Annotated in this window: 215 protein-coding genes and 1 pseudogene (1 of these 216 cut by a window edge); 140 read left to right on the top strand and 76 right to left on the bottom strand. The window is 60.8% G+C overall.

Annotation, left to right across the window (positions count from 1 at the left end; translation table 11 throughout):
• Positions 1–623 precede the first annotated feature (623 nt).
• The 4 genes and pseudogenes from AB7813_RS13950 to AB7813_RS13935 all read left to right on the top strand — a co-directional run bounded on the left by AB7813_RS13950 (position 624) and on the right by AB7813_RS13935 (position 5625).
• Positions 624–866 carry a ribbon-helix-helix domain-containing protein gene (locus AB7813_RS13950; protein WP_184511632.1) on the top strand — a complete coding sequence of 81 codons (243 nt, stop codon included), beginning with the start codon at positions 624–626 and terminating at the stop codon, positions 864–866.
• Between the two features lie 615 nt (positions 867–1481).
• Positions 1482–2048 (top strand): annotated as a pseudogene (gene scpB, locus AB7813_RS13945) (SMC-Scp complex subunit ScpB).
• Between the two features lie 485 nt (positions 2049–2533).
• Positions 2534–4225: an alpha-amylase family protein gene (locus tag AB7813_RS13940; protein ID WP_068738729.1), complete on the top strand. Its 1692-nt coding sequence runs from the start codon at positions 2534–2536 to the stop codon at positions 4223–4225.
• Between the two features lie 233 nt (positions 4226–4458).
• A complete protein-coding gene (locus AB7813_RS13935; protein ID WP_441228170.1) occupies positions 4459–5625 on the top strand; it encodes a glycosyltransferase in 1167 nt (388 codons plus the stop codon).
• On the opposite strand, the gene AB7813_RS13930 is transcribed toward AB7813_RS13935, so the two are convergent.
• The 3 genes from AB7813_RS13930 to AB7813_RS13920 are packed head-to-tail and all read right to left on the bottom strand — an operon-like array spanning position 5558 to position 8006.
• Positions 5558–6133, bottom strand: coding sequence for a class I SAM-dependent methyltransferase (locus AB7813_RS13930; protein WP_439061875.1), 576 nt, complete (start codon positions 6131–6133; stop codon positions 5558–5560). The genes AB7813_RS13935 and AB7813_RS13930 overlap by 68 nt on opposite strands.
• Complete coding sequence (locus tag AB7813_RS13925) at positions 6130–6867, bottom strand: PIG-L family deacetylase (RefSeq protein WP_120286792.1); 738 nt, start codon at positions 6865–6867, stop codon at positions 6130–6132. The genes AB7813_RS13930 and AB7813_RS13925 overlap by 4 nt, the downstream gene beginning before the upstream one ends.
• Complete coding sequence (locus AB7813_RS13920) at positions 6867–8006, bottom strand: acyl-CoA dehydrogenase family protein (RefSeq protein WP_441228169.1); 1140 nt, start codon at positions 8004–8006, stop codon at positions 6867–6869. The genes AB7813_RS13925 and AB7813_RS13920 overlap by 1 nt, the downstream gene beginning before the upstream one ends.
• Positions 8007–8099: 93 nt before the next feature.
• Here AB7813_RS13920 and AB7813_RS13915 point away from each other — a divergent pair, with 93 nt between their 5' ends.
• Positions 8100–8327, top strand: coding sequence for a hypothetical protein (locus AB7813_RS13915; RefSeq protein ID WP_068738721.1), 228 nt, complete (start codon positions 8100–8102; stop codon positions 8325–8327).
• A 145-nt stretch (positions 8328–8472) separates the two neighbouring features.
• On the opposite strand, the gene AB7813_RS13910 is transcribed toward AB7813_RS13915, so the two are convergent.
• Together AB7813_RS13910 and AB7813_RS13905 are read right to left on the bottom strand one after the other, a co-directional pair.
• Positions 8473–8682, bottom strand: coding sequence for a hypothetical protein (locus AB7813_RS13910; RefSeq protein ID WP_120286791.1), 210 nt, complete (start codon positions 8680–8682; stop codon positions 8473–8475).
• A gap of 940 nt (positions 8683–9622) precedes the next feature.
• Complete coding sequence (locus AB7813_RS13905; RefSeq protein ID WP_441228973.1) at positions 9623–11545, bottom strand: PAS domain S-box protein; 1923 nt, start codon at positions 11543–11545, stop codon at positions 9623–9625.
• 694 nt (positions 11546–12239) lie between these two features.
• On the opposite strand from AB7813_RS13905, the gene AB7813_RS13900 reads away from it, so the two are divergent.
• The 12 genes from AB7813_RS13900 to xth all read left to right on the top strand — a co-directional run bounded on the left by AB7813_RS13900 (position 12240) and on the right by xth (position 22373).
• Entirely contained in the window at positions 12240–12464 is a 225-nt protein-coding gene (locus tag AB7813_RS13900; protein ID WP_081422128.1) for a hypothetical protein, read from the top strand.
• A 96-nt stretch (positions 12465–12560) separates the two neighbouring features.
• Positions 12561–12776, top strand: a complete 216-nt coding sequence (locus tag AB7813_RS13895; protein ID WP_081422127.1) for a hypothetical protein — start codon at positions 12561–12563, stop codon at positions 12774–12776.
• Between the two features lie 692 nt (positions 12777–13468).
• The gene (locus AB7813_RS13890) at positions 13469–13630 is read left to right on the top strand and encodes a DUF2934 domain-containing protein (protein WP_439061872.1); all 162 of its coding nucleotides are present in this window, start codon (positions 13469–13471) and stop codon (positions 13628–13630) included.
• A 111-nt stretch (positions 13631–13741) separates the two neighbouring features.
• Positions 13742–14602: an SDR family oxidoreductase gene (locus AB7813_RS13885; RefSeq protein ID WP_068738716.1), complete on the top strand. Its 861-nt coding sequence runs from the start codon at positions 13742–13744 to the stop codon at positions 14600–14602.
• Positions 14603–14664: 62 nt separating this feature from the next.
• Positions 14665–14919, top strand: a complete 255-nt coding sequence (locus tag AB7813_RS13880) for a SemiSWEET family sugar transporter (protein WP_441228972.1) — start codon at positions 14665–14667, stop codon at positions 14917–14919.
• 67 nt (positions 14920–14986) lie between these two features.
• A complete protein-coding gene (locus AB7813_RS13875; RefSeq protein ID WP_068738712.1) occupies positions 14987–15553 on the top strand; it encodes a phosphatase PAP2 family protein in 567 nt (188 codons plus the stop codon).
• Positions 15550–15888, top strand: a complete 339-nt coding sequence (locus AB7813_RS13870; protein WP_439059611.1) for a DUF3147 family protein — start codon at positions 15550–15552, stop codon at positions 15886–15888. Before AB7813_RS13875 ends, AB7813_RS13870 begins: the two co-directional genes overlap by 4 nt.
• A gap of 433 nt (positions 15889–16321) precedes the next feature.
• Positions 16322–16930, top strand: coding sequence for a cysteine hydrolase family protein (locus AB7813_RS13865; protein WP_068738705.1), 609 nt, complete (start codon positions 16322–16324; stop codon positions 16928–16930).
• A 757-nt stretch (positions 16931–17687) separates the two neighbouring features.
• Positions 17688–18197, top strand: coding sequence for a (2Fe-2S)-binding protein (locus tag AB7813_RS13860; RefSeq protein ID WP_439061869.1), 510 nt, complete (start codon positions 17688–17690; stop codon positions 18195–18197).
• A complete protein-coding gene (locus AB7813_RS13855) occupies positions 18194–19207 on the top strand; it encodes an FAD binding domain-containing protein (RefSeq protein ID WP_120286783.1) in 1014 nt (337 codons plus the stop codon). The genes AB7813_RS13860 and AB7813_RS13855 overlap by 4 nt, the downstream gene beginning before the upstream one ends.
• Before the next feature lie 20 nt (positions 19208–19227).
• Positions 19228–21483 carry a xanthine dehydrogenase family protein molybdopterin-binding subunit gene (locus AB7813_RS13850; protein ID WP_439061868.1) on the top strand — a complete coding sequence of 752 codons (2256 nt, stop codon included), beginning with the start codon at positions 19228–19230 and terminating at the stop codon, positions 21481–21483.
• A 119-nt stretch (positions 21484–21602) separates the two neighbouring features.
• Entirely contained in the window at positions 21603–22373 is a 771-nt protein-coding gene (gene xth / locus AB7813_RS13845) for an exodeoxyribonuclease III (RefSeq protein ID WP_439061867.1), read from the top strand.
• A gap of 9 nt (positions 22374–22382) precedes the next feature.
• On the opposite strand, the gene AB7813_RS13840 is transcribed toward xth, so the two are convergent.
• Positions 22383–22751: a hypothetical protein gene (locus tag AB7813_RS13840; RefSeq protein ID WP_120286780.1), complete on the bottom strand. Its 369-nt coding sequence runs from the start codon at positions 22749–22751 to the stop codon at positions 22383–22385.
• 161 nt (positions 22752–22912) lie between these two features.
• Here AB7813_RS13840 and AB7813_RS13835 point away from each other — a divergent pair, with 161 nt between their 5' ends.
• Positions 22913–25300, top strand: coding sequence for a PAS domain S-box protein (locus AB7813_RS13835; protein ID WP_439061866.1), 2388 nt, complete (start codon positions 22913–22915; stop codon positions 25298–25300).
• 5 nt (positions 25301–25305) lie between these two features.
• Here the strand turns inward: AB7813_RS13835 and dinB are convergent, their stop codons facing one another.
• Complete coding sequence (gene dinB / locus AB7813_RS13830) at positions 25306–26418, bottom strand: DNA polymerase IV (protein WP_441228168.1); 1113 nt, start codon at positions 26416–26418, stop codon at positions 25306–25308.
• Complete coding sequence (locus tag AB7813_RS13825; protein WP_439059605.1) at positions 26397–26666, bottom strand: hypothetical protein; 270 nt, start codon at positions 26664–26666, stop codon at positions 26397–26399. Before AB7813_RS13825 ends, dinB begins: the two co-directional genes overlap by 22 nt.
• Before the next feature lie 257 nt (positions 26667–26923).
• Here AB7813_RS13825 and AB7813_RS13820 point away from each other — a divergent pair, with 257 nt between their 5' ends.
• Together AB7813_RS13820 and AB7813_RS13815 are read left to right on the top strand one after the other, a co-directional pair.
• Positions 26924–28585: an acetolactate synthase large subunit gene (locus tag AB7813_RS13820; RefSeq protein ID WP_441228167.1), complete on the top strand. Its 1662-nt coding sequence runs from the start codon at positions 26924–26926 to the stop codon at positions 28583–28585.
• 202 nt (positions 28586–28787) lie between these two features.
• On the top strand, positions 28788–28943 hold the full coding sequence (locus AB7813_RS13815; RefSeq protein ID WP_439061863.1) for a hypothetical protein: 156 nt from the start codon (positions 28788–28790) through the stop codon (positions 28941–28943).
• 51 nt (positions 28944–28994) lie between these two features.
• On the opposite strand, the gene AB7813_RS13810 is transcribed toward AB7813_RS13815, so the two are convergent.
• From AB7813_RS13810 to AB7813_RS13800, 3 genes are all read right to left on the bottom strand, one after another.
• On the bottom strand, positions 28995–29468 hold the full coding sequence (locus AB7813_RS13810) for a TspO/MBR family protein (RefSeq protein WP_439059603.1): 474 nt from the start codon (positions 29466–29468) through the stop codon (positions 28995–28997).
• Positions 29469–29885: 417 nt separating this feature from the next.
• Positions 29886–30707 (bottom strand): DUF1365 family protein, encoded by an 822-nt coding sequence (locus AB7813_RS13805; RefSeq protein ID WP_120293169.1) that lies wholly within the window; start codon positions 30705–30707, stop codon positions 29886–29888.
• Entirely contained in the window at positions 30707–32053 is a 1347-nt protein-coding gene (locus tag AB7813_RS13800) for an NAD(P)/FAD-dependent oxidoreductase (RefSeq protein ID WP_120293171.1), read from the bottom strand. Before AB7813_RS13800 ends, AB7813_RS13805 begins: the two co-directional genes overlap by 1 nt.
• Positions 32054–32188: 135 nt before the next feature.
• Between AB7813_RS13800 and AB7813_RS13795 the strand changes: the two genes are divergently transcribed.
• From AB7813_RS13795 to AB7813_RS13775, 5 genes are all read left to right on the top strand, one after another.
• Positions 32189–32842, top strand: coding sequence for a sigma-70 family RNA polymerase sigma factor (locus AB7813_RS13795; RefSeq protein ID WP_439059602.1), 654 nt, complete (start codon positions 32189–32191; stop codon positions 32840–32842).
• Entirely contained in the window at positions 32839–33489 is a 651-nt protein-coding gene (locus tag AB7813_RS13790; RefSeq protein WP_120293173.1) for a ChrR family anti-sigma-E factor, read from the top strand. The genes AB7813_RS13795 and AB7813_RS13790 overlap by 4 nt, the downstream gene beginning before the upstream one ends.
• 143 nt (positions 33490–33632) lie before the next feature.
• Positions 33633–34463, top strand: a complete 831-nt coding sequence (locus AB7813_RS13785; RefSeq protein WP_439061861.1) for a DUF1295 domain-containing protein — start codon at positions 33633–33635, stop codon at positions 34461–34463.
• Entirely contained in the window at positions 34463–35491 is a 1029-nt protein-coding gene (locus tag AB7813_RS13780; protein ID WP_441228166.1) for an SAM-dependent methyltransferase, read from the top strand. Before AB7813_RS13785 ends, AB7813_RS13780 begins: the two co-directional genes overlap by 1 nt.
• Before the next feature lie 3 nt (positions 35492–35494).
• On the top strand, positions 35495–36064 hold the full coding sequence (locus AB7813_RS13775; protein WP_120293179.1) for a hypothetical protein: 570 nt from the start codon (positions 35495–35497) through the stop codon (positions 36062–36064).
• A 5-nt stretch (positions 36065–36069) separates the two neighbouring features.
• On the opposite strand, the gene AB7813_RS13770 is transcribed toward AB7813_RS13775, so the two are convergent.
• Positions 36070–36480 (bottom strand): DUF2177 family protein, encoded by a 411-nt coding sequence (locus AB7813_RS13770; protein ID WP_199712142.1) that lies wholly within the window; start codon positions 36478–36480, stop codon positions 36070–36072.
• Positions 36481–36962: 482 nt separating this feature from the next.
• Between AB7813_RS13770 and AB7813_RS13765 the strand changes: the two genes are divergently transcribed.
• The 5 genes from AB7813_RS13765 to AB7813_RS13745 all read left to right on the top strand — a co-directional run bounded on the left by AB7813_RS13765 (position 36963) and on the right by AB7813_RS13745 (position 41369).
• A complete protein-coding gene (locus AB7813_RS13765) occupies positions 36963–37799 on the top strand; it encodes a hypothetical protein (RefSeq protein ID WP_120293181.1) in 837 nt (278 codons plus the stop codon).
• 571 nt (positions 37800–38370) lie between these two features.
• Positions 38371–38622, top strand: coding sequence for a hypothetical protein (locus tag AB7813_RS13760; protein WP_184511612.1), 252 nt, complete (start codon positions 38371–38373; stop codon positions 38620–38622).
• A 15-nt stretch (positions 38623–38637) separates the two neighbouring features.
• Complete coding sequence (locus tag AB7813_RS13755; RefSeq protein ID WP_184511611.1) at positions 38638–38799, top strand: hypothetical protein; 162 nt, start codon at positions 38638–38640, stop codon at positions 38797–38799.
• 650 nt (positions 38800–39449) lie between these two features.
• Positions 39450–39653, top strand: coding sequence for a CsbD family protein (locus tag AB7813_RS13750; RefSeq protein ID WP_068738686.1), 204 nt, complete (start codon positions 39450–39452; stop codon positions 39651–39653).
• A 990-nt stretch (positions 39654–40643) separates the two neighbouring features.
• The gene (locus AB7813_RS13745) at positions 40644–41369 is read left to right on the top strand and encodes a Crp/Fnr family transcriptional regulator (protein ID WP_441228971.1); all 726 of its coding nucleotides are present in this window, start codon (positions 40644–40646) and stop codon (positions 41367–41369) included.
• A 248-nt stretch (positions 41370–41617) separates the two neighbouring features.
• Here the strand turns inward: AB7813_RS13745 and AB7813_RS13740 are convergent, their stop codons facing one another.
• A complete protein-coding gene (locus AB7813_RS13740; protein WP_120293187.1) occupies positions 41618–42328 on the bottom strand; it encodes an outer membrane beta-barrel protein in 711 nt (236 codons plus the stop codon).
• Positions 42329–42530: 202 nt separating this feature from the next.
• Here AB7813_RS13740 and AB7813_RS13735 point away from each other — a divergent pair, with 202 nt between their 5' ends.
• The gene (locus AB7813_RS13735; protein ID WP_276511282.1) at positions 42531–42659 is read left to right on the top strand and encodes a hypothetical protein; all 129 of its coding nucleotides are present in this window, start codon (positions 42531–42533) and stop codon (positions 42657–42659) included.
• Between the two features lie 315 nt (positions 42660–42974).
• On the opposite strand, the gene AB7813_RS13730 is transcribed toward AB7813_RS13735, so the two are convergent.
• Positions 42975–43154 carry a hypothetical protein gene (locus AB7813_RS13730; RefSeq protein ID WP_120293189.1) on the bottom strand — a complete coding sequence of 60 codons (180 nt, stop codon included), beginning with the start codon at positions 43152–43154 and terminating at the stop codon, positions 42975–42977.
• Positions 43155–43580: 426 nt separating this feature from the next.
• On the opposite strand from AB7813_RS13730, the gene AB7813_RS13725 reads away from it, so the two are divergent.
• From AB7813_RS13725 to AB7813_RS13685, 9 genes are all read left to right on the top strand, one after another.
• Positions 43581–43856 (top strand): hypothetical protein, encoded by a 276-nt coding sequence (locus tag AB7813_RS13725; RefSeq protein ID WP_147421762.1) that lies wholly within the window; start codon positions 43581–43583, stop codon positions 43854–43856.
• Positions 43857–43955: 99 nt separating this feature from the next.
• Positions 43956–44168: a hypothetical protein gene (locus AB7813_RS13720; RefSeq protein ID WP_141137210.1), complete on the top strand. Its 213-nt coding sequence runs from the start codon at positions 43956–43958 to the stop codon at positions 44166–44168.
• A gap of 195 nt (positions 44169–44363) precedes the next feature.
• Entirely contained in the window at positions 44364–44867 is a 504-nt protein-coding gene (locus AB7813_RS13715) for a YciE/YciF ferroxidase family protein (protein ID WP_120293195.1), read from the top strand.
• A gap of 404 nt (positions 44868–45271) precedes the next feature.
• Positions 45272–45466: a hypothetical protein gene (locus tag AB7813_RS13710; protein ID WP_147421763.1), complete on the top strand. Its 195-nt coding sequence runs from the start codon at positions 45272–45274 to the stop codon at positions 45464–45466.
• A 413-nt stretch (positions 45467–45879) separates the two neighbouring features.
• Positions 45880–46053 (top strand): DUF3606 domain-containing protein, encoded by a 174-nt coding sequence (locus AB7813_RS13705; protein ID WP_120293199.1) that lies wholly within the window; start codon positions 45880–45882, stop codon positions 46051–46053.
• A gap of 71 nt (positions 46054–46124) precedes the next feature.
• A complete protein-coding gene (locus AB7813_RS13700) occupies positions 46125–46283 on the top strand; it encodes a hypothetical protein (RefSeq protein WP_158596886.1) in 159 nt (52 codons plus the stop codon).
• Positions 46283–46504, top strand: coding sequence for a hypothetical protein (locus AB7813_RS13695; RefSeq protein WP_120293201.1), 222 nt, complete (start codon positions 46283–46285; stop codon positions 46502–46504). The genes AB7813_RS13700 and AB7813_RS13695 overlap by 1 nt, the downstream gene beginning before the upstream one ends.
• Before the next feature lie 57 nt (positions 46505–46561).
• Positions 46562–46738 (top strand): hypothetical protein, encoded by a 177-nt coding sequence (locus AB7813_RS13690; RefSeq protein WP_172980498.1) that lies wholly within the window; start codon positions 46562–46564, stop codon positions 46736–46738.
• Positions 46739–47212: 474 nt separating this feature from the next.
• On the top strand, positions 47213–47479 hold the full coding sequence (locus tag AB7813_RS13685; protein WP_199712138.1) for a helix-turn-helix domain-containing protein: 267 nt from the start codon (positions 47213–47215) through the stop codon (positions 47477–47479).
• Between the two features lie 322 nt (positions 47480–47801).
• Here the strand turns inward: AB7813_RS13685 and AB7813_RS13680 are convergent, their stop codons facing one another.
• Positions 47802–48122: a hypothetical protein gene (locus AB7813_RS13680; protein ID WP_184511600.1), complete on the bottom strand. Its 321-nt coding sequence runs from the start codon at positions 48120–48122 to the stop codon at positions 47802–47804.
• 361 nt (positions 48123–48483) lie between these two features.
• Between AB7813_RS13680 and AB7813_RS13675 the strand changes: the two genes are divergently transcribed.
• Together AB7813_RS13675 and AB7813_RS13670 are read left to right on the top strand one after the other, a co-directional pair.
• The gene (locus AB7813_RS13675) at positions 48484–49512 is read left to right on the top strand and encodes an ABC transporter substrate-binding protein (protein WP_439084169.1); all 1029 of its coding nucleotides are present in this window, start codon (positions 48484–48486) and stop codon (positions 49510–49512) included.
• Positions 49509–52202 carry an ATP-binding protein gene (locus AB7813_RS13670; RefSeq protein WP_439084170.1) on the top strand — a complete coding sequence of 898 codons (2694 nt, stop codon included), beginning with the start codon at positions 49509–49511 and terminating at the stop codon, positions 52200–52202. Before AB7813_RS13675 ends, AB7813_RS13670 begins: the two co-directional genes overlap by 4 nt.
• Here the strand turns inward: AB7813_RS13670 and AB7813_RS13665 are convergent.
• Together AB7813_RS13665 and AB7813_RS13660 are read right to left on the bottom strand one after the other, a co-directional pair.
• A complete protein-coding gene (locus AB7813_RS13665; protein WP_439084171.1) occupies positions 52199–52939 on the bottom strand; it encodes a response regulator in 741 nt (246 codons plus the stop codon). The genes AB7813_RS13670 and AB7813_RS13665 overlap by 4 nt on opposite strands.
• Before the next feature lie 77 nt (positions 52940–53016).
• On the bottom strand, positions 53017–54600 hold the full coding sequence (locus tag AB7813_RS13660; protein WP_441228165.1) for a ShlB/FhaC/HecB family hemolysin secretion/activation protein: 1584 nt from the start codon (positions 54598–54600) through the stop codon (positions 53017–53019).
• A gap of 513 nt (positions 54601–55113) precedes the next feature.
• Between AB7813_RS13660 and AB7813_RS13655 the strand changes: the two genes are divergently transcribed.
• From AB7813_RS13655 to paaE, 9 genes are all read left to right on the top strand, one after another.
• Positions 55114–55767 carry a hypothetical protein gene (locus AB7813_RS13655; RefSeq protein ID WP_120293213.1) on the top strand — a complete coding sequence of 218 codons (654 nt, stop codon included), beginning with the start codon at positions 55114–55116 and terminating at the stop codon, positions 55765–55767.
• A 67-nt stretch (positions 55768–55834) separates the two neighbouring features.
• The gene (locus AB7813_RS13650; protein WP_439089154.1) at positions 55835–62950 is read left to right on the top strand and encodes an MBG domain-containing protein; all 7116 of its coding nucleotides are present in this window, start codon (positions 55835–55837) and stop codon (positions 62948–62950) included.
• A 393-nt stretch (positions 62951–63343) separates the two neighbouring features.
• On the top strand, positions 63344–63727 hold the full coding sequence (locus AB7813_RS13645; protein WP_439064728.1) for a filamentous haemagglutinin family protein: 384 nt from the start codon (positions 63344–63346) through the stop codon (positions 63725–63727).
• 1047 nt (positions 63728–64774) lie between these two features.
• Positions 64775–65647, top strand: coding sequence for a phenylacetic acid degradation operon negative regulatory protein PaaX (paaX, locus tag AB7813_RS13640; protein WP_439064727.1), 873 nt, complete (start codon positions 64775–64777; stop codon positions 65645–65647).
• A gap of 75 nt (positions 65648–65722) precedes the next feature.
• Positions 65723–66715 carry a 1,2-phenylacetyl-CoA epoxidase subunit PaaA gene (gene paaA / locus AB7813_RS13635; protein WP_439064726.1) on the top strand — a complete coding sequence of 331 codons (993 nt, stop codon included), beginning with the start codon at positions 65723–65725 and terminating at the stop codon, positions 66713–66715.
• A 17-nt stretch (positions 66716–66732) separates the two neighbouring features.
• Positions 66733–67020: a 1,2-phenylacetyl-CoA epoxidase subunit PaaB gene (paaB, locus tag AB7813_RS13630; protein ID WP_439064725.1), complete on the top strand. Its 288-nt coding sequence runs from the start codon at positions 66733–66735 to the stop codon at positions 67018–67020.
• A 79-nt stretch (positions 67021–67099) separates the two neighbouring features.
• Positions 67100–67876 (top strand): 1,2-phenylacetyl-CoA epoxidase subunit PaaC, encoded by a 777-nt coding sequence (gene paaC, locus AB7813_RS13625; protein ID WP_439064724.1) that lies wholly within the window; start codon positions 67100–67102, stop codon positions 67874–67876.
• Entirely contained in the window at positions 67870–68373 is a 504-nt protein-coding gene (gene paaD, locus AB7813_RS13620) for a 1,2-phenylacetyl-CoA epoxidase subunit PaaD (RefSeq protein WP_439064723.1), read from the top strand. Before paaC ends, paaD begins: the two co-directional genes overlap by 7 nt.
• 11 nt (positions 68374–68384) lie before the next feature.
• Positions 68385–69464, top strand: coding sequence for a 1,2-phenylacetyl-CoA epoxidase subunit PaaE (paaE, locus tag AB7813_RS13615; protein ID WP_439084173.1), 1080 nt, complete (start codon positions 68385–68387; stop codon positions 69462–69464).
• Here paaE and AB7813_RS13610 read toward each other — a convergent pair whose 3' ends face one another.
• The 8 genes from AB7813_RS13610 to paaG all read right to left on the bottom strand — a co-directional run bounded on the left by AB7813_RS13610 (position 69465) and on the right by paaG (position 76925).
• Positions 69465–69890, bottom strand: coding sequence for a PaaI family thioesterase (locus AB7813_RS13610; RefSeq protein ID WP_439064721.1), 426 nt, complete (start codon positions 69888–69890; stop codon positions 69465–69467).
• Between the two features lie 31 nt (positions 69891–69921).
• The gene (locus AB7813_RS13605; RefSeq protein WP_439064720.1) at positions 69922–71160 is read right to left on the bottom strand and encodes a cytochrome P450; all 1239 of its coding nucleotides are present in this window, start codon (positions 71158–71160) and stop codon (positions 69922–69924) included.
• Between the two features lie 38 nt (positions 71161–71198).
• Positions 71199–71510: an EthD family reductase gene (locus AB7813_RS13600; protein ID WP_093756946.1), complete on the bottom strand. Its 312-nt coding sequence runs from the start codon at positions 71508–71510 to the stop codon at positions 71199–71201.
• 65 nt (positions 71511–71575) lie between these two features.
• Positions 71576–73603 carry a phenylacetic acid degradation bifunctional protein PaaZ gene (paaZ, locus tag AB7813_RS13595; RefSeq protein ID WP_439064719.1) on the bottom strand — a complete coding sequence of 676 codons (2028 nt, stop codon included), beginning with the start codon at positions 73601–73603 and terminating at the stop codon, positions 71576–71578.
• Positions 73604–73646: 43 nt separating this feature from the next.
• A complete protein-coding gene (locus AB7813_RS13590; protein WP_184511591.1) occupies positions 73647–74285 on the bottom strand; it encodes a TetR/AcrR family transcriptional regulator in 639 nt (212 codons plus the stop codon).
• A 22-nt stretch (positions 74286–74307) separates the two neighbouring features.
• Positions 74308–75642, bottom strand: a complete 1335-nt coding sequence (paaK, locus tag AB7813_RS13585; RefSeq protein ID WP_439064718.1) for a phenylacetate--CoA ligase PaaK — start codon at positions 75640–75642, stop codon at positions 74308–74310.
• 21 nt (positions 75643–75663) lie between these two features.
• The gene (gene paaI / locus AB7813_RS13580) at positions 75664–76134 is read right to left on the bottom strand and encodes a hydroxyphenylacetyl-CoA thioesterase PaaI (protein ID WP_439064717.1); all 471 of its coding nucleotides are present in this window, start codon (positions 76132–76134) and stop codon (positions 75664–75666) included.
• Positions 76134–76925 carry a 2-(1,2-epoxy-1,2-dihydrophenyl)acetyl-CoA isomerase PaaG gene (paaG, locus tag AB7813_RS13575; protein ID WP_439064716.1) on the bottom strand — a complete coding sequence of 264 codons (792 nt, stop codon included), beginning with the start codon at positions 76923–76925 and terminating at the stop codon, positions 76134–76136. Before paaG ends, paaI begins: the two co-directional genes overlap by 1 nt.
• Positions 76926–77125: 200 nt before the next feature.
• Between paaG and AB7813_RS13570 the strand changes: the two genes are divergently transcribed.
• From AB7813_RS13570 to AB7813_RS13545, 6 genes are all read left to right on the top strand, one after another.
• Positions 77126–78307, top strand: a complete 1182-nt coding sequence (locus AB7813_RS13570) for an ABC transporter substrate-binding protein (protein WP_439064715.1) — start codon at positions 77126–77128, stop codon at positions 78305–78307.
• Positions 78308–78413: 106 nt separating this feature from the next.
• Positions 78414–79286, top strand: coding sequence for a branched-chain amino acid ABC transporter permease (locus tag AB7813_RS13565; protein ID WP_068734804.1), 873 nt, complete (start codon positions 78414–78416; stop codon positions 79284–79286).
• A 3-nt stretch (positions 79287–79289) separates the two neighbouring features.
• Positions 79290–80234: a branched-chain amino acid ABC transporter permease gene (locus AB7813_RS13560; RefSeq protein WP_093756939.1), complete on the top strand. Its 945-nt coding sequence runs from the start codon at positions 79290–79292 to the stop codon at positions 80232–80234.
• Positions 80231–81013: an ABC transporter ATP-binding protein gene (locus AB7813_RS13555; RefSeq protein WP_439064713.1), complete on the top strand. Its 783-nt coding sequence runs from the start codon at positions 80231–80233 to the stop codon at positions 81011–81013. Before AB7813_RS13560 ends, AB7813_RS13555 begins: the two co-directional genes overlap by 4 nt.
• A complete protein-coding gene (locus tag AB7813_RS13550) occupies positions 81006–81710 on the top strand; it encodes an ABC transporter ATP-binding protein (RefSeq protein WP_439065889.1) in 705 nt (234 codons plus the stop codon). Before AB7813_RS13555 ends, AB7813_RS13550 begins: the two co-directional genes overlap by 8 nt.
• 80 nt (positions 81711–81790) lie before the next feature.
• On the top strand, positions 81791–82951 hold the full coding sequence (locus AB7813_RS13545; protein WP_441228164.1) for an IS30 family transposase: 1161 nt from the start codon (positions 81791–81793) through the stop codon (positions 82949–82951).
• Between the two features lie 421 nt (positions 82952–83372).
• On the opposite strand, the gene AB7813_RS13540 is transcribed toward AB7813_RS13545, so the two are convergent.
• Together AB7813_RS13540 and AB7813_RS13535 are read right to left on the bottom strand one after the other, a co-directional pair.
• On the bottom strand, positions 83373–84149 hold the full coding sequence (locus tag AB7813_RS13540; protein WP_175366272.1) for an SDR family oxidoreductase: 777 nt from the start codon (positions 84147–84149) through the stop codon (positions 83373–83375).
• 25 nt (positions 84150–84174) lie between these two features.
• A complete protein-coding gene (locus AB7813_RS13535) occupies positions 84175–84873 on the bottom strand; it encodes a GntR family transcriptional regulator (protein WP_175366271.1) in 699 nt (232 codons plus the stop codon).
• Between the two features lie 181 nt (positions 84874–85054).
• Here AB7813_RS13535 and AB7813_RS13530 point away from each other — a divergent pair, with 181 nt between their 5' ends.
• From AB7813_RS13530 to AB7813_RS13510, 5 genes are all read left to right on the top strand, one after another.
• Complete coding sequence (locus AB7813_RS13530) at positions 85055–86311, top strand: ABC transporter substrate-binding protein (RefSeq protein ID WP_439084174.1); 1257 nt, start codon at positions 85055–85057, stop codon at positions 86309–86311.
• 121 nt (positions 86312–86432) lie between these two features.
• A complete protein-coding gene (locus AB7813_RS13525; RefSeq protein WP_068734877.1) occupies positions 86433–87311 on the top strand; it encodes a branched-chain amino acid ABC transporter permease in 879 nt (292 codons plus the stop codon).
• Positions 87312–87321: 10 nt separating this feature from the next.
• The gene (locus AB7813_RS13520; RefSeq protein WP_439064712.1) at positions 87322–89841 is read left to right on the top strand and encodes a branched-chain amino acid ABC transporter ATP-binding protein/permease; all 2520 of its coding nucleotides are present in this window, start codon (positions 87322–87324) and stop codon (positions 89839–89841) included.
• 8 nt (positions 89842–89849) lie between these two features.
• Positions 89850–90797: a 3-hydroxyacyl-CoA dehydrogenase gene (locus AB7813_RS13515; protein WP_439084175.1), complete on the top strand. Its 948-nt coding sequence runs from the start codon at positions 89850–89852 to the stop codon at positions 90795–90797.
• A gap of 35 nt (positions 90798–90832) precedes the next feature.
• Positions 90833–91756: a 3-keto-5-aminohexanoate cleavage protein gene (locus tag AB7813_RS13510; RefSeq protein ID WP_068734883.1), complete on the top strand. Its 924-nt coding sequence runs from the start codon at positions 90833–90835 to the stop codon at positions 91754–91756.
• Positions 91757–92149: 393 nt separating this feature from the next.
• Here the strand turns inward: AB7813_RS13510 and AB7813_RS13505 are convergent, their stop codons facing one another.
• On the bottom strand, positions 92150–92323 hold the full coding sequence (locus tag AB7813_RS13505; protein WP_158596890.1) for a hypothetical protein: 174 nt from the start codon (positions 92321–92323) through the stop codon (positions 92150–92152).
• A 287-nt stretch (positions 92324–92610) separates the two neighbouring features.
• Positions 92611–93675: a LacI family DNA-binding transcriptional regulator gene (locus AB7813_RS13500; protein ID WP_439064711.1), complete on the bottom strand. Its 1065-nt coding sequence runs from the start codon at positions 93673–93675 to the stop codon at positions 92611–92613.
• A 71-nt stretch (positions 93676–93746) separates the two neighbouring features.
• Here AB7813_RS13500 and AB7813_RS13495 point away from each other — a divergent pair, with 71 nt between their 5' ends.
• From AB7813_RS13495 to AB7813_RS13470, 6 genes are read left to right on the top strand one after another with little or no spacing between them, the layout of a single operon-like run.
• Complete coding sequence (locus tag AB7813_RS13495) at positions 93747–94637, top strand: dioxygenase family protein (RefSeq protein ID WP_439064710.1); 891 nt, start codon at positions 93747–93749, stop codon at positions 94635–94637.
• 7 nt (positions 94638–94644) lie between these two features.
• Positions 94645–95391, top strand: coding sequence for an SDR family NAD(P)-dependent oxidoreductase (locus AB7813_RS13490; protein ID WP_089265522.1), 747 nt, complete (start codon positions 94645–94647; stop codon positions 95389–95391).
• A gap of 19 nt (positions 95392–95410) precedes the next feature.
• Positions 95411–96295: a 3-keto-5-aminohexanoate cleavage protein gene (locus tag AB7813_RS13485; protein ID WP_320447864.1), complete on the top strand. Its 885-nt coding sequence runs from the start codon at positions 95411–95413 to the stop codon at positions 96293–96295.
• Positions 96296–96315: 20 nt separating this feature from the next.
• Complete coding sequence (locus AB7813_RS13480; RefSeq protein WP_439084176.1) at positions 96316–97335, top strand: quinone oxidoreductase family protein; 1020 nt, start codon at positions 96316–96318, stop codon at positions 97333–97335.
• Positions 97336–97339: 4 nt separating this feature from the next.
• Positions 97340–97690: a cupin domain-containing protein gene (locus tag AB7813_RS13475; RefSeq protein ID WP_089265520.1), complete on the top strand. Its 351-nt coding sequence runs from the start codon at positions 97340–97342 to the stop codon at positions 97688–97690.
• A gap of 34 nt (positions 97691–97724) precedes the next feature.
• Positions 97725–98693: a Bug family tripartite tricarboxylate transporter substrate binding protein gene (locus AB7813_RS13470; protein ID WP_175366263.1), complete on the top strand. Its 969-nt coding sequence runs from the start codon at positions 97725–97727 to the stop codon at positions 98691–98693.
• A gap of 45 nt (positions 98694–98738) precedes the next feature.
• Here AB7813_RS13470 and AB7813_RS13465 read toward each other — a convergent pair whose 3' ends face one another.
• Genes AB7813_RS13465 through AB7813_RS13445 form a run of 5 tightly spaced genes read right to left on the bottom strand, consistent with a single transcriptional unit; the run spans position 98739 to position 103811 of the window.
• Positions 98739–99713 (bottom strand): sugar ABC transporter substrate-binding protein, encoded by a 975-nt coding sequence (locus tag AB7813_RS13465; protein ID WP_439084177.1) that lies wholly within the window; start codon positions 99711–99713, stop codon positions 98739–98741.
• Between the two features lie 54 nt (positions 99714–99767).
• Complete coding sequence (locus AB7813_RS13460) at positions 99768–100748, bottom strand: ABC transporter permease (protein ID WP_439064707.1); 981 nt, start codon at positions 100746–100748, stop codon at positions 99768–99770.
• Complete coding sequence (locus AB7813_RS13455) at positions 100745–101722, bottom strand: ABC transporter permease (RefSeq protein WP_439064706.1); 978 nt, start codon at positions 101720–101722, stop codon at positions 100745–100747. The genes AB7813_RS13460 and AB7813_RS13455 overlap by 4 nt, the downstream gene beginning before the upstream one ends.
• Positions 101719–103290 carry a sugar ABC transporter ATP-binding protein gene (locus AB7813_RS13450; protein WP_439084275.1) on the bottom strand — a complete coding sequence of 524 codons (1572 nt, stop codon included), beginning with the start codon at positions 103288–103290 and terminating at the stop codon, positions 101719–101721. Before AB7813_RS13450 ends, AB7813_RS13455 begins: the two co-directional genes overlap by 4 nt.
• 56 nt (positions 103291–103346) lie before the next feature.
• Positions 103347–103811 carry a RidA family protein gene (locus tag AB7813_RS13445; protein WP_158596893.1) on the bottom strand — a complete coding sequence of 155 codons (465 nt, stop codon included), beginning with the start codon at positions 103809–103811 and terminating at the stop codon, positions 103347–103349.
• A gap of 163 nt (positions 103812–103974) precedes the next feature.
• Between AB7813_RS13445 and AB7813_RS13440 the strand changes: the two genes are divergently transcribed.
• Positions 103975–104493, top strand: a complete 519-nt coding sequence (locus tag AB7813_RS13440) for a MarR family winged helix-turn-helix transcriptional regulator (RefSeq protein ID WP_439084178.1) — start codon at positions 103975–103977, stop codon at positions 104491–104493.
• Positions 104494–104585: 92 nt separating this feature from the next.
• Here the strand turns inward: AB7813_RS13440 and AB7813_RS13435 are convergent, their stop codons facing one another.
• The gene (locus AB7813_RS13435) at positions 104586–105737 is read right to left on the bottom strand and encodes a LacI family DNA-binding transcriptional regulator (RefSeq protein WP_441228163.1); all 1152 of its coding nucleotides are present in this window, start codon (positions 105735–105737) and stop codon (positions 104586–104588) included.
• Between the two features lie 190 nt (positions 105738–105927).
• On the opposite strand from AB7813_RS13435, the gene AB7813_RS13430 reads away from it, so the two are divergent.
• The 10 genes from AB7813_RS13430 to AB7813_RS13385 all read left to right on the top strand — a co-directional run bounded on the left by AB7813_RS13430 (position 105928) and on the right by AB7813_RS13385 (position 116449).
• Positions 105928–107007, top strand: coding sequence for a maleylacetate reductase (locus tag AB7813_RS13430; protein ID WP_439084180.1), 1080 nt, complete (start codon positions 105928–105930; stop codon positions 107005–107007).
• Positions 107004–108371: an amidohydrolase family protein gene (locus AB7813_RS13425; protein ID WP_439084181.1), complete on the top strand. Its 1368-nt coding sequence runs from the start codon at positions 107004–107006 to the stop codon at positions 108369–108371. The genes AB7813_RS13430 and AB7813_RS13425 overlap by 4 nt, the downstream gene beginning before the upstream one ends.
• Complete coding sequence (locus tag AB7813_RS13420) at positions 108368–109285, top strand: NAD(P)-dependent oxidoreductase (RefSeq protein ID WP_439084182.1); 918 nt, start codon at positions 108368–108370, stop codon at positions 109283–109285. The genes AB7813_RS13425 and AB7813_RS13420 overlap by 4 nt, the downstream gene beginning before the upstream one ends.
• A gap of 9 nt (positions 109286–109294) precedes the next feature.
• On the top strand, positions 109295–110179 hold the full coding sequence (locus AB7813_RS13415; RefSeq protein ID WP_439084183.1) for an intradiol ring-cleavage dioxygenase: 885 nt from the start codon (positions 109295–109297) through the stop codon (positions 110177–110179).
• A gap of 59 nt (positions 110180–110238) precedes the next feature.
• Positions 110239–111639, top strand: coding sequence for an FAD-linked oxidase C-terminal domain-containing protein (locus AB7813_RS13410; RefSeq protein WP_439084184.1), 1401 nt, complete (start codon positions 110239–110241; stop codon positions 111637–111639).
• The gene (locus AB7813_RS13405; RefSeq protein ID WP_439084185.1) at positions 111636–113174 is read left to right on the top strand and encodes a sugar ABC transporter ATP-binding protein; all 1539 of its coding nucleotides are present in this window, start codon (positions 111636–111638) and stop codon (positions 113172–113174) included. Before AB7813_RS13410 ends, AB7813_RS13405 begins: the two co-directional genes overlap by 4 nt.
• Positions 113167–114117: an ABC transporter permease gene (locus AB7813_RS13400; RefSeq protein ID WP_439084186.1), complete on the top strand. Its 951-nt coding sequence runs from the start codon at positions 113167–113169 to the stop codon at positions 114115–114117. The genes AB7813_RS13405 and AB7813_RS13400 overlap by 8 nt, the downstream gene beginning before the upstream one ends.
• Positions 114114–115088, top strand: a complete 975-nt coding sequence (locus AB7813_RS13395; RefSeq protein ID WP_089265507.1) for an ABC transporter permease — start codon at positions 114114–114116, stop codon at positions 115086–115088. Before AB7813_RS13400 ends, AB7813_RS13395 begins: the two co-directional genes overlap by 4 nt.
• A gap of 36 nt (positions 115089–115124) precedes the next feature.
• Positions 115125–116096 carry a sugar ABC transporter substrate-binding protein gene (locus tag AB7813_RS13390; RefSeq protein ID WP_120293316.1) on the top strand — a complete coding sequence of 324 codons (972 nt, stop codon included), beginning with the start codon at positions 115125–115127 and terminating at the stop codon, positions 116094–116096.
• Positions 116097–116161: 65 nt separating this feature from the next.
• Entirely contained in the window at positions 116162–116449 is a 288-nt protein-coding gene (locus AB7813_RS13385) for a YciI family protein (protein WP_439064697.1), read from the top strand.
• 127 nt (positions 116450–116576) lie between these two features.
• Here the strand turns inward: AB7813_RS13385 and AB7813_RS13380 are convergent, their stop codons facing one another.
• A complete protein-coding gene (locus AB7813_RS13380) occupies positions 116577–118214 on the bottom strand; it encodes an isocitrate lyase (protein ID WP_068734918.1) in 1638 nt (545 codons plus the stop codon).
• Between the two features lie 146 nt (positions 118215–118360).
• On the opposite strand from AB7813_RS13380, the gene AB7813_RS13375 reads away from it, so the two are divergent.
• Positions 118361–119800 (top strand): helix-turn-helix domain-containing protein, encoded by a 1440-nt coding sequence (locus AB7813_RS13375; RefSeq protein WP_439064696.1) that lies wholly within the window; start codon positions 118361–118363, stop codon positions 119798–119800.
• A gap of 6 nt (positions 119801–119806) precedes the next feature.
• Here the strand turns inward: AB7813_RS13375 and AB7813_RS13370 are convergent, their stop codons facing one another.
• Positions 119807–121306, bottom strand: a complete 1500-nt coding sequence (locus AB7813_RS13370) for a helicase HerA domain-containing protein (RefSeq protein ID WP_439064695.1) — start codon at positions 121304–121306, stop codon at positions 119807–119809.
• A 376-nt stretch (positions 121307–121682) separates the two neighbouring features.
• Here AB7813_RS13370 and AB7813_RS13365 point away from each other — a divergent pair, with 376 nt between their 5' ends.
• From AB7813_RS13365 to soxA, 8 genes are read left to right on the top strand one after another with little or no spacing between them, the layout of a single operon-like run.
• Positions 121683–122132: a (2Fe-2S)-binding protein gene (locus AB7813_RS13365; RefSeq protein ID WP_093756882.1), complete on the top strand. Its 450-nt coding sequence runs from the start codon at positions 121683–121685 to the stop codon at positions 122130–122132.
• A gap of 11 nt (positions 122133–122143) precedes the next feature.
• Entirely contained in the window at positions 122144–124318 is a 2175-nt protein-coding gene (locus tag AB7813_RS13360) for a molybdopterin cofactor-binding domain-containing protein (protein WP_439064694.1), read from the top strand.
• Positions 124319–124361: 43 nt separating this feature from the next.
• Complete coding sequence (locus AB7813_RS13355) at positions 124362–124649, top strand: cytochrome C (RefSeq protein WP_120293318.1); 288 nt, start codon at positions 124362–124364, stop codon at positions 124647–124649.
• Position 124650: 1 nt separating this feature from the next.
• Positions 124651–125931 (top strand): FCSD flavin-binding domain-containing protein, encoded by a 1281-nt coding sequence (locus AB7813_RS13350; protein WP_439064693.1) that lies wholly within the window; start codon positions 124651–124653, stop codon positions 125929–125931.
• Positions 125924–126388, top strand: a complete 465-nt coding sequence (gene soxX, locus AB7813_RS13345; RefSeq protein WP_439064692.1) for a sulfur oxidation c-type cytochrome SoxX — start codon at positions 125924–125926, stop codon at positions 126386–126388. The genes AB7813_RS13350 and soxX overlap by 8 nt, the downstream gene beginning before the upstream one ends.
• A gap of 12 nt (positions 126389–126400) precedes the next feature.
• Complete coding sequence (locus AB7813_RS13340; protein ID WP_439064691.1) at positions 126401–126877, top strand: SoxY-related AACIE arm protein; 477 nt, start codon at positions 126401–126403, stop codon at positions 126875–126877.
• Entirely contained in the window at positions 126877–127197 is a 321-nt protein-coding gene (gene soxZ / locus AB7813_RS13335) for a thiosulfate oxidation carrier complex protein SoxZ (RefSeq protein WP_439064690.1), read from the top strand. The genes AB7813_RS13340 and soxZ overlap by 1 nt, the downstream gene beginning before the upstream one ends.
• Positions 127194–127973, top strand: coding sequence for a sulfur oxidation c-type cytochrome SoxA (soxA, locus tag AB7813_RS13330; RefSeq protein WP_439064689.1), 780 nt, complete (start codon positions 127194–127196; stop codon positions 127971–127973). The genes soxZ and soxA overlap by 4 nt, the downstream gene beginning before the upstream one ends.
• Positions 127974–128011: 38 nt before the next feature.
• Here the strand turns inward: soxA and AB7813_RS13325 are convergent, their stop codons facing one another.
• Both AB7813_RS13325 and carA read right to left on the bottom strand, forming a co-directional pair.
• Positions 128012–128506 carry a PaaI family thioesterase gene (locus tag AB7813_RS13325; RefSeq protein ID WP_439084188.1) on the bottom strand — a complete coding sequence of 165 codons (495 nt, stop codon included), beginning with the start codon at positions 128504–128506 and terminating at the stop codon, positions 128012–128014.
• A gap of 184 nt (positions 128507–128690) precedes the next feature.
• Positions 128691–129881 carry a glutamine-hydrolyzing carbamoyl-phosphate synthase small subunit gene (gene carA / locus AB7813_RS13320; RefSeq protein WP_439059556.1) on the bottom strand — a complete coding sequence of 397 codons (1191 nt, stop codon included), beginning with the start codon at positions 129879–129881 and terminating at the stop codon, positions 128691–128693.
• A gap of 309 nt (positions 129882–130190) precedes the next feature.
• Here carA and AB7813_RS13315 point away from each other — a divergent pair, with 309 nt between their 5' ends.
• Positions 130191–131816 carry a glycosyltransferase family 39 protein gene (locus AB7813_RS13315; protein WP_439084189.1) on the top strand — a complete coding sequence of 542 codons (1626 nt, stop codon included), beginning with the start codon at positions 130191–130193 and terminating at the stop codon, positions 131814–131816.
• 142 nt (positions 131817–131958) lie between these two features.
• Complete coding sequence (locus AB7813_RS13310; protein WP_439064686.1) at positions 131959–132414, top strand: GatB/YqeY domain-containing protein; 456 nt, start codon at positions 131959–131961, stop codon at positions 132412–132414.
• A gap of 130 nt (positions 132415–132544) precedes the next feature.
• Here AB7813_RS13310 and AB7813_RS13305 read toward each other — a convergent pair whose 3' ends face one another.
• Together AB7813_RS13305 and AB7813_RS13300 are read right to left on the bottom strand one after the other, a co-directional pair.
• Positions 132545–132895 (bottom strand): endonuclease domain-containing protein, encoded by a 351-nt coding sequence (locus tag AB7813_RS13305; RefSeq protein ID WP_120293285.1) that lies wholly within the window; start codon positions 132893–132895, stop codon positions 132545–132547.
• Between the two features lie 89 nt (positions 132896–132984).
• The gene (locus AB7813_RS13300; RefSeq protein WP_439084190.1) at positions 132985–134613 is read right to left on the bottom strand and encodes a fatty-acid--CoA ligase; all 1629 of its coding nucleotides are present in this window, start codon (positions 134611–134613) and stop codon (positions 132985–132987) included.
• Between the two features lie 88 nt (positions 134614–134701).
• Here AB7813_RS13300 and AB7813_RS13295 point away from each other — a divergent pair, with 88 nt between their 5' ends.
• Complete coding sequence (locus AB7813_RS13295; RefSeq protein ID WP_441228162.1) at positions 134702–135781, top strand: extensin-like domain-containing protein; 1080 nt, start codon at positions 134702–134704, stop codon at positions 135779–135781.
• 275 nt (positions 135782–136056) lie between these two features.
• Here the strand turns inward: AB7813_RS13295 and AB7813_RS13290 are convergent, their stop codons facing one another.
• The gene (locus AB7813_RS13290) at positions 136057–136743 is read right to left on the bottom strand and encodes a L,D-transpeptidase (RefSeq protein WP_068734945.1); all 687 of its coding nucleotides are present in this window, start codon (positions 136741–136743) and stop codon (positions 136057–136059) included.
• A 443-nt stretch (positions 136744–137186) separates the two neighbouring features.
• On the opposite strand from AB7813_RS13290, the gene AB7813_RS13285 reads away from it, so the two are divergent.
• A complete protein-coding gene (locus AB7813_RS13285; protein ID WP_089265493.1) occupies positions 137187–138167 on the top strand; it encodes a magnesium transporter CorA family protein in 981 nt (326 codons plus the stop codon).
• Between the two features lie 1105 nt (positions 138168–139272).
• Here the strand turns inward: AB7813_RS13285 and AB7813_RS13280 are convergent.
• Positions 139273–139992: an SDR family NAD(P)-dependent oxidoreductase gene (locus AB7813_RS13280; RefSeq protein WP_089265492.1), complete on the bottom strand. Its 720-nt coding sequence runs from the start codon at positions 139990–139992 to the stop codon at positions 139273–139275.
• Positions 139993–140057: 65 nt separating this feature from the next.
• Positions 140058–140708 (bottom strand): pyridoxamine 5'-phosphate oxidase, encoded by a 651-nt coding sequence (gene pdxH / locus AB7813_RS13275; RefSeq protein ID WP_175368250.1) that lies wholly within the window; start codon positions 140706–140708, stop codon positions 140058–140060.
• Positions 140709–140830: 122 nt separating this feature from the next.
• On the opposite strand from pdxH, the gene AB7813_RS13270 reads away from it, so the two are divergent.
• Together AB7813_RS13270 and AB7813_RS13265 are read left to right on the top strand one after the other, a co-directional pair.
• Positions 140831–141244 (top strand): RT0821/Lpp0805 family surface protein, encoded by a 414-nt coding sequence (locus AB7813_RS13270; RefSeq protein ID WP_089265490.1) that lies wholly within the window; start codon positions 140831–140833, stop codon positions 141242–141244.
• Positions 141245–141384: 140 nt separating this feature from the next.
• Positions 141385–142362 carry a DnaJ C-terminal domain-containing protein gene (locus tag AB7813_RS13265; RefSeq protein ID WP_231079672.1) on the top strand — a complete coding sequence of 326 codons (978 nt, stop codon included), beginning with the start codon at positions 141385–141387 and terminating at the stop codon, positions 142360–142362.
• Between the two features lie 25 nt (positions 142363–142387).
• On the opposite strand, the gene AB7813_RS13260 is transcribed toward AB7813_RS13265, so the two are convergent.
• Together AB7813_RS13260 and AB7813_RS13255 are read right to left on the bottom strand one after the other, a co-directional pair.
• The gene (locus AB7813_RS13260) at positions 142388–143161 is read right to left on the bottom strand and encodes an anti-sigma factor family protein (RefSeq protein ID WP_439064683.1); all 774 of its coding nucleotides are present in this window, start codon (positions 143159–143161) and stop codon (positions 142388–142390) included.
• 18 nt (positions 143162–143179) lie between these two features.
• A complete protein-coding gene (locus AB7813_RS13255; RefSeq protein WP_089265487.1) occupies positions 143180–143668 on the bottom strand; it encodes an RNA polymerase sigma factor in 489 nt (162 codons plus the stop codon).
• 225 nt (positions 143669–143893) lie between these two features.
• Between AB7813_RS13255 and fabI the strand changes: the two genes are divergently transcribed.
• The 4 genes from fabI (at position 143894) to AB7813_RS13235 (ending at position 147729) form a co-directional block, all read left to right on the top strand.
• Positions 143894–144715: an enoyl-ACP reductase FabI gene (gene fabI, locus AB7813_RS13250; protein ID WP_093756866.1), complete on the top strand. Its 822-nt coding sequence runs from the start codon at positions 143894–143896 to the stop codon at positions 144713–144715.
• An 11-nt stretch (positions 144716–144726) separates the two neighbouring features.
• Positions 144727–145326 carry a histidine phosphatase family protein gene (locus tag AB7813_RS13245; protein WP_439064682.1) on the top strand — a complete coding sequence of 200 codons (600 nt, stop codon included), beginning with the start codon at positions 144727–144729 and terminating at the stop codon, positions 145324–145326.
• A gap of 75 nt (positions 145327–145401) precedes the next feature.
• Positions 145402–146487, top strand: coding sequence for a chorismate synthase (aroC, locus tag AB7813_RS13240; protein WP_120293301.1), 1086 nt, complete (start codon positions 145402–145404; stop codon positions 146485–146487).
• A gap of 51 nt (positions 146488–146538) precedes the next feature.
• The gene (locus AB7813_RS13235; RefSeq protein WP_175368409.1) at positions 146539–147729 is read left to right on the top strand and encodes an adenylate/guanylate cyclase domain-containing protein; all 1191 of its coding nucleotides are present in this window, start codon (positions 146539–146541) and stop codon (positions 147727–147729) included.
• A gap of 2 nt (positions 147730–147731) precedes the next feature.
• On the opposite strand, the gene AB7813_RS13230 is transcribed toward AB7813_RS13235, so the two are convergent.
• The 3 genes from AB7813_RS13230 to AB7813_RS13220 form a co-directional block, all read right to left on the bottom strand.
• Positions 147732–148487: a hypothetical protein gene (locus tag AB7813_RS13230; RefSeq protein WP_120291939.1), complete on the bottom strand. Its 756-nt coding sequence runs from the start codon at positions 148485–148487 to the stop codon at positions 147732–147734.
• A 90-nt stretch (positions 148488–148577) separates the two neighbouring features.
• Positions 148578–148889 (bottom strand): ATP-dependent Clp protease adapter ClpS, encoded by a 312-nt coding sequence (gene clpS, locus AB7813_RS13225; RefSeq protein WP_120291842.1) that lies wholly within the window; start codon positions 148887–148889, stop codon positions 148578–148580.
• A 48-nt stretch (positions 148890–148937) separates the two neighbouring features.
• A complete protein-coding gene (locus tag AB7813_RS13220) occupies positions 148938–150254 on the bottom strand; it encodes a tetratricopeptide repeat protein (RefSeq protein WP_439084191.1) in 1317 nt (438 codons plus the stop codon).
• 220 nt (positions 150255–150474) lie between these two features.
• Here AB7813_RS13220 and AB7813_RS13215 point away from each other — a divergent pair, with 220 nt between their 5' ends.
• Positions 150475–151320, top strand: a complete 846-nt coding sequence (locus AB7813_RS13215; protein WP_439064680.1) for a DUF1194 domain-containing protein — start codon at positions 150475–150477, stop codon at positions 151318–151320.
• Between the two features lie 5 nt (positions 151321–151325).
• Here the strand turns inward: AB7813_RS13215 and AB7813_RS13210 are convergent, their stop codons facing one another.
• The 5 genes from AB7813_RS13210 to AB7813_RS13190 form a co-directional block, all read right to left on the bottom strand.
• Complete coding sequence (locus AB7813_RS13210) at positions 151326–152645, bottom strand: cobyrinate a,c-diamide synthase (protein ID WP_439064679.1); 1320 nt, start codon at positions 152643–152645, stop codon at positions 151326–151328.
• Positions 152642–153967, bottom strand: a complete 1326-nt coding sequence (locus tag AB7813_RS13205) for a type II toxin-antitoxin system HipA family toxin (protein WP_439064678.1) — start codon at positions 153965–153967, stop codon at positions 152642–152644. Before AB7813_RS13205 ends, AB7813_RS13210 begins: the two co-directional genes overlap by 4 nt.
• Positions 153967–154218: a helix-turn-helix domain-containing protein gene (locus tag AB7813_RS13200; RefSeq protein ID WP_068734977.1), complete on the bottom strand. Its 252-nt coding sequence runs from the start codon at positions 154216–154218 to the stop codon at positions 153967–153969. Before AB7813_RS13200 ends, AB7813_RS13205 begins: the two co-directional genes overlap by 1 nt.
• Positions 154219–154344: 126 nt before the next feature.
• Entirely contained in the window at positions 154345–155889 is a 1545-nt protein-coding gene (locus AB7813_RS13195; protein WP_439064677.1) for an acyl-CoA synthetase, read from the bottom strand.
• 233 nt (positions 155890–156122) lie between these two features.
• A complete protein-coding gene (locus AB7813_RS13190) occupies positions 156123–157295 on the bottom strand; it encodes an acetyl-CoA C-acetyltransferase (protein ID WP_439064676.1) in 1173 nt (390 codons plus the stop codon).
• A 141-nt stretch (positions 157296–157436) separates the two neighbouring features.
• Here AB7813_RS13190 and AB7813_RS13185 point away from each other — a divergent pair, with 141 nt between their 5' ends.
• The 8 genes from AB7813_RS13185 (at position 157437) to AB7813_RS13150 (ending at position 166603) form a co-directional block, all read left to right on the top strand.
• Positions 157437–158102 carry a TetR family transcriptional regulator gene (locus AB7813_RS13185; RefSeq protein ID WP_089265475.1) on the top strand — a complete coding sequence of 222 codons (666 nt, stop codon included), beginning with the start codon at positions 157437–157439 and terminating at the stop codon, positions 158100–158102.
• Between the two features lie 230 nt (positions 158103–158332).
• Positions 158333–159091, top strand: a complete 759-nt coding sequence (locus AB7813_RS13180; protein WP_231079680.1) for an SDR family NAD(P)-dependent oxidoreductase — start codon at positions 158333–158335, stop codon at positions 159089–159091.
• A 207-nt stretch (positions 159092–159298) separates the two neighbouring features.
• A complete protein-coding gene (locus AB7813_RS13175; RefSeq protein ID WP_439064674.1) occupies positions 159299–160105 on the top strand; it encodes an enoyl-CoA hydratase/isomerase family protein in 807 nt (268 codons plus the stop codon).
• Between the two features lie 78 nt (positions 160106–160183).
• Positions 160184–162058, top strand: a complete 1875-nt coding sequence (locus AB7813_RS13170; RefSeq protein WP_439064673.1) for an AMP-binding protein — start codon at positions 160184–160186, stop codon at positions 162056–162058.
• A gap of 32 nt (positions 162059–162090) precedes the next feature.
• Positions 162091–163218 carry an acyl-CoA dehydrogenase family protein gene (locus AB7813_RS13165; protein ID WP_439084192.1) on the top strand — a complete coding sequence of 376 codons (1128 nt, stop codon included), beginning with the start codon at positions 162091–162093 and terminating at the stop codon, positions 163216–163218.
• A gap of 12 nt (positions 163219–163230) precedes the next feature.
• Positions 163231–164475: an acyl-CoA dehydrogenase gene (locus tag AB7813_RS13160; protein ID WP_439084193.1), complete on the top strand. Its 1245-nt coding sequence runs from the start codon at positions 163231–163233 to the stop codon at positions 164473–164475.
• 64 nt (positions 164476–164539) lie between these two features.
• Positions 164540–165781 (top strand): acyl-CoA dehydrogenase, encoded by a 1242-nt coding sequence (locus AB7813_RS13155; RefSeq protein ID WP_089265469.1) that lies wholly within the window; start codon positions 164540–164542, stop codon positions 165779–165781.
• Positions 165782–165925: 144 nt separating this feature from the next.
• Positions 165926–166603: a nitroreductase gene (locus tag AB7813_RS13150; protein WP_120291820.1), complete on the top strand. Its 678-nt coding sequence runs from the start codon at positions 165926–165928 to the stop codon at positions 166601–166603.
• 296 nt (positions 166604–166899) lie between these two features.
• Here AB7813_RS13150 and AB7813_RS13145 read toward each other — a convergent pair whose 3' ends face one another.
• Entirely contained in the window at positions 166900–167706 is an 807-nt protein-coding gene (locus AB7813_RS13145; RefSeq protein ID WP_089265728.1) for an enoyl-CoA hydratase/isomerase family protein, read from the bottom strand.
• Positions 167707–167906: 200 nt separating this feature from the next.
• Here AB7813_RS13145 and AB7813_RS13140 point away from each other — a divergent pair, with 200 nt between their 5' ends.
• The 4 genes from AB7813_RS13140 to AB7813_RS13125 all read left to right on the top strand — a co-directional run bounded on the left by AB7813_RS13140 (position 167907) and on the right by AB7813_RS13125 (position 170575).
• Complete coding sequence (locus tag AB7813_RS13140; RefSeq protein WP_089265467.1) at positions 167907–168566, top strand: Crp/Fnr family transcriptional regulator; 660 nt, start codon at positions 167907–167909, stop codon at positions 168564–168566.
• Between the two features lie 15 nt (positions 168567–168581).
• Positions 168582–169427 (top strand): DUF6537 domain-containing protein, encoded by an 846-nt coding sequence (locus AB7813_RS13135; protein WP_089265466.1) that lies wholly within the window; start codon positions 168582–168584, stop codon positions 169425–169427.
• A gap of 170 nt (positions 169428–169597) precedes the next feature.
• Positions 169598–170002, top strand: a complete 405-nt coding sequence (locus AB7813_RS13130; RefSeq protein ID WP_068735395.1) for a DUF3307 domain-containing protein — start codon at positions 169598–169600, stop codon at positions 170000–170002.
• Positions 170003–170158: 156 nt separating this feature from the next.
• Positions 170159–170575, top strand: coding sequence for a hypothetical protein (locus tag AB7813_RS13125; RefSeq protein ID WP_089265465.1), 417 nt, complete (start codon positions 170159–170161; stop codon positions 170573–170575).
• Positions 170576–170586: 11 nt separating this feature from the next.
• On the opposite strand, the gene AB7813_RS13120 is transcribed toward AB7813_RS13125, so the two are convergent.
• Positions 170587–170916 (bottom strand): YkgJ family cysteine cluster protein, encoded by a 330-nt coding sequence (locus tag AB7813_RS13120; RefSeq protein WP_089265464.1) that lies wholly within the window; start codon positions 170914–170916, stop codon positions 170587–170589.
• Positions 170917–170976: 60 nt separating this feature from the next.
• Positions 170977–171675 carry a helix-turn-helix transcriptional regulator gene (locus tag AB7813_RS13115; RefSeq protein WP_089265463.1) on the bottom strand — a complete coding sequence of 233 codons (699 nt, stop codon included), beginning with the start codon at positions 171673–171675 and terminating at the stop codon, positions 170977–170979.
• A gap of 104 nt (positions 171676–171779) precedes the next feature.
• Here AB7813_RS13115 and AB7813_RS13110 point away from each other — a divergent pair, with 104 nt between their 5' ends.
• Positions 171780–171983, top strand: a complete 204-nt coding sequence (locus AB7813_RS13110) for a hypothetical protein (protein ID WP_089265462.1) — start codon at positions 171780–171782, stop codon at positions 171981–171983.
• Between the two features lie 58 nt (positions 171984–172041).
• Complete coding sequence (locus tag AB7813_RS13105; RefSeq protein ID WP_089265461.1) at positions 172042–172767, top strand: glutathione S-transferase family protein; 726 nt, start codon at positions 172042–172044, stop codon at positions 172765–172767.
• A 13-nt stretch (positions 172768–172780) separates the two neighbouring features.
• Here AB7813_RS13105 and AB7813_RS13100 read toward each other — a convergent pair whose 3' ends face one another.
• The gene (locus AB7813_RS13100; protein ID WP_089265460.1) at positions 172781–173407 is read right to left on the bottom strand and encodes a pyridoxamine 5'-phosphate oxidase family protein; all 627 of its coding nucleotides are present in this window, start codon (positions 173405–173407) and stop codon (positions 172781–172783) included.
• A gap of 123 nt (positions 173408–173530) precedes the next feature.
• Between AB7813_RS13100 and AB7813_RS13095 the strand changes: the two genes are divergently transcribed.
• Positions 173531–174430 (top strand): LysR family transcriptional regulator, encoded by a 900-nt coding sequence (locus tag AB7813_RS13095; protein ID WP_439062882.1) that lies wholly within the window; start codon positions 173531–173533, stop codon positions 174428–174430.
• A gap of 6 nt (positions 174431–174436) precedes the next feature.
• Here the strand turns inward: AB7813_RS13095 and AB7813_RS13090 are convergent, their stop codons facing one another.
• Both AB7813_RS13090 and pobA read right to left on the bottom strand, forming a co-directional pair.
• Complete coding sequence (locus tag AB7813_RS13090) at positions 174437–174856, bottom strand: PaaI family thioesterase (RefSeq protein WP_439062881.1); 420 nt, start codon at positions 174854–174856, stop codon at positions 174437–174439.
• Positions 174857–174971: 115 nt separating this feature from the next.
• Positions 174972–176144, bottom strand: a complete 1173-nt coding sequence (gene pobA, locus AB7813_RS13085; protein ID WP_231079691.1) for a 4-hydroxybenzoate 3-monooxygenase — start codon at positions 176142–176144, stop codon at positions 174972–174974.
• 206 nt (positions 176145–176350) lie between these two features.
• On the opposite strand from pobA, the gene AB7813_RS13080 reads away from it, so the two are divergent.
• The 10 genes from AB7813_RS13080 to AB7813_RS13035 all read left to right on the top strand — a co-directional run bounded on the left by AB7813_RS13080 (position 176351) and on the right by AB7813_RS13035 (position 187363).
• The gene (locus AB7813_RS13080) at positions 176351–177373 is read left to right on the top strand and encodes a TRAP transporter substrate-binding protein (protein ID WP_439062880.1); all 1023 of its coding nucleotides are present in this window, start codon (positions 176351–176353) and stop codon (positions 177371–177373) included.
• A gap of 265 nt (positions 177374–177638) precedes the next feature.
• Complete coding sequence (locus AB7813_RS13075; protein ID WP_439064565.1) at positions 177639–178133, top strand: TRAP transporter small permease; 495 nt, start codon at positions 177639–177641, stop codon at positions 178131–178133.
• A gap of 5 nt (positions 178134–178138) precedes the next feature.
• Positions 178139–179449: a TRAP transporter large permease gene (locus AB7813_RS13070; protein WP_089265454.1), complete on the top strand. Its 1311-nt coding sequence runs from the start codon at positions 178139–178141 to the stop codon at positions 179447–179449.
• A 4-nt stretch (positions 179450–179453) separates the two neighbouring features.
• Positions 179454–179918, top strand: coding sequence for a DUF3237 domain-containing protein (locus tag AB7813_RS13065; RefSeq protein WP_439062879.1), 465 nt, complete (start codon positions 179454–179456; stop codon positions 179916–179918).
• 180 nt (positions 179919–180098) lie between these two features.
• Positions 180099–181031 (top strand): cyclase family protein, encoded by a 933-nt coding sequence (locus AB7813_RS13060; RefSeq protein WP_231079693.1) that lies wholly within the window; start codon positions 180099–180101, stop codon positions 181029–181031.
• Positions 181032–181195: 164 nt separating this feature from the next.
• Positions 181196–181987 (top strand): crotonase/enoyl-CoA hydratase family protein, encoded by a 792-nt coding sequence (locus AB7813_RS13055; protein ID WP_439062878.1) that lies wholly within the window; start codon positions 181196–181198, stop codon positions 181985–181987.
• Between the two features lie 63 nt (positions 181988–182050).
• Positions 182051–183934 (top strand): feruloyl-CoA synthase, encoded by a 1884-nt coding sequence (locus tag AB7813_RS13050; RefSeq protein ID WP_439082973.1) that lies wholly within the window; start codon positions 182051–182053, stop codon positions 183932–183934.
• A 48-nt stretch (positions 183935–183982) separates the two neighbouring features.
• Positions 183983–184744, top strand: a complete 762-nt coding sequence (locus AB7813_RS13045) for an SDR family NAD(P)-dependent oxidoreductase (RefSeq protein ID WP_089265449.1) — start codon at positions 183983–183985, stop codon at positions 184742–184744.
• Between the two features lie 129 nt (positions 184745–184873).
• Positions 184874–186022, top strand: a complete 1149-nt coding sequence (locus tag AB7813_RS13040; protein WP_093756840.1) for an ABC transporter substrate-binding protein — start codon at positions 184874–184876, stop codon at positions 186020–186022.
• Positions 186023–186214: 192 nt separating this feature from the next.
• Complete coding sequence (locus AB7813_RS13035; protein ID WP_439062875.1) at positions 186215–187363, top strand: ABC transporter substrate-binding protein; 1149 nt, start codon at positions 186215–186217, stop codon at positions 187361–187363.
• Positions 187364–187433: 70 nt separating this feature from the next.
• On the opposite strand, the gene AB7813_RS13030 is transcribed toward AB7813_RS13035, so the two are convergent.
• Together AB7813_RS13030 and AB7813_RS13025 are read right to left on the bottom strand one after the other, a co-directional pair.
• Positions 187434–188633, bottom strand: a complete 1200-nt coding sequence (locus AB7813_RS13030; RefSeq protein ID WP_439062874.1) for an ABC transporter substrate-binding protein — start codon at positions 188631–188633, stop codon at positions 187434–187436.
• 64 nt (positions 188634–188697) lie between these two features.
• Entirely contained in the window at positions 188698–189774 is a 1077-nt protein-coding gene (locus tag AB7813_RS13025) for an aromatic ring-hydroxylating dioxygenase subunit alpha (protein ID WP_439062873.1), read from the bottom strand.
• Between the two features lie 178 nt (positions 189775–189952).
• Here AB7813_RS13025 and AB7813_RS13020 point away from each other — a divergent pair, with 178 nt between their 5' ends.
• The gene (locus AB7813_RS13020; protein ID WP_439062872.1) at positions 189953–190708 is read left to right on the top strand and encodes a TetR/AcrR family transcriptional regulator; all 756 of its coding nucleotides are present in this window, start codon (positions 189953–189955) and stop codon (positions 190706–190708) included.
• Between the two features lie 18 nt (positions 190709–190726).
• Here the strand turns inward: AB7813_RS13020 and AB7813_RS13015 are convergent, their stop codons facing one another.
• Genes AB7813_RS13015 through AB7813_RS13005 form a run of 3 tightly spaced genes read right to left on the bottom strand, consistent with a single transcriptional unit; the run spans position 190727 to position 194276 of the window.
• Complete coding sequence (locus tag AB7813_RS13015; RefSeq protein ID WP_439062871.1) at positions 190727–191458, bottom strand: ABC transporter ATP-binding protein; 732 nt, start codon at positions 191456–191458, stop codon at positions 190727–190729.
• Positions 191455–193230 (bottom strand): branched-chain amino acid ABC transporter ATP-binding protein/permease, encoded by a 1776-nt coding sequence (locus AB7813_RS13010; protein WP_439062870.1) that lies wholly within the window; start codon positions 193228–193230, stop codon positions 191455–191457. The genes AB7813_RS13015 and AB7813_RS13010 overlap by 4 nt, the downstream gene beginning before the upstream one ends.
• Positions 193231–193235: 5 nt before the next feature.
• Positions 193236–194276, bottom strand: coding sequence for a branched-chain amino acid ABC transporter permease (locus AB7813_RS13005; RefSeq protein WP_175368285.1), 1041 nt, complete (start codon positions 194274–194276; stop codon positions 193236–193238).
• Positions 194277–194461: 185 nt separating this feature from the next.
• Between AB7813_RS13005 and AB7813_RS13000 the strand changes: the two genes are divergently transcribed.
• Positions 194462–194968, top strand: coding sequence for a MarR family winged helix-turn-helix transcriptional regulator (locus tag AB7813_RS13000; protein ID WP_120291784.1), 507 nt, complete (start codon positions 194462–194464; stop codon positions 194966–194968).
• A 141-nt stretch (positions 194969–195109) separates the two neighbouring features.
• Here AB7813_RS13000 and AB7813_RS12995 read toward each other — a convergent pair whose 3' ends face one another.
• The 8 genes from AB7813_RS12995 to AB7813_RS12960 all read right to left on the bottom strand — a co-directional run bounded on the left by AB7813_RS12995 (position 195110) and on the right by AB7813_RS12960 (position 204452).
• The gene (locus AB7813_RS12995) at positions 195110–196390 is read right to left on the bottom strand and encodes a glycerate kinase type-2 family protein (RefSeq protein ID WP_439062869.1); all 1281 of its coding nucleotides are present in this window, start codon (positions 196388–196390) and stop codon (positions 195110–195112) included.
• Positions 196391–196620: 230 nt separating this feature from the next.
• Positions 196621–197862: an ABC transporter substrate-binding protein gene (locus AB7813_RS12990; protein WP_439062868.1), complete on the bottom strand. Its 1242-nt coding sequence runs from the start codon at positions 197860–197862 to the stop codon at positions 196621–196623.
• 182 nt (positions 197863–198044) lie between these two features.
• A complete protein-coding gene (locus tag AB7813_RS12985) occupies positions 198045–199286 on the bottom strand; it encodes an ABC transporter substrate-binding protein (protein WP_439062867.1) in 1242 nt (413 codons plus the stop codon).
• A 176-nt stretch (positions 199287–199462) separates the two neighbouring features.
• On the bottom strand, positions 199463–200698 hold the full coding sequence (locus AB7813_RS12980; protein ID WP_184511518.1) for an ABC transporter substrate-binding protein: 1236 nt from the start codon (positions 200696–200698) through the stop codon (positions 199463–199465).
• A 156-nt stretch (positions 200699–200854) separates the two neighbouring features.
• Positions 200855–202090: an ABC transporter substrate-binding protein gene (locus AB7813_RS12975; RefSeq protein ID WP_439059526.1), complete on the bottom strand. Its 1236-nt coding sequence runs from the start codon at positions 202088–202090 to the stop codon at positions 200855–200857.
• A gap of 160 nt (positions 202091–202250) precedes the next feature.
• Positions 202251–203474: an ABC transporter substrate-binding protein gene (locus AB7813_RS12970; protein WP_439082975.1), complete on the bottom strand. Its 1224-nt coding sequence runs from the start codon at positions 203472–203474 to the stop codon at positions 202251–202253.
• 232 nt (positions 203475–203706) lie between these two features.
• The gene (locus tag AB7813_RS12965) at positions 203707–204255 is read right to left on the bottom strand and encodes a sigma-70 family RNA polymerase sigma factor (protein ID WP_068735058.1); all 549 of its coding nucleotides are present in this window, start codon (positions 204253–204255) and stop codon (positions 203707–203709) included.
• On the bottom strand, positions 204255–204452 hold the full coding sequence (locus AB7813_RS12960; protein ID WP_068735402.1) for a NepR family anti-sigma factor: 198 nt from the start codon (positions 204450–204452) through the stop codon (positions 204255–204257). The genes AB7813_RS12965 and AB7813_RS12960 overlap by 1 nt, the downstream gene beginning before the upstream one ends.
• A gap of 237 nt (positions 204453–204689) precedes the next feature.
• Between AB7813_RS12960 and AB7813_RS12955 the strand changes: the two genes are divergently transcribed.
• The 5 genes from AB7813_RS12955 (at position 204690) to AB7813_RS12935 (ending at position 209685) form a co-directional block, all read left to right on the top strand.
• Complete coding sequence (locus AB7813_RS12955; protein ID WP_068735059.1) at positions 204690–205490, top strand: response regulator; 801 nt, start codon at positions 204690–204692, stop codon at positions 205488–205490.
• 309 nt (positions 205491–205799) lie between these two features.
• Entirely contained in the window at positions 205800–206630 is an 831-nt protein-coding gene (locus AB7813_RS12950; protein WP_120291931.1) for an ABC transporter ATP-binding protein, read from the top strand.
• A gap of 4 nt (positions 206631–206634) precedes the next feature.
• Positions 206635–207546, top strand: coding sequence for an ABC transporter permease (locus AB7813_RS12945; protein WP_439062865.1), 912 nt, complete (start codon positions 206635–206637; stop codon positions 207544–207546).
• Positions 207543–208673, top strand: coding sequence for an ABC transporter permease (locus AB7813_RS12940; protein ID WP_439062864.1), 1131 nt, complete (start codon positions 207543–207545; stop codon positions 208671–208673). Before AB7813_RS12945 ends, AB7813_RS12940 begins: the two co-directional genes overlap by 4 nt.
• Positions 208674–208704: 31 nt before the next feature.
• On the top strand, positions 208705–209685 hold the full coding sequence (locus AB7813_RS12935; protein ID WP_439062863.1) for an ABC transporter substrate-binding protein: 981 nt from the start codon (positions 208705–208707) through the stop codon (positions 209683–209685).
• Between the two features lie 7 nt (positions 209686–209692).
• On the opposite strand, the gene AB7813_RS12930 is transcribed toward AB7813_RS12935, so the two are convergent.
• On the bottom strand, positions 209693–210604 hold the full coding sequence (locus tag AB7813_RS12930; RefSeq protein ID WP_439062862.1) for a LysR family transcriptional regulator: 912 nt from the start codon (positions 210602–210604) through the stop codon (positions 209693–209695).
• Between the two features lie 202 nt (positions 210605–210806).
• Here AB7813_RS12930 and AB7813_RS12925 point away from each other — a divergent pair, with 202 nt between their 5' ends.
• The 9 genes from AB7813_RS12925 (at position 210807) to AB7813_RS12885 (ending at position 224022) form a co-directional block, all read left to right on the top strand.
• Positions 210807–212141, top strand: coding sequence for an acyclic terpene utilization AtuA family protein (locus AB7813_RS12925; RefSeq protein WP_439062861.1), 1335 nt, complete (start codon positions 210807–210809; stop codon positions 212139–212141).
• A gap of 2 nt (positions 212142–212143) precedes the next feature.
• A complete protein-coding gene (locus AB7813_RS12920; protein WP_231079706.1) occupies positions 212144–212473 on the top strand; it encodes an AtuA-related protein in 330 nt (109 codons plus the stop codon).
• A 62-nt stretch (positions 212474–212535) separates the two neighbouring features.
• Positions 212536–213762 (top strand): ABC transporter substrate-binding protein, encoded by a 1227-nt coding sequence (locus AB7813_RS12915; protein WP_439082976.1) that lies wholly within the window; start codon positions 212536–212538, stop codon positions 213760–213762.
• 288 nt (positions 213763–214050) lie between these two features.
• Complete coding sequence (locus tag AB7813_RS12910; protein WP_441228161.1) at positions 214051–215298, top strand: tyrosine-type recombinase/integrase; 1248 nt, start codon at positions 214051–214053, stop codon at positions 215296–215298.
• Between the two features lie 296 nt (positions 215299–215594).
• Positions 215595–221357 carry an AAA family ATPase gene (locus AB7813_RS12905; protein ID WP_441228160.1) on the top strand — a complete coding sequence of 1921 codons (5763 nt, stop codon included), beginning with the start codon at positions 215595–215597 and terminating at the stop codon, positions 221355–221357.
• A 296-nt stretch (positions 221358–221653) separates the two neighbouring features.
• On the top strand, positions 221654–222907 hold the full coding sequence (locus AB7813_RS12900; protein ID WP_441228159.1) for a CHAT domain-containing protein: 1254 nt from the start codon (positions 221654–221656) through the stop codon (positions 222905–222907).
• A gap of 173 nt (positions 222908–223080) precedes the next feature.
• Positions 223081–223467, top strand: coding sequence for a recombinase family protein (locus AB7813_RS12895; protein WP_441228158.1), 387 nt, complete (start codon positions 223081–223083; stop codon positions 223465–223467).
• A complete protein-coding gene (locus AB7813_RS12890) occupies positions 223370–223681 on the top strand; it encodes a recombinase family protein (RefSeq protein ID WP_441228157.1) in 312 nt (103 codons plus the stop codon). Before AB7813_RS12895 ends, AB7813_RS12890 begins: the two co-directional genes overlap by 98 nt.
• Before the next feature lie 83 nt (positions 223682–223764).
• Positions 223765–224022, top strand: coding sequence for a hypothetical protein (locus AB7813_RS12885; RefSeq protein ID WP_441228156.1), 258 nt, complete (start codon positions 223765–223767; stop codon positions 224020–224022).
• A 32-nt stretch (positions 224023–224054) separates the two neighbouring features.
• On the opposite strand, the gene AB7813_RS12880 is transcribed toward AB7813_RS12885, so the two are convergent.
• Both AB7813_RS12880 and AB7813_RS12875 read right to left on the bottom strand, forming a co-directional pair.
• A complete protein-coding gene (locus AB7813_RS12880; protein ID WP_441228155.1) occupies positions 224055–227963 on the bottom strand; it encodes an autotransporter domain-containing protein in 3909 nt (1302 codons plus the stop codon).
• Positions 227953–230686, bottom strand: the 3' portion of a protein-coding gene (locus AB7813_RS12875) for an autotransporter outer membrane beta-barrel domain-containing protein (RefSeq protein WP_441228154.1). 32 nt of this gene lie beyond the right edge of the window; only the last 2734 of its 2766 coding nucleotides appear in the window; its start codon lies beyond the right edge, outside the window; its stop codon occupies positions 227953–227955. The genes AB7813_RS12880 and AB7813_RS12875 overlap by 11 nt, the downstream gene beginning before the upstream one ends.

Below are 230686 nucleotides of genomic sequence, written 5' to 3'. Positions count from 1 at the left end.
CGCCACCACCTGCGCCGCCTGCACCGCCCGCGCCGCCGCCGCTAGTGCGGCCTTGGTCAACGTTGTTCATTGAGTTGGCGCCACCGGCTTTTCCTGCAGCTGCGTTTGAACCGCTGAGAGAGCTGGCGTTGTTGCCGCGTTCCGAGCCAACTGCGCCGGTCGTCCGGTCCGACCTTGTTGGTGCAGTGGGCGAGCTCGGCGTCGTCTGGGCGAGCGCCGGCGCTGCAATAAGTGTCAGTGCTGCACTTGCAATAAGAAGTTTTCGCATGTCGTTTCCTCTCGTGACGCCCCAACCGAGAAATGCAAACTAACAAAACCTGTTCCTGAACGACTTCACTTTTAGATGGGAACAATTTCTGGTTCTCGCATTTCTCAGAATGCCTCGCATGAGTGTGTCTTCGTAAGGCGTTCAATTTTCTGGTTGCCTCGCCGCGGCGCCCCGAGCGCCGGGGGACCCTTGAAAGTAGCCTCTATGTTGAAGAGTCCGCGACGATCCATCCGACCGATTTACGGCTACGCGCTCGGCTTCATCTTGTTGCTGGGTCTCATTGGAGCCGCGGTCTCGGTCATCAGAAACGAAGGTAAGGCACCTGTCGATCAGCAAACCAAAACGGTGAAATAGCGTGCCTCAGCCGAAAAGGAGAAAGCAGGGACTCGTTAAAGCCGACGGATCGAAGTCGAGCGTCAGCCTTGAGCCTGAGTTTTGGAGCGCTTTAAAGGAAATTGCCATTGAACGAGGGACGAGCCCAGCAGCCCTTGTCAGACTGGTTGACCGCAATGGGCCTCAGGTGAACTTAACCTCGGCCGTCCGTCTGTTCGTCTTGCAGCATTTCAAAGCCAAAATAAAGGACGGGTCTCCCGCCTAACTTAGTCGGCAATTGGCAACGTTCGCATTGTGAATTCAATGCGGTCATCAGCAACCGGCCGGCAATGCTCAATCATCGTCATGTATGCCTCCGCTGGAAATCCGCGAAATAAGCGCGCGCTCGTTGTCTGGCGGCATGACGGGCCGGGTAAATGTCTCGCGGACGGCCCCACTGTTAAGTCGAAGCTTTTCACGTCGTGATCGAAGCCGTTCGCTCAACGACCGGGGCTTCGTTTACGATCCTCAACTGGCCATAGCCCCTCTGCAAATTCTCAGAGCGGCGATTTACATCGTCACGGTCAGGTATTTCAGGCATGCGGGTCGCGAGGCCCAGGGTGTAGTCCCATAGAAGCCGCAGGTCCATTTCCAGATGCCAGACCTTTCCGGGTTCGCATTCCAGTCTTGCTGAGCGATGGTGCCCACGTCTACGTCGCCGGACCAGATGTCCATGTCTCGAGCAGGGCGGAAGGGCGATGGCGGGAGAGTTCGGGCGGGCATCACAGCGCCTTCGTGGCGTGCCGCTGTCCGGGCGGCGCTATAGAATGGGACGCCCAAAGCAAAAGTCAAACTGGACGACGCTGAGGGATCTGCGGCGAAGCTGCGCTGGCGCGAATGGATGGGCCGCGTCGAAGCGGTGGTCTCTGCCTAGCGCGAGCCGGTCAACCGCGCCATGCTGGCGCGGGTCGTCGGCCGCGGCTGCAATCTCGATCTGATCATCGACGACATCCAGGCCGAGCTGCGCGGCCGCCCCCATGAGCTCGTGCCGGTCGCCGGCGGCTGGCAGCACCGCACTCGCAAACAGTTTGCCGATGCGATCCGCACAGCGATCGGTGCGAGCGAGCAGGATAGCGCGCTGTCGGCGAGCGAGATGCAGGTGCTGCTGTGCATTGCCTATTACCAGCCGATCACCCGCGGCGAGCTTGGGCAGTTCTTTGGCAAGGAGATCAGCCGCGACGTGACCGGACAACTGCGGAGGCTCGGCCTGATCGGCTCCGGACCGCGGGCGCCGCGGCCCGGCGCGCTGCACACCTATCTGATGACGAAGACGTTCCTGGCGCAGTTCGGATTCGATACGCTGCGCGACCTATCGGACATGCAGGCGCTCAAGGACGCCAGGCTGCTCAGCAAGGATGAGCTGTTCGCAGGGGACATCCTGCCGGGTGAAGGGAGCGATGATGAGTAGCCTGATGAACTCCTCAAAAAGGTCGAGGGCACGGCGTGCATCCCAGGTTTTTTTGCCCGGTCGGCAATCTTTGCCGGCGCGCCGCGACGTCCCGGATCCCCGCTGGGCTGACAATGGGCCGATTATGCCGACCGTCGGAAACTCGTCGACTTCCGCGCCGTCCAGTCGCTAGCATTCTGTCATAGTCGACACTGACACCAAACGAAAACTCCGCTTTATTCGCACATGCTGTTTATAAGGATCGCTGTGTTGACGGGAACCATTGATAGCACCCGTAGTTTAATCGACTTCATCCGCACGGCCAAACGTAATTGCGGCTCATGTAGGCGATGGATCTTTTCTTCGCGTCGAGCTCTCATGGTTCAGGACTTAAAACGGCGGTGCGATTTTGGACGTGTGCGCCATCGGCAAGCTCCAACGATTCCGCGTGACTCCCGGCTATCGACGCGACCCGGTCGCGACACAACCACGGACCAAAGGGCCACATGATCGACGACCTCTGGTACAAGAACGCCGTCTTCTACTGCCTCTCCGTAGGCAGTTTCATGGATGCTGATGGCGACGGTTGCGGCGACTTCAAGGGCCTGACGCGCCGGCTCGACTACATTCACGGCCTCGGCATCACCGCGATCTGGCTGATGCCCTTCCAGCCCTCGCCCGGCAAGGACGACGGCTACGACATCTCCGACTACTACGGCGTCGATCCGCGCTACGGCACGCTAGGCGACTTCGTCGAATTCACCCATGGCTGCCACCAGCGCGGCATCCGCGTCATCATCGACCTCGTGGTCAATCACACCTCGGACCAGCACGCCTGGTTCAAGGACGCGCGCAGCGCCAGGGATTCGCGCTATCGCGACTGGTATGTGTGGTCGGACAAGAAGCCGCCCAATGCCAACAAGGGTATGGTGTTTCCCGGCGTGCAGAAATCGACCTGGACGCATGACACGACCTCGAAGTCCTGGTTCTTCCACCGGTTCTATGACTTCCAGCCGGACCTCAACACATCCAATCCCTATGTGCAGGCCGAGATCCTGAAGATCATGGGGTTCTGGCTGCAGCTTGGCGTCTCCGGCTTCCGCATGGATGCGGTGCCCTTCGTGATTGCCACCAAGGGACCGAAGGTCAACAAGCCCACCGAACAATACGACATGCTGCGCGCCTTCCGCGAATTCCTGCAATGGCGCAAGGGCGACGCCATCATTCTCGCCGAAGCCAATGTGCTGCCGGAAACCGACATGGAATATTTCGGCAGCGACGGCGACCGCATGCAGATGATGTTCAACTTTCACGTCAACCAGAACCTGTTCTATGCGCTGGCCTCCGGCGACGTGCGCCCACTGGCTGCGGCGATGAAGGTGACCAAGCCACGCCCGGCGACGGCGCAATGGGGCCTGTTCCTGCGCAATCATGACGAACTCGATCTCGGCCGGCTGACCGAGGAGCAACGCCAGACGGTGTTCGCGAAATTCGGCCCGGACAAGGACATGCAGCTTTACGATCGCGGCATCCGACGTCGGCTGGCGCCAATGCTCGGCGGCGACCGACGCAGGCTCGAGCTTGCTTACAGTCTGATGTACACGCTGCCGGGTACGCCGGTGCTGCGCTATGGCGACGAGATCGCCATGGGTGATGATCTCACGCTGCCTGAACGCAACTGCGCGCGGACGCCGATGCAATGGTCGAACGAACCCCGTGCCGGCTTCACCAAGAGCGAGAAGTCAAAGAATCCTGTGATCGACAAGGGCCCCTACGGCTACAATCACGTCAATGTCGCCAAGCAGCGCCGCGATCCCAATTCGATGCTGAACTGGACCGAGCGCATGATCCGGATGCGCAAGGAGGTCCCCGAAATTGGCTGGGGCGACTTCACCATCATCGCCACGCGCAACCCTGCCGTGCTGGCGATCCGCTACGACTGGCGCAACAACTCCGTGCTGTTCGTGCATAATCTCGACGAACAGCCACGCGAAGTGTCATTTGCACTCGGCCTCGATGGCAAGCAGGGCGACCACCTGATCAATCTTCTGACGGAAGACCATAACCGCGCCGATGCCCAGGGCAAGCACCACCTGATGCTGGAAGCATATGCCTATCGCTGGTACCGCGTCGGCGGTCTAGATTATCTGCTCCGGCGCAGTGACATCGACAGTGATACGGATGCGCATCCGGCGTGAGGGTGCCTGCGCCCGGATCGCGGGACCAAGCCTGCGGCCATCAGCAAGTACGCCGACATCAGCGGAAGGCAGATGAAGAAGCTTCGCTCTAAAACCTGGAGAGCGATACGACCTGGAACATGGACAGGCCTTCGCGCCAGTCTCTTGATAGAGTAGCCGCTGCGGCCCAGCTGAGGGAACATGCATCGAACCTGGCGATTAGCAGGCGCACCTACGCCAGGACGCTCCGCCTTATGAATACGAACATCGAGCCTTTCGCGATCGTCACCATTCCGGCATGCAACGAAGCCGACCGGATCGAGCGGTGTATCGCTGCGCTGGCCGTCCAGCGCGACCGTTTCGGCGCGCCCCTTGCCGCGGACGCGTTCGAGATCCTGGTGTTCGCCAACAATTGCACTGACGGTACCTCGGGAGTCGCCAGACGTTTCGCCGACTCGGTCCCGCAGAGGGTGGTGGTCATAGAGGAGGAATTGCCGTCGGAGATGGCCAACGCCGGCTGGGCGCGGAAGCGTGCAATGGACCTTGCGGCCGACCGCCTCGATGCGCTCGGCCCGGGCGGTGTAATTATGAGCACGGATGCCGATAGCTGCGTCGGCCCCGCGTGGCTTTCGTCTAACCTCCATGAGTTGGCGAACGGTGTGGAGTGCGTGGCAGGCTACATCGATGCAGAACCGCTCGAGATCGTTTCGCTTGGACGGGATTTCCTGTCCCGCGGTAGGCTCGAAGATACTTACCTCAGCCTTGCCGCGGAAATCATCGCGCGCTGTGATCCGCGAGCCCATGATCCCTGGCCGAACCATCGTGTCTCTTCGGGCGCGAGCCTGGCCGTAACCGTGGCGGCCTATCGGGCCATCGGAGGACTTCCTGCACGCGCTCTCGGCGAAGACGTCGCCCTTACGGCTGCGTTGGACGAGGCGGGATTCAAAGTTCGTCACTCGCTCGACGTCGTCGTCCAGACGTCCTGTCGGATCTTGGGGCGGGCGCCTGGCGGAGCGGCCGACACCATGCAACGCCGGCTCGCCGATTTGAATGCTCCTTGCGACGACGATCTTGAGCCCGCCTTGCAGATCGCCCGTCGCGCCATGTACCGATCGCTTTTCCGCCGGGCGTGGCAGAGTGCGCTCGAAGACGGTCCGATGTCCGCCCGGTTGTGCATTCCCTCCGACTTCGTTCGTCACCTCCGTGCCGAGGAGGCGACGCTTCGTGAGGCATGGGAAGCCGTATCGGGCAGAAGTCCTGTTCTCACGGTTCACCGGACGCTACGCCCCTCGGAGCTGCCTCGGCAGATCGCGATCGCCAGAATGATCGTCGCAAGCCTGAGGGCCGCCGCAATCACGCGGACAGCCGCTCCAGGCGGTAGACTTCATCGCGAAGGATCCGGCGAGCCGGAACTCGCTTGACGACGGCGTAGGCGAAAGCGTCGCTGGCCTCCGTTCCCCTCAGCGGATAGTCAGTCTCGCCCAGCCAGTGGCAGAGGACGATCTCTCCGTCGGGAGCGAGGACCCTGCAGCAGTTTTCGGCCACCGAAAGGAGATCGGCCCGGCTGAAGTAGTACAGCACTTCAGACAGCACGATGAGGTCGAAGGCGCCGTCCGGGAATTCGGTCGGCAGCACACATTCCTCGAAGGCGACGTTCGGCGGCGCGTCCTTTCGCGCAGCTTCCAGCGCCGTGCGGGACGCGTCGATCGCCAGCAGTTCTCCGCCTCGCTGCGCGAGCCTTGCCGTCAGGACCCCGATCGAGCAGCCAACTTCGAGGATACGATCGTAATGGGCGCGCGTAAGAGCCGACAGAGTGCGGTCATATTTCTCCCGCTCGTAGGCGCTGGTTCGGAATCCCCAGGGGTCGATATCCTGCCGGTACCGTTCCTCGAAGTATGAAGCGGGCAAACTCTCTATGTGCCTCGTCATCGGGAGACCTCGTAAACGTACTCGTGCTCGCCAAGGAACGGCGCCAACGTCTCTTCGGTGAACCGGAAGCCCGTTGGATCGTCTTCGATAAGCGTGGACATCTGCGAAGCGTGGGCCGCGATAGCACGGTGCTTGAGATCACGTTCTCCAGCGATATCCAGCCGGTGGCCGCGCGGGAAGCCTGGGACATCGTCGTCCTGATCGAGGTGCCACCCCCAGATGGGGTAGGCCCAGAGCCTGACAGCTGGGTTGGCGACTCCGGCCGCCTTGGCGATGGCAGCGGCCGCCTGATGATCGCAATGCGGATCCCGATCCCACGTCACAAACAAGGCCTTTGCGCCCGTCTCCTGAAGAAGGTCGGACACGGCGCGGACCGCCGCGTCGAACTGGGGTCCCTCCAGAGGGGCTTGCGTGTCGGGGAGGTCGAGATGGCGTACGAACGCCGGATGGAGGCCCAGAATTTCGCCTGCCGCCCTGACTTCCGCCTTCCGGAGATCGACCAGTCGTTCCGGAGGGTACTGGACCGACCGGGGGTGCGAACCCGCACCATCGGTCAAAACCACGACGTGAACCTTCTGGCCTGCTTGGCAGGCCTGAGCGATCAGACCGCCAAGACCTAACGTCTCGTCGTCCGGGTGCGGCGAGAGAATTAAGAAGGGCGCACCCTCCGTCAGCGCCTCGCGCGAGATGATAGGAAGCGCCTTCGTCACTTCGAGATATTCCGAAACCTTCACTAAAAGTCTCCTGCCGACCGCGACGAACTCAGAAAGACCTGAGCCCCATCGCTCATGGCGCGGTCCGGCACCGGTTGCCGCAGATACGTCGCCAGGTCGCGGCAGATGCGCTCAACGTCGTGAGGACGCACAAACGCCCGAAGCCCGATGCCCCTCTGGACGGTCTCCATGACAGTCAGGGCGGATCGTTCGACAACCATCCGGGTGAGGTTGGCGAAAGCCACGATGCTTTCTGGATCATCTTCGACCGCCAGACGGCGCGCGGCGTCCTCAACCCAAAAGCGCGCCGTCGTCGCGTCGGCGACACAAGTCGCAAGGCGCTCGAGCTGATACGCGTCTTCGCCCCTTGCTGAGGAATTAAGGTGCTCTCGGAACAGGTCGACTAGCCGTTCCGTTGCGCCGGTATGGACGGCGCAGAAGCGCCATGCGCCGCCCGAGAAGTGCGGCTGTCGCATGAAGTCGCCGGGAGCGCCGATCCGCTCACGATCCGTGATGCGTCGCCCGGTGAAGTCGACCGTCCCGGTCGCCGTCGCGCGCATGCCTTGCGCCTGCCAGCTGGACGTGTCGTGCGCATATCCGATCTCGAGGTCGAGCAGGCACATCTGCTGCCCCTCCGGTGCTGATGCGGTAACCAGGGGACGCGTCACGAACCCGGCGCCCGACGCCAGGATCTTGCGGCCTTTGAGGACGTTGCCATCCCGCTCCGGGGTGATCCTCAGGCCCTGCGCGTCGTCGGCGCCCCATACTGCGGACAGCGCACCATCACGCACGCTTCCCGCGAGACCTTCGATCTGCGCTTGTGTTCCGTAACGGCAGACCAGCCCCACCGCGTTGACGTGGCCCTCAAATATACGGGCAAGCGAGAGGTCCGCTGCGCCGAGTAGACGCAGGATGGTGCAGAGTTCGGCGCCGAAGCGCGGGTCCCAGAGACTGCTGCCGCCGAGCTCATGAGGCAGTGGGCTCATGGCCAATCCGCTGAAGCGGAAGTCCGTCCAGACGTCCGGTGCGATGTCAGCAGTTCTGTCCGTATCAAAGGCGCGGCTTGAGAGCTTCGCGGCGAAGGCCTGCACATTCTCCAGCAGCTTATGACGTTCGGAAGGGGCGAGAATGGCGGTGTCCTCACGACAGTTGGCGAGCATGCGATGAAGTCCGCAGCGCACCGATAGTTCCGATCTGCTGGAACGACTCCCAATCTTGGCGTTGTCCTCGGGCACTCCTTTTGGACGAACTATATGGCGACCATCGAGCTGCAGCCACACAACGAGAACTCCCAGACGTGGCTGCTCGTCTGGGCCGAGCGTCAGGAGATCGTCGGACGCGTCCGACGGGGGGAGGATGGGTGGTTCCATATCACCGCTCACGGACCGCACTGGAGCCCCATGAAGAGTTTCGCCGGCGACAAGTTCGACGACCCGTCCGAGGCTCTGAAGCAGGCTCAGGCGTATTTCGGAAACCGGTAGGGCACTGTCCTACAATAAGCAGATAGGACAAAGGCCACGTCGTCATGGGCGATGCGGCCTTTCTTTTTAAGCATTATCTAGTCGATCGTTCGAAGGACCAACCGCACATGCGAAGGGCCGTAGGCGCCAGCGGGCCGCGGCCATCCTAATGCGGTTTGAATAAACTCACGACGAAGTCGTCGCCGACAAGGCGAAACGACGCTAGGTCCGTTCCAGTCCGGTCCATTTCCTCGATTGGAATCCGTAATGGACCGCCGCCAAGCCGCTTCAACATGACGATCAGCAACTGATCTTTGAAACGATCGACGAGACCATCGCCGTTAAGTCTCGGATCACTTCCTAGTGCAGTCTTCATGAAACGCTCCGCGGCCGCTTAACGGCCTTTGCTGGTGAATCGTGGGCAAAGACGCTGCCTCCAAAGAGATCCAAGCGAGTCATCGCCCAGGCGCAAGCACGCCGGAAAAGGTCGTTAGATAGCCAAGGCTCAAGGCGCGGAGAGCTAGGCGACCTTGATCGTTGAGACTGCGAAAGCGAGTTCAAGCGTCCGGCGACTTCACTGTATGACCAAGTGAAAATTGTTAGCGTTGTTCCCAAGATGTACCGCTGACATTGGTCCATCCACCGAGCAGAGCCGCCTGCCATGCAAATTATTACTACTGCCGCGGCGGCAATCAGGCCGACAGCGTCAACGTCACCAAGATCCGAAGTCCCGCCCCATTAAGGCGATCCGCTGGGCCCGCTGGCGTCCCGTTGCCGACCGCCGGCCGCAAAGGAGGAAGCGAGGCCTAGTCCTTCGCCGCCTTTGCTAGGATAGCCCGTGCCTGCTCCAAAATCCGACGTGCAATTTCAAGCTTGGCCACCTGCTCGGCGTCTATCCCGGGGATTGTGGTTCCGTCCCTTGTGACCATGGCAAACACTTCCACGCTGATGAACGCGAAAACAGTTTGATCTTCAAAAGCACGTTCCAAAGCTGGCGCGAAACGGCGCCGCGGCCCTCAAGGACAACGAACAAGGCGGCAAGCAAGACGATCTGCAACGTGGAGTCTGACAGAAGGGACATGGCGCCCTTACTACGTTCATTTCGCAGATGCGTTCCAATCTAAATTGCGTTCTCAACATTCCGCATTTAGATAAAATTACGGCCACGCAATCGAAGGCATCGTCGCATCGCGAACCCATGAGGGACCTTCGCCTTGCTCCATCGGCTCTCGCCATGGCAGGCAAAGTGTCATGAGCCGATGAGGCTGACGCTAGTCAAGACAGGTGGGCGTAAGATCCGGTGCATTGTTTGTGGTTCAATTTAATAGAGCGCCCTTCGATCTTTGGTGAAGGGCTGTCTGTAAGGCACTACTCAGCTCATGAAGCTCGTAAGGTTTTCGCAACAGCAAAAATTCAGAGCCCAGTTTCCGCGCTGCCTCACTGTAGCCCGTTGCGAGAACGACGGGGATGTTCGGGTAATTCTGCCTAAGATGGCGGGCCAGGCCGAGACCATCCATTTTTCCAGGCATCACGACATCGCTGAAAACGAGGTCGATGCCGTCGTGCTCGATCTCGCGCAATGCGGACTCCGCGTCCGGTACGCATTTCACGCGATATCCCAACTCTTCCAGAAATACGGCGCTGGCGGTGGCAACATCCGGATTGTCTTCAACAAGAAGGACATTGCCGGCGCCTTTGGCCAGAACCTCTGCTTCGTGCGCACCTGCATGGCCTTCGCCACGCGGAAGCCGAATGGTGATTTCCGTACCAGCGCCGAGCTTGCTTTGGATTTCGACACGACCGCCGGCCTGGTTGGCAAAGCCATGCACCTGTGAGAGTCCCAATCCTGTTCCTTTGCCGACGGGTTTGGTCGTGAAAAACGGATCGAACACCTTCGCAATGACGTCCTCGGGAATACCTGCGCCGGTATCAGCCACCTTGATCTGCACGTACTCGCCTTTATCCTCTCCATCCCTGACCCGGTAATTTGCTGCCGTAATCGTCAAGGTGCCCCCGTCGGGCATGGCGTCACGAGAGTTGATGCTGAGATTGATGAGTGCAGTTTCGAGTTCGGTTGGATCCGCGAAGATTGGCCAAACTCCGGCCGGTACGGAGATTTCGAGCTTGATCGCGCTACCCAGAACGGTAGCCAAGACCTCGCGTACAGCTTGCACGGTCTCTTCAAGATTGAGCAGCGTCGGAGCGACTTGCTGACGCCGCGCAAACGTCAGCAACTGACGAGTAAGTGCCGCGCCGCGACGAACGCTTGCCTCAATCGCTCCTGCTGCCTCGATCACGCGGGGGACAATGGCATGCCGTTTGATCAGCCGAACGTTACCCGTGATTGCCATAAGGAGGTTGTTGAAGTCATGAGCCACTCCGCCCGTCAGCTGACCGAGCGCATCCATTTTCTGCGCTTCCGCCAGCTGCTTTTGCATACGTTCAAGCTGCTGTGCTGCTTGACGTCGCTCTGTGATGTCGCGCGTAATCTTGGCAAATCCGATCAGCTCGCCTGCGTCATTGCGGACGGGATCAATGACCACACTCGCCCAAAAGAACGTGCCGTCTTTGCGGACGCGTAAGCCTTCTTCTTCGTAACGGCCCTTTTCACGTGCAATGCTGAGAGCACGCGCTGGTTTTCCAGCGTCCCGGTCGCCGGGGGTATAAAAGCGCGAAAAGTGCTGACCGATAATCTCGTCAGGAAGATAGCCTTTGATCCGCTGACCGCCGAGGTTCCAGCTGGTGACATGACCTTCCGGATCAAGCATGTATAACGCATAGTCCGTGACATTGCTCACCAACAGGCGAAAAAGATTTTCGCTTTCGCTCAATGCGGAGCGGGCTTGCATCCGTTCGGTGATGTCCCGCGTGATCTTGGCAAAGCCGACAAGGACATCGTTTTCATAGATGGCGTCGATAACCACGGAGGCGAAAAACCGCGTACCGTCTTTCCGCATCCGCCAGCCTTCCGCTTCGAAGCGCTTATTCCGGCGTGCGGCCTCCAATGCGGTGGCGGGAAGTCCGGCTTCGCGATCCTCCGGCGGATAGAACACCGAGAAGTGCTGGCCCACGATTTCGTCGGCGCCATACCCTTTGATCGTCTCGGCGCCTGCATTCCAGTTTGATACGACGCCGTTGGGGTCGAGCAGATAAATCGCATAATCTGTGACGCCTTGAACGAGAAGTCGGAAGGCGCGTTCGCTTTCTAAAAGATCGCGGTCGTTTTTTGTTTTTGGCATCATTCACTTTCCGCGAACCAATCCCTCTGGTAGAGGCGATAACTGCCATCGTTTAGCGGCACGGGAGTCGCAGGTCAGAGTAGGCTCCCCCACATACGCGGCACAAGAACCCTTTTACCGTCAGATTTGGAACCAAAGTTTGCTTTAAGGATTATCTCTGCCTTCTCAGATTAGCCGCTCGTTACGGCGATAAATTCAAATTTCTAGAAGAGGGCAAGGCGGCCGGCCGGAGGATCGCCTAAGCCGCGACCTTGTGCGGGCGCGGGCTCTGTCGGTGAGGATCAGGCTTGGGTCTGAGAACGGCGCTCAGTTCAGCTAGTTGGTCTGAAGGGCGGCCCGCTCGCAGTGCCTTTTGCTGCACGGACAAATCTGTTGTGCCGTCCCCAACGGGACGATTCGCCGTCGATAATCGCTGACTTGGTTTTTAAATGCCACGCGTCGGTTGCGATCTTCTTAAAGCGTCCCCGCCAGTCGTGAAGAAGTAAGGCGATGCTCCCTTGGCCCAACATTCTCGGCGCTGTAGCCCTGCCGTTGCTACCCGGCAGAGCGCTTATTCTGCGTGACGCCGGCTCGCGCGAACCGCCCGACCAGGTTTTCAAGGCGCAACGGGAATGATCTTGGACCGGGAAGAACCGTCTTGCCCGGAACAATACTCATAGTGAGTGCTTGTGCAACGACCCGATGAGGACGCGCCATGACCGATCAAGAGACGCCATGTGTAAGTGACCAATGGTCTGATCTGAAGGCCACCGTGGCGGATGGTGTCAAAGCCGTCGCATCAACAATAGGAGAAGCAATCGAGGAAGGCAAAAAGCCCGGAAAGCCGCTCGACATACTAAGCAAGCTTACGCGCGAAGCTCCGCTCGGTATGTTGTTGGCAGCATTTCTCATTGGCCGGGCACTGGCACGGCGGCAATGATTAGGCCGGTTGCCTTTTGAGATCGTCGAGCGTGACGCTTTTGGGAAACATGAATCTAGCAGTGGCTTGTGACCGACAGTTATTCCGGAGGACACTATGGGTTTAGCAACTTATGCCGTCATCGAATCTAACGATGGCTGGGGCGTTCTGCACGATGGAGACGTGGAAGGGAAATTCCTGACCAAAGAGTCTGCTTTCGAAGCAGCCGTGGCTGCAGCGTCTCTTGCGATCCGCCAGGGACACGAAGTCCATGTCAGCGCCCCGAGCAGCGAAGCCGGAAACAAGACAGCGCTTGGCGGTCCAACAAATTGACGGGGGCTCAAGCTGCGTGAAAGGATATGAATTGGGACGAGATGATGATGGCGCCGAAGTAAAGTCAGCGCGCAAAGCACGCGGCGCCGAGCCAGGGCCGTCGGTTCGCAACGTTTTAATTTGGAGCCTTGGCTTAGTTGTGGCCGCTTTTGCCGTTGTATATTTCCTGTTTTTCAAAACCTAGCCGACCGTCAGCTGGTGGCGACGTACCCGCTTGGAGACGCCGATCAGGTTGCCGCCTGTTACTTAGAAACGACTTACATTCCTTCCTCTTTTGAGGTTGAGCGTCCTGTTCGCATGGTGGCCGTTCCGATGGCCCTGCCATCGCTCCAAACGTGGCGGAGCTTTTGCTGTCATAGCCGTTGGTATGCAGTAGCCGGATGAACTCGTCCATCGAGGCATTAACTGTTGGTACGCTCGGCAGCTTCCGGTGTGAGGGTGCGGCCAAAAAGCCGGCTGATGGATTCGCGAAAAGCCATGCGAGTCCCCTTTTTTCGTGACAGCGCTTTGCTGCGCGGACGAGAGAAAGGTTCATTCGGGAGCGACAGTCCTAACGGAATATTCTTGGACGGGGAACTGGTCGCATAGTGGCGTCTTAAGCGCACAAGCAATTATAGCGATCGATGCGCTCGCCTGCATGACTGTACCAAAGCGATTCGCCGCCGCAATTATCCGTTTTTGAGGAGAGGCCGATGCCCCGATACTCTGAAGAACAGATCCGAGAGTACGCTCACAAACTTTGGGAAAGGGAAGGTCGCCCGGAAGGTAAGGCCGATGACTTCTGGCACCAGGCCAAAAGCGAGCTCGAAAGCGATGCGCCTGGCGACGAAGACCTGAAACCGATGCCAGAGTAGGAAAAAGCGCTGCCCAAGCGCCCCTTCGTCATTGGGCGGGCGATGTCGCCACCGGCGGAACGCTGCATCCAATCAAGCGTTTTCGATTGGCACTTATCTAGGAGCTGGTTCATGCCCCATTCTTATCCCGCGCCTCCGTTTGCTTCCCAGAAACAACCGATGCCCGGCCGAACGGAGGCCATGCAGCCTCGTCCCGATCATGGCGAGAGCAGCTACAAGGGGGGTGGTCGATTGCAGGGCATGAGAGCGGTAATTACCGGTGGCGACAGCGGGATCGGCCGCGCTGTCGCGTTGGCCTACGCACGCGAAGGTGCCGACGTCTTGATTTCTTATCTCGATGAGACCGAGGATGCCCTCGAAGCTAAAGCTTTAATCGAGCGCGAAGGCCGCAAGGCCATAATGGTCCCAGGTGACATCCAGCATCGGCGCCATTGCGACGTGATTATCGATAAGGCGGTAAGGGAATTGGGCGGGATCGACATCCTCGTTAACAACGCCGCGCATCAAGCGACCTTCAAGGACATCGGCGACATTTCCGATGACGAGTGGGATTTGACGTTTAGGACAAATATCTATGCAATGTTCTACCTGACAAGGGCCGCCGTGCCTCACATGAAGCCCGGAAGTGCGATCATCAATACCGCGTCGGTCAATTCGGATATGCCGAACCCCACCTTGCTGGCCTATGCAACGACGAAGGGGGCCATTCAGAATTTCACCGGCGGCTTGGCGCAGATGTTGGCCGATAAGGGCATCCGCGCAAACGCGGTGGCACCGGGACCGATTTGGACGCCGCTCATTCCATCCACTATGCCAGACGAAGCCGTTAGAAATTTCGGCAAGCAGACGCCGATGCAACGTCCCGGACAGCCCGCAGAGCTTGCAACCGCCTACGTGATGCTCGCAGATCCACTCTCAAGCTACGTTTCCGGGGCCACGATCGCCGTTACAGGCGGTAAACCGTTCATCTAAGCGGATCGGGCGTTTCGCTACCAAGCAGTGGGGTCTCATCGTTGTCCAGCATTTTGCCGTGGGTGGGAGGCCTCTCCGCTGTTCTGACTTCGCTGTCGTACCTTCCACAGGTCCGGAAAGCATTACCGCGGGGCTCGACCAACGATCTGTCGCTCAAGATGCTTGTGGTGCTGACATCGGGCCTCGGTCTCTGGATCGCATACGGTCTGCTCAAGGGCGACTGGATCATCGTTCTGGCGAATAGCATCGGCTGCGCTTTAACAGCGACCGTGCTCGGCTGTAAAATACGAGACATTCGCGGGGAGGACTCTGCATAGGGAGAGGAACCTGGCTGCATGATCAGGGTTTAGAGTGCCTGTTATCTAGGTGTCATACGGAGATGCCATGCGGCCAATAATGGTACCACCCACTCTCCTTGATCGCGAGGTCGCAGCAACCGCCGTTCGGCACGCACATGCCGCAAGCGAACAAGTGGCCGAAGCTCTGACGTGGGGCGCGGACGAGCATGTTCTCGTTGTTGCTGCAGCGGCCTTCTGGCTCCTGTCGCGTAGCGGCTCCCCCCGGAAGCGAACTGTCGGTACGCATTTTCTGGCGGCCTCGGTGGCCACGGCCGTTGTGCCGCATGCACTGAAGCATGTTTTCAATCAACGTCGACCGGATAGGCTCACGATTCTTGGCCATCTACACGGAGTACCGATCTCAGGCCGCCCGAATGATGCGTTCCCCTCGGGGCACGCGATGCATATGGGGGCTCTCGCGAGCGCAGCATCCTCATTCGATCGGCCGTATCGCGAGCTGACCTGGACGGCTGCGGTCGGTATCTCGCTGACGAGGATCTATGTTCTCGCGCACTGGACGAGCGATGTGGTCGCGGGCTTCGCCAGCGGATATCTGATTGATCGGCTATTGAGACGCTGGACCGGCTACGGCAATGGGACGACGACGCCATGACGGATTACGCCGTCCGATTTTTCGTTGGAGGGGCAGTCGTCTCGATATTCGCGCTGCTCGGAGACGTGTTACGGCCTAAGTCCTTCGCGGGACTCTTCGGCGCCGCGCCATCGGTGGCCCTGGTTTCGCTCGCGCTCGCAATCTCCAGGCACGGACCGGACTACGTCTCTACGCTGGCTGCTTCGATGATGGCCGGCGCGACCGCTCTTCTCGTGCTCAGCTTCGTGACGTGCCGTTTACTCAAACGCACGGGGTTGTCAGTTCTATCTGTTACCCTGCTCGGGTTTCCCCTGTGGCTGGTAGTCGCGTTTGGCCTCTATGGGATGGTGGGCTGAATGCTTGTTCGAGCCTCATTCTCGTCGTTGAGCGATGGTCGCTGGTACGAATACATCGTCCGGTTCCTGCTGGGCGGAGCATCGACTGCAATAACTGGCCTGATCGGCACACGTTGGGGTCCGGGCGTCGGAGGTCTGTTCCTGGCATTTCCAGCCATGCTCTGCGCCAGTGCCACGCTGGTCGAGGCGCACGAAAGGCGCCGCAAAAGGGAAATTGGCCTGCAGGGCAAGAGACGTGGTGAAGACGCCGCTGCGCTCGAGGCCGCTGGAGCGGCTCTGGGAAGCATGGGCCTCGTTGCGTTCGCTCTCACAGTCTTCCTCGTAAATGCCGCGGCTCCCTGGAGCAGCTTGGCGCTGGCATCTCTGGTATGGGCGGCGACCGCAGGTTCTTGCTGGTGGACTTACAAGAGACTTCGCAGGACGTGGACCTGAGATGGGCGAGCTCCGATCAAGAATAGACACCAGTCGGGCAGTGCACTTGTGTCTGGACATGCAGAGGCTGTTCGGTCCCGAAGGGCCTTGGCCGACACCTTGGCTCGAACGTGTCATGCCGGCGGTGGAAAGCCTCGTCCAACGTGACCCGGCACGGACTGTCTTTACGCGCTTTATTCCCCCGGCGTCGCCCGAGCATGCAAATGGGATGTGGCAGAGCTACTTCCGAAAATGGCGGTTGGTCACGCGCGAACGTCTGGACCCACACCTCCTCGAGCTTATGCCGCCTTTGCAGCGACATGTCCCACCGGCGATTGTCTTCGACAAGTCTGCGTATTCTGCGTTCTCGAACGGAAGGCTTCACGATATTCTGCAAGACGGTAACGTCAATACCTTGATTGTGAGCGGCGCGGAGACTGACGTCTGCGTTCTCTCAACCATCTTGAGTGCTGTTGATCTGGGCTATCGCATCGTCGTTGCGCAAGATGCGATGTGCAGCTCAGCTGACGAAACTCACGATGCCTTACTTGGCTTGTACGCCCGGCGTTTCGACCTACAGATCGAACTGGCAGATTGTGCCGAGATCCTTGAAAGATGGTCGCAGGCTTGAATGCAGTCAGGGCTAGGCTGGGCGGGCGAAGTGTTTGGCGCGCGCCACCGGCGCGGGCGACCAAGACCCACAAAAAGGAGACCCCGATCATCGGGGTCTCCTTCTGGTTGGCATCACGCGCTAGTTGCCGCCGCCGGCACCACCACCTGCGCCACCACCACCACCACCGCCGCCCGAAGTGCGACCTTCGGCAGAGCTGTTAGACCCGGTAGTTCCAGTCGCTGCATTCGATCCACTAAGGGAGCTGGCATTGTTGCCAGTCTGCGATCCTGCAGCGTGCGGCGCCGCGTGTGGAGTGCTCGAGGTCGGGCGATCGACTGCCGTCCCCGTACTGGTAGTGCCTGGCTGTGTAACGCCATTGCCTGCGGAATTGACCTGAGGAGCGCTCGGATTTGCACCGCTCTGTGCGAATGCGGCAGGAGCAGTCATCAGTGCCGCTGCCGCAACTGCTATCAACGTCTTCTTCATATCGTCCTCGTTCGTTGTCATGCCCCGAGCTGGATGAATTAACTTGCTCGCTTGTTGTTCCTGGCGGGAATCGCGCAACAGTGGAACAACACTCGCTTCTCCTTCACCCATTTGCCCGCGGCGGTTCCCCGACAGCATCCTGGCGGCCTTCCGACGGCGCGCGTGAGACGCCAGAAGCGGGAAGGTTGGCCTCGCCGATCGGTGCGGGCAAGCCGACCTGAGGGCGGAAGAAAACGGAACATCCTACGATTAGAATGGTTCTGATGGCGAACGCATAGCGAGGCGCCCCGTGAACCAGATCTCACATCATCCACAGATCCCAATTTTCCTGACGATCAACGGAACGTTGCACGAACTCAAAGTAGAGCCGTGGGTGACGCTGCTGGACCTGTTGCGCGAGCGCCTCTCGCTCACCGGGACTAAGAAGGGATGCGATCAGGGACAATGCGGCGCCTGTACCGTGCTCGTCGATGGCAAACGCGTCAATTCGTGCCTGGCACTCGCGGTGTCGCGCGACGGCGCCGAGATCACCACTATCGAAGGGCTGGCCGAGAATGGCGAACTGCATCCGCTGCAGGTCGCCTTCATCGAGCGCGACGCGTTTCAATGCGGCTACTGTACGCCTGGCCAAATTTGCTCAGCGGCGGGTCTGCTGGCGGAAGGCCACACCCGTAGTCGGGCCGAGATACGCGAGCATATGAGCGGCAATCTGTGCCGCTGCGGCGCCTATACCAATATCGCCGACGCGGTCGAGGACGTGCTGATGCCGCGCATCGCGGCGAAGGAGGCCGCCGAATGAACCGGTTCGAATATATCCGCCCGGCCACAGTGGCCGATGCCATCGCGGCGCTGAATGAACCTGCAGCGCGCGCGCTGGCGGGTGGCACCAATCTCGTCGACCTCATGAAATATGATGTGGCGCAGCCGTCGCGGCTGGTCGACATCAACCGGCTTCCGCTCAAATCGATCGAAATCACTCCCAGTGGAGCGCTGCGCATCGGCGCGCTGGTCACCAATACCGATCTGGCGTGGCATCGAGACGTTCGGGAAAAGTGGCCGATACTGTCAAGCGCCATTCTTGCCGGCGCATCGCCGCAATTGCGAAACGCAGCTACAGCCGGGGGAAACCTGATGCAGCGAACCCGCTGTTATTATTTTTATGATCCGTCGACAGCCTGCAACAAGCGACAGCCCGGAAGTGGCTGCTCCGCCATTGGCGGCGTCAATCGCATTCACGCCATTCTCGGCGCCAGCGATAGCTGCATTGCAGTCCATCCGTCGGACATGTGCGTCGCGATGGCTGCACTCGATGCATCCGTCGAAGTCGAGGGGCCGGACGGCAAGCGATCGATTCCGATGTCTGGTTTCCACCGCCTCCCCGGCGGAGAGCCCGAACGCGACAACACGCTGAAGGGCGGCGAGCTCATTACATCGATCATTATCCCCAAGCCCGACTTCGGTGCCCATCACACCTATCTCAAGATCCGGGACCGGCTCTCCTATGCCTTCGCGCTGATCTCCGTCGCCGCCGCGCTGCGTGTGGAGGAGGGCATCATCCAGGACGTCCGGATCGCGCTCGGCGGGGTCGCGCATAAGCCGTGGCGGGATTTTGACGCAGAAAGATCGCTGAAAGGCGAGCGAGTCGGGACCCAGAGCTTTAAGCAGGTCGCTGATTTCATTCTTCGTGATGCGAAGGGGCAGGGCGACAACGACTTCAAAATCGAGCTTGCTCGCCGCGCTATCGTTCGTGCGCTGGAGCAGGCGGCTGCGGGCACACCGCAGGATCAGGCCGACAAATCGATCCACTAGAAAGTTAACGGGACCATCGCATGTCAGTTGGTGAAATCACGCATATCGGACGTCCGACCAACCGGGTCGACGGTAAACTGAAGGTGACCGGCCAAGCGCACTACGCGGCGGAGTATCCTGCTGACGATCTGCTCTATGGCTACATCGTTGGTAGTACGACCGCCGCTGGACGGATCGCGGCGATGGACTTGGATGCAGCAAGGCAGTTTCCAGGCGTCGTCGAAATCTTCACGCACGAAAATCGCAGCAAGGCGGCATGGCTTGATCGTAGCTGGCGGGACGAAGTCGCGCCTCCTGGCCATCCGTTCCGGCCGCTGAATTCGGACCGTATCCTGTTTGACGGTCAGCCGGTCGCGTTGATTGTCGCCGAAACGTTCGAGGCCGCGCGCGATGCGGCCTCCCTGGTTCGCATTGCCTATGATGTCGATGCGCATTGTACCGAGCTTGAGGCGAAGCGGGCAGAGGCCTATGTTCCTCCGAAGAAGCGTAGCGGTATTCCGCCGCCACCGGACCCGCGCGGCGATGCCGAGCAGGCGTTTCAAAATGCGCCCGTCAAGATCAGCCGCGATTACCGGATCAATGCCGAGCACCACAATCCGATTGAGATGTTCGCCACCACCTGCGTGTTCGAGGGCGACGGCAAGCTGACGATCTATGACAAGACGCAGGGCTCCCAGAATGCGCAGGGCTATGTCACCTCAGTGTTCGGCCTGCGCAGCAAGGATGTCCGCCTGGTCAATCAATATGTGGGCGGGGCATTCGGCGCCGGCTTGCGGCCGCAGCACCAATTGTTCTTCGCCGTCATGGCCAGTCTCGAACTTGAACGCTCGGTGCGGGTGTCGCTGACGCGTGCTCAGATGTTTCATATCGGCTACCGGCCGGACAGTTACCACACCGTCTCGCTCGCCGCCGATCGCGATGGGCGGCTGCAGTCGATCATGCATGATGCCGTTGCCTCGACCTCCCGTTACGAGGATTATCAGGAGGCTGTCGTCAATTGGTCGGGCATGATGTATCACTGCGACAACGTCAAGCTGACCTATCAGCTTGCCAAGCTCGATACGGCCACGCCGTGTGACATGCGCGCACCCGGCGCAGCCATCGGCGTGACAGCGCTCGAATGCGCGCTCGATGAACTTTCATACGAACTCGGTATCGGTCCGCTTGAAATTCGGCGGATCAATTTCGCCTCGAAGGACGAAAACACCAACAAGCAGTTCACATCCAAGGCGCTTCTGGAATGCTACAGCGAGGGCGCTGCGGCATTTGGATGGGAGAAGCGAAGCCCCAAGCCGCGTGCCATGAAGGAGGGTCGCGAGCTGATTGGATGGGGCGTCTCAACGGGAATGTGGGACGCCTTCCTGCAAAAGGCCCAGGCCACTGCGACTCTCAAGGTGGACGGGACGCTGGAGGTGGCAACGGCGGCGTCCGATATTGGCACTGGGACCTGGACAATCCTGACCCAGATCGGCGCCGAAGCGTTCGGATTACCACTCGAAGACGTTCAGGCCAGGATCGGCGATTCGACTCTGCCGATGTCGCCGGTCGAAGGAGGTTCGTGGACCGCAGCGTCGAACGGCTCGGCAGTTCAGGCCGCATGTGAGGCGGTCAAGCATTCTCTGTTCAAGCAAGCCAGGAAGATGGCCAATTCGCCTCTTGCGGATGCAAGTTTCGAAGACGTCGAGGTTCGGGATCGACGCATCTTCCGGAAGGATGATCCGGCGCGCGGGCTTTCCGTTTTCGAAGTCATGCACGCCGCCGAGCTCACGGAAATCACCGAGCAGGGCAAAGTCAGCCCGAACCTGCGGCAGATGCTGAAATATATCAGCTACACGAATTCCGCCGTGTTCGCGGAAGTGCGCGTGGATGAAGATCTGGGGGTCGTTCGCGTGACGCGCGTCGTGTGCGCGGCGGCGGCGGGCAAGATCCTTAATCCCAAGACGGCCCGCAGCCAGATCCTAGGCGGTGTGGTGATGGGAATCGGCATGGCGCTTCACGAGGAAGCCATGACGGATCATCGCCTCGGCAAGATTATGAATGCCAATCTCGGCGAATATCACGTTCCGGCCCATGCCGACATCGAGGATATTGAAGTGATCTTCGTCGATGAAAAGGACGACAAGGTCAGCCCTCTTGGCGTCAAGGGCCTGGGCGAGATCGGCATCGTGGGAACCGCGTCTGCCGTCGCTAATGCGATCTTTCACGCAACTGGTGTGCGGGTGCGTGATTTTCCCATCACGATTGACAAGATTTTGAATGCTCCACGACCTTCCTGAGTTCATCTCGTACAGACCCAACGGTGGCATACGCCGATGGGGCTTCACTTGTCGGCTTTGGAGCCCGGGCCGCTGCATGACTGAGCTAAATGTCCGTAAGCCTCGGATCAGGAGAGCGCGTGAAGATCGCTACCTTCAACGTGAACAATATCAACAAGCGATTGCCCAATCTGCTGGCATGGTTGAAGTCGTCGAAACCGGATGTGGCCTGTCTTCAGGAGTTGAAGGCCGCCAATTCCGAATTCCCGGAAAGTGCGTTGCGTAAGGCGGGCTATTTTGCCGAGTGGGTTGGGCAGAAGACTTGGAATGGCGTCGCAATCCTCGCTAGAGAATCCAAGATCGTGGTAACGCGCAGGCGGTTGCCTGGTGACGAGAGCGACGAGCAAAGCCGATACATCGAGGCTGCCGTCGACGGCGTTCTCGTTGGCTGCGTCTACGCACCCAACGGCAATCCGCAGCCGGGACCGAAGTTCGATTACAAGCTCACCTGGCTGAAGCGTCTGAACGCCCACGCCGGCAAGCTGCTCAAGTCCGGTGCTCCTGCCGTTATCGCCGGCGACTTCAACATCGTGCCAACGCCCTTCGACATCTACCCGACCAAGTCGTGGGACAAGGATGCGCTCGTGCAGCCGGAAAGTAGGGCGGCGTTCGGCAAGCTCCTCGAGAAGGGGTGGATCGATGCACTGCGCGAACAGCATCCGGATGAGCCGATGTATACGTTCTGGTCGTATTGGCGGAACCGCTACGAGCGTGGCGCTGGCCTTCGCATTGACCATCTGCTTCTCAGTCCTGCGCTGAGCCCGCGGCTTGCGCAGGCCGGTGTCGACCGAAAGGTGCGCGGCAAGCTGGATCCAAGCGACCATGCTCCAGCGTGGATAGTGCTGAAGTAGCGCTACGCCTTACTTTTTTGCTTTCCGATCGACCCGGACGTCGCGGAATTCCTCGGGCCCTTTGAGCAGGCGCCGCTTCCGACTGGCCTGATCGTCCGCACTGGCGCCCTTGTCCGTCAGCTTGTCGATTGCGCCGGCGGCCATCTCACTGGCACGGGCTCTATGAGCGACGTTCTTTCTGCGAGACGGTTTAACGGTAAGGCCCAGTTCGACAAGGCGGCGCACAGCTTCTGAGAGTTTCGGAGTGTCCGGCTGAAACTCGGCCCAATGAACAATCCTGCCGCGTAGTTCGTCTGCGGCGCGAAAGCCGAGCATTGGCGTTTGGCCGGTCGCAGGTCGGCCTTTTGATTTTTGCTTTGCTACTGTCGTTTTCTTCATAAGATAATGTTTAGCATAAATGCCAGACCGCGAGAAGTTGGAACTCTGCGTCATGTTATTGAGTTGCGATCTCCGAGGGCACGCTGTTTTAGCGGACTTTCCCCCTGCGCCTTGCTAAACAGTGTGAGAGCGGCCGACCGCCGCATGATGGCGAGGAAGCCGTGGCGAAAGAACTGACAGCGTCCGAACAGGCCCTGCGCGATCGGGAAAGCGAACTCGCGGAGGTCCAACGGATCGCGAAAGTCGGCGGTGTGATCGTCGACCTGCGCGATGGATTTCAGAACCGACGATCACCTGAATATCTCGCCATACACGGGTTACCCCCTGAAGCTGCAAACGAGACACATGAAGACTGGGTCGCCAGGCTTCATCCGGACGACCGGGAGCGCGCTGAGCGGCAATTTCTGGACCTTCTGAATAGCGATGCGGAACGTTATTCTTCGGAGTATCGCATCATTCGGCCCAGCGACGGGGAAATTCGCTGGATCGTAGCAGAGGCGCGTATCGAGCGTGATCCAGAAGGCCGACCGCTGCGGATGATCGGCGCTCATATCGATATCACGGAACGTGCGATCGCCAGAGAGGCGCTACGCGAGAGTGAAGAGCGGTTCCGATTGATCGCCGACAGTGCGCCAGTCCCGATGTGGGTGACACGTCTTGATCGGACGCGGTCCTTCGCAAACAAAGCCTACCTGGAATTTCTTGGCCTTGAATATGAAGAAGCGTTGGCTTTCGATTGGAGGACCATCCTTCACCCGGACGATATGGCGCGCGTCGTGCGCGAGAGCATTGCAGGTGAGGCATCCCTAAAGCCGTTCGTGCTGGAAAGCAGATATCGACGTGCGGATGGCGTGTGGCGTTGGGTCAGATCCGAATCGCAACCCCGATGGGACCCGGCGGGTAAGCATATCGGCTTTATTGGGGTTGCCCACGACATCACGATTGCAAAAGAAGCAGAGATCGAACTGCGTGGGTTGAATGAGGTGCTTGAACGGCGGGTTGAAGAGCGAACCGCGCAACTTCATACCCACGAGGCTCATTTACGAGCCATTTTGGAGACGACCAACCAGTATCAGGGATTGCTCGCGCTCGATGGTACGCTCGTTTTCGCGAATGCGGTCGCACTTGCCGCCATCGCGGTGGAAGCGAAGACGGTGCTCGGGATGCCGTTCTGGGATACGCCCTGGTTTACTGCGACGCACCGTATGCCCGAACGAGTTCTCAGCGCGTTTAAAACCGCTCTGAGCGGCGATGCGTGGCGCGCCGAAGTTCAATTGAACCTATCCGGCGCGGAGCGGCATCTCGACCTCGCCATGCGCCCAGTATTCGGCAGTGGAGGTAGGATTACAGCCGTCTTGGCAGAGGCCGTCGATGTGACGGAGCGTCGCCGGAACGAGGACGCTCTGCGCCAGGCTCAGAAGATGGAGGCGGTCGGACAACTCACCGGAGGCGTGGCGCACGACTTCAATAACCTCCTGACGATTATCAGGTCAGCCACAGATTTTCTTCGTCGGCGCGATCTTCCAGAGGAGAGACGAGGGCGGTATATCGACGCGATTTCCGATACTGTTGACCGTGCGGCCAAGCTGACCGGACAGTTGCTTGCATTCGCTCGCCGACAGCCGCTCGCTCCGCGCGTCTTCAATGTTGGTACGCAGGTCGCGAGCGTGGCGAATCTGATCCGACCACTGGTCGGCGGCCGGATTCAGATTGATCTGGAAGTTGAGACTGCCGACCAGTTCGCCATGGCCGATATAACGCAGTTCGAAACCGCGTTGGTCAATCTCGCTGTTAATGCACGCGACGCCATGAACGGCGAAGGGCGCCTCGTCATTGGTGTCGCGGCAGTGGGTTCGATCCCGGGGATGCGTTCTCATCCTTTGAGGGAGGGCGACTTCATCGCGGTTTCCGTAACTGACTCTGGCGTCGGCATAGCTAGCGAGTACCTGGATGCGATCTTCGAACCATTTTTCACGACCAAGGACGTGGGAAAAGGAACGGGCCTCGGCTTGAGTCAGGCCTTCGGGTTCGCCAAACAGACGGGCGGCGAGATCGGCGTCAACAGCACGCTTGGAGCGGGCGCGACGTTCACAATTTATCTGCCGCGGGCCGAAACTGGCGCCGAAGTCGAAAGCAGCGCGCCGCCATTAGCAAGCGCAGCGACAAGCGGGCGGGGGCACCGTGTTCTTGTTGTCGAGGATAATACGGATGTCGGGGGATTCTCGACAGAGCTTCTGCAGGATCTCGGATACGCAACCGACTGGGTGACGTCAGCTTCCGCGGCACTGGACGTTCTAGCCAAGGACGAATTCGCATTCGACCTTGTGTTTTCGGACGTCATCATGCCCGGCATGAACGGGGTGGAGATGGCCACGATTATCCGCGACCAATACCCTGGATTGCCGGTCGTTCTGACAAGTGGCTACAGCCACGTTCTAGCCGAAAACGCCCATACAGGCTTTGAACTCATCCAGAAGCCGTATTCGGTTGAGCTTTTGTCGCGCACGCTGCGCAAGGCGATCACTGACCGACGGACTGAATCGGCCTAGCGCTGCTAGATTGGTAATTGGAACTGGGATTGCGCGTCGTCCCCCTTCGTCCGAAGTGTCGATAGCGACACACCGAGCAGCCGCACTGCTTTCGGCAGTGGCATTGAGCGCTCGAGAAGTGATATTGCGACCCGTTCGAGTTCTCCACGGTTTGATACGGCTGTCGGCATTGATTGGCTTCGTGACATGATTTCAAAGTCAGCGAACTTCACCTTCAGCGTGACGGTTCGCCCGCGGTTTCCGGTGTTCGCGCAGTGCTGCCACACTTTGTCGACCAGTGGCTGCAGCGCAGCGACCATGGCGTTGAACTCGGTGAGGTCGTCGAAGAAAGTGTTCTCGGCGCCGATAGATTTCCGGATGCGATTGGCGCGGACAGGACGCTCGTCTATGCCGCGTGATATCCAGTAGTAATAGGTCCCGGCTTTGCCGAAGTGCGCTTCCAGGAATGTCAGCGACTGGTTCCGGATGTCGAGGCCTGTCTGGATTCCCAATCCATTGAATTTGGCCGCAGTCGCCGGGCCGATGCCGTGGAACTTGCTGACGGGCAGCGTCTCCACGAAGGCCGGGCCCATCTCCGGAGAGATGACATACTGACCGTTTGGCTTGCGATGGTCGGAGGCGAGTTTGGCCAGGAACTTGTTGTAGGAGATGCCGGTGGAGGCGTTAAGCCCGGTCTCGTCCTTGATTTTAGCGCGGATCGCCAGCGCAATGTCGCGCGCTAGTCGAATACCCTGAAGGTTTTCGGTGACGTCCAGATAAGCCTCGTCCAGGGATAGCGGTTCGACGATCGGCGTGTGCTCGGCGAAGATCTCGCGGATCTGCTGGCTGATAGTCTTGTAGACCTCGAAGCGCGGTTTCACGAAGATTAGATCTGGACACTGACGCTTGGCCGTTACGGACGGCATCGCCGAGCGGACGCCGAATTTGCGGGCTTCGTAGCTCGCTGCTGCCACGACGCCGCGCTCCCGAGAGCCGCCGACGGCGACAGGTTTGCCGCGAAGCTCCGGATTATCCCGCTGTTCGACTGATGCGTAGAAGGCGTCCATGTCGATATGGATGATCTTACGCTGTCGGATTTCCGGCGCGACGTCGTTCGTCACCGGGCCATCGGTTTCCATTTGCCGTCTCTGATCGCCAGCATCGCCTTCGCAACCGGAGTGGATGCGCGATCGGCCGGTCCATCGGCCGCCGCCTCGACGGCGCGCCAGTCGATCAGAACGGTGCCGTCTGGAGCGACCTCATAGAGGCCGACGCCCACTGGAGTGCCTGAGATGCGTTCGGTTCGGACGGGGCGCTGCGTGATGTCTTGCGCCAGCGCGGCAGCGGGCAGCATGATGGCAAGTACGGCGATCCACATTATGCGCATCTGGTGCATCCTTCTTCAGGCCTTGGACTACGATCTTACAGGGTAGGCAGATCGGATCGTCAACGGCCGAGGATATGGCGTCTCGAACGCGGGTCAGCAACCATTGTCCTCTCGGCTGCCGGTCGGTTCCTGGCAGGTGCAGGAGGCGCATATCCGGGCAATCTGGGAAGGGCGCGCTCAGACGCCTAGTCCACCAAACGTTTCATTAAATGGACCTGTTTGTCCAATACGGTGCTGGGCAAACGGAGGAGCTTACGATGAACAACGAGGACCGGGAAATGAAAGGCTCCGATCTGCTAGTGGCGGCTCTCGAAAACGAGGGCGTCGACCGCATCTTTGGCGTCCCCGGCGAGGAGAACCTCGACGTCGTCGAGAGCTTGCGCAAGTCTTCCATCGAGCTGGTCGTCACGCGTCACGAGCAGCCCGCCGCCTTCATGGCTGCGACCCACGGGCGCCTCACAGGGAGACCAGGTGTCGCCCTCAGCACTTTGGGGCCCGGAGCCCTGAATCTCTCTACAGGGGCTGCCTATGGGCTCCTGGGAGGCATGCCGATGGTCCTGATCACCGGTCAGAAGGCGATCCACGTCAGCCGGCAGGCGCACTTCCAGATCGTGGATGTCGTCGCGAGCATGAAGCCGCTCACGAAACTGTCGCAGCAGATCGTAAGTGCGTCTTCCATCGCGACCGTCGTCCGGAACGCTTTCCGGATTGCGATGGAGGAGCGTCCCGGACCCGTGCACCTGGAGCTTCCGGAAGATGTCGCGGCGGAGAAGGTGTCCGGCGTTTCGGTGGTTCCGGTCCACCCGACCGATCTCCCGGCGCCCTCGATGGACGCCGTCCGGAAGGCCGCCGAGCTCATCCTCTCGGCAAAATGCCCGTTGCTCATGTTCGGTGCCGGTGCCAGCAGGCCCAGGCTGGCGCCCGCGCTCTCCGAATTTGTCCGCCGGGTGAAGATCCCGTTCTTCAACACGCAGATGGGGAAGGGGGCCGTCGGCGGGGCGTCCGACTACTATGTCGGCACGGCGGCGCTGAGCGAACGCGACTACGTCCATCGCGCGATCGACTGCGCCGACCTGATCATCACCATCGGCCACGACACCATCGAAAAGCCGCCATTCATCATGGGGCGTGGCCGCCATCAGGTGCTTCACATCGGCTTCACGCCAGCGACGGTCGAGGAGGTCTACTACCCGCAAGCTGAACTTATCGGCGACATCGCGAAAGGTCTCGACATGTTGGCTACCGAGACCGAAGGGAAGCTCAAGCAGACCACGCAGTGGGACGGCGTGCGCGCGGACATCCTGCGCCACATCGGAGCCCGTGCCAACGAAGACCGCTTTCCGCTGACCCCGCAGAGGATCGTCCACGACGTCCGCCAGGTCATGCCACCAGACGGCATCGTCGCGTTGGACAACGGGATGTACAAGATATGGTTCGCGCGCAACTACCGCACGGACGTCGCCAACACGCTGCTGCTCGACAACGCGCTTGCGACGATGGGAGCGGGGCTTCCGTCGGGCATGATGGCGGCGCTGCTGAATCCGAAGCGCCGTGTGCTCGTTGTCGCCGGCGACGGCGGTTTCATGATGAATTCGCAGGAACTGGAGACCGCGCAGCGTCTGAAGCTCGATCTGGTCGTGCTTGTCATCGAGGATCACGCCTACGGGATGATCAGGTGGAAGCAGGCCGTCGACGGTTTCGCCGACGCGGGGATGACTTTCGGCAATCCGGATTTCGTCGTCTACGCGCAGTCCTACGGTGCCCAGGGTCATCGCGTGACCGAGGCGGGCGGCCTGGCACCGACACTGGAGAAGGCCTTCGCCGCCGGTGGCCTTCACCTCGTAGTGGTGCCGGTGGACTACAGCGAGAATGTTCGTGTTTTGGTGGATGAACTGGCCGACATGCAGCAACAAGAATGAAAAAACCATTCGACAACTGAAACGGGTTAGGCATTTGCAGTACGAAGGGACATCAGGCCAATTCGTTCCCCTATTCGTTTGAACCCAGTTTTGGTGCTGGCCTGTTTTTGGCCGCAGTGGCCTATTCTGGCTGCGCCCTTATTTCGGAGGTTCTAGAGAACCAATTTCTCCGTCCCGCGTAACGATATCGGCGGAGAGTGGAATGCATACACGACGTACAGTCAGGGAGCTTCGAGAGAAGGTAGATAAGTATCGGGCCATGGCCCGGATGACGACCGATCCTGAAACGGCCAGACGTATTATCGAGCTTGCTGACGAATTGGAACAACAGGCCCGCGATATCGAGCGGGGAAAGTAATGCCTCAATGGGCGGCCTCTTTCGTCAATGCGGTCTCATGCCGCGTTGTCGCTAATTCATTGTAAGAATGCGAGCATTGAGTGCAGCCGCAAAAAGTATCCAAGCGAGATAGGGCAAAAGCAGTAAGGCGGCGGTACTGTCGACGCCCAAGCCTATGATGACGGTCACTCCTATTGCCGCGAACAACAGCGAAATAACAATCATGCCAGACCGCAGATCGTGGCGACCGAAGAAGATCGGCGACCATATCGCGTTCAGGGCGAGCTGGATGCCGAATGCGCCAAGAGCTGCGGTTCGAGCGGGCGAAGGAGGCGCCTCCCAGAACATCCACACGGACAGCGCCATGAGGAAATACAGGATGGGCCAGACGATGGGAAACGCGATGCGCGGTGGTGTCCACGATGGTTTCGCCAAACTCGCGTACCAAGTCGGAATCTCAGGCGTCGTAACCCGAGCGCCGATAAACGCGACGCTATAACAAATCCCAAGTGAGCAGAGTAAGGACGCGACCGAACTGTTAGTCATGCACCGTTAAGTCCTTGCGTTCTCGCCAGTTCCCCGGCCTCAGACGACTTCCACATTAACGTGGCGCCGCGCTCGTACATTTCGATGATGCCGTCGGAGACGTCTTGTCGCGGTCGGTCGTGTACTCTCCGGCACTCCCGCCCTTCAGGAGTGTGCCGTTCCACTCACCAACGGGCATGCGGCCAGCCATCGCGTCCAGTGCTTGCTTTCAGGTCGCAGAATGTTGGTAGTGCATTGTCCGGCTTTTTCCGGAGTTATTCCCCGGTGGCGTACTGCTTGCCCTAGGCGTCCGGCTTGTCGGTGCGCTCCTTTGCCTTCTTGGAGAAGGCATCGCTCGACGACGGCATCCCCAGCGTAGCATGGCCAACTCACGCCATCTTCCTTTCGGCGGATGAGGTGACGCTCTCCCAGATTTGGCTATCGGAGGACATTTGTCGTGTCCTTCGTCAAATGGGGGGCGGCTTCGAGATCGCGGCCGAGTGTTATCGGTCGATCGGGGGGAGAAGGGTGGTGATGCCGGCGAATGCCCTTGAGCCAAATCAGCAGTGCTTCCCAGTGGATGCCTGCGATCACCTTCAAGGTCAGCAGGGGGTAAACGCAGAAGGCGTGCGCTAGAGCTGCGTCGGTCAGATTCTGGCGGGTTGCAGCGAGCTTGGCGATGAGCAGCGGCCCTTGTGCATCGTGACCGATGACCGAAACCGTCAAATTCTTTCCCGGAGGGACGACAGAAAACGAATAGACCATGTCGGTGCTCATGAAGGGGGAAACGTAGAAGGACTTCTGGCTTTTCTGGCGGATTGGCACTTTCGTGTCGCGGGCAACGGGAATGAGATAATTGTGACGCTCACCGAACGTATTGCTGACCTCGTATAAGATCGCCGAAATCGAGTTGTCTCGCCTGTAGCAGAAATAGATGCTCAGCGGATTGAAGGCGTATCCCAGGATGCGCGGCATGGTGAGAAGCCGGAGCGGGCCGCCGGCTTCGATGCCGGCCTCTTGCAAATGCCGCTCGATCCTGGCCCGCGGCGACGTGGTCTCTCCCTCGCCGTGATCCCGATCATGGAAGCTGAAGAGGTTGAAGCGGTTGTGCGAGAAGAGGTGCAGCCTGCCTGCCAGCATATCGACTTCATCAAGATCGAGAAGCATGTAGAAAATGCTGTAGCGCAGCCGATGCTCTCTTGGCCGCAATCGGTGATGCATCACTGAGCCGGAGTAGAGGGCCGAACGAAAGCCCGACATCAGGCAGCCTCCGTTTCAGGCGTGGCGAGCACAGTCTCATGAACATGGATGCGGCCGGATTCGTCAGCGACTGTCCAGGGGCGCCGCAGGTCCCCGAGGGCTTCAGCGACGGCAAGCCCGGCTTGTAATCCATCCTCGTGGAAGCCGGCGCCGAAGTAAGCCCCGCAAAACCATGTATTGCGCTTGCCCTGCAACGACCAAAGCTCTCTCTGCGCTTGCATCGCCTGCGCATCGAAACGGGGATGGCTGTAGCGCATTTCCCTGAGAATAGCGTTGGGTGCGATCTCCCGGTGGGGATTGAGCGTGACGAAAAGCGGTCGCTCGCTTTCGATTTCCTGAAGACGGTTCATCCAATACGTCACGGCGAGCTTGCGACCGCCATCGTCGTCCCTCGCCATGTAGTTCCAGCTCGACCAGACCCGGCGGCGGCGCGGCATCAAGCGAGGGTCCGAATGAAGGACTGCATCGTTGTCGATATAGTCGAACGCGCCGAGCAATCGCCGTTCCTCGCTGCTCGGATCAGCAAGCACTTGGAGCGCTTGATCCGCGTGAGTGGCAATCACCACCTGATCGAAACGGCGACGATCACCGTCATATCCGACGACCTCGGAACCGTTCGTGGTGCGAACGATTGTACGGATCGGATAGTCAGACACCACTTCGGCTATGGCGTCAGTAAGCACTCGCACATAGGAGCGGCTGCCGCCGCACACGGTGCGCCAGATCGGGCGACTAGACAGTTTCAGGAGGCCGTGGGTGTCGCAAAATTTGATAAATGAAGCCGCTGGATAGGCCCCGATCTTTGCAGCAGGCGTGGACCAAATGGCCGCCGCCATCGGATAGAGATGATCGTTGCGGAATCCTTCTCCATAACCGGCGGCGTCGAGATACTCATCGAGCGTAATCAGGCCCAAGGCCGCCACATTGCGTGGCGCCTCGCGATAGAAGCGCACGAGGTCGCGCAGCATCCGCCAGAATCGTGGGCTGATGGCGTTTCGACCCTGCGCGAACAGGCCCAGAAGGCCGGTTCCGGAGTATTCGAGCCTGCCATCGTCGAGCGAGACGGCAAATGACATGTCGGATCGCTTCGTGGCGACGCCGATATGCTCAAAGAGTGATGTCAGGTTTGGATAGGTGGATTCGTTGAAGACGATAAAGCCGGTATCGATCGCGGCGCCCGCGGCATCGACCGTGTGGCTGTGCCCACCCAGGCGGCTATCGGCTTCATATAGAACAACCCGATGTCGTTTTGAAAGCAGCCACGCTGCGGACAGGCCGGAAATACCACTCCCAACAACGGCTATGTCGAGGCTTCCGCTATGTGCCGCGGCGTTAAGGCTGTTCATTCTATCACTCCCAGCAATCTTTCTCGTCAAAAGACTTCCCTCCACGCGCCAAGCTGCCAATATTTACGGAACCCAGCGCGCATTGGATCACTTGAGGCGTGATCCAATTAGGGGGAGGGCGCGTATGAAGGGCAAATGGATGCTGCAAGATTACATCTCGACATCAGGCGCACGCGGGATGTCGGTCCGGCGGCGAGGCTCATTGTTTTGAACGAGGGCATTCAAAAAGAGGTGCTGCCCTCTCCTGTAGAGTTGATCCGCCTGATAGATGCCGTTGCACAGGCGCAGGATCGCAAGGCGTTCGCGCAGCTCTTCGCCTATTTCGCGCCGCGTGTGAAAGGCTTCCTTATTCGGACCGGTCTCGCGGAGTCGGTTGCCGAGGAGGTGACACAGGAAGTCATGATCGCGGTATGGAGAAAGGCGTCCTATTTCGATCCCAGCCGGGCGGGCGCGTCGACATGGGTGTTTACGATTGCTCGTAACCAGAGGATCGACAGGCTGCGCCGCTCGCGCTCCCGTACGGCCGATCATCTCTTGGATCTGAGTGACGAACCGGACACGCCACCGTCGGGCGAAGATATCGTGATCATGGCAGAGCGGGAAGAAGAGGTCCGGAAAGCGCTGGCGACCCTATCAAATGAACAGGCAACCATCGTGAAACTCTCTTTCTTCTCCGAAGCGCCGCATGCGGAGATCGCTCGTGAGCTGGGCATCCCGCTCGGCACCGTAAAATCCCGCGTCCGGCTCGCATTGAACCGGCTGCGAACGCTATTGGACCGCGATATATGACGATCAACCATCACCCCAGCGACGAAACGCTTCTGCGTCTTGCGACCGGAGCATTGGGCGCCGGCCCGGCGCTAGTCATTCGCGTCCACCTCGAAGGATGTGCCGTTTGCCGCGAGCGCTTAACCCGGTTCGAGGCTGTGGGCGGGGCGATCCTCGACGAGATGCGCTTGGCTCCGCTTGCTGAGGATTTGTTCGGACGGACCATGGAGCGGCTGGAAAGCATTCCATCCACGTTAGTGAAAGAACCCAGGCCGAGGAAACAGCCGGACCTGGGCATCGAGCTCCCTCATGCGATGCGCCACTGCGAAATTGGTCCCTGGCGATGGCTTGGCCCCGGCTTCAGATGGAGCAAGGTCCAAATTGCCGGAAGTCCAGATGCTAAAGTCATGATGATTAAGGGTAAAGCGGGGCTTCATCTGCCTGCCCATGGACACACCGGCATGGAGTTTATGCAGATTCTATCTGGATCTCTGTCGGACGAGCGCAGTCAATATTTTCCCGGCGATCTCGACGAAGCCGATGATGAAGTCAATCACCGGCCCCTTGTCGGCGAGAAGTCGGATTGCGTCTGTCTCGCTGCTTTGGAAGGAGATACGCGCCTTCATGGATTTCTGGGGCGTCTCCTACGTCCGATCGTGGGATTTTGAACGATGGCGGCGGCACAGCCGATCAGATTCCTTTGGCTAGCCTCGGTCGGCCTATGAAGATGTTTCATGAGGTCGTGTAATTGGCCTTGCGAGAAAGCCGTCGCGAAAATTGTGCCAGTTTGGACGGTACGGGACAGGATCGCATGACACTGGTCATCGCAGTCGTTGCGCTTGCGATTTTCCTTTCACTGACCATGGCGGGAGCATGGTTGGTCGCGCTTCGAACCGGCCAGTCAGGATGGATCGACGCGATATGGTCGTTTGCCACCGGCGTGTTCGGCGCTGCGGCCGCTCTTCTCCCTTTCGCCGGGGGGGAAATTTCATCGCGTCAGATACTCGTGGTAGTGCTGGCGGTCTTGTGGGCACTGCGTCTCGGCATTCACATCGTGGCGCGCACCATGCGTGGCGGCGATGATCCTCGCTACCGGCACTTGCGCGAACAGTGGGGAAGTGCCTTCAGATCGCGCCTGTTCTGGTTCCTGCAAATCCAGGCGTTGGCTGCGTTGGTGCTCGTCCTCTCAATCATGATAGCAGCACAAAATCCGGCGCCTGGCCTACAGGTCCTGGACTGGTTCGGAATTGCCATCCTGATCACGGCCGTTGTCGGGGAAACGATCGCGGATCGCCAGCTGTCCACCTTTCGCCTAGACCCCGGAAACCAGGGGAAAGTTTGCGACGTCGGGCTTTGGAGTAGGTCACGCCACCCAAACTATTTTTTTGAATGGTTGGGATGGCTGGCTTATGCCGTGATCGCGGTCGATCTCACAGGCGCCTATCCGCAGGGGTGGCTGGCTTTCGCCGGGCCATTGCTGATGTATTGGCTCCTCGTCCACGCCTCCGGCATTCCGCCCCTGGAAGGGCACATGTTGCGCTCGCGCGGCAAGGCCTTCCGAGAATACCAGCACCGCGTCAACGCATTCTGGCCCGGCCCGCAGAGCGGCGCTGGCGCCGCCGGCAACAAAGAAGACCTTTGATGAGCCTGATTTCCTCGGCGATACGCGTCGCGGAGTGCCGTCCGCTTCCCGACCCAATGACGCGAATGGGCATCGAGTTTCTGGTCGGGCGCACGAGAAGTAAACTTGCCGCTGCAAGCGATCGCGAGGAAGGCGATTTCGCGCGCGCCATGGCAGAGTACCCGATCGCAGAACATGCGAACGCCGCCAACGCACAGCACTACGAATTGCCGCCCGAATTCTTTGCCCTTTCGCTCGGCCCACGTCGCAAATATTCCTGTTGCCTCTATTCGACGGGTCACGAAACGCTGGCCGATGCCGAGCGCTTGGCGCTTGAGGAAACGGTTGCGCACGCTGGTATCGCCGACGGACTGTCGATCCTGGAACTCGGCTGCGGCTGGGGCTCGCTGACGCTGTTCATGGCTGAGCGGTTCCCTCGCACCAATATCACCGCGGTTTCGAATTCGACCCCGCAACGGCTTCACATCGAGGCGGAGGCCGTGGCCCGCGGTTTGGGAAATATCCACGTCCTCACTGCCGACATGAACGCTTTCGAACCGGACAGCACATACGATCGGGTCGTGTCGGTCGAAATGTTCGAGCACATGTCCAACTGGCGGAGTTTACTCGCGCGCATCAAGACATGGCTTGTACCCCAACAGGGGCGGGTTTTCGTTCACGTCTTCAGCCACAGGCGCAGTCCCTATCGCTTCGATCATAACAACGATGCCGATTGGATCGGGCAGCATTTCTTCACTGGCGGAATCATGCCGAGCCATGGCCTTATCCGGCATTTTCCGGACTGCTTTGCCGTTGAACAAGACTGGCGATGGAACGGCCTTCATTATCAGAAAACGGCGATCGACTGGCTGGCTCGCTTCGATGCAAACCGCCCGCACATTGATAGCATTCTGAGTAGAGTCTATGGACCGGACGCGGCGCTTTGGCATCAACGCTGGCGGCTTTTCTACCTGGCGACGGCAGGGCTCTTCGGGCATGCCGGCGGTGAAGAATGGGGTGTGAGCCACTACCTCCTGCGCCCGGCATAACGCATGGCGTTCGTGATTCTAGTCCGGAACATCTGGCGGCGAGTTGCCGCTTATGCCGCTCACGATGATCCGATGGTCGCGACCTGCAACTTGGTCGCGCTTGTCGTCGCCTCCAACCAGCCCTTCTATCCGCTCTATGTCTATTGGGCCGTCAGCGAACACATTTGGCCGACCTTCTTCACGTTCCTGTCGACGCCATTTTTCCTCGCGGTACCCGCACTGGCTAGGCGATTGCCAACGGCAGGCCGTGCGCTTCTCCCACTTACCGGCATCGCCAATACGGTTTTGAGCGCAAAAGTGTTCGGGCAGGCATCGGGCGTGGAGATTTTTCTCATCCCTTGTGCGCTGATTGCCGCGACCTTCTTTCGACCATCTGAAAGGTTGACCGCCCTCATTCTGGTTGGGCTGGCGATAATGGCTTACCTTGGACTCGATGGCGCGTATGGCGCCCCCGTCCACCTCTACGCGGTCTCAGAATACCGTGCTTTCCTCAGATTGAACGTCATGAGTGCTGGCATCCTCACCGTGTTCATCGGACTTGTCGCATCGGAAATGTTAAGCCGACGTGCTTAAGCTCGTCAGGATGAAGCCGTGAAGGCGCGCGTGATCAGAAAGCCGATGGTTGCGGCAGAGGCCGTCAGCAACGTTCCCCAGCATAGATCTGCGATCGTCACCGCCACCGGCCAGTTCCGCAACGTCGCCTGGTTGGTCAGATCGTAGGTCGCATACGCAACGAACCCGAGGAAAGCACCGTTGAGCGTGGCCGTTGTCAAACGCTCGCTGGCAATGGCCGGTGCAATGGCGAGCACCACGATGCCGGCAACGTAAATCAGATAGAAGAGCATCGCCGGTACCAGCCGGAAGCTATCAAGCAGCATCTCGCCCATCAGCGGTCGATACAGCCGCTGCGACGCAAGCGTAAGCCAGATCGCGTCCATTCCGAGAAATACCAGACCCGTCGCGACATAGGCGATGCCATAAGTTTTCAATGTAATTTCCTTTACCGAGTCGACGCTGAAGATTTTACGCGCGAGCGAGATGGTCGGATCACTCTGCCGCATGACGGCAATGTCCAACATCAGAAACAGATTGATTTCCCGTAGAAGGAATCAAAGCCGGCGCGTGCTGCGTCGAGGTCCGGGGCCACTCTGAAACATTTGTCGGGATTGAGCGTAAAAGCCGCAAGGCCATTTCCAGACGCCAGACCGCTCCGGGTTCGGATCCCAATCCTGCTGAGCGATAGTACCGACGTCAACGTCGCCGTACCGGATTGGATGATGGGCGATCGTCTTGAGTTGGCTGATCGTTGCTCGAGGGGCTTAGCGTCTTTCTATCAAGCTCGTCGTCCGCCCACCTTTGCGCAATCGCTGAAGACAGGCGAATTCGCCTTCGCGGGCGGAACCATACTATTGAATGCACATTGTGTGGGCATCGGTATCTATTCCGGAGCCGCTCCAAGGGGAATTTCAGAATGATTGATACTGTTGTCGTGCAGCCAGCTTCCCCTGGCGTAGACGAGCCTTCGGTTGCGGGTGTCTCGTGGGCTGCAGTCGCGGCTGGTGCCGTCGTCTCGCTCGCGTTGACACTCGTTCTTATTGCTTTCGGGGCAGGGCTTGGTTTGTCAGTCGTGTCGCCCTGGTCGTCCAGCGTATCGGCTACGACATTCAAAATCACGACGGGAATCTATCTGATCGTCATCGCCATGATCTCGTCGTCGATCGGCGGATATCTCGCTGGTCGTCTGCGGTCGCGCTGGATTGGCGTTCATGCAGATGAGGTCTATTTCCGCGACACCGCGCATGGGTTTCTGGCATGGGCATTTGCAACGGTGCTCGGTGCTGTACTCCTAGCTTCGCCCGCGACGACCGTTTTAAGCGGCGCGACGTCGGGAGTCTCTGCTGGTGCGACGGCGTCTGCGGCGCAAGCGGGACCGGTCGAAGGCTTCATCGACGCACTATTGCGTCCATCGACACCATCTGGCGATGGCAACAGTGCTGACGCGCGCGGTGAACTGTCCCGCATAATGGCCTCTAGCCTCCGAGCCGGTGAGCTGAAGCCAGCCGATCGCGCTTACGTCAATAAAGTCGTGGCCGCTCGCACCGGTTTGAGCGAACCTGATGCTGACAAGCGCGTTACCGAAGTCACCAATGATGCAAAGGCCGCTGCCGATAATGCTCGAAAGGCTGCAATGCAGCTCGCCTTTTGGCTCACGGCATCACTTTTGATTGGCGCCTTTTCTGCGAGCCTGGCGGCGACCGAGGGCGGTGGACTTCGAGACGGAACTTGGAAAGCGCGTCGCACGCGATAAGGAGAGAACAATGCCTATTCTGCTATGGCTACTTGGAATTCCACTGCCGCTGATCATTCTGGTCCTGCTGCTTCGATGAATAAAGGCCCCGCGGTGCGGGGCCTTTATTCATTGCGTAGGAGTGCAGGGAACAAGAGCCGGTCGCATTACTTGACCTTCATCGCTGCTCGGATTTTGGCTAATAATCAGTGATGAGAGCATAGCTCCAGCCTGAAATGGGAGCGCAATATGTGTACCAAGTGCATCGGACTGGAAGATCAGATCGCCCGATATCTTGTTTTGCCAGGCGCGTAAACGCTTTGACGAGGGGGCGCATCTACGATCTGGTTTTGCATCTCCAGAATGATAAAGAAGCGATTGTACACGGCCAGGATGCTCTTCGGCCGCGCCTTCTTGTGTGGCTCACCTTGCCTGCACGCTTCTCGTTAGTTTATCTGACCGCCACGAGAAGAGCTTGGCGGGCCGGTTCGGGGATTGCCACGAGGCTGTTAGTGGGGGCCCGGCGCGGAACGAGTCAGGCAGCGCCACGTTCGACTGACAAGGGCTTCATGAACAGATTGGCTTTGGTTCAATGCAAAAGATTATAACGATCAGCGCTACAGCGCTTCTCCTCGTCGGTGCCACGATGTCGTCGGCGTCCGCCGAAAAGTCCCGCCGGCACCACACTCAGCAGGGCGTCACCTCCGGTCAAGGCATGACCACCGGTACCGGCCGCACATATACTGGCGGCAATACCGCTCTGAAGGGCAACAGCGGCAATTCGGGGCAAGGGGACAACTCGCTGGGCAACATCAAGGGCGGCAACATCGGCGCCGGCAAGTAGCATTTCGGAGGGACCATGAGCAAAGAAAATCCCAAAGATGATCCCCGCACGGAGTCAGATTGGGCTCCGACGAAACAGACCGACAAGCCCTGGAAAGGCGTGCCGGAAAAGGAACAGTTTGCTCAGGACCGGGAAAAGCCGGACCTTGAAAAGTGGAAAAGGACCGACACTCATTGACGTTGCGGCGGACGTGCATCCATCTTTTCGATGGGTCGACGATTGAGCCGTCCGAGCAATATGCTCGGGCGGCTTCTTTGCGAAAATGGTTTCGCGTCTTATGGATGGATGTCCGCTAAACGGCGGCGTCGATCCTCTCCTACGGTCTGGCCCACGGCTCGGACACGTATGGGTGCTTCCGGCAACGGCATTCGCGACGTCTTCGGTGGAGGACCGTCATCCTCATCAAGGGATCGGAGAGCTGCGAGAATATCACCGATCCTAACAGTCTCATGGGAGCCTGGAATTTGGCGTAGCCATGGCTTCCCTTCGACAGTAAACGCATCCGATGCCCAAGCGGCTAGGATGCATCGCTTTTGCAGCGTGTCTAAGAAGGGATTGGCAAGAACCTCCCGCGGGTGCGAGAAGGTGCTGGCGAGTAGAGAATTCGCGTGGATTTCATTCATCGACATGGCAGCGCTTGTCATGCTGGGCCTCCTAACTCCTTTCGTTTAAAGGCGATTATCGATGTAGATTTTCGCTGCTTTCGGTCAAGGGGTGACGCTAAAAATTTTCGGGGCGCTTCTCAGACTGCCGGGCGCTGTCTTAGTGTCGCACGGGAAACAAAGACCTGATCACGACGTTCATCCCACTAACAAGGGAGAGAAAAAATGGATTGGAACAGGGTCGAAGGAAATTGGAAACAGATGAAGGGCAAGGTCAAGGAGCAGTGGGGCAAGCTCACTGACGATGACCTCGACGTCATCAACGGCAAACGGGAGCAACTCGAGGGTCGTCTTCAAGAGCGTTATGGCTACGCCAAGGACCAGACCACGAAGGAAGTCGACGACTGGTATGGACGTCAGAGTTGGTAATCAGAACGTACTTCGCTCCAGAGTTGTTCCACGCTTTTCGAGAACAGGATTGAGCGAGTTGCCTCAATCTAACGGCTGATGGATTTGCGGTCGGAGTTAACGCAGGATGACAGCGACCGAATCTTGACCCCAGAAGCCTCGCTTCGGTCGGCCCGGCGGTAGAGCGACCTACCCGCCAGGCCTTTAAGCAGCAATGTTCCCTAACGTTGCTGTTCGAGCAACCAGCAACACCCTCCAGTATCGACAAGCCGGTCAGGCCCGACGCGCACTTGCCTAGCTCCCAAGGACGTCAATCTTCGATCGCAGGCTTCTGCTGCCTCAACTTGCGCGTTGAGCCTCGGTCGATGACACTTCGGAAGTCTGACATGGAAGGCACCAGACGCGATTACATCGCCAGCATGGTGGAGACGACGCCGTGGGTGGCAAGGAGGATCCGGGTGCCAAAACGGCGAAGGTGCACCGCAAAAAAACATTGAGATCCGCTCTCGGTAAATTCGTCTCAAATGAGACGATGTCACCTCCTGGCTTGTGGTTCCATCCCGAGGAACCGTTGGAGGAACCGACATGAATGAGCGTCAGCTGATAACCCGCGCATGGCAAGATGCGGACTTGGAGAAGCTCAAACAGTTGCATGCAGAGGGGGCTACGCTCCTACGAGCATGTGCGGCTATGAAGCGACCAATGGCTTCCGTCAAAAAACGTGCTCGTGAACTTGGCCTGCATTTCGCAAGTGTTCGAGAAGTTCGGCGAGAGATCAGCGCTCGCGAGCAAACCCAATGACAGTTATTGGGTCTTCAGCGCCGAAATGCCCAAAGTGCAATCGCAAGATGACGTCATCTGAAAAGGGAGATTCGGAGTTTAGATGCGCGAGGTGCGAGGTCGATCCGATGGAGCGCAGCAAGGGTTGGCTTTCGAGCGAGTTGAAGCCACCGTCAAGATGACTAGGATGCTGAGCGCAGCCGAACAGGTTCAGCCGCGTAGGAGGCTACAATCGACCCTCTAGTCGTCCTTATAAAAAAACTGAAAGAGCACTCGCACCTGAGCCAAGAGGACCTTTTGGAGGTCCGCCGCCTGCCGTGCTCTGTCCGCGAATTGGATAGTCATGAGGACTTCATTCGGCAAGGCGATCGACCCAAGGTGTCCGCAATCGTCGTCGAAGGAATGCTGGCTCGCTATCATCTCCTGCCGAACGGCGCACGCCAGTATTTGTCCTTTCATCTCGCTGGCGACATGCCGGATTCACAGTGTCTGTTCATCGAGGTGATGGATCATGCCGTCTGCGCGATCGGCAAGGCCGTCGTCGCCTCGGTCCCGCATCGGGACTTGATGAAGTTATTCGATAGTAGACCAAAGGTTGGCGCTGCAATCTGGCGTGAAACCCTGATCGACGCAGCCATCTTCCGTGAAGCGATCACGAACAATAGCGCGCGGTCCGCCCCTGCCCGCATGGCTCATCTCTTCTGCGAACTCTTCTACCGATCGCGGGCTTCCGGCTTGACGCGTGACGATACGTGTATTCTGCCGATAGGTCTTAATCAGCTGGGAGAGGCTCTCGGGCTGTCGCTAGCTACCGTAAACCGCGCTTTGGCCAACCTTCGAGACACCGATCTTGCCGACTTCAAGAGCGGGTCTTTCACCATCAGAAATTGGGCGGGTCTGGCGGACTGCGGCGAGTTCAATCCTCGCTACTTGCATCTGCGACGCGAGCCGTTCTGACATCGCGAATGTCAACGAACAGCACAATAGCGGCACCTATGCCAATCTCAAGACCGCTGTCGAGTTTGTAGAGAGGCTGCACAACGCGATCACGGTTCTTAGCATCTCGGCGGTCGTCGCGGTCTGACCGACACTAGCCTCTGACCAAATCCCGGTAACGCCTTCCCGGCATTGGCGGAGATTATGCGTAGGCAGGGAAAAGGCCCGGCTTTCGCCGGGCCCCGGTCTGTTGAATTCAGTGTTGGGACTTAGAAGTTTGAGCCGCCCCAGTTGAAGTGATAGTTGATGCCGCCCTTCACAGTGTGGGTGGTGGCACCAAGCTCCAGACCGCCCGGAGCAAATGCAGTCAGATAACGTTCGCTGCCATAGTCGGCGTACATGTACTCACCCTTGAGCGACCAGTTGGGGGCGAACATGTATTCCACGCCAGCGCCGACGGTCCAGCCCGACAGCACTTTGCTCTCGCTGAAGCTGCCGCCCAGGCCGGCGATCGAAAAGCGATTATCGGCCCATGCGTAACCGCCCTTGGCGTAGAACAGCGCTGCGCCTGACGTCACACCGATGCGACCGGTGACACTCCCGAATGAACGAATCTTATCCTCAAGCGTGACCGGAAAAATGCCGAACAAGCCGGTCTGGCTATATGAGATGTCTGACGCTGCCGCGTCTGCTTCAAGACCCCAGACCCAAATGCTACCGGGCGTCTGCCAGTTATAGCCTATAGTGCCGCCGCCGAAGCCGCCCTGCAGGTCGCTGCTCGTGGTCGTGACACCGCCGACGTTGACGCGATCCGACCAGCCGTAACCACCCATGACACCGAGATAGAAGCCCGACCAGTTGTAGCCTACCGGAATCGGAGCGGGCGGGGCTTTAGTGTAGGGACGAGCTGCCAGATCGGCGGCAGAAGCCGAAGCTGCGCCCAAGGTTAGAATGACAGCGGCCATCAGAATCTGTTTCATGCGGACTCCCCTGTGAAAGTTCGGTGATCACAATCCTATGTGCACGCGCATCTCGAAGCTGTCACCGTTTCGCCACACGCGCGAGTTTTTACCGCACCACAACCTCACCCCGATACCAGCCGATATGCTAAGTCGACTGCGGCAATAACCGATAACAATGTCTCCACGCTGCAGGGTAGCCATCCCTTGAAGCGAGAGTTCTTTGAGAAACTGGAAGGACGATTTCGAGCTCGACTGGACGCTCCGCGACATCCACGGCGGCAGGCTGAAGCTGTCACCGATCACGGAAGACCAACTGAGCGAGCTATTGGAGATGGGCCTCGTGAGGTAGTGAACGATCAAGTGAAGCTCACCGAGACGGGATACCAGAAGATCCACTAGTGGAGCCATGGCAAGACGCCGATTAACAGGACCTGGACTCCAGAAGTCATTGCTCGATTGATCAGCCTTGCCGACAGCGGCGCAACGGTGTTGCGAGCCGCTGCCGCCCTCGGGCGGCCGGCGACAGCGGTGCAAACAAGGCCCGCGAACGAGGGAAGCCGTTGGTAGGTGTTCGGGACTCCAGGGCGGCAATACGAGCCCATATCGAGGCCAAGTGAATGTGGAGAATGTTCATCGCAAGCTCCCTTGTTCTGTGTGAGCCAAATCAGAACACCTTCCGATTTCCGGCCTCCGTCAGTTTGACCTGGTCGTCCACGATTTCGACGAGGCCCATCTCCAGGAGTTCGCTGAGTTGGTCTTCCGTGATCGGGGACAGCTTCAGCCGGCCGCCACCGATATCGCGGAGCGTCCAGTTGAGCTCGAAATCGTCTCTCCAGTATTTCATCTGATGGGGCCGTCGCCGGCAGAGGTTGAAAAATTAAAAGCCCGCCGGATCGTCCACGGGGGCTTTCACTATCTAATGCCGAAAACCAACGTAGAGACCAATCATGGTAATGGCCGATACCAAGATGAAGCAAAAAAGCCCCCACGCAATAATAGTGGCTTCATCTGGGGTATTCCGATTCGTCTTCTGAAGAACGTTCAATGGTCTCTCCCTGTAATCTCTGTCATCGGCGCTCGCATCTTGAGGCGAACTTGTGCAAAGCGTAGCGACGGTAGATCGCAGGGTCCAGAATGAATTGATGGTGCGCTGCAGCGCGGCGCGTCACAGCGGGTTGCCCATTTCGGTAGCTGCCGTAAGCACCGCAGCTCCCATTGAAGGAACTAAAACACCAAATGCACGATATAGGAGAAAACAAGGGAGGTCGTCATGTTGATGGAAGATGGAATTGCAGGACGGCCAGTCGCCAGCGCACCGCCATTGGTCGCGCAGATGGTCGACAAGCGAACAATTCTTGAGATGGAGATAGCCCTTACCAAAGCGTGCGAGGTCTTGCCGCGCGAGTTGGACAACCACAAGAACCGCTGTTTCGTCGCCAAGAAAATACTGAAGCGCGTGAATGCGGGTGAGCGCACGTTCGGCGGCATGATGTCCGCGGGGATGGCGGCAGTGGAGACGCTACGGCGCAGGCAAGAGCAGGTTTGACGGCGTTTCCTGAACAATCATTCAGGAAATTTATCCTGAGACGACGGAACGGCCCCTATAGTCGCGCATTCAATCTCCGCTCATTCAAAGGAGAAGATAATGCGCAAAGTTCTTTTGGCTATCGCTGCCTTCGCTACCATCGGCATCGCTGTTCCTGCCGCTACTTCACAGGCTGATGCTCAGACCGTAGTGGTGCGGCATGGCGGCGGCCATCACGGCGGCTACCATCGCGGTCATCGTGCCAACAAGGTTGTTATCGTGAAGCGCGGTCATGGTCACATGCATCGTGGAATCCACCACGGCCATCGCTGAACGCGTTGCTCTTCAAAACAAAAGGCTCCCTCCCGGGGGCCTTTTTCGTTGGGCGCTATCAAGGGCAACTGAACAGAGGCCATCGCGTTTTGGAAAGAAGAGCGCAGCTCCTCATCGGAACTTAAGTTCCAGCGGTCTGTTGGGCTGGCGTGATAAGCCGCCCCAGCTCACCGGGGCTACTGGAGGAAATTTCCCATGGCCAAAAAGCCGAAGCTTCTTGCCGACCTTTTCCATGACACGCTCAAGGATGTCTATTTCGCCGAGAAGAAGATTCTCGCCACGCTGCCGAAGATGGCAAAAGCCGCACAATCGAAAGAACTCAAGGCCGCCTTTCTGAAGCATCAGAAGGAGACCGTTGGTCAGATCAAGCGGCTCGAAGGCGTGTTCAAGATATTCGGCAAGAAGCCGACCGCCAAGAAGTGTGAAGCCATCATGGGTATTACCAAGGAAGGCGCAGAGATCATGACCGAATACAAGGGCATGCCTGCTCTCGATGCCGGTCTTGCTGCCGCGGCACAGGCGGTGGAGCACTATGAGATCTCCCGCTACGGAACGCTGGCGACTTGGGCGAAGGAGCTGGGGATGCCTGAAGCTGTCTCGCTTCTCGATGCCACGTTGAAGGAAGAGAAGGCCACCGACGTTGCGTTGACCGCGCTGGCCAAATCTGTCGTCAACGTCGAAGCAGAGCAAGATCTCTAAGGCTAAATGTCCGGCTCCGTCACTGGAGCCGGACTACGTAAGTCCTCCCACCCGTCGAAGAAACCTTTAGCGCAACAGTGGCTTATGTTTTCGCTGAAATGGAGAGCGAAAATGCGCCAAGGTACGTCGTTTCGGTTGATGGCATCCGATGCAGCGAGACAGGCAAAAGAAGCCACGGACCAGGCTGAAGCTCTCCGGCTTTTACAGATGGCACACTACTGGATCTCAGCTGCAGACAACGAGGACTGGCTGAATGCCAACTCGATCCATCATCCGGTAAGATCACCTAGCTCCGACTGAAAACTGAGAAATTTCGGAACGATAGGAAGTAGCGGGACTTGACTTCGACAACTGTCGCACATGGCGACGGTGAACGGGTGGCTGTGGCCATCAGAAAGCTCGCCATGAACATCCCGGCCGTCGACCGCGCCATCGATATTTATGGCGCCCTCTCAGGACATTCGGAAGCACCGGGCGTCCGCGCGCAGCTTGCCCAGCATCTTGACCAACTGCACAATGAGGGGGAGACCGATCATCACCGCCTTACGGTGCATGGCCTCTCGTTCCTTCGGCAAAACGATCTTCAGCGCAACAGCTAGCCGCGCTGCATAGCTCGCTGCTTCTGCAATGATTTACGGAGCGTCGCTTTCGCAGAGTGAGCACGTTCCTTGTCGCTCGCCGATTTCTTGATCGGACGAAATGGGCCGGTCTTGGAATTTCCGGCCATCGGCATTGCCGGCATCATCTGCGAGCAGGATTCCGACTGGGAAGGTTGAAGGCCCATAGGGGCCGATGTCCGTGTGCGTTTGGGCATATTTCTCAACCCGCCACTCAACCCAAAGTTCATTCGTGCAGATCAAGCGGCGGCAAAAAGACACCTCGTCCCTTTAGAAGGCCGGCATCAGTACCGCGAAGAGGCGCGGCGACCTACCGCGGCGGCTGCCTCACTGGCCGCGCCGGAACAAGAAAGTCAGAAATGCGTTCCTTTAGGCATCAAACACTGGAGGATGCCATGGACGATCTGAAGAACAAGGGGCAGCCGGATCGCAGCAAGATCAACATGCACGAGGCGCATGAGGTCAAGTATTGGACCAAGGAGCTCGGCGTGGATAAAGACAAGCTGCAGAAGACGGTCGCCAAGGTCGGCAACTCAGCCGCCGCAGTTCGCAAGGAGTTGGCAGCCTGAGCCAGTCAACGGAATCCCTGCACGAGCAATCTGTAAAGATCGCGCTGGATTACCTGGCGGGGGTTGGCCGCTTGCGCGACCTGCAAGAAGCGTTTGAATTTATTGGAAAGCATGTCGCGTACCAGATCGGGCAGGGAGTCGTCAGTCCTCTGCTGCTGTCGAACCAGGCGATTGCAGCCTACGAGCGCCATAGGGAAAAGACGCCGCTTCGGTTGGTGGAGTATGAGTGATGATGCCACTAATCCGGCCTTGGTCGGCCGACGAAAGTGAAAAACTTAAAGCCATGGCTGAAGCGGGGGCATCGCCGATCAAAATTGCTGCGGCCATGAAACGTAATGTGCAGGCCGTCAGACGTCAGGCGAATCGATTGGGGATCTCTTTGCCCACAACGCGAGAGACGCGCAAACGACAGCGTGCGTTAGAGGCGGAAGCCACAACGTCTTCAGCATGACATCGCAAATGGGAACAAGCTGCGCGTTCCGTAGTTGCTAGGGAAATGGAGGTTCCCATGCTTACAGACGATCAACTGATGGTTCTGCGGGAAATCGATAACGCCTTTGCTTTTGACGATACAGCGAAGGCAGAAGAGTTGGTGCTGGACGGCTATGTCCAGAAGGACGGCGACCTTTATCAGCTCACGCCGAAGGGTGAGAAAAGCCTGCTCGACAATGGCGTCTCGGCATAGACTGCATCGTGAAGGGATTCCAGACCTCACATAGAAGCTCAGGGAGGACGACGAGGCGCTCCGGGACCGGTCGTCGCTCCAGAGGCGTCAAATTACATCGCACAATTGAGGGACATTGAGCCAACTGAAAGCTGCCGGGTTCTGCGACTATGGCTAAGCACGATGTTGCCGACGATAGGTTTAGTTTGCCCCCTGCACCGTATCGGTCACAACTAGCCCTCCGCAACTTCACAGGAGGCTGTGAGATAGCATAGATCTCGGTAAGCAAGCATGACAGCCGCCATGCCCGCCGCGACTCATTGTTGTGGCTGATGCGGTCAGTGAAAATTCACCTCACCGCCGTTGATGTCCGGATATGCTCGAAAAGTCCGTCGAAGCACGCTGTTGTACGCAAGGGCCCTCGCTTGCTCGCATTGACGTTGCTCGTCGCGCGGTCAACTCTCGCCGTCGAACGCTTTGCGATTGGGAGGCTTCGTGAGATACAGACGTCGAGAGAAGAACGGAGGACAGCAGCCACAGGCTACTCCATGCCTTCCAAAATCTGCTGAACCGCAGACGATTGCATTCTCCCAGCGGTTCACCTGTACGATCGACGAAGCATGTGAGGCGACCGGTTTGGGGCGCACGAAGCTTTACGAACTGATAGGAGCGGGACATCTCGCGACCACAACGGTCGGACGTCGGCGACTTGTGGCAGTACAATCACTTCTGTCGCTTCTTAAAGCGAACATGTCGACGTGATGAGGCTACTTAAGTGGCGCGGCTACATTTCGGTTCGTGTTTTCCTTCACACTCTCACTCTGAGGACGCGACCGTTCTCCCTCAACAGGTCAAGCGCGTCGGCCCAAAAACGCATCATCCGAACACGCTCCTGCCAGAATTCGACGGCGTGGGTATAGGCGCTACGGATTTCGTTCGCGCGGCAGAGCCAAATTTGTAGAGGTCGATTCTCGCCTATTTTAAATCAGCGTCGCGGGTGCTCGGCCAGGATGGGTATTAGTTGATCAAGATATCGGGCAATGTTCACAGGCCCGTCGTGTCCGAAGCTGCGAAGTATGCTATCCTACCGAAGCCAGTTGGTGGGTCTGAGCCTGTCCAACGCTTCGAGTATGCCACGAGCGCTACTGGACGCGGCGGTGATCGGGGGGCGCCACGCCTCCCCTTCGAAGTGCTGGTCCACCTTGTTACTGAAGCCGTCCCAAGTGACCTGATCGGCCTCCTTTAACTGTTCGCTGCTATCCATATCGAAGCGGTTTTTGGCGAAGCACGCTCCCAGGTGATCGGTCTCATCGAAAAGCAACGCCCTACCCATATCGGGAATGGTGCCGTAGTCTGCCTGCCGGTGGTGCTGGTCGACGATATCCGCCCGCTGGCGGCCGGGCATTCGTTGTCCCGGCAAAACTCAGTCAACATTCGCAAATTGTTGGTATCGACGTTGGTAGCGTCTCGGATCAACCAAAAAAATCATGTGTCTTGTCAATATTATAGCTTTGCAATGCGGAGCCGCCCCTGGGCACCAAAGGTCCCGGGCCAGCCGATGGTGCTGGCAAAGCCAGCGAGCACTGTAATTCCCGTAATCGCACGGCACGCTTGCCGAGTTTGACCGTCTAGGCCCTCTCCCGTCGGGCGGCGAGCGCTTGACCGTTCTCGCTCAGGTCGTCCATTTCGGATATTTGAGAAAAGCGAGTAGTGGGACGTCCGCTCCCCGCGGTAGAACGTCTCGCTGTTGTGCTGGGAAATTCCTCATGCGGAAGACTATCGCGCTCCATCGACGAAGTGTTCTTGCGTTTGCTGCGATCTTGGCCCTGCCGCGTCTGGCGGTCGCGCAGGTGGCGCCCGAGCGGCGGCGCGTCTCATTCCTACTGAGCACCGCCTATGACGAGCCTATGACCGTTGCACGCCTGGCAGCGATGAAGGCCCGACTTGGCGAGCTTGGATGGGTCGATGGGCGTGTGATCGAGTATGAAGCGCTGTCGTGTCTGAACGATCCGGTCCAACGCAAGGCGATGGCCAAGCAGATCGTGGCACGGACGCCGGATCTCATCATCACGGGTGGCGTGCTCGACGCCCAAGCCATTCTGAGTGAGACCCAGACCATTCCGCTCGTCTTCTCGACGGCCGCGGATCCGGTTAGCAGCGGATTTGTGCAGAGCCTGGTGCGCCCGGGGGGAAATGCCACGGGCTTCACGACCAGCCATCCGTCGATGGGGAGCAAATGGCTGGAGATCCTTTTGGAGCTTGCGCCTCGCGTCAAGCGCGTCGGTGTGATCTTCAATCCGCTCTCCGCGCCGCGCAATGGCGACTACTATCTCGATCCATTGAGGGAGATGGCATCATCTTTCGGCGTTGACATCATCCCGCTTCCGATTTCGGATCCGGACAACATATCGGCGCAGATTGCCCGGCTCGGCGGTGCACCGGCCGGCGGGCTTGTCGTGACGCCGGATGCGTTCACCGTCCTCAACCGCAAGGCGATCGTATCCGCTGTCGCGGCAAATGCGGTCCCGGCGGTCTATTCCTATCACTTCTTTATGACCGAAGGTGGCCTGGTCTCCTACGGGTTCAAGTATGAATCGGCGGCGTCGGAGCGCTCGGAGCTGGTGGAGGCGATGGTCGAATATATCGACCTGATCTTGCGCGGCGCCAAGCCCGCGGAGCTGCCGGTGCGATCGCCGCGCACCTATCAGCTGATCATCAATCTCAAGACTGCGAAGTCACTGAACCTGACGGTGCCGCCGGTGCTGCTGGCCCGCGCGGACAAGATCATCGAATGAGCGCGATCGGCGCCGATCGCGATACACGACCACCGGTACGCGGCGGTCTGTTCCGCAAGTATCTCGTTTCCTTTCTGGTGGTCGTTTCGGCGGCGCTGATCGCCAACAATGTGATCGATGCGATATTCTCCTATCGCGAGCAGCAACGCCTGCTGATCGCTGTGCAACGCGAGCAGGCCGGTGCCGCGGCGGACAAGATCGATCAGTTTCTCAAGGAGATCGAGCGGCAGCTCGTCTGGTTATCCCAGCTCTCGCTGCAGATGCTTCCGCCGGAGGAAATGCGCATAACCGGCATTCGCCTGCTGCGCCTGACGCCGGCGATCTCCGAAATCGCCCAACTCGATCCGCAAGGTCGCGAGCAATTGCGCGTGTCGCGCTATGTGCGTGACATGGTCCGCAGCAATACGGACCTTTCGCAGTCTCCCGCATTCGTCGATGCGAAGGCACGCGGCATCTATTACGGGCCGATCTTCTTCTTCCGCGAGACCGAGCCGTATATCACGGTTGCCGTGAGCGGCGCGGATGGCGGCGTGATCATCGCCGATGTCAATCTGCGCTTCATGTGGGATCTCGTCTCGCAGATCAAGGTCGGCAATGAGGGCAATGCCTTCGTCGTCGATACGAGGGGGCGTCTGATTGCCCATCCCGATCTCCGCCTCGTGCTCAAGAACACCGACCTGTCGGGGCTTTCGCAGGTTGCGTCCGCGCTCGCGGGAAGCGCAGGCAGCGATGCGGATTCCGTCGTCACCGATCTGGCGGGAAAACGCGTTCTTTCGGTTCACACATCCATCGCGCCGGTCGGCTGGAAGGTGTTCGTTGAACTGCCAACTCACGAAGCCTATGCGTCGCTCTACGCGTCGATGCTCAATTCGGCGCTGCTGCTGCTTGTCTCGCTGTTCTGTGCGTTTATCGCGGCGCTGTTGCTCAGCCGTCGTATGGCCGATCCGATCCGTGCGTTGACGGAAGGTGCAGAACGCATCGGAAGCGGCGATCTCGATCAGAAACTCGTCATTCGGACGGGCGACGAACTGCAGACTTTGGGTGAGCAGTTCAACCGGATGGCAGAGCGCCTGCGGGAGTCATATCTGACCCTTGAAGGACGGGTTGTGGCGCGGACAACCGAGCTCGCGCAGGCGCGCGATCAAGCGATCGAGGAACGGGCAGAAGCGCATCACGCGCGACAGGCGGCCGAACTGGCCAATGAAACCAAGTCGCGCTTCCTCGCGGTCGTCAGTCATGAACTGCGGACTCCACTCAACGGCGTGATAGGCGTGCTGCAATTGCTCGATAATAGCCGCCTGGACGAGCGTCAGATCCGCTTGCTCACGGCCGCCAAGGTCTCGGGCGATACCCTGCTCGCACTGATCGAATCGATTCTCGACTATGCCCGCCTCGAAGCGGGCGCCGACAAGCTCGAATTACGCAATTTTCGCCTGGATCAACTCATCGAAGCGGATCTGGATCTGTTGAGGCAGGAGGCGGAGGCGAAGGGATTGACGCTGGGCCTGTCGATGCGGGGCGATGTGGCCGCGGACGTTGCCGGCGACCCGATCAAGCTCAGTCGGCTGGTGCTCAATTTACTCGGCAATGCCGTCAAATTCACCGCGCGGGGCGGCATCCAGGTCGATCTCGCATTCGATACGCCGGATGCTCCCGGCATGCTCCATCTGTCGGTCACGGATACGGGTATCGGAATCTTGCCGGATATTCAGGAGCGCATCTTCGAAGATTTCGTGCAGGCCGATAGCGATATCGAGCGTCGGTTCGGCGGCACGGGGCTTGGTCTTGCTATTTCCCGCCGGCTGGCGCGGCTGATGGCCGGCGATCTCTCGGTTCGCAGCGAACTCGGCAGGGGAAGCACGTTTACCTTGTCCATTCCCCTCGACCGGGCGCAACCGGTACCGGCCGTTGTCGAGACGAGACCTCCGGTAAAGAAGCTGTCCGTGCTGCTCGTCGATGACGATCCGGTGAACCGCGATGTGGGGCATGCCCTCCTTGTTCGTCTCGGCCACGAGCCTGTCGTGGCATCGAGCGGAGCCATGGCCCTGGAGCTCGTTCGCTCAGGTGCCTTCGACGTCGTACTCATGGATGTGCATATGCCGGAGATGGACGGCATTGCCACGGCCAGGCTCATTCGGAAACTGCAGTTTGATCGATCGCCACGGATTATCGCACTGACAGCCGACTTGTCGGATCGCACACAGGGACGGCTCACTGCCAATGGCATCCGCGCGCGCGTCGGCAAGCCGATCACGCTACAGGCGCTGCAATCAGCCTTGCAGGCGGGTGTCGACGATCTGCCAAGCGCCCCGGTTGGTGCGTCCGAGCTAACCGCTGGTTCTCTCATCGATGACGATTTCTTTAACGATCAGGAAGAACTGCTAGGGGTGCCCCGGTTGCGTGGTCTGCGCACCATCTTCCTTGACACCTGCCTTCCGCTGACGCGGAGCATGGTGGAAGCGGCCAGCATGGGGGATCGGCATCACATGCAACGCCTGGCGCATCGGATCGGCAGTGCGGCCAGTGCGCTCGGTCTCGAACGTCTGTTCTTCCAATGCAACGGGATCGAGGCTGATGCGGCGCGATTGCCGGCAGATGCGCTTGAAGCTGTTGCCGTCCAGCTGGAGGCAACCTGCCGTGAATCTATCGCTGCGCTCAATGAACGGTTGCGAGAGTCCGAACAGGCCTAGCGCTTTGATTCGAGCATGAGTTTGTAACCTATGCCCGTCACGGTCGTGATCAGGGGCTGGTTGCTGCCGCTGGCGAGTTTGCGTCGGAGTCTGGCAACGAGGGCGTCGACGGTACGTATATCGACATCGGTCTGCCGATTGCTGACGACTTCGATCAGATACTCCCGGCTGAGCGGCCTGCCGTCGGCGCCGACCAGCGCTGCGAGCAGATCAAATTCGGCGCGCGTGAGATGCACCAGCTCGCCGCCGAGCGTGGACAGTTCGCGTCGCACGAGATCGATGATCCAGCGTCCGAAGACGATCGTGGTGCCGGCGGTCGCGGCGTCACGCTCCATCGCGCGGCGCCTGAGGACCGAGCGAGCGCGCGCGAGCAGGTCGCGCAGGTTAATCGGCTTCGTGACGTAGTGATCGCCAGCCACCTCGAGGCCAAGGATCCGATCAACTTCGGTATCGCGGCGCGTGACGAATATGATGCCGGCCTGGCTTACGCTCTGGATCTCTCTCGCGAGTTCGAACCCATCGCCGTCCGGAAGCTGAACGTCGATGAAAACGAGCTCGGCGCCGTTCTTCCTGATCTTCTGACGGCACTCAGCGCAATTTGCCGCTTCGGCGACGTCAAAGTTGTGATCGGTGAAGTAACCGGCCAGCATGGCCCGCGTCACGGGGTCGTCCTCGACGATCAGGAGCCGGTCGCGGCGCTGCGAATCTCGGTTAAATGAAGGGACCGGCGCCGACATCTTGTGCTCCTGCCGTATCAATGGAATGGCATCTGACCGAAAGCAAGTGATCTGTCCGTTGTTGCCATCTCTGGAGTCTAGTAGCGGATCGAGCCGCCGGCGAACACCATCCAGCCGTCGAGGCTGGAAGCGCTGGCGCGTCGTTCGCTCAGCTCCACGAAGCCGGACAGCGACGGGGCGTCGGGTGCCTGCGGCGCGAGCTGGAAGCGCATACCGCCACCATAGTTGTTCGCGCGAATGACGGGGATTTCCAATACGGTCGGCATTTCATAGCGGCGCTCGCCAGTAGCTGCAAAGACGTAAGGTACGATTGCATGCGGTTCGGCGATGAACGGGAGCTGGGTGCTCCAGCCGAACTCTCCGCGTCCCACCCAGCCTGTATCGCCGGCGAGCGTGCCGGCGGCGAAGCCGGACAGCATGTTGGTGCCAATGATCGGAAACTGCTCGGATGTGAGCATCGGGCGACCGAATGATGTCTGGCCTGCGAGTCCTGCCGAGAGAAACAGATTCTCGGGAAGCGTTTGCATGACGTCGATGCGACCGTCGAGCTTGCTGAATTCGGCGTCTGCGCCTTGCCGCGAAAGTGGGAGCAACGGCGTTGCATCGGCTATGGAGCGGGCCCCAAGCGCATTGATGCCGTGAGAATAGGTTGCCGTGTAGCTGAGGGTGGTTCCGCTTTCGCGTAGTCGCAGGATGCCGTCGAGGCCGACGCGTGGCACGCGCGTACGGTCAAGCGATAGCGGCGTGGCCGGTGTCGTAATCAGCGTGCTGACCTGTTCCTCTGTGAGATCAAATCGCGCATTGAAGCTCAGTTCGGTGTCGCGGCGTTTGACAATATCGTAGGCGAGTTTTGCGCGCCCTTGCCGGAAAACACCCTGTGATACGAATATCGCATCAACCCGCGGGGTCGTGCGTCCATCGGTGACGCCGAGTTCGAACCGCCAGCCGTCGATACCGAGTGGGACGGCGAGGTTTGCACCGAGATAGCGGCGCGTAGGATAGGGCGTCACGAAATCATTGTCGGGCAGTCCGGCGATGGAGATCGAGATCTGTTCGCCAAATCCCGTCAGATTGTTGAGCGAGAAATACGTTGCCGCCTGCCACTCGCCAAAGGATTTGGGCATGCCATTGTCGAGATAGAGGCTCGCCGAGACTGGCCTGTACCGGCCGCTAAGCACCAGAACAGAGCTGCCGACGGCCGAGCCGGAAGCAAAAGTGGCATTGAGAACGAGACCCGGTGTATCGCCCGCAATCAGCAATTGCCGTTCGAGTTCGCTCTGCGTGAGGCGTCGCTTGTTGAGCAACGGCGCCAGCACGGCTGCAACGCGAGCAGCCGATGTTCCGGACAGGGTGCTGGTATCGAATTTCTCGACATAGCCGTCAATGACGCGCAGCTTTACACGTGCGCGCCGATCAAGTTCCTGGGGCAGGATGACGACGCGCACGAGCGGGTAGCCTGCGCGCACATAGGCTTGCTGCAACTTGTCGGCAAGGCCGAACAGATCTGCGACCGTAACGGACCTTCCCAGCAGCGTCGCCGCGGCTTCTTTTCTCGCTATGGCGATCTCATCAAATTCGCCTTCGATGTCGATCCCGGTTAGGATGAAAGTCAGCTTTTTGGCAGCGTCCGGCACGGTTGAGCCGGCGGCGATTTGCGGCAAGGTAATACGCGTCGATGCGGGCGGCGTGGCAATCGTGGGTGGTTGTACGAGGCTTGGTGCGGGAGCGGGGGATTGAGCGAGCGCGCCGCTGCACGGCGATCCCAAGGCGATTGCGATCAACGCCAAGGATTTCTTTGTCGAACGAATAGACATCAAGACAGCCCCAGAACTTCCCACGTGCAGTGCGCATGCATCCGTCGGTCAAGCGCAATCCGACGACTGGCATCGTCAGGCTGCAGCGACGCGGCGCATATATGCACGGATAGTTTGGGCATGCATCAACCATAACGGTCGTTGATGGCCGATGTGAACGAGCGTTCACACGGTGTTCGAAACTGATTGCATCCAGCCCCTAATAAGACGCTGGTATCATGGGCATCGGCCGCGTTTGCGCAGCCCGGGGCGGTTCTGCGCTCAACCGATGCAATTGATCGCTTAGGAGTTGAGCAGGTGAGAGATCGTTTCGGCACTTCCATTCGTTGTGATTCCGCTTCGCATGCGCTCAAGCGCGCGATGGCACGGTTGATCCTCGTTGCCGCGATTGTCGCGGGCGTGGTCGATGTTTTGCCGGCCCGGGCGCAGCAGGAAGCACCGAAATATGAAGTCACCGGATTCCGCGATGCCCGTTTCGGCATGACGGAGGCGGAGGTGCGGGCCATCGTGACGAAGGCATTCAATGTCAAGGGGACCGACATCGCGAGCAGCGTGAACAGCATCGAGGGCACGAATGTCCTGACCGTCGCTGTGCCGTCGCTCGATCCTGGTCCGGGCGCTGCACGGGTCGCCTACATCTTCGGCAACAAGTCGAAGAAGCTCATTCAGGTCAATGTCGTCTGGGGCGAGGTCGCCTCCACGCCGCCGGTCGATCCCAATGCGATGATCACTGCCGGCACGCGTCTTGAGCGCTATCTCGCAGGCTTTGTCTGGAAGAAGGACACGCTCCGCTCCGGCATTCCCGTTGGCGACAATACGATTGTGCTGTTCGCCGGCGAGGATGAGAAGAAGGGGGCGGTCCGGCTGATCGCCGATGGCGTCAAATACCAGATGCAGCGCGAAGGCAATCAGACCACGTCGCCGGACCCGAAGGGGCCGCCGAAGCTGATCATCAACTACATCGCTGAACGCGACGATCCCGACATTGCGCGGATCGAGCGCGGCAAATTCTAAACAGGGCAGACAAGACGACCTCGGGAGCGCCGGTCAACGGCGCCCGTGCAGGTGACAGGAGCTGGGCATGACACAGACATATGACGTGACGCCGATCCGCGGCAGCGTGAGGGCGGCTTTCGCACCGCTGGTGTTCGGCTGCGTGGTGTTCAGTGGCAGCATTGCACTGGCGCAGACGCTGCCGGGCGGAGGCACCGTGACCCATGGCGCCGCGAGTATCGCCGCGCCGTCGAACGGGACGCTGAACGTCAACCAATCCTCGAACAGCGCCATCATCAACTGGAATTCGTTCTCGATCGGTGCCGGTGGCACCGTCAACTTCAACCAGCCGAGCGCGGCGGCTGCCACCCTCAACCGCGTTACGGGTACCACGCCCTCCAGCATCGCCGGCACGATCAACGCGCCCGGCATTGTACTGCTGGTCAATCCAAACGGCGTTGCGATCACCAATACGGGCGTGGTCAATACCGGCTCCTTTGCGGCGTCGACCCTGGATATCCGGAACGAGGACTTCCTGTCGGGCAAGTACACGTTCATCGGCAACGGCTCGTCGGCTGTTGTCACCAATGCTGGTCGCATCAATGTGTCCGATGGTGGCTTCGCTGCGTTGCTCGGTGGCCGCGTTGCCAACGACGGCGTCATTTCGGCGCGGCTCGGCAAGGTCGGCCTCGGCTCCGGCGAGATGATTACGCTCGATCTGTCCGGCGACGGCTTCCTGTCGGTCGCTGTACCGTCCAACCAGCTTGGCAATCTCGTCGATGGCACCGGCAAGGCGCTGGTGACCAATAGCGGAAAGATCCGTGCCGATGGCGGACAGGTGTTCCTCAGCGCCGCCACGGCGAACAACATCCTGCGCGATGCGGTGAACGTTCCGGGCACGATCCGCGCCAATTCGGTCGGCACCCGCGCCGGCCGCATCGTGCTCGGTGGCGGCGAGGGTGGCCGCGTCAACGTGTCCGGCCGTGTCACGGCGACCGGCAAGTCGCGCAATCAGGTGGCTGCCAAAAAGACAGGCGGCCAGATCGACATCAGCGGCGCCGAGATCGCGCTGGCCGGTGCGCGCATCGACGCGTCGGGCGCGGCCGGCGGCGGCGGCGTTCGCATCGGTGGCGATGCCTATGGTCGCGGCGATTTCCAGCATGCCGTCAAGGTCACGGCGGATTCGGCGACGGTGATCCGCGCCGACGCGCTGGACAGCGGCAAGGGCGGCAAGATCGTGCTGTGGTCGGACGGTCTCACCAGCGTGCGCAGTACGTTGTCGGCGCGCGGCGGTGTCAATGGCGGCGACGGCGGCCTCATTGAGACCTCGGGCAAGCAGCTTGATTTCGCCGGCATCCGCGTCGATGCGTCAGCGCCGAAGGGCCGCACCGGCGACTGGCTGCTCGATCCGGTCACACTGACCATCGATTCCGCGGCGGCGGCGACCATCGGCGCCAATCTCGGCGCGGCCAATGTCACGCTGATCACCACGGCATCGTCCGCGAGCGGCCCGGGCAACCAGACGCAGGGCGCCGGCGATATCATCATCAATGCGCCGATCTCCTGGACATCGGCCAATACGCTGTATCTCAATGCCTATCGCGACATCCAGATCAACGGCACGATATCCGGCCGCAACGGGACGCTGTGGCTGACGTCGCCCGGCAGCATCTCGCAGACCGCGCCGATCATGGTGTCTAACCTGGTGCTCCCGATGACGTTCACGTCGGTATCACTGACCAGCGCCGGTAATGTCGTCGGCCGGCTGTCGAGCGATACAGCGAGTGTGGGCTGGGGGAACGAAGACCCGCAGTCGTTTACTCCCGGTTCGGTGGCCTTCACCAACAACGGCAATCTGGTAACCGGCGACCTCATTGGGCGCGATATATCGCTGGTGATCGGCGGCTCGCTCACTTTCGAAGGCAGCATTCGCGCAACAGGGACGGCGGCCTCGACCTCGACATCGATCGTGGCGTCGGGCGACGTCACTGCCGGAAGGATCGGCAGCATTGTCGGCGGCAATATATCGATCACGTCGGGTGGTGCGATCACCACCAACTCGCTGGGCTCGTTCGGCACGATCAATCTGCGGTCGGCCGGAAATATCCAGATCAACGATCACATTTCCAACTTCAACAGTGCGCTGACTTCGGTGACGCTCCGCTCCGACAACGGCCTCGTCAACTTCGCGTCCAATGCGCGGGTGAATACGGCCACGCCCGTCGAAATCTTTTACAATCCCTATGCGGCAACCGGCAGCTACGCCAATACGATCAACTATTCCAGCATCACGCAGAGCGGCTACGGCGCGACCGTGGCAGCGTATATGCTGGTGAATGATGTCTACCAATTGAAGGGAATCGAATCCAATCTCGGCGGTACCTACGCGCTGGGCCGGGACATCGATGCCAGCGTGACGTCGACCTGGACCTGTCTGAGCGGCATCTGCCGCGGCTTCGATCCGATCGGTGCGTTTGGAGATGGTCGCCCCTATCAGGGCTTCACCGGTACGCTCGATGGCCGCGGCTATGCGATCCTGAACATGTACCAACGCCGCGGCGAAGGGCAGGTCGGCGGTGGCGATGTCGGCGTGTTCTACCAGAACAATGGCACGATCCGGAATGTCGGTATCATCGGCGGTTCGTTCAGTGGCAATGCCAGCTATGTCGGTTCGATCGCCGCAGAGAACAATGGCACGCTGACGAATGTTTATTCGACGGCGAGCGTGACCAACATCGCCAGTTCGCTGGGCGCGGGCGGTCTGGTGGCACGCAATAATGGCATCATCAATGGCGGCTCCTATTCGACCGGTGCCATCCGCGGCTATGTTGTTGGCGGCATCGCCGGCTACAATTACGGTACCATCCAGGACTCCTATTCGGCCGGCTCGGTCACCGGCGCGACGGCAGGTGGCATTGCCGGCATCAATGGCGAAGGCGCCATGGTCCGCTGGACTTATTCGCTTGCCAGCGTGAACGGCACGAGCTGGACCGGCGGTCTTGTTGGCGAAAATCAATGGAGCGTGATGGGCTTCGCGTCGCTTCAAGATTCGTATTTCGCGGGCGTGGTGTCCGGCACCAATGTGGGTGGCATCGTCGGGCGCAACCAGTTCCGCGACTGGGATACGATGGAAAGCTTCAATTCCCAGCACAGCCAGTCAGCACGCATCTGGCATGTTTACTGGGATCAGGCCACGTCCGGCACCAGCCGCGCCTTCGGTCGCTCCTATCACGACATGCCCGGCGGCTGGACGTCGGAGCAGATTCAATATGTTGCTGCGCTGAACACGAATTCCGACAACAGCCCGTATTCGCTTAACTCCTACAGCAATTTCAACGACCCGAACTATCTCAATGGATACCAGGAAGGCAACTTTCACTCCCACTGGTACATGGTGGACGGCTATACGCGTCCGTTCCTGAAGGCCGAATATTCGACCAACATCCAGAACCTGCACCAGTTGCAACTGGTGAATATGAACGGTGCTGCCAGTTACAAGCTTGCGCGCGACATCAACGCGTCGGCAGAATTGTCCACCGGGATGTGGAAGGGCAACGCCTTCTCGCCGATCTCGCCGATCAGCTATAGCGGTTACACGACGAAGTACTTCATGCGCCTGCAATTTGGCGAGAATCGACCGTCCGATTCGTATGAGGTCTGGAACAATGGAGTGCGCGAGGTCTACACGACTGTTTATACGCTGGGGGAGACAGGATATTCGCAGTCGGGACAGTACGCCGACTACGCGAAAACGGCAGCCTCGTTCACCGGAACATTGGACGGCCAGGGTCACGCGATCAGAAACCTCTTCGTGAATATGACCGACGGCAATCATGCGGGCGTGTTTGCCTATCTGGCATCCGGCAGCGTGGTGAAGAATCTCGGCGTCGTCGATAGCAGGATCATAGCCGACTGGGGATCTGCCGGCTCGATCGCTGGCGTGAGCGACGGCACGATCTTCCGCTCATGGGCGTCGCGCAGCGATGACGCGAGCGGGGTCTATTCGAACTGGGCCGCCGGCGGCCTGGTCGGCTACAATCGCGGCACGATCGAAGAGTCCTACAGCACAGTCGCGGTCGAGGCTGTTGGCCAGCAGTCTGATTACGTCACCTTTGTCGGCCAAGGGGGCGGCCTCGCCGGCGTCAACGTGAACGAAAACGGCGGACCCGGGCGGATCGTCAATTCCTATGCGACGGGCCTCGTGCGCGGCAATGGCACGATCGGCGGTCTCGTCGGTACCAATGCGACCAATGACGGCACGGGCACCATCATTAATTCCTATACGACCGGGCGGCTCGACCGAGCCTGGAACTATGGGGTGCACTTTGTCGGCTCGGTCGTCGGGCGCAATGTAAGCGACAACGGGCGGACGGGAACGGTCACCAATACGTATTACGATTCCAGCGTCTCGAATCCGTCCTGGCTCAATCCCAATCGTGGCCAGACCTTCGTCGGCACCGGCCTGACCACGGCGCAGATGCAGGATCTCAACACGTTCCGCACCGTCTATACCGGCTGGGATTATCGCAACGTCTGGATCCCGTCGAACAGCGCGGGCCAGTCGGACGGCGTCGCGCGCTATCCGGAATTCTACTGGGCCAATCACGTCGCCGTCGTCGAGACATCGAATGCCACGCGCATGTATGGCGATGCCAATACGACGCTGGCGGCGATGATCTACGGCCTCAAAAACTACGATACGCCGAACAAGATTCCGCTTGCCCTGAGCACCACCGCCAATCAGTCGTCGGGCGTCGGTACCTATGCCGTGACGGCGGGGATGACCGTCCTGCCGCCGCAGGCTGTCGGCGCTGGTGCCCCGAGCCAGGGCGGGTTTGGACCGCAATATCTCGGCATGCGGATCAACAACGGGAACGACATCCTGTGGGATCGGAATTCGACCGCGCAGCAGATCGCGGATCGCATCAATCAGTTCACCTCGCAGAACGGCGTATCCGCCACGGTCAACGGCAATGGTGCGATCGTTCTCACCGGTACGTCGGACTTCTTCCTGGTTCCGATGGGCGTGACTATTGGCGATGGCGTGGCGTGGCTGCGCATGACGCCGTATGTGACCAACCGTCCTACCCAGCTCCAGCCCGTCAGCAATGACGGATCGACCTATCGCATCGTCAATCTGCCGAGCGGGCAACTGACGGTGACGCAGCGTGCGATCACGGTGGCGGCCGATGCCGGTCAGGGCAAGACCTATGGCGACACAGGTTCCGCCCTCACCTGGCAGGTGACCAGTGGATCGTTGGTGAATGGCGACAGTCTCACCGGCACGATCGGCCGCGCCGCGGGCGAGAATGCCGGCAACTATGCCATCAATCAGGGCTCGCTCGCCGCATCCTCGAACTATCGGGTGAGTTTCGTCGGGAACGATTACAGCATCGCCAAGCGCACCGTGACGCTGTCGCTCACCGGCACGGTGGAGAAGCAGTATGACGGCACCAACACCGCCGCGCTCGGCACCAACAATTTCACGCTGAGCAATGTGGTGGTGGGCGATTCCGGCCTGCTGTCGGTGACGAACCTGCCGACCTCGGGCGCCTATGACAATGCCAATGCTGGAAGCGGCAAGACCGTCTCGTTCAATCTCGGTTCCGGCGGCCTCACCGGCAGCGCGGCCGGCAACTACACGCTGGTCGTCAACAATAGCCGCAATATCGGTAACATCACCAAGGCGGCGCTGACCATCACGGCGAACGACCAGTCCAAGACCTATGGCGATACGCTCGCCCTCGGCAGCAGCGGTTACAGCATCGGCGGCACGCTTTATGGCACCGACCGCGTGACCGGCGTGACGCTGGCGAGCCTCGGCGCGGATGCATTGGCGAATGTGACGGGCGCACCCTACGGGATCACGGCCAGCAATGCGCTCGGCAATGGCCTCGGCAATTATACAATCAGCTATGCCGGCGGTTTGCTGTCGGTCACTGCGGCGGACATCATCGTGTCGGCGAATGGTGGCAGCTCGGTCTATGGCCAGTCGCCGTCCAATCCGGGCTTCTCGGCGAATGGTTTGAAGAACGGTCAGGATGTCGATGCCCTGACCGGCCTGAGCAACTCGTTCGGCATCCTGCCGACGACGGGCGTGGCTGGCGGTCCGTATACGCTCAGCGTGGCGGGAACACTGACCAATGCGAATTATCGCGTGGCGGCGCGCAACGACGCCAGCTGGACCGTCACACCGGCGTCTATCGTGGTCTCGGCCAATGGCGGCACATCGGTCTATGGCAGCTCGCCGCTCAATCCTGGTCTGTCGGCCACCGGCTTGCAGAATAACGAGGGCGTCGACGTTCTTGCGGGCCTTCGCAACTCGTTCGGCATTACCGCGACCAGCGGCGTGGCACATGGGCCATATGCGCTCAGCGTGCTCGGCACGCTGGCCAATCCAAACTATCAGGTCTCCGCGTTCAATCCGGGTAGCTGGACCGTCACGCCAGCCTCCATTGTTGTCACGGCCAATGGCGGCACATCGGTCTATGGCAGTTCGCCGCTCAATCCCGGCCTGTCGGCCATCGGTTTGCAGAACGGTCAGGGGATTGAGGTTTTGACCGGGCTCGTCAATTCGTTCGGCATCACCGGCCGGACCGGCGTCGCGGGCAATCCCTATTTGCTCGACGTAGCCGGAACGCTGACCAATCCGAACTATGCGATCTCGGCCCGCAACAGTGGCGTCTGGATCGTGACGGCCGCGCCGCTGACAGTCACCGCAGATCCCCAGAGCAAGATGTTCGCAGAGCTTGATCCGGCGCTGACCTATCGTCTCACCGGCGGCACGCTGTTCAACGGCGACCGCTTCTCCGGCTCGCTGGAGCGCGCGCTGGGTGATGTGGTGGGCGACTATGCCATTCAGCTAGGCTCGCTCGGCGTTTTGCCGAACTATGCGCTGAGCTATGTCGGGGCGGTTTTCACAATCAAGTCGTTCAACGTCTCGCTCGCGCCACCCCCCGGTCAGATCGCCGTGGTCAACCCGGCAGCGCCAAGCGCCAATACGATGTCGCCGTCCCCTGTCGGCAGTGCGAAGTCCTCCTTCGATAACCTCTTCCAGCCGCCGCCGAGCTCGCCGGCTCCAACTGGAATCGTCGCCGGCAATGCTGGCGGGAGAACCAACACCAACGGATCGCCCAACGATGACGTGACGAACTCCATCGGCGGTGAGCGACGCGAAGACAGAAGGCGGAGGAACGGTCGGTGAAACAACTCTCGCCGGCAGTTTCGCGTCCTCTGAACTGCCCTCAAATCCAATGGGTAGTTACGATGAGATACGTCCGCTGAAAGAAAGGATCGGAACGCTTGGCGTCGCGCGATCGCTCTTAGCTCACGCCAAGCTTAAAAGCACTATCGGTACCGGGGGAATTGAGGTGAATGATGCGCTTGCCATGTCAGAATATGTCGATTTCTAAGCAAGGTCATGAGGTGCCTTATGCAGGTGACGTATTCCCACAAAGCAAAGTCTGAAATTCCGGCAGAAGATTACCAATTACAGATCGGCCACAGAAATCCGTGATCAAAGCACGATGACCGGTGCCAGAAATTTCTGAGTATCTCGGATTTTTCGCCTTTCTGTGAGATAGCAACGTTCGACAGGTTGGGGCTGTCCGCTCCGATCGCACCGCGCGGCACCATCGATGCAGGCGAAGCGGTCATCCGCGTCTCTGGCAATGTCAATCTGGCAGCGCTGCAAATTCTCAATGCTGCGAACATCCAGGTGCAGGGCACGTCGTCGGGTATCCCGACCGTGCAGACACCAAACATCAGTGTGGCACTCTCGACGTCGAACGCGACTGCGGCGACGCAGCAGGCGGCGGCGCCGGCCCAGACGAACAATGACCGTCCCTCGGTCATCATCGTCGAAGTGCTCGGCTATGGCGGGGGCAATGGCGACAGCGCTCCGGACGATGAGTATCCCGCCGCCGCGATCGCCGCAGCGACAACGATCGCATGCAGGATCCATTCAGCCCCGTGCACGTGATTGGCTCCGGAGAGTTGTCCCCATCGCAAAGGCGGAAACTGACAGCGGTGGAATGGCGAAATTCGATGAGCTGTAGAAGGCATTGTTTCCTATTGAAGTGCAAGGGATATGAACACGCTGATCCACCAATGCCGAGCCTCACGCCATCATATTGACGACAAACAGCGGTTCGTCGTGTCGGTGGTTGCGTATGATTCCCTCCTTGGGCACCAGGACTTTATCCGTTTTATCCTGCCCGCAACATGATGCGAAGCAACGACTGCTAACTTTCGCCTAATGGCGTAAGCCGCTCATGGATATTGTAATTGCCGGCTATTCCGACTCGTCGAGCGACTGAGTATTTCGAGCATTGTCGGCCTGTCGATCGCCATGACCGCGCGTTTCTGTGGGGCAATCGCCTTCTGCCGTATCCGGTGGAAGGCCGGGCTGACTTGGGGATCAATCTATTCTTTAGCGTCTGGGCCTTCACGCTCCTGCACGCGTCGGTACGTCCAGCCAGATCGGCCTGGGTCGAGCAGCTGTGGGCGGCGTCCGAGCTGCTCTTTCTGCTGCCAGTCCTCGATGCATTCTCCACGCAACGACCGCTATGGCACAGCCTGATTCAGGGCGATTGGGTCTCGTCGGTGTGGGTCTCATGTGCTGAACGCTTGCACTGCTCCATGCTGTCCTGGCTATACGGACCTGCGGGGCCGTCGCGCTCAGCCCAGGCCTACGGCAAACAAGCGAGGTTCGATCGCGGTCGCGCCCGAGAAAGAGCAGCATGAATCACCTTATCGCTTTTGTGCCGTGCTCGGCAGGTCTTGCTGCGTTGGCGTTTGCCAAGCATCGCCACCAATCGATATCATCGGCAGGTCGCCGCCGCTGACCATGACGCGAGTCCTTCGAATGGTCGGAGCGGGTGCACTGTGTTTTGCGCTCAGCACTCAGTACTTCGCCGGATGCTGATCTTTGCGCCGGGCCGGCGGCGCATGTCGGATCTCATTCTACCAATCAAAGTGCAGGGGCGAGCAGGTTGGTGATTGCCCCGGAATGTTTTACGGATGTGGCATGTCGCAGCATCCGCTCTTTCGCATTATCAGCCGATTCAAGCGTGAACCATCGCGCACCGGCTCACTGATCATCACCTTCTACGGCGATGCGATTTTGCCGCGTGGCGGATCGGTGTGGCTCGGCACATTGCTGGCATTTCTGGAGATGCTGGAGATCGACGGCGGCGTGGTGCGCACCGCGATGTCCCGTCTCGCCGCCGACGGCTGGCTCGATCGCGAGAAGGTCGGCCGCAAGAGTTTCTACAAGCTGGCTCCAGACGGGCAGGAGCGCTTCGCGTCAGCCGTAGCGCATGTCTACAATCCGCAGCCCTCCGAGTGGCAGGGGCGTCTTGAATTGCTCCTGATCTCCAATGGCGGGGATCGCGAGGTGTCGCGCGCCGCATTGACCGAGGCGGGGTTCGGCAATCCGATGCCGGGCGTCTGGGTCGCGCCATCCGGCACCGCCGTGCCATCGGCAGCGGCCGGTGCGATCCGGCTGGAAGTATCGGCCGATAACGAAATGGGGCGACGCCTGATCGGGGAGTCCTGGCTGCTGCCGCGGATCGCCGATTCGTATCGGGATTTTCTGAAGACTTTCGCGCCGCTCGAGGCGTGGATCGCCGGCGCGGATGCACTGCCGCCCGCAGATGCGATGCTGGCGCGTATCCTGCTGATTCATCAATACCGTCGCGTCCTGCTGCGCGACCCATTGCTGCCATCGGCGCTGCTACCGGCGGATTGGCCCGCCGCAGAGGCTCGTGCGCTGTGCGGACGGATCTACCGGGCCTTGCTCTCAGCCTCCGAGCAGTGGCTCGACCAACACGGCGCAAGCGCGGGCGGACCATTGCCAGCGCCTGGCATGGAACTCGCCCGCAGGTTCTCGCGCCAATAGCTGTTATGTTACAAAAATATCTTGCCATTAGATTTTTCCGTTATATGTTGTGGGAAACATACGGGAGGATGAGGCATGTATACGCAGGCCCTGAATGCGCCGCAGGCCGACGACCGGCATCTGGAAGACGCTGACAAATCCGCTCGTTTCGAGGCCCGCGTCGCCAATGAGGAGCGCATCGAGCCCAATGACTGGATGCCTGCTGCCTATCGCAAGACATTGACGCGGCAGATTTCCCAGCATGCCCATTCCGAAATCGTCGGCATGCTGCCGGAAGGCAACTGGATCACGCGTGCGCCGACCCTGCGTCGCAAGGCGGCCCTGCTGGCGAAGGTGCAGGACGAGTGTGGGCACGGACTCTATCTTTATGCGGCCGCGGAAACGCTCGGCACCTCGCGCGAGGAACTTGTCGATCAGATGCTCAGCGGCAAGGCGAAGTATTCGTCCATCTTCAACTATCCGACGCTGACCTGGGCCGATATCGGCGCGATCGGATGGCTGGTGGACGGTGCCGCCATCATGAACCAGATTCCGCTGTGCCGATGTTCCTACGGCCCCTATGCGCGCGCGATGATCCGCGTCTGCAAGGAAGAGTCGTTTCATCAGCGCCAAGGTTACGAGATCATGGTCACGCTGTCGCACGGGACGCCCGAACAGAAGGCGATGGCGCAGAGTGCGCTGGATCGCTGGTGGTGGCAGTGCCTGATGATGTTCGGCCCGCCGGATGGCGAGAGCCAGCACAGCGATCAGTCCACCCGCTGGAAGATCAAGCGTTTTTCCAATGACGAGCTGCGTCAGAAATTCGTCGACGCCACCGTTCCCCAGGCCGACTATCTCGGCCTCAAGATCCCGGATGCGGATCTCAAGTGGAATGCAACGACGGGCCATTGGGATTATGGCGCCATCAACTGGAAGGAATTCCAGGACGTGCTGGCCGGCAATGGCCCCTGCAATCGCGATCGTCTCGCCGCGCGCCGCAAGGCACATGACGATGGCGCATGGGTCCGCGAGGCCGCCGCGGCCTATGCGGAGAAGCAGCGGGCACGCCGCGCAGCTGTCGCGGCTTGAACGGACAGGAGCTGATCATGAGCACGCCGAACATCCAGCTTTGGGAAGTCTTCATTCGCAGTCGCAACGGGCTGGCACACAAGCATGTCGGATCGCTGCACGCCGCGGATGCCGACCTGGCGATGCAGGCGGCGCGCGATATCTACACGCGCCGCGGCGAGGGGCTGTCGATCTGGATCGTCCCGTCGGACACCATTGTCGCCTCGGATCCTGCCGAAAAGGACATGATGTTCGAGCCGGCACTGTCGAAGATCTATCGGCATCCGACATTCTACGATGTGCCGGACGAAGTCGGCCATATGTGAGCAAGCGCACGCGCTGCTTCTTTCGCGTACGCGCCATGCTCTTACAGCAACAGAATTCTTGCCAGCAGGATCACAGGCCATGGCTGCAGCTTCGATTTCGGTAACTGAGAGTCCCCTGGTGCTTTATGCGTTGCGTCGTGCCGACGACGCGCTGATCTTGGGACACCGGCTTTCAGAATGGTGCGGCCATGCGCCGATGATGGAAGAGGATATGGCGCTCGCCAATATGGGCCTTGACCTGATTGGCCAGGCGCGTGAGCTGTATAGCTACGCGGCCAAGGTCGAAGACAACGGCAATGACGAGGATCACTACGCCTATCTGCGCGACGTCCGCCAGTATCGCAATCTCCTGCTGGTCGAACAGCCGAATGGCGATTTCGCGCGCACCATCGTCCGGCAGTTCTTCTACTCGGCCTTTGCCGATGCCTACTGGCGCGCCATGATGGGTTCCAAAGATGCCACGCTGGCGGCGATCGCCGCGAAATCCGAGAAGGAGAGTGCCTATCATGTCAGGCATTCGTCCGAATGGGTGATCCGCCTTGGCGACGGCACGGCCGAGAGCCACAGTCGTGCGCAAGACGCAGTTGACGATCTCTGGGCATTCACCGGCGAGTTGTTTCACACCGATGAAAGCGACGCCGGATTGATCGGCGATCGGCTTGCGGTCGATCCCGAGAGCCTGCGCGCCGGCTGGACCAATACCGTGACCGAAGTCTTGCAGACGGCGACGCTGGCATGCCCGAAGAAAGACTGGATGCAGAAGGGCGGGCGTTCGGGACATCATAGCGAACATCTCGGCCATCTTCTCAGCGAGCTGCAGTCGCTGCAGCGCTCGTTCCCGGGCGCAACGTGGTAGCCGCCGACACCAGCGACAGTGCGTTGCGCGCGCGCGCATGGGCTGCGGCCGCCGAAGTGGTCGATCCGGAAATTCCGGTCCTGACCATCGCGGATCTCGGCGTGCTGCGCGAGGTCTCCATCGTGGATGGGCAGGTCGAGGTCGCGATTACGCCGACCTATTCGGGATGCCCGGCGATGAACATGATCGAGCTGGAAATCGAACTGGCATTGGCGCGCGAGGGAATCCGGAATTCGAGGATCAGGACGGTGCTGTCGCCGGCCTGGACGACGGACTGGATGAGCGATGATGGCCGTCGCAAGCTTAAAGATTACGGCGTCGCGCCGCCGCAATCCGGCGGTGGCCGCCGCGCATTGTTCGGCGAACAGCAGGTGGCCTGCCCGCAATGCGGGTCGCTCGCGACCGAAGTGCTGTCCGAATTCGGCTCGACGTCCTGCAAGGCGCTGTGGCGCTGCATGACGTGCCGCGAGCCGTTCGATTATTTCAAGTGTCACTAGGACGAGCGCCGATGTCCCACACCCCCAAATTCCATCGTCTCGCGGTCGATGACCTACGCCGGGAAACCTCCGATGCGGTGTCGATGACGTTCGCCATTCCCGAAGATCTCGAACAGGATTACGCGTTTGCGCCGGGCCAGTATCTGACGCTGCGGGCTATGATGGATGGCGAGGAGGTGCGCCGGTCCTATTCGATCTGCTCCAGCCCTGATGATCGCGAACTGCGCATCGCCGTGAAAAAGGTCGATGGCGGCGCCTTTTCGAACTGGGCGCTCGAGCAGCTCAAATCGGGGGACGAACTCGACGTCATGACACCGACCGGTCGCTTTGGCATCGCGCATGCGCCGGAGCAGGCGCGCATCCATGTGGGCTTCGCTGCCGGATCCGGTATCACACCGATCATGTCGATCATTCGCGGCATTCTCGCGCGTGAGCCGCAGAGCCGCTTCTTTCTGTTCTACGGCAACCGGACGGCCTCCGGCATTCTGTTTCTTCAAGCACTGGAGGAATTGAAAGACCGGTTCATGGGCCGTCTGTCCGTGTTCCACGTCCTATCTCAGGAAGAACAAGACCTGCCGATCCTGTATGGCCGGCTGGACCACGACAAGGTCTCCATCCTGCTGCGCGCGATGGTGCCGGCGAAGGCGATCGATCATGTGTTCATCTGCGGACCAGTGGCCATGAGCGAGGAGATCGCGGCGACCTGTACCGAACTCGGCGTCGCCACGGAGCATATTCACGTCGAGCGTTTCGTCTCGGGCCTGGGTGGCAAGCCACGGCCGAAGCCGGTGGTGGCCCCGGAGGCGCCGCCCAAGGCGGTCGCGGCGCTCATCGTGGACGGCAAGCGCAAGGACGTGCCAATGGTGGATGGCGAATCCATCCTCGATGCGGCGCTTCGCGCGGGCATGGATCTGCCCTATGCCTGCAGGGGCGGCATGTGCAGCACCTGCCGCGCCAAGGTCGTCGAGGGCGACACGCAGATGGATGTCAATTATTCACTGGAGCCGTGGGAACTGGAGGCGGGCTTCGTGCTCACCTGTCAGGCGCATCCGGTGTCTGAGCGCATCACCGTCGATTATGATCAGGTCTGATCACTTGCTGTCGCGCATGATCGCATAGGCGGTTTGGGCCAGCGCAACCGGCTTTGCGTCGCTTGCGGTTTCGATCGACACGCTGCCGAATGCCATGGTGCGGCCCAGCCGGACCACGCGCGCCTGCGCCAGCAGATCGGAACGCAGGGCCGGCTTGAGGAAGTGGATAGTCTGATCCACTGTGGTCATCGGCAGATATTCGCCCGCTGCCGAAGATATCGCGAACACCATGGCGGTGTCGGCCAGAGACATCAGCGCCTGTCCGCAAACCACGCCGTTATCGCGGCAGAGCCTGTCCGAGAACTTCATGCGCAAGATTGCGCCGTCACCGCCGATGCTTTCGATGGAGAGGTCGAGGTCCTGCACCCATGGGGCAAAAACGGTCTGCAGCAGATGAGTGGCAGTGGAGGCGTCGAAGGTCGTCATCACGGAGCATCCTGCATTCGGTGTGAAGAAATCATCCAAGCGTTACGGGCAATGACGTGAAGCCGCGGAATCGTGCGCGCCGGGCGCGTTTTGCGGGTCCCGCGGCTGCGAAATTCGGGAAGCGAGCCATGAAGCGTCCGATGGCGATGCGGCCTTCCATGCGGGCAAGATTGAGGCCCGCGCAGACATGGGCGCCCGAAGCGAAAGCCAGATGACGGTTCGGCGCGCGGCTGATGTCGAGTTGATCGGGCGCAGAAAATTGCGCGGGGTCGCGGTTCGCGGCGCCGATGCACAGCGTGATCAGCGTGCCTTTTGGAAGTGCGATGCCTCCGATCTCGGTCTCGACCGCGACGCCGCGATTGCCGAGCTGATTGGAGCTTTCGAACCGCAGGAATTCCTCGATCGCCGTGCGGATCAGCGCCGGCTCGTCGATCAGGCGCTGCTTCTGTTCCGGAAAACGCAACAGCAGTTCGAGGCCGTTGCCGATCAGATTGGTGGTGGTCTCATGGCCGGCATTCAGGATGAAAATGCAGTTCTGCAGCAATTCACTTTCACTGAGCCGTTCGCCGCCAGCGGTTTCGCCGGCGATGAGACGTGTCAGGACGTCGTGTTCGACATCGCCCGGCCGTACTCGCCGGTCCGCGACAAGCCGGCGCAGATAGTTGAGGAATTCGGTGACCGCAGTCTCGCCGCGGGCCTGTACCTCCAGCGATAGCGAAGGTTCGAGCGCGCCGAGAATGGCGAGCGACCAGCCGCGCAGCGGGCCGCGTTCCGCATGCGGAACACCGAGCAGGTTGCCGATGACTTCGATCGGGATCGCTGAAGCGAAGTCTTCGATCAGATCGACATGATCGCGGGCTGTCATATCGTCGAGCAGCCGATCGACGAGAGTGATCAGCCGTGGTTCGGTCTCGGCGATCGCGCGGGGGCTGAGGGCGCCGGCAATGAGATGGCGGACGCGCGTATGCAGCGGCGGATCGTTGAACACCAGACTGGTGGTGTGGTGTTCGAACAGCAGCGAGCCCACGCCGTATTTGGGCGCGAACTCCACCTTCTTGTCGGAGCTGAAGCGGGTCGTGTCCTTGTAGATGGCCTCGAGATCGCTGTGCCGTGTCAGGAACAGCGAACCATCCGGCATCCTGTGCAACGGGTCGTGCGCCTGCAGCGCGCGATAGGTTGGATAGGGGTCATCGTAAAAGGCGTCGGGCAGTGCCTTCAACGAAAAGCCGCGGACGAGCTCCGCATCACCAATCGCCGTCGTGCTGGCCATGAGGTGCATCTCCACCGATCATCGACGCCATGACTGGCTCAGGCCAGAATCTCGCTGATCTGAACCGTAGCCTGAGTATCGGTGAAATTCGGGATGTCGGCGAAGATCTCACGGCCATGCGCCTTGCCGGCAGCCTTGAAATTGTCGAGCGATCCGAAGGTCAGCAGCGCCATCATCTGGAAGTCCGGTGCGCTGCCGTCGGGTTTGCTGACGCCCTTCACGACCTGGGTATTGGTCAACCCATGCGGTGTCCAGCGTTCCCTCACCAGCGGCATATGCTTGCTCAGATAATAATCGAGGTCGAATTTCGTTTCGGCTCCGGCGGGATACATCACTGTGACGAGGATCATGGTGGTCTCCTGAATAAATTTCGGGTGTGGTGGCGGCAGCCAATGGGCGCTGCCCAATACAAGAATCAGGGGCGCACGGCGTTCATCGTGAGCAGTTCATAGGTCGCCGCCGTTTCGTTGGTCGCGGTGGTGATTTCGACGTCCCAGCGAACCTCGCCATATTGCTTGTTGCGCGGCGACTTATCCTTCGCGGTCAACCGTACCTTAATGGCCTCACCGGGTTGCACCGGCTTGATGAAGCGCAGCGAGTCGAGGCCGTAATTGGCGAGCACCGGGCCGGGATCGGGATCCACGAACAGTCCGGCAGCGAAGGACAGCAGCAGGTAGCCATGGGCGACGCGGCCGGGAAAGAACGGGTGTCCCTTGGTCGCTTCCTCATCCATATGGGCGTAGAATGTATCGCCGGTGAAGTGGGCGAAGTGCTCGATGTCCTCGAGCGTGATCGTGCGTTCCTTCGACATGAAGGTCTGCCCGACATCGAGATCTTCGAAGTGATAGCGGAACGGATGTCGTTCCTTCTCGACGATCGGCGCGCCTTTGGACCAGCTTCTGGTGATCCCGGTGAGCATGGCAGGTGATCCCTGCAATGCAGTGCGCTGCATGTAGTGCTGCAGGCTGCGGATGCCGCCGAGTTCCTCGCCGCCGCCGGCGCGGCCGGGGCCGCCGTGGACCATCTGCGGCATGGGTGAGCCGTGGCCGGTCTGTTCCTTGGCACAATCGCGATCGATCATCACCAGGCGCCCGTGGAAGCTGCCGATGCCGAATACGAGGTCGGATGCGATTTTTGTATCATGCGTATAGACCGATGCGACCAGACTGCCGCCGCCACGATTGGCGAGCGTGATCGCGTCATCCAGCGCGTCGTAGCCCATGACAGTGCAGACCGGGCCGAACGCTTCGATCTCATGCACGCTGATGGCGGTGGCGGGATTCGCGCAATGCAACAGCAATGGCGGCACGAAAGCGCCGCGTGCGGCGTCCGCACCCTCGACGGAAAAATGGTCGGGATCGCCGCTGACCAGTTCGGCCTCGGTCCGAAGCTTCGCCACATGGGCGAGCACGTCGCGCCGCTGGTCCAGTCCGACCAGCGGGCCCATGCGCACGCTTTCCAGTTCTGGATTGCCGATGGTGATCTTGGCGAGCCGTTCGCGCAGCGCCGCGATGACCGCATCGACATGGGCGGATGGTGCCATGGCGCGGCGGATCGCGGTGCATTTCTGTCCCGCCTTCACCGTCATCTCCTTCGCCACTTCCTTGATGAAGAGGTCGAATTCCGGCGTGCCCGGCGCGGCATCGGGCGCGAGGATGGCCGCGTTGAGCGAATCCCGCTCGGCCACGAAACGGACGGCCTCCCGGGCAATAATCGGATGTCGCTGCAGCTTCTGCGAGGTCTCGGCCGAGCCGGTGAAGGACACCACGTCCTGGCAGGTGAGGTGATCGAACAGGTCGCCGGTCGAGCCGACGACAAACTGGAAGGCGCCGTCGGGCAGAATGCCGGACTCGGCAATCATGCGCGCCAGCGCATGCGCCACATAGGACGTCACGGTCGCGGGCTTGGTGACGACCGGAGCGCCGGCCAGCAAAGCGGGGGCGAGCTTTTCCAGCATCCCCCAGCAGGGGAAATTGAACGCATTGATATGCACCGCGACGCCGTGCAGCGGCGTCACGATGTGCTGGCCAGCGAAGCTGCCGGCTTTCGACAGCGATTCCACGCTGCCATCGAGCAAGAATTTCGCGTTAGGTAGTTCGCGGCGGCCCTTGCCGGCATAGACGAACAGGGTGCCGATGCCGCCGTCGACGTCGATCATGTTGTCGACGCGGGTCGCGCCGGTCTGGAACGACAGCTTGTAAAGCTGCTCCTTACGCTCGGTCAGATACTGACCGAGTTTCTTCAGCATGTCCGCGCGCTGGTGGAAGGTCAGTCGTCGCAGATGGGCGCCACCGGTGCCGCGGGCATAGTCCAGCACCTTGCGCATATCGATCCCGCCACTGGTCGCTTGCGCGACCACGTCGCCGGACACCGCGCTGGCGATCTCGATCAGGTCGCGCCCGGGGGCCGCCCATTGTCCGCAAACGAAGCTTTCGAGTTTCATGAGATCGCCCTTCTTTGTGAGTGGCCCGAATTGGTAGGTAGAGTTACTTCCGCCGCGCGGCGGCACGTTTGGGGACTGGTGCGGGCTGTGCCAGCAGGTCGCGGGTGCCGTCGACGATCAGCCGCGTGACCAGGTCGGCATAATCCGCGCGGGTGAACGGACCCTGGCTCCTGAACCAGAGGTAGTGCCAGTTGACCATTCCGAACAGCGACATGGTCACCGGCTTGAGCATCGTCGTACCCGCAAGCTGCGGCGCGATCGCGGAGACGGCGCTGGAAAAGATGCGCACGAGCTCTCGCTCCATGTTCTTCAACGTGGACTGGCGCTCGTCGGACAGGAACCGCATGCTGCTGATCTGGACGCTGTGCTGCGCGTCAGCGTCGCGATAAGCCTCGAGCAGCGCCGCCACCAAGTCGCGCAACCGCGCGGCGGGTGCCAGATCGGGGTGGTCGGCAGCCTCGACGACTTGCAGCAGGTCTTCGAGATGGACGCGGATGACGTCGAACAGAAGCTCATCCTTGTCCTTGTAGTAATGATAGAGATTTGCCTTCGACACCCCGCATGCAGCGGCAATCTTGTTCATGGATGCACGGTCATAACCGTATTCGGAGAACAGCTCCGCCGAGCGATCGAGGATCGCGCGGCGCTTGTCGTCGTAATTATTGGCGCGGGGACGGGCCATGCTGAATCGGATTCCTTGGGATCTAGCTCTGTGGCCGGCGGTCAAGGATGCGTCTGGCCTTGCCGGCCGAACGCTCGATGCCGTCGGGGTCGCGGATGATGACGCGCGATGTGATGCCGATGGTGTCCTTGATCGCCTGCTCCAACCGGTTGGCGGCGGCCTGACGGAGGTCTGACGCAGAGAATTCGGGACGGGCCTCGACGTGAATCTCCATCTCGTCCATGCGACCGCTACGCGTCAACACGATCTGGTAATGCATCGACAATCCAGGGATGGTCTGCAGCTTTTCCTCGATCTGGGTGGGAAACACATTGACGCCGCGGAGGATGATCATGTCGTCGGTTCGACCGGTGACCTTCTCCATGCGTCGCATGGCGCGCGCCGTGCCGGGCAGCAGGCGGGTGAGGTCGCGCGTCCGGTAACGGATGATCGGCATCGCCTCCTTGGTCAGCGATGTGAACACCAGCTCGCCTTCCTCGCCGTCTGGCAGCACCTTCCCGGTGTGGGGATCGATCACCTCCGGATAGAAATGATCCTCCCAGATATGCAACCCGTCCTTGGTCTCCACGCACTCGCTGGCGACGCCCGGGCCCATCACCTCCGATAGGCCGTAGATGTCGACGGCATGAAGATCGAAGGCTTCCTCGATCTCCTCGCGCATCGCATTGGTCCACGGCTCGGCACCAAAGATGCCGATTCGCAGCGACGACTTGCGCGGATCCAGGCCCTGCTTCCGGAATTCATCCAGGATCGCCAGCATGTAGGATGGCGTGACCATGATGATATCAGGCTTGAAATCGGTGATGAGCTGCACCTGCCGTTCGGTCATGCCGCCGGAGATCGGGATCACCGTGCAGCCGAGACGTTCCGCGCCGTAATGCGCGCCGAGGCCGCCGGTGAACAGGCCGTAGCCATAGGCGTTGTGCAGCTTCATGCCGGCGCGTCCGCCCGCGGCGCGGATCGAGCGAGCAACCACATCGCTCCAGGTGTCGATGTCGCGCTTGGTGTATCCGACGACGGTGGGCTTGCCGGTGGTGCCCGACGAGGCATGGATGCGTGCGACCTGCTGCTCGGGCACGGCGAACATGCCGAACGGATAGTTGTCACGAAGGTCGGCCTTGGTGGTGAACGGAAATTTCGCCAGATCGTCGAGGCTCTTGAGATCGCCCGGATGAATGCCGGCGGCGTCGAATTTGGCGCGGTAGTGCGGGACGTTGTCATATGCATGGCGCAGTGACCATGAGAGCTGCTTCAGCTGCCAGGTCTGTAGGTCTGCGGTGGCCGCGACTTCATAGCGGTCCAGTTCGGTGGGCTCTGGCTTAAGCTGGTCCAGCTTGCGCAATGGCATTTGAAACATGGAATCCTCCCGGATCTGCTTTTATTGATCTGCCGTGGAATTCGGCGGCAGCACCTCGCCCGCAATGGTGCGCGAGTGGCCGCGGAATTCTGCAACGACGATATTCTTGCTGTCGCGCACAGTGACGTCGTAGATGCCGCCGCGCCCGGCCTTGGAGCGTTCGATGGCATGGGCGGTGAGCGTCTCGCCGGCAGGAACAGCGCGGATGAATGTCACGGCGCATTGTTGCGCGACGGTGCGCTGATTGTAGCTGTTGCAGGCAAAAGCGAAGGTCGAGTCGGCGAGCGTGAAGATGAAGCCGCCATGGCAGATGTCGTGACCATTGGTCATGTCCGGGCGCACCGTCATGGACAACACGGCTTCGCCGGGCGCGATCCGCTGGATCGACATGCCCATTGCCTTGCTGGCGCGATCGTTACGCCACATCGCATCGGCACAGGCCTGCGCCACAGTCTGCGCCGCGGCCTCGGCTGTTGCCTCGCGCGCTTCCATCACTGCCTCCCGACGAAACGCGGTGCGCGTTTTTCCATAAAGGCGGTGACGCCTTCGAGATAATCCGGCGTCCGGCCGGCCTGTCCCTGCAGATCGCATTCGAGGTCGAGTTGCTGGTCGAGACTGTTGGTCTCGGAGGCATCGAGCGCCTGTTTCATCAGCGCAAGTCCTGCCGTGGGTTGGGTCGCAAAATGCGTGGCGAGACGATGCGCCTCGGTCATCAGGTCGGCGTCATCGACCGATTTCCAGATCATGCCCCAGGCTTCCGCCTGGTCCGCGGGAACGGGTTCGGCGAGCAGTGCAAGCGCGCGGGCCCGCGCGGTGCCCACCAGTCTCGGCAGGATCCACGTGCCGCCAGCATCCGGGACGAGGCCGAGCTTGGCAAAGGCCTGAATGAATTTCGCGGAGCGCGCGGCGATCACGATGTCGCAGGCGAAGGCCACATTGGCGCCCGCGCCGGCCGCGACGCCGTTGACGGCACAGATCACTGGCATCGGCAGGCTGCGCAATTTGCGAACCAGCGGATTGTAGTAGGTCGCAATGGTGACCGAGAGATCCGGTGTTTCACCCGGCGTGAACACGCCGTCGGAGAGGTCCTGCCCAGCACAGAAGCCGCGGCCGGCGCCAGTCAGAATGATGGCCCGGCAAGACGTGTCGGTTTCCGCAGTCACCAGCGCCGCCATCAGTTCGGCATGCATTGCAGCGCTGAACGAGTTCAACCGGTCCGGCCTGTTGAGCGTGAGAACGCGATAGCCTTCGCGGATATCGGTCGTGACGAGGCTCGTATCCACCGCTTCCTCCCTATTATTGCTTCGTCGTTATTTTTCGGCTCTGCGCCGTTGTGAAGCAGACGTTACTATTGACCAACCGTCCGGTCAATTATAAAAGTCGACCCGGGATTTGGTGCCATCGCGCGCGGTTTGGCCGCTAGGATGCACACAAAGCGCCGGGAACGCTCAAAAATGGGCGGCCATCACAAGGGAGGAACGAGATGACGTGCCACTCGCATTTCAAGAGCCTTGCTATTGCCGCAGCCATCGCGCTGCCGCTGTCGGGATTGTCCATCTACAGTCCGGCGCTCGCACAGCAGACTGTCAAAATCGGGTCAGTGTTGTCGGTTACAGGTCCCGCGTCGTTTCTCGGCGAACCCGAAGACAAAACGCTGCGCATGTATGTCGACAAGATCAACGCCGCTGGCGGCGTGGCCGGCAAGAAGATCGAACTCGTGATCTATGACGACGGCGGCGATGCCAACAAGGCGCGGACATTCGCCACCCGTCTGATCGAGGACGACAAGGTGGTCGCGATGGTCGGAGGCTCCACCACGGGCACCACCATGGCGATGGTGCCGGTGTTCGAAGAGGCGCAGGTCCCGTTTATTTCGCTGGCGGGTGCGATCGAAGTGGTCGATCCCGTGCGCAAGTTCATCTTCAAGACGCCGCACACAGACAAAATGGCGTGCGAGAAGATCTTCGAAAATCTCAAGCAGCGCAATTTTACCAAGATCGCGATGATCTCCGGCACCGACGGCTTCGGCGCTTCGATGCGGGCGCAATGCGTCAAGGTCGCCCCGACCTATGGCGTGCAGATCGTCGCCGAGGAAACCTATGGCCCGCGCGACAGCGACATGACGGCGCAGCTCACCAAGATCAAGGGCGTTGCCGGGGTGCAGGCCGTGGTTAACCCCGGTTTCGGACAAGGGCCCGCGATCGTGACGCGCAACTATGCGCAGCTCGGCATGTCGGCGACCCCGCTGTATCAGAGCCATGGCGTGGCATCGAAGAGCTTCATCGAACTCGCCGGTCCAGCTGCGGAAGGCGTACGGCTTCCGGCCGCGGCGCTTCTGGTCGGCGACAAGCTGCCGGACGGCGATCCGCAGAAGAAGGTCGTGGTCGACTACAAGCAGACCTTCGAGGCGACTGCCAAGCAACCGGTCTCGACCTTTGGCGGTCATGCATATGACGGGTTGTACCTCATGGTTGAGGCGATGAAGCGCGCCAATTCCACCGACGCCAAGAAAGTGCGCGATGAAATCGAGAAGACCAAGGGCTTTGTCGGCACCGGTGGCATCGTGACCATGTCGCCGACTGACCATCTCGGCCTCGATCTATCCGCCTTCCGCATGCTGGAAGTGAAGGGCGGCGACTGGGCCCTGTTGCCACCCGGTACCTGACGTCACAACCGGCGATCTCCGCGACACGCATGGTCGTGCGCGGGGATCGACTGCTCTCGCTCCACGCAGAACAGATTGTACTGGCAATGAAAGGCCGTTGGCACGCATGCCGGAGTTTTTTCAATTCCTGGTCTCGGGCCTGACGATCGGCGCGGTCTACGCCCTGGTCGCACTTGGCTTTACCCTGGTTTACAACGCCTCCGACGTGGTGAACTTCGCTCAAGGCGAGTTCGTCATGCTGGGCGGAATGGTCACGGTGTTCGTTCATGCGGCCGGTGTGCCGCTGCCGCTTGCGGCGCTGGTCGCGGTCATCGTGTCGGTCGTCCTTGGCCTGTCGCTGTACTGGCTCGCAATCGCGCCGGCCCGCGGTGCGTCGGCCGTGTCGCTGATCATCATCACCATCGGTGCGTCGATCCTGCTGCGCGGTGCGGCGCAGATCGTTTTCGACAAGCAGTTTCACAAGCTGCCGGCATTCTCCGGCGATACGCCGGTGCAGATGCTGGGCGCCGCGGTTCAGCCGCAGAGCTTCTGGGTGATTGGCGGCACCGCCGTGATGGTCCTGCTGCTCTACGTCTTTCTCGAACGCACCCTGCTCGGCAAGGCTGTGCTCGCCACATCGGCCAATCGGTTCGCCGCACGGCTTGTCGGCATCAACACCACGACCATCATGGCGTTGGCTTTCGGCGGCTCGGCCGCCATCGGTGGTGTTGCCGGCATCCTGATCACGCCGATTACCCTGACGAGCTACGATGTCGGCACGTTGCTGGCGCTGAAGGGCTTTGCCGCAGCCATGCTCGGCGGCATGGGCAATCCACTCGGTGCTGTTGCTGGCGGGCTGCTGCTCGGGTTGCTCGAAGCGTTCGGCGCCGGCTACATCAGCTCAACCTACAAGGATGCGTTTGCCTTCATCGTGATCCTCGCCGTGCTGTTCGCCGCGCCACAGGGGCTGTTCGGCCGCCGTACCATCGAGAGGGTCTGAGCGATGCTTGCAGCCCTGCGTCACCGCTATGGAATTCTGCTGGTGCTGGCGATCGTCATCGCCGTCCTGCCGCTGGCATTTCCGTCGAGCTATTATTTCCGGGTCGCGTCATTGGTCTGGGTCTCTGCCTTCGCGGCGATCGGCCTGAATATCCTGATGGGCAAGGCCGGGCAGGTCAGCCTCGGCCATGCCGGTTTTTTCGGGATCGGCGCCTATGCGGTCGCGATCGGCCCGACGCATCTCGGCATCTCGTCGCTGGCGGCGCTGCTGCTCGGCTGCCTGCTGTCGGCGCTGCTGGCCTTCCTTGTCGGCCGCCCGATCCTTCGTCTGAAGGGGCACTATCTCGCTATCGCAACGCTCGGATTCGGGGTGCTGGTGGCACTGGTCATCACCACAGAAAGCCGCTGGACCGGAGGTCCGGATGGTATGTCGGTGATGAAACTCACGCTGTTTGGCTGGCGCGCCAGCGGCTCCGATACCTGGTACTGGATCACAGGCGGACTGCTGCTCGCAGGTACATGGATCGCACTCAATCTCGATGAGACGCCGACCGGACGCGCATTTCGGGCGCTGCATGACAGCGAGATCGCTGCAAGGGTGACCGGCATCAACGTCAATCGTTTCAAGCTGCAGGCCTTCGTCATTGCAGCGGTCTACGCCTCACTGGCGGGCTCTGCGCTCGCGCTGATGAACGGCTTCGTCAATCCGGATCAGGCCGGCTTCCTGCATTCCATCGAACTCGTGACCATGGTCGTCCTCGGTGGCCTCGGCTCGGTGCTGGGCAGTATCGTCGGGGCGGCCGTGTTGATCATGCTGCCGCAGGTGCTTACCGTGTTCCAGGAATACGAGAACCTGATGTTGGGTTTCATCATCATCGTCTCGATGATCTTCATGCGCGAGGGCATCGTGCCCGTGCTGTCGAAATTCATGACGGGGCGGCGCGCATGACCATTCTCAAAGTCAGCGACATCGGCATCTCATTCGGAGGTCTCAAGGCCATCGACGGCGTCGGCTTCTCGGTGGAGGCTGGTCAGATATTCTCCATCATCGGGCCGAATGGTGCCGGCAAGACCACATTGTTCAATGTGATCTCCGGCATCTACGAGGCCAGTCAGGGTCGTATCGAACTGGCAGGCCAGGATGTCACTCGCCTCGAACCCGATGCGCTGGCGGCGCGGGGCCTGTCCAGAACATTTCAGAACCTGCAGATATTCCAGCGCATGACCGCAGTGGAGAACGTCATGGTCGGCCGCCATCTGCAGGAGAAGTGTAATCTGTTCGCGGATCTGTTGCGGCTGCCTTCGGTGACGCGCCAGAACGAGGAGACCCGTGCGGCTGCGCTTGCTTTCCTGGATGAGGTTGGCTTGCGGGACCAGGCCGACACCCCGGCGGGCGCGCTATCCTATGGGGCCTGCAAGCGCCTTGAGATCGCACGCGCGCTGGCTGCCGAGCCGCGTGTGTTGTTGCTCGACGAGCCGGCGGCAGGCTGCAATTCAGTGGAGACCGAGGAGATCGACCGGCTGATCTGTCGGGTGGCCGCGAAGGGCATCGCCGTGGTGCTGGTCGAGCATGACATGAAGCTGGTGATGAAGATCTCTGATCGAATCCTGGCGCTGGAGCGGGGGCGGCCGCTCATTGAGGGCAGTCCGGGCGAGGTGCGCGCCAACCCGGCCGTGCTTGAAGCCTATCTCGGCAAACATGGCGCGCGGGAGGCTGCCCGTGCTTGAGATCTCCAATCTCCGCAGCTGCTATGGACGTATCGAAGTCCTTAAGGGCATCAGTCTCGACGTGCAGACCGGCGAAGTTGTTGCGCTGATCGGTTCAAACGGCGCGGGAAAGACGACGCTGCTGCACGCGCTATCCGGAGTTCAGCCGATCAGCGACGGTCAGGTGACGTTTCTTGGTGAACGCATCGACGGCTTGCCTGCGCATCGCCGCGTGGCGCGTGGCATTCTCCAGTCGCCGGAGGGGCGGCAGATATTCGGCCCGCTCACCGTGGAGGATAACCTCCGGCTCGGCGCCTATCTGCGGCGCGACAAGGAGATCGCTGCAGATCGCGACAGGATCTTCGGCATGTTTCCAATTCTGGCCGAGAAGCGAAATCAAATAGCAGGGGGTTTGTCAGGCGGACAGCAGCAGATGCTGGCCATCGGCCGTGCTTTGATGGGCAAACCAAAGCTGCTGCTGCTAGACGAACCTTCGCTCGGTCTGTCACCCTTGCTTGTTGACCAGATCCTGACGGCCATTGTTTCGCTACGTGCCCTCGGCATGACCGTATTGCTTGTTGAGCAGAATGCCATGGCAGCGCTTGAAATCGCTGACCGCGGTTATGTGATTGAAACCGGCCATATTGTCCATGCCGGACCCGCATCGCAATTGCTGTCAGATCCCAAAGTAAAAGCGGCTTATCTCGGCTTGGAATAACGTAGGTATGGCTGCTTGTGGCGGCGGGCTCAATTGGTCAGCGCAACACTCTAATCTTATGGGAAAGATGGAGTGCAGGCATGAAACAGCGACCTCGCATCTATTACTCGGCAGCCCAGCGATCTTTGATCTGGGATCGTTGGCAGGCAGGCGAGCCGATGAGTTCGATTGGGCGTCGGTTTGAACGGGATTCTTCATCGGTTTTCTCGGTTATATCTCCGTCCGGAGGCATCCGTCCGCCAGATCGGCGTCGCGCCGAACGGGCTCTTAGCCTTACTGAGCGAGAGGAGATCTCCCGATGGCTCAGCATGCGCCGCTCCTTGCGATCGATAGCGCGTCATCTGGGACGATCTGCGTCGACGATCAGCCGTGAGGTTCAACGCAATGGCGGAACGGATCGCTACCGTGCTGCGCAGTCTGATCACAGCGCGTGGGATCGGGCCCGTCGCCCCAAGCTTTGCAAGCTGGCTTGCCGTCCTTTCCTGAGACGGACAGTATCGAGACTACTGCAGAGACAATGGTCGCCGGAGCAGATCGCCGGCTGGCTGAAGCGCACACACCCGGCGGAGCCTGAAAAGCAGGTGTCACACGAGACGATTTATCGCAGCCTATTCATTCAGGCGCGCGGCGTGTTGAAAAAGGAGCTTCTCGAGCACCTGAGGGCGAAACGCACGGTTCGTCGTTCTAGGCACGCGAGCATGAAACGGACCGGACTCGGCCAGATCAAGAACGCCGTATCCATCAGCGAACGACCGCCGTCTGTTGAAGATCGTGCGGTCCCAGGCCATTGGGAAGGCGATCTGATCGGCGGATCGAGAAATAGCTACATCGCAACGCTGGTTGAACGCCATTCGCGCTACGTGATGCTGATCAAGGTTGCGAACAAGAACACCGAAAGCGTCGTCTCTGCGCTGATCAAGCAGTCACGGCGATTGCCTGGCGAACTCTACCGGTCCCTGACCTGGGATAGAGGCAAGGAGCTCGCCGACCATCAGCGACTGGCATTGGCCACCGACGTCGACATCTACTTTTGTGACCCTCGCTCCCCATGGCAGCGCGGATCAAACGAGAACACCAACAGATTACTGCGCCAATATCTGCCGCGCGGCACCGATCTGTCCTTACACAGTCAAGCCAAGCTTAGCGCCATCGCAAGACAGCTCAATGAGCGGCCGCGAAAAACCTTGCTCTATCAGACGCCAGCTGAGAAGTTCGCCGAGTGTGTTGCAGCGATCGGTTGAACTCGCCGCGCAAAGTGGACACCCAGGGTGTCAATGCGAGCAGTAATTCATCCACTGGCCGTCACCGTCATCGCTCACGCCATCATACTGTGGGACAAACAGGGGTTCGTCGTGTCGGTGGTCGCGTATGATTCCCTCCCTGGGCACCATGTTATTGAAGAGATCTTTCCCTTCATTAATTTAGGCGCCGTCAGTGTGTTGCGCTTGCCCGACTGCCTACAAGGGTACGCAACAATGCTGTTTCGGGTGGTACGTCCTATGAAGTGGAAAAGCTCGCATTCTGCCTATTTCGCGTAGCGCATTCCGGCCGACATAAAGCATCGGGTTCGCAGTGTCCGTACCTGACCCACTGCGAACTTAGAAATTAGAGACTGCTTCGCAGTGTCGTCAGTTGGCTTGCTCGAGTCTTGAGCATCGACCGCTAGCCTAGCATTTGGGTGTCGCCGCAGATCGAAATAGCCTGGCCCGAGATCGTACGTCCGCGTGGGCTGGCCAGGAACAGGATCTGGTCGGCGATCTGTTCCGGTGTGACATAGTCCTTGATTGACGTATAGGAGAACGCTGTTTTCTCCATCTCCGCAAAGGAAATGCCGCGCTGCTGCGCCTTGGCTTCCAGCACGCGGCGCTGGCGATCGCCGGCGACGAGGCCGGGCAGGATCGTGTTGACGCGGATGTTGTCGGGGCCGAGCTCGATGGAGAGCGATTTCGTGAAGCCGATGACGCCCCATTTCGCTGCGGCATAGGGCGAGCGCATCGCGAAGCCTACGCGGCCAGCCGCCGAGGACAGGTTGACGATGGAGCCGTTGCTGCTCTGGCGCAGCAGCGGTACGGCGAGGCGCGTGCAGTTGAACTGGCCGGTCAGGCAGATGTTCAGGCAACGATCCCAGTCATCGGGATGCATCTCCTCGACCTTGGCGGTCGGGCCTGCGACGCCGGCATTGTTGACGAGGACATCGAGGCCGCCGAGTTTGGCTGTTGCCTCATCGAACAGCCTTTGAACTGACGGACGATCAGCAACGTCGCAATGTGTCTGGGTGATTGTGGGATCACTCGCTGTGAGTGCGGCAAGAGCAGCCTGGTCCACATCGCAGACATGAACGCGTGCGCCTTCGCCGGCAAAGGCGCGGGCGATGGCGAGGCCAATTCCGTTGGCGCCCGCGGTAACGATGACGCGCAAACCCTTGATGTTGAGATCCATGGTGGCTCCGGGGACTTTGTGAGGACTAGGCGGAGAGGCCGCCGCGCGACAGGATGAAATTGGCAGCGCTGGTGATATCGGCAGCGATCCCGACTTTGGCAGCTTCGGCATCACCGATCTCGATCGCCTTGCGAACGTCCGCATGAAACCGAATGGCTTCACCCTTGGCGAGGCGATCGGGATTGCCGCGCAGATCGAGATTGATGACGGGGCCAGCCTTGAGCCAGAGCGCACGGATGATCTCGACCAGGATCGGCGACTGCGCGGCCTCGTAGACGGCAAAGTGAAACGTCTTGTTGAGTTCGACGGCGCGCGGCAGGTCGGGTGCCTTCAATTCACTTTCCGCGCGCATCGCGGCTTCGGCGATCGCGATCGATGCAAGATTGCGGTCTCCACGTAGTCGCGCTGCCTCTGCTGCGGCATGACCCTCGATAGCGATACGCACCTTCGTCAGATCGCGAAACTGCGTAGCCGACATCACGGGCACGCGCACGGCACGGTTTGCCGCGACTTCCAGCGCCTTGTCGGCGACGAGGCGGGACACCGCTTCGCGCACCGGCATGATCGACACGCCGAGCACTTCGGCGGCCGTACGCAATGACAGCTTTTCGCCAGGCGCGAGTCTACCCGAGATGAGCAAATCCGCCAGTTGCGCGTAAGCGCGCTCGCCCAGCGTCTGGCGGTCGAGCGGCTCCACAAGGGTCAGCGCAGTCGGCAGGTTCAACGCGGTCTCCGGGCATCGTCGCGAAATTACAGGGAGGGACTCGACAAAGTCCCCGTCTTTTGCAACTCTAACTGTGATCACAGATCACGGCAAGCGGACAAAGCCCTCTCAACAGAAGAGTGCGGCGCCTGCCGGAGGGGAAACAGCCGCGCCGCGCGGCCGTATCAGGGAGACGAATCTGATGTCGAACACCAATCAATTCACGCGCCGCAGTCTGCTGAAGACCGCGGGCGGTCTCGCACTTGCTTCCGGCCTCTCTGCGCCATCGGTTCTGAGCGCGCAGACCTCCGACGTCATTCGCATCGGCCATCTCACGCCGCGTACCGGCTTTCTCGGCCCGCTCGGCGAATATGGTGTGATGGCCATCGATCTCGCTGTTGAGGAGATCAATGCCGCTGGCGGCCTGATGGGGCGCAAGGTTGAACTGCTCAAGGAGGACTCGATCAATCCTCAAACGGCATCGACCAAGGCGGAGCGCATGATCGAGCGCGACAAGGTCGCCTGTATCATCGGCGAAATTTCTTCGGCATCGTGTCTGACCATCGCGCAGGTCGCCACGCGCAGCAAGACGCTGTTCATCAACACCGGCGGAAATTCCGATGCGCTACGCGGCAAGGACTGCCAGCGCTATATGTTCCACGTCGAGTCGCAGAACTCGATGTATGTAAAGACCGTCGGCCGCTCGTTTCTGCGCGATGGTCTCGTGAAGGGCAAGAAGTGGTACTCGCTCACGGCCGACTATGCCTTCGGCCATGACCTGCTAAGCGTATCGAAGCGCTTCATGCAGGCCAATGGCGGTAATTTCGCGGGCGACGACCTGGTGCCCACCGACGCCACGGACTTTTCTGCCTATCTCCTCAAGATCCGCGAGGCCAAGCCTGATCTCGTGGTGATCAATCTTGCGGGCAACCAGATCACCAACTTCCTCAAGCAATATGCCGAATTCGGTCTGACTTTCCCGGTCGGCGGTTTCGGCTTCGACACGGCTCTGGCCTGGGCTGCTGGCAAGGGCAATTTCGTCGGCACCTGGCCTGTGGTCTGGCACCATCTGCTGGACACGCCCGGCAGCAAGGCCTTCGTCGCGGCCTTCACCAAGAAGTACAACAAGCCGCCGGAGAACCAGGCCTGGGGCGACTACATCGCCACCAAGATTGTGGCGCAGAGCATCAACGAGTTGAAATCGGCTGAGTCGCCGAAGATCATCGAGCATTTCGAGAAGGGCGCGAAGTTCGATCTGTTGAAGACACGTCCCGGCTACTTCCGCGCATCGGATCATCAGCTGATGCACGAAATGTATGCGGTGACGGCGCTGCCTGCGGACAAGATCAAGAACCAGTGGGACATCTTCTCATCGAGCCCGGCCGTCCCGGGGCCGGATGAACCGCTCGAAGTGATTGCGTCTACCGCGGAAGAGAACGTCTGCAAATTCCCGAGCTAGCAACAATGTCGGCGTTTCGCCTTCGGGCGAGACGCCGACATTCTGCTCGCGAAGTTGCTTTCGTCTCGTCCTTCCGACCCCTGTCAGATGCGCATCAGCGCGCGACTGCGGAGCCCATATCATGTCCGCCATGTTGCTCACCCAGCAGATCCTCAACGGACTGCTTGATGGTGTCTATTATCTTCTGATTGCGCTCGGCCTGTCGCTGATCTTTTCGCTCGGCGGCATCGTGAATCTCGCGCATGGCGCGTTCTATGCGATTGGCGCCTATCTTACCCTTGTCATTTCGCCCTATCTCGGCTTCGGTGGTGCATTCGTCGTGGCCCCCGTTGTCGTTGCGTTGCTCGGCGTTGTCATCGAGCGGACGTTGTTCCGGCGCTTCTATCGGTCAGATCCCATTCTCTCGCTGCTACTGACTTTCGGGCTCGCGATGGTCGCCGAGCAGGCCTTGCGTATGATCTTCGGCGCGCCGCCTTTGTCGTATTCGATCCCGCCAGCGCTGCGCGGTCAGGTCGCGATCGGAAGCTTCATCTATTCGTTCTATCGCGTGGTGTTGCTCGGCATTGCCGTGGCCTGTGTGGTCGGGCTCTGGGTGCTGCTGCAGAAGACCTCATTCGGCCGTGTGGTCCGGGCCGGCGTGCAAAATCCGGACATGGTCGGAGCGCTCGGTATCTCGCTGCAGCCCTATATGTCGGTCGTCGCAGCCCTGGGTATTGGTCTGGCGGGACTCGCGGGCGTGTTGCTGGCGCCGATCTATTCGATCCATCCGGCGATGGGACAGGAGATCATCACGCCCGCCTTCGTGGTGGTCGTGATCGGTGGCCTCGGCTCGTTCTGGGGCGTGGTGATCGCTGCGCTGCTGGTCGGATTGGTCAAGGGCGTCATGGTCGGCATCGGCTATTCGGCGGCGTCCACGGCGGCGATCTATTTGTTGATGCTTCTGGTGCTGCTGTTCCGGCCGCGCGGCTTGTTCGGCGAACGCATCATGCGGTTCGAGTAAGGCGATGCCAATGTTGAATCGTCTTCCCGTTCCATTGCTGATCGCGGGCGTCGGCTTGCTCATCCTGCCGCCGATCTTGCTGGCGCTCGGATTGACCGTGACGTCGGCGACGGAGATCGTCGTCTTTGCACTGGCCTGCATGGCCCTGAATATCCTGGTGGGGCACACCGGTCTCGTCTCGTTCGGTCATGGCGCCTGGTTCGGCCTTGCGGCCTATGCTGCAGCGCTGATCCAGCGTAACTGGATGCCGAATTCATTCGTCGGGCCGACGCTGCTTGCGCTTGTCGTGGTGGCCATCACGGCGGCTGCCTTCGGCTACCTGATCCTGCGCCGCCGCGGCGTGTATTTCTCGCTGCTGACGCTGGCGCTCGCGGCCATGCTCTACAGCGTCTCGTTCCGCTGGACTGACGTCACCGGTGGCGAGAACGGCCTTGGCGGCATCACCCGGCCGGCACTGCTTGGCTTCGACCTCGATGCGGGTGCGACCTATTATTGGTTCGTGGCGCTGATCGCGTTTCTCGTGCTGATCCTGCTGTGGCGCTTCCACAATTCCACGGTCGGTTCGGTGCTGGTGGCGATCCGCGAAAACGAACAGCGCGCGCGCTTCCTCGGCTATCCCACCAATCGCTACAAGCTCGCCGCCTTCGTGCTGTCGGCTACCATCACCGGGCTGGCCGGCATTCTGCTGCTCTACAAGAACCGTATGACGTCGGCGGATCCCATTTCGGTGGCGTTCTCTGGCGAGCTTCTGGCCATGGTCGTGATCGGCGGCATGCGCAGTTTCCTCGGGCCGGCGCTCGGTGCGCTGTTTTTCATTCTGTTTCGTGAGTTTCTCGGCATCTATTCCGAGAACTGGTTGTTCTGGTTCGGTCTCGTTTTCGTTGGCTTCATCATCTTCTCGCCTACCGGCCTAATCGGTATGGGCGAGCGGCTGATCGCGCCATTCCGCAAGAAAGTGGAAGAAGACGCGGCAATGTCGGCGCGGCGCATCGAAGTGCTACCACTGCCGGAGTTTTTGCGACCGAAGTCGTCAGTCGACGGAGCGGTACTCGCTGCCAGCCATATCGTGAAAAGTTTCGGTGGCATCAAAGCCGTGCAGGGCGTCGATATCGCCATCGCCGATCGCACGCTGCATGCGCTGATCGGCCCGAACGGTGCCGGCAAGACCACGGCGTTCAATTTGCTGTCGGGTATGTACAAGCCGGATCAGGGAAGCGTGTCGCTGATGGGCATGCCTATCGCAGGCCATACACCGGAAGATATTGCAAGGGCCGGCATTGGGCGTTCGTTCCAGATTACCAACCTGTTTCCCACGCTCAGTGTTGGCGAAAATATCCGCCTCGCGGTGCAAGCACGGCATCCGCGGCGCTTCGATCCCGTGACCAACGCGCTATCGATTAGCGCAATCAACGCGGAGACCGATGCGGTGATCCGCTATCTCGGCCTCGCTGGAATCGAGAAGGCAGAGGCAGGCATGCTGTCTTACGGCGGCCAACGCCTGCTCGATATGGGCGTCGCGCTGGCTACAGCGCCGCGCGTCCTGTTGCTTGACGAACCGCTTGCAGGCCTCGCTGCTGCCGAACGTGAACGTATCGGTGCGATCATCAAGCGCATCTCGACCGATTTACCGGTCCTGCTGGTCGAGCATGACATCGATCGGGTGTTCCAGCTGGCCGACCACGTCACCGTCATGAATGAGGGACGCGTATTGCTGGATGGCTCCGTCGAAGAGGCGCGGTCCAGCCCGAAGGTGCAGGAAGTCTATATCGGGTCGGGCACGACGGCTGTGGCTGCGCGCCCCCGCGAGACCGCGGCGGGGGCGAAGCCGCTGCTGACGGTGAAGAATGTCGATACGTTCTATGGCAAGAGCCATATTCTCAACGACGTCAATTTTACCCTGCACGAGAACGAGATCATCGCACTGCTCGGGCGCAATGGCGCGGGTAAGTCGACCTTGCTCAAGTCGTTGATCGGGATCGCGCCGGCATCGAATGGCTCTATTCAACTGGCAGGCAGCGAGTTGATCGGCCTGTCGTCTGCGGAAGCTGCGCGGCTCGGCATCGGCTACGTACCACAGGGACGCGCCTTGTTCGCAGGCATGACCGTCGAGCAAAATCTCGAACTTGGTGGTCTCAAGCGGCAGACTGGCAATGGTGTGCATTGGACCCGCGAGCGCATCTACGACTATTTCCCACGCATTCGTGAGCGTCTCGACAGTCCCGCCGATTATCTGTCAGGCGGCGAGCAGCAGATGGTGGCCGTGGCGCGCGCGTTGTCGGGCGACGTCCGCGTCTTGTTGCTGGATGAGCCATTCGAAGGATTGGCGCCCGCGGTCGTGGAGCAGTTGTTTGAAACCTTTGACCGGCTTCGCAAGGAAATTGCCATCATCATCGTCGACCATAATCTCGATCTGGCTTTGGCTTTGTCCGATTCGACGGTGGCGCTGGAACGGGGCAAGGTCATTCATCAGGGGCCGTCGAAGGCCCTGCGTGACGATCTCGATCTGCGCCGCAAGGTGCTGTGGCTGTGAGAACATCAATGACACTGAACAATCGACATGTAGCGATCGTCGGCGTTGGCTTGATCGGACGCGCCTGGGCCGCGATTTTCGCGCGCGCTGGATGGACCGTGCGGCTGACAGATCCGCATCGCCCGACGCTGGATGCTGCGCTCGGGCTTATTCGCGATGAACTGCATGCGCTCGCCCGCCACGGACTTGCCAATGACCCCGACGGCGCCGCCGCGCGCATCTCGATAGCGGAAAGTCTGGCCGATGCGGTGAAGAACGTTTCCTTCGTACAGGAGAATGGCCCGGAGAACGTCGATCAGAAGATCGCCATCTTTTCCGAGCTGGATCGTCTTGCGCCTCCAGATGCACTGCTCGCATCATCCACCTCGGCCATCGTCGCCTCTCGCTTCACGGAAGCGCTTCCGGGGCGGGCGCGCTGCCTCGTCGGTCATCCCGTCAACCCGCCGCATCTGGTGCCGCTGGTCGAACTATGCGGCGCATCCTGGACCTCGCAGGAGACTATCGACCGCGCGCGTGAGATCTATCGCGAGATTGGGCAGGTCCCCGTGACCGTCAACCGCGAGATCAACGGTTTTATCCTCAATCGGCTGCAGGGCGCCTTGCTGGCGGAAGCGTTCCGTCTGGTCGGCGAAGGCTATGTCTCCGCGGAGGATCTCGATCACACTGTGAAGGACGGTCTCGGTCTGCGCTGGTCGTTTCTGGGCCCGCTGGAGACCATCGAGCTCAATGCGCCCGGCGGCATCCCGGATTACTGCGCGCGCTACACCGGTTTCTACAAGGAGCTGGCCGCTGCATCGGCAGGGCCCGAGGTTTATCAAAGCCCGAATGTCGACCGGGTGATAGCGGCCTGGCCGCATCAGCCGTCGCCCGATCGGATTGCCGCACTGACACAACAACGCAACGAACGCCTCGCAGCGCTGGCGGCTCACAAGGCCACGCAGCGTCCCAAATCCTGACTACACCATCTCTTAACAGTAAGACGGAGACTGACATGAGCCGCAAAGTCATCATCACCTGCGCCGTGACGGGCGCGATTCATACGCCCTCGATGTCCAAAGCATTGCCGGTAACGCCGCAAGAAATCGCCGACGCTGCCGTCGATGCGGCGGAAGCCGGCGCCGCCATTGTGCATCTGCATGCGCGCAACCCGAAGACCGGGCAACCCGATCAAAGTCCCGAAGCCTTTGCGCCATTCCTGAAGATCATCAAGCAGCGCACCAATGCGGTGATCAACCTGACTACCGGTGGTGCGCCCACCATGACGGTGGATGAACGCGTACGGCCTGCCGCGGTCTACAAGCCGGAAGTCGCCTCGCTCAACATGGGCTCAATGAATTTCGGATTCTTCGGGATGCTGAACCGCTTCAAGAAGTTCGAACATGATTGGGAATTGAAGCACCTGCAGAACAAGGACATTGTGTTCCGCAACACATTCCAGGACATTGAGTATGTGCTGAAGACACTGGCCGAGACGGGTACACGCTTCGAGTTCGAATGCTACGACACGGCGCACCTCTATAATCTCGCCTACTTCCTCGAACAGGGGCTGGTGAAGCCGCCGCTGTTCATCCAGACGGTGTTCGGTTTGCAGGGCGGTACAGGTGCACATCCCGAAGATGTGCTGCACATGAAGCGCACGGCGGATCGGTTGTTCGGCGACAAGTATGTCTGGTCGGTGCTCGGCGCCGGTCGCAATCAGCTGCCGATCGCGGCGATGGCCGCGGCCATGGGTGGCAATATCCGCGTCGGTCTGGAAGACTCGCTGTGGGCGGCGCCAGGTCGCATGGCCTCCTCGAATGCCGAGCAGGTCACGCTCGCGCGCAAAATCGTCGAAGGCTTGGGTCTTGAGATCGCGACCCCGGATGAAGCGCGCGAGATGCTTGATCTGAAGGGTGGAGACAAGCTGGAGGTCTAAGCTATCCCTGGAGGAGGCGGACAGTGCAAGAGATGTCCGCCTGCTCTGCTTTGGGGGAACCCTGCTGGCGAATGCCCGCTTCTGACACAAAGTCGACGTGATGGGTTACCGCTTTTGGCGCAAAGCGGACATTTGGCGCGCTGGACGTTGCGGGGATCGCATACTTTATCGTTCATGAATTTGGCATTTCTCAACCAAATCTCTCCGTATGATTCTGTTCACCATCCGCTTTAGGGAAGCGAAGAGCCGCATAAGAGATGCTGTGCCATGTTCGAAGATCAACTTCGACAAGGAGGCGTCAATGGCCCTTATCATTATGCCGTTTTTGGTGACCGCAGCGGCTGTCGGTATGTTTGTCCTGGCGACCGAGCGCACCGATGACAAACAATGCAGTTAGGCGCGGGGCTGGTCAGATTTAGAAACTTCCGGCTGATCGGAGAGCAGCTGAACAGCTTGCGAGATCAACAAGGCTACATCGCTTAGATCCAGGCGTTGGGCCCGGCCTCGCATGATGTGCAGATCGTTTTTCAACAGAATAAGTTGAGCGCGGCGAGAAACATCATGCATCTTGGGTTCCCTAGCGTGGGAACCGCCCAGCTTCATTATATGGAATGTGGAATAGCGCCGAATTACTGCACATGAATGTTCAATGCATCCCATATGACGTCAGATCTGTCATGCAACTCGCTCCGGTCTGATCACTCGCTTGTTATCGTTTGGTAGTCGCTTCTGGATTTGGCCGAATTGATAAGGAACGTCGGGGGCGTTTGCCGGTATGCGAGTCCGCCCTTGTTCAAAGCGAAGGGGCGCAAACCAGAATCACGCTGGCTCAATTAATCAGATCCAACGCTGGCTTATCGCGAGATCCTTGGTGGCTGTGTCGAGCGGCGCACGATGAGCAGGGGCGCTGTGACGACATAACGCGCATCGCCGCGGACACCTTCGATCAGGTCGAGCAGGAGCTGGCCGGTTTGTTCACCCATCTCGCGGTGGCTGATGCGGATCGTGGATAGCGGCGGATCCACCAGATCCACCAGCGGCATGTCGTTGTGACCGATCACTGACAGATCTTCCGGACATCGCCGGCCCGTTTCGCGCAACGCTTCATAGATGCCGAGCGCGAGGAGATCGTTGGCTGCGACGATGGCGGTGGCCTCAGGCTGTCGTGCGAGCAGTCTGAGTGCGGCAGCGCGTCCTGCCTCGCGCGTGAATGCTTCAGCCTCTTCAATATCATTGTCGGCTGGCGCGAAACCGGCTTCGTGCATTGCCTCCAAGAAACCGCGGCGGCGAAGCGATCCGGTCGATAGCATTTGCGGGCCGGCGAGGTGGAGGATGTGGCGATGTCCAAGTTCGAGAAGATGCGCAACCGCGAGCCGCATGCCGGCCACATCGTCCGAGACCACCGAAGGCACACGCGCCTCAGCTTCCGCGCGATTGACAAGCACGACAGGGACTTTCCAACTCAGACAACGCTCGATCGAATTATCCTTGAGCGCGACATTCGCCAGCACGAGGCCATCCACGCGGCGCGCCACGAGCCGTTGAACGATGTCGTCGGTGCCCGTCCGTTGCGGTTGCGGGTCGGCGACAATCAGCGCGTAGCCGCGCGCCGATAGCACGTCTTCGAGGCCGCCGATGATCGGCGAGAAGACGGGGTTCGCGATGTCCGGGACGATGATGCCGACCATGTTCGAACGGCCGCTGCGCAGACTCGCGGCCACCGTGTCCGGGCGGTAACCCAGCCGCTCCGCTGCTTCCAGAATCCGGCGCACGACCGGCTCACCGATCCGTCCGCGGCGGGCAGGGTCGAGCGCGCGCGACACGGTGGAGGGGTGCACTCCCACCTCGCGCGCCACGTCTTTGATTGTCGTCATCCCTGCCACGATCTCCAAACTAGCTGGTGCGGTTGACTTGCGCAATCGATTGCACTACATGTGCAATCGATTGCGCAGCGTGGACAGCCAAAAATTCGCAATGTGAGGGAGTGTCGATGATCATCACGCGTCAGGAGGATGTGACCGACGTTGTGCTTGCCGCGATGAGCGGTGCGCCGAACGAGCGGTTGCGCACGGTCATGGCCGTTTTCGTTCGTCATCTGCACGAATTTGCCCGCGAGGTTCGGCTGACCGAGGCGGAATTCGAGTTTGCTATCGATTTCCTGAACCGCATCGGCCAGGCGACAAACGACACCCATAACGAGGGCGTGTTGTTCAGCGATGCAGTCGGGCTCTCGACATTGGTCTGCCTGTTGAACAACGGCCAGGATGGCGCGAGCGAGACCGCCGCAGCGTTGCTCGGGCCGTTCTGGCGGGCGAACGCTCCGCGCGTGGAGAATGGTGCCTCGATCTTGCGTTCGCCGACGCCCGGTGCACCACTGTTCGTCGATTGCCGCATCACCGACGCACTGGGAGCGCCGCTCTCGGGTGTCAGCGTTGATGTCTGGCAGGCCTCGCCATCGGGAATGTACGAAAACCAGGACGCGGGTCAGGCTGACATGAATTTGCGCGGCGTGTTTGAGACCGATGCGAATGGCCGCTTCGCGTTCCGCTCGGTCAAGCCTGCTGGCTATCCGGTGCCGACCCATGGTCCGACCGGGGAGATGCTGGCCGCGCAGCGCCGGCATCCGTTCCGGCCGGCGCATCTGCATGTGCTTGCCTTCAAGCCAGGCTTCAAGACGCTGATCACGCAGATCTTTGTCGATGACGACGAGCATCTGGAGAGCGACGTCGTATTCGGCGTGACGCGTGCGCTGATTGGCGATTTCCGCAAGGGCGAAGGCGCGTCGCCAGCGCCGGATGTCGCTGGCGAATGGTTCAGCCTCAACTACACATTCGTCATGGAGCCCGGCGAAGCCGTCCTCCCGCATCCTCCCATCAAGTGAGCTGTCGATGTCGGATATTCTCGCTAACAAGGTAGCCGTGGTGATCGGCGGTTCGGGCGGCATCGGCGCCGCAGCCGCGCAAGCTTTGGCAGCCGAAGGTGCCCGTGTCGTCGTGACCTGGCGCTCTGGCGAAGCAGCTGCCAACGCGTTGCTGGCCGGCCTTCCGGGCGAAGGCCATCTCGCCAGACGCGCGGTAATTGAAGATAGCGCAACGCTGACGGCGCTTGCCGGCGAGGTGGAGCGAGCGTTCGGTCGCTGCGATATTCTCGTCAACACCGCCGGCTACACCAAGCCGATCCCGATCGGCGATCTCGACGCGTTGACCGACGAGTTCATCGACGACATGTTCAAGGTGAACTGGCGCGGCCAGTTCGCGGCCATCCGCGCTTTCACGCCGCTGCTCAAGGCGAGCGGCGACGGGCTCATCGTCAACGTTTCCTCGATTGCGGGGCTGAATGGCGTCGGCTCCAATCTGGCTTACGCTGCGATCAAGGCGGGCATCGACACCATGACCAAGTCGCTCGCGCGGGCGTTAGCGCCGGCAGTGCGCGTGATGGCGGTGTCGCCGGGCGTGGTGGCCACTGACTTTGTGCCGGGCCGTGATGCGGCCGCGCTTGAAAAGGTCGCGGGGACCATTCCGCTCAAGCGTGTTGCGACGGCCGAGGATGTCGGCCGCGCAATCGCGGCCTGCGCCACCCACCTGACCTATTCCACCGGCTCGCTGATCGTCGTTGACGGCGGCCGAGCGTTATAAGGAGAGATTGATGCGCCCGATGCTCGACAAGATCGTCATCACTTGCGCCGTCACCGGCAATCTGACGCGGCCGGACCAGACCCCCCATCTGCCAATCACGCCGGAAGAAATCGCCGACGCCTGTCTCGGTGCAGCTGAGGCCGGCGCGGCAGTCGCGCATATCCATGTGCGCGAGCCCGGCACCGGCGCGCCGTCAATGAAGCTCGAATATTATCAGGACGTCGTGGCGCGCATTCGCGCGCGCAATCGCAACCTGATCCTGAACATCACCACCGGTCCCGGCGGTCGTTTCGTGCCTTCGCAGGACGATCCCAAGGTCGCCGCCGCCGGTACTACGCTGATGAACCCGGAAGAACGCGTTGCCCATATCACGGCGCTGAAGCCTGACATCTGCACGCTCGATCTCAACACCATGAATTCCGGCGGGCAGGTGGTGATCAACACGCCCGGCAATGTGCGCCGCATGGCCAAGGTCATCCGCGAGGCCGGCGTGAAACCCGAGATCGAACTGTTCGATTCCGGCGATATCGCGCTGCTGCACGATCTCCTCGCCGACGGTACGCTCAGCGGCCCGGCGCTCACCTCCTTCGTGATGGGCGTGAAATACGGCTTCCAGCCGTCGCCGGAAACGGTGCTCTATGCGCGCGGTCTGCTGCCGCGGGATGCGCATTTCACGGCCATTGGCATCGGCCGCTCCACATTTCCCATGGTGGCGCAATCGGTGCTCGCCGGCGGTCATGCCCGCACCGGTCTGGAAGATGCGGTGATGCTCGGCCGCGGCGTACTGGCACCGTCGAACGCCGTGATGGTGGACAAGGCACGCCGCATCATCGAAGAACTCGGCGCGCAGATCGCGACGCCTGCTGAAGCACGCGCACTGTTCGATTTGCCGGGCGCCGCATAACACAGCATTCGAGGACTGAAATGACTGCAGCCGCCAAGACTTCCTCCAGCGTCACCGCAACATGCCTGCGGGTCGCCGCCAAGGCTGATCGCATCGAGAATGTGGCGCTCGGCATCGAGCAACGCACCCTCGCCTGCGCCAGGCCAGGCGATGCGCTGGTTGAGATAAAGGCCGCCGCGATCAATCCGTCGGACGCCAAGGCGACGCTCGGTCTGATGCCGCATGCCGTATTTCCGCGTACGCCTGGTCGGGACTTCGCCGGCGTCGTGATCGACGGACCGGCCGACCTGATCGGCAAGGAAGTATTCGGCTCGTCCGGCCAACTCGGCATCGGCCGCGACGGCACCCATGCCACGCATCTGGTGGTCGAGGCGTCCGCGCTGGTCGAGAAGCCGGCGAACATCAGCCTCGCGGAGGCGGCGGGCATCGGCGTGCCCTTCGTCACCGCGCAGGAAGGCTTTCGCCGCAGCAGCATGCCGAAACCCGGCGAGACGGTGTTGATCCTCGGCCTGAACGGCAAGGTCGGTCAGGCGGCGACGCAGATCGCGTCATGGCAGGGCGCTCGCGTGATCGGCGTCGTCCGCAAGGACGAGCTTTATGCCGGCCATGCCCATGGCGAGGTGACCGTCATCGATTCCAGCCGCAATGACGTCGCCGCGACGGTGCGCGAACTCACCGGCGGCAAGGGCGCGGATATCGTCTACAACACCGTGGGCGAACCCTATTACGACGCCGGCACGAAATCGCTCGCGCATCTCGGCCGTCAGATCTTCATTGCCTCCACCAAGGCCACCGTGCCGTTCGACATCTTCGCCTTCTATCGCGGCAAGCACACCTTCTTTGGTGTCGACTCGCTGTCGTTGTCATCGCCGGAAGCCGGTGAGATCCTGCGTGAATTGGTGCCGGGTTTCGCCAGCGGCGCGTTGAAGCCGTTTCCGATCAAGCCGGACGCGATCTACCCGCTAGAGCGCGCTGCAGAGGCCTATGTCGCCGTGCTCGGCTCCTCGCGCGACCGTCTCGTTTTTCAGCCGAACGGGTGAAGCCATGCATGTCGTCCGCCTGAACGATGCCCCGCGTTACGAAGCCCCTGGCCACAATGACATGCGGATGTTCCGCCTGCAGGGCCGCGACGCCGGGCCGGGCGATGTGATGTGGCTGGGCATGAGCCAGATTCTGCCGGGCGGCGGCATTACGCCCTCGGCCTCGCCGGAGGAGAAGTTCTATGTCGTCCTCGAAGGCGAAGTAACCTTCGAGACGCCGGATGGCATCGCCACTCTCGGCATCTGGGATTCCTGCCGCATCGCGCCCAACGAGACGCGCGCGCTGCGCAACGAGACGAAACGACCGGCGGTGGTGTTGCTTGCAATGCCGCTGCCCAACACCGCCAGAGGCTGAAAGCCCGGCACTTGGTTCTTTAAGGGAGAAAATGATGGATCGCCGACACTTCATGATCGGCTCTGGCCTCGCCGCGACTGCGGCGCTGATGGGCAGCGGAGCCATTGCACAGACTTATCCGAACCAGCTCGTGCGTATTATCGTGCCGTTTTCGGGTGGCAGCCTCACCGACATCCTTGCCCGTTCGGTGGCCGAGAAGCTTGCTGCGAAGTGGAAGCAGCAAGTCATCGTCGAGAACAGGCCCGGCATCGCCGGTGTCAGCAGTGTCGCCAAAGGCCCGACCGATGGCTCGCAGATCATGCTGACCTCAAACGGCCACAGCGTGATCGGCGTGGTCAACAAGAACCTCAACTTCGATCCGATCAAGGATTTCGCTGCGATCAGCCGCGTCGGATCGACGCCGTCCATCCTGATCGTGCCGCCGGATGCGCCGTTCAAGACGCTGGCCGAACTGATCGCTGCGGCAAAGGCCAAGCCGGATTCGCTGAGCTACAGCTCTGCCGGCGTCGGTAGTTCCACCGGTATCGCCGCCGAACTGTTCAGGCACCTCACGCAGACCAAGATGGTGCTGATCCCGCATCGCGGACTGCCGGAATCCCAGATCAGCATCATGCGCGGCGACACCTCGGTTGCCTTCACTTTCTTCGGCGTCGGTGGCGACCTGATCCAGTCGGGAAAGTTGCGCGCACTGGCAGTCACCGGCAAGAGCCGCATGGCGCAGCTGCCCGATGTGCCAACCTTCGCCGAGGCAGGGCTCCCCGAATTCACCTACGATAGCTGGTTCGGCATGCTCGCCGCCGCGGCGGTGCCGAAACCCATCGTCAGCCAGATCGCACGCGATCTCGCCGAGGCGCTCAGCGATCCGGCCCTGATCAAGCAGTTCGCCGCGCAGGGCGCCGACATCGCCAGCTCGACGCCAGAAGCGTTCGAGGCCGAATTGCGCGGCGATGCGGAGCGTTATGGCAAGCTCATCGCGATGTCGACGGACGGGGCGACAAAGTAAGAAGGCGGGCCTGCAGCATGCGACGCGTCTGCAGGCCCGTTGGCGCTACTTCTCGATATACGCGTCCGGCGTCGGGCAAGTCCGGTCCTTGTAGGGGACGAGCCACGGCGCGTAGTTCGCCTTGGTAATGATCGCGCCCGGAATCGTGACCTGCTTCGGCGCGCTCTGGCCGCGAATGGCGTTAAGGCCCACCGCGGTGGCGACGCAGCCGATCTTGAAGCCGTCAAACTCGGCGATCGCCAGCAGGCTGCCCGCCTTCACGGCTTCGACGGCCTCCGGCACACCATTGATCGAAACCACAGCAACGTTCTTGCGGCCGGCGGCATTGAGTGCCTCGATGGCGCCGAGCGCGGACGCGTCGGCAGCGGCGATCACGCCGTCAATGGTGCTGAACTGCTGGATCAGGTTTTCCATCGTCTGCATGCCGAGCAGGCGCTGGAAGTTGGTGGGCTGCGAGGCAAGTATCTTGATGCTCGGATAGTCCTTGGCCGCGGCGTCGAAGCCGCGCTTGCGTTCGTCGCCCGTAGTGGAACCCTTGACGCCTTCGAGGATCACCACGTTGCCCTTGCCGCCGAGATGGTCGAACAGGGTCTTGGCAATGTCATAGCCGAGCTTGTAATCGTCCTGACCGATGAAAGACAGGAACGGCGCGTCGCCGCCGCGGTCGTTGTAGTTGATGATCGGCAGGCCGGACTCGATCAGGCGCTTGATCGTTGGCAATTGCGCCTTGGCGTCGATTGGCATGAACAGCATCAGATTGGGCTTGGTCACGCCGACGTCTTCGAGCTGCGACATGCCTTCGGTGATATTGTTCGGCTTGGTCGGCGTGTAATATTTAACCGTCGCGCGCATTTTCTCCGCCATCTGCGCGACGCCGGCGCGCACACCCTCGAAATGCGGGTCCACTTGGTTCTTCGTGAAGGCTGCAATCACTTCGCCATCGGCGCGCACCGCCGAATTGAACAGGGTGCCGCAAATGACGGTGGCAAGAACGCATCGGATAGATCTGGTGGTTCGCATGATGGCCCCTCTGGTTGTGAATGACGAGACTGTGGTGAACTGGTGATGCCGGGTCTATCCGCTCCCTGATCGGCGTCGGCTGATGACGAGATCCGCAATGATGGCGACCAGGACGACGGCGCCGTTGACGAAGGGATGCCAGGTCGCTGCAACATTCAGCAGATTGAGGCCGTTGACGATGATGGTGAGCAGGATGGCGCCAAGCATGGTACCGACGATGTTGCCGTTGCCACCGAACAAGGATGTGCCGCCGACCAGAACTGCGGCGATAGCAGGAAGCAGCAACGGCTCGCCGATTCCGGGCTCGGCGGCATTGAGGCGTGCGAGATAGACGAGAGACGCGATGCCCGCCGTCAAGCCGCTGAGCACGTAGAGCAGCAGCCGACGACGCTCGACCGGGACGCCGGACAGCAGCGCGGCGGTCTGGTTGGCGCCCATGAAATACGCCTCGCGGCCGAAGGTCGTGCGGTGCAGGAGGATGCTGCAGGCGAGACAGACCACAAGCGTGATCCAGATCGGCAGCGGAACGCCGAGGAAGAAGCCGGTGCCGAAATAGCGAAACGACATCGGCATGCCGTAGATCGTCTGCCCGGCCATGAACCAGTAGGCGATGCCCTGCGCCACCCACAGCATGCCGAAAGTCGCAAGGAAAGGCGGCAGCTGCAAGCGGTTGATCATCAGCCCGTTAGCGTAACCGACTAGCGTGCCGGCGCCGATGGCGACCGCGACGCCGTACCACGGATTGCCGGTGGTCTTGATCGCGGCTGCGGCGAGACAGGCCGACAGCGTCAGATTGGCGCCCACCGACAGATCGAGCCCACCGCCGATGATGACGAGTGTGAGGCCGGACGCGACGAGAAACAGCAGGCTCGCCTGTCGTAGCATGTTCAGGAGATTGCTCACCGACGCGAATCCCGGATCGGCCGCGGTCAATGCGCCGGCGATCAGGGCGATCAGCACGAACCGGCCGAGCAGGGCCGCGGCGTCGGGCGACAGGGACGATGGGCGGATATCGAGCGTTGCCGGGATCGTCATGCCGTACGCCTCACAAATTGCTTGCGCGCCTGGTCGATCAGCAACGCGAGGATGAGCAGGATGCCGATGCACACGACCTGCAGCGACGAGTCGATGGACAGAATGTTGAGTCCATTGCGCAGCACGGTGATGGCAAGCGCGCCGAGCACGGCGCCGAACAGCCAGCCCTGTCCTTTTTCGAAGGAGGTGCCGCCGAGCACGACTGCGGCGATCGCCTCGAACTCCATGCCGATGCCGACGGTTGGATGCGCTGAATTGGTGCGTCCGATTAGCAACACCGCCGAAAGGCCGATGATCGCGCTGCCGAGCACATAGACGGCGAGGTGGACGAGATTGGCGCGAATGCCGGCGAGACACAGCGCGTCCTTGTTGCCGCCGATGGCGATCACGTAGTTGCCGAGCCGAGTGCGATAGAGCAGTAGCCACAGCACGGCATAAAGGGCGGCCGCGATCGCGATCGGCGTCGGAATGAACCAAAGCTGGGAGCGATAGAAGGTTTCGATGGCAGGCGTGAAACCGCCGACCGGATCTCCATTGGTGAGCACCAGCGCAATCCCCTGCATCAGCCCCATGGTGCCGAGGGTGACGACGAAAGCGGGTAGCGTCAGATAGGCGATCAGGACGCCGTTGAGGGCGCCAAAGGCGGTGCTGATCGCGAGTGCCGTCGCGCAGGCAGCGAACACGCTCCAGCCTGCGAGAAGCGCTTCAGCGACGATGACGCCACTCAGCCCGAGCAGAGCTCCGGCCGACAGGTCGAGGCCCTCGGTCATAATGATGAGCGTCATCGGCAGGGCGAGCATCAGTAGTAGCGAGGTCTGCAAGCCGACATTGATGAGGTTGGTCTGGGACACGAATCTCGGATTGACGATCGTGAACAGCACCAGCATCAGGATCAGCAGGAGGCCGGCGCCGGGGATTGCGCTGAGGAACTGGCCCATGCCGGACCTGCGCTGCAGCTGGATCGTTACGCTCATTGATGCACCGCCAGTTCGAGGATGGCCCGCTCGGTTAGCTGGTCGCCGGCGAGATGCCCGACGATGCGATGGTCGCGCATGACATAGGCGCGGTCGCAGAGCTGAACGAGCTCCGGCAGTTCCGAGCTGATGACGACGACACCGGCCCCGCCATCGACCAGTTGATCGATCAGGCGATAGATCTCCGCCTTGGCGCCGACATCGACACCGCGCGTCGGTTCGTCCAGCAGAAACAGTTTGGCTCCCGCGGCCAGCCATTTGGCCAGCACGACCTTCTGCTGATTGCCGCCGCTGAGGGTGTGGACGCTCTGGCGCGTGCCATGGGCGGCAATGCCGAGCTGTGCGATCAGCCCGCGTGTGTCCCGCTCAGCTTTGGCCGGTGAGAACCAGCCGGAGGTGAAGCTGCGCCACAACGAGGCGACTGTCGCATTGTCGCGGACATCGAGTGGCAGCGCCAATCCCTCCCGTTTACGATCTTCCGGGAGCAGGGCCATGCCCGCACGCACCCGTCTGTCCAGTGTGGCCGGCGCACGGGATCCGAACAGAGCGATCTCGCCGCTGGCGATTGGATCCGCGCCGAACAAGGCGCGGACCACTTCGGTCCGGCCGGACCCAACGAGGCCGGCAAGCCCCACCACCTCGCCGGCGAGAATTTCGATGGAGATGTCCGACAGTTTGGCCGTGTTCACATCCCTGGCGAGCAGGACAGGCTCGCCGGGCGGGCGCGGCGTCCGTGCGAGTTGCGATCCCGATGGTCGCCCGATCATCGCGCCGACCATCTCGGCCTGGCTTTTCTGATCGCGCAGCACGCTGGTCACGACGGCGCCGTCGCGCAGGATGGTGATGCGATCGCCGAGCATCTGCACCTCCTTCATGCGGTGGGAGATGTAGACGATGGCGACGCGCTTTTCCGTCAATCGCGCGATGGTTTGAAACAGGCGATCTGATTCACGCTCGGAGATCGCCGCCGTCGGCTCGTCCATCACGAGCACCCGCGCGTTCTGCGAAAGCGCCTTGGCGATCTCCACCATCTGCTGCTGGGCTACGCCGAGATCGGCGGCGTATGCGTGGGTGTCGTAGTCGAGGCCGAGATCGTCGAGGATGGTGCGTGCGGCTGCATGCATGGCCGCGGAATCGACGAGGCCGAAGCGACTGAATGCGGCTTCGCGACCGAGAAAGATGTTCTGCGCGATGTCCAGATACGGGATCAGCGAGAATTCCTGGAAGATCACGGCGATACCAAGCGCGCTGGCATCGGCCGGGCGGGCGACGGCGACTCGCCGGCCCTCGATCTCGATATAGCCGCGATCGGCCGCATAGGCGCCGTACAGCGTCTTGATCAGCGTCGACTTTCCCGCACCATTCTGGCCGAGGATGACATGGACCTCGCCGGCATAGACGTCGAGCGATACGTTCTTGAGCGCATGCACGCCGGGAAAGGATTTGTCGATACCGACCAGACGCAGCAGCGGTGCATCGGCCTCACTTCCGGGCGCCCGCGGCGCAGACCCCTTTGGGGTGGGCAGCGTGCGGTCCCCTTGCTCATTTTGATTTTCAGTGCCGTGCATCATTGTCGGCCTCGTTCGGCCCGATGACCCGGGGCCGGCGGGAGGTCACATCCGGTCTATTTTTGCACGGGAATGGCGGCGATCATGTCGAGCTCGACACGGGCGCCCTGGGTCGAGAGCTGGTTGATGCAGATGGTGGTGCTGGCCGGCGTCCAGTCGCCGAAATATTCCTTCATCACCTTCACCATACCGTCCTGGTCCCGGATGTCGGTCAGGTACTTCGTCACCTTGACGATGTCGGTCCAGGTCAGCCCTTCGTGATCCAGGATCGACTGGATCGTCTGCATGGCGCGGTGGGTCTGGTCCTCGATCGAATTCGGATGATCGTGCTCCTCCAGAACATGGGGATGTTTGTGATAGAGCGGCGAGGGTGTTGCTCCGGAAATGAAAAGCATGCCGCAGGGCACTTCGACCCGGATCGCTGGCGCATAAGGCATGTCCGGCTTCCGTTCCGGCATCGTCTGGATTTCCTTGACGTGCGGATTGGATGGCGAGGTCGCAAAGGCCGGCTTGGCTGTCATGATCATTTCCTCGATGGCGGGCGTTGATAACCTCGTGACCTTCTCGCGAGGGGCATCCGATCAACCCGTCACGAAGCGTGAGGTCAAACTATCTTTGAGTCAAGATAAAATATCTTTGCAGAAAGGTAGATGAATTTGCATATATTCGGTGCCCCGTGCCTATATGCTGATCAGCATGACTACCGATTCGATTGATGAGATCATTGCCGGCTGGAGCCGGCGGCGGCCCGACCTCGACGCCGGTCACCTCGACGTCGTCGGCCGGATTGTCCGGCTGTCCGTGCATATGCGCAGCGCCATCGAGCCCGCACTCGAGGAGCAGGGCTTCAATTGGGAATTGTTCGACCTGCTCCTGACGATCTACCGCCGCGAGGCCGATAGCAGTATCGGTGATCGACCGACTGACCTCTATGCGGAGTGCCTGCTGTCGTCGGGCGGGCTCACCGCGCGGCTGCGGCGTGCCGAGCAGGACGGCTTCATCGTCAGGCGCCAGGATCCTGAAGATGGCCGCGGCGCGCGGATCACGCTTACGGCCAAGGGGCGCAATTCCGTCGACAAGGCGATTGCCCAGCACTTCAAGCTGTCCCGGTCGGTCGACGAGGTGCTGACAGCCAACGAACGTCAAACGCTCACGCGGCTGCTGCGGAAACTTCTGATTTCGGTCGAGAAGCCAGATCTGTAACGGATCGCGTCTGAGCGCCCCGTTCTCGGCAAACTCGGATCAGTCGCCGACACTTTTCCATGTCACCGCACGCAGCGTGCGTCAGGTTTGGCTTAGCTTTGTCGGTGCCGTATTCTGACTTCTCTTTTGGCCGCGTCAGAAAAATCTGACGAACGTGTCCTGGTCGGCAGCTTGATCGCGGCGACAGAATCCCGCGCAAGCAAAACCGGCTTCAGTACGATCCGATCGTTTTGAACCGGCGTTCCCTTGATCATCGCAATAAGGATGTGAGACGCCTGCGTTCCCAGTTCCGCAGTCGGTGTACTGATGGTCGTCAGCGCCGGTGCTATCGCATCCATGAACAGCATGTCGTTCATGCCGACCAGCGAGATGTTGCCGGGACATGAAATGCCCTTGTTTCTCAGGTGCCGAAGGCAGCCTACGGCCAGCATGTCGTTGCCAGCCACAATCGCCGTAATATTGGGGGTCTCAGTCAGCAAACGCTCGCAAGCGAACTCGCCTTCCTCGACCGTAAAGGCCTCACCGAAGACGGCAGTGGGCGCAACTCCGTCTTGAGCCAGGGCTTTGCAAGCGCGCCGGAAGCCGCGATAGCGGTGGTAACCCGTCGACACATTTTGCGGGCCGCCGACATGAGCAATTTGCCTGTGCCCACACTCGGCGAGATGATGAACCGCCAGTTCCATTGCCTTCGCGTCGTCGACCCGGACGCTCGGAATGAATTCGCTTTCAGGATCGCGAAACACCGCGACGACTGGAATGTTCGCCTCGACGCAGGCTGCAATGCCGGGATCGTTTCGCTCGAAGGTCGCGACGATCAGCCCCTCGACGCCTTGCTGGATGAACCGTTCGATCAGCGCGGCCTGCCTGAGCGGATGGTTGTCGGTGTTGCCGACAATGGTGACGTATCCAATCTCGGCGAAACTGTCTTCGATCGCGCGGACAATCGGCGGATGCACGGGGTCACCCAGATTTGAAACGATGACGCCAACGGTACGAGAGCGCTGCGTGCGAAGCGCCGACGCCATCGCGTTCGCGCGATAACCGAGTTTCTTCGCGCAAGCCTCGACGCGCTCGATCATTTCTGGGGAGATCAGGTGGCGCTTCTCGGGATTGAGCCCGCGCGACACCGTTGACCAATGGACGCCAGCACACTTCGCGACATCAATGATTGTCTTACGCGACGACCGCTCCTGAAGCGCGGGTGACGTCTTCTTGGTGTTCTTGATTTTTTTGGGCATCGCCATCCAGCCTGCTCGCGCGCGTCGTCGTATCCGTTAACGATCACGTGAGAATGCCTTATCTTGCACAAATTGACAAACGTGTGCAGAGTTTCTTGACAAACGTGTGCACGGGAATGATGGTAGCGAAAATCTGCTGCATGCCTTGGTGCAGTGCAGCAGAAGCGCCCTAACGGCGTCGACGATCAGGGATGGAATGATGGAGAGCTTCGTCTATCAGGCGGCGCCCATGCGGGTCGTCTTCGGCTCGGGACGGCTGGCAGATCTGGCCGCCGAGCTCGACCGACTCGGCGTTAAGCGCGCACTCGTTCTGACGACAGACCAGCAGAAATCTCACGGCGAGCAGATTGCCGCCTTGATCGGTGACAGAGCGGCGGGCGTCTATGCCGGTGCGGTGATGCATACGCCGGTTGATGTGACCGAACTTGCGATGCAGCAGGTCGAGGCTCTGCAGGCCGACGGCATCGTCGCGGTGGGCGGTGGTTCGACCATCGGGCTAGGCAAGGCGATCGCGCTACGGACCGACCTGCCGCAAATCGTCGTACCGACCAGCTATGCCGGGTCCGAAATGACGCCGATCCTGGGTGAGACCCGCGAGGGACTGAAGACCACGCAATCGAGCCCGAAGATACTCCCCGAAACGGTCATCTACGACGTCGACCTGACGCGCACATTGCCGCCTGCGTTTGCCGTGACATCGGGCGTCAATGCAATCGCTCACGCTGTCGAAGCGCTCTATGCGCGCGATGCCAATCCGGTCGTGTCGTTGATGGCGGAAGAGGGCATTCGCCTGTTCGCCGGCGCGCTGCCGAAGCTTGCGGCTGGCGAGGACAACGCGGCGGCACGCGATGATGCCCTGCGCGCTGCCTGGTTGTGCGGCGCCTGTCTCGGCGCCGTCGGCATGGGTCTGCATCACAAGCTCTGCCATACGCTGGGCGGCGCGTTCAATTTGCCACATGCCGAAACCCACACGGTGATCCTGCCGCATGCGATGGCCTATAATACTCCGGCTGTACCGGTCGCGGCGGCTCGCGTCGCGCGCGCACTTGGCGCCGGACAGGCCGCGCAGGGACTGTTCGATCTTACGCAGGGACTTGGCGCCAAAGTCGCGCTGCGCGATCTGGGAATGCCGAAGGACGGCATCGAACGCGCCACCGACCTTGCCGTCAGCAACGCCTACTGGAATCCGCGGCCGCTGGAACGCGATGCTATCCGCGATCTGATCGCGCGGGCGTGGGCGGGCGATCCTCCGGTCATGGCGGAGGCGTTGCGATGACGGCGATGCGCACGCTCATCAAGTCAGCCACCATCCTGACGATGGATGACACGATCGGCGACCTCGCGCAGGCTGACCTGCTGGTTGATGGCGATCGCATCGTGGACATCCGGCCAGGCCTAGATGCCGCTGATGCAGAGATCGTTGATGGTCGTGGCCGCATCGTCATTCCCGGCCTCGTCAACGCGCATATGCATACGTGGCAGACCGCCTTGCGCGGCTTCTCCGCGAACTGGACGCTTCCCGAATATTTCCGCCGGATGCATGCGGGACTGGCCACGGTCTTCCGTCCCGAGGATATTCATATCGGCACGCTGATGGGCGCGCTGAACCAGATCAATTGCGGCACCACCACGCTGGTTGACTGGTGTCACAACAACCCAACGCCTACGCACAGTGATAGCGCCGTCGCGGCGCTGAAAGAGAGCGGCATCCGTGCCGCCTTCTTCCACGGCTCGCCGAAACCGGAGGCGGCGCCGGGGCAGCCGCACTTCTCTGAAGTTCCGCATCCGCGCCATGAGGTCGAGCGCTTTCTGGCAGGGGCACTGTCTAGCCGCAGTGATCGCGTCACGCTCGGGCTCGCGATTCTCGGCCCGCATTATTCGACTATGGATGTTGTCATCCATGATTTCGAACTGGCGCGTGAGTTCGATCTGATTGCCTCGATGCATCAGGGTGGAGGCCCGGCCAAGACGCCGGGTGGCTGGGCGAAGCTGATTGCAGCCGGTCTGGTCGGTCCCGGCATCAACATCGTGCACGGCAACGATCTTCCCGACGATCTGCTGCGTCAGCTTGTCGATCTCGGCGTGTCGTTCTCGGTCACGCCAGAAAATGAAATGAATCAGGGCCATGGCTACCCGATCACCGGGCGGTTGTTGAAGCTGGGATCGCGGCCATCGCTCGGAGTCGATCTGGAATCCGTATTGCCTGGCGACATGTTCAATGTTGGCCGCATCGCACTGTCGATGCAACGCGCGCTGGACAACGCCGAGAGTCGGCAGGCCACGGGCGCCATTCCAGCGGTGACGACAATCACGACGCGTGAGGCCTTGCGCTGGATCACCATCGAGGGCGCGCGCATGCTCGGACGTGAAAGCAGCATCGGCTCGCTCACGCCGGGCAAGAAGGCGGATCTGGTCGTCATCAATGCCACGGACCTTAACCTCTGGCCGGTCCATGATCCGGTTTCTACGGTCTTGATGCAATCCAGCATCACCAATATCGAGGCGGTCATGATTGACGGCATCTGGCGCAAGCGAGGCGGACGCCTGCTGGCGGAGAACATCGACCACAAAAAGAATGAACTCGAGCGATCAGGCATGCGCATCGTCTCCGAGATCGAACGTCAGGAGAAAGCGGCATGACAACCCCGTCGAGAGATCAAGCTCAGGCCGTCGCCTGGATCGGTGTTGGCAAGATGGGCTTGCCGATTGCAGGCCGTATGGTGGAGGCCGGTATCCGCGTCACCGGCTACGACCCGGGCCAGCAGCGCATGGCGTTGGCGCAGCAGCTTGGGCTTCAGACGGCTAACTCCGCGGCGGACGCCGCTGCAAACCACTTGATCATCTTCACATCGTTGCCCGACGATGCGGCGCTGCGTTCCGTGGTGCTCGGACCAGACGGCCTGCTGAACAGGCTGACACGTGGTGCGGTTCTGGTCGAGACGAGCACGGTCAGCGCCGAAATATCGGCTGAAGTTGGTGTTGCGGCGGAGGCGAGCGGCGTGACCTATCTGCGCGCTCCGGTGTCCGGCAATGCAGCGATCGCGCATACCGGCGCGCTGACCTGCTTCGTGTCGGGGCCGCGCAACGCGTTCGATGCGGTTCAGCCGGTGCTGGCGACGTTCACCCGCGCGCAAACCTATCTCGGCGTGGCTGAAGAGGCGCGATTTGCCAAGCTCGCGGTCAATCTGATGATCGCGGTGTCTGCCGGAATGATGGCCGAAAGCCTCGCGCTGGCGCGCAAGGGCGGAATCTCCTGGCCGGATATCCTCAAGGTCCTGGACGATAGCGCGGTCGCCTCGCCGATGGTCAAGTACAAGACGCCGCCACTGGCCACGCGCAACTTCGAGTCCACTTTCTCGTGCCGGCAGATGGCCAAGGATCTCGACCTCATCATCGGGGCCGGCCATCACGTCGGCGTGCCACTGCAACTCGCGGCGCAGGTGCGGGAAATCTACGGATCACTTATCGCACAGGGCGATGGCGAATCCGACTTCATCGCCACCGTGCGTCACGTCGAGCGACTATCGGGTCTCGGCGAGCCGAAGCTTGGGTGAGGGAAGGCCATGCGGAATTTCAACGAGAACACCATCACCGATGCCGTGCTCGATCGCATCACGGATGCCGGCCAGCCGCGGATCAGGCAGATCAGCGAGGCGCTGGTGCGCCATCTGCATGCCTTCGTCCGGGAGGTTCGGCCGACCCAGAGGGAATGGGAGCAGGGTGTCGAATTCCTGACGCGCACCGGTCACATGTGCGACGATAAGCGCCAGGAGTTCATTCTGCTTTCGGATGCGCTCGGGGTGTCGATGCTGGTCGATGCTATCAATCATGGTGCCGAAAAAGGTGTGACGGACACGACCGTGCTCGGGCCGTTCTTCGTCCAGGCGGCCCCGGAGAAGAAGCTTGGCGAAGACATCTCCGGTGGCATGGAGGGCGATCCGATGATCGTGACGGGATCGGTCTCGACGCCGGACGGCAAGCCGATCGCAAATGCGACAATCGACGTCTGGCACTCTGACGACGACGGGTATTACGATGTTCAGCAGCTCGACAAGATCGGCGATCTGGCGATGCGGGCGCGGTTTCATGCCGATGCCGAGGGTCGTTTCCGGTTCTGGTCGATCAAGCCAGCGGCCTATCCGATCCCGCATGACGGGCCGGTCGGCGATATGCTCACGGCTCAGGGGCGTCATCCGTGGCGGCCCGCCCATGTTCACTTCATGATCTCGGCGCCTGACTTCGAACAACTGGTGACGCATGTGTTCGTCGCGGGCGACAAGTATCTCGACTCCGACGTCGTCTTCGGCGTCAAAGATACGCTCATTCGCGAATTCGCCCGCAAAGATGCCGGCGAAGCTCCCGACGGGCGCATGCAGAACACGCCTTACTATCATTTGAATTACGATTTCGGTTTGAAGCCAGACGCCAACAAGGCGCATGCTGTCTAGCTAACAATGCGCATTACGGGCCGCAGAGCCTGAGCGCTGATATGGAAGGGGAGGATGCTATGGGAGCGCCAGTGAGCGCCGAGACGGCCGTGATCCGTCTGAACGAGATCATTGGGGCGCGCGCGACGATCGCGCGCGGCGTGCTCGATGATCACGGCCGCAGCGAGGCCTATCACGCCAGTCGTCCACCGGACGTCGTGGTGTTTCCGGAGACCACGCAGGAAGTCGCTGAGATCGTGAAACTCTGCGGCGAACTCGGCATGCCGGTCGTTCCATTCGGCGCGGGCACCTCGCTTGAAGGCAATGCGGCATCGGTGGCTGGCGGCGTCTGTATCGATTTTGCGCGGATGAATCGCGTGCTCCGGGTGCATGACAAGGACCTCGATGTCGTCGTGCAGCCTGGCATCACCCGCAAGCAGCTCAACGCGCATCTGCGCGACACCGGATTGTTCTTTCCGATTGATCCCGGCGCCGATGCGTCGATCGGCGGCATGACCTCGACGCGCGCGTCCGGGACTATGGCTGTCCGCTACGGCACCATGAAGGACAACGTGCTGGCGCTCGAAGTCGTGCTGCCGGATGGGCGGGTGATCCGTACCAGCCAGCGCGCCCGCAAATCGTCAGCCGGTTACGATCTCACCCGGCTGTTCGTCGGCTCCGAGGGCACGCTCGGCGTCATCACGGAAATCACCCTGAAGCTGCATCCATGGCCGCAGGCGATCTCGTCCGCTGTCTGCAGTTTCGGGCGGCTCGATCAGGCGATCGATGCCGCGATTGAAGTGATCCAGTCGGGCATTCCGGTCGCGCGGATGGAACTGCTGGATGAAGTCATGATGCGCGGCATCAATGGTTATTCCAAACTTGGCTATCGCGAGGCGCCGACGCTGTTCTTTGAATTCCACGGCACCGAGGCGAGCGTCGCGGAGCAGGCCGAACTGGCGGAGGCGATCGCTGCCGAACATGACGGCCAGGGCTTCCAATGGGCGCGGGCCGCCGAAGACCGGACGAAGCTGTGGCATGCCCGCGACAACACCCTCTATGCGGGTCTCAGCCTGAAGCCGGGCGCCAAGGCAATGATCACGGATGTCTGCGTGCCGATCTCACGGCTGACGGAATGTCTGACTGAAACCCGCCGCGATATCGATGCCAATGGACTGATCGCGCCCGTGGTGGGCCATGTCGGCGACGGGAATTTCCATCTGCTGATTTTAATCGATCAGGACAATGCCGACGAGGTCGCGCGTGCCAAGGCGCTGCACGCCCGGTTGGTGGCGCGGGCGATCGCGATGGAGGGCACCTGCACCGGCGAACACGGCATCGGTACCGGCAAGATTGGATTCCTCCAGGACGAGCTCGGCGACGCCGTCGATATCATGCGTGGCATCAAGGCGTCGATCGATCCGAAAGGCATGATGAACCCCGGCAAGATCTTCTTGCCCAATGCACCGGTGCTGGCATGACGCAGCTCGCTCAGTCCAAGGCGGCCATGTCGATTGTTCAGGCGGCGCCGCCGCTGTTCGAACTGCGCGGCATCTCCAAGGAATTCCCGGGAGTGAAGGCACTCGACGATGTGTCGTTCTCGGTGTGGCCAGGCGAGGTGCACATGCTGCTCGGCGAGAACGGAGCAGGCAAATCGAGTCTGATGAAAGTACTGTGCGGGGCCTATCGCGCCGATAGCGGCTCGTTCCACTACAACGGCGAGACAGTCGAGATCGCGTCGCCGGCCGATGCGCAGAAGCTCGGCATCGCCGTCATCTTCCAGGAATTCTCGCTCGTCCCCTATCTCGACATCGCGCAGAACATCTTCCTTGGACGCGAGCCGGCAGGACGTGTTCCCGGCACGATCGATCGCAAAAAAATTCTGGCCGATGCCAGGCGCGTGCTGGATTCGATTGGATTCGACATCGATCCGGCGATCCGGATCGAGAAGCTGGGCGTCGCCCAGCAGCAGATGGTGGAGATTGCAAAGGCCATCAGCCAGAGCGCGCGAATTCTCGTGATGGATGAGCCAACGGCGGCGCTGTCCGATCGCGAGACGGAATTGCTGTTCGCACTGATCGCGCGGCTCAAGGCAGACGGCGTCGCCATCATCTACATTTCGCACCGCATGGCGGAGGTGTTCTCGCTCGGTGACCGCATCACGGTGCTGCGCGATGGGCGTCGTATCGATGAAGTGAAACCCGGTGCCGTGTCATCGGACGATCTGGTCCGGATGATGGTCGGTCGCAGCGTCGATATGAGCTATCCACGGACCTTCGCCCAGACCCCTGGCAAGGTCATGCTTGAGGTGAAGGGTCTCTCCTCTGCCTCGGGCATTGCGGGCATCGACCTGGTGGTGCGGCAAGGCGAGATCGTGGGGCTGTGCGGGCTGGTCGGCTCGGGGCGCACCGAAGTGGTGCGGGCCATCTTCGGAGCCGACAAGGCGACCGCAGGACAGATCCTGTTCGACGGCCAGGAGAAATCCGGTGGTCCGGACGAAGCTGCCAGACTGGGGCTCGCGCTGATTCCGGAAAGCCGCAAGGCCGAAGGTCTGGCTCTGATCCGCTCCGTCGGAGACAACCTGATCGTTTCCGCGCTACGCAAGATCTTTCCGCGTGGCTTCTTCGATCAGAGGAAATCCAGGCAGGTTGCCAATGATCTGATCCGGCAGTTGAGGATCGTGACCCCATCGGACAAGCAGGCTGTGGGTCTTCTGTCCGGCGGTAATCAGCAGAAAGTCGTCATCGGCAAATGGCTGGCGGCCGGCGCCAAGCTGTTCATCTTCGACGAACCGACACGCGGCATCGATGTCGGAGCCAAGGCCGAGATCTTCGCGCTCATCGACCGGCTGGTCGCGGATGGTGCCGCTGCGCTGATGATCTCGTCGGAGCAGGCGGAAATCTGCCACGTCTGTGATCGCGCCTATGTCATGTGCGACGGACGGATCGCGGGTGAACTGGCTCGCCACGAACTGAGTGAGGAAAACATCGTGAGGTTGGGGATGCATCATGCGTGAACAAGCGATGGTACTAAACATCAATCCGCTTCAGCGGATTCCCGGCGTTGCCGTCATGCTGGTGCTGCTATGTGTTGTCTTCAGCCTGATGACTCCCGGCTTCCTGACGGTGCCGAATATTTCCAACGTGCTCGTCCAATCGACGATCCTGCTGATGCTGGCGCTGCCGATGACGCTGATCATCATGACCGAAGGTCTCGATCTGTCGATGGGCGCGGTCTTGACGCTGACCTCGCTGATCGTCGCCATCGTCGCCTTGGCCACTGGCTCGCTGCTGCTCGGTCTGCTTGCGGCAATGGCCGTTGGAATCTTGTTCGGGACGGTCAACGGCTGGCTGGTGGCCGTTGTCGGTATTCCGCCCTTTGTCGCCACGCTGGGAACACTTGGCATGGCGCAGGGACTCTCGCTGATCGTCAGCGATGGCCAGAGCGTCGTCGGCATGCCGGCCGCCGTTCGGGGCGTCTATTCCGGAACGCTTGCCGGCGTTCCGCTTCCGATCGTACTGGCGCTGGGAAGCTACCTTGCCTTCCATGGATTGCTCTACCACACGCGTTTCGGGACTTACATTTTCGCACTCGGCGGCAACCGTGAAGCGCTGAAATTCGCCGGCATCTCGGCCCGACGCTTGCTGATCCTCGTCTACGCGCTCGGCGGCGCCATGGTCGGTCTGGCCGGTCTCCTGATGACCGCGCGCATGAACTCCGGGCATCCGACTGCTGGCCTCGGTCTTGAGTTCGATGCCATCGCTGCGGTTGCCGTCGGCGGTACGTCGTTCGAACGCGGCAATGGCTGGCTGCTCGGCACCTTGCTCGGCGTGGTCACCGTAGGCGTGTTGCGAAACGGATTGAATCTGCTGGCGCTGCCGTCTTCGATTCAGGTGGCAAGCGTCGGCTTGCTGGTGATTGCAGCCTTGTTCGTCGATGGATTGCGGAGCCGATCATGACCGATATCTCAAAGCCGATCACAGGCGGCAGAATGTTGCTCTCCGACGAGATGATCCAGGTATTCTATCGCCTGCTCGCCGCGTTTCTGATCTGCGCGGCGCTGACCATCCTGACCAACTCGTTCTTCAGTCTCGGCAACATCCTCAACGTCCTGCGTCAGGCGAGTCTGCTGTTCTTCATTGCGTCGGGTCTGACTTTGGTGGTGCTGACAGGTGGCCTCGACCTTTCGATTGGTGCCAATGTCGCCATTTCCGCCTGTATTGCCGGAACGGTGATTCATCAGACGGGCTCGCCGACCTTGGGGGTACTGACAGGCATCGGCGTCGGTGGCGCGGTGGGGATGCTGAACGGCGTGATGGTCACGGCGCTCCGAATCCCATCTTTCATTGCGACCTACGGGATGCTGTGGGTGCTGCACGGCATCACTTACTGGTACATGGGCGGAGAGACCATGCACGGCTTCCCGGCTGGCTTTCGTCAGATCGGCAGCGGCTATTTTCTCGGCCTTCCGATCCCGGTCTATCTGTTGCTGGTCTTCCTCGCCATCGGAACCATTTTCGCGCAGCGCACCACGTGGGGACAGGAAATCTATGCCATCGGCGCCAACCCCGTCGCCGCGCGGCTGTCAGGCATTCCCGTCGCTCGCCGGCTTCTGCTGGTCTACACAGTGTCGGGCGCAATGGCCGGGCTCGCGTCGATCATCTTTCTTGCGCGACTAAACTCTGCCGAAGCCGACATCGGCGAAAGCCTGACACTGCCGGCGATTGCCGCGGTTCTGATCGGGGGCACCTCGCTGTTCGGCGGTCTCGGAACGGTGTTCGGCACGTTCGTCGGCGCACTCATTTTGACCCTGGTCCTCAATGGCATGAACCTGTTGTCGGTCAACGCGAGTTGGCAGCCATTGGTGACCGGCGTCATCGTCATTCTGGCAGTATGGCTGGATATGAAAACACGGCGCCGTGCGGCGTAAGTGTTCGATCTTAAAAAACAAACGGAGGGAACGAATATGAAGAAAGCCTATGGCGCGCTTGCTGCACTGCTTCTGACGACATCACTCTCATCCCACGCGTTCGCCGACGGCGAGACGATCGCGGTGTTTACAAAAAACCAGACCAATCCGTACTTCCAGACAGTACGAGTTGGGTCCGACGCAGCCGCCAAGGCGATGAAGGCAAAGACGCTGCATTATATCCCGACCAAGCCGGACAGCATCCCGGAGCAGCTCAGCCAGATTGAGGACGTGGTGGTGAAGAAGCCGTCGGCGATCGTCTTCATCCCGGTCGACTACAAGGCGATGGTCCCCGGTGTCGAGAAAATCAATGACGCAAAGATCCCGGTGGTCAACGTGACCGATCGTTCCGCCGGTGGCAAGTTTGTCGCCTTTGTCGGCGCCGATGACTACAGTCTGGGTCTGGAGACCGGGCGCTATCTGCTGAAGACGCTGGGCGGCAAGGGCAACTTCGTGATCATTGAGGGCGTCAAAGGATCCTTGACGAGCATCGACCGCGTCCGCGGCTTCAACGATGCCTTGAAGGAAAACCCGGGGGCCAAGCTGCTTGCGTCGCAGCCGGGCAATTATCAGCGGCTGCAGGCGCTCCAGGTCATGGAGAATCTCATGCAATCGAATACCCAGATCGACGGCGTATTGGCCGCCAACGACGCAATGGCGATCGGCGCGATCGAGGCGCTCGACGGTGCCAATCGCAAGGCCCAGGTCATCGGCGTCAATGGCACCAAGGAGGCGATCGACGCGATCAAGAGCGGGAAGTTGCTGGCGAGCGGCGACTACAATGGCTTCATGCAGGGATGCCTCGGCATGATGATCGCCATTCGCTCGCTACGTAACGAGCCGGTGATCACCGAGATCGTTCTCAAGCCCACGGTGATTGGCAAGGAGAACTATCAGCCCTACGATGTGCCGCTGGAATCGCGGACCTGCCCGAGCTGGGACGAGGCTGCGAAGCTCGGCACCAAATAACATCTGTTGCCATCAGGACGGTCGCCGCAGGTCGGCGGCCGTCTTCTGCTTTTCAGGAGCTACTTATGCTGTTTGCCATCCATGCCGTCGATCATGTCGGCGCGCTCGACAAGCGCTTGTCTCACTACGAGGCTCACAAGGCCTTTTTGTCCGACACCTCGACCTATGACGTGACGATCGTCATGTCCGGTCCGCTGACAGCCGATGACGGCCAGACCATGATTGGCAGTCTGTTTCTCGTCAAGGCCGCTGATCGCGCGGCGGTTGAGAAATTTCATCACGCCGATCCGTTCTTTGCCGCCGGCATCTGGCAGACCGTCACGATTACCGGCTTCCTGCGCCGACAGGGATAACCGGAATGGAGGCCGGCGCCTTGCCTGTCGGTGAGGCAGTCGTTCGGCATTTGAACACCGACAACGACATCAGCCCGGGGACTGATGGGACCCCGGGCTGGTTTTACGATGAGCTGAACCGTAACGATTAGCCGAACTGGTTCATCGTGTTGTGCGCGCCGCCCGCCTTCAGGGCTGCTTCACCGGCGAAGTATTCCTTGTGCTCGTCGCCGATGTCCGAACCAGCCATGTTCTGATGCTTCGCGCAGGCGATGCCTTGACGGATTTCCGCGCGTTGGACGTTCTTCACGTAGCCCAGCATGCCCTGTTCGCCGAAATACTCCTTGGCGAGGTTGTCGGTCGACAGCGCAGCCGTGTGATAGGTCGGCAGCGTGATCAGGTGATGGAAGATGCCGGCGCGCTTGGCTGAATCAGCCTGGAACGTCCGGATGAGCTCGTCGGCTTCGACAGCCAGCGGCGTGCTGTCGTACTCCACCTTCATCAGTTCGGCACGGTTGTACTTGCTGACATCCTTGCCGGCTTCCTTCATCGCGTCATAGACCTGCCAACGGAAGTTGAGCGTCCAGTTGAACGACGGCGAGTTGTTGTAGGCCAGCTTCGCATTCGGGATCACCTCACGAACGCGATCGACCATCTTGGCGATCTGCTCGATGTTCGGCTTCTCGGTTTCGATCCACAAAAGGTCGGCACCGTTCTGTAGCGAGGTGATGCAGTCGAGGACGCAGCGGTCCTGACCGGTGCCTTCGCGGAACTGGTACAGGTTGCTGGCAAGACGCTTCGGGCGCATCAGCTTTCCATTACGCGTAATGACGACGTCGCCGTTGCCGATCTTTGAAGCATCGATTTCTTCGCAATCCAGGAAGCTGTTGTACTGGTCGCCGAGGTCACCGGGCTTGTGGCTGACAGCGATCTGCTGCGTCAGGCCAGCGCCGAGCGAGTCGGTGCGGGTGACGATGATGCCGTCTTCGACGCCCATTTCGAGGAAGGCGTGACGGCAGGCGCGGATCTTCGCGAGGAAGACCTCGTGCGGCACGGTGACCTTGCCGTCCTGATGGCCGCACTGCTTCTCGTCCGAGACCTGGTTCTCGATCTGCAGCGCACAGGCGCCGGCTTCGATCATCTTCTTGGCGAGCAGATAGGTCGCTTCAGCGTTGCCGAAGCCGGCATCGATATCGGCGATGACGGGAACGACGTGGGTCTGGAAGTTGTCGATCTTGTTGATCAGTTCTTCTTCCTTTGCCTTGTCGCCAGCCTTGCGAGCGGCGTCGAGGCTGCGGAAGATGTCGTTGAGCTCGCGCGAGTCAGCCTGACGAAGGAAGGTGTAGAGCTCCTCGATCAGAGCCGGGACCGAAGTCTTCTCGTGCATCGACTGATCCGGCAGCGGGCCGAATTCCGAGCGCAGCGCCGCGATCATCCAGCCCGAGAGATACAGGTAGGTGCGGTCGGTGGTGCCGAAATGCTTCTTGACCGAGATCAGCTTCTGCTGCGCGATAAAGCCGTGCCAGCAGCCGAGCGACTGGGTGTACTTGGTGGTGTCTGCATCATAGGCGGCCATGTCGGCACGCATCAGCGATGCCGTGTAGCGTGCAACGTCGAGACCGGTCTTGAAGCGGTTCTGCAGGCGCATGCGTGCGACGGCCTCGGCGGTCACGCCGTTCCAGGTGTCCTTGGTCTTGAGCAGCGCCGACGCCGCCTCGACTTCGCTCCGATAGGAGCCTGTGCCGAGGATGGTCTGGTTGCTGATCCCGCGTGGCTGGAAGTTCATTTTCTCGATTCCTTTGGCTGACGAAAACCTGTCCTTGGTTGTAAGCGCGGGATCGCCAGCCGCTAGACGGAACGCAGATAACTTGTCATACTTTACAAATTGAAGACGTAAGGCTGTAAAGTAGTTACAAGGTATTGGAGTGTGCGATGGCCGCCTCGGCAGGTCGTTCGGTGTTCATGGGGCCGCGAATCCGGCGGCTTCGGCGCGATCTGGGCCTGACCCAGGCTGATATGGCGGCCGATCTGGAAATTTCGGCCCCTTATGTCGCTTTGCTGGAGCGCAACCAGCGGCCGATGACGGCCGACATGCTGCTTCGGCTGGCGCGCACCTACACGATCGATCTCGCCGATCTCGCCGGCGATGGCGGTGCCGACAATACGGCGCGGATGCAGTCGATCCTGAAAGAGCCGATGTTCTCGGACATCGATATCCCTGCGCTCGAAATCAGCGATCTCGCGGTGAGCTATCCCGGCATGGCCGAGGCTTTTCTGCGCCTCTACACGGCCTATCGCGAGGAGCAACTCGCGCTGGCGGACCGACGCGCGCCGGCGCTCGCGGGCGGTGCATTGCAAGCGGGTAGCGAGGGCTATGATGCCAACGATCCCGTCGCCGAGGTCCGGCGTTTTCTCGCCGCACGCCGGAACAATTTCGCGGGTCTCGATGACGCGGCCGAGCGTCTTGTGCAGGCGACGTCAGGCCCGAGCGGCTTTGTCGAGCGCCTCAAGACCCGGCACAAGCTGCAAGTGCGCTATCTACCGCCAGACGTCATGCTCGGCTCTGTGCGACGACTGGATCTGCATCGGAAACAATTACTACTTGAGGACTCGCTCGACACCGCCAGTCTTAATTTCCAGCTAGCGCAGCAACTCGTCTATCTCGAAATGGAAAACGAGATCGGCACCGCGCTCGAAGACGGCCAGTTCACCACCAAGAGCGCCGAACTTCTGGCGCGCCGTGCGCTTGCAGGTTACGCCGCTGCGGCATTGATCATGCCCTATGCGGCCTTTGCGCGCGCCGCCGAGACGCGGCGCTATGATCTCGAAGCGCTGGCGCGCCAATTTGGCGCCAGCTTCGAGCAGACGGCGCATCGCGTCACGACCTTGCAGCGGCCGGGCGCGGAAAAGGTTCCGTTCTTTTTGATCCGCGTCGACCCCGCCGGCAATATTTCCAAGCTGCTCGATGGCGCGGGCTTTCCATTTGCGAAACATGGCGGTGCATGCCCGCTGTGGTCGGTGCACGATGTCTTCCGGACGCCGCGCCAGATCGTTACACAGTGGCTGGAATTGCCGGACGGACAGCGCTTCTTCTCGATTGCCCGTACCGTCACCGCCGGCGGTGGTGCTTACGGTGCACAACGTGTCGAGCGCGCCATCGCGATCGGTTGCGCAGCCGAATATGCGGGCCAGTTGATCTATACGCGCGACGCGGCGGCGCCGCGCGCCGATGCGCCCACGCCGATCGGCGTCGCATGCCGTGTCTGTCACCGTCCGCGCTGCGCCGCGCGTTCGGCGCTTCCGATCGGGCGCGAGTTGTTGCCCGATGATTTCAGGACGCTGAACGTTCCGTTCGGCTTCTCGGCGGACTGAAACGGCTCAGGCCTGCTCGGCCGCAGCTTCCTCGGCATTGGGATCGCCGGGCGCCGTAGCCCACGCCAGTTCGACCAGCGTCACGATGCGCCGACCGGCGCCATCAAGCTGGCACACGATGAGGCCCTGCTCCTCGATATAGTTCAGCAGGCGCTGTGCACGGCGCAGCGAATGCGAGCCGTAGGCGCGGGCGATCGCGGCATTGCTTGGGCAGGGCCAGCCTTCCTTGGCGGCGCGGGCGATCATCATGAAAACGCCCTGCATATCTTCAGGCAGGATCGAGGCGCGGACCGAGACGTCCTGCCACCCGTCATCTTCTGTAATGTCGGAGCCGAGCCCGGCGCGGGCGCGCGTCAGCATGCGGCGAAAGTCGTCGAGGTCCGGCACGGCGGCACCGAGACCCTCGATGCGGCAGCGGACCACGAATTCCTGATAGAGCACGCCAACCACCCGGAAGCCTGCATCGGGCTCGGCCATCAAGGCCTGCAACACGCGGTCGACGCGCATGCGCCGCTCGGCCAGTTCCTCGGCGCTGATCGGCGTCTCCGCTACGTCCGGCCGAATTTCCAGCGCTGCGGACTTCGCCGCCATGAGCTGGCCAAGCAGATCCGGCGATGACGGTGCGCGGCGCTGCGGCCGGGCCGGCTCCGGCGGGGGCGCTGCGAGAATAGTGGCGCGGACGTCGTCGAGTGTCGCTTCCGGCAGCGGCATCAGGCGTGGGGTCGCATTGCGCGGACTTGTTTCGGTGACACCGATGCGCAGGCCCAGCGGACGACGGGAGAGGGCGGGACCCAGCGCCATGAACTGGCCGCGCTCGAGGTCGCGGAAGGATTCGGCCTGCCGTCGCTCCATGCCGAGAAGATCGGCGGCGCGTGCCATATCGATATCGAGGAAGGTGCGACCCATCAGGAAATTCGACGCTTCGGCCGCGACGTTCTTGGCGAGCTTCGCCAGTCGCTGTGTCGCGATGACGCCGGCAAGGCCACGTTTGCGGCCGCGGCACATCAGGTTGGTCATGGCGCCGAGCGATAGCTTGCGGGCTTCGTCGGACACCTCGCCGGCAACGGCCGGGGCGAACAGCTGTGCCTCGTCCACCACCACGAGCATCGGATACCAATGGTCGCGAGGCGCGTCGAACAGCCCGCCCAGAAAGGCGGCGGCGCGGCGCATTTGATTCTCGGCATCCAGCCCTTCGAGATTGAGCACTGTGGAGACGCGGTGCATGCGCGCGCGCTCGCCGGCGACCTGCAACCCGCGTTCGGTATGCGCCTCGGCATCGATCACCAGATGACCGAATCGCTCCGCCAGCGAGACGAAATCGCCTTCAGGGTCGATGATGGTTTGTTGCACCCATGGGGCGCTCTGTTCGAGCAGCCGGCGCAGCAGATGCGATTTTCCGGAACCCGAATTGCCCTGTACGAGCAGGCGCGTCGCCAGCAGTTCCTCAAGGTCCAGAGCCGCCGGGGCGCCTGACGTCGTATGCCCCATCTCGATCGCAACGGTCATGTCTCGACTCAGGTCTCCTTGTAGAGAGGGCTTACCAACCCGGCCACAGCGCGTCGAGCGGCGCACGGCTATCATCCCGTGTTCCGCGCAACTCTCACCAAGTAAATCGCGACAGCGAATCGGCGATGTTCTGCACACGGCGGTGCCCGGTTTTGCCAATGGCAATCTTCCTTGCATGATCGCATTGTGTTCGACCCGCGGTGATAGAGCGTCAGCAAACAGAAAATCCCGCGTGACGTAACTGTGACGTCCGCAAGGCAGGGACATCGCTGGAATCTTCGGGCGCCGCAGTCACCAAACATTTGATTTGGAATTCTTCCAGTTTCAGGGGAGGGTTGCTGCAACGGCGATATGCGCCACGACCCGGGGAAATGCGATGGCAAGCCTCACGATCAATGGACGAACCTACGAGATCGATGCAGAACCGGACACGCCGTTGCTATGGGCGATCCGCGAAAATGCCGGGCTGACAGGGACAAAATACGGATGTGGCGTCGCCCAATGCGGCGCCTGCACCGTTCATGTCGATGGCCAGCAGGTCCGTTCCTGCAGCATGGCGCTCAGTGAGGCGATCGGAAAGCAGATCACGACGATCGAGGGCCTTGCGTCCGAGGGGGCCGTGCACAAGGTGCAGCAGGCCTGGATCGATCATGATGTGCCGCAATGTGGTTACTGCCAGAGCGGCATGATCATGGCAGTTGCAGCGCTGCTGGAGACAGTGCCGCAGCCGACCGATGAGGATATCGACCTCGCCATCACCAATATCTGCCGTTGCGGCACGTTCCAGCAGGTCCGTGAAGCGATTCACGCCGCTGCAAGCGCTTGAGGAAGATGGTCATGGGTCATGCTCCGCAACTCAATCGCCGTTCGTTTGTCCTGGGAACTGCTGCTATCGGCAGTGGCCTCGCGCTGGGTATTCCCTTTGGCGGGCCGACCGCAGTCTATGCGGCCGATGGTACGCCTGAGGTCAATGCCTGGGTGGTGATCCGGCCGGATGAGACCGTTGTCGTGCGTATCGCGCGGTCCGAGATGGGGCAGGGAACGCTCACGGGTCTGGCGCAATTGGTCGCAGAAGAACTCGAATGCGACTGGTCCAGGGTGACGACGGAATATCCCACGCCCGGGCAAAGTGTCGCACGCAAGCGCGTCTGGGGGGACTTTTCCACCGGCGGCAGCCGCGGTGTTCGCACCTCGCATGATTACGTCCGCAAAGGTGGCGCGGCTGCGCGCCTGATGCTGATCCAGGCTGCTGCCAATGAGTGGGCCGCGCCCGTGTCGGAATGTGCCACGAGCAAGGGCGTTATCACCCACGTCCCGTCGGGGCGCACCATCACTTACGGCAAGGTCGCGGAAGCGGCTGCTAAGCTGCAGCCGCCGGCCGACGTCAAGCTGAAGGATCCCAAAGACTGGACCATCGCCGGCAAGCCGCTGAAGCGGCTCGATACGGTCGAGAAGACCAACGGCAAGATGATCTACGGCGCCGATATCAAGCTGCCGGGAATGCTCAACGCCGCGATCAAGGATTGCCCGGTGTTCGGCGGCACGCTGAAGAGCTTCGACGACAGCAAGATCCTTGGCATGAAAGGCGTCAAGAAGGTCGTGCGCGTCGGCGAGAGTGCCGTGGCTGTGGTCGCTGATACGTGGTGGCACGCCAAGTCGGCGCTGGAAGCGATGCCGGTCGTCTGGGACGACGGCAAGAACGCCAGCGTGTCCAGCGAGTCCATCGCCAAGTGGCTGCAGGAAGGCCTGGACGCTGCGCAGCCCGCTTTTGTCGGCAACAAGGCTGGCGATGTCAAAGCAGCGTTTGCGGGTGCTGCGAAGACGGTGGAAGCGGTCTACGCCTATCCCTATCAGAACCACGCCACCATGGAGCCGATGAACGCGACGGTGCTCTATACGCCAGAGAAGTGCGAGGTCTGGACCGGCACGCAGAACGGCGAAGCCGTGTTTGCGGCCGCTGTCGAAGCGTCAGGTCTGCCAAGCGACAAATGCGAGGTCTACAAGATCATGCCGGGCGGCGGCTTCGGTCGGCGCGGCATGACCGATTACGTCCGTCAGGCGGTGGCCATCGCCAAGCAGATGCCCGGCACGCCGATCAAGCTGATGTGGTCGCGCGAAGAGGACATGCTGCACGGCCGCTATCACCCCATTACGCAAAGCAAGCTGGTCGGCGCCTTCGATGCCGATAACAATCTGATCGGTTTGCACATGCGGATCTCAGGCCAGTCGATCCTGGCCAGCGTGCGTCCCGAGGGAATGCAGAACGGGATGGATCCCGTCACTTTCCAGGGGCTGAATGCCAGCGGCGAAGCAGCGATCGGCTACACCGTTCCGAATTTGCTGATCGACCATTCCATGCGCAACCCGCATGTGCCGCCGGGCTTCTGGCGCGGCGTCAACGTCAACCAGAATGCGATCTATCTCGAAGGCTTCATGGACGAGCTCGCGCATTCGGTCGGTCAGGATCCGCTCGAATTCCGCCGCAAGCTGATGACCAAGCATCCGAAGCATCTCGCGGTGCTCAATGCGGTTGCGGAGAGGATCGGCTGGACGACGCCGGCGCCGCAAGGCGTGTTCCGCGGCATCTGCCAGCACATGGGCTTCGGCAGCTATGTCGCGGCCGCGACGGAAATTTCGGTGACGGGCGGCAACAAGATCAAGATCCATCGCATCGTAGCCGCCACAGATCCCGGTTATGCGGTGAATCCCTGGCAGATCGATCGCCAGATCGCCGGCTCGTTCGTCTATGGCCTGTCGGCGCTGTTCTATGGCGAATGCACCGTGAAGGGTGGTCGCATCGAGCAGGAGAACTTCGACACCTATCAGTCGATGACCATGAAAGAGATGCCGAAGGTCGAATCAATCCTGATGCCATCAGGCGGCTTCTGGGGCGGCGTCGGTGAGCCGACGATCTGCGTTGCGGCGCCGGCCGTGCTGAATGCCTATTTTGCCGCGACCGGCAAGCGCATCCGTTCCGTGCCGCTGAAGAATCACGACATCATCTTTGCGTAACTGACGCGTCGCCATGCTTGCTGCCCATCACTGGATTTCACTCATGAAGACGTTGCGTACCTCACTTGCGATCGGGCTGATCGTCACCTCGGCGGCGCCGGTCCGGGCGGCATCGGCGCCGCCGCCTGGAGCGGCCTCGTGCTCCGGCTGCCATGCGGCGACATCGCAGGCCATCCCGAACATCTATGGGCGCGATGCCGATGCGACGCGCTCCACATTGCTGGCCTTTCGCAATGGGTCGATGCCGGCCACAGTGATGACGCGGATCGCCAAGGGCTTCTCCGAAGACGAAATCGGGTCGATTGCGGCCTGGCTGGCAACGCAGAAATAGCATGACCCACAAAAATCATACCTCACGACGGGAGTTTCTTCGCACTGCCGCTGCCGCGACGGCATCCCTTGCGCTGGCATCGCCAAGCCTGGCGCAATCGCCTGCGCGGGTCGTCGTGATCGGCGGCGGCTTCGGTGGCGCCAGTTGCGCCCGCGCGCTTCGGCAGCTCGATCCGTCGCTGGATGTCACGCTGGTGACGGCCGATCGCCAATATGTCGCGTGCCCGTTTAGCAACGAGGTCATTGCCGGTGACCGCGCCATCGAGGCCCAGCAATTCACCTACGAGAAAACCGCTGCCGCCGGCATCAAAGTCGTCGTGCAAATGGTGCAGACGATCGACCCGCAGGCGCGCACGATCGGTCTCGCCGATGGATCGACGTTGCGCTACGACCGGCTGGTTCTGTCTCCCGGAATCGATCTGCGCTTCGATGCGCTGCCGGGCTATGACGAAGCTGCAGCATCGCGCATGCCGCATGCCTGGAAGGCCGGTGAGCAGACGCTGCTGCTGCGACGCCAGTTGGAAGCGATGGACGATGGCGGCGTGGTTGCCATCGTCGTTCCCGCCAACCCCTTTAGGTGTCCTCCGGGCCCCTATGAGCGCGCGAGCCTGATCGCGCACTACCTCAAGACCCGAAAGCCGCGGTCGAAGCTGATCATTCTCGACTCGAAAGACGCGTTCTCGAAACAGCGGCTGTTTCAGGCTGCATGGCAGGAGCTGTATCCGGGATTGATCGAATGGGTCGCGCTGTCGCAGGGCGGCAAGGTCACGTCGGTCGATCCGGCGACCAATACGCTGGTGACCGATTTCGCGACACATCACGTTCAGGTGGCCAATGTCATTCCACCGCAGCGCGCCGGACGCATCGCGGAGATTGCCGGCGTCACCGATAAATCCGGCTGGTGTCCGATCAATCCCGTCAGCCTCGAGTCCACACAGGTGCCGAACATCCATGTGATCGGCGATGCCTGCATTGCCGGCGCCATGCCCAAATCCGCATTCTCGGCGAATGCGCAGGCGAAGACCTGTGCCGGCGCGATCGTGGCGTTGCTGGCGGGGGCGACGCCGACGTCGCCGAAGCTGATCAACACTTGCTACAGTCTGGTCGCGCCCGACTACGGCATTTCCATCGCCGGCGTCTACCAGCCCCGCAATGGCCTGTTTGCGGATATCGAAGGCGCGGGCGGTACGAGTCCGCTGGATGCGCCGCGTGATGTCCGGGCCGGCGAAGCGATCTATGCACGGTCCTGGTTCGAGACGATCGGAGCAGAGGTCTTTGGTTAGTCGCCGCCGCGCATCGACACTGTTGTCGGCGAGCGTGGCGACACTGCTGCTGACTGCTCCGGTTTGTGCGAGTGAACTTGTCCCTTATGCGGTGATTGGCGATGCGATTCCGCTGCCCCTGGCGGGCGCGGTCGGCGACGCGTCGGCGGGCAGGGCGATCGTCGTCAACCGCACATATACGTGCCTGCTCTGCCACAGCGGGCCATTTACCGAACAGAGATTCCAGGGCGATCTTGCGCCAAGCCTTGCCGGCACCGGCAGCCGCTGGTCGGAAGGCCAGTTGCGGCTGCGGCTGGTGGATGCCTCACGCCTCAATGCCGCGACCATCATGCCGTCCTATTATCGTGCAGATGGGTTACAGCGTGTCGGGGAGGCATGGGTCGGCAGGCCGATCCTGTCGGCGCAACAGATCGAGGACGTCGTCGCTTACCTGACAACGCTGCAGAACCCATCATGACGAAAGCAATCCATGGCTGAGCTCGATCGATCGACACGCCGCCAGTTTCTGGCGACGGCCGGTGGCGCTGCGCTTGGCGCGGTGTCACTCGTGCATATCGGCCCGGCCCATGCGACGCCGGACACCATGAAGGCGGCCATCCGCGATATCGTCAACGGCGCCGCCGTGCGCCCCGGCAAAGTGAAGCTCGACGTTCCGCCGCTGGTCGAGAACGGCAACACGGTGCCGCTCACCGTCACGGTGACGAGCCCGATGAGTGATGCGGATCACGTGGTCAGCATCCATATCTTCAACGAGAAGAACCCGCAGCCCAATGTCGGTAATTTCTATATCTCCCCACGTGCAGGCCGTGCGCAGATATCGACGCGCATCCGGCTCGCCGATACGCAGACACTGACGGCCATCGCGAAACTCTCCGATGGTTCGTTCTGGTCGGCGACCGCCGATGTCGTTGTCACGCTCGCAGCATGTACCGAGGAGGCCACCTGATGGCGTCCGCGCTGATCAACGTTCCGTCTACGGCCAGGCGTGGCGATATCATCGAGATCAAGACGCTGATGTCCCACATCATGGAGACCGGCTTTCGCCATACCGTGACCGGCGAGGTTATCCCGCGCAACATCATCACCAATTTCACCTGCCGCTATAATGGCGATGAAGTGTTCCGGGCCGATCTGTTTCCTGCGTTCTCCGCCAATCCCTTCATCTCCTTCTTTACGGTCGCCACGGAGAGCGGAAAATTCGAATTCCAGTGGATCGGCGACAACGGATTTCAGGAAACCGCGTCGGCCAGCATCACGGTCACATGAGGCGACTGCGAAATATCAGCCTGTCGTTGCTGGCAGCCGTCGCCTTCACGTCGCTCATCGAGGCGGCGGAGATCGCGCCGGGCGAGCGACGCTCCGGTGCCAGTTTCATGTCCGTCGAAACCCAGGCCATGCAGAACGACGCCACGGCCAATCCCGGCATGCTGGGGGTGCTGGATGGCGAGGCGCTGTGGATCCGAAAGCCCGTTGCCGGCCGTGCTTGCGCGGATTGCCACGGTGATGCCAGCAGCATGCGCGGCGTCGCCGTGCGGTACCCGGCATTCGACGACAAGCTCAATCGCCCGGTCGATCTCGAACAGCGCGTCAATCTCTGCCGTGTCGATCATCAGCAATTGCCGCCGCTCGCCGATGAAAGCCGCGATCTGCTGGCGCTGACCGCACTGATCGGCCGGCAGTCACAGGGGATGCCGATCGAGACGGGCGCCGATTCACGTCTGCAGGCATTCATCGACAAAGGCCGCGATGCCTTCATGCGGCGTCAGGGGCAGTTGAATCTGGCATGCACGAACTGTCACGACGACAACTGGGACAAACGTCTCGCCGGCTCCGCGATCACGCAGGCCCATCCAACGGGCTATCCCGTCTATCGGCTGGAGTGGCAGGGGCTTGGCTCTCTCAAGCGCCGCCTGCGCAATTGCATGATCGGCGTGCGCGCTCAACCCTACAGCGCCGACGCGCCTGAGATGGTCGAGCTTGAGCTCTACCTGATGTCGCGCGCGCGGGGCATGGCAAGCGAAACTCCCGCTGTCAGGCCGTGACGCTTCGAATGTCTGTGTACGTGCCCGCGGGCTGCAGGTCAGGTCGTTTCCTTCGGTATCTCGAACACCAGACACGTCGTGGTGGCATGGGCGATGAGCCGGTCCTTGGAATCCGTGATGCGCGCTTCGGCGGTGGCGGCGCGGCGGCCGACATTCAGCGTCTTGCCTTCGGTGCGCACGGCGCCAGAATCCTTGCTCATGCCGCGAATGAAGCTGATCTTGAATTCCAGCGTGGTGTAGCCGGTGCCGACAGGCAACATGGTGTGCACGGCGAGGCCCATCGCCGAATCCAGCAGGATCGCCGCGTAGCCGCCATGTACCGAGCCGATCGGATTGTAGTGGCGGAAGCCGGGGACGCTGTGAAACACGACAACACCGGGTTCTGCGGTCGAGTCGAACGGCTCGACATTCTCCATGATCGGCGGTTGCGGCAACTCGCCGGAGAAGATCTTGCGCACGAAATCGAGCCCGGGCATCGAGGCCATCAGGCTGGTGGGCACGACGTCGTAGCGGGGCGTGGGGGCGTCGGTCATGGCGCTTCCTTTATTTTTGATGACGATCATCATACAAAGCTGCAGGTGCGGATGCTAGCGCTTGCCGCAAGCCCTTCCACGTCATGCCCGGGCTTGACCCGGGCATCCACGCCTTCGCAGCCCTAAAACGTAGATGGCCGGGACAAGCCCGGCCATGACGTCTGAATTCTATCGATAAAGAGAGCTACGACGCCTTGTTCGCCCGCATCAGATCCGCGAACCGCTTGAACAAATAATGCGAGTCGCGCGGACCGGGGGAAGCCTCCGGGTGATACTGCACCGAGAATACCGGCTTGCCGTCGAGCTGGATGCCGCAATTGGATCCGTCGAACAGCGAGATATGGGTCTGCGTCGCGCCCTTCGGCAGCGTTGCTTCATCCACCGCGAAGCCGTGGTTCATCGAGGTGATTTCCACCTTGCCGGTGGTCTCGTCCTTGACCGGATGATTGGCGCCGTGATGGCCCTGATGCATCTTCTTGGTCTTGGCGCCCACCGCTAGGCCGAGCATCTGGTGACCGAGGCAGATGCCAAATGTGGGCACGCCGGAATCGATCACCTGCTTGATGACAGGCACGGCATATTTGCCGGTCTCGGCGGGATCGCCTGGGCCATTCGACAGGAACACACCGTCCGGCTTCAGCGCCATGATCTCTTCGGCCGAAGTCGTGGCTGGAACGACTGTGACCTTGCAGCCTTCGCCGGCCAGCAGGCGCAGAATGTTGCGCTTGATGCCGTAATCGATGGCGACGACGTTGAATTCAGGGTTGGTCTGGCGACCGAAACCCTTTTCCCATTCCCAGGGAGTCTCGTCCCACGTGAAGCGCTGGGCCGACGTCACCATCGGCACCAGGTCCATGCCTTCGAGACCCGGCCATTCGCGCGCTTCTTCCTTCAGGCCATGCAGGTCGAATTGGCCGTCCTTCGCATGCACAAGCACCGCATTGGGCATGCCCTTGTTGCGGATCAGCGCGGTCAGGGCGCGGGTGTCGATGCCGGAAATGCCGATGATGCCGCGCGCCTTCAGCCAGGCGTCGAGATGCCGGGAAGAGCGGTAATTCGACGGGTCGGTGATCGCCGAGCGCAGGATCACGCCGCGGGCGCCTGGCGTCGCCGCCATGTTCACCGTCTCGATATCCTCGTCGTTGGTGCCGACATTGCCGATATGCGGGAAGGTGAAGGTGATCAGCTGCCCGGCATAGGATGGATCGGTGAGGATTTCCTCATAACCGGTCATCGCCGTGTTGAAGCAGACTTCGCCCACGGCCTGGCCTTCCGCGCCGAGGCCGAAGCCCTCCAGCACGGTGCCATCGGCGAGCACGAGGAGCGCGGTCGGTTTGTGGTCCGGCCAGGCTGAAGATGTTTCTGAGGGGGTCATGAGGGGACTACATAGTCCGCGCATCCGCCGCCGTCAAAGCCGGAAAGGCCGGATTCACACGTCAACCATGGCCTGCGGGGTTAGCAATCGGCGCTTTGCCCGATCAACGGGCCCGGACAGAGCTGCGTTAAGGAATAATATCTTATCCGGCAGAATTGTGGTGTTCCGGTTGTCCGGCGAAACCTGCACGCCGATAGCGCGTAATTTGCAGAATGAGATGTAAAATCAACTAATTATAATTACGGATGCTTGCCGGAACTCACTTTCGCCGGTAGCAAGCTACGACTTCCCGTATTTCCGGATATTTCAGTGCAGTTGGACTATTTCGCCAAGATGGCCGCGCGCTCGGCCGTCGCGCCTGCGCGATGGCGCAGGCCTTTTCTGACCTTCCTCGATGGGATCGAGAAGGGCTGGACGATTCCTGTGCTGATCGTCGGCTTCGCGGGAATCTGGCTGCTGTTTCTGGTGATCGCCTATCAGAGCGGCGATCTACATGCGGATGCGCTGGAAACCTGGACGCTTGGGCGCGAATTCGCATGGGGGAATCCCAAACATCCGCCCTTGATGGGCTGGGTCGCGCGGCTGTGGACGCTGGTTTTCCCGCTGACCGACTGGTCGTTCCAGTTGCTGTCGATGACCAATGCCGCGGTGGCGCTCTGGGCTGTCGATCTGATTGCGCGCCGCTTCGTGCGCGGCGATTCGCGAGCCGTCGTGCTGCTGCTGCTGATGCTGCTTCCGGCCTATCAATTCCATGCCCAGCGCTTCAACGCGAACACAGTGCTGCTCGCGGTCTGGCCGCTAGCGACCTATTGCTTTTTGCGCTCCTTTGAAACGCGCGCTATCGGCTGGGCTGCCGCCGCCGGCGTCCTGTCCGCGCTGGCGATGCTCGGCAAATATTATTCGATCTTCCTGATCGCCAGCTTCGCGCTGGCAGCGATCGTGCATCCGCAGCGGGCGGTCTATTTCAGGTCCTGGGCACCGTGGGTCTCGACACTTGCCGGGCTCATTGCCCTTGGGCCGCACATCCATTGGCTGGTGACGACCGGTGCTGCGCCGTTCGCCTATGCCATACAGGTTCACGGCGGCATCGACTTTGGTCAGTCACTCATCGAAGCCAGCATGTTTTTGCTCGGTCTCGCGGCGACGCTGGCGCTGCCGGCTATTGTCTGGGTTTTATCGGCCGAGCTGCGCCTGAAGTACTTTTCGGCCGATTTCCGCGCGATGGGTCCAGGGTTGCTGCTGCTGTTCTGGGTGTTTATCGGCACGGTGCTACTGCCGCTCGTGACCACCGTCACGCTTGGCACCGACATGCCTTCGCTATGGGCGCTCCAGGGCTTGTTCCTGCCTGCCGTTCTGATCGTCTGCGGCGCCCGCTTCACGCTCGAACGCCTGTATGTGGTCAATATGGTGGTGTTCGTCGCCGGCATCGCCATCATCGCAACCGTTGTGGCTGCTCCGATCCATGCGATTTACCGCAACAGCATCAATCCTAACGAGCGGACTTACTATCGGCTGGCCGCTCAAGAGCTGACTGACCGGTGGCATCAGATGACAGGCCGGCCGATACCACGGATCAGTGGCGACGACGGGCTGGCATTCGCGACGGCCTTTTACAGCCCTGACCATCCCGTCTACAGCCGCCCGTTCCAGTTCCAGTACACTTGGGGCATGCCGCGCGCGACGACGCTGCAGAAGGGGTGGGCTTCGATGTGCTTTGCGACAGATAGCGATTGCCTGATGTGGATGGGCAAGGTTGCGATGCTCGAGCCGCGGCACGTCAGGTTTGATTTCGAGGTTCAGCCCCGGCTATGGGGCCAGGCCGGTATTCCGGCCACCATATCGGCGTTGATGGTTCTGCCGTACGTCGCTGGGGCCAATGCGCCCGGGCCGCTGTCCGCAGGCGTGGAGGATTTCAGCTCCAGCCATCGGCAATAGGTTTGGGCAGTAGGTTCGGGCAACAGCTCCGGGCGACGTCCCCGAGAATTGGCGGGTGCAGTTGTGCATACCCCTTAAAACGCTTAGATCGGGGCCAACCGAGTTCCGGCGCTGCGATTGGCGGCCGCAAGAGGAGACGCAGATGCTGCGCGATGATATCAACAACGCCGTCAAGGACGCCATGCGGGCCAAGGACGAGCGCAAGCTTTCGACGCTGCGCATGGTCAATTCGACCATCAAGAATGCCGATATCGAGGCGCGCGGCCAGAGCAAGCCGCCGCTGTCGGACGGCGATCTGCTGAGCCTACTGCAGAAGATGATCAAGCAGCGCCAGGAATCCGTCGAGCTCTATGACAAGGGCGGCCGCGCCGAACTCGCGGCCCAGGAGCGCGAGGAAATCGCGATCATCTCCGCCTATCTGCCGCAGCAGATGTCGGAGGACGAGACCAAGTCCGCCATCGCAGCCGAGATCGCAGCGACGGGTGCGGCCGGCATGAAAGACATGGGCAAGGTGATCGCCGCGCTGAAAGCGAAATATGCCGGCCAGATGGACTTCGGCAAGGCCAGCGGTCTGGTCAAGGCTGCGCTCAACGGCTGAGGCTCTCTTTAACCTCTCCCCGCTCCCGTGCGAAGCGAAGCTTCGCTAGGCGGGGAGAGGTCGCGCGCACCTGGCGCGCGGGTGAGGGGCCAAGCACGCTGCTTCAACGCACGCAGTCTATCGGTTCGGATCAATCCGAGGTCTTGCGCAATTCCTCATCGATGAGCGACAGCACGCCTTCGATATTTGACAGCACATCGTTGTTCCAGAAGCGAAGCACGCAATAACCTTGCTCGCGCAGATATCGATCGCGCATGGCGTCCCGTTGCGACTCCAGATGCTGCCCGCCATCGACCTCGATAACGATCATCTTCTCCCGACAAACGAAGTCGCAGATATATCGCCCGATCGGCTCTTGGCGAATGAATTTGCAGCCGGCAATCTGCCTGTTGCGCAGACGATTCCACAGTTTCGTTTCGGCGTCGGTGGAGTTGGCGCGTAATTCGCGCGATCTGTTGGTGATGCGAATGTGGCCACGCATGTGCCATGCCCCTCACCCGACCGGCTTCGCCGGTCGACCTCTCCCCGCGAAGGGCGGGGAGAGGTTAGGAACGCTGTCGCTCTTGTCAGCTACGCCGCCGCCGTCGGCAGGCTATACGTCTTGAACTGATCGCGCAGCGCGGTCTTCAGGATCTTGCCAGTGGCCGTGTGCGGGATAGCATCGACGAACACGACGTCATCCGGCATCCACCACTTGGCGATCTTGCCATCCATATATTTCAGGATGTCCTCGCGCGTGGCGGTCTGGTCCTGCTTGAGTTGGACGATCAGCAGCGGGCGCTCGTCCCACTTCGGATGATAGACGCCGATGACGGCGGCTTCCGCCACCTGCGGATGACCGACGGCAAGGTTCTCCAGATCGATCGACGAGATCCATTCGCCGCCGGACTTGATGACGTCCTTGGAGCGGTCGGTGATCCGCATATAGCCGTACTGGTCGATGGTGGCGACGTCGCCGGTGTCGAAATAGCCGTCCTCATCGAGAATGTTGGCATCGACGCGATAGTAGGCGGCCGAGACCGAGGGGCCGCGCACCTTGAGACGGCCGAAGGTCTTGCCGTCCCAGGGCAGGTTCTTGCCGGCGTCGTCGGTGATCTTCATCTGGACGCCGAACGGCGGATAGCCCTGGGTCTGCAGGATATCCAGCCGCTCGTCGCCTTCGAGCTGGTCGAACGGCGGCTTCAACGCGGCCAGCGTGCCGATCGGGCTCATTTCGGTCATGCCCCAGGCATGACGTGCACCGATGCCCATATCGACGAACGCCTTGATCATCGAGCGCGGCATCGCCGATCCGCCGCATACCACCATGCGCAGGTCGGGCAGTTTCAGATTGTTCTGCGACATGTAGTTGAGCAGCATCAGCCATACCGTCGGCACGCCCGCGGTATGCGTCACCCTCTCGGTGGAGAGCAATTCGTAGATCGAAGCGCCGTCCATCTTGGCGCCCGGCAGTACGAGCTTGGTGCCCATCGACGGCGCGGAAAACGCGATGCCCCAGCTATTGGCATGGAACAGCGGGACCACCGGCAGCATAGTGTCGGCGGCATTGGCGCCGAGCGAGTCACCGGTATTGGCCATCAGCGCGTGCATCACGTTGGAGCGGTGAGAATACAGCACGCCCTTCGGATCGCCTGTTGTTCCCGATGTGTAGCACATCGCCGCTGCGGTGTTCTCGTCGAACTCTTTCCATTTGAAGTTGCCGTCGACCTCAGCGATCCAGTCCTCATAGGCCACGGCGTTTTTCAGCGTGGTCTGCGGCATGTGTGCCTTGTCGGTGTAGATGATGTAGCGCTCTACTGACGGCAGCTGGTCGGCGAGTTTCTCGAGGATCGGGACGAAGGTGAGGTCGGTCATCACGATGCGATCTTGCGCATGGTTGATGATCCACGCGATCTGATCCGGGAATAGACGTGGATTGACGGTGTGGCAGATGGCGCCGATGCCCATGATGCCGTACCACGTTTCCAGGTGCCGCCACGTGTTCCACGCGATGGTGGCGACGCGGTCGCTCATCTTGATGCCCTCGCGGTCGAGACGCTGTGCGACCTTCAGGGCACGGGTACGAATTTCGGCGTAATTGGTGCGGTGGATGGGACCTTCGACTGATCTGGTCACGACCTCGCGCTCGCCGTGGACTTGGGCCGCATGATCGATGATCCGATGACACAGCAAAGGCCAGTCTTGCATCAAGCCACGCATTTGATCGTTCCTCCGTCTTGTGATTGGCGTGCCGGCTCCCCGATCGTTGCCGGGGAACTTCGACCCTGTTCTTGCTTTAGGTCTTGGCATGAAGTTTAGCGCGGGGAAAGCGGCCCGGAAATGGACTTTTGGCCTATCCGGCTGCGACCAAAGGACAATTGGGGTGGTTCTGGCGTTGCTGCTGGTTGCCGCGCCGGCGCAGGCCTATCTGACGACATCGCGTGTGCCGCTGCCAAAGCCCCGCCCGGCAGAAGCGCCGGCGATCGAGCCGGCGCAAAATCCCGGTGAGGAGCCTGCGAGATCGGAGCAACCCGCTGAGCCTGAGAAGCCTGCTGCCGAAGCGCGTCCGCCGGAGCCGCCGCCGCCTTCAGCCTGCCGCTTGGCGCTCACCGATGCCATCGCTGTTGCGCCGAGTATTCCCGACATCAAGGGGCCGGGCGCCTGCGGCGGACCCGACATGGTGCGGCTGGAAGCGGTTGTGCTGCCGGACAGGACGCGCGTGCCGCTGAAACCGGCGGGAACGATGCGCTGCGCCATGGCAACGGCGGTGGCCGAATGGATCCGCGCCGACATGGCACCGCTCGCGACCAACCTCGGCACCAAGCTTCTTGAACTCGATAATTTCGCCTCCTTCGATTGCCGTGGTCGCAACCGTGTCGTCGGGGCGAAACTGTCAGAGCATGGCCGCGCCAATGCGCTGGATGTGCGCGGGCTGAAACTCGCCAATGGCCGCTCGATCGCACTGACCGAGCGCAACACGCCGCGCGAGCAGCGCGAGGCCGTGCTGCATTCGGTCTGTACGCGGTTCACCACCGTGCTGGGGCCGGGCTCCGACGGCTACCACGAGGATCATATCCATCTCGATATCGCCGAGCGGCGCGGCAACTACCGGATCTGCCAATGGGAGGTCTGGGACGAGTGGCCGCGCATCGCGCCGCTGATGCCGGCGCTACGTCCGGATGAGGCGCCGCCGCGCGAAGTGGCGGAAGGCAAACCGGGGGAGGCGAAGCCTGCAGAGCCTGCGGCGGCTCGACCGGCTGCGACGGAGCCCGAACCGGAGCCCGAAGCAGAAGCCGCGCCTCCACAAGAACAGCCCAAGCCGAAGCCAAAACCCAAGCCGAAGAAGCGTCGCGCTGCGCCGCCATCGCCATTCAGCTTTTTGCGGTGATTTGAAAAGGAGTGGGAGAGCAGGCGTGAGGTTGCAATCGCCTCTCAGCTGTCATCCCCGCGAAGGCGGGGATCCATAACCACGGTTGGCGTGGTTGAGGCGACGGCATTGCCGCATCTACAGCGCTTCAAAAGTTCTTCGGAGTGTATGGATCCCCGCCTTCGCGGGGATGACATCGGTGTTTGAGGTGAATGCTGAGCACCCAACCATCCCACCCATCAACAAAAAAAGCGCCGGATCAACCGGCGCTTTTTCCAATCTCATAAAACCTCAGCTCAGTATGGCGTTCCGCCGCCGCCCTGCAGGGCCAGCTTCGAATTATACGGCGAGTCGCCGGCCTTCGGCTCGAGCACGACGACCACAGCGCCGGGCTTGACGCGGCTATAGAGGTCGATGACGTCTTCGTTGGTCATGCGGATGCAGCCCGACGAGATCGAGGCGCCGATATATTCCGGCTGATTGGTGCCGTGAATGCGGAACAGCGTGTCCTTGTTGCCCTGATAGAGATAGAGGGCGCGGGCACCGAGCGGATTATCGACGCCGCCGGGCACCTGGGCCGGCAGGCCTTCGATGCGGGCGTGAATGTCCTTGGTCGGGGTCCACTTCGGCCATTCGGCCATGTTGCCGACGCGCGCGACGCCCGAGAAGGCCAGCGCTTCTTCGCCGACGGTCACGCCATAGCGGATCGCCTTGCCGCCGTCCTGGACGAAATAGAGATAGTGGTTGTCGGAATCGACCACGATCGAGCCCGGCGCTTCCTTGCGGTGGAAGTCGACGATGGCGCGGCGGAACGGCTCGGCGACGGCAACCTTGGCGTAACGTGCCTTGGCGAGCTGTGCCTTGTCATTCGGCTTGAGGCTGGCTTCCGGAGCGGCCTGGAATTGCGTGGCGGTCTGCATGCAGCCCGACAGCATCAGGCCGGCGGCGACAATCAAACCAAGCTTAATCTTGAGCGGCGACATGTCATTGTTCCAATTGCGTGAGGTCCGAATTCAGACAGGCTGGTGCAAGGAAACGCACCCAAAATAGCCTGCGAACGCCACGATTCCGTTAAAGCTACTATCGCTGAAATCCGCTGCAATTCCAGCGGTTAGATGCGCTGCGCATCATGCAGCGCACAACCTGTGTCATATTTGCCGCAGAATTTTCGACCCTCCGGCCGAATCCTGTGCAGAACCGCAACGCCTCGCGAAGCCGTGATGCGCGCGTGACAATTTTGTCAGATCGAGACCATGGAACGCGCGATCTTGCGGGAAAAATTCCCCGGGTTCGGGTGGGGTTGGCGCGCCGCACAAAGGCTGTCATGACGGCTGCATCCGCATAGGTCATGGTCGGTCGCCCCTGCCGATTCTGTCCGGATCGTCCGTATTGCAGTGTTCCGCCTTTTCAATGTCCCGGAGTTGCCATGCTCGCTGTCTTCACCCCTGCCGACCACGCCTTGAGAAAATCCGAGCCGACCGATCTCGAAGCGTTGCCGGACAATGCGGTGTGGATCGACATGGTGAAGCCGTCGCCGGCCGAAGACAAGGCGGTGGAGAAACTGGCGGGGGTGGAAATTCCGACCCGCGAAGACATGCAGGAGATCGAAATCTCCAGCCGTCTCTATATCGAGAACGGCGCCCGCTACATGACCGCGAGCTTGATGTGCGGCTCCGACACGGAGTCGCCGCGGATCACGGCGGTAACTTTCATCCTCACCCGGCAACGGCTGGTGACGGTGCGCTACGACACACCGCGTCCGTTCGCGTCCGTCGAACTGAAGCTTGGCCGCAACGCGCCGCCCGGCGCCAATGGTGAAACCATTCTGCTCGAACTGCTCGACGCCGTGATCGATCGCTGCGCCGACATTCTCGAGCGCGTCGGCGCCGACGTCGATCAGGTCAGCCACGACATCTTCGAGCCGGATGAGTCGCTGCGGACCGGCCATGCCAAGCGCTATTCGGAAATCCTGATCACCATTGGCCGCAAGGGCGACCTGACCTCGAAAGTGCGTGAAAGCCTCGTCTCGATCGGCCGCGTCGTCACCTTCATCACCGCCGAGGCGGAAGGCGTGAAGTGGTCGAAGGACATGCGCGCGCAGCTCAAGACCATGCAGCGCGACGTGGTCTCGCTGACCGATCACGCCTCCTATCTGTCGAACAAGATCACCTTCACGCTCGATGCGATGCTCGGTGTCGTCAATCTCGAACAGAACAACATCATCAAGCTGTTCTCGGTCATGGCCGTCGTGCTGATGCCGCCGACCCTGATCGCCTCGGTCTATGGCATGAATTTCAAGGCGATGCCGGAACTGCAATGGGATGTCGGTTACCCCATGGCGCTGATCATGATGCTGTTCGCCGCCGTGCTGCCTTATATGTTCTTCAAGTGGAAGAAGTGGCTGTAGGGCACGTAGGGCGGCACTAACCTCTCATTTGTCATTCCGGGATGCGTCACGCCGGCGAAGCCGGTGGGGTGCAGGCCCGGAATCCATAAGTTCGATCGTGGTTATGGATTCCGGGTTCGCGCAAGGGCGCGCCCCGGAATGACAAATGAGGGATAGCAGCGCCCAAACATTTTTCCTGCACCTCTTGACAATATGCCTATAAGGATTATCCTCCGCTCATCCGGTTCGCGAGGGGCGCTTCATGAGGCGTCTTGAAGTGGGACAGGGATGCGGCGCCTGCGGGTGTGGGGTGACGTACCCCGCGCACTCGGGAGGCCTTGGGTCACCGTCCGACCCCACTACGGGGGTCTGCCAGTCATGCTGGCTGGACGTGGCATTGGTGAACGGCGGGAAACCGTCGGGATCAGCGGAGTGCGGAGCTCTGCGCCTTTGCCCGGAAGAACGGTCCCGGGGGCAGAAATCGCCGCGGTGGCGCGCCGGATGGCGTTGCGCGGTTGCAGCTTGCCGGCGTTCCGGCGGAGCGGATCGCGAAAATTACCACCATTTCGCGTCGTCAGGCGCGCTGCCACCCCTCATGTTTCAGGAGGGGACACCGCTTAGACAACCCCGAGCATGCGCTCGCGGGATCATAAAGGCGCGGGTGTCTGAATCTTTTTCCAACTATCAAAACGCATTCATGATGCGTGTTCGAAAAGCCCAATGATCATAGGCTTCGCGCGATTCCCGCCACAATTTATCCGGTAAAATTCGAGCGTTCCGCTGAACGGTTGCGCTAATGGTTGCTGTCATAACGCTGTCAGAAGCGATGAGGACAGCAATGGTTGACAAAACAGAAACATCGGGACGGAACGTCGTCGATCTCAGGTCCTATCAACAGGCGCGCATGGCCAACGGTCGGGCGCAGGCGATGTCTGCGCGTACCTGCCGGCATTGTGGTGCCGGGTTGATGGACGGCGAATCCGAAGACGATTGTTCCAGCGCGGGGATCAGCGCGGCTGCGCCGATGCCGCGGAAATTTTACGCGGACTAGAAAATCCCGCGCTTTTCGAGGAGCGCCAGAATGGCGCGGTCCTCAGCATGACTATTCCCCACCCGTTACCGCTGATCAGACGTGCTGGCCGCCATTGATGTGGATCTCGGCGCCGTTCACGTATGAACTCGTTTCCGTACACAGCACATAGATGATCTTGGCGACTTCGTCGGGCGTGCCGAGCCGATGCAGCGGGATCTGCTGATCGACGATGGTCTGCGTGCCCGGCGAGAGGATCGAGGTGTCGATCTCGCCCGGCGCGATGGCGTTGACGCGGATGCCGAGGCGACCGAAATCCGAGGCCATTTCGCGGGTCAGCGACGCCAGCGCCGCTTTCGATGTGGCATAGGCCGCACCGGCAAACGGATGCACGCGCGAGCCGGCGATCGAGGTGACATTCACCACTGAGCCCTTCGCAGCCTTCAACTGCTCGATCAGCCCGCGGGCCATCATGATCGGTGCGAAGAAGTTGACGTTGAAGACATGGCTCCAGGTCGCGACGTCAGTATCGATCGAGCCCATGCGCGCGCCACCTTCGGCCTTCGGCGAGATGGCGGCATTGTTCACCAGCGCATGCAGCGCGCCGCCGTTCAGCCGTTCCTTGATGTCGTCGATGGCGCGGACGGTGTCGTCATGGTCGGCGAGGTCGACCTGGATGTGATCTTCGGGGCCGGCATCCCATGGGCAGACTTCCGGAAACGGATGCCGCGAACAGGTCAGCACACGCCAGCCGGCGCTTGAAAAGCGCATCACGGTGGCATGACCGATGCCGCGGCTTGCGCCGGTGAGCAGCATGGTGCGCTTGGGCGCGTTCGATCCTGGATGGCTCACGGGTCTGGTTCTCGTCTCGTTGTCGGCGTTCACGGATACAGTCTCACCTTGGTCCAGGACGTATCTGGTGCCGCGGTGTCGCGGCGGAATTCGATGCGGTCGTGCAGGCGATACGGGCGGTCGTGCCAGAATTCGAACCGCTGTGGCGTGATGCGCCATCCGCTCCAGCCTGGCGGACGCGGAACGGCGCCGATCAGGTGCTTGGCGCCTTCCTTGGCGATGGCCTGTTCGAAGGCAAAGCGGCTTTCCAGCGGCTGCGACTGCTTGCTCGCCCAAGCGCCGATCTGGGCCTGTTTCGGGCGGGTCGAGAAATACTCGTCGGCCTCGGCATCGGTCACGCGGGTGACGGGACCGCGAATGCGGACCTGCCGGCGCAGCGACTTCCAGTGAAACAGTAGCGCTGCCTTGGGATTGGCGGCGAGCTCCTGACCCTTCTGGCTGGCGATGTGGCTGTAGAACACGAAGCCGTCGGTGTCATAGCCCTTCATCAGCACCATGCGGACGTCCGGCAGGCCGTCGGCGTCGACGGTGGCCAGCGCCATCGCGTTCGGATCGTTGGGCTCGGACGCCTTCGCCTCGGTAAACCACTCGGAAAACAGCGCAAATGGTTCCGCAGCGGCCGTAAAATCACCTGACGTTAACGGAGTTGAGTCTTTGATGGGGGAGGTCGTGTCGGTCATGTCCGGAGTTCCGCTTGCGTTGGCCTGTTGTAGAGAGCTCGCTGCTGCCCCTGCATAGGCAAGACCTATATAGGATACGGCAACGCATTGGCCTATCGGCCATCTGCCCGCTCGGTGCGGCTTTGACAGCAATTCTTATCGGCAGCACCCTCGGTGGTTGCAGTATGGGCCGAAACGAGTCCGCGCTGGCCAGGATGGAGGGCGGCGATGTCACCGGTTCGATTTCGCCGGCATCCGTCCAGGCCACCAATTACGAGCCTACCGAAGCCGATCTGGTCCTGACGCGTACGGCGGCCTCGGATGTGCTCACCAAGGGCAGCAAGGATTCCAGCCAGCCGTGGGAAAACCCGTCGACCGGCGCGCGCGGATCGGTAACGCCTCTGTCCAGTGCCTATGTCGCGGAAGGTCGCACCTGCAGGGATTTTCTGGCCAGCTATGTCAACGGCACCAGCGAAAGCTGGATGCAAGGTGCGGCCTGTAAGGGTGACCGCGGCAGCTGGGACGTGCATACGCTGAAGCCGTGGAAACGGAGCTAGTTTTCACCGGCGGGCCGCTTGCGGCCGAGTTGCAAAAATGACACGAAGTCACCAGATGAAGAAGCAGGCGGGCCCTGGCCCGCAAACCCAACATGCGGGCCGATTGCCCGCCTTTTAGTTACCTGAAGGAGAGACGACGGATGCGCGACCCCTATGAGGTCTTGGGGGTGCAGCGGGGCGCCAGCGCTGCGGCGATCAAGAGTGCCTATCGCAAGCTCGCCAAGAAGCATCATCCCGACAGCAACAAGGACGATCCGAAAGCCGCCGACCGGTTTTCGGAATTGAATGCGGCCAACGAGATCATCGGCGACGAGGACAAGCGCAAGCAGTTCGACCGCGGCGAGATCGATGCCGAGGGTAAAGCGCGCTTCCAGGGCTTCCCTGGCGGCGGCCGCGCCGGCGCGTCGCAGCGCGGCTTCGAGCATGCTTTCCGCGGCGGTCCCGGCGCGCAGCAGGGCTTTCCCGGCGGTGCCGCCGGCGGCGGTTTCGAGGATATCCTCAACAGCATGTTCGGCGGCGCCAGCCCGCGCGGCGCGCGGCCGGGCGCGCAGGGCTTTGAGTTCGATACCGGTGGCTATGCCGGCGGGATGCCCGATCTGGATTTGAACGTCGCCATGACGGTGACGCTGGAAGAATCAGTGAAGGGCGCCGAGAAGCGCGTACGTCTGCCATCCGGCAAGGAATTGAACGTCAAGATACCGGCCGGCGTCACGTCGGGCCAGCAGATCCGGCTCCGCGGGCAGGGCGAAAGCGCGCCAGGACATCGTCCCGGCGATCTGATGATCACCGTCACCATCGCTCCCCACGCTCACTTCAAGGTGGATGGCAACGACCTGCGCGTCGATCTGCCGATCACGCTCTACGAAGCCGTGCTGGGGGCCAAGGTGCGCGCGCCGACACTCACCGGTGCCGTGGAGCTTTCAATTCCGAAGAACACGTCGAGCGGACGGGTGTTTCGCCTGAAGGGGAAGGGCCTGCCGCTGGCCGGCGGCGCCGCGGGTGATCTCTACTTCACCACCAGGATCATGCTGCCGGACGGCAACGACGCCGAACTGGAAGCCCTGATGGAGAAGTGGCGCGACGGGCACCCGTATCATCCGCGCAGCGATCTGGGGTGAGGCGAGCAGCGATCAGCTCGCTGTCTCATCCCCCCACCTTCTCCGTTTGATCGTAGATCTGGCGCGCGACCTGGTTGAGCCGGTCCTTGTCGGTGGGGCCTGACACGACATAGCCGACGCCCTTGTCAGCCCAGAACATGGCGCCGTCCTTGTCCTGCGCGGCATAGCGCATCTGGGTGGCGTCGGCTTTCGCCGCACGCGATGTGTAGAGCGTGTAGCGCTCGCCCGACGGGCTCTCATACATGAAGAAGGCCGCTGGCGCTTCGGGGCCGGGCAGCAAGCGTCCGCCGACCAGCTTCAATCCGGCCACCTCAAGTTCGGGCGCCTTGATCTCGTAGCCGACGCGCTTCGACAGCCACTGCTGCAGGTGTGCACGTTCATTGGCTGCGACTTCGACCGGATGACGGACTTCGACCACATAGGTCCGGTGCGCACCGAGCGCGTCCACCGTGAAACTCCGGAATATCGATGGCGAAGTCGCTGCGCCGCGTGCGACCCAGCCCGCGCTGCCACCTGCAATGAAGGCGACAAGCGTGGCCGCGACGGCGCCGTAGATCCAGCGCCGCGGCTGCTGAACCAGTCGCTCGATTTCCAGCCGCTGCGGCACGGCTTCGTCGGCAATCGCATCGTAGCGGGCATGCAGCAACTCGGCCATTGCGCGCCATGATGCGACGCGCTCGGCATCGTCAGGATGTGTCGTAAGCCATGCCTCGACATCGGTGCGGCGCTCGGCCGGCAATTCATTATCGACGAAGGCGTGCAATTCGTCTTCGGTCACGGGAATGTTCGGTCCGGTCATTATCATCTTCCCTTTAAATCATTTGACCGCGCGCAGCGCCGGGCGCTCGCCGTCGAGATAGGCTTTGACATGGGCGCGGGCGCGGGCGAGGCGCGACATCACGGTGCCGATCGGCACGCCCTGGATGTCGGCGACTTCGCGGTAGCTCAGGCCCTCGAGCATCACGAGCAGCAGCACCGAGCGCTGCTCTTCGACGAGGGCGGCAAGGGCGCGCGAGATGTCGCGCCCTTCGGCTTCGGTCCCGCTGGCATCCGGATTGTTGTCGAACAGTTCGGTGAAGACTGGTTTGCGTGCCAGCGACCGGCGGCGGTTGCGGTTCAGATTGGTCAGGATCGTATAGAGCCAGCTTCTGAGATCGCCGCCGATGAACAGCTTCTCGGAGCGCAGCGCGCGCACCAGCGTGTCCTGCACCAGGTCGTCTGCGATGTCGGTGTCACGCGCCAGCGCCCGCGCATAGCGGCGCAGCGCCGGAATCATGCTCTCAACGCTTTCGCGAAAGGCGCTCATGGGGCTCGTGCCATCCGTTGCAATCCTGACGGTATCTTGGGCGGTCCGCAATTGCGCCGCATCTATCATAACACCTTGGCGGACCGTCTATTCCGGCGTTAGGCCCGGACGGTAAACAGCCACATAACCGGGCTTTTGGGCTGTACCGAACGCAAGTGCTGGTGTACCCCCAAGGGCAGATCGGCATGGACTGCCAAGTTATCAGCCAAGCAAATAGGATGTGATATGAGTGAAGTTTCAGGCCTGATGAAGGGCAAGCGCGGCGTTATTCTCGGCGTCGCCAACAACCGCTCCATCGCCTGGGGCATCGCCAAGGCGTGCCAGGCGCAGGGCGCGGAGATTGCGCTGACCTATCAGGGCGATGCGCTGAAGAAGCGCGTGGAGCCGCTGGCGGCGGAACTGGGCGCGCTCGTGCTTGGTCATTGCGACGTCACGGATGCCGCGACCATCGATGCGGTGTTCGACGAGCTCAAGGCGAAGTGGGGCAAGATCGACTTCGTCGTCCATGCCATTGCGTTTTCCGACAAGAACGAGCTCGAGGGCCGCTATGTCGACACCACGGCGGAGAACTTCAGCAAGAGCATGCTCATCTCCTGCTATTCGCTGACCGCGGTTGCGCAACGCGCCGAGAAACTAATGACCGACGGTGGTTCGATCATCACGCTGACTTATTACGGCGCCGAGAAGTGGATGCCGAACTACAACGTGATGGGCGTCGCCAAGGCCGCGCTCGAAGCCAGCGTGCGCTATCTGGCGGCTGACCTCGGCGAGAAGGGCATCCGCGTCAATGCGATCTCCGCCGGCCCGATCAAGACGCTGGCCTTCGCAGGGATTGCCGACTCCCGCTACCTGCTGAAATACAACGAGGTCAATGCGCCGCTGCGCAAGAACGTCTCGATCGACGAAGTCGGCCAAAGCTCGATGTATTTCCTGTCTGACCTGTCCTCTGGCGTCACCGGCGAAGTGCATCACGTCGATGCCGGCTATCACGTGCTCGGCACCAAGGTGCCGGATGCGCCGGATATCTCGATGGGCGGCAAGGACTGATCGCTTAGTCCATGCCGAAACCAACGATCTATTATATTCGCCACGGTCAGACCGAATGGAATGCCGCCGGTCGCTTTCAGGGCTCGAAGGACATTCCGCTCAACGATCTCGGTCGTGAGCAGGCTGTACATGCCGGCACCGTGCTGAGGGATATTCTGTCACGGGACGGGCGCGCCAGCGGCGATGTCGCATTCGTCTCCAGTCCGCTCGGCCGCGCGCGCAACACCATGGAACTGGTGCGCGGCAAGCTTGATCTGCCGCATGACGACTACGTCCTCGACGATCGTCTGCGTGAGATCGGCTTCGGTCACTGGGAAGGATTCACGTTGGCCGAGCAGGAAGCCGCACATCCCGAGATCTTTGCGGCGCGCTTGCGCGACAAATGGAGCCTGCCGGCGCCGGGCGGCGAGAGCTACGCTGAGGTGCAACTCCGGATGCGCGAATGGGTTGACGGCCTGACGGGCGATACCGTTGCCGTTGCCCATGGCGGTACGGCGCGGGCGCTAATGGTGGCGCTGGGCTTTGAGACGCCGGACGGGGTCAGTGAGCTGCCGATCCAGCAGGGCGCGGTCTACGTGTTCAACGCCGACGGGATGGACAAGTTTAGTTAAGCATTGCGGCTGACCGGGCGATTTGACCCCTCGGACGGCCCGCGTTACGACATCTGCTCAAGCAGCGAGCGCCCCATGTCCCACAACACCTTCGGCCACATGTTCCGCGTCACGACCTTTGGCGAAAGCCACGGGGTGGCGATCGGCTGCGTGGTCGATGGCTGTCCGCCGCTGATCCCGCTGGATGTGACCGAGATCCAGGCCGATCTCGATCGCCGTCGTCCCGGCCAGTCGCGCTTTACCACGCAGCGGCAGGAAGCCGACGCGGTCAAGATCCTGTCCGGGGTCATGGCGCATCCGGAAACCGGTGTGCAGGTCACGACGGGGACGCCGATCGCGCTGCTGATCGAGAATACCGACCAGCGCTCGAAGGACTATTCGGAGATCAAGGACAAGTTTCGGCCGGGCCATGCCGACTTCACCTATGAGGCCAAATACGGGTTGCGCGATTATCGCGGCGGCGGCCGCTCGTCGGCGCGCGAGACGGCGACGCGCGTGGCCGCTGGCGCCATTGCGCGCAAGATCGTGCCGGGCATGACGGTGCGTGCGGCGCTGGTGCAGATGGGACCGCACAAGATCGACCGCGGCAACTGGGATTGGGACGAGGTCGCCCGCAATCCCTTCTTCTGCCCGGACAAGGACAAGGCCGCCTTCTTCGAAAGCTATCTCGACGGCATCCGGAAATCCGGCTCGTCGATCGGTGCGGTGATCGAGGTGGTCGCCGACGGCGTGCCGGCGGGATTGGGGGCTCCCATTTACGCCAAGCTCGACGGCGATCTGGCAGCGGCGCTGATGAGCATCAATGCGGTGAAGGGTGTCGAGATCGGCGACGGTTTCGGTGCTGCGGAATTGTCCGGCGAGGACAATGCCGACGAGATGCGCATGACCAATCACGGCCCGTCATTTCTCTCAAACCATGCTGGCGGCATCCTCGGCGGCATTTCCACAGGCCAGCCGGTCGTGGCACGTTTTGCAGTGAAGCCGACTTCGTCGATCCTGTCGCCGCGCAAGACCGTCGATCGCAATGGCGCCGATACGGACATCCTGACCAAGGGTCGTCATGATCCCTGCGTCGGCATCCGCGCCGTGCCGGTGGCGGAAGCCATGGCCGCTTGTGTGCTCGCCGATCATTTCATTCGGCATCGCGGACAGGTCGGCTAGAGTAAGTGACTGACCGAAGCCCGCGTTCGCGCGAGTTTGAAAGTGCCAGCCGTGTTGCCCGACAAGCTCAGAGAGATCATCGACTGGCTCAGTGACGGTGCGCGATCCGCGCCGACGCCATCGCGCATGATGGCGGAATGTTGCGAACGGCTTGTCGCTGCGGGGCTGCCGCTATACCGCGTCGGCATCTTCATCCGCACCCTGCACCCGGAAATCTTCGGCAGAAATTTCATCTGGCGTCCGGAGACCGGGGTGGTCCTCAGCTCGGTTGATTTCGACATTCAGGAGGCGCCTGAATTCCTCAGCAGTCCGCTTGCGCTGGTCTTCCGTGAAGGTGTCGAGGTTCGCAGCCGACTTCATGAGCCATCAACCACACCCTTTCCTTTTTTCGACGATATGCGCGCCGAAGGCGTTACCGACTACATCGCGATCCCGCTCACCTTCGTCGACAACATGCTCCACGCATCAAGCTGGACCACGAAGCAGCCTGGCGGTTTTACGGACGAGCAGCTTGCTGCCTTGAAAACGGTGCTGCCGACATTGGCGCGGTTGATCGAGGTCATCGGCATACGACGAGTGACGGTGACACTGCTCGATACCTATGTGGGCAATCGCGCTGGCGGACGTATTCTCGGTGGTCAGATCCGACGGGGCCACACCGAGACCATGCGCGCAGCGATCTGGTTGTCGGATCTGCGCGGCTTTACGGCGCTGTCGGATCGATTGCCGCCGGAAAGCGTCGTCGAGATTCTCAACCTTTACTTCGATTGTCAGGTGCCTGCGATCCTCAAGCATGGCGGCGAAGTGCTCAAATTCATGGGCGATGGCCTGCTGGCCGTGTTTCCCATTGCTGAGGATGATACGGATCGTTCGATGGTTTGCGGTCATGCGCTGGAGGCCGCGCGTGAAGCCAGCGCTGCCGTTGAAGCGCTGCGCTGGTCGGATGCGGCAGGTGCCGAAGAGCGCTTTCGCTTCGGTCTGGCACTGCATGTCGGCAAGGTACTTTACGGCAATATCGGCGGCGGCAACCGGCTCGACTTCACCTGTATCGGCCCGGCGGTGAACCTCGCCGCACGTCTGGAGAAGATCGCGGGCAGGCTGCATCGTACAGTGGTCGCGTCGACCGCTTTTGCTGGTGCGACAGACGCCGACTGGGCCGATCTCGGTGAATTTCCCATCGCTGGCTTCGCCAAGGCCGAGCAGGTCTATGGATTGGGCGATGAAACCGCGGTCGCCGGCTGAGGTCAGTCGCCGCGCAGATGGGATTGCTTGAGGGCCGCGGTCAGGATCATCAGGGTCACCCAAAGCCGCAGCATCGCGAAGCTGAAGATAAAGACGAAGAAGATCAGGTTTCGGATGAAGGTGTTCGTCGTTGGCGCCTGCCCGTAGATCGCAATCGCGTTGCGAACGAGACCCTGGACAAAACCGAGGCCGAAATAGGCGGCGGTCAGGACCAGAAGGCCCACGCCGAGCCACGCGCGTCGCCTGGCGAATTCACGGCAAGCCGCGAAGAAACGAACCCTGTTGTCATGGCGTTCGACGCCGACGATCATCAGCAAGATCAGCGTGGCGATGGAGGCATTCCAGATCTTTCCGGCCGCTGTCGGCTGATCGAACGCCATGCCATCGATGCCGCCCATGAAGTTCAGGTCCAGCGGCGAGATTCCGAGCAATACAGAGATCATGCTTGCTACAAGCATCAGCGCGCCGATACGCGCCAGAATGCGCAGCGATAGTCGGAATTCATCCTCGAACGTCATCGCTCCGAGATGGGTCTCGCCGTCGGCAAGCTCGATCGACCGCCGTGCGGTCACCAGAAACGCGAGAAGAACGGCAACCGTGGCGACGAAGATGGCCGGCAAGGCGATAACGCCACCGCTGAACGCGATCACGCGCATTCCCGCTGCCAGCACGAGCCAAGGCAGGCATTCGATGAAGCGCAAAGGCCCGAACGACAATTCCGGCCGGGATACATATTGCTTGCGGAGTGCAATCGACATCTGGCGAGCTTGCCACATGCCGCCCAACCTCGGATTGAGCCGATCGTTAAATTTTTATCGTCTTGGTGGCCAAAGCAGAAGCGCCACGTCCTATTCTTCCGGCTCGGTCGTGAACAGAAGCGGATAGCCCTTGGCGCGGCCGGCGTCTGTCGCGCGGGTCGCCTTGGTCTCGGCGACGTCACGGGTGAATACGGCGACGACGCAGACGCCGCGTTGATGCGCCGTCATCATTACCTTGGCGGCTTGATCCTCGGACATGCGAAATTCCGCCTTCAACACCCGCACGACGAACTCCCGCGGCGTGAAGTCATCATTGACGAGGATAACCTTGTACAATTTCGGCCGCTCGACCTTCGGCTTGGTTTTAGTCTTGGTCTGCGGGGCGGTGACACTCTCGGGCATGCACACTCATCCGGACGATCGCGCTCTGTGGCGGCGACGCGACGATGATCACTCGGCCGGGCAATCCTTGAGGCGTTGCACGGCATCCTGATCGCCGCGCTGCACGGCCATTGGTTTCAGTTTACAGGCTCCGGGGACGTCGCGAAACTGCGGGTTCTGCGATAGTTTGAGATCGACCAATACGGCAAGTGCGTCAGGCTCGCCAAGTTCCGCAGCCTGAATTGCCTCATACAGAACGATATTGAGCGAGGAAATCTGAACCTGCGGATGGCTGGCCAGCAACCGCAGGGCCTTCAGTCGGGAGTCGTAATCCCAGACCCCGGCAGTGATCAGCAAGTCGATCCCCTTTGACACGTCGCGTGGCACCAGCTTTCCATCGAGATAAAGCTGGCCGAGCAGGCCACTCGCGCTCGCCTGATGGCGCTGGCTTTGCAAGATCGATAATGCGCGCTTCGGATCGGCCGGGCCGCCCTCGCTATCGAGCAGCATCTGCGCCAGCTCGGTATCGCCTCCCAGATGATCGCGCGCAGCCTCTTCAAATAGTTTGCGGGCGCGCACGGGATCGTTGGGACGCGTGGCTTCAGCCAGCGCCGCCTTGGCGCCAAACGAGCCGCCTTGGGCGAGACGTTCGAGTAAATCCCGGCCGAGGGTCTGCTCGTCCGGCTGCGGGGATCGCGCGAGAAGCCGGGCAAGCCTGATCTGCTGGTCCGCACGGGTGACGTTCTCCGGCAGCGGCAACCGAAGCGCGCGCTCGGTCCAGTATCGTTCGGCCGAAGGGTCCCGCTTTACGATGCCGCCACGGCCATAGAGGATGGCGAGCCTGTTTACCGCTGACGGGTTGTCCAGTTCGGCTGCCTTGATCAGCGCGTGCTGTGCCTCGTCGCGCGCAATCAGTTGCGGGCGATCAAGATGATAGTCCCATGAATTGTGCGACTCATAGATTGCGTAATTTGCCTCGCTATCGTTCCGGGCTGCGGCCTCGCGCAACAGTGCGACCGCCTCGGCGCGCCGTTCATGCGGCAGCGATTGAGCGAAGGCCACCTTGTTGCGGACATCGTCCGGAGCTGCAGCGAATGCTTCGCTGCAGGCGGCCTGGCGCATCCGATAACGCAGCTTCTCTTGTTGCTCGGGGAGGTATTCGGTGGCGTTCCGCAAAAGACGGCGGCATTCGTTGGCTGTGTTGGCGCCGAACGGCTGAATAGGTTCATCGTGTTCGGCGGCCCCTGTCTTGCGCTGTTCGGCAGGTGCTGAAACGAACAAAGCGATCGCTGCGCCGATGCAAGCGAGCAGTACGGCCCACACGATTGGGTGCCGCGCTGCGGGCTGGCGGCCACCGTTCATCGGCGCGTTCAAGGCGGCACTCATCTCGGCCCATTCCGGTCGGCAATGGTGGATGTGGTGTTGGCGACATCCTGCGCTAGCTTTGTCGCGCGAGCGCGCAAACCGTTCAAATCTGGGGCAGGCGCTCGTTAGCTCTGCCGCAGCGGCATCGCCGCCATGACCGGATTGTGAACATGCCTGCAGGTTCCTGCTTTGCGGCTCGTCATTTGCATGTCACCATTCGATTCTCAACGGGAGGGCCGCTATGCGCTGGTGTGTCTCGATTGGAGCGGTACTCGTCGCGGGAGCGATGGCCGGCGGCGACGTCGCGAGCATGGCGGCGACAGGCCCGAAAGCGCAGTTTGCCCAGAGCAAGCAGGACCCCGTGGTCGATGTCGAACTGGTGCTGGCGGTCGACGTTTCCTATTCGATGGATATGGACGAGCTGGCGATCCAGCGCGAAGGCTATGCCCAGGCCATCGTTTCCAAGGAATTCCTTACCGCGCTCAAGAGTGGCCCGACAGGCAAGATTGCGGTCACTTATTTCGAATGGGCGGCATCGTCAGACCAGAAGCTGATCATTCCCTGGCGTGTCATCGATGGTCCTGAATCCGCCGACGCGGTGGCATCCGAAATCATGAAGACGCCGATCCGCCGGGCGTCGCGGACGTCGATCTCGGGCGCGATCTACTACGCCATGCCGCTGTTCGATGAAAATGCGCTGCACGGTCTGCGCCGGGTCATCGATATTTCGGGCGATGGGCCGAACAACAATGGAGGACCGGTGACGGTCGCGCGCGACGAGGCAGTCGCGAAAGGTATTGTCATCAACGGCCTGCCGATCATGGCCAAGGAACTGTCCTACTCGACCATGGATATCGAAAATCTCGACCTCTATTACGAGGACTGCGTGATCGGCGGCGCGGGCTCCTTCGTGGTGCCGATCAAGGAGCGCGACAAGTTCAAGGAAGCGATCCGCACCAAACTGGTGTTGGAAGTCGCAGGATTGATGCCCGAGCCGCGCGCGATTCCTGTCGCCAACACGACCAGGGAGCCGCGCGTGAATTGCCTGATCGGCGAGAAGATCTGGCAGGATCGCTGGGGGCGTTAGTTCCGTTAGCCATCGACCCGTGCAATCGCGTGGAAAAACGTGCCGGTGACATGGCCGCGCCGTCCGCCGCGCTCTGCCATGGGTTCGACTTGCGCGTTGCGGAGATCGACCAGCGGGTCGTCGCTGCCCGGATCAATCAGTGACGCGTAGTGGAATTCGTGGCCACGGATTAGCGATCCATTTGGTCCGATAGGGCTGTCGGATAGCAATTGCGCCTCGCGATAGCCGAGATGCAGGCGCCGCTTGTGGAAACTCGTCGTGTGGCTGAGCAGCCCCGTCATCGCATGCCGGTTGCCGTCGGCGTCTTCCAGGCCTTCACCGAGGACCATATAGCCGCCGCACTCGCCATGGATCGAACGTGTCTGTGCGAAGCGCACCAGCCCGTCGCGGAATTTTTGCGCGGAGGCAAGCGTCGCCACGTGAAGTTCGGGATAGCCGCCTGGCAACCAACAGCTATCGCAATCATCCGGCGGAGCTTCATTGGCCAGCGGTGAGAAGCGGACGATCTCTGCGCCCGCATTGCGCCAGCCATCGATCAGGTGCGGATAGATGAAAGTGAATGCGGCATCGACGGCGAGCGCAATGCGCTGACCAGGCGGCGGCAATGCTGGCGTGGCAGCGAGCGTGGGCTGCCGCTCGATGGGGGCGGCCAGCGTGATGATGGCATCGAGATCGAGGTGCTTCTCCGCCATGTCGGCGAGAACGTCCATCCGCGTGGCAAGGTCGCCGTGTTCGCCAGCCTGGATGAGGCCGAGATGACGCTCTGGCAGCGCCAGTGCGGCATCCCGCGGAATGGCGCCGACGACGGGGATGCCGAGCGGCGCGATGGCATCCGTGATGAGGCGGCGATGTCGGTCGCTGCCGACGCGGTTCAGGATCACACCGGCGACGCGGACGTCGGGATGATGACCGGCAAAGCCGCGCACCATAGCGGCGGCTGATTGCGATTGCGCGGTCACGTCGAGCACCAGCAGCACCGGCAACTTGAACCGCGCGGCGATGCTGGCACTGCTGCCGTCGCGGTCGGCGACGCCGGGCACGCCGTCGAACAGGCCCATGACGCCTTCGACCACCAGCAGATCGGCGGCATCGCTGGCGCCAGCCATCAGCGCCTGCAGCAGGGGCGGTGGCATCGTCCAGCTGTCGAGATTGATGCAAGGCGCGCCAGTTGCGACCGCGTGAAAGGCAGGGTCGATATAATCGGGCCCAGCCTTGGCCGCGCGCAGTACCATGCCGCGCCGCGCCAGTGCGGCGAGCAGGCCGAGCGTGACCGTGGTCTTGCCCGCGCCGGAACGTGCTGCGGAGACCAGCAGGCCGGCGGTCATGATGCAACCTGGCTGAGGCTTTTCTCGATCATCGTGATGCGATGTGTCATCGCTTCCGAGATCGATGCAACCAACTGTTCGGGGAAATCTGGAGGCAAGTCATCAATCGCCTGCTCTGCCTTCGTCATCGTGTTTGCGACGATATCCTCGAAAGTGGAGCGCACGAGACTGGCACCGATGCCCGCCATCGCAGCGGATTGGACGAAGTGCCGCGGCATGACCTCCTCGACCCCGTAGTGACGGCTCTTGCCGATCGACATCGCCAGCTTGAAGTTTTTCCTCTGGACCTGCCCATTGTCGAGGCTCGGTTGTGCGCTCAGCACATCGTAGAGCGGGGTCATGCGGAAGCGTCCACCTGGATTGAGGAAGATGCTGAAATTCTTGGCATGGCCGTCGGTGGCGCCGATCAGCCAGAACACGATGATGGCGCGCAGGAAATGCGAAAGGTCTGCTTCGACGGTGTCGCTGCCCTTGAGCAGGCCGAAGATCTCCGTCGTACCGGGGCCGCCGTCGGACTGATATTTTCGCGTCGAGGGTATGGACAGCGATTGCAGGCAGTCCTCCTGAGGCAGGCGCAGCAGGCGCTTGTCGCGCGTCCAGAGCCGGTCGAAGCGTTCGACCACCAGCGTTCGCCGCCCGCCGAAATCGGCGATTTCCGTATGGGCTGACGGGATGCCGAGCGCTGACAGAAGTCTAAGGCAGAAATACTCGTTCTCGACACTGTCCGAGAGATCGACGCCGTTTGGGAGCCGGCCGATCTGCGGCTTCAGGATATGGGTGGTCGCCGTCGTGCCAATTGGTTTGTACCATCGGCCGTCTCGCTTCAGCAGCGCCGTCTTCTCCTGGGCTCCGGCGATAGAAATACGGAAGTCCTTATCCTCGCCGAGCCCGAGCGGGGCAGAAACGAGGTTGTTCAGGATGTCTGCGATATCGCCAGCATCGACAGGATGGCCGTCCACTTTGCCGGCCGGGTCTGGTGTGTGTTCGTCCGGAAGAAATTGCAACGCGCCGACGCAGTCGTGGCCGAGGGCGGCGAGCATGCTGTAGGTGTCGGTGCCTTCGGCGCCGACACGTTCGGCGACGCGCTTGCGGATTGCGTCGCCGTCCGGCAGCAGATTGTCGAAGACATTGAGGACCGCCGCGCCGACGTACTGATCTTCGCGCAGTGGAAGGGATAGCGAGATGGGAAAGGTCGAATCCCAATCCAGCCAGTCGCGCGCATAGCGGAAGTTGACGGCACCAGTTGCCTCGCGCCGGAGCGCACCGACGAGCCTGCCGTTGACGAACACGTTCAGCGGAACGTGCTTCGGCGAACGCGCCATCAGAAAATGCTTTCGATGTCGGCGGCCTCGGTGGTCGTACGAGATCGTACAACCAGTTCGAGATTGAGCGCGGCGAGAGCCGCCATCAGCGTATTGAGTTGGACGGCGGGTTCGCCGGCTTCCAAACGGGAAACCGTTCCCTGCCGCAGATGCAGCTTCTGGCCGAGTTCCGTTTGTGTAAGGTCAGCTTGCTTTCTCGCTCGCCGCAAAATGGCGCCGAGCTGTTTTTCGTTGCGTGCGATCTGGTCCATGGAAAATCTCCCATGAAGTTTATACGCGGTCGCGTATAAAAATACAATATACGCGATCGCGTATATTTCAATTTTATACGCGAATGCGTATAAAAAAGATATATACGCGATCGCGTATAAGCCGCCTCACACTGTCGCTCTTTCCTTCTTCGGCCAGTACTTGTCCCGCAAGTGGCGCTTCACCAGTTTGCCGGTCGGCGTGCGTGGCAGTTCGGCCTCGAAGTCGATGCTCTTGGGGCATTTGATCGGGGACAGATGCTTACGGCAGTACAAGATCAATTCGGCCTCCAGCGCCTTGCCGGCGCGGCTCATGTCGTGCGGCTGCACCACGGCCTTGACCTCTTCGCCCATCTCCTCGTTCGGCACGCCGAACACCGCAACATCGGCGATGTCCGGATGGGTGATGAGAATGTCCTCGGTCTCCTGCGGGTAGATGTTCACACCGCCGGAAATGATCATGTAGGACTTGCGGTCGGTGAGGTATAGGAAGCCTTCGTCATCGAGATAGCCGACATCGCCGAGGGTAGACCAGCCGCGCGCGTTATAGGCGCGCTTCGTCTTCTCGGGATCGTTGTGATAGCTGAACTGCGGCGTATCGGCGAAATACACCGTGCCGATTTCGCCGGTCGGCGCTTCCTGGTCTTCTTCATTGACGATCTTGACGCTGCCGACCACGGCCTTGCCGACAGTCCCGCGATGCGAGAGCCATTGCTGCGAATTCGACACGGTGACGCCGTTGCCTTCGGAACCGGCGTAATATTCGATCAGGATCGGTCCCCACCAGTCGATCATGCGCGCCTTGACGTCGACGGGGCAGGGGGCTGCGGCATGGATCGCGCCGTTCAATGAGGAGACGTCGTATTTCAAACGGACTTCATCAGGCAGCTTCAGCATGCGCACGAACATGGTCGGCACCAGCTGCGACTGGGTGATCTTGTGCTTTTCGACAAGCTTGAGGAATTCCTCGGCGTCGAAATGCTCCATGATCACCGACGTGCCGCCGAGCGTGATGGCCATCATGTTAAAACGTAACGGAGCCGCGTGATACAGAGGCGCCGGTGACAGATAGATCGAGTCCGATGTCATGCCGCACATGTTCGCGCAGAGCAGCTTCAGGAACGGATTCGGCACGTCGATCGGATTGTTCTCCGAGGCGCGCTTGATGCCCTTGGGGCGGCCCGTCGTGCCCGACGAATACAGCATGTCGTAGCCGGCAACCTCGTCGGCAATCGGCGTAGCGGGCTGAGCGGCGAGGGCACTATTCCAGTCGCGGAAACCGGTGCGCGAACCGTCGACGATATAGAACATCGGCTCCGCCGTGTTGGTGATCAGCGGTGCAACCACATCGGCGCATTTCTCGGAGGTGATGACAACCCGTGCGCCGCAGTCTTTCACGATATAGGCGATCTCGTCCTGCGTGAGGTAGCGGCTGATCGCCGTGTAATAGAGCCCGGCGCGCTGTGCGGCCCAGCAGATCTCCATGAAGTCGAGCCGGTTCTCCATCAGTAGCGCAACATGATCGCCGGCCTTGAGTCCCAGCGAGCGAAACAACTGCGCGCCGCGGTTGGAGCGTTCGTCGAGTTCGCGATAGGTGAGCGCCTGACCGGAGCCGGCCATGCGGTAGGCAATCTTGTCGGGACTGGTCTTCGCGTGAATCGACGGATGCGTCATGGAGAATTCCTTGGTGTTTCCTCGAAGACCGGCGGATTTTTCCGCTCGTGGTGTGGTTTAGTTTTCTTACGTCCCCTCTCCCCTTGTGGGAGAGGGTGCCTGAGCGAAGCGAAAGGCGGGAGAGGGGTATGGCCAGTCGCGGGCCCTCTCCCGTCTCGAACCCGCTTCGCGTGTTCGATCCACCCTCTCCCACGTCGCGCTGCTACGCAGCGCTAGGGGAGAAGGGAAGAAAATTACAACCTCTCCACGATCGTCACATTGGCCATGCCGCCGCCTTCGCACATGGTCTGCAGCCCGTAGCGCTTGCCCGTCTGCTGAAGTGTATGGACCAGCGTGGTCATCAGCTTGGTGCCGGAGCCGCCGAGCGGATGGCCGAGCGCGATGGCGCCGCCATTGACGTTGAGGCGAGCCGGGTCGGCGCCTGTGGCCTTCAGCCAGGCCGTCGGAATCGAGGCGAAGGCTTCGTTGACTTCGAACAGGTCGATGTCGTCGATCTTCATTCCGGCCTTTTCGAGCGCGCGCTTGGTGGCGGGCAGGGGCGCTTCAAGCATGATCACGGGATCGCCGCCCATCATGGTCATGTGGTGGATGCGCGCCAGCGGCTTGATGCCGAGTTGCTTGAGGCCCTTCTCGTTGACAACCATCACGCCCGACGCGCCATCGCAGATCTGGCTGGCGGATGCTGCGGTGAGCTTGCCGTTCTCGGCGATTAGCTTGACGCCCCTGATGCCGTCGAGCGTGGCGTCGAAGCGGATGCCCTCGTCGATGTGATGGGTGTCCGTGGTGCCATCGGCGCGGGTGATCTGCAGCGGGATGATTTCGTCCTTGAACCGGCCGGCCTCGGTCGCGGCAATAGCGCGCTGATGGCTCTGGAAAGCGTATGTGTCGAGGTCATCCTTCGACAGTCCGTATTTCTCGGCGACCATCTCGGCGCCGGTGAACTGGCTGAACTGGATGTTGGGATAGCGCGCTTCCATGCCGGGGCTCTTGTAGTGGCCCATGCCGGCCTTGGACGCGAGAATGCTTGGCGAGCCCATTGGCACGCGGGTCATGCTCTCGACACCGGCGGCGATCACGATGTCCATAGAGCCAGCCATCACGGCCTGGGCGGCGAAATGCAGCGCCTGCTGCGATGAACCGCACTGGCGGTCGATGGAGGTGCCCGGCACGCTTTCCGGCAGCTTGGAGGCCAGCACCGCGTTGCGCGCGACGTTCACAGCCTGCTCACCGCCCTGGCCAACGCAGCCCATGATGACATCTTCAACCGAGGCGGGATCGGCGCCGGTGCGCTCCACCAATGCGTTCAGGACCGAGGCGGCGAGATCGGCCGGATGCCAGCCGGCTAGACGCCCGCCTTTGCGGCCACCAGCGGTGCGTGCAGCGGCGACGATATAGGCCTCAGCCATGCGTGATCTCCCTTTTTTGCCTTGTTTGGCGGCGTTTCTCGTGGCGTTGAATGCGCGGGATTTAAGTGTCCGCGGAGAGTTTAGTCAATCGGTCAATTAACTCTTGAGTGCGGCCGATTGTTCGTATTATCTGCGCTCCGAATGGCACCGACTTTGAACCCCAGCACCTCTGTGAAAACCGCCGCCGCCCGTAATCCGACGGCCGACAAGCTGTTGCTCGCGGCGAGCGAGCTGATGATTGCCAGCAACTCCATCGAGGTGTCGCTGAGCGAGATTGCGCAGCAGTCCGGGGTCAATGCGGCGCTGGTGAAATATCATTTCGGCAATAAGGACGGCCTGCTGCTGGCGTTGCTTGCGCGCGACGCCGCCACCGAGATGACCAATCTGGAATATCTGCTGGCGCAGCCGATCTCCGCCACCGCGAAGCTGCGGCTGCACATCGCCGGCATCATCAAGGCCTATTACCAGTTTCCCTATATGAACCGGCTGATCCACTACTTGCTGCATGAGAGCAGCAACGAGGCAGCCGACGAAGTATCGAAGTTCTTCGTAGGGCCGCTGCTCGGCTTCCATCGCCGCCTGCTGGCCGAGGGACTCGAATCCGGCGAATTCCGCGCGGTCGATCCGGTGCTGTTCTACACCAGCCTGATCGGTGCCTGCGACAACCTGTTCTTCAGCCGTCATGCCATGTCGCGCGCCATCGGCGTCGGCCCGGTGACCGATGAAGTCTGCCGCGACTACGTCGCCCATATGGAAGCGATGCTGCTCGGCGGGATCCTCACAAACAAGAAGGCCGCCAAGGCCTGACATCACGAGCTCAGAAGAAACGGCCCAAGGAAAACTGCCAAGAAAATTCAAAAACGTCGGGAAACGCCCAAGGAACCAAATTCAAGAACTAAAAATAAGAAACGCCCAAGGATCAGTTCCAAGAACAACAACCAAGAAAACGCCCAAGGACCACTTCTTCTTCTTTTTCTTTTTCGTCGCGACCCAAAATTCAAGAAACGATCAGAAACGCCCAAGGAAAGGCATTATCGATGCAGTTGAAAGACGTAGCCGTATTCATCACCGGCGGTGGTTCGGGCCTCGGTGCCGCGACCGCGCGCGCGATGGCTGCCAAGGGCGCCAAGGTCGCCGTGTTCGATCGTGCGGCGGAAAATGCCGAGAAGGTCGCTGCCGAAGTGAAGGGCATCGCCACCGTCGGCGACGTCACCAGCGAGAATGACGTCAAGGCGGCGCTCGCCAAGGCAGCAGCTGCGCATGGTACCGCGCGCGTGCTGATGAACTGCGCCGGTATCGGCGGTTCACAGCGCATCGTCGGCAAGCAGGGCGTTTATCCGCTCGAGAAGTTCACCAATGTCATCATGGTAAACCTGATCGGCACCTTCAACTGCCTGCGCCTGTTCGCCGAGCAGCTTGCCACCGCCGAACCGATCGGCGAGGAACGCGGCGTCATCATCAACACCGCCAGCGTCGCGGCCTATGAAGGCCAGATCGGCCAGATCGCCTACTCTGCCTCGAAGGGGGGCGTTGTCGGCCTCACACTGCCGGCCGCCCGCGATCTCGCCTCCAGCAAGATCCGCGTCAACACCATCGCGCCGGGCCTGTTCCTGACGCCGCTGCTGATGGGCCTCAACGAGGAAGCCCGCGCCAGCCTGGGCGCACAGGTGCCGCATCCGGCCCGCCTCGGCGACGCCTCGGAATACGGCAACCTCGCGGTCCACATCGTCGAGAACCCGATGTTGAACGGCGAAACCATCCGCCTCGACGGCGCCATCCGTATGGCGCCGCGGTAGTACTTGTCTTCCCCTCTCCCCCAGCGCGGCGTAGCCGCGCGCCGCGGGAGAGGGTGCCTGAGCAAGCGAAGGCGGGAGAGGGCTCGTTGTGGCGCCCCTCTCCCAAGTGAGTTTGTTTCTAACTCCTGCGCTGCCCTCTCCCGCAAGGGGAGAGGGCGCGGCAATGAGCGTCGGCAAGGCGCCAACGAGTGAAACGGGAGAGCGCGTGTGTCTAATCCACTGCTGATCGAACACGACGATGGCGTGGACCGGGTGACGCTTAATCGTCCGGACAGTCTCAACGCGCTCGATCCTGCTCTGATCGACGCACTGAACGACTATTTCGAAAGCCTGCAGCGCAATCGCAAGACACGCGTGGTCGTCCTCAAGGGCGCCGGCGCCAATTTCTGCGCCGGGCTCGATCTCAAACACGCAATGGCCGCGCGCTCCGGGCAGAATGCGCCGCGCACCGTCACCGAGTCGCTCGATTCCCAGCGCCGCATTGCGGATATCGTGATGCTGATGCGCCGCTGTCCGCAGCCGATCATCGCGCTGGTGCAGGGTGCTGCCGCTGGCGGCGGTTTCGCGCTGGCGCTCGCCGCAGATATCCGCATCGCCGCCAAGTCGGCGCGCATGAACTGCGCCTTCATCAAGCTCGGCCTCGGCGGCTGCGACATCGGCTCAAGCTATTTCCTGCCGCGTCTCGTCGGTGTCTCCGTCGCCTCTGAACTGATCCTCACCGGCCGCTTCATCCATGCCGATCGCGCGCTGGCTGTTGGGTTGGTGTCGGAAGTTGTCGACGACGGTCAACTCGAAGCCGCCGCTGCGCCCTATGTCGATGCGATGATGACCGCGTCGCCGGTAGGGCTGCGGCTGTCGAAGGAATGCATCAACATGTCCGTCGATGCCGGCTCGATCGAGGCCGTCATCGCCATGGAAGATCGCAATCAGGTGCTGTGCAGCCGCTCGGAAGATTTCGAGGAAGGCATTCGCGCATTCATCGAGAAACGAAAGCCGGTTTACGTCACACGTTGAAGCGTGATCTCACGCACCGAATACAAGGTCCGACAAACGAGACCATGGTTCGACAAGAACGGTTTTGGGAGAAACCACATGAACGCCCAGGCTGCCGCGGTGCTGACAAAGCCCGCCTTCCGCAAGATCCACTGGATGGAGCGCGACATCGATGTCGAGCGCCGGCCGGACGGCGTCATCGTCATGAAGTCGCTGATACCGTTGATGCCCTATGAGACGCATCTGCCGGCGTCTCTGGCGAAGTGGGCCAAGGAGCGTCCCGATCACACCTGGCTGGCCCAGCGCGCCGGCGATGACCGGCAATGGCGTCGGCTCAGCTATGGCGAGGCGAAGCGGACCGCCGATGCGCTGACCCAGGCGCTACTCGACATGAAGCTCGCGGCCGATGGACCGGTTGCGATCCTTTCGGGCAATTCCATCGAGCATGCACTAATGACCATGGCGGCGATGCAGGCGCGGCATCCGGCAGCGCCGGTGTCGCCGGCCTATTCGCTGATGAGCCAGGATCACGCCAAGCTCAAATATCTGTTCGAGCTGATCAAGCCTGTCGCGGTCATGGTGCAGGACGGGCCGACCTTCCAGAAGGCGCTGGATGCGCTCGATCTCACCGACATCAAGATCATCCATGTGGCGCGCCCGCCGACGGGGATCGCCAGCACCGCCTATGCCGACATGGTCGCGACCATGGTTACGCCCACGGTCGACGCATCGCTCGCCCAGATCATGTCCGATACGGTCGGCAAGCTGCTGTTCACCTCGGGCTCCACCGGCATGCCCAAGGCGGTCATCAACACGCAGCGGATGATGACGGCGAATGCCGCGATGATGATGCAGACGCGCCCGCGCGATCCGAACGCGCAGCCGCCGGTCTATCTCGACTGGATGCCGTGGAATCACACCATGGGCGGCAACGCTTTGTTCAACCCGCTGCTGATCGATGGCGGCACGCTCTATATCGACGATGGCCGTCCAATGCCGGGCATGATCGACGAGACATTGCGCAATCTGCGCGAAATCTCGCCGACCTATTACGCCAATGTTCCCGCCGGCTATGCTGCCATCGCCAGCGCGATGGAGAAAGACGATGCGCTGGCGCGCTCGTTCTTCAAGAACCTGAATCTGATGGCCTATGGCGGCGCGCGTCTCCCGGATGATCTCTACGACCGGATGCAGGCGCTGGCCGTGCGCGCCACCGGCGAGCGCATCGTGTTCTATACCGGTTGGGGCTGCACCGAGACCTCGCCGACCTCGACCGGCACCTATTGGGACACCGAGCGCGTCGGCCTGATCGGCCTGCCGTTCCCCGGCGTCGAACTCAAGATGGTGCCGGTGGATTCGAAATACGAATTGCGCTTGCGCGGCGTCAACGTGATGCCGGGCTACTATCGCCAGCCGGACCTCACCAAAGCGGCCTTCGACGAGGAAGGCTTCTACAAGATCGGCGACGCTGGCATTTTCGTCGACGACAATGACCCCGTGCAGGGCCTGATCTTCTCCGGCCGCGTGGTGGAGGACTTCAAGCTGACGACCGGCACCTTCGTGCATGTCGGCTCGTTGCGCACCGATGTGATCGCTGCGGCGACGCCGGTGGTGCAGGACGCGCTGATCACGGGACAGGATCGCCCCTATATCGGCGTGCTCGCCTGGCCCAACCTGCCGGCCTGCCGCATCATGATCGGCGAGCCCGAGGCGACATTTGCCGATGTGGTGAAACATCCTGCGGTTCTTGCCTGTCTGAAGAAGGGGCTGCAGGCACATAATGCGTCGTGCGAAGGCGCCAGCAGCAGGCGCATTGCGCGCGCGATGTTCATGGTCGAGCCGGCGTCCATCGACGGCAACGAACTCACCGACAAGGGCTACATCAACCAACGCGCCGGCCTCGAACGCCGCGCGGCACTGGTCGCCCAGCTTTACGCCGAGCACCCCGGCGAAGACGTCATCATCCTCAACTAGACTTTCCATCGATCAGAACAGAGTACACCGCCATGAACTTCGATTTCTCCGACGACCAGAAGCAGCTCCGCGACGAGGCCCGGCGTTTTCTCACCGAGAAGTGCCCGCCGAAGGCTGTGCGCGCCGTGATCGACGGCAAGGCGCCCTATGATCGCGAGCTCTGGAAGGGCCTTGCGGATATGGGCTTCCTCGGCGTTGCCATCCCGGAAGCCTTTGGCGGCTCGGGTGCCGGTCATCTCGAACTCTGCGTGATCGCCGAGGAAATGGGCCGCGCGCTGGCGCCGGTGCCGTTCTCGTCCACCGTGTATCTTGCCGCCGAAGCGCTGCTTCTGGCCGGCTCCGATGCGCAGAAGCAGAAGTGGCTGCCGGCGATTGCGCAGGGCAATGCCATCGGTACGCTGGCCCTGTTCGAAGGCTCTGGTAATCCGTCGCCAAAAGCGATCAGGCTCACCGCGGCCAACGGCGTACTGAACGGCACCAAGAAGCCGGTGGCAGATGGCGCCATCGCAGATTTCGCCATCGTCGCCGCGCGCACCGGCTCCACCGGCCGCGACAGCGATATCGCGCTGTTTCTGGTCGATCTCACCAGCGAAGGCGTCGAGGTGAAGGCGCTGACCTCCATCGATCCGTCGCGCAATCAGGCCGAGATTACCTTCAAGAACGTCAAGGCCGAGCTGCTCGGCGTTGCCAACGAAGGCTGGAGCATTCTCTCGCAGGTGCTCGATCGTGCCGCCGTGCTGATCGGCTTCGAACAGGTCGGCGGTTCCGACCGTGCGCTGGAAATGGGCCGCGACTACGCGCTGGATCGTATCGCCTTCGGTCGTCAGATCGGTTCGTTCCAGGCCGTGAAACACATGCTCGCCGACATGTATGTCTCGGCGACGCTGGCGCGCTCGAATTGCTATTACGGCGCATGGGCGCTTTCGACCAACGCGTCCGAACTGCCCGAAGCCGCCGCCGCGGCGCGCATCAGCGCGACGCAGGCGTTCCAGCACTGCTCCAAGAACAACATCCAGGTTCATGGCGGCATGGGCTTCACCTGGGAGTTCGACTGCCACCTCTACTACCGCCGCTCCAACGCGGTGGCGGTCGGGCTCGGCTCACTGTCTTATTGGGAAGACCAGTTGATCGAGCGCATGCGCCAGAAGAATGCGGCGTAAGGATCAATCGAGATGAATTTCGATGACACCCCGCAGGAGGCCGCGTTTCGCGCTGAGGCGAAAGCCTGGATCGCGGCCCATGCGCCGAAGCAATATGAAGACGAGCTGAAGAAGGCCGCGCTCGGTCGCATCCAGCTCAAGAGCGCAAATATCCTTGAAGTCGCAAAAGCCTGGCAGAAGAAGAAGGCCGATGCCGGCTGGGCCGTACCGCACTGGCCGAAGGACTATGGCGGCCGCGGCGCATCGCCCATCGAGCGGGTGATCTGGCAGCAGGAAGAGGGCGTGTTCGGCAAGCTCGGCGCGCTCTTCATTATCGGTCACGGCATGTGCGGCCCTACCATGATGGCCTACGCCGCCGAGGAGCATAAGCGGCAGTATCTGCCGCCGCTGGCGTCCGGCGAGAAGATCTGGTGCCAGTTGTTCTCTGAACCGGCCGGCGGATCCGACGTCGCGGGTCTCCGCACCCGCGCGGAAAAGGACGGTGACGACTGGGTCATCAACGGCCAGAAGATCTGGACTTCCGGCGCGCACTACTCGGATTACGGCATCCTGATCACCCGTACCGATCCCACCGTGCCGAAGCACAAGGGCCTCACCATGTTCTTCCTGGACATGAAGAGCCCGGGCGTCGAGGTGAAGCCGATCAAGCAGGCCAACGGTCAGGCCGAGTTCAACGAGGTGTATTTCTCCGACGTACGGATACCCGATGCGCAGCGCCTCGGCGCTGTGGGCGACGGCTGGAACGTGTCGCTGACCACGCTGATGAACGAACGCATGGCGATCGGCGCCAATGTCGCCACCGGCTTCCCGGAACTGTTTGAGTTCTGCAACAGCCTGATGCTCGACGACGGTCCGGCCATCGACGATCCCGCGGTGCGCTCCAGGCTCGCCAACTGGGCGGTGCGCGCCAGCGGCCTCCGTTACACCAGCTTCCGCGCCATCTCGGCGCTGTCGCGCGGTGAACGTCCGGGTCCGGAAAACTCCATCGGCAAGCTCGTTGCCGGTGCCATGCTGCAGGATGTCGCGACCTATGCGCTCGATCTGCAGGGTGCGGCCGGCGTGCTCAACGGGCCGGAGGATGCGGAGGTCGCCGGCAAGTTCCAGGCGATGCTGCTGCGCTCGCCCGCCACGCGCGTCGAAGGCGGCACTGACGAGATCCTGCGCAACATCATCGCCGAGCGCGTGCTCGGATTGCCGGGCGACATCCGCGTCGACAAGGACGTGCCATTCAACAAGATCCCGACCAAGGGACGATAACTGGCGACCAGGGTGGCTTGCTGCCCTGGTCGCAGTTTTTCTTTTTTCGTAGAGGACGACTGCCATGAATTTCGATGACACGCCGCAGGAAGCCGAATTCCGCGCCGTCGCGCGCAAGTGGATCGATGCGAACGCGCCGAAGGAGCTGGAAGCTGAGCTGACCAAGCCGTCGGCGAAGCGCGCCTCTGAGAAGCGCGACGCGATGCTCGATGTCGCCAAGGCGTGGCAGAAGAAGAAGGCCGATGCCGGCTGGGCCTGTCTGCATTGGCCGAAGGAATATGGCGGCCGCGGCTCGACGCCGATCGAGCGCGTAATCTGGCAGCAGGAAGAGGGCGTCTATGACAAGCTCGCGCGGCCCTTCGCCATCGGGCAGGGCATGTGCGGCCCGACCGTGATGGCCTACGCCTCCGAAGACCAGAAGCGCAAATATCTGCCGCCGCTGGCCTCCGGCGAGAAAGTCTGGTGTCAGCTGTTCTCCGAGCCCGCCGGTGGTTCCGACGTCGCTGGCCTTCGTACCCGCGCGGAGAAGGATGGTGACGACTGGATCGTCAACGGCCAGAAGATCTGGACCTCCGGCGCGCATTACTCTGATTATGGCATCCTGATCACCCGCACTGACCCGAATGTGCCCAAGCACAAGGGCCTCACCATGTTCTTCCTCGACATGAAGAGTGAGGGCGTCGAGGTAAAGCCGATCAAGCAGGCCAATGGCATGCAGGAATTCAACGAGGTGTTCTTCACCAATGTAAGGATCCCGGATAGCCAGCGGCTCGGCGCCGTCGGTGACGGCTGGAACGTGTCGCTGACCACGCTGATGAATGAGCGTATGTCGATCGGCTCCCGCGTCGCCACGGGTTTCCCGGAGCTGTTCGAGTTCTGCAGCAACCTGATGCTGGAAGACGGTCTCGCCATCGACGATCCCAATGTGCGCTCCAAGCTCGCAAGCTGGGCGGTGAAGAATTCCGGCCTGAAATACACCAGCTACCGCTCGATCTCGGCGCTGTCGAAGGGCGAGCGTCCGGGTCCGGAGAACTCCATCGGCAAGCTGGTCTCCGGCATGATGATGCAGGACATCGCGATGTTCGCCGCCGACCTGCAGGGCGCCTCCGGCGCGCTGGTCGGTGCCGATGCGGAAGCGGCCGGCGAATTTCAGGCGACGATTCTCGGTTCGCCCTCAATGCGCATTGCCGGTGGCACCGACGAGATCCTGCGCAATATCATCGCCGAGCGCGTGCTGGGTCTGCCCGGTGATATCCGCGTCGACAAGGACGTGCCGTTCAACAAGGTCCCGACCAAGGGACGGTGATATCTCTGCCCTCATCCTGAGGAGCGTGCCACTTGGCACGCGTCTCGAAGGATGGCAACAAACTCAAGAGCCAAGCCAGCTCATGGTTCGAGACGGCGCCAATTGGCGCCTCCTCACCATGAGGGACCGAGCCAGGATGTTTCCATGACTGACGCCATCTCCACTCTCGAAACCCTTCTCGCCGGCCGTTACTCCTGTCGCGCCTACAAGACCGAGCAGGTGCCGCGCGCGATCATCGACCGCATTCTCAATGCCGCGCAGAAGACCGCGTCGTGGTGCAACAGCCAGCCGTGGCAGGTCACGATCACGTCGGGTGAAGCCACCAAGAAGTTTCGCGACGTGCTCTATCCCGTCGCGGCCGCGGGTACGCCGAATTCGGGCGACTTCCCGTTTCCGCGCGAATATCGCGGGGTCTATCTGGACCGCCGTCGCGAAAGCGGCTTCCAGCTCTACAATACGCTGGGCATCGCGCGCGGCGACAAGACGGCCTATGCCGAGCAGGCGCTGCAGAACTTCAACTTCTTCGGCGCGCCGCATGTGGCGATCATCACGTCGGATGAAGCGCTCGGCGTCTATGGCGCCGTGGACTGCGGCGGCTATGTAAACAATTTCATGCTGGCTGCGCAGGCGCTCGGCCTCGCGACCGTGCCGCAGGCGGCGCTGGCGTTTCACTCGGCCGTGGTGCGCCAGCATTTCGGCATGAGCGACGACCGCCGCGTCGTTTGCGGCATCTCGTTCGGCTATCCGGATCGCGAGCACAAGGTCAACAGCTACCGAACCAACCGCGCGCAGTTGGGCGACGTCGCGACGTTTGTGGAGTGATCCTAGCGGTCATTCCGGGGCGCGGGCGCGTCTTCGCGCCCGCGCCCCGGGGGGGGGGGGGGGGGGGGGGGGGGGGGGGTGGGGGGGGGGGGGGGGGGGGGGGGGGGGGGGGGGGGGGGGGGGGGGGGGGGGGGGGGGGGGGGGGGGGGGGTGGGGGGGGGGGGGTGGGGGGGGGGGGGGGGGGGGGGGGGGGGGGCGGCCCCCCCCCCGCCCCGGAATCTCGATATGCTCTATCACCGCAAGATTCCGGGTTCACGCGAGCAAGAGCTCGCGCGCCCCGGAATGACGAGTGAAGCCTAAAACCTCGGCGCCCGTTTCTCCGCGAACGCCTTCGTCCCTTCCTTGATCTCATTGCCGCGCATGCTGTCCCGCGCGCGCTGATCGGCGGCAGCCTCATCCAGTTCACCGCGGGCGAATTCGTTGATCGCCTGCTTCATGCCGCGCATGGCGATCGGGGCGTTGCCGGCCAGAACCATGGCGAGCTTGTCGACTTCCTCGTCCAGCGCCTCGGCCGGCACCATGGCGGTGAGGTAGCCGATCCGCAGCAGTTCGCTGGCTTCCAGCTTCTGCGCGGTGAGAAACAATCGCTTGGCGTTGTCGACCCCGAGCCGGCTCACATAGCGTTTGATACCGCCTTTGTAATAATGAAGGCCGAGCCGGGCGGCCGGCATGAACATCTCGCAGGTGTCGACGCCGATTCGGAAGTCACAGGCCAGTGCCATGTCGGTGGAGCCGCCATAGACGCCGCCATTGAGCCGGCAGATCGTCGGGAGCGTCAGGTCCTCCAGCCGGTTTGCCACGGCCTCAAAGGCCGATCCGGACGAACCTTCGGCCACGGGCTTGGGCGCGCTGGCAGCCCGTTCGGAGATCGCATTGAGATCGAAGCCGGCGCTGAAAGCGCGGCCGGTGCCGGTGAGCACTAGCACCCGGACGGCGCGATTCGCCTCTACGCGATCGAACAGCTGTACCAAGGTGTCCAGGTCGAGCTGGGACAGCCGGTTCAGCTTCTGGGGGCGGTTCAGGCGGATGGTGGCGCGGGGGCCGTCGATGGTCAGAATGGGGGGCGAGGACTGGTCAGATGCGGTTTCCGTCGTTTCCGACATGTTGTTCTCCTTTGGGATGCGAGCGACGGTGCCCGCACCGGCGGATCGCGTCAATCTGCGCACGACTCCGTGATTTTTGCGGGTCGCAACACGGGCTATTTTAACCAGATGGGCTATATTGCGGCTGCAAAGGCCCGGTCATTCGCGCTTCATAGTCGCGGAGGACGGTGCGGCCGTTCCTGGAAACCCGGTTTGCTCCCATGGATATGTCCTATCTCCATCACTTTGGCAGCGCCGCCGCCACGATCTTCGTGGTCGCGACCGCCACGATGCGGACGATGATTCCGCTGCGGGTGTTTGGCATCATGGCCAATGTCCTGCTAATCGCGATCTCGATCCCGACCCACAACTATCCGACCATGGCATTGCATGCGGTACTGCTGCCGCTCAACATCTACCGCCTGCGCCAGATGCTGCAATTGGTCCAGGATGTGAAAAAGTCGGTGAACTCGGACCTGTCGATGGAATGGCTGAAGCCGTTCATGACCAAGCGTCCCTGTAAGGCCGGTGAGGTGTTGTTTTACAAGGACGAGAAGGCCGAAGACATGTTCTACATCGTCAGTGGCCGTTATCGTCTCGTCGAATCCGGGATCGAATTGCCGGTCGGCGCCATTGTCGGTGAACTCGGCATGCTGTCGCCCTTGAACGAACGCACCCAGACGCTGGAATGTATCGAGCCCGGCATGGTGCTCAGCGTCAGCTACAGCCAGGTCGAAGAGCTCTACGTGCAGAATCCGGAATTCGGTTTCTTCTTCCTGCGTCTCGCCAGCGCGCGATTGTTCGAGAATATCGACAAGCTGGAAGCGCGTCTGATGAAGCAGGACGCGCCCGCATTGCCCATGGCGCCGCAGCACGCATAAGCATCAGGACGTCCCGTGGCAGGTTTCATCAACGTCATCCGCTCCACGCTCGCCGAGCTGGCGAACAGGAGCGAACCTGCAGCGCCGGTTTTGCCGGTGGGGCTGCCGGCTGCGGTGCGTCCTGTGGCGGAAGATGGCGTGGCCCTGTTGATCAACTATCAGAGCGCAGTCTACGCGCAGCTCTACAGCGACCGGCTGCGTCGCTTTGTCGGACGGCGCAACGTCAGCGACGAACTGTTTAGCGAGATTGCGCGGCTGCTCACGATGCGCATGAGCTATCACGATCCGATCCGCATCGCGCAGCTCAAGCTGCAGGAGCCCGTGATGCCCGGCCGGCCGCCCGTCGTCGACAGGCGGCGTTTTCGCCTCGACGAGTTGGTGTCGGCATTGCCGGAGATCGTCGGCGATCCCCTGATGTGGGCGCTCGAGCGCATCTATTGTGCGCATCGCACGGTGCCGATCCGTTTCAGCAAGGCGAGCATCTGGGGCATCAAGCGCCTTGAGTTCGAATCCTGGCTGCGACGTTGGCGCCTGTTGTCGACGCGTTATGAAACCGAGCGCGTCTGGGTCGAACGCTGGCTGCACATGATTGATCGGGCACTGACCAGGCAGCCGGACGCGGCAATGGCCATCGTGCAGACGGCAACCATGATCGAAGGTTACGGCACGGGCTATCGGCAGGGCATGGCCGCCTGGCATCAGATCATCGACGGACTAGCCAAGCCGGCTTTCGATGGGACGCTGGTTATCACCGACCTGGCGGATGCGATCACGCGTGCACGTGCGGTGCCGCGCGACCCGAAGGGTGACCAATTACGCAAGGCGATCGGCGAACTCCGGGCGCATGCCGTCCTGAACTAGCGAGAAAGTGGAGCGTGCGCAGTGTTTTCCCGTCCAGGCTGGCTCTGCAGGAAGCGGTGGGTTTTCGGTTCCGCGGCGTGCATTCCCGGTTTCGGAGTGTCATAAATAGGGCGAGTGATCGGGCCGGCTAAGCGGGCCAGCCTGTCGTGACCGGTGAGAGGGACGTCAGCTTGTTGTTTCCTGCAATGTCGTCGTCGATTGCTCTGGGCGGGCTCGTCGGGTGGATGCTCGTCCTCACCGTCAAGCACGTGATCGCTGATTTCCTGCTGCAAAACGCCTGGATGGCGATAGGCAAGGATCAACGGACCGGATGGGCGCTGCCGCTGCTGGCGCATTGCGCGATCCATGGCGTGCTGACAACGCTGTTCATTGCCGTTGTACAACCCAAGCTCTGGTTCCTGGGACTGGTCGACTTCGCGATCCACATCACCATCGATCGGCTCAAGGGCATCTGCGTATCGCATTTCGGTGTGACGCAGGGCCATCGCTGGTTCTGGTGGCTGATCGGCATCGATCAGGCGCTTCATCACCTGACCGACTTCTTCCTGGCCATCTTCATCGTCGCCAACAGCTGATGCGCGTTTGAACGCATCGAGTTCCAATGTGGCGGTAGCAGGGCACGGCTGCCACATTTCAAACTGTTACTCAAGAGTCGCACGCGGCCATTAAGGCTGTTGGTTAACCCTGCGTTAGGAAATTCAACCGCATCCTCATTAACGAGGAGAAACCCCATGCGGTCCAGCCGTCAAGCTTTTGAGAACGATTTTTGCCCCGTCGAGGAAGATCTGCTCGGTGCAATGTATCGTGCAAATGAAAATGGCCTGCCCCATCTCGTGGCCAGCGTTTCATCCGATGTCCGTGCGATGCTGGCCTTGTTTTGCTATCGCCGCAGTCATCTCCACGCTCTGGCGATCTCGATCGCATCGAGCTGCAGCGAGCGCGAACTGATCGAATTCGGTGGCCGCGTTGGTTCCACGCTCTACGCGCTGTCGCACGACACCGCTGTGGCGCGTCCTTCGGTGTCGGCCTATCACAACCGCAAGGCCATCACGCTGTCGACCAAGCCGCTCTCGACGCTGGCGCCGATGGATGATGATCTCGACGACGAGCTGGATGACAAGGAACTCGCTTACACCGTCACGGCGTGAGCTGACATCAACTACTCTGCGGCTGCCAGAATTGGCAGCCCGTGCCGGCGTCGCGCCATGGCGCATTCGGGATCGCCGGGCATGCAGGTCCGGCACACGTCCGGCCTCACAGCATAAATCCCGCAGGCTGTTGCCTCTCCAACCTTTCCGGTCAATGCGCTGCAGCGGTCTCCGTCGCAGCGCATTCCCGATTCACGGTCGTTGACATATTTGGCCGGGATCAGATCGAGATCGGCATCGTCCTCGATGGTGAAGCGCGGCCAGTTGCTGGAATACGAACAGCACGCACCACAGGCCTGGCATGGGCTGGCGTCGCTGATCGTGGTGGCATTGCTTGTCATGCCGCGGTTTATCGCGATCGGGCGGGTTTCACCAGCCGTGCAGATGCAGGCTTGGCTGTTTCAGGTATCCTGTGGCCGCTCCCAGCTCAGCGTCTTGCGCCATTTGCTGCGCAGCGTCTCGCGCCGTTCCGGATACTTCTCATCGAGGAAATGTGCCTCGATCGCTCGGTCGGTTCGAAAACTGCGGAAATCCTTGCGAAGCTCGCACCAGGCCGCCAGCAGCCGCACGGCTTCCAGGTAGCCCACCGCGATCGGCCAGACGATGCGCTCGCTGTCGCGACCGGCTTCGTCGCGGTAAAGCAGCCGGACCTTCTTGCCCGCATGAATATGCGCCCGCATCTGCACCATATCCATGCTGTCGGCGGTGCCGCGGAAATGCGGCCGCGCGCGGCTCGCGGGTTCCAGCACGAAGGGGCGCAAGCGCTCGGGCACGGTGTCCGCGATCTTCGCGATGAGATCCTGTGCCGCCTTGGCCAATGCCGGATCGGCGTGCCCCATCACCCATTGTGCGCCGAGCACGGCGGCTTCGATCTCGTCGGGCGTCAGCATGAGCGGCGGCATGTCGAAGCCGCGTTCGAGGATATAGCCCATGCCGGCTTCGCCGCGGATCGGGACGCGCTGTGCCATCAGCGTCGCGATGTCGCGATAGATCGTCCGCTTGGACGTTTCCAGTTCGGCGGCAATGGCGTCCGCCGTTAGCGGCTTCCGCGTGCGCCGGAGTACCTGAATGATCTGAAACAGGCGGTCTGCGCGTCTCATCGTCGTCTCTCTGTCCGTGTTGGTCCGCTGTCGATGCTGACAGCATGTTGGCAGCAGGGGGCAGTCATACAGGACCCAGGTTCAAACGAACGAAGGATTCTGCAATGACCGCTTTCGATAGCCTCGAGGCATTTTCGCATGATGACCGGCTCTGGCGCATCCGGGCATGGCTGCTGGAACGCGCCATTCTCGTCCTGTCGGGCGACCTCCGCTGGGCCCTGATCGGGCTCGGCTGGCGCATGGTTTCCACCGCGGCGGTCCAGACGCGTGTCTGGGTCGCCGGCGCGACCCGGCGTGACGGCTGCTGACACCACGGTGGCAGCAGCGACTGCCTAGTCTCTTGTCCCTATCACTTGGAGAAACCACATGATCGTCCTTCACGGCGCAGGTGCAGGCTTTGGCCTGCCGGAAATCAGCCCTTTCGTTACCAAGACGGAAGTCCAGCTCAAGATGGCCGGCTTGCCCTATGAGAAGCAACCGGCACGGCCGCAGGATTCGCCGAAAGGGCAGATGCCCTATATCGATGACGGCGCTGAGTGCATTGCCGACTCCACCTTTATCCGCGCCTATATCGAACGCAAATATGACGTCGATTTCGATAGGGGTCTCGATCTCGCCCAGCGCGCTCAGGCCTGGGCGATCGAGCGGATGATCGAGCATCACCTCTACTGGTCGCTGGTCGGCGTGCGCTGGGTCGATGCCGATAATTTCGCCAAGGGACCGTCGCATTTCTTCGACGGCATTCCCGAAGGGCAGCGCGACGAGATTCGTGCATCCGCGCGCAAATCCGTCATTCAGAACCATCTGGCGAATGGCCTCGGCCGGCATCCTGCCGATGAGGCGCTGCAACTCGCGGATCGTTCGCTGATGGCTCTGTCGGTGCTGCTGGCCGGGAAGTCTCACTTGATGAGCAACCGCCCGGCCGGTGTCGATGCGACCGCATTCGGCGTTCTGGCCGGGATCCTGTCGCCGTTGTTTCCGTCGCCCCTGCAGCGTCAGTTGCACCGCTATGGCAACCTCGTCACCTACGTGGATCGGATGATGGCAGAGTATTATCCCGAACACGTCTGGCAGTGCAGCGTCGCTGCCTGAGGCTGTGTCGCCTTCAATGCGGCGACGCTGCCCCCTTCAGCGTCGCCAGTTCTGCTTCCAACTCCGCAATTCGCGCATCGCGCGCTGCCAGTACTGCTGCAACATCGGCGGCATCGAACTTCTGCGGGATATGTTGCGGGCAATTGGTGTCCCACGCGGCGATCGTGAACAGGATCACTTGTTCCGGCTTGGCACGATAACCTTGCGGCATTAGCGACGCCAGCAGCGCCGGATCGTCCTCGACCACCCGCGCGGTGCCCCAGAGCTTGACGCGTCGGCGATGTGCATAATCCATGATGAAGATGTTGGCCTTGGGATTCTCGGCGAGATTGCCCTGGGTGATGTATTGCCGATTGCCGCTATAGTCCGCAAAGGCCAGCGTCTGCTTGTCGAGGATCTTCACGAAGCCCTTCGGCCCGCCGCGATGTTGCATATAAGGCTGACCGTCAGCGCTGGCGGTAGCCAGAAAGAAGCTGTTCGCCTCGGCGAGAAACGCTGCGAGATTGTCGTCGATCTCGGTGCGCCAGCCGCCGTTTTCCTCGACATGCGCATAGCTGGAACGCGACCCCTTGCGCGTCTGGATCGCCTTGACGGTCGGCGTGAAGGCAATGTCGCTGGAAGAGGTGTGGATGTCTGACATGACTTACTCCCTGATTGGAGCTTGGGACGGGATGCGTTCCCGCCGCCCCAAGTTGGCTATTTCCTCGCACAAGAACAATCATCGGAATTGACACTTCATTATTGCTGGATATGAAATGGTTCGATGGATCGCATCGAAGCCATGACCGTCTTCGTCGCCGTGGCGGACCTGCAGGGGTTTGCGCCTGCGGCCCGCAAGCTCGGACTCTCCGCGTCGGCGGTCACCCGCATGGTGGCGGCGCTGGAGGAGCGCCTTGGCGCCCGCCTGCTGCAGCGGACCACGCGCTCGGTGATGCTGACCGATGTCGGCGTGCGCTATTTGGAACGAGCGCGCCAGATTCTCGCGGATATCGAGGAAGCCGAGTGCTCCGCGCAGGCCGAACGGGCGCGGCCGACCGGGCGTCTGGTCGTCTCGGCGCCAGTCGGCTTCGGGCGGCTGCATGTGACGCCGCTGATCTCGGCCTATCTGCAGCGCTATCCCGATGTCTCGGGTGAATTGCGGCTGACCGATCGCATGGTCGGCCTGGTCGAGGACGGCATCGATGTCGCGGTGCGGATCGGCGATCTCGCCGATTCCAGCCTCGTGGCGCGCAACCTCGGCACCATGTCGCGCATCGTGGTGGCGTCGCCGGATTATCTGGCGCAGCGCGGCCAGCCGACGGCACCGGAGGATATCGCAAAGCACGACACGATCCAGTTCGGTTCGATCGCGTCAGCGCCGGAATGGCGCTTCGTGCGTGATGGCCGGGATGTTCGCATCACGCATACGCCGCGCTTCACCACCGATGTCGCCGATGCCGCCATCTGGCACGCCGAGCACGGTGGCGGCCTGACTCGCGTGCTGGCCTATCAGGCTGCGGAGGGGCTGGAGGCGGGACGGCTGAAGCGCGTGCTGACGAAGTTCGAGCCGCCGGTGGTGCCGATCCACATCGTCTATCCGACGTCGCGGTTGCTATCGGCTAAAGTGCGCGTCTTCATCGACCTCGCCGCCGAAACCTGCCAGTGGGATTTCAGCAAGCGATAGCCATCGCTACGTTTTTGGTGGCGCGACGCTGAACGTGCCGTTGGCCCGGGCGCACGGCTCGCCGTCTGCCGTGATTAGTGCCTGCGCAAAGCAGAGACGCTTGCCGGTCTTGATGACCTCAGTCTCGATCTGCAGCCATTGCCCGATCTGCGCGGAACCGAGAAAATCGGCGGACAGATTAATAGTCACCAACCGTGTGCCGCCGCCGAGTACATGCCCGCAACTTAGGCCCATCGCATTGTCGGCCAGCGCCGTGATCAGCCCGCCATGCGCCATGCGGCGTGAATTGGTATGCGCTTCAGCAATGCGGAGGCCGAGGATGACATTGGTCTCCGTCACCTTTGAATAGATCGGTTCCCACGGCGTGGTGAGGGGGCTCTTGCGATAGTGTGGCGCGAAGCCGTGGGGGGTAGCGGTGTCGGTCATGGCACATCCATCTGGATTGTTTGCGCCATAGAAGCGAAAGCACGCGCAAAGGACAGGCCAACAAAGTTTCAAACAACCTTTTCCGGCCGTTCAAAACAACGCGGCGCCTACGATCCTAATACGGCAGTCCCACATAATTTTCCGCCAGCGACGCTGTCGCGACATCCGAATGTACGACATAATCCAGCTCGGCCTGCTGCAGCTTGGTGCCGAAACCGTCATTGTCGGGGAAGCGATGCATCATCGAGGTCATCCACCACGAGAAACGCACCGCTTTCCACACGCGCTTCAGCGCGATGGCCGAATAGAAGTCGAGGCCGCTCGAGGATTTCTCATCGTAGAATTCGCGTAGCGCCATCGACAGGTAATGGACGTCGGAGGCCGCGAGGTTGAGCCCCTTGGCGCCGGTCGGCGGCACGATGTGGGCGGCGTCGCCGGCCAAAAAGAGCCTTCCGAAGCGCATCGGTTCCGCGACAAAACTACGCAGCGGCGCGATACTCTTCTCCAGCGATGGGCCGGTGATGAGGCTTTCGGCGGCCTCCGTGTCGAGGCGACGGCGCAACTCGTCCCAGAACATGTCGTCGGTCCAGCTCTCGACTTTTTCGTCGAGGGAGCACTGGACGTAATATCGGCTGCGCGTCATCGAGCGCATCGAGCACAGCGCGAAGCCGCGTTCGTGATTGGCGTAGATCAGCTCATGCGACACTGGCGGCGTATCCGAGAGCAGGCCGAGCCAGCCGAACGGATAGACGCGCTCGAAAGTCTGCATGGCGGACGCCGGAACGCTCTGGCGCGAGACGCCGTGGAACCCATCACAGCCGGCAATGAAATCGCAGGCGATCTCGTGGCTTACGCCGTCCTTGACGTAGCGGACGCGGGGGCTTGTGCCGTCGAAATCGTGCAGCGAGACATTGTCGGCGTCATAGACCGTGGTCAGCCCGGCCTTGTCGCGGGCGTCCATCAGGTCGCGGGTGACTTCGGTCTGGCCGTAGACGGTAACGACCTTACCGCCGGATGCCTTCTTCAGGTCGAGGCGGTGGCGAATTCCGCCGAATAGAAGTTCGATCCCGTCATGGATCAGGCCTTCGTGATGCAGGCGCTCGGTAATCCCCAGCTTTTCCAGCAGGCCAACGGTGCCCTGTTCGAGCACGCCGGCGCGGATGCGGGCGAGGACATAGTCCCGATCCTTGCGCTCCAGAATGACGTTATCGATCCCATAGGCATGCAATAGTTGCCCTAGCAACATTCCAGCCGGACCAGCTCCAATGATGGCAACTTTTGTTCGCAACGCTTGCTCCCGCGGTTGATATAGGCTCTGTCGTCCGACTGAGTTGACAAGTCAAGCGGGGTCGCGACACTGGCTCCGCAACGCGTGCTATCGCACCGCTTGCAAGGATGATTATAACATATAACAATATTCGCAAAGGGCCATTCAAGGTCCGGTGAACAGGTTCGTGAGAACACGTCCAAACGGGCGTAGAGGGAGAGACGTCGATGAAAAGGGCAATCTTTGCATTGCTGGCGGCTGGCTGTCTGACGACTGCAATGAGCCCGGCGCAGGCGCAAGACAAAACCGTCAATATGAAAGTATCGCTGTGGGTGCCGCCGGCGCATCCGCTGGTGCCGGCCACACAGGCCTGGGCGGCCGATATCGAGAAGGCCTCGGGCGGCAGCATCAAGATGTCGGTATTCCCCTCCGAACAGCTCGGCAAGGCGTTCGACCATTACGACATGGCGCGCGATGGTATCGCCGATATCACCTATGTGAATCCCGGCTATCAGCCCGGCCGTTTCCCCATCGTGGCCGCGGGCCAGCTGCCCTTCGTGTTCTCGGACGGCAAGAAGGGCACCCTCGCGCTCAACGAGTGGTATCAGAAATACGCCAAGACCGAGATGAAGGACACGAAGCTGTGCTTCGCTTTCATCCACGATCCCGGATCGATCCACGGCAAGAAGAAGATCGTAGTGCCGTCAGACCTCAACGGCGTGAAGGTCCGCCCGGCGCAGAGCACCATCGGCGAAATGGTCAAGCTGTTCGGCGGAACCAATGTGCAGGCCTCGGCGCCGGAATCGCGCGATGCGATCGAGCGCGGCGTTGCTGACGAGATCGCGTTCCCGTGGGGCTCGATCTTCCTGTTCGGTATCGACAAGGTGGTGAAGTATCACATCGACGTGCCGCTCTATTCGACGGTGTTCACCTACAACATCAACCTCGCCAAGTATAATTCCATGTCCGCAGCGCAGAAGAAGATCATCGACGATCACTGCACACCGGAATGGGCCTCCAAGGTCACCGATCCCTGGGTCGACTTCGAAGCCAATGGCCGCACCAAGATGAAGGCGCTGCCGGATCACGAAGTCTACAAGCTGGCGCCCGAGCAGCTCGCCGAGTGGAAGAAGGGCGTTCAACCGCTCAACGCCGCCTGGGCTGCGGCCGTGAAGAAGGCCGGCGGCGATGCCGATGCCATCGACGCCGACCTCAAGGCGATGCTGAAGAAGCACGACGCGGGGCTGTAGCTTTCCGCCGAGTCCGTTGATCGCATGGACCTCTCACCACGTCATGGCCGGGCTTGACCCGGCCATCCACTTTCCTTCGCCACCCAGAAGATGAATGCCCGAGTCATCTAGTGAAGTTCGCTTCGCGCTGCCCGGGCATGACGATCGAGAGGGCGGAGGCTGGCTTCTCCTCTTGAGCATTGTGACATCGACGATGACCGCCACGTCCGAAATCTCCCAATCCAGCGCCCTCGGCATTCCGCCGGAGCCGCCCCGCAAGAACGTGATGGATCGCTTTATCGATTCCATCGAGTGGATTGCCGCGTTCTTCGTCGGTATCGTCGCGCTGAATACCTTCATCGCGGTGTTCATGCGCAAATTCTTCGCAGTCACGATCCCCGATTATTACAATATCGGCCAGTTCATGCTTGGCGTGCTGATCTTCTGGGGCATCGCAGCGACGTCCTATCGCGGCGCGCACATCACCGTCGATCTGGTCTGGGCCAATGCTACGCCAAAGTATCAGCGCTGGATCGACGTGTTCGCAACCTTGGTGCTGCTGTTCGTCGTGACCGTGCAGACCTACACGCTGTTCGACAAGGTGGTGGACACTTATTCGAGCCACATCGTCACCATGGATCTGCAACTGCCGGTCTGGCCGTTCTTCCTGCTGTCATGGATCGGCGACGTTTCGGCGGTGCTGTTGATCGCGATCCGCACTTACAGGCTGATCTTCCATCCGGAAGAGATGCATGAACCCGAAATCAAGACGGCAGAGTAAATCGCATGGATCTCAGTAACGAAGCGGTTGCCGTCATCGGCTTTGTCAGCCTGTTCGTGTTGATGCTGTTGCGCGTGCCGGTGGGTATGGCAATGGGGCTCGTGGGCATCACGGGCTTCGGCTATCTCACTGGTTTTGCGCCAGCGCTGAAACTGGTCGGCCAGACTACCATGCGGACGGTGACGGACTATTCCTTTGGCGTGATCCCGATGTTCCTCCTGATGGGCGCCTTCGTCTCGGTGTCGGGTATCAGCCGTGAACTGTTTCGCGCGGCCAACACCTTTGTTGGCCACTGGAAAGGTGGGCTGGGCATCGCGACTATCGCCGCCTGCGGCGGCTTCGCTGCGATCTCCGGCTCGTCGGTGGCGACGGCTGCGACATTCTCCGCCGTTGCCTATCCGGAAATGCGCCGTTTCAATTATCCGCAGAGCTTCGCCACAGGCGTCATCGCCGTGGGCGGCACGCTCGGCGCGATGCTGCCGCCGTCCACGGTATTGGCAGTTTACGGCATTATTACCCAGCAAGACATAGGCAAGCTGTTCATCGCCGGCATCGTGCCGGGCCTGCTCGCTATCGTCATGCACATGATAACCATTGCGATCATCGGCGTGGTCAAGCCGGGCTTCTTGCCGGCTGGCCCGAAAGCCTCGTGGCGCGAGCGCGCCGCGGCGATCCGCGATGTCTGGTCGCCATTGTTGCTGTTCGTCTTCGTGATTGGCGGCCTTTATGGCGGCTTCTTCATCCCGACCGAAGCCGGTGCGGTCGGCGCGGTCGGCGCCTTCATCATCGGCGTGTTGCGCGGCAAGCTGAACAAGGACGGTATCCTGCAGTCACTACTGCAAGCGACGCGGACCGCGGCCGCCGTGTTCACCGTGCTCATCGGTGCGCTGTGCTTTGGCTATTTTCTCACCATTACCCAGACCCCGCAGCACGTCACCGAGTTCCTCACCGGCCTCGGCATCGGCCCCTACGGCGTGCTGGCGCTGATCCTCCTGATGTATCTGGTGCTGGGCTGCCTGATGGATGCCATGGCCATGGTGATCCTCACCGTGCCGATCGTGTTTCCGGTGATCATGGCGCTTGGTTTCGATCCGATCTGGTTCGGCATCGTCATCGTCATGACCGTCGAGCTCGGCCTGATTCATCCGCCGGTCGGCATGAACGTGTTCGTCATCAAGAGTGTGATCAAGGACGTCAGCATGTCGACGATATTCAAAGGCGTGCTGCCATTCGTGGTTACCGACCTGATCCGTCTCGTGCTGCTGATCCTGTTCCCGCTGATTGCCACCTGGCTGCCGATGCGGATGATCGGGTGATGTTGTGACCACACCGCAGCTTGCGACGAAATATGTCTTCAGCCTGTCGATCAAGGTTGGCACGCCGATCGTGGCCGGTGATCTCGGATATGGCATCCGTCGCGTCATTCCGGTCCTTGACGGCACTGTGCAGGGCGAGGGCATCAAGGGTACGATCCATTCGGGCGGCGCCGATTTTCAGATTATCCGTCCGGATGGCTTCACCGAGCTGGAAGCGAAATATACGTTCGAACTCGATGACGGCGCCGTGGTCTATATTGAGAATATCGGTGTCCGCTTCGGGCCGAAAGAAGCACTCGACCGCATCGCTCGGGGCGAGGCGGTCGATCCCGCGCTGATCTACTTCCGCTCGGTGCCGAAATTCGAGACAGGGCATCCCAGCTATCGGTGGCTGATGCAGAACCTGTTCATCGGCGTCGGCGCACGGCATCCCGATCGCGTCGAACTCGCGGTGCATCAGGTGCTGTAGGGCTCCATCCTCTCCGCTGTCATTGCGAGGAGCGAAGCGACGCGGCAATCCAGTTCTTGGCTTTCTGGATTTGTTTCGCTTCGCTCGCAATGGCGGAGGTGGCAGCTTACTTTCTCCGCAATTTCTGGTGTTAAATCTCCATCGACCGGCAAAAAGCCGGCGTTACACAGGGAGGCGACGATGCTGAGAGCTTGGGTGCTTGGATCTGCGATTTCGCTACTGATGGCTGTGCCTGCGCTGGCGCAGGACTGGACCAAATCGAAATGGGGACCGAACGATGAGATCGGCGCCGCGAACTACATGAAGCCCGATCTGGTGAAGTCGGCCGCGCAGCTGGTGAAGACCGGCAAGACCTATGCACTCGGCATTCCGGTGGGCGCGGACACGCCGGCCTATCCGCCCCGCGGTTTCAAGATCACCGTGGTGCAGCCCGGTCAGGCCGGCAACCCCGGGCTCGGTCCCAATCACGCGACCTACAACGACGACATGCTCAACGGCTGGGTCGGCGTCGGCAGCCAGATGGACGGGCTCGGCCATCTCGGCGTCAATCACGTCTACTATAACGGCAACAAAATTGCAGACTTTGGTGATCCTACTGGCCTTAAGAAGCTCGGCATCGACAAGGTGCCGCCGCTCGTCACCCGTGGCGTGCTGCTGGACATGGCGGCCTACTACAAGACCGACGTGGTCAAGGAAGGCACTGCTTTCAATGTCAAGGAAATCGAGGAGGTCGCCAAGGCGCAGGGCGTTGAGATCAGGCAAGGCGACGTCGTGCTGTTCCACACGGGATGGCTCAGCCTGCTCGGCAAGGACGATAAACGCTACAATGCCGGCGAGCCCGGCCTTGGCGCCGAGGGCGCTAAGTATCTAACCAGCAAGGGTGTCGTCGCGGTCGGCGCCGATACCTGGGGCGTCGAGGTGCTGCCGTTCGAAACCGGCAATGTATTTGAAATCCACCAGATACTTCTGGCGATGAACGGGACTTACATCCTCGAAAACATGGACACATCCGAACTGGCCAAGGACAAAGGCTACGAGTTCCTGTTCGTGCTTGGTCAGCCCCGCTTCAAGGGCGGTGTGCAGAGCATGATCAACCCGGTGGCGATCCGCTAGCCCTGGTAAGAGAGGCGATCCGGTCTATCAGGCGAGACCGGATCGCTGTCGCACCGGAATACCTGACTTTATGCAGGACGAGATCAGCCTATTGCACCGCAAGATTGACTCATGCGCTATTCGTTATAAGATATAATTATTCTAGCCAGGACCTAATCGCGCTCATGAACCAAGCCGTCGCCGCTACCGCTGCCATGCTCCAGATCGAAACCCAAGGCCGCGTGCTGATCGTGGGCCTGAACCGTCCTGCCAAGCGCAACGCGCTGAACGATGGACTGATCCTGGACATCGAGCGTTGCTTCGCGTCGCTGCCCGAGGAAATCGGTGCCGTCGTCGTCCACGGCATCGGCGGGCATTTTTCCGCGGGTCTCGATCTGTCCGAACTCACCGATCGCGACGCGACAGCCGGCTTGATGCATTCGCGGATGTGGCACCGGGTGTTCGATATCATCCAGCATTGCCGCGTGCCGGTGATTGCAGCGCTGCAGGGTGCCGTCATCGGTGGCGGCCTTGAACTGGCTTGCTCCGCGCATATTCGCGTTGCCGATCCCTCGGCCTATTACGCGCTGCCGGAAGGCAGTCGCGGTATCTTCGTCGGTGGTGGCGGCTCGATGCGTCTGCCGCGCCTGATCGGTGTGCACCGGATGGCCGACATGATGCTCACCGGCCGTGTTTACAAGGCGGAGGAAGGCATGGCGCTCGGCTTCGCCCAGTATCTGACGGAAGCCGGCGGCGCCTTGCCCAAGGCCATAGAGCTTGCCGAGCGCGTCGCGCAGAACGCACCGTTGACAAATTTCGCCGTGCTGCAGGCCTTGCCGCTGATCGCCGAAGCCAGTCCGCAGACCGGGCTGATGCTGGAAGCACTGATGGCGTCGGTGGCGCAGAGCGATCAGGAGGCGAAAAATCGCATCAGGGATTTTCTGGAGCGCAAGGCCGGCAAGGTGAAGCCCGGCTGATCCGCGAGAACGACAACCAATAAAAACAAAAAAATCGGGACGAAATACACAGGGCGGGACCCAATGTCTGCAAGTGCCGACAAGATCGATCAGACAAAGCGTGCGACGACGGCGCATCCGCTGCGGCCGATTTCCTATGGCGATCCCGCGGTCACCATCGATCGGCGCGATGACGGCACCATCTATCTGCGTCCGACCAATGCCATCGGCGACTATCCGGACCGTGTCACCGACTATCTGCATCACTGGGCCAGGGAAGCGCCGGATCGCGTCTTCATGGCCGAGCGCGCCGAAGGCGGCGGCTGGCGCGAAATCACATACGCGCAGATGCTGGATGCGGCGCGCCACATCGCCTCGGCGCTGCTGTCGCGCGAGCTGTCCGCCGACAAGCCCATCGTCATTCTCTCCGGCAATTCGGTCGATCATGCACTGATCGCCTTCGGCGCGCTCTATGCTGGCATTCCCTACGCGCCGGTGTCGCCGGCCTATTCGCTGGTGTCGAAGGATTACGGCAAGCTCGGCTATCTCATGAAGCTGCTGACGCCGGGGCTGGTCTTCGTCGATGACGCCAATGCGTTCACGAACGCCATTCACTTCAATGTACCGGCCAACACCGAAGTCGTCGTTTCCACCGGCGCTCTGCCGGACCGGCGCGTGACCAAACTCTCCGATCTGCTCGTGACGCCGGAGGCCGCCAATCTCGACGCAGCGAACGCAGCCATCGGTCCCGATTCCATCGCGAAGTTTTTGCTGACCTCCGGCTCCACCGGCAATCCGAAGGCTGTGATCAACACCCAGCGCATGATGTGCGCCAACCAGATCATGCTGCGCGATACGCTGGCCTTCCTGAAGGACGAGCCGCCGGTGATCATCGACTGGCTGCCATGGAATCACACCTTTGGCGGTAATCATAATATCGGGCTGACGCTGTTCAATGGCGGTTCGATGTATCTCGACGACGGCAAGCCGACGCCCGCGGGTATCGAACAGACAATTCGTAATCTCCGCGAGATCTCGCCGACGGTCTATTTCAACGTCCCCAAAGGGTATGAATCGTTGTTGCCGTATTTGCGTGAAGACGCTGCGTTGCGCGAAAAATTCTTCGCGCGGCTGCACGCAATGTTCTTTTCCGGCGCGGCGCTGTCGGCCTATGTCTGGGACAGCCTCGATGAGCTGTCGGTGCAGACAACGGGTGTGCGTGTGCCCATGCTCACCGGCCTCGGTGCTACCGAGACATCCCCTTTCTTCATGTGCGTCAACCCGGTGACCAGTCGCTCAGGCCATGTCGGCCTTCCGGTGCCCGGCAATGACGCTAAGCTGGTGCCGAACAATGGCAAGATGGAAGTCCGCGCCAAGGGGCCGAACATCACGCCGGGCTATTGGCGCGAGCCGGAACTGACCGCGAAGGCGTTCGACGACGAAGGCTATTACATCTTCGGCGATGCGCTGAAGGCCGTCGATCCCGATGATCTCTCCGCCGGTTTTGATTTCGACGGCCGCATCTCCGAGGATTTCAAGCTCGGCAGCGGCACCTGGGTCAGCGTCGGCCCGCTGCGCGCGCGCTTCGTCGGCACCTGCGCGCCGCTGGTGCGCGACGTGGTGATTGCGGGCATCAACCGCGACGAACTCGCAGCTCTCGTTATTCTCGATCTCGATGGCTGTCGTGTGATCAATCCCGATCTTCCTGCGGGCGACCTCGCTGCGGCAGCCAATGATCCGATCGTCCGCGACGCGTTCCGTGAGCGCCTCGCACGTTTCATGGCTGGCGCGACGGGGTCCTCCACGCGGATTGCCAAGGCGGTGCTGCTCGACACACCACTGTCCATCGATCGCGGCGAGGTCACGGACAAGGGCTCGGTCAATCAGCGCGCGGTGCTGGAGCATCGCGCCAGGTTGATCGACGATATCTATGGGAATCCGGAAGTCGCGAAAGTGATCGCGATCTAGTTGAAGGCCGCCAATGAACGGCAGAGAAATCGAACAGGGGAGGACATCATGCAATTGAAGAACCAGGCCGCTATCGTCACGGGTGGCGCTTCCGGTCTCGGCGCTGCGACCGCCCGCAGGCTCGCCGCGCAGGGCGCGAAAGTCGCGCTGCTCGATCTCAACATCGCCCTCGCCGAAGCCGTCGCCAAGGAAATCGGCGGTGTTGCCATTTCCTGCGACGTGTCCGACGCCGCCTCCGCCGAAGCCGCGGTCGCCGCCGCCGCCAATGCGCACGGCCCGGCGCGTGTGCTGGTGAACTGCGCTGGCATCGGCGTCGCCAAGCGCGTGATCGGCCGCGATGGTCCGATGGCGCTCGGCGATTTCGACAAGGTCATTCGCGTCAACCTGATTGGCTCGTTCAATATGATCCGCCTGGCAACGGACCCGATGTCCAAGCTGGAGCCGCTGGAGACCGGCGAGCGCGGCGTGGTGATCTCGACAGCCTCGGTGGCGGCCTATGACGGCCAGATCGGCCAGTCCGCCTATTCGGCGTCCAAGGGCGGCATCGTCGGCATGACGCTGCCCATTGCCCGCGAGATGGCCCAGTTCGGCATCCGCGTGCTGACCATCGCGCCGGGCCTGTTCATGACGCCGCTTTTGGCGGGCCTGCCGCAGGAGGCACAGGACAGTCTCGCCGCAGCGATCCCATTCCCACGCCGGCTCGGCCATGCCGACGAATTCGCGTCTCTCGCACTGCACATGATCGACAATCCGTATCTGAACGGCGAGGTGGTCCGGCTCGACGCCTCGCTGCGCATGGCGCCACGTTAAGCCTGCGGCAAAGCATCAGTGCGCCAGCCCTTTACCGGTACGGGCGCACTGACCTAAAGAAGGGGCTGATAAGCCAGCCGAACTTTGATTTAGCTGAAGCCATAAAAAATGACTCTGAGGGAGAGACCCATGACCAAGCATCACTTGGCGATCGCGGCTGTTGCCGCATCGCTGGCACTCGCTGCACCGGCTTTTGCCCAAACCTCCGACATCACTATCGGCATCACCACGTCAACCACGGGCCCCGCGGCGGCGCTGGGCATTCCCGAACGCAACGCGCTGGAATTCGTGCCGAAGGAAATCGGCGGCGTGCCGCTCAAGATCATCGTGCTCGACGATGGCGGCGATCCGACCACCGCGACCACCAATGCCCGCCGTTTCATGACCGAATCCAAGGCCGACATCATCATGGGTTCGGCGGTGACGCCAACCAGCATTGCGGTGTCCAACGTGGCCAACGAAGCTGGCATCCCGCATTTCGCCCTGTCGCCGCTGCCGATCACGCCGGAACGCGCCAAGTGGTCGGTGGCCATGCCCCAGCCCGTGCCAATCGTCGGCAAGGTGATGTACGACCACATGAAGTCCAAGGGCATCAAGACCATCGGCTATATCGGCTATTCCGATAGCTACGGCGATCTGTGGTTCAACGATCTCAAGACCCAGGCGGTGCCGATGGGCATCAACATCGCGGCGGAAGAGCGTTTTGCCCGTCCGGATACGTCGGTCACCGGTCAGGTACTGAAACTGCTTGCTGCCAATCCTGACGCGATCCTGGTCGGCGCCTCCGGCACCGCGGCCGCGCTGCCGCAGACCGAATTGCGCGACAAGGGCTACAAGGGCCTGATCTACCAGACCCACGGCGCCGCCTCGATGGACTTCATCCGTATCGCCGGCAAGGCCGCCGAAGGCGTGCTGATGGCCTCCGGCCCCGTGATGTATCCGGAAGGCCAGGCCGATACGGCCCTGACCAAGAAGCCCGGCATGACGCTCAACACCGCCTATGAGGCCAAATACGGCCCGAACAGCCGCAGCCAGTTCGCCGGCCACTCCTATGACGCCTTCGAGGTGCTGAAGCGAGTGATCCCGACGGCGCTGAAGACCGCCAAGCCTGGCACTCCGGAGTTCCGCGAGGCGATCCGGCAGGCGCTGCTCACCGAGCGTGAGATTGCCGCCACCCAGGGCGTCTACAACTTCACGGAAAAGGATCGGTATGGTCTGGATGAGCGTTCGCGCATCCTGCTGACGGTGAAAGACGGCAAATACGTTCTCGCCCAGTAATGCAGATCTGACGGAGGGCAGTGGCGCGAAGCGTCTTTGCTTCGCCGGCATTTTTCGATAACAAGGCCGGCCCTCGCCAGAGGGTCGGCTTTTTGCTGTGCGCGAGCCTTCGCGCGGCCACAACCAGCGCCACGTCTGCCGGTATCGCTGCCGCTTTCGGCGCTCTCCGCTTCCACACGAGAAAGATAAGACATGTCTAAGCTTCATCTGGCGATCGCGGCTGTTGCCGTCTCGCTGGCGATTGCCACCTCCGCCGAAACCCAGACCGCAGAGATCACCGTCGGCATCAGCATTTCCACCACGGGCCCCGCGGCCGCGCTGGGCGTGCCCGAGCGCAACGCGCTGGAATTCGTGCCCAAGGACATCGGCGGCGTGCCGTTGAAGCTGATTGTGCTCGACGACGGCGGCGATCCGTCCATCGCCACCACCAACGCGCGCCGGTTCGTGTCGGAATCCAAGGCCGACATCATGGTCGGCTCGTCGATCGTACCGTCCTCGGTCGCCATGTCGGCGGTCGCCAACGAAGCCGGTGTGCCGCATTTCAGCCTGTCGCCGATGCCGTTTACGCCAGCGCGTGTGAAGTGGTCGGTGGACATGCCGCAGCCAGTCGAGATCGTCGGCAAGGTCATGTACGACCACATGAAGGTCCACGGCGTGAAGACCATCGGCTATGTCGGCTATTCGGACAGCTATGGCGACCTGTGGTTCAACGACCTCAAGGCGCAGACATCAGCGATGGGTATGTCCATCGTCGATGATGAGCGCTTCGCGCGTCCGGATACGTCGATCACCGGCCAGGCGCTGAAGCTGATTGCAGCTAATCCCGATGCCATCCTGATCGGCGCCGCCGGCACCGGTGCCGGCATGCCGCAGTCCGAACTGCGTGACCGCGGCTACAAGGGCCTGATCTATCAGACCCATGGCGCCGCCTCATCAGACTTCATCCGCATCGCCGGAAAATCTGCCGAAAACGTGCTGATGGCTGCGGGTCCCGTGATGTATCCGGAAGGCCAGCCGGACTCGGCGCTGACCAAGAAGCCCGGCCTTGAACTCAACGCAGCCTATGAAGCCAAATACGGCGCCAACAGCCGCAGCCAGTTCGCCGGTCACGCCTATGACGTGTTCGAAGTGCTGAAGCGCGTCGTGCCCGTGGCGTTGAAGACCGCTAAGCCCGGCACCCCGGAATTCCGCGAGGCCATCCGCCAGGCGCTGATGAGCGAGAAGGAAATCGCCGCGACGCAGGGCGTCTACAACTACACCGAAAAGGACCGCAACGGCGTCGATGATCGCTCGCGGATCCTGCTGACGGTCAAGGACGGGAAGTACGTTCCGGCGAAGTAAACCGGAGCACAGTTCAAACAAAGGCCGGCTGTCGCGAGGCAGCCGGCTTTTGGTGGTGCGTAACGAGCTGTCAGTCCAGCGGACGCCATTTTCGTACGTCTGCATCGGATGGCTGGAATGCTGCACCATCCTTGTAGACCATGTCGGTCATCACGCCCTTGCCGTCCTTGACCCCGGTGTGTCCGACATAGAGGCCGAGCGTCGCCTGATGATCGATGCCGCGGAAGGCGATCGGTCCGGCGGGGCTGTCGAATGTCAGGTCGGCGAATGCCGTGACCAGCTTCTCGGACTCTGTGGACCCGGCTTTCACGATGCCTGCAGCCAGCGCCTTGCCGGTCACATAGCCGACCAGCGACGCCATTCGCGGATAGTCCTTGTACTTGGCCTGGTAGTCTTTCACGAAGATCTCATGTGCGGGCGTTTTGATCAGGTACCAGGGATAACCTGTGACGATCCAGTTCTTGGGAGCGTCGTCTTTCAGTGGATCGAGATATTCAGGTTCGCCGGTCAGCAGGCTGACGACGTCCCGCTTCTCGAACACGCCGCGGGTGTTGCCTTCGCGGACGAACTTGGCGAGATCTGGCCCGAACAGCACGTTGAATATCGCATCAGGCTTGGCATCGTCGAGCGCCTGCGCAACTGCACCGGCTTCGATCTTGCCGAGCGGCGGCGCCAGATCGGCGACGAATTCAACGCCGGGCTGCTGTTGTTTCAGCAGGGTCTTGAAGGTCGCGACGGCAGACTGGCCGTATTCGTAGTTGGGATAGACCATTGCCCAGCGCTTCTTCTTGAGCTTCACCGCGTCGGGAACCAGCGCGGCGGCGTGCGTGTAGGTCGAGGGCCGCAGCCGGTAAGTATAGCGGTTGCCATTTTCCCAGATCAGCTTGTCGGTGAGCGGCGCCGAGGCAAGGAAGAACATCTTGCGCTGCTTGGCGAAGTCGGCAACGGCAAGGCCGACATGGCTGAGGATGGTGCCGGTCAGGATATCAACATTCTCACGCAAGATCAGTTCGTCGGCCGCCCGCACGGCTTCATTGGGATTGGCGCCGTCGTCGCGATAGACCATTTCGAGCCTCTTGCCGATTACGCCGCCCGCAGCATTGGCTTCTGCGATCGCAAGGTCGAGGCCATTGCGATAGGGCTGCGTATTGGCGACCATTGCCTTGTAGCTGTTGAGATCGCCGATCTTGATCGTATCGCCTGCCTGCGCAGCCGTGGATGCTGATCCCAGCAACAGGAGCGTCAGTAACGTTTTTACCCGAAAGGCCATTTCTGTCTCCTTGTGTTGATCTGGAAGAGTGGGGCGGGTATCCGCCGCGCGGCACGGCGTCGATTCAGGCGATGGCGGCTATCGCAACATCCTTGCGCTCGGCTTCGATCATGCGCTCGACCATTTGACGCATGCGGATCGGTGCGCCATCGATGGCGATCCGTAGCGGGCGCCGCGTACGCGGTTCGCGCTCGTTCTGGTGGATCGCTTCGAGGATGTCCTTGTCCTCCTGGAAGGCGATGCGGAATTGGTCCGACAGACGCTTGTTGGCGTCGTCGTCGGCCTTGAAGTTTTTCACGTGTAGCCAGTGGTCGATACAGTTGTTCTCATCGACTGGCGTGATGAAGTGGCATGCGAAGATCTGGATGCAGTCGTCGCGCTTGCCTTCGGGCGCGCCCGTGCCGGTGGCGGCACTGCCGAAGTCGATCACCGCGATGCTTGGCGCGTGATAGTGGTAATAATGCCAGCGATCGACATGGCCGGTGAAGCTGCCGAATTTCTGGAACAGCGGGATGGCCGGTGCATCGATGATCCAGCGCCAGGTGACGAGATAATCGTCGCCGCGCTTCTCGGTTTCGACCGGCACTTCCTCGCCGGCTGAATTACCCAGCGTCGAGAGGTGCACGAAGCTGACATGGGCAGGGTCGCACAGATTGTCGGCGAGATTGAGATAGTTGCAGCTGATGTGCAGTGCATCGCCTTCCACCGCACTCCATTCAGAGTCGGTAAACTGTGGCAGGTCATAGATTGTTGCGGGATCTGCCAGCGTCGCATCGCCCATCCAGATCCAGATCAGGCCCATTTTCTCGAAGACAGGGAAGCTACGCACCTGAGCGTTAGCGGGGATGTTGTGCTGGCCAGGGATACGCACGCAGCGGCCGGTCGTGCCATCAAAGGTGAGGCCATGATAGCCGCACTCCAGCATGGAGCCCCTGATCCGCCCCATCGACAGCGGCGCCAGTCGATGCGGGCAGGCGTCTTCCAATGCGTGGATATTGCCGTCTTCGCCGCGGTACAGCGCGACGAGTTCACCGAGGATACGTCGCTGCACCGGCTTGTCGGTGACGTCGCGCGACCATGTCGCGGGATACCAGGTGTCGCGGACATAGGAGGCTGGCTGCTGCTGGTCTCGTTCGATCATCGCCATTACTCCGGTAAGGGAAGAACGTTGTCCGATTTATTGAAGTAAGCACTTAACGAATATAGATCCGATCTAAATCAGACGTCCAGCTTAAGATTTATTCGAAGCTGCGCAGGCTTGTGGCAGCCGTTGCGGCGGCGCATAGAATGTGCCGATGAGAGCAAGGGAATCGCTTTAAATGGCTGAAAAACGCGCCGTGGCCGCGCGAACCGCCACGCGCGGCGCACCAACGACGACGGCCCGGTCAGTCAGTCAGCTGGACGATGGGATGCCAGGGCGCAAGGCAGCCGTGCCCAAACTCGCGCCACGGGGGCGGCCGAAACTCGTTGATGGCGGGATCATTCGCAAGAATATCCTGGACGCCGCGATCCGGATTTTCGCCGAACGCGGACTCAGTGGGGCGCGCATCGCGTCGATCTCGAAGCTGGCGAAATCCAACGACCGGATGATCTATTACTACTTCGGCAGCAAGGAGAAGCTGTATATCGCGGTGCTGGAAACACTGTACGTCAACATGACGGATGCGGAGCGCGAACTGGCGCTCGATCTGACTGATCCGATGGATGCGCTACGCCGGCTCGCGGTTTTCACCATGCGACACTATATCGAACATCCCGAGATGATCACGGTACTCAACAACGAGAACCTGCATCGCGGCCGGCACGTCTCGAAAGCCAAGAGCCTTAAGCGGCTTTCATCGCCGGCACTGGAAATGGTCGAGAAGATCGTCAGCCGCGGTATCTCCCAGCGTGTGTTCCGCGCCGATGTCGAGCCGCTGCAGCTCTACATCGCGATCATGTCGCTGAATTATTTCTACGTCTCTAATCGCTGGACGCTGACGGCGTTTCTCGGCCGCGACCTGATGGACGCGGGCGAGCTCTCGCGCTGGCAGGACTGGGTCTGGAAGATGCTAGAGCGGTCCGTCGCACGCTAGAAGGCGCGCGCATCCCGACTAGATCGCGCTCTCGCCTTCGTGCTGGAAACCCAGATAGCTCGCTACTACGCGTTGGTTGCTGGCGATGTCGCTGGCGGCGCCATCCAGGATGAACTCGCCGAGCTCCATCACATAAGCGCGGTCAGCGATCTTCAGTGCCGCCTGCGCATTCTGCTCGACCAGCAGCACCGAGACGCCGGCCGCTCTGAGTTCACTGACGATGCGGAAGATGTCGGCAACGATAATCGGGGCGAGGCCGAGGCTTGGTTCGTCGAGCATTAGGAGTTTCGGTGCACCCATCAGCGCACGGCCCATGGCCAGCATCTGCTGTTCGCCGCCCGAGAGTGTGCCAGCGAGCTGCTTGCGGCGTTCCTTGAGGCGCGGGAACAGGGTGTAGACGTGCTCGAAAGATCGCGCGGCAGTGGCCTTGTCGATACGGAAGGCGCCGAGCAGCAGGTTGTCTTCCACATTCATCGTGGCGAACAATTCGCGATGTTCGGGCACGAGGCTGAGGCCGGCAGCGACGCGGTCTTCGATGTCGATCTTGGAGACGTCCTGTCCGGCGAATGTCACGCCGCCTTTCAGCGGCAGGATACCCATCACCGCATTGAGCAGCGTGGTTTTGCCGGCGCCGTTGGCGCCAATGATCGTGACGATCTCGTCGGCGCGAACCTCGAGATTGACCGCACGCACGGCCTCGACCTTGCCATAGGCGACATGCGCATCGGTGACTTGCAGCAATGCGCTCATGCGACCGCTCCCAGATAGGCCTTGATGACGTCGGGATTGGTCTTGATGTCGGCAGGCGTGCCCTCGGCGATCTTGGTGCCGAAATCGAGCACTACGATGCGATTGGCGAGATTCATGACGAAGCCCATATCGTGTTCGACCAACAGCACCGACATGCCGCCGTCGCGGAGCTGGCGCAGCAGCGTCGCGAGCTGTTGCTTTTCCATGTGGCGCAGGCCGGCGGCAGGCTCGTCGAGCAGCAGCAGCATCGGATCGACGCAGAGTGCGCGGGCGATCTCGACGATGCGCTGCTGGCCGAGCGACAAGGATCCTGCGAGCTGGTTCATCTGGTCGCCGAGACCGACACGTTCGATCTGCTTGGCAGCTTCCGCGAGCAGCTTCGCTTCGTCGGCGCGGTCAAGCCTCAGCATGCTGGCGATGGCGCCCGAACGTCCGCGCAGATGCGCACCGAGGGCGACGTTTTCCAGCACGGTCATGTCGGGCACCAGCTTCACATGCTGGAAGGTGCGGGCAATGCCGAGCTTGACGATCTCCTGCGGCGGCGCTCCGGACACACTCTTGCCGAGTACCGTGACCTTGCCGGCGGTCGCGGCCAGTACGCCGGTGATGAGGTTGAAGGTCGTGCTCTTGCCGGCGCCGTTGGGGCCGATCAAAGCGACGATCTCGCGCGCTTGCACATTGAACGACACGTCGTTGACGGCGACGACGCCGCCGAACTGCTTGCGCGCCTTGTCGACCTGCAGCAAGACGCCGGTGTCCGGACGGTGGTCGTTGCGGGCGGGCAGTGCATCGGCTGGCACGGGGCGCTTGCGGCTGTCGCCAGACGGCAGCCACGCGGTCAGCCACGGCCACATGCCGGTGGGTGCGAGCTGCAGCAGCGCCACGAGCAGGATGCCGAACACGATCGTTTCGAGCTGGCCACCGCCGCCGCCGAAGATCAGCGGCAGATAGCTCTGCAGGACTTCCTTGAGGATCACGACCACGGCGGCGCCGAGCACACCGCCCCAGACATAGCCGGCGCCGCCGACCACCGCGATGAACAGATATTCGATACCGAGATGCGGTCCGAACGGCGTCGGATTCGCAGCGCGCTGGAAATGCGCATAGAGCCAGCCGGACAGGCCGGCGAGTACTGCTGCGTAAATGAAGACCAGGAGCTTCGCGCGCGCCGTCTGCACGCCGAATGCTTCGGCTGCGATATGGCCACGACGCAGCGCGCGGATGGCGCGGCCGGTCCGCGAGTCCAGAAGGTTCATGGACAACAGCGCGCAGATGATGACCGCGATCCAGATCGGGAAATAGATCGAGCCGGGATCCAGCATCTTCCACGTGCCGATCGACAGTGGCGGGATGCCCGAAATGCCATCGTTACGGCCGAGGAATTCCAGCTTGCTGAACAGATAGAACAGGCTGATGCCCCAGGCGATGGTGCCGAGCGGGAGATAGTGGCCCGACAGACGCATGGTGATGATGCCGAGCAGCACCGCGGCGAGGCCCGAGACGATCAGTGACATCGGCAGCGTCAGCCACGGCGACATTCCATAGGCGGTGGTGAGATAGGCCGTCGTATAAGCGCCGAAACCGCAGAACGCCGCCTGGCCGAATGAGGTCAGGCCGCCGACGCCGGTGAGCAGCACGAGGCCCATGGCGACGAGCGCGGCGAGGCCGATATTGTCGAGCAGCACGATCCAGAATGGCGGCACGCCCGGCACGAAGGGGATCGCAGCCATCACCAGCGCGAAAACGAGAATGGGAAGGAGACGCTGTTCCATGGCGCTTAATCCTTCTCTTCTTCGACTTCAGGTGCGGCGAGCGAGCGCAGCACCAGAACCGGAAGGATCAGCGTGAAGACGATGACCTCTTTGTAGTTGCTCGCATAGAAGGACGAGAATGCCTCGACGCAGCCGACCAGGATCGCGGCCGCGGCGGTGAGCGGATAGCTGACGAGGCCGCCGATGATCGCGGCGACGAAGCCCTTCAGGCCGATCAGGAAGCCGGTGTCGTAATAGAGCGTGGTGATCGGGACGATCAGGATGCCCGAGATGGCGCCGATGACCGAGGCCAGCAGGAATGCGATCTGACCCGACAGTGAGGTGCGGATGCCGGCGAGGCGAGCACCGAGGCGGTTTACCGCCGTGGCGCGCAGCGCTTTGCCATAAAGCGTGTAGCCGAAGAACAGCCACAACCCGACGATCAGCGCGATGGTGATGCCATAGACGGCGATGCTCTGGCCGGTGAAGCGCAGTGCGCCGATGGTGATAGCGTCGGAGGAGATCGCTGGGCCGCGCTGGCCTTCGGCGCCGAAGAAGACGAGGCCGAAGCCCTGCAGCGCCAGGTGGCAGCCCACCGACGCAATCAGTAGCACCAGAACCGATGTGTGGGCGATCGGCTGGAACGCGATGCGATAGAGATAAAGGCCGATGGCGGCAACGATCAGCAGCGACAGGGCGATGTTGAGGGCGATATTCCCCGGCCGTCCACCCAGCGCCCACATCACGCCCCAGATCGCCAGCGGGAACACGATGTTGACCGCAATCGAGCGCAGTACGCGCCTGGCATGGAGCGCCTTGCGGAAGGTGAAGAGATCGAAGGCAAAGGCCACGACGCCCATGGCGACGGCGAGCTTGATGGTGCCCGGCATCTGGCCGGCCGAGAGGCTGGCATAGGTCAGCGCACCAAAAGTGATGAATTCGCCCTGGGGGATCAGGATGATGCGTGTAACCGCAAAGACCAGCACCAGGGCCAGCCCGAGCAGCGCGTAGATCGCGCCATTGGTGATGCCGTCCTGCAAAAGGAACAGCAAAATCGTCGTATTCAAAGCCGCGCGCTCCCCCACACTGTCTGGCGCGCCGGATACCACAGGCGCGGGACGATCAACAATGGCGGTTGAAACCCGCCGTCTATTTGATATACTTCATAACGATTATTGAACATAATCTCAAGGCCTGTCGCACGTCGACCGGGTGTTTCATTCAAGCCGCCGGGTATCGCGGAAAGCGAGCGATGACTGTTTCAAAGATGACGTCTCAGGATCAAGCCAAGCAGGTCGCGCCCGTCGGGTTCGACGAGGAGGGCGGTGCGCTGCAGCTCGGCGAACTGTCCGAACTGCTAGGCTATTCGCTGAAACGTGCGCAGTTGAAGGTGTTTGAAGACTTCCTGCGCTGCATGGCGCCGTTGCAGCTGACGCCGGCGCAATTCTCAGTGCTGCTGCTGCTGGACAAGAACCCGGGCCGCAACCAGACCGAAATCGCCAATACGCTCGGCATTCTCCGTCCGAATTTCGTTTCGCTGCTCGACGCTCTGGAGAGTCGCGACTTGCTGACGCGGATGCGCTCGCCGAGCGATCGCCGCTCCCATGTGCTGATGCTCACCGACAAGGGGCGTGCCACGCTGGCCCGCGCCAAGAAGCTGGTGGCGACGCGGCATGAAGCGCGGCTGATCGAGGTGCTGGGGCCGGCCGAGCACAAGGCGCTGCTCGGGATGATGGCGAAGATTGCTAGGGACTTTTAGCCAAACACCCGTCATTCCGGGGCGGGACCGGCGCCGCAGGCGACGGGACCGAGCCCGGAACCTCGACATGTGACACTCATATCGGGATTCCGGGTTCGCGACCGCCAAGTGGCGCTCGCGGCCCGGAATGACGAGATAGTCTCAATCCACTAAAATTACCCTGACATCATTCACATTGGTCAGCGTCGGCCCGGTCTGCAGCAGATCGCCTGTCGCGGTGAAGAACGTCGTCGCATCGTTATTTGCCAGCGCCGCCTTCGCGTCCAGCTTCTGCGCACGCATGGCCTCGAACGTACGTGCATCGATGACCGCGCCGGCGGGATCGCTGGCGCTGCCGGCGCCGCCATCGGCGCCGTCGGTGTCACCGGCGAGCGCGACGATGCCGGTGGTATCCTTGAAAGCATCGACCAGCGCCAGCGCGTATTCCTGGTTCGGGCCGCCGCGGCCGTTGCCCGTGACGGTCACAGTGAGTTCGCCGCCGGAGAGGATCGCGAGCTTCTTGCCGTCGGCCTTGGCCTTAAGCGCCAGCTTCGCATGCTCGGCGGCAACCTCGCGCGCTTCGCCTTCGAGATCGGCGCCGAGATCGACAATCTCATAGCCGGCATCACTGGCCACCTTGATTGCGGCATCGAGTGACTCGCGCGGTCGTGCGATCAGCTCGAACCGTGCGCGCGCGAATGCCGCGTCATCCGGCTTCACGCTTTCATTGGCCTCATCGCTGAGCGCCGCCCGTACGGCGTCATCGATGGCGAGATTGAATTTCGCGATGATGGCACGGGCATCGGCCAGCGTTGTTGTATCCGGCACCGTCGGTCCCGATGCGATCACGGCGGGATCGTCATGCGGCACGTCGGAAATCGCCAGCGATACGATCTCGGCCTTCTGCCCAGCGCGGGCAAGGCGGCCGCCCTTGATACGCGACAGATGTTTGCGCACGGTGTTGATCTCGCCGATCACCGCACCGGAGCGAAGTAGCGCGCGGTTGAGCTGCTGCTTCTGCTGGAAGGTGATGCCCGCCACTGGCGCGGTCCAGTTGGCGGAGCCGCCGCCGGAAATCAGCACCAGCAGCAGGTCGTCGGCAGTGGCTTCCGCCGCGAGCTTGAGGCTGTCATCGGCACCCTTGAGGCCTGCTTCATCGGGCACGGGATGGCCGGCCTCGACCACACGAATGCGCCGTGTCGGCACCCCATGGCCATGGCGCGTGGTGGCGATGCCGGTGAGGCGCGCGGGATCGAGCTTCAGCGTGTCGAGATAATGCGCCTCTGCGGCAGCGGCCATGGCCGCGGCGCCCTTGCCGGCGGCGAGGCAGATGATGCGGCCTTTCGGCGGCGCCGGCAGGTGGGCGCTGAGGATGACATCGGGATGGGCCGCAGCAACTGCGGCATCGAAAATTGCGCGGAGCAGGGGGCGTTTGTCGGTCATGCTCGGGGTTATGCCGCTCTACGGCAGGGACGGCAAGCGCTTCCCCTCGCCCCCGGACGCGGCGCAGTCGCGACTGGTGGGAGAGGGTGGATCGAACCGCGGAGCGGTTCGAGACGGGAGAGGGGGGCTTCGCTTAAGAAGCAAGGAGCCCTCTCCCGCCTTCGCTTCGCTCAGGCACCCTCTCCCGCGGCGCGCAGCTTCGCTGCGCTGGGGGAGAGGGGAAGTAAGAGCTAACCGCCCTTGCCGCTTTCGCCGAGTTCACCGGTCAGCACGTCGCCGAACAGTTTCCAGTTCTCACCCTCGAACCGCATCAGCTGCATCTGCTCAATGGGCGAGAAGTCTGTGGGCGAGGTGTTGACCTTGACGCCCGGCAGCAGCGTCGACTGCTGGACGTCTTTCAGGTTCGCCGCCTGCTTCATCACATTGGCGCGGGTGAGGTCGTCACCGCACTGCTTGAGCAGGACCGCCATAGTCTCGGCGATATTGTAGCCGGACATCAGCGACGAATCCGACGGGTTGCCGTCCGGCACGTATTTGGCGAGAAATTCGCGATAGGCCTTGATGCCCGGATCGTCCTTCCACTGCGGGTCGGTGGCGTCCTTGGAGTAGTGCGCGGAGAGCAAGCCCTGCGCGTTCTCGAAGCCTGCGGGACGCAGCACCTGGCCGATCGATACGCTGACGCCCGGAACGATCATGGTCGGCTTCCAGCCCAGTTCAGCGATCTTCTTGATGGTCTGTGCGGCAAACTTCGGCGTCGCGAAGATGATGACAACGTCGGGATTGAGCGACTTCATCTTGACGATGTGGGAATCCACGGTCGGCTCGGTCAGCTCATAGCTCTCCTCGATGACGATGGAGGAAGCCTTGTCGCCGAGGCCGTCCTTGACGCCCTTGAGATAATCCTTACCGAAGTCGTCATTCTGAAAGAGCACGCCGATCTTCGCGCCGGCCTTTTCCTTCAAGAGGTACTTGGCATAGATGCGGCCTTCGCTCTGGTAGCTGGGCAGCCAGCCCATGGTCCAGGGGAAGTTCTTCGGATCGGCCCATTTGGTGGCGCCAGTGGCCAGGAACAGTTGCGGCACCTTCTTGGCGTTGAGATATTTCTGGATCGCCGTATTGGACGGCGTGCCGAGCGCCGAGAACATCAAGAGCACTTCGTCGGACTCGACGAGCTTGCGGGTCTGCTCGACAGCCTTCGGTGGCGAATAGGCGTCATCGTAGGAGATGTAGTTGATCATGCGGCCGTTGATGCCGCCCTTGTCGTTGATCATCTTGAAATAGCCGGCCTGTGCCTTGCCGACGGCGCCATAGGCCGAGGCCGGTCCGCTATAGGGCACGATGTTGCCGAGCTTGATTTCGGTGTCGCTGGCGCCAGTGTCGTATTTCTTTTGGGCGAGGACGTGGGTCGAGGAAATGGCGAGCAACATGATCGCGGCCGAGAGCGACAACAGCCGCGCGGACGTGGCAGACATTTGAGTTCCTTCCCTTGCTTGCAAGGCGAGATTTTCTTGTTCTGCAGGCTCTTTTGCGCCTGCGAGATAAGTCATACCGCGATTGCACAATGGCTCAAATGGAAAGCGACCAAAAACGCAACAAGGCCCGCGCTGTTTTTGACGCGGGCCTTAGTATTTTCCGTTATGTGGAATGAAGGCGATCAGCCACCCACGTCAGCGCTAATGACCTCGCCGAACAGCTCCCATTTATCGCCCTTGAAGCGCATCAGCTGAAGCTGGCTGATCGGCGCAAAGTCGGTCGCAGATGTGTTGATCTTGATGCCGGGCAGCAGCACCTCCGTTCGGAAGTCCTTCAGGCTGGCCGCCTGCTTCATGACGTTTTCGCGGGTGAGGTTGTCACCGCACTTCTTGAGAACCTCAACCAGCGTCTGGGCGACCCCATAACCGGTAACGATCAATCCATCGAGCTTGTTGCCTTCCGGAAAATCCTTGTCGAGGAAGGCGAGAAATTCCTTCATGCCGGGGTCGTTGTTCCACTGGGTATCCGCGACGTCCTTCAGATACGCTGCGGAAATAATGTCCTGCGAGTTTTCGAAGCCGGCCGGCTTCATCACGCTGCCGATCGAGTTGGACACGTTGTTGAGGAAGTGCATCGGTTTCCAGCCGATCTCGGCCGCCTTCTTGATAGCCTGCGCCGCAAATTTCGGCGTCGTGATGTTGACGAATACGTCGGCGTTCAACGACTTCAGCTTGACGATGTGATTGTCGATGGTCGGCTCGGAGGTCTCGTAGCTCTCCTCCACTACGATCATCGAGGCGGCCTTTGCGCCAAGGCCGTCCTTCAGACCTTTGAGATAGTCCTTGCCGTAGTCATCGTTCTGGTAAAGGACGGCAATCTTCGCGCCGGGCTTTTCCTTCAAAAGATATTTTGCATAGATTTGCGTCTCGCTCTGGTAGTTGGGCTGCCAGCCCATGGTCCAGGGGAAGTCCTTCGGGTCGTTCCACTTGGTGGCGCCGGTGGCCACGAACAGTTGCGGCACCTTCTTACTGTTCATGTATTTCTGGATCGCCGAGTTCGGCGGTGTGCCGAGCGAGTTGAACACCAGCAGAACTTCGTCCGATTCCACCAGCTTGCGCGCCTGCTCGACGGTCTTTGGCGGCGAATAGGCATCGTCATAACTGATGAAGTTGATCTTGCGACCGTTGATGCCGCCAGCGGCATTGATCTTCTTGAAGTAGGCTTCCTCGGTTTTTCCGATCACGCCATAGGCGGAGGCGGGTCCGCTGTAGGGCATGATGTTGCCGATCTTGATTTCGGTATCGGAGGCGCCGGTGTCGTATTTTTTCTGGGCGAGCGCCCCGGTGGCGGATGCGGCGAGCAAAGCCAAGCCAGCCAAATAGGCGGCTGAAAACGTGGCCAAACGCAAGTGCATTGCAGGCATTTCTGATCTCCCTGATCAATTGTGATGTGTCATGTTTCTTGACGTGGAGCTCTGCGGCTCCTGACGACATTCAACACCCGCGCGGGATCGCCAGCAAGAAAAAGCCCCCGCGACGTGGTCGCGAGAGCGGTATAATTCGTGTTCGCTGATGCAGCAGAGCTGCTGCCGCAGCCGAGCTATTGCGTGACGGCGTCGGCGCTGAAGATCTCGCCGAAGCGCTCCCACTTGTCGCCCTTGAAACGCTGCATCTGCAATTGCGAGATCGGCGCGAAATCGGTGGGCGAGGTATTGATGGTGATGCCCGGCAGCAGCGTGTCGGGGGTAAAGTCCTTCAGGCTGGCGGTCTGCTTCATGACATTCGCCCGGGTCAGGTCGTCGCCGCACATCTGCAGCACCTTGACCAGCGTCTGCGCAGCACCATAGCCATAGACCGTGCTCGAATCCGCCTTGTTGGCGTCCGGCATGTATTTGTCGAGGAACGCGTTCCACTTCTTCATGCCGGGATCGTCCTTCCACTGGGAGTCGGTGCCGTCCTTGGTGTAGGAGGCCGACAGCACGCCTTGCGCATTGTCGAAGCCGGCAGGCTGCATCACCGCTCCCACGGAGACGCTGACATTGGCGAGAATCTGCAACGGCTTCCAGCCAAGCTCGGCGGTCTTCTTGATAGTCTGTGCCGCGAATTTTGGCGTGGTGAAGATCATCAGCACGTCGGGGTTCGCAGCTTTCAGCTTCACCACATGGGTGTCAATGGTCGGTTCGGCGATCTCGTAACTGTCCTCGATAGTGATCATCGATGCTGCCTTGTCGCCGAGGCCGTCCTTGAAGCCCTTCAGATAGTCCTTGCCGAAATCGTCGTTCTGGTAAAGTACGCCGATTTTCGCGTTCGGCTTCTCCTTCAGAAGATACTTCGCATAGATCTGTGCTTCGCTCTGATAGGAGGGCTGCCAGCCGATCGTCCACGGGAAGTTCTTCGGATCGTTCCACTTGGTGGCGCCGGTGGCAACGAAAAGCTGCGGCACTTTCTTGCCGTTCAGATATTTCTGGATCGCGGTGTTCGAGGGCGTACCCAGTGGATTGAACACCACCAGCACCTCGTCGGATTCGACCAGCCTTCGCACCTGCTCCACGGCTTTCGGCGGCGAATAGGCGTCGTCGTAACTGATGAAATTGATCTTGCGTCCGTTGATGCCGCCCTGTGCGTTGATCATATTGAAATAGGCGGTCTCGGTTTTGCCGATCGTTCCATAGGCAGATGCGGGGCCGCTGTAAGGAATGATGTTGCCGATCTTGATTTCAGTATCGGTGGCGCCGGTGTCGTATTTCTTCTGCGCGAGCGCGCTGGATACACTGGCGGCCAGAAGCGCCATAGCAGCAGGCAGTGCTGCAAGGCGCATGGATCGTGCGAGCATCATGGATCTCCTTGATCATTTCTTCCCAGGTCTTTGTTGGAGTTCTGCGACTCCTGTTCGCATTGAATACCCCTGATGCGCCGGTCACAAGAATAAGCCCCTGCGACCAAATCGCAGGGGCTCCATTGTTTTGGTGGTGCAGTGCAAAGTGCTGCGGTACTAGTCCGGCGCAGTCGTGTCGGCATTGATCACCTCGCCGAACAGCTCCCACTTGTCGCCCTTGAAGCGCATCATCCGCAACTGCGCGATCGGCGCATAGTCGGTGGCCGAGGTGGAGATGGTGATGCCCGGCAGCAGCGTGTCTGGCGCGAAGTCCTTCAGGCTTGCCGCCTGCTTCATGACATTCTCGCGGGTCAGGTTGTCACCGCACATCTCCAGCACCTTCACCAGCGTCTGCGCGGCGCCATAACCGTAGACGAGGCTGTTGTCGGTGCGATCGGCGCCCGGCATGTATTTGTCGATGAAGGCCGACCATTTCTTCATGCCCGCATCGTCTTTCCATTGCGAATCCGCGCCGTCCTTGCGGTAGTCGGCCGACAGGACGCCCTCTGCATTGGCAAAGCCTGCCGGCTGCATCACTGCTCCGACGGAGACGCTGACATTGGTCACGAGCTGCAGCGGCTTCCAGCCGAGTTCACCGATCTTCTTGATGCCTTGAGCCGCGAATTTCGGCGTTACGAAATGGACGACAACATCAGGATTGAGCGACTTCACTTTCACGATGTGGGAATCGATGGTCGGCTCGGAAATCTCATAGCTCTCTTCCGTGACCAGCATCGTGGCAGCCTTGGCACCCAGCGCTTCTTTGAACGCCTTCTGGTAGTCCTTGCCGAAATCGTCGTTCTGATAGATCACCGCGACCTTGGCGTCCGGCTTCTCCTTCATCAGATATTTTGCGTAGATTTGTGCTTCGACCGCGTAGCTCGGCTGCCAGCCCATCGTCCACGGGAAGTGCTTCGGATCGTTCCACTTGCTGGCGCCGGTGGCGACGAAGAGTTGCGGCACCTTCTTGGCATTCATGTATTTCTGGAACGCGGTATTCGACGGCGTGCCGAGCGAATTGAAGATGAACAGTGCCTCGTCGCTTTCGACCAGCTTGCGGGCCTGTTCGACCGCCTTGGGCGGCGAATAGGCGTCGTCGTAGCTGATGAAATTGATCTTGCGGCCGTTGATGCCGCCCTGGTCGTTGATCATTTTGAAATAGGCGGTTTCAGTCTTGCCGATCAGTCCGTAGGATGAGGCAGGGCCGCTATACGGCATAATGTTGCCGATCGTGATTTCGGTGTCAGTGGCGCCGGTGTCGTATTTCTTCTGGGCCAGCGCGCTGCCGCTGGCTGCGACGCTGAGGGCCGCGGCAACCGACAAAGCCAGTGCGCGCGATCGGATCGAAGGCATTTCAGAACTCCCTGATTTTTATTCGTCTTGTTTTGCGGGCCTTTGCGGCTCCGGCCGGATTGAACACCGTTCGCGTGTATGCGGCAACAAAAAGCCCCTCGCGACGACACCGCGAAGGGCTGCTTTATTGGGCAATGGATATGCCGTCCCCCGGTATAATTCAGCGGCTGATCTCGCCCGAAATCACAGGGCCAAATAACTCCCATTTGTCGCCCTTGAAGCGCATCATCTGCAACTGTTCGATCGGGTAGAAATCAGTCGCGGACGTGTTGAGCTTGATGCCCGGCAGCATCGTGTCCGGCGCGAAGTCCTTCAGGCTGGCGGCTTGCTTCATCACATTGGCACGGGTGAGATCGTCGCCTGCCTGCTTCAGCACCTGAACCATGGTCTGAGCTGCGCCGTAGCCATAGACCACGGAGATGTCGTTGCGGCGGGCGTCCGGCGCGTATTTGGCGAGAAACGCGTAGAAGCGCTGCATGCCGGGCTCATTGTCCCATTGTGGATCTGAGCCGTCCTTGGCGTAATAGGCCGACAGGATGCCTTGCGAAATCTCCTGTCCCGCCGGTTTCAGCACGGAACTGATCGACGCGCTGGCATAGCCCTGGATGTAGAGCGGCTTCCAGCCGAGTTCGGAGACCTTGCGGATACTCTGGACCGCCGACTTCGGTGTCGTGACGCTGATGAACGTATCGGCGCCAGAGGCTTTCAGATTGATGATGTGGCTATCGATGGTCGGCTCGGTGACCTCATAGCTTTCGGCGGCGATCAGCATGCCTCCAGCTTTGTCGCCGAGACCATCTTTCAGGCCCTTCAGCACGTCCTTGCCGAGGTCGTCGTTCTGATAGAGCATTGCGATCTTCGCGTCGGGCTTTTCGTTCAGCAGATATTTCGCATAGATGCGGCCCTCGCTCTCATAGGGCGGCTGCCACGCTATGGTCCACGGGAAAGCCTTGTGATTTCCGAAATAGGTCGCGCCGGCGGCGACGAACAGTTGCGGCACTTTCTTGATGTTGAGATATTTCTGGATCGCCGCATTGGACGGTGTGCCGAGTGGATTGAACACGACGAGCACCTCGTCGGATTCGACCAGCTTGCGGGCCTGCTCGACCGCCTTGGACGGATTATAGGCATCGTCATAGCTGATGAAATTGATCTTGCGGCCGTTGATGCCGCCCTGATCGTTGATCATCCGGAAATAAGCGGCCTCGATGATGCCCGCGATGCCATAGGCCGAAGCCGGCCCGCTATAGGGCATGATGTTGCCGATCTTGATCTCGGTGTCGGATGCGCCGGGATCGTATCGCTTCTGCGCGAGGGCATGGCCGGCGCAGGCGATGCTCAGTGCGGCGGCAAGCGAGATTGTTCGTGGTCGAAAGGCAGGCATCCCGGGTTGGTCCTCGTACAGCAGTCGCGAGGCGTTAATGGCATGTGCATCAACAAAAATCCCCGGCGATGTGAGCGCGAGGGGCACTTTCTGTGTGGCGGAAAGATGGTGGCGGTTCCTTCGCCACGATTGCGGAAGAAGTTGGCGCGCTGCTGATACACTCATACCAACTCGCGCAAAAAAAAGCGGCCACCGAAGTGACCGCTTGTCTTGCCTCAATTGTCGGATCGAACTAACCGCCCGATCCGCCGATCACTGCGCGGACGGTATCGTCCGGGCCGAAGTCTTCCGCGCCATCCACATAGAGAAGAGCGCTGAGCTTCGAACGCGCGCGGTTGACGCGGCTCTTGATGGTGCCGACGGCGCAGCCGCAGATCGTGGCCGCGTCCTCATAGGAGAAGCCCGATGCGCCGACGAGAATAAGCGCTTCGCGCTGATCCTGCGGAAGCTTCTCAAGCGCCGCGCGAAACTCCTCAAATTCCAGATGGGCGTTTTGTGCCGGCTGGGTCTTCAGAGTCTTGGCATAGCTGCCGTCCGCATCCTCGACTTCCCGTCGCCGCTTGCGATAGTCCGACCGGAACAGGTTGCGCAGAATGGTGAACAACCACGCAGGGAGATTCGAGCCGACCTGGAAGGAGTCGATATTGGCGAGAGCGCGCAACAGCGTTTCCTGAACGAGGTCATCTGCCCGGTCGCCGTTGCCGGAGAGCGAGATCGCGAAGGCGCGCAGGCTAGGCACCGACGCCAGAATGTCGTCGCGGAGTGAGTCTGTGAGAGGCATTATTCCCCTCCTTCATTTTTGCCGGGATCGCCAGCGATCTGGGCTTGAGCCTCAGCCCCGTCCAGCTTGCGGATCAGCTCCGCAAATCGGTCCGGCACGCCCTGTCGCACGACATCGTCGTACATGGCGCGCAACTGATGCCCGATCCGTGACTGGATTTCGGCGTTTAATCCGCCCTTTGGCTTCACATCTTTCATGACCCGTTCCACATTCCCCAGAAGACATGTCCCTGGAATTTGAGAAATTTTCTTGATTTTTGAAGCCTTTGCGGCGTCTGTCGGCGATCTAATGCGGAGCGTGGCCGAAAGTTCCGACCCGATGGAACTTTTGTCTGGCTGGGGCGTAAACAAGCACAACGAGGGAGCCGGATTGTATCCGAATACCCCTTCGACTTTGACGTAGAGTCGTCTTTGACCAGACAGGATGGAGTGGGGATGTCCCGATCACAGCTCGTAGCTGAACACTTGCCGCTGTTGCGGCGCTATGCCCGCGCCCTCACAGGTAACCAGGCCTCAGGCGATGCCTATGTAGGCGCCATGCTGGAAGCGTTGCTGCAGGACCAGTCGTTGCTCGACGAGCAACACGGAGCCCGTGCCGGCTTGTTTCGCCTGTTCACCCAGATTTGGAACTCTGTCGCCTTGAACGACAATCCGGACGTCGCGCCGCTGCAGGCCGCCTCCGAGAAGCGCATTTCCAACATCACCCCGCTGCCACGACAGGCCTTCCTGTTGCTGTCGCTCGAAGGCTTCTCGGAAGAGGAAGTCGCCTTCGTACTCGACGCTGATGTGGCGGAAGTGCGTACGCTGGCCGATACGGCCGGCCGAGAAATGGCCGCCGAAATAGCCACCGACGTTCTTATCATCGAGGACGAGACCTTCATCGCGATGGATCTCGAAAGCCTCGTGAAGAATCTCGGTCATAACGTCATCGGCGTTGCACGCACCCATGCAGATGCGGTTGCGCTCGCAAAGAACAAGAAGCCCGGCCTGATCCTCGCCGATATCCAGCTCGCCGATGGCAGCTCGGGTCTCGATGCGGTGAACGAGTTGCTGCGCATCTTCGAAGTGCCGGTAGTCTTCATCACCGCCTATCCGGAGCGTTTCCTGACTGGCGAACGTCCGGAGCCGGCCTTCCTGATCTCGAAGCCGTTCCAGCCCGCGATGGTCTCGGCCGTCGCCAGCCAGGCGCTGTTCTTCCAGCGCAACTCAAAGAACAAGACAGCCAAGGCATCCTGATTTCAAGGCGCCCTAACTTCGGGCGTCCTGATCTCGCTGGTATTGATTGATATCGAAGCGGCTGGGCCATGTGCCCGGTCGCTTTCGTTTGGCCAGAAGCCATCGCGCTGGATGATACCTGCTCAATAAGTCCTCTTCGCTTGCGCAAACTATCAGCGGGCAGAAGGAGGGGGCTGACAGTATTGTGTTGATGCAGCGATCAATGCCGATATCATCCCTCGATAAGCGGCAAATTGCCACGTCCCGCAGGGCTCATAGGCTTTGACGGGCTGGCGCGGCTGCGTGACCCTTCTGGTCGAACCGGTGCGCATGAACTCAACTGCCGACGCTGAACCTCATATCTATCAATCCACAGTGACACGCCCCGTTGCGGTCGATGTCAGCAAGGTGTCGCTCACTTTCGATACGGCCGACGGCAAGGTCGAAGCGCTATCCAATGTCGATCTGCAAATCAGTGGTGGGGAGTTCGTCTCCTTCATCGGTCCCTCCGGCTGCGGCAAGACCACGCTGCTGCGTGTGATCGCGGACCTGCAGCAACCAAGCTCTGGGAGCGTCACTGTCAATGGCATGAGTGCCGAGCAGGCGCGGCTGGGGCGCAATTACGGCTATGTGTTTCAGGCGCCGGCATTGTTTCCCTGGCGCAGCATCGAGGCCAACCTCAAGCTGCCGCTGGAATTGATGGGGTTCTCGCCGACCGAACAGAAACAGCGCGCCGCGCGCTACCTCGACCTCGTCAATCTCACCGGCTTCGAACGCAAGTTTCCCTGGCAGCTCTCCGGCGGCATGCAGCAGCGGGTTTCCATCGCACGGGCGCTGTCGTTCGATCCCGAATTGCTGCTGATGGACGAGCCGTTCGGAGCACTGGATGAGATCGTGCGCGATCATCTCAACGAACAGCTCCTGCAGCTCTGGGCCAAGACCCGCAAGACCGTGTTGTTCGTGACGCATTCGATTCCCGAAGCGGTGTTTCTTTCCACCAAGATCGTGGTGATGTCGCCGCGGCCGGGCCGTATCACTGATATCATCGACTGCAATTTCCGGCGCGACCGCACGCTGGAAATTCGCGAGACGCCGGAATTCATGGCGATCGCGCAGCGCGTGCGCACGGGGCTGCGTGCCGGGCATTCCTATGACGAGTAGTACGGTGGATACGATACCGGTCGCGCGCGCGGCACGGCGCACGCATCCGTTGGTCAAGCGTAGTGCGCCGCTGGTGACCATTGTCGCAGTGCTGATCATCGTCTGGTACATCGGCGCCGTGCTGATGAACCTGTCGCTTGTGCGCGGCGGCTTCGAGCGCGAGGAAGCGCCTTACACGACGATGGAATTGCTGGAAGGCACCATGAGCGCGGAACGGCCGCCGCTGCCGGCGCCGCATCAGGTGGTCGGTGCTTTCATCGACGGCGTGTTCGGCTATGCGCCGACGGCGCCGCGTAGCCTCGTCTATCATTCCATGGTGACGCTGTCGGCGACGCTGCTCGGCTTCGCGCTAGGCGCGCTGCTCGGCATCGTGCTGGCGCTCGCCATCGTGCACAGCCGCGTGCTGGAGCGTAGCCTGATGCCGTGGATCATCTGCTCGCAGATGGTGCCCATATTGGCGCTGGCGCCGATCTTCATTGTGGTGCTCGGTGCCGTCGGCCTACAGGGCCTGCTGCCGAAATCGATCATCTCGGCCTATCTGAGCTTCTTTCCCATCACCATCGGCATGGTGAAAGGCTTTACCTCGCCCGATCCGATGCAGATGGACCTGATGCGCACATGGTCGGCGACATCTAGACAGGTGCTGTCGAAATTGCGCTGGCCATCGGCCGTGCCGTATCTCTTTGCCAGCCTCAAGGTCGCCATCACCATCTCGCTGATCGGCGCCATCGTCGCGGAATTGCCGACCGGCGCGGAAGCCGGCATCGGTGCACGCCTGCTGGCCGGCTCCTATTACGGCCAGACCATCCAGATCTGGTCGGCACTGGTTGCCGCCGCCGTGCTAGCCTCGGGCCTGATTGCGATTGTGAGCTATGCCGAACGCAAGGTCGCGCAGCGGATGGGGGCGCGGGCATGAATCGTCGCCAGATCCGCCTGGGCTTCATCATGTCGGCAGTGTGCGTGCTGATTACACTGATGCTGCCATTGCCGCTCTCGGGTGTGCCTGTCGCCGCGCTGATGGCGCGCCCGCTGACGTTTCTGCTGACCGGCGTCATCGTGCTTGTGTTCGCTTTCGCTGCCGGCTTCCGTGGCCTGCCTGCCATCGTGATCGGGCTTGTCGGGGCAGGCATCACTGCGGATATGACACTGATGCTGCTCCGCGATCCCTTGATCGCCGGCGATGCGGCATCAGGCTTCTGGATGGTCGTGATCGGAGTCTGGCTGGCATCTTGGATCTGCGTCGTCGCGCTCGCGGGGCTGAAACCGCGCAACAGCGCATTTCGGAAGATCATCGATCTCGCCATTCCGCTGCTGTTCGGTGCGGCCGTGTTCTATCTCTGGGAGGTCGTGGTGCGCGGGGCCGGCGTGCCGCCAGTGCTGCTGCCGTCGCCGAGCGCTGCCGCTGTGAAATTCATGGCGTCGCTGCCGATATTGGGCGCGGATTTCGTGCAGACCTTCATCCGTGGTGTGCTGATCGGCTATGCCATCGGCTGCGGCGCTGGGCTTCTGGTGGCGATCCTCGCGCATCGCTTTGAATTTCTCGGCCGCGGGCTGCTACCCTTGGGTAACTTCTTCTCGGCACTGCCGCTGGTTGGCGTCGCGCCGATCATGGTCATGTGGTTCGGCTTCGACTGGCCGTCGAAGGCCGCGGTCGTGGCGCTGGTGACATTCTTCCCGATGCTGGTGAATGCGTTGGCCGGTCTGCAAGCTGCCGGCGATATCGAGCGTGATCTGATGCGCTCCTACGGCGCGAGCTATGCCCAGACTCTCATCAAGTTGTATCTTCCCGCTGCTCTACCTTTCATCTTCAATGCACTGAAGATCAATGCCACACTGGCCCTGATCGGTGCCATTGTCGCGGAATTCTTCGGCACGCCGACGCAAGGCATCGGCTTTCGAATTTCCACCGAAGCCGGGCGCATGGCGCTCGATATGGTGTGGGCGGAGATCGCGCTGGCCGCGATCGCGGGAATGGCATTTTATGGACTTGTTGCGCTCGCCGAGCGCGTGACGACGTTTTGGCATCCATTGATGCGGACCTAGTTCGGCAGGTTCGCCAATTCTGGAGTTGAGCATGAAGAAGATCATGGCATTCGGCGCAGCGATGGCTCTCTCGCTCGGCTCCGCGCAAGCGGCGGACAAGGTCACCATCCAGCTCAAATGGGTCGCACAGGCCCAGTTCGCCGGCTACTTCGTCGCCAAGGAGAAGGGCTTCTACAAGGACGCCGGGCTCGACGTGACGATCAAGCCGGGCGGTCCCGATGTCGCCCCACCGCAAGTGATCGCGGGCGGCGGTGCCGATGTGGTGGTGGACTGGATGCCGTCGGCGCTGGCCTCGCGCGAGAAGGGCGTGCCGCTGGTGAATATTTCGCAGACCTTCAAGAAGTCCGGGCTCGAACTCACCTGCCGCGCCGAGACCGGCATCAAGAAGCCGACCGATCTGAAGGGCAAGGTCACCGGCGTCTGGTATGGCGGCAACGAATATCCGTTCCTCTCCTGGATGTCGAAGCTGGGCTACAAGACCGATGGTTCGCCGGCCGGCGTCAAGATCATCAAGCAGGGCTTCAATGTTGATCCGCTGCTGCAGAAGCAGGCCGATTGTGTATCGACGATGGCCTACAATGAATACTGGCAGGTGATCGATGGCGGCTACAAGCCGAGCCAGCTTACCGTGTTCAAATATGAGGACGAGGGCGTCGCGACGCTGGAGGACGGTCTCTGGGTGCTCGACAAGAATCTCAAGGATCCAGCCTTCGTTGCCAAGATGGCGAAGTTCGTGAAGGCGTCGATGAAGGGCTGGGACTATGCCAAGACCAATCCCGACGAAGCCGTGAAGATCATTCTGGCTGGCGACTCCACGGGCGCCAAGACTGCCAAAGACCAGAAGCGCATGATGACCGAGGTCAGCAAGTTGCTCGGCGATGCCAATGGCAAGCTCGACGTCAAGGACTATGATCGCACCGTTGCGACGCTGATGTCTGGCGGTTCGGATCCCGTGATTACCAAGAAGCCGGAAGGTGCCTACAGCTTCGCGGTCTATGAGGCGATGAAGTAATTGCGCATCAGCGGCGCGCGAATAACGGCTGAGCGCCGATTGATTTGGCGAGGTGATCGCCAAAGGCTTCACTGATCGGCGGCAGCGTGCGGCCGGCCTTCTTGATGATGGTGATGGCCCGCGAGAAATCCGCGACGTCGATCTGCCGCGAGCGCAGGTCCGGCTCAGCGCCGATCTCGCGTGCGGAGCCTGGCAGGATGGTGATGCCCAGGCCGGCGCGGACCATGGCGATGGCCGTCATCATATAGGTCGCTTCGCAGGTCGGCTGCGCGATGTGTCCCGCGGTCAGGAAGGCGCTGTCAACGACCGCGCGGACGCTGGTCGCGGGATCCATCAGCACCAGCGGATATTTCATCAGATCGTCGATGGTGACCTTGCGGATGCCGCCGATCGGGTGCTTCGCCGGAAACACCACATGCATGCGGTCGCGCACTTCGAGCAGCACTTCCACGTCGTGGTCGGTGACGCTGCCGCCCATGATGCCGAGATCGACCTCTTCTGAGCGGACGAGGTCCAGGACGCGGTTGGCGATCACGTCCTTCAGGACGAAAGATGCGCCGGGCTGCAACTCGCGAAACGACTTGATGGCCTCGGGCAGGGCACCCGCGGCGACCGAGGGAAGCGCCGCGATCCGGACGACGCCCCGGCGCTTGGCCGCGATATCGCGAGTATCCACGACGACGGCATCGAGATCGCGGATCATGCGCTGAAACACCGGCAGCAGTTCGCGGCCGACCCGCGTCAGTTCGACGGAGCGGGTGTTGCGATCGAACAGTTTCACCTCGAGGGTTTCTTCGAGGCGCCTGATCTGAACCGTCAGCGTCGGCTGCGCCAGATGCAGCAACTCCGCGGCGCGGGTGAAGCTGCCGGCTTGGGCAACGACGACGAAAGACCGGATCTGCCGGAGATTCACATCCATAGATGATTTCTATCAATGGGATAGAATTAATTCAATTGAATAGAGGGAAGCTTCTGGCTTCAATGCCCCCAAAGCGACATGCGCGTGATCGCCTGCTCGGGCCTGTGGCGTGTCCGTCAAAAAGCGATCGGGAGATGGGCATGCGGCGATCGCGTTATTCGCGATGTGACTGCAGGCAAGTTTGATCCAGGGAGAACTGCTCGTGCGCACCATCAGGATCGGATCTGGTGCCGGCTATTCGGGTGACCGGATCGAACCGGCAATCGAACTCGCCGAAAGCGGCAACCTCGATTATCTCGTCTTCGAGTGCCTTGCCGAACGCACCATTGCGCTTGCCCAGCAGGACCGGCTGAAAGATCCGCAAGGCGGTTTCGACCCGTTGCTTGCCGACCGCATGAAGGCGGTGCTCCCGATCTGCAGGAAGAATGGCGTCAAGATCGTCACCAATATGGGCGCGGCGAATCCCGTCGCTGCGGCCCAGGCGACGCGTGACATCGCCAGGGCGCTCGGTCTGACCGGATTGAAAGTCGCGGCAGTGACTGGCGACGATGTGCTGGACCAGGCGCGAAATTCCGACGTTGCGCTGGACGAAGGCGGTTCCGTCAAAGCTCTCGGTAACCGCGTGATCTCAGCTAATGCCTACACAGGCGCAGCCCCCATCGCCGAGGCGCTGGCCGGCGGTGCGGATGTCGTCATCACAGGGCGGGCGGCCGATCCGGCGCTGTTTCTCGGGCCGCTGGTGCATGAATTCGGCTGGGCGATGGAGGACTGGGATTTGCTCGGCAAGGGCACCATGGTCGGCCATCTCCTCGAATGCGCCGGCCAGATCACCGGCGGCTATTTCGCCGATCCCGGCGTCAAGGACGTGCAGGGTCTCGCGCGGCTTGGTTTCCCGATCGGCGAGGTGCGCGAAGACGGCGATCTCGTCGTCACCAAGGTCGCGGGCTCGGGCGGCCAGATCACGCGCGCGACGGTGACCGAACAACTGCTCTACGAAATTCATGATCCGACCCGCTATTACCAGCCGGATGTGGTTGCCGATTTCTCGCAGGTGCGTGTCGAGGAGGTTGGTCCGGACCGCATCCATGTCACCGGCGGGAGCGGGGCGCCTAAGACGGGCCTTCTGAAAACATCCGTCGGCTATCTCGACAGCTATATCGGCGAGGGCGAGATCTCCTATGCCGGTGCCAATGCTGTCGCGCGCGGGCGTCTGGCGCTTGAAATTGTGCGCGAACGCCTTGCGATCACCGGCGTGAAGATGACGGAGAGCCGGTTCGACCTGATCGGCGTCAATGCGCTGCATGGTGACGCCCTGGCCGAAGGCCGTGATCCCTATGAAGTCCGCATCCGCGTCGCCGGGCGTACCGACTCGCTCGCAGAGGCCGTGAAGATCGGCAACGAGGTCGAAACGCTCTACACCAATGGACCCGCCGGCGGCGGCGGGGCCTGGAAATCGGCACGCGAAATCGTCGGCGTCGCTTCGGCTTTGCTGCCCGAAACTGTCGTGACGTCATCAGTCACATTCATGGAGGCCTGACCATGAAACTCCGTGAGATCGCGCATTCACGCAGCGGCGACAAGGGTGACACGTCCAACATTTCTGTCATCGCTTTCGATATGGGGGACTTCGCGTTTCTGGCCGAGCATGTGACCGCCGATTGCGTCGCGGACCATTTCGGCGACACCATCACCGGCACCGTCACGCGCTATGAATTGCCGGCGCTCGGCGCGCTAAACTTCGTGCTGACGGGCGCGCTCGGTGGCGGTGTTGTGCGATCGCTCGCGCTGGATACGCACGGGAAATCATTCAGCTCTGCGCTGCTTGAATTCGAACTGCCGGCCAAAGGAGCGTCATCCGGCTCACCATGATCTTCGTCACAATAGGACGACGATACTTTCATACCAAAAAACCAAAAACGGGAGGACTATTGATGAAGCGACGTACATTCCTAGCTGGCCTCGGTGCAACTGGCGTCAGCGCTGCAGTTTTTTCTCCAGCGATCGTTCGTGCCGCTGCGGATACACCACTGAAGTTCGGTGTGCTGTCCGACATGACGGGTCTGTTCGCTGACAATGGCGGGCAGGGCTCGGTGGCTGCAGCGCAGCTCGCGATCGAGGAATGCGGCGGCAAGGTGCTCGGCAAGGCGATAGAACTGATCCAGGCCGACCATCTCAACAAGCCCGATGTTGGCGGCAATATTGCGCGCCAGTGGTATGATCAGGAAGGCGTCGACGTCATTCTCGACGTGCCGGTGTCGTCTGTTTGCATCGCCGTGCAAACCTTCGCCAAGGACCGCAACAAGATGTTCATCACGTCGGCCGGCGGTTCGGCGGATCTCAGCGGCAAGTTCTGCTCGCCGAACTTCATTCAGTGGACCTACAATACTTACGCGCTGGCCAATGTCGCCGGCAAGGCGATGCTACAGCGCGGTGGCGACACATGGTTCTTCGTTGTTGCGGATTATGCCTTTGGTCAGGCGCTCGAGCGTGACGTAACGGAAGTTGCCGTCAAGGGCGGCGGCAAGGCGCTTGGCCGTGCGCCGCATCCAATCAACACGGCGGATTTCTCCTCGCAGCTTCTGACGGCCAAGTCGTCGGGCGCCAAGGTCATCGCCATCGCGAATGCCGGCAGCGACACGCAGAATGCCATCAAGCAGGCAGAAGAGTTCGGTTTGATGGGCGGCGATCAGAAGATGATTGCGCTCTTGATCGACGTGAATGACATCCGAAGCGTCGGATTGAAGAGCGCGCAAGGCCTGCTGGTGACGTCCGGCTTCTACTGGAATATGGACGACCGCACGCGTGCATTTTCCAAGCGTTACGCTGCCAAGATGGGCAAGCCGCCGAGCATGATGCAGGCGGGTGTCTATTCCTCGACGCTGAACTACATCAAGTCGGTGGAGGCCGCGAATACCAAGGATCCTGCCGCTGTGGTCAAGGATCTGCAGGGGCGTACGTTTGACGATGCCTTTCTGCGCAACGGCCGGCTGCGTCCGGACAATCTGATGGTCCACGACATGTATCTCGCCGAGGTCAAGAAGCCTTCCGAGGTCACCGATAGCTATGACGTGTTCAGAATCCTCGCCACGGTGAAGGGCGAAGACGCGTTCTCGCCGCTCTCGGCGAGTGCATGCCCAATGGTGATGAGCAAGAAGTAAGCCGAACAGATAACTCTATGAACCGAGCGTCGCGGGCAGGCAAATACCTTTAATTGCGATTCTTTCGAAGGGTGAGAGAGCCTTACCTATTCCTCAAAAGAATGCGGGGTGCAGCTGGCATCACCACAGCTACATCCTGTGTCCAATTACGTCCACTAAACTTGATAAACGCACTAATTTCATATATAAATCAGTGCGTTGATGGGCGGAATGGGATTGGCACCGTCCAGCATCGTCCAGCAAGTATCAGCCTAGTGTAGGCGCGGAAGTTGGGACAAAGGTGGGGCTGTGGCTGACAGTTTAAGTGAAGCGAAGCCGGAAGCGGCCAAACGTCAGCTTCACAAGCTTTCAGCAAGGTTCGCGGAAACGACAACTCGGCCCGGTCGCCATAGCGACGGCGGAGGTCTGTATTTGACGGTGCGTCCCGGTGGCTCGCGTTCGTGGGTGTTCATGTTCAAGCAGCTTGGCAAGCTCCACGAAATGGGGTTGGGGTCGTTTGACGCTAAAGGGCAATCCGGATTTAGCCTCGCCCAAGCGCGGGCTAGAGCAGCAGACGCCCGGGCTCTGTTGAGGGATGGCGTAAATCCGCTCCTGGCGCAGAAGCAAACTCAGAACGGGGGCGGTGTCGGAAAGAGCCAGACGTTCGGAGCATTTGCGGATGAATATCTCGTTTCGATTCAATCCAGATTCAGGGGCTCAAAAACCGTTGTAGATTGGAAACGAAATATCGAGTTCTACGCAGAACCGCTCCGCGAAATAGCCATTGATCAAATTTCGACCGACGACGTATTGACGGTGCTGAAGCCGCTCTGGGAAACAAGGTTTCGAACAGCGCGGGAGTTCAGAGGAAAAATCGAACAAGTTTTGGACGCCGCGAAGGTGAAGGGGCTGCGGTCGGGAGAGAACCCCGCCCGCTGGAAAGGGCACCTTCAGATCATCTTAGGACGTGGCCAAAAGCGAAAAACAAAGCATCACCCGGCCCCGCCATACCGATTGATGCCTCAGATTTTACGGAAGCTTCGTGAGCGACACCCCATAGCGGCGACTTCGGCGAGCATAGCGCTCGAATTTGCGATACTTACTGCCGCGCGAACGACGGAAGTGCGAGCTATGAGAGTAGCTGAAATCGACTGGGAGCAGTCGACTTGGCGTGTTCCTGCGGAACGGATGAAGATGGAAGAAGATCACGTCGTGCCGCTGAGCGGTCGGGCTAAAGAAATTCTGAGCTATTTGGTAAGGAAGGATGCAAGCCCGGACGACTTTGTGTTCAGTGGTCCAAGGGTGAACCAAAGCTTGGGTCTGAATGCTTTGCTCAATACTCTGAAGGTCGTTGCTGAGGGAATGACGACGCATGGCTGCCGTTCCACCTTTCGCGATTGGGCAGGTGATTGCACGGATTTCCCACGAGAGATTGCTGAAGCTGCTTTGGCGCACACGGTTGGTAATGAGGTCGAGCGCGCCTATCGACGAGGGCGAGCACTGGAGAAGCGGCGATTACTTATGGATCAATGGGCGGAATACCTCGAAACCAGGTGATCACACTTGCCGCGACCAGGCCGTTATGAGCGGCGAACGAAAGCCCCGAATCCGAATAAAAGCGTGGAACATCAACGACTGAGGCGAGTTTCGCTCGCGTCTGGGAAGCATTGGTTGCGCAATATCGTTGGTTATTAGTTGGTTTTCTTCGACAAAAGCGTGTCCGGCTTACGTCCCAAGCGGAGTGGCACGTGATGCGGGGTGTGGATGGAAGCCCGTCTTATGCACGGTCTCCTTGTACCGCGTCTATGGATTAGGCACATTCAACCAATAATAGAAGTTTCTGGAAGAGCGTTATGGACTCCGCAATCGCAAACTCGTCTTGGCCGATCAACGGCAATGGCCCTCTGCCAGCTGATCTATTCGATCAAGAGTTTCTCCGGAGAACATTCTTCGTCAGCGGCGTAGCCTATTGGAAGTGCACCCCGAAATCAGTCCGCAAAGGCTTTAAAGCGCTAGGTAAAAAATACGGTGCCAAGCCGCTTGAGACCTCCACAAAGGATGACCTGATAGATCGAGACTGCGGCCTCGTATTTTCGGTTTGTAATAACCCAGAGGCGAGGGCTCATCTATCCAACCTAGAAATCATCGTTGAATCCAGCGGCCGCGGGAGCGGAACGCGTACGCGCTCCCCAAAGGTTCGAGCTTTCCCGAAAACGATTTGGGATCTTGCGTATTGGGATAGCGACAATAAAGCGGAATACAGCTTTGCTAAGTGGAGCATGGAGCACGGAGTTGTCCGCCCCGAACTCGGCGACGGGAAGTTTCTCGATGCGGCCACCCTTACGGCGGCATTCGGTAAGTCTGATTGCCCGGTACCAATAAATGGGCAGGCCTTTTGCCGAGGAATTCTTTTGTTTGCGGCGTTGCTGAGTCCTGAAGATCGGCGAGAGCTGATCGAGGTGGCTGTGCGTGGCGGGGCGGAAGTTCTGAAGAGTGCGCTCTATAAACGTGAAAGCCCGAAGCTTGACCCAGAAGCGGAGGCGGAAGTTGAAACGGAACAGAAGCTAAGCGGACCTTCGCTCGCATTTCAGGTCGCCGAGACGTTCGATATCGACGCGCTTGCGATAAACGAAACTCCCGAAACGAACTTACTGAAAGAGCGTCTTGCTGCGGAAGCATCAAAGACGAACGAAGCGCGAAGTATCTTTGGTAACTCCGTTTCATCGCTAGTCGCTCAAAAAAGCGCGGAGTTTGAAAGATCGATCAGACTGCTGAGGAATGCTCACGAAGCCAGCGTCGCCCGGAGCGAGGCTGAGCGATTATTGGAGCAAAAGGTAGCCGAAGCTGCGCTCTATCTACAGGGCAAAGTGGGGCCTATTGCTGTTGAAGCTGAATTAAGCCACAGCCTGCCCGAAAGAACGAAGCGATTTGTCCTTGCTGCCGACTGCGTCAGAAAGAACGTAAAGAAATTACCTATCGTGGCCGACTGGCTGAAGCGGCAGCAAAGGCCGCTTCCCCTTTCGACGATCTATCAAATTCCAGCGCAGGCCACCGTCGCGGAGCAGAATGAGGTCGCTCGCGCTAACTTTGTCGAAGAAGTTCTTCAATTTATAAAAAATGCTCCGCCCAAAAATATTCTTCTAGATTGGCTGCGGAGCCTAGAAGCTGCCGAGATATATACGCTTCTGCGGAGCAAAGCGCTTGCGGCATGGCTTGTACCGAGCTCGATTTTGGTTCGTATGGGCATTGATGTTCACGCGGCGCATTTCGTTGGGCATCTCGCCGATTGGTGGATTTCTATCGATGACCTAAATCGTCGCCGAAACCTTATGCGATTTATCGATCCAACGTCGGCAAGCATGGATGCGGACACGCGATTGCGGAGGCTGATAGTCGTCGAGCGCTTGAGAGACATACTTTCATTAGGCCCGATGGCATCGATCGCCGATCCAAGCACTGGGCTATCTGATCCATCCGTAGTCGGACGCAACGTGGCTTCCTTCGTATCGTTAATCGCTTCGAATCTTGATCACGTCCAATCAAGAGATGATCTGAATAAGCTGCTTTCGCGAGAAGTGCCTTCAGGTGCTTCTGCAGATGCCGCAGTTCAGTTTATTCTAACGCCCTCAAATATGGTTGGCCATTTCAAACGCGTGCGCGAGATTGCTCGTGAGGCATTGTTGATGCCGGTCGTTCGGGAGGGCGTGCTTGACAGTAGGTCAGCACGAGAAGTCACGAAGGCCATTGAGTCCGGTCAAGCTCATGAACGGGTAGTGAAGCTTTTTAACGACGGTGATAGGGGGGTAACGAAGCTCGAGTCGCAACATGAGCAGCAGCTTAGCCGATATCTGCAACAAGCGCGAAAGATCATCAGTGAAGCATTAAATAAGGATAACACTCAGCCGGACGAGCGACAGGCAAAGCTTGGTGAAGAGCTGTCTAGTATCGTTTCTCAAATGGCGACGAGCGGCCAAGCCGGTGAAGTTACGTGGGTAGAAGCCGAGCTGCGATCAATTTTAGCGGAAGTGCAGCCAGCGAGCACAACCGCCAAACCTACACTCCTCGGACAGGAAGGACGTGCTTATGAAAGCCCTTGGAGAAGCGAGGATACTGAGTGGGCAAGATCTGAGCTCGATCTGGCAATATTCTACCAGCCCGGCGACGTTTCGCTGTTAAACGTCTGTGTTGAAAGTCTTCGAGTTGTTAGCAAAGGTGAAGTGCCCGCTCCGAATGAAATTGCAGGTGAGCTAATTACTTCGGGCTACTATAAGGAGGCCTTGGAGGTTGCAAAAGGAAAGATAGAGGAAGCTGAGATAAAGGAGCTGAGGCGACGAATTGATGAGCAGATAAAGCCTAAAGTGAGAGCCATCGAATCTCGTTTGAGCCAGCTAGCCGCCGATTTCGGAAATTCGAGCCTCCAAGAATCGCAATATTATCGCGAGGTTTTGTCTGCATTGAGAGCGCGGGACATTGACTTAGCGGATGAGCAGCTCGAGCTTCTTTCGATTGACCTTTATGAACTTAGAAATCACGCCCTGCGCGAGCTCGAAGACAAAGATCAGCAAGCACGGTTAGCGCTAGTCCAGCGTCGTCTTCTGGATGCTGGGGTGTCCGGCTTCGAGCCAAATGCGACGCTATACGAACTCGAAAGTATATGGGCGCGTGAGCTCAATGACCGGAAGCCACAGCGAGCTCATTTTGAGGCGGTAGCGGCAATCTTCGTGCGGTTCGACAGGAATGTATCGGAATTTTCCGCCTTCATTTCCGTACTCGATGCATTCCTTGCAAAGGATGAGCAGCCTTCCTTTTGGTTAAGCGCCGCCCACTCCAGCTCTGTGGTAGATTACTTAAAGCTTAGTTCTGCGAAGCTGCGTACGTGGGCAGAGGTGGCAAATATTCTCTCCTCATCCAGCAAGAGAGCGTTGGCGGCTCTATTTGAGGCATATCTAAAATTCGTTACTGACCTCGTGTTGAACATTAGATCGGTGTCTCCCGCGGATGAAGCAGACAGTGTTTTCGAGCAGGTAATCGAGTTTGACGAGTTGATAAATGGCGGAATCGATCCTGCGTCCTGTGTGCAAGCTCTCATCGACGCTGGAATTATTAATAGTTCCGTCCGTGCGCAGGTGGTGCTTGGCGCTGAAGCGGTCGAGCGTGGTGCCGGGGATTTAACGGTTCTCTTCCGAGGGGCAATTGTCGCTAAGGCATGGGCTCAGCTTGCTGCATTATCCGACAACGCGCGGGAAACTGCCTCTGACGAGCATCTTAGGTGGGTAGACGAAGTCGGCGACTTTGCACGCACGATGCTTGCTCTAGAAGCTGCAGAAAGACCATCGACGGACCTTCTGGAGTCTTCCGTTCGTTCGATTTCGACGGTCGGGCATCCGGTACACCGCGCCCTCGATACGAGGTCTCAGTTGAATCTCGCGTTCCGTTTTTTGGAGGCCTCCCTAGCCTCCGAGAACCCGGAATGGAAGGTTTCGAAGAAAGAAGGAGGCAACTGGAGCACTCTTCTAAGCTCAACGCCTGATCTGTTCAAAATCCTAAACGAAACATCCGGACTCTCGCACGTTGGCAAGGTGCTAGAGCAATTAGCCGCTGGGGTACTCGCCTTTGAAGTGTGTGAGAGGCTATGGTCGTCGGCCACTGGATTGCCGGACGCTGTTAGCTTTCGTGTTGAGCTCTTGAGATTTTTGTATGAACGTCAGTGTCCAGAAGCCATCGTCAAACTAGCGACGAGGTTTGATAGCGCAATACGCACCAAGCTCGAACAAATGCTTGATCTGCGTGCGGCTGCAGCATTTCGCCCTGAATTACTTCCAGCCGCCGATGCGGTCGCGCAACAGGTCGCGGTGGCTGCAAGGATGGCCCCGTTTAGGCACTTTGTAAAAAGACTGCCTTCTGTGGGGCAGTCACTTGAAACATCCATCGATGTTGCCGTCGAAGAAGACCTTATACTTAGGGAAAATCGCTTCGCAGATTATCCGGTGGTTCATGTTCGGTTCGTTGTCACAGCGCGTGGTATGGTACCGGAGCAATTGCAGGTGCAGCTCTTTTCGGAAGATGATGTGTCGATCTCAGGGAAGAGTGGCCGCGTGGCAACTTTAACTGATGAGCTTCTTTACGCGCGTAAAGAGTTCTCTGTCGACGTGCAGCTCGGCGATTCGTGGAAAGGGCGGCTAAGCAAGTCAGACAACGATAGTTTTCGGCTAAGAATCAGTGCGAGGACGGTAACCCAAGAAATCGTCATCCGAGATGTTACTTGTAGTTTCCGGAAAATTGCGAAGTCGAGCGGAGTTGCGCGGAGTATAGATAACGAGTCAATACTCGAATTCTATCCCGGCGTTGGAAATACTCCCGCTGAAGGCAGAAATTTTGTTGGACGATCTCAAGAGATTGAGCAGTTACACAGCTACCTAATAAGCGCGCGGCATCCGAGCCCGGTACTTCTCACTGGCATGAGAAGAATCGGTAAGACGTCGTTGTTGTTCGAACTTCATCGGCGCTTCCGCAATCCGGGTGACAAGCAAGCGATCTCTGTCTATCTGTCAATCGCGGAACAGCGCAGTGCGTTACTCTCACCCGAGCAAACCGTTTCGGGCTCAATATTTAAGGCGATTGTCCGAGCACTCGCAAAGCCAGCCTTTCCTATTGCGGATCACAATCGAGCAGTGGGTGAACGGCTAAAGGCGGTGTTCGGTCAAGAGCGGAATGCTGTCAGAGTCGCGCTTGAGAAGTGTTATGACCCGGAGAGCCTATCAGACTCTTTCATGATCTTATCTGAGAAATTATTGGAAGCGTCTGGTGGAGCGGCTGAGCGCGTCGTTTATCTTATCGATGAGGCAGAGACGTTGATCCTCCCGTACAATCAAGGAGGAAGCAAGAAGATTGAGCTCGAGCAGTTTTTACAGAGTCTTAGAGAAGTCTCACAAACCACTGCGTCGGTGGGGCTTGTCTTGTCTGGAAGCAACCATATCGTTGAGTTCGCTAGAGAGTACAAGAATGCGTTTTTCGGAAGCTGCGCGCGTGTAGATCTCGGCGGGATTACAGAGCGCGCCGAGGCTGAGAAGTTAGTTGCTCCGCCGCAAGTTGCCCAATTCATTCAGTTTGATCGTGAAGCTGTCGACTACGCCATAGAGCTATGCGCGGGCATGCCGCAATTTATGTGGCAAGTGGGTGCGGCGACTGCCTGTCGAATTCGGAGTGGGCCTGCAGTGCGGGGGGATGTTAGGGCCGCCGTACATGCGCTGGTCGATGAGCGACAGGATGACCTGCCTTTCAAGCCGTACGATGTATTAGAGCCTCTCGAGCACATGCTCAAATTGCAGGGCGAACGGGAACGTGACCTGTTATGGCTGCTTCTGCGTCGCGTTGCTTTACATAGCTCCTTGGCAACATTGGAAGTCCCGAGGCATTTCATCGTGGATCAGACCTTGTTGGAGTTGGGACCCAAGGAACAATGGCATCGACGCTTAACCCAATTAGTCGAGCTCGACGTCCTGTCGACGCCTCAATCTCAAAGCTATGCGTTTAAAGTTCCAATATTTGCAGAAGCATTTCGATCAAGCCGCAATAGTCACGAGCAGACGGTGCGAATTCAGCGAGTATCATTATGAGGAGAGAGCATACATGGTTCACAGATCGTGCGGCCGTGGTTTGGAAGGTGACCCCCGGAAGATCGATGCTGGGAATAGTGCCAGCGGGTTGCAGAGAAAACGATGTGTCGCGATACCTCGCAGACTGGATCAACCGGTACTTCAAGCCGCCCAATGTCTGCGCTTCCTTTAATGTGGCCGTTGGTCGCGTTGTTCCCGATCAGGCAATGTCATCGCTTGGCTTTATATCACATATAGCTAGGTCTTTCGGGGTACCGGTATCTTCTCTGCGAGAGGGAGGGGATGAGCCCAGTCACATGTTTGAGGCATTGATTGAGGAGCTCCACTCCCTCGAAAAGTATCCGGTACTTATCGTGGAGCGCTTTCATTCATTTGCGAAGGTGCCGGATGATGCGTTCCTTTCGATCTTATCTAGTATGAGGTCGTTTGAGCACGGCGGTATGCTAACAACGGTCGCATTGTCACCACTCGGGTACGACAGCATAAGGCGAGAAATTGCCACTAGCCTTCCATTTGTGAATTCGTCTTATGGTGACAATCACGACCGAGCCGTAATGTCTCCGCTGACCGCCAACGAATTCCGGGTGGCAGGCGAAAGGCTCGAATTAGAACCTGACGCGGTTGGTCACTTATATTCGTTGGGTGGCGGGCCAGACATAGTTTACCAAGCGCTGCTTGATGAAGCTCAGGGTGGAATAGACGGGATAGTATCTCGATGCGTCGTCCGATTGGGAGACAGCTTAACAAGTTTTTTGAACTACGCTATCGGTCCGCTCGACTACAACAGACCTCTACTGCGTCGACTGATCGATGGGGCGGCGACGCAAACTGATGCAGAGTTTTTTCATGCAATTCTTCAATCAGGTTTTCTAGTATCTAAGAGCCAGATAGAGGTGAAGTGTGCTGGCCCGGTCCTAAGTGCCTATATTCGTGCGCTCCTCGAAAGGGAAGAACACGGAGCAGAAGTGCGGCCACGCCAGCTGGATGCACGGGTGAAAATATTGCTGGTTTCCGCAAACTCGCTAAGTAACCCGTTAGACATCGAAGCGGAAGTTCGGGATCTGCTTCGTCAGCTGGGGCGTACGCTCCATCGTGATAAAGTTGAAATCAATCATTGTCAGGCGGCAACGCCAGACGAGGTTGTCTTCGCCCTTCGAACTTTTATGCCCGACATTGTCCACTTCAGCGGACACGGTGACGAGCAGGGAGTTGAGCTAAGGGCGGAAGGAAGTGGGGGGACACACGTTGCTGGGATTGCCATTGCAAGGGCGTTTCAGGATCGCGGCGTAAGACTAGCTGTCTTCAACGTGTGTCACTCCAATCATTATGCCGCAGCGATAGCTCTCTACGTCGAAGCCGTCGTCGCGACCAGCGATGAAGTGGACGACGACGCAGCTAAATATTTTGCGGTAGCGTTCTATAGAACAATTGCCTCAGGCTTTACGGCAGGACAAGCATTTCGGGATGGTACAAGCGCCGTAGAGATGAATGGATTCAGTAATGTATTTAGATATCACGGGAACGCAGAGTTGAGGTTTGTGGGTGGCTAATAGTTGGTTGATCAGGGGGCATCAACCTCCCATCACCGCGTCGGTCAATACCGCAAGTTGTTTTTTGGAAATGGCAGGATTGTTGCGCCTATACGGAAAACCCTTCCGATATTTGATCGGTTGGGTATTGAAACCGCTGTCAATCCGTATAGCCGCGAGGAGGTGGCTGACGAATGCAGCGGCACAAGCGAGTTGCCCTTTATCTACGGGTATCGACGCAGGACCAACGAACCGACAATCAATTGCGCGAGCTGACGGCCGTCGCCGACCGTGCAAGCTGGCAAGTAGTCGGGACGTTCACTGACACTGGCATATCTGGAGCCAGAGGCCGCAAGGACCGTCCTGCATTCGACAAGCTACTTAAAGCGGTCACGCGTCGCGAAGTCGATTTGGTCGCGGCGTGGTCGGTCGATCGCTTAGGCCGCTCCCTGACGGATCTCTTGTCGTTCCTTGGTGAGCTGCATGCGAAAGGCTGTGACCTTTATCTCCATCAACAGGGCCTCGACACCAGCCCCCCCCGCTGGACGGGCGATGTTCCAGATGATGGGAGTATTCGCTGAGTTCGAGCGGGCTATCATTAGGGAGCGGGTAGTTGCTGGATTGGCGCGAGCAAAAGCTGAAGGTAAAGCAGTGGGACGCCCGACGGTTGGAGCCGAGGTCGAAAACGCGATCAGGCAGATGCGTCGCGACCGTCTCGGAATTCAGAAGATTGCAAGGACGCTTGGCGTCGGAGTGTCGGTTGTTCAGCGCGTCGTCGCAACATCGGCAGTCTAACGCTGCAAGGCTGGCCGCAGAAGGCCCTTCGCAAGACCGTCCAATTTCGCGCGATCGCCACGAGCTGCCTCGACACTTGCTATGTGCTGGTCTGGCACCCGCAGATCGATACGCGCTTCAGCACCATCGAGATTCAGGACCGGGTCTTCGCCTGCGGCGACTTGAACCTGAGGCCAGCATTCCGGGAGTTCGCGAGGCTCTGGAATTTCGAGGACTATGCGAGCGCGCTCTCGATGCCACCCCATTCCTTCCGGCCGACGCGGGAGGATCAGGAGATCGCTGAGCACATGACGGAGGACCGTCAGCTTCCGGATCAGGGAGCGCTGGTTCACATCGACTAGACGGATTCGTGTTCGCTGTTTCCCGACCGCCATCACCATGCATAGCGAACCGTCCCCTTGCCGGCATAAGAGCGCGTGGCGTCCGAGAACTCGCCTTCGAAGGTCGCGGCGAGCGAGATACCGCTGATGAAGGTCATTTCCGCCGAGGCCGTGGTCAGCGCGGCGTCACGCGCGGGCGCTGCGCCGGACACGGTGAACGATGCGCCAGGCAGCGACTGGAACATGGCGGCGATACTGCGATCGCTGTTGTAGTCGTGCGCCCAAGCGGCACGGCTGCGCAGCGTCAGGATCGCGTCCTTGACGGCGAAGGATTTGTCGGCGCGCATGCCAAGCTCGCTGCGCGTCGATGTCACGGTTTTGCCGGCGTAATTCAGCGCAAATGTCGCCGCGCCTCCGGCGGTGCTTTCCGCATAAGACGGCAGATCGAACGCGATCACCTGCGCGGCGACATAGGGCGTCACGCCGACGCTGCCAAGCCATGAGGTCATGGTGCGATTGCCAGCCTCGATGCGGCCGGAGAACGCATTGGCATTGAACTGCGCATGCAGGCGATCGAGGCCTGCGACGGTGACGATGCGATCGGTGGTGATGTCCTGCCAGCCATAGGCGGCGGCAGCGGTGATATAGGCCGACGACACCGTGTGCCGGATGAACGCTCCGGCCTGGAACAGGTCGGAGCGGCCTGAGCCTGAATTGGCGACGGAGAAACTGGTACCAGCGCCTGCGAGAGAGAAACCGGCGACGGTGTTCGGCGATAGCAACACATCCGCTCCAACGGCGACGCCGCCGATGTTGCTGCGCGCGTCGTTGGTTCCCGTCGTGGCATTGCCGTCGGTCATTTGCGATCCGCCGAAGCCGGCGGCCCAGACGTTCCAGCGTTGCTCGAAAGCGGGAGCGCGCGGCGCGGCCTTGGTGATCGCGGCAAAGGCGTCGCGCATCGGGCCAGGGCGCGTGTCGGTGGCGGCGTAGCCGAGCGACGCATCCGGCGCGGCGCTGCTGCGACCCGCGGTGAACGGATCGGTCATCACGCCCAGGAACAGGTTCATGGCGTTGATCGTGGTCTGCTGCGATCCCGTCGCCGTTGCGCCGGAGATTTGCGTGAGGCCGCGCAGCAGGTCGTTGCCATTCAGCTTGAAGATCGCACTGAACGCGTCCGACAGGAGACTGCCGCCGGCCAGCGCCGCATCGATGGCGCCGGCGATGGCAACCTGATTGCCGCTCGCAGTGGTCGGCAGGATCGGTGAGAGCATGCCGGGATCGAGGGTCAGCAGGACGTCATTGCCGACATAGCTGAGCAGGGGATTGCGCGCGAGATTGTTGGCGAGCAGCAGGCTTGCTGACTCGAACGTGCCGGTCAGCGTGCCCGCGGTGAGGATCGTGTATGTCGCGCGCTGCGTCAGCCGCGCCAGCGGGTCGATGACGACGCGACCCGCGAGGGTGGCCGCGCCGGTGACGATGGCCTTGTCGGCGACGGGACCTTCGACCTGGACCAGATAGGTCGATGCGGCCGTCATGGCGAGGCTGGCCATGGTTAGCGTGCCCGGCGAATTGCCCGGCGACAGCGTGCCGCCATTGATGGAGACCTGACCGACACTGCCGCTGCCACCGATGGTGCCGCCGGCGCCGATGACGAAGATGGCGTTCGGCAGCGATCCATTGATGGCAAGCAGGCCGTCGATATTGACGGTGCCGGCATAGCTGGAATTGCCGATCAGCGACCAGCGCGACCCGGCGGCGCTGCCGAGGCTGGCGAAGCCGGCGTAGTGCAGGCCAACTCCGAAACCGGACATATCGAAGATGCCGGCGCTGGTGCCGCCGAGTTGCAGGATGCTGGTGCCGGTACCGATCACATGGCCGGTGACCGTGGCGCCGCTCAGCAGCCGCAGAGTGTCGTTGCTGCCGCCAAACTGGACCGCCGTGCCGCCGGTACCGGTGACCTGGCCATCCACCGTCAGCGTGGTGGTGCCGCCCGTGGTGATGACGCCCGTGGTGCCAGTAACGCCGCCAATGGCATTGATGATGATGTTGCCGGCCAGGGTGCGCGATGCGCTGATGCCGACGCCCGAACTCTGCACGGCGCCGCCGACATCGATGACAATATCGCCGTTGCCGCGATGCTCCGCACGAATGCCGTAGCTCGACGCCGCAAGACCTGCGGCAACGACATTGCCGCCGATCCTGATCGTCAGCGGGGTGGCCATGGCAGGGTTCGCCCGCATGATGGCATCCACACCGATTGCTGCAGCTGCAGAGGAGGTTGCAGTCACTGCGCCCTCGACCGTCACCTCGATGGGACCGGGGCCCGCGGAGACGATGTTTGCGAGTTGCGTGTCGATGGAGACGCCTGTCGCAGTACTCGTTGCGATGGCCGTCACGTTCTTGTGGGCAAGGACCGTGGCGCGGGCTGTGGTTGGCGTCGTGTCATAATTGAATATGTAAATGCCTTTGGCGCTTGCGCCAGTTCCATTGCCGGTCGCGACGATGTTGTCGTAGGCGGTGATGTCGATGTTGCCGCCGTTTTTCATGCCGGCCGCGATGCCTTGGGCACTCGCAGGGCCGCCGATGAAGTTTATATTTGTTCTGTTGTTGGCCGTTGCAGTGACCGGCCCGCGCAGCAGCAATGTCAGGTCGCCGCCGTCGATATCAGCCTGGGCAGCAATCGCCAGGGTAGTTTCCCCCAACGCCGTGGCGGAAACGGGGCCGGCGACGGTCATGTCCAGACCGGGCGAGTTCGACCAACTCACCGAAACGGCATTCGCGGTGGCCACATTGGCCGTGGTGGATGTGGCGCTGGTTGTGACGGCGCTATTCGAGATAAAGGTGCGCCGCTGTCCGCTTGTCGACACGCCGTTGGACACAATGCTTTCGCCGATGGAACTGACGGTGCCGGTCGAGATTATGCTGGTGGAGACCGCGCCGTTGATGATGGCGTTCATCTCGCCGGTATGTTGGCTATATACACCGGCGGCACCCGACGCGTTGGTGATATCGCCATCTGTCCTCGCGTCGAGCGACCCCGCGCCGGAGAAGAACAATCCGCCATTGATGGCACGCGTCCTGATCACGGTGTTGCCGTTGGCGTTGGTTAACCCGACGGCCCCCGTCACGGTCTGGTTAGCCGTCAGCGTCAGCGTCACCGGCGCAGTGCTGGGATTGGTTATGTTGATCCCGATGCCCCCATGCACCTCCGCATTGGTCGTCACCTCGACCGGTCCGGTGACGTTGGCGTGAGAAATCGAGATCGCGTTGCCCAGGGGATTGTTGATGACACCGTTGGCGGTGATCTTGATACTGCCTGTGCCACTTCCAGCGTCGCGTGTCTCGATGCCGGAAATGGCATCGGTGGTGATCGTCACTGCGCCATTGGCGGAGGTCTGCGTCGAAATCACCCCGTTGATCCGGCTTCCGGTGGTATCGATGGTAATGTCGCCGCCGGAGCTGACGGCTTTGATGGCCCTGCCGCCGGCATCGACCTCGATGACACCCGACGACTGCGTCAGCGTGATCGCGCCGGCGCCGGTTGCTTCGAGTCCGACACCTGCGGCTCTGATATCGGCCCAGCCGCGATAGATGATCGCACCGGTGCCCGTATTGCCGAGCGCCAAAGCCGTTCCGTTGGACGTATGGGTGTTCCATATGCCGGCCGGATCGGTGAGGTTGAACATCAGGTCGCCGGTGCCGCCTTGGACGAAGGCCCCGGCAACGCTGCCGTTGCCGCCGGTGACGTTGGCGACAAGTCCGGCACCGACGTCGATATTCACCGTCGTTTCAAACGGACCAAACGTCTCAAGCCTTCCGCCGCTCGGATTGGCGGCGTCGCACAGCACCGTTGCGGTGTTGAGGCCGGAACAGGCCGCCAGCGCTTCCGGCGGCGCGGCCAGGACCAGGAGCGATGCCGATGCCAGCAGGGCATTGCGAAGCGATATTGAATTACCAGGCATAGCGAACGGTCCCCTTGCCGGCATAAGAGCGCGTGACATCCGAGAACTCACCTTCGAATGTCGCAGCGAGCGAGATGCCGCTGATGAAGGACATCTCGGCCGAGGCCGTGGTCAGCGCGGCGTCATGCGCCGCCGCTGCGCCGTTGACGACGAAGCTCGCGCCGGGCAGCGACATGAACGTCGCCGATGCGGCGCGGTCGGTGTTGAAATCATGCGCCCAAGCCGCGCGGCCGCGCAGCGTCAGGATCGCATCGTTGACAGCGAAGGACTTGTCGGTGCGCAGGCCAAGTTCGCTGCGGGTGTCGTTCACGGTCTTGGATGTGTAGCTGAGCGCGAAGGCGTTGCTGCCGGCGACAGCGGTTTCCGCATAGGCCGGCAACATGACGGCGGTGAACTGGACGGCGGCGTAAGGCGTGAGACCGAGGCCGCCCTGCCATGACGTGACGGTGCGATTGCCGACTTCAAAACGTCCCGAAAACGTATTGGGGCTGAAACGCGCCTGCAACTGATCCGTCATCACAGCGCGGTTGGTGGTGACGTCCTGCCAGCCATAGGCCAGTGCGCCGGACAGATAGGTCGAGCCGATCGCGTGGCGCACGAAGCCGCCGATCTGGAACAGGTCGGAGCGACCGGAGCCGCCGCCTGTCACGCTGAAGCTGGTGCCGCCGCCGGCCATCGCAAAACCGGCGACGGTGTTGGGCGAGATCAGATAGTCGGCGCCGACGGCGACGCCGCCGATGCGGCTGCTCGATGTATTCGAACCGGCGGCCGCATTGCCATCGGTGGTCTGCGTACCGCCGAAGCCCGACGCCCACACGCTCCAGCGCGGATCATAGGCTTGCGCCAGTGGTGCTTTCGTGAACATCGCATAGGCATCGCGCGCCGCACGGCTCTTCGCTGTCGATGTGTCAGCGTTGGTGTCGGCGAATCCCATCGCGCCCGGCGCCGTGCCGCCGCGACCTGCTGCAAAGACGTCGGTCATCGATCCCATGAACTGCGTCGTCGCCCCCATGGCGATCTGCTGCGATCCCGTTGCAGTCTCGCCGGAGGCCTGCGTCAGCCCGGTGGCGGTCAGTCCGCCATAGACCAGCGGAATGCCGCCATTGCGGTTGAAGTAATTGACCAGCGCACTACCGACGCCGGACTGATTGCCGCTGAGGCCGGTGTTCGGCGGCGCGATGAAGGCAAGCGCCAGATCCAGATAGGCATTGTTGGCGTCGTAGCTCAGGCTGGTCCTGAAGCCTGACGGCAGATTGCTGTTAACGAGCGCGTTGAAGGTGGTGCCACCAAGACCGCCGGTAGCGTTGAGGATGGTGTATTGCCTGACAACGTAAGAGCCCGCCGCGAAGCTGGCATTAACAGTGCCGCCGTTCAGCGTAGCGCTGCCGGTGACATTGGTGCGGTCGGATGAATTCGGCGAGACCTCGACATTGTAGTTCGACCCGGCGCCGAAGGTCAGGTTGCCATTGACGGTGATGGTGCCGATCGAGTTGCCCGGCGCCAGTGTGCCGCCCGATGCAATCGTCGTATTGCCGAGCGTGCCGGTGCCGCTGAGTATGGCGCCATTGTTGGCGGTGATCATCGAAGACGACGCAATCGAGCCATTGACGCTTAGTTTGCCGCCATTGACAGTTGTCGCACCGGTATAGGTGTTGGCGCCGGACAATGTCAGCGTGCCGGTGCCGGCTTTGACAAGCGACCCGCCGATGCCGCCGGCGCCATGGCCACCATCAGCAATGATTCCGGTGACATTGGTCGACAGATCATTGCCGCCGACGGTCAGTTGGTTGGCGCCGAGGGTGAACGAGCCGCCGCCGGCAATCGAACCGACGCCAAGCGCGCCGACATGAGCGCTGAAATCCGTGACGCCTGCCGCGCCATTGGTAATCGCAGCGGTGCCACCCGTACTCGTACTTATAAAGTTTAGCAAACCGCCGTTGGTTATCGCCGCACTGCCGGCCGTGGAGGCGTTGTAGAAATACATCAAGTTGACATTGAGAATGGACGCGTTTCCGGCGCTGCTTGTGTCAAGAAAACGCAGCAAGTTTGAATTGGTGATCGTGGCGCCGCCAGCCGTCGCACTATTACTGAAAAACAGGTCATTGGTACTGGTAATGGTCGCGCTGCCGGCTGTGCTGCTCGCGTTGAAAGCGAGATTGCCGGTATTCGTGATCCTCGCATTGCCCGCTGTCGTCGTTCCGTTGAACGACATCGAATTGCTGCTGTTGATGGTAGCGTTTGCGGCCGTGCTGTTATTATAAAACCCCAAAACGTAGGTGTTGACGATATTGGCGCTGCCGGCCGTGCTGGTTTGATTAAAAGACAAAATACCCGGGTTCGTCAGCGTGGCGCTGCCAGCGGTGCTGGAGTTGGTGAAATCTAGAATTCCGCCATTGACGAAATTGACGCTGCCGCCAGTGATGCCGGCGCCGGTAAACGTGAGAATCTGGCCGTTGGTGAAGCTGTAGGCCGACGCACCGGCATTGAAGGTCAAGCCGCCAAGGGTCGTATCGGCCGAAAATGACAACGCGGTGACCCCGGAGATGCCGAAGAACGCCGTGCCGGTCGGCACCGTGGCCGGGCCCCAGTTGGCGGCGGTGTTGAAGTCGCCGGAGCCGGGCGTGCTCAGCCAGGTGGCGTCCTGCGCCACCGCCGGCAGCGCCGCCAGACACAGTGCCGACGATGCCAGCAGCGCCGCCGTCATCCGACGCAGCGACACCCGA

The sequence above is a fragment of the Tardiphaga sp. 20_F10_N6_6 genome, from assembly GCF_052076045.1.
In the GTDB taxonomy this organism is placed as follows: Bacteria; Pseudomonadota; Alphaproteobacteria; order Rhizobiales; family Xanthobacteraceae; genus Tardiphaga; species Tardiphaga robiniae.
This window is presented reverse-complemented; position numbering and strand designations above follow the sequence as displayed.

Excerpts from the sequence above, each read along its gene's own strand:
- AB7813_RS13100 (WP_089265460.1), bottom strand. The coding sequence starts at position 173,407 with ATGTCAGACATCCACACCTCTTCCAGCGACATTGCCTTCACGCCGACC.
- AB7813_RS13805 (WP_120293169.1), bottom strand. The coding sequence starts at position 30,707 with ATGTCGGGCTTTCGTTCGGCCCTCTACTCCGGCTCAGTGATGCATCAC.
- AB7813_RS13590 (WP_184511591.1), bottom strand. The coding sequence starts at position 74,285 with ATGGCCCGTCCCCGCGCCAATAATTACGACGACAAGCGCCGCGCGATC.
- AB7813_RS13395 (WP_089265507.1), top strand. The coding sequence starts at position 114,114 with ATGACCGATATCTCAAAGCCGATCACAGGCGGCAGAATGTTGCTCTCC.
- AB7813_RS12900 (WP_441228159.1), top strand. The coding sequence starts at position 221,654 with ATGTTTGAGGCATTGATTGAGGAGCTCCACTCCCTCGAAAAGTATCCG.
- AB7813_RS13105 (WP_089265461.1), top strand. The coding sequence starts at position 172,042 with ATGATCGTCCTTCACGGCGCAGGTGCAGGCTTTGGCCTGCCGGAAATC.
- AB7813_RS13605 (WP_439064720.1), bottom strand. The coding sequence starts at position 71,160 with ATGGCCAGCACGACGGCGATTGGTGATGCGGAGCTCGTCCGCGGCTTT.
- fabI (WP_093756866.1), top strand. The coding sequence starts at position 143,894 with ATGAGTGAAGTTTCAGGCCTGATGAAGGGCAAGCGCGGCGTTATTCTC.
- aroC (WP_120293301.1), top strand. The coding sequence starts at position 145,402 with ATGTCCCACAACACCTTCGGCCACATGTTCCGCGTCACGACCTTTGGC.
- AB7813_RS13610 (WP_439064721.1), bottom strand. The coding sequence starts at position 69,890 with ATGACGACCTTCGACGCCTCCACTGCCACTCATCTGCTGCAGACCGTT.
- paaK (WP_439064718.1), bottom strand. The coding sequence starts at position 75,642 with ATGTTTCAAATGCCATTGCGCAAGCTGGACCAGCTTAAGCCAGAGCCC.
- AB7813_RS13055 (WP_439062878.1), top strand. The coding sequence starts at position 181,196 with ATGAACCAAGCCGTCGCCGCTACCGCTGCCATGCTCCAGATCGAAACC.
- AB7813_RS13520 (WP_439064712.1), top strand. The coding sequence starts at position 87,322 with ATGTTGAATCGTCTTCCCGTTCCATTGCTGATCGCGGGCGTCGGCTTG.
- AB7813_RS13470 (WP_175366263.1), top strand. The coding sequence starts at position 97,725 with ATGGATCGCCGACACTTCATGATCGGCTCTGGCCTCGCCGCGACTGCG.
- AB7813_RS13385 (WP_439064697.1), top strand. The coding sequence starts at position 116,162 with ATGCTGTTTGCCATCCATGCCGTCGATCATGTCGGCGCGCTCGACAAG.
- AB7813_RS13120 (WP_089265464.1), bottom strand. The coding sequence starts at position 170,916 with ATGACAAGCAATGCCACCACGATCAGCGACGCCAGCCCATGCCAGGCC.
- AB7813_RS13190 (WP_439064676.1), bottom strand. The coding sequence starts at position 157,295 with ATGGCTGAGGCCTATATCGTCGCCGCTGCACGCACCGCTGGTGGCCGC.
- AB7813_RS13140 (WP_089265467.1), top strand. The coding sequence starts at position 167,907 with ATGGATATGTCCTATCTCCATCACTTTGGCAGCGCCGCCGCCACGATC.
- AB7813_RS13720 (WP_141137210.1), top strand. The coding sequence starts at position 43,956 with ATGCGCAAAGTTCTTTTGGCTATCGCTGCCTTCGCTACCATCGGCATC.
- AB7813_RS13060 (WP_231079693.1), top strand. The coding sequence starts at position 180,099 with ATGCTGAGAGCTTGGGTGCTTGGATCTGCGATTTCGCTACTGATGGCT.
- AB7813_RS13555 (WP_439064713.1), top strand. The coding sequence starts at position 80,231 with ATGACCATTCTCAAAGTCAGCGACATCGGCATCTCATTCGGAGGTCTC.
- AB7813_RS13405 (WP_439084185.1), top strand. The coding sequence starts at position 111,636 with ATGACGCAGCTCGCTCAGTCCAAGGCGGCCATGTCGATTGTTCAGGCG.
- AB7813_RS13365 (WP_093756882.1), top strand. The coding sequence starts at position 121,683 with ATGGCAAGCCTCACGATCAATGGACGAACCTACGAGATCGATGCAGAA.
- AB7813_RS13715 (WP_120293195.1), top strand. The coding sequence starts at position 44,364 with ATGGCCAAAAAGCCGAAGCTTCTTGCCGACCTTTTCCATGACACGCTC.
- AB7813_RS13800 (WP_120293171.1), bottom strand. The coding sequence starts at position 32,053 with ATGAACAGCCTTAACGCCGCGGCACATAGCGGAAGCCTCGACATAGCC.
- AB7813_RS13900 (WP_081422128.1), top strand. The coding sequence starts at position 12,240 with ATGACCGATCAAGAGACGCCATGTGTAAGTGACCAATGGTCTGATCTG.
- AB7813_RS12965 (WP_068735058.1), bottom strand. The coding sequence starts at position 204,255 with ATGCCTCTCACAGACTCACTCCGCGACGACATTCTGGCGTCGGTGCCT.
- AB7813_RS13015 (WP_439062871.1), bottom strand. The coding sequence starts at position 191,458 with ATGAGCGCATTGCTGCAAGTCACCGATGCGCATGTCGCCTATGGCAAG.
- AB7813_RS13075 (WP_439064565.1), top strand. The coding sequence starts at position 177,639 with ATGGATCGCTTTATCGATTCCATCGAGTGGATTGCCGCGTTCTTCGTC.
- AB7813_RS13780 (WP_441228166.1), top strand. The coding sequence starts at position 34,463 with ATGAGCCTGATTTCCTCGGCGATACGCGTCGCGGAGTGCCGTCCGCTT.
- carA (WP_439059556.1), bottom strand. The coding sequence starts at position 129,881 with ATGACCCCCTCAGAAACATCTTCAGCCTGGCCGGACCACAAACCGACC.
- AB7813_RS13350 (WP_439064693.1), top strand. The coding sequence starts at position 124,651 with ATGACCCACAAAAATCATACCTCACGACGGGAGTTTCTTCGCACTGCC.
- AB7813_RS13195 (WP_439064677.1), bottom strand. The coding sequence starts at position 155,889 with ATGACGCATCCGTCGATTCACGCGAAGACCAGTCCCGACAAGATTGCC.
- AB7813_RS13355 (WP_120293318.1), top strand. The coding sequence starts at position 124,362 with ATGAAGACGTTGCGTACCTCACTTGCGATCGGGCTGATCGTCACCTCG.
- AB7813_RS13840 (WP_120286780.1), bottom strand. The coding sequence starts at position 22,751 with ATGAAGAAAACGACAGTAGCAAAGCAAAAATCAAAAGGCCGACCTGCG.
- AB7813_RS13675 (WP_439084169.1), top strand. The coding sequence starts at position 48,484 with ATGCGGAAGACTATCGCGCTCCATCGACGAAGTGTTCTTGCGTTTGCT.
- AB7813_RS13145 (WP_089265728.1), bottom strand. The coding sequence starts at position 167,706 with ATGTCGGAAACGACGGAAACCGCATCTGACCAGTCCTCGCCCCCCATT.
- AB7813_RS13165 (WP_439084192.1), top strand. The coding sequence starts at position 162,091 with ATGAACTTCGATTTCTCCGACGACCAGAAGCAGCTCCGCGACGAGGCC.
- AB7813_RS13540 (WP_175366272.1), bottom strand. The coding sequence starts at position 84,149 with ATGGATCTCAACATCAAGGGTTTGCGCGTCATCGTTACCGCGGGCGCC.
- AB7813_RS13920 (WP_441228169.1), bottom strand. The coding sequence starts at position 8,006 with ATGCTCGCCAACTGTCGTGAGGACACCGCCATTCTCGCCCCTTCCGAA.
- AB7813_RS13490 (WP_089265522.1), top strand. The coding sequence starts at position 94,645 with ATGTCGGATATTCTCGCTAACAAGGTAGCCGTGGTGATCGGCGGTTCG.
- AB7813_RS13420 (WP_439084182.1), top strand. The coding sequence starts at position 108,368 with ATGACAACCCCGTCGAGAGATCAAGCTCAGGCCGTCGCCTGGATCGGT.
- AB7813_RS13210 (WP_439064679.1), bottom strand. The coding sequence starts at position 152,645 with ATGACCGCCGGCCTGCTGGTCTCCGCAGCACGTTCCGGCGCGGGCAAG.
- AB7813_RS13765 (WP_120293181.1), top strand. The coding sequence starts at position 36,963 with ATGATTGATACTGTTGTCGTGCAGCCAGCTTCCCCTGGCGTAGACGAG.
- AB7813_RS13655 (WP_120293213.1), top strand. The coding sequence starts at position 55,114 with ATGGCACGGTTGATCCTCGTTGCCGCGATTGTCGCGGGCGTGGTCGAT.
- AB7813_RS13890 (WP_439061872.1), top strand. The coding sequence starts at position 13,469 with ATGCCCCGATACTCTGAAGAACAGATCCGAGAGTACGCTCACAAACTT.
- AB7813_RS13080 (WP_439062880.1), top strand. The coding sequence starts at position 176,351 with ATGAAAAGGGCAATCTTTGCATTGCTGGCGGCTGGCTGTCTGACGACT.
- AB7813_RS13180 (WP_231079680.1), top strand. The coding sequence starts at position 158,333 with ATGCAGTTGAAAGACGTAGCCGTATTCATCACCGGCGGTGGTTCGGGC.
- AB7813_RS12905 (WP_441228160.1), top strand. The coding sequence starts at position 215,595 with ATGGACTCCGCAATCGCAAACTCGTCTTGGCCGATCAACGGCAATGGC.
- AB7813_RS13020 (WP_439062872.1), top strand. The coding sequence starts at position 189,953 with ATGGCTGAAAAACGCGCCGTGGCCGCGCGAACCGCCACGCGCGGCGCA.
- AB7813_RS13000 (WP_120291784.1), top strand. The coding sequence starts at position 194,462 with ATGACTGTTTCAAAGATGACGTCTCAGGATCAAGCCAAGCAGGTCGCG.
- AB7813_RS12985 (WP_439062867.1), bottom strand. The coding sequence starts at position 199,286 with ATGCCTGCAATGCACTTGCGTTTGGCCACGTTTTCAGCCGCCTATTTG.
- AB7813_RS13110 (WP_089265462.1), top strand. The coding sequence starts at position 171,780 with ATGACCGCTTTCGATAGCCTCGAGGCATTTTCGCATGATGACCGGCTC.
- AB7813_RS12955 (WP_068735059.1), top strand. The coding sequence starts at position 204,690 with ATGTCCCGATCACAGCTCGTAGCTGAACACTTGCCGCTGTTGCGGCGC.
- AB7813_RS13160 (WP_439084193.1), top strand. The coding sequence starts at position 163,231 with ATGAATTTCGATGACACCCCGCAGGAGGCCGCGTTTCGCGCTGAGGCG.
- AB7813_RS12895 (WP_441228158.1), top strand. The coding sequence starts at position 223,081 with ATGCAGCGGCACAAGCGAGTTGCCCTTTATCTACGGGTATCGACGCAG.
- AB7813_RS13525 (WP_068734877.1), top strand. The coding sequence starts at position 86,433 with ATGTCCGCCATGTTGCTCACCCAGCAGATCCTCAACGGACTGCTTGAT.
- AB7813_RS13310 (WP_439064686.1), top strand. The coding sequence starts at position 131,959 with ATGCTGCGCGATGATATCAACAACGCCGTCAAGGACGCCATGCGGGCC.
- AB7813_RS13450 (WP_439084275.1), bottom strand. The coding sequence starts at position 103,290 with ATGCACGGCACTGAAAATCAAAATGAGCAAGGGGACCGCACGCTGCCC.
- AB7813_RS13465 (WP_439084177.1), bottom strand. The coding sequence starts at position 99,713 with ATGCGAACCACCAGATCTATCCGATGCGTTCTTGCCACCGTCATTTGC.
- paaZ (WP_439064719.1), bottom strand. The coding sequence starts at position 73,603 with ATGAAACTCGAAAGCTTCGTTTGCGGACAATGGGCGGCCCCCGGGCGC.
- AB7813_RS13425 (WP_439084181.1), top strand. The coding sequence starts at position 107,004 with ATGACGGCGATGCGCACGCTCATCAAGTCAGCCACCATCCTGACGATG.
- AB7813_RS12930 (WP_439062862.1), bottom strand. The coding sequence starts at position 210,604 with ATGGATGTGAATCTCCGGCAGATCCGGTCTTTCGTCGTCGTTGCCCAA.
- AB7813_RS13865 (WP_068738705.1), top strand. The coding sequence starts at position 16,322 with ATGGGCGAGCTCCGATCAAGAATAGACACCAGTCGGGCAGTGCACTTG.
- paaB (WP_439064725.1), top strand. The coding sequence starts at position 66,733 with ATGAGCACGCCGAACATCCAGCTTTGGGAAGTCTTCATTCGCAGTCGC.
- AB7813_RS12975 (WP_439059526.1), bottom strand. The coding sequence starts at position 202,090 with ATGCCTTCGATCCGATCGCGCGCACTGGCTTTGTCGGTTGCCGCGGCC.
- AB7813_RS13870 (WP_439059611.1), top strand. The coding sequence starts at position 15,550 with ATGACGGATTACGCCGTCCGATTTTTCGTTGGAGGGGCAGTCGTCTCG.
- AB7813_RS13795 (WP_439059602.1), top strand. The coding sequence starts at position 32,189 with ATGGATGCTGCAAGATTACATCTCGACATCAGGCGCACGCGGGATGTC.
- paaE (WP_439084173.1), top strand. The coding sequence starts at position 68,385 with ATGTCCCACACCCCCAAATTCCATCGTCTCGCGGTCGATGACCTACGC.
- paaA (WP_439064726.1), top strand. The coding sequence starts at position 65,723 with ATGTATACGCAGGCCCTGAATGCGCCGCAGGCCGACGACCGGCATCTG.
- AB7813_RS12920 (WP_231079706.1), top strand. The coding sequence starts at position 212,144 with ATGAAACTCCGTGAGATCGCGCATTCACGCAGCGGCGACAAGGGTGAC.
- paaI (WP_439064717.1), bottom strand. The coding sequence starts at position 76,134 with ATGGAAGCGCGCGAGGCAACAGCCGAGGCCGCGGCGCAGACTGTGGCG.
- AB7813_RS13380 (WP_068734918.1), bottom strand. The coding sequence starts at position 118,214 with ATGAACTTCCAGCCACGCGGGATCAGCAACCAGACCATCCTCGGCACA.
- AB7813_RS12960 (WP_068735402.1), bottom strand. The coding sequence starts at position 204,452 with ATGAAAGATGTGAAGCCAAAGGGCGGATTAAACGCCGAAATCCAGTCA.
- AB7813_RS13155 (WP_089265469.1), top strand. The coding sequence starts at position 164,540 with ATGAATTTCGATGACACGCCGCAGGAAGCCGAATTCCGCGCCGTCGCG.
- AB7813_RS13895 (WP_081422127.1), top strand. The coding sequence starts at position 12,561 with ATGGGTTTAGCAACTTATGCCGTCATCGAATCTAACGATGGCTGGGGC.
- AB7813_RS13435 (WP_441228163.1), bottom strand. The coding sequence starts at position 105,737 with ATGGCGATGCCCAAAAAAATCAAGAACACCAAGAAGACGTCACCCGCG.
- AB7813_RS13505 (WP_158596890.1), bottom strand. The coding sequence starts at position 92,323 with ATGCATGATGTTTCTCGCCGCGCTCAACTTATTCTGTTGAAAAACGAT.
- AB7813_RS13255 (WP_089265487.1), bottom strand. The coding sequence starts at position 143,668 with ATGAGCGCCTTTCGCGAAAGCGTTGAGAGCATGATTCCGGCGCTGCGC.
- AB7813_RS12980 (WP_184511518.1), bottom strand. The coding sequence starts at position 200,698 with ATGATGCTCGCACGATCCATGCGCCTTGCAGCACTGCCTGCTGCTATG.
- AB7813_RS13815 (WP_439061863.1), top strand. The coding sequence starts at position 28,788 with ATGCATACACGACGTACAGTCAGGGAGCTTCGAGAGAAGGTAGATAAG.
- AB7813_RS13205 (WP_439064678.1), bottom strand. The coding sequence starts at position 153,967 with ATGGCGCGTTCGCCGAAGCACGTTCCGCTGAACGTGTTCGTCAACGGC.
- AB7813_RS13480 (WP_439084176.1), top strand. The coding sequence starts at position 96,316 with ATGACTGCAGCCGCCAAGACTTCCTCCAGCGTCACCGCAACATGCCTG.
- AB7813_RS13915 (WP_068738721.1), top strand. The coding sequence starts at position 8,100 with ATGGCGACCATCGAGCTGCAGCCACACAACGAGAACTCCCAGACGTGG.
- AB7813_RS13875 (WP_068738712.1), top strand. The coding sequence starts at position 14,987 with ATGCGGCCAATAATGGTACCACCCACTCTCCTTGATCGCGAGGTCGCA.
- AB7813_RS13325 (WP_439084188.1), bottom strand. The coding sequence starts at position 128,506 with ATGACCGACGCCCCCACGCCCCGCTACGACGTCGTGCCCACCAGCCTG.
- AB7813_RS13095 (WP_439062882.1), top strand. The coding sequence starts at position 173,531 with ATGGATCGCATCGAAGCCATGACCGTCTTCGTCGCCGTGGCGGACCTG.
- AB7813_RS13305 (WP_120293285.1), bottom strand. The coding sequence starts at position 132,895 with ATGCGTGGCCACATTCGCATCACCAACAGATCGCGCGAATTACGCGCC.
- AB7813_RS13300 (WP_439084190.1), bottom strand. The coding sequence starts at position 134,613 with ATGCGTGGCTTGATGCAAGACTGGCCTTTGCTGTGTCATCGGATCATC.
- AB7813_RS13025 (WP_439062873.1), bottom strand. The coding sequence starts at position 189,774 with ATGATCGAACGAGACCAGCAGCAGCCAGCCTCCTATGTCCGCGACACC.
- AB7813_RS13390 (WP_120293316.1), top strand. The coding sequence starts at position 115,125 with ATGAAGAAAGCCTATGGCGCGCTTGCTGCACTGCTTCTGACGACATCA.
- AB7813_RS13695 (WP_120293201.1), top strand. The coding sequence starts at position 46,283 with ATGATGCCACTAATCCGGCCTTGGTCGGCCGACGAAAGTGAAAAACTT.
- AB7813_RS13940 (WP_068738729.1), top strand. The coding sequence starts at position 2,534 with ATGATCGACGACCTCTGGTACAAGAACGCCGTCTTCTACTGCCTCTCC.
- AB7813_RS13125 (WP_089265465.1), top strand. The coding sequence starts at position 170,159 with ATGCGGTCCAGCCGTCAAGCTTTTGAGAACGATTTTTGCCCCGTCGAG.
- AB7813_RS13415 (WP_439084183.1), top strand. The coding sequence starts at position 109,295 with ATGCGGAATTTCAACGAGAACACCATCACCGATGCCGTGCTCGATCGC.
- AB7813_RS13710 (WP_147421763.1), top strand. The coding sequence starts at position 45,272 with ATGAACATCCCGGCCGTCGACCGCGCCATCGATATTTATGGCGCCCTC.
- AB7813_RS13070 (WP_089265454.1), top strand. The coding sequence starts at position 178,139 with ATGGATCTCAGTAACGAAGCGGTTGCCGTCATCGGCTTTGTCAGCCTG.
- AB7813_RS13560 (WP_093756939.1), top strand. The coding sequence starts at position 79,290 with ATGCTTGCAGCCCTGCGTCACCGCTATGGAATTCTGCTGGTGCTGGCG.
- AB7813_RS13855 (WP_120286783.1), top strand. The coding sequence starts at position 18,194 with ATGAACCGGTTCGAATATATCCGCCCGGCCACAGTGGCCGATGCCATC.
- AB7813_RS13050 (WP_439082973.1), top strand. The coding sequence starts at position 182,051 with ATGTCTGCAAGTGCCGACAAGATCGATCAGACAAAGCGTGCGACGACG.
- AB7813_RS13750 (WP_068738686.1), top strand. The coding sequence starts at position 39,450 with ATGGATTGGAACAGGGTCGAAGGAAATTGGAAACAGATGAAGGGCAAG.
- AB7813_RS13515 (WP_439084175.1), top strand. The coding sequence starts at position 89,850 with ATGACACTGAACAATCGACATGTAGCGATCGTCGGCGTTGGCTTGATC.
- AB7813_RS13510 (WP_068734883.1), top strand. The coding sequence starts at position 90,833 with ATGAGCCGCAAAGTCATCATCACCTGCGCCGTGACGGGCGCGATTCAT.
- AB7813_RS13280 (WP_089265492.1), bottom strand. The coding sequence starts at position 139,992 with ATGCTGCTCACCGGCGCAAGCCGCGGCATCGGTCATGCCACCGTGATG.
- AB7813_RS13690 (WP_172980498.1), top strand. The coding sequence starts at position 46,562 with ATGCTTACAGACGATCAACTGATGGTTCTGCGGGAAATCGATAACGCC.
- AB7813_RS13705 (WP_120293199.1), top strand. The coding sequence starts at position 45,880 with ATGGACGATCTGAAGAACAAGGGGCAGCCGGATCGCAGCAAGATCAAC.
- AB7813_RS12950 (WP_120291931.1), top strand. The coding sequence starts at position 205,800 with ATGAACTCAACTGCCGACGCTGAACCTCATATCTATCAATCCACAGTG.
- AB7813_RS13680 (WP_184511600.1), bottom strand. The coding sequence starts at position 48,122 with ATGCCCGGCCGCCAGCGGGCGGATATCGTCGACCAGCACCACCGGCAG.
- dinB (WP_441228168.1), bottom strand. The coding sequence starts at position 26,418 with ATGGAAACCGATGGCCCGGTGACGAACGACGTCGCGCCGGAAATCCGA.
- AB7813_RS13760 (WP_184511612.1), top strand. The coding sequence starts at position 38,371 with ATGCAAAAGATTATAACGATCAGCGCTACAGCGCTTCTCCTCGTCGGT.
- AB7813_RS13215 (WP_439064680.1), top strand. The coding sequence starts at position 150,475 with ATGCGCTGGTGTGTCTCGATTGGAGCGGTACTCGTCGCGGGAGCGATG.
- AB7813_RS13850 (WP_439061868.1), top strand. The coding sequence starts at position 19,228 with ATGTCAGTTGGTGAAATCACGCATATCGGACGTCCGACCAACCGGGTC.
- paaX (WP_439064727.1), top strand. The coding sequence starts at position 64,775 with ATGTCGCAGCATCCGCTCTTTCGCATTATCAGCCGATTCAAGCGTGAA.
- AB7813_RS13115 (WP_089265463.1), bottom strand. The coding sequence starts at position 171,675 with ATGAGACGCGCAGACCGCCTGTTTCAGATCATTCAGGTACTCCGGCGC.
- AB7813_RS12990 (WP_439062868.1), bottom strand. The coding sequence starts at position 197,862 with ATGTCTGCCACGTCCGCGCGGCTGTTGTCGCTCTCGGCCGCGATCATG.
- pdxH (WP_175368250.1), bottom strand. The coding sequence starts at position 140,708 with ATGACCGACACGACCTCCCCCATCAAAGACTCAACTCCGTTAACGTCA.
- AB7813_RS13810 (WP_439059603.1), bottom strand. The coding sequence starts at position 29,468 with ATGACTAACAGTTCGGTCGCGTCCTTACTCTGCTCACTTGGGATTTGT.
- AB7813_RS13290 (WP_068734945.1), bottom strand. The coding sequence starts at position 136,743 with ATGTCGCCGCTCAAGATTAAGCTTGGTTTGATTGTCGCCGCCGGCCTG.
- paaC (WP_439064724.1), top strand. The coding sequence starts at position 67,100 with ATGGCTGCAGCTTCGATTTCGGTAACTGAGAGTCCCCTGGTGCTTTAT.
- AB7813_RS13785 (WP_439061861.1), top strand. The coding sequence starts at position 33,633 with ATGACACTGGTCATCGCAGTCGTTGCGCTTGCGATTTTCCTTTCACTG.
- AB7813_RS13410 (WP_439084184.1), top strand. The coding sequence starts at position 110,239 with ATGGGAGCGCCAGTGAGCGCCGAGACGGCCGTGATCCGTCTGAACGAG.
- AB7813_RS13930 (WP_439061875.1), bottom strand. The coding sequence starts at position 6,133 with ATGACGAGGCACATAGAGAGTTTGCCCGCTTCATACTTCGAGGAACGG.
- AB7813_RS13220 (WP_439084191.1), bottom strand. The coding sequence starts at position 150,254 with ATGAGTGCCGCCTTGAACGCGCCGATGAACGGTGGCCGCCAGCCCGCA.
- AB7813_RS13910 (WP_120286791.1), bottom strand. The coding sequence starts at position 8,682 with ATGAAGACTGCACTAGGAAGTGATCCGAGACTTAACGGCGATGGTCTC.
- AB7813_RS12935 (WP_439062863.1), top strand. The coding sequence starts at position 208,705 with ATGAAGAAGATCATGGCATTCGGCGCAGCGATGGCTCTCTCGCTCGGC.
- AB7813_RS13375 (WP_439064696.1), top strand. The coding sequence starts at position 118,361 with ATGGCCGCCTCGGCAGGTCGTTCGGTGTTCATGGGGCCGCGAATCCGG.
- AB7813_RS13295 (WP_441228162.1), top strand. The coding sequence starts at position 134,702 with ATGAAGTTTAGCGCGGGGAAAGCGGCCCGGAAATGGACTTTTGGCCTA.
- AB7813_RS12880 (WP_441228155.1), bottom strand. The coding sequence starts at position 227,963 with ATGCCTGGTAATTCAATATCGCTTCGCAATGCCCTGCTGGCATCGGCA.
- AB7813_RS13600 (WP_093756946.1), bottom strand. The coding sequence starts at position 71,510 with ATGATCCTCGTCACAGTGATGTATCCCGCCGGAGCCGAAACGAAATTC.
- AB7813_RS13740 (WP_120293187.1), bottom strand. The coding sequence starts at position 42,328 with ATGAAACAGATTCTGATGGCCGCTGTCATTCTAACCTTGGGCGCAGCT.
- AB7813_RS12995 (WP_439062869.1), bottom strand. The coding sequence starts at position 196,390 with ATGACCGACAAACGCCCCCTGCTCCGCGCAATTTTCGATGCCGCAGTT.
- AB7813_RS13495 (WP_439064710.1), top strand. The coding sequence starts at position 93,747 with ATGATCATCACGCGTCAGGAGGATGTGACCGACGTTGTGCTTGCCGCG.
- AB7813_RS13790 (WP_120293173.1), top strand. The coding sequence starts at position 32,839 with ATGACGATCAACCATCACCCCAGCGACGAAACGCTTCTGCGTCTTGCG.
- AB7813_RS13530 (WP_439084174.1), top strand. The coding sequence starts at position 85,055 with ATGTCGAACACCAATCAATTCACGCGCCGCAGTCTGCTGAAGACCGCG.
- AB7813_RS13570 (WP_439064715.1), top strand. The coding sequence starts at position 77,126 with ATGACGTGCCACTCGCATTTCAAGAGCCTTGCTATTGCCGCAGCCATC.
- AB7813_RS13040 (WP_093756840.1), top strand. The coding sequence starts at position 184,874 with ATGACCAAGCATCACTTGGCGATCGCGGCTGTTGCCGCATCGCTGGCA.
- AB7813_RS13370 (WP_439064695.1), bottom strand. The coding sequence starts at position 121,306 with ATGACCGTTGCGATCGAGATGGGGCATACGACGTCAGGCGCCCCGGCG.
- AB7813_RS13265 (WP_231079672.1), top strand. The coding sequence starts at position 141,385 with ATGCGCGACCCCTATGAGGTCTTGGGGGTGCAGCGGGGCGCCAGCGCT.
- AB7813_RS13090 (WP_439062881.1), bottom strand. The coding sequence starts at position 174,856 with ATGACCGACACCGCTACCCCCCACGGCTTCGCGCCACACTATCGCAAG.
- AB7813_RS13670 (WP_439084170.1), top strand. The coding sequence starts at position 49,509 with ATGAGCGCGATCGGCGCCGATCGCGATACACGACCACCGGTACGCGGC.
- AB7813_RS13935 (WP_441228170.1), top strand. The coding sequence starts at position 4,459 with ATGAATACGAACATCGAGCCTTTCGCGATCGTCACCATTCCGGCATGC.
- AB7813_RS13400 (WP_439084186.1), top strand. The coding sequence starts at position 113,167 with ATGCGTGAACAAGCGATGGTACTAAACATCAATCCGCTTCAGCGGATT.
- soxA (WP_439064689.1), top strand. The coding sequence starts at position 127,194 with ATGAGGCGACTGCGAAATATCAGCCTGTCGTTGCTGGCAGCCGTCGCC.
- AB7813_RS13545 (WP_441228164.1), top strand. The coding sequence starts at position 81,791 with ATGAAACAGCGACCTCGCATCTATTACTCGGCAGCCCAGCGATCTTTG.
- AB7813_RS13150 (WP_120291820.1), top strand. The coding sequence starts at position 165,926 with ATGACTGACGCCATCTCCACTCTCGAAACCCTTCTCGCCGGCCGTTAC.
- AB7813_RS13170 (WP_439064673.1), top strand. The coding sequence starts at position 160,184 with ATGAACGCCCAGGCTGCCGCGGTGCTGACAAAGCCCGCCTTCCGCAAG.
- AB7813_RS13725 (WP_147421762.1), top strand. The coding sequence starts at position 43,581 with ATGTTGATGGAAGATGGAATTGCAGGACGGCCAGTCGCCAGCGCACCG.
- AB7813_RS13010 (WP_439062870.1), bottom strand. The coding sequence starts at position 193,230 with ATGGAACAGCGTCTCCTTCCCATTCTCGTTTTCGCGCTGGTGATGGCT.
- AB7813_RS13460 (WP_439064707.1), bottom strand. The coding sequence starts at position 100,748 with ATGACGATCCCGGCAACGCTCGATATCCGCCCATCGTCCCTGTCGCCC.
- AB7813_RS13035 (WP_439062875.1), top strand. The coding sequence starts at position 186,215 with ATGTCTAAGCTTCATCTGGCGATCGCGGCTGTTGCCGTCTCGCTGGCG.
- AB7813_RS12940 (WP_439062864.1), top strand. The coding sequence starts at position 207,543 with ATGAATCGTCGCCAGATCCGCCTGGGCTTCATCATGTCGGCAGTGTGC.
- AB7813_RS13260 (WP_439064683.1), bottom strand. The coding sequence starts at position 143,161 with ATGACCGGACCGAACATTCCCGTGACCGAAGACGAATTGCACGCCTTC.
- AB7813_RS13755 (WP_184511611.1), top strand. The coding sequence starts at position 38,638 with ATGAGCAAAGAAAATCCCAAAGATGATCCCCGCACGGAGTCAGATTGG.
- AB7813_RS13665 (WP_439084171.1), bottom strand. The coding sequence starts at position 52,939 with ATGTCGGCGCCGGTCCCTTCATTTAACCGAGATTCGCAGCGCCGCGAC.
- AB7813_RS13885 (WP_068738716.1), top strand. The coding sequence starts at position 13,742 with ATGCCCCATTCTTATCCCGCGCCTCCGTTTGCTTCCCAGAAACAACCG.
- AB7813_RS13775 (WP_120293179.1), top strand. The coding sequence starts at position 35,495 with ATGGCGTTCGTGATTCTAGTCCGGAACATCTGGCGGCGAGTTGCCGCT.
- AB7813_RS12970 (WP_439082975.1), bottom strand. The coding sequence starts at position 203,474 with ATGCCTGCCTTTCGACCACGAACAATCTCGCTTGCCGCCGCACTGAGC.
- AB7813_RS13230 (WP_120291939.1), bottom strand. The coding sequence starts at position 148,487 with ATGTCGATTGCACTCCGCAAGCAATATGTATCCCGGCCGGAATTGTCG.
- AB7813_RS13430 (WP_439084180.1), top strand. The coding sequence starts at position 105,928 with ATGATGGAGAGCTTCGTCTATCAGGCGGCGCCCATGCGGGTCGTCTTC.
- AB7813_RS13200 (WP_068734977.1), bottom strand. The coding sequence starts at position 154,218 with ATGGACCAGATCGCACGCAACGAAAAACAGCTCGGCGCCATTTTGCGG.
- AB7813_RS13730 (WP_120293189.1), bottom strand. The coding sequence starts at position 43,154 with ATGAAATACTGGAGAGACGATTTCGAGCTCAACTGGACGCTCCGCGAT.
- AB7813_RS13185 (WP_089265475.1), top strand. The coding sequence starts at position 157,437 with ATGGCACCGACTTTGAACCCCAGCACCTCTGTGAAAACCGCCGCCGCC.
- AB7813_RS13360 (WP_439064694.1), top strand. The coding sequence starts at position 122,144 with ATGGGTCATGCTCCGCAACTCAATCGCCGTTCGTTTGTCCTGGGAACT.
- AB7813_RS13340 (WP_439064691.1), top strand. The coding sequence starts at position 126,401 with ATGGCTGAGCTCGATCGATCGACACGCCGCCAGTTTCTGGCGACGGCC.
- AB7813_RS13455 (WP_439064706.1), bottom strand. The coding sequence starts at position 101,722 with ATGAGCGTAACGATCCAGCTGCAGCGCAGGTCCGGCATGGGCCAGTTC.
- AB7813_RS13475 (WP_089265520.1), top strand. The coding sequence starts at position 97,340 with ATGCATGTCGTCCGCCTGAACGATGCCCCGCGTTACGAAGCCCCTGGC.
- AB7813_RS13485 (WP_320447864.1), top strand. The coding sequence starts at position 95,411 with ATGCTCGACAAGATCGTCATCACTTGCGCCGTCACCGGCAATCTGACG.
- clpS (WP_120291842.1), bottom strand. The coding sequence starts at position 148,889 with ATGCCCGAGAGTGTCACCGCCCCGCAGACCAAGACTAAAACCAAGCCG.
- AB7813_RS13285 (WP_089265493.1), top strand. The coding sequence starts at position 137,187 with ATGCTCGCTGTCTTCACCCCTGCCGACCACGCCTTGAGAAAATCCGAG.
- AB7813_RS13030 (WP_439062874.1), bottom strand. The coding sequence starts at position 188,633 with ATGGCCTTTCGGGTAAAAACGTTACTGACGCTCCTGTTGCTGGGATCA.
- AB7813_RS13650 (WP_439089154.1), top strand. The coding sequence starts at position 55,835 with ATGACACAGACATATGACGTGACGCCGATCCGCGGCAGCGTGAGGGCG.
- AB7813_RS12890 (WP_441228157.1), top strand. The coding sequence starts at position 223,370 with ATGCGAAAGGCTGTGACCTTTATCTCCATCAACAGGGCCTCGACACCA.
- AB7813_RS13445 (WP_158596893.1), bottom strand. The coding sequence starts at position 103,811 with ATGACAGCCAAGCCGGCCTTTGCGACCTCGCCATCCAATCCGCACGTC.
- soxZ (WP_439064690.1), top strand. The coding sequence starts at position 126,877 with ATGGCGTCCGCGCTGATCAACGTTCCGTCTACGGCCAGGCGTGGCGAT.
- AB7813_RS13825 (WP_439059605.1), bottom strand. The coding sequence starts at position 26,666 with ATGCGCATAATGTGGATCGCCGTACTTGCCATCATGCTGCCCGCTGCC.
- AB7813_RS13440 (WP_439084178.1), top strand. The coding sequence starts at position 103,975 with ATGCTGATCAGCATGACTACCGATTCGATTGATGAGATCATTGCCGGC.
- AB7813_RS13565 (WP_068734804.1), top strand. The coding sequence starts at position 78,414 with ATGCCGGAGTTTTTTCAATTCCTGGTCTCGGGCCTGACGATCGGCGCG.
- AB7813_RS12915 (WP_439082976.1), top strand. The coding sequence starts at position 212,536 with ATGAAGCGACGTACATTCCTAGCTGGCCTCGGTGCAACTGGCGTCAGC.
- AB7813_RS13820 (WP_441228167.1), top strand. The coding sequence starts at position 26,924 with ATGAACAACGAGGACCGGGAAATGAAAGGCTCCGATCTGCTAGTGGCG.
- AB7813_RS13045 (WP_089265449.1), top strand. The coding sequence starts at position 183,983 with ATGCAATTGAAGAACCAGGCCGCTATCGTCACGGGTGGCGCTTCCGGT.
- AB7813_RS13245 (WP_439064682.1), top strand. The coding sequence starts at position 144,727 with ATGCCGAAACCAACGATCTATTATATTCGCCACGGTCAGACCGAATGG.
- AB7813_RS13905 (WP_441228973.1), bottom strand. The coding sequence starts at position 11,545 with ATGCCAAAAACAAAAAACGACCGCGATCTTTTAGAAAGCGAACGCGCC.